Genomic DNA, 230686 nt, shown 5'->3' on the forward strand with positions numbered 1-230686 from the left:
CGCGGTCGGCGGACTCGTCGATGCCGCGCCAGCAGCGGTCCTGCCACCACAGGATCGTGCGGACGATGCCGTCCCGGTCGTCCAGACCGTAGGCGTCGCAGACCAGGGTGATCCGGCGGGCCGCCTCCGCGACATCCGGCACCCGGGGGCCGAGGTCCAGATACTGCCAGCAGACATGGGCGACGTCGTGGACACGGTCGCCGGGGGCGGCCAGGTCCCAGTCGACGAGGGCCACGGGCAGCCCGTCGGCGTAGACGGTGTTCCTGGGCGACAGGTCGTTGTGGCACACGACTTCGCGCCCGTCGGCGAGCGGCGACCCGGCCGTCAGGTCGTGGAACTCCCTGACGAGCTCCGCGACCCGCGCCAGCCGCTCGTCCGACAACGGCAGGGACACCTGCCCCTCGACGTACTGGAGCACCTCGCGCCCCTGCTCGTCCACACCCCGGTACCGGGGCGCCCCGCCCCAGCCCCGCGCCTCGAACAGCTCCAGCAACTCCCTTGTGTACGCCGCCCGTCGCGCCGACGGCGCGGAGCGCCGCACGGTGTCACCGACACGTACGACCTGATTGATGAACCCGCCCGGCAGAGGAGTCTCGTCCATACCCTCCACGATGCCAGGCCCCCGGCGCGTCACACGCCCCGGCGGATACGGGTGCGGGCCTCCGCGCCGCGTATCGCCTTCGTGCGGGTCGCCGTGAAGAACGCCGCCGGGTCGCGGCGGGTGCGCCAGGGGAGCGCGTTCACATAGCCGTCGACGAGGCGGAACTGGTCCAGGGCCTCGTCGTGCCTGGTCTGCCGTGTCAGGAAGTACGCCAGCAGGTGCCGCATCTCCGGGAGCCGGGGGTGGTCCTCGGGCGCCTCCGCCGTGTCCGCGAGGGCCGCGTCGACCAGCGCCGTCACATGCGGGTCCGTGTAGTCGCGGGAGGTCGCCGCGGCGTCGTGGTGGTCGAACCAGGCGATCAGCGGGAGCGCCGTCATCAGCGTGCCCGGCGGCGCGTCAGCCGTGGCCTGGGCGGCGAACTCGCGGGCCAGCTCCGCCGAGCCGTGCCACCGCGCGCTCCAGTACTGCATCGCGGCCTCGTGCGCCCCGTACAGCGGCGCCGACGTGGGATGCGGGGTGCGGGCCGTGATCTCCGCCCACAGTTCACGCATCCGCTCCGGGCCGTAGCCGACGCCCAGCGCCGTACGGATCTCGACGATGTACGGCGTCGGGTCGTCCGGACCGAGCTCCGCCGCGCGGACCGTGTCGGCGCGCACCCGCGGCAGCAGCTCGTGGAAGCCGTCCGCCTGCTCGGGCGTGGTGTGCTCGGCGTACGGCGAGCCCCGCAGCCGCCACGCGCGCGCGACCGTCGCCGACGCCTGGACCAGCTCCGCGTCCGCGTCGGGCCGGGTCGCGCGCCACGACCGGAGCCAGGAGTCCTGCCGGGCCGCCGCCTCGCCCAGTACACGCGCGTGGAGCGCACGGCGCTCCCAGTCCCGTTCCTTGCCCGTCGACGCCAGCAGCTCCGCCGCCGCCTCCCAGCGGCCCGCCCGCGCCTCGTCCAGGGCACGCTCCAGCGAGGCGTCCGGGCCGGCCAGTTCCGCGTTCTGCCGGTCCCTGGGGAGCAGCCCCAGCTCCGCTTCCGTACCGACCAGAGCGGACACGCTCCGGCGGGCCTTGAGCCAGAACCAGATACCGAACGCGAAGAGGACGAAGGGCAGAACGCGTGCCATCGGATGGCCCCCAGGGTTACGGAGAACAGGTGAAGAGAAGGTGTGGGGGATCTGCGGAGTATGCACCACCCCAGGTCAGCGCGGCAATGGCGCCTCCCCCCCGGAGCGGCGCCCCACTACCTGGGCAGCGTCGCCGGGCTGCCGCCGTTCGCCTCGTAGCCCGCCACCGCCAGCGCCCGGTACAGCGTGTACATCCCCGCCGGGTCCTCGCTGTGCGTCCACGGCATCGCGCCGACGTGGCCGTCCACCCGCACGAACTGGTTCATCGCCTCCGACCACCGCTCCGCCCGCACCAGGAAGACGATCAGCAGGTGCCGTACGTGCGCGAGCATCGGGTCGTCGGGGCGCGCCGCGTGCACCGCGAACATCGCGCCCTCCATCGCCTTCGACACCACCGCGCTGCGGTAGAAGTCCCGCACCAGCGCGATCTCCGGCAGATGCTCGTACACCGCGAACAGCGGCAGCGCGGCCAGCAGCGAACCCTGCGGGGCCCGCGCCGCCGACGCCGTCGCGAACCGGTCCGCGTCCTCGCGTGAGCCGTGCCACTTCTCGCACCAGTAGTGCAGCGCCGCGATGTGCGCGCCCATGTGGTCCGGCGCCCGGTCGATGACCTTCGCCCACAGCTGGTCGAACCGCTCGTGCGGATAGCCGAGCCCACGGGCCACGGCCAGCTCGATTATGTACGGCACGGGGTCGCCCGGCGCCAGCAGCGCCGCGTCGCCGCAGACCGAGCGGGCCTCCTCCAGGATGATCCGGAAGTCGTCCGTGCCGGCCGCCGACGACCGCCACGCCTGCTGCACCAGGAACTCCGCGTGCACCTGCGCGCCGCCCGCGTCCTTCGGCGATTCCGATCGCCACGCCCGCAGCCACGCGCCGCCGACTCCCGGTTTCCCCTGGAGTTCCAGCGCCGCCGCGCCCGCGAAGGCCTGGACGCGCTGCCAGCGCACCTCGCCCTCCTTGGCGGTTCCGGCCAGCAGCTGCGCGGCCGCCCGCCAGTCCTGGGTGCGCTGGACGACGTCGAGTACGTCGAGAAGATCCTGGTCCGGCCCCGGGAGCCGGATGTCCAGCTCCTCCTGCCGTACGAACTCGTACGAATCCGGGTCGGCGGCATCGGGCGCGCCGGGCTCGACCATACGGATGCCACCGCGGCGCCGCCGCACGTACGGGCCGACGACGGCCGCGACCATGCCCATCGCGATCAGGAACCAGAGAATCTCCATGTTCTCCATTGTCCCGGACGTGGACAGCTCTCTGAGCCGGGTCCGATCCGGCTACCCTCGGGCCTCATGACCGACGAGCACAGCTTCGAGACGATCGCGATCCACGCGGGGAACACTGCTGATCCCCTCACCGGCGCGGTCGTTCCCCCCATCTATCAGGTGTCCACGTACAAGCAGGACGGCGTGGGCGGACTGCGAGGCGGCTACGAGTACAGCCGCAGCGCCAACCCCACGCGTTCCGCGCTGGAGGAGAATCTGGCGGCCCTGGAGGGCGGCCGGCGCGGGCTCGCCTTCGCGTCCGGCCTCGCCGCCGAGGACTGCCTCCTGCGTACCCTGCTGTCGCCGGGTGATCACGTCGTGATCCCCAACGACGCGTACGGCGGCACCTTCCGCCTCTTCGCGAAGGTCGTCTCGCGCTGGGGCGTGGAGTGGTCGGTGGCCGACACCTCCGACCCGGCGTCGGTACGGGCGGCCCTGCGGCCCCGTACGAAGGCGATCTGGGTCGAGACCCCGTCGAACCCGCTCCTGGGCATCAGCGACATCGCGGCCCTCGCGGAGGTCGCCCGCACGGCCGGCGCCAAGCTCGTCGTCGACAACACCTTCGCGAGCCCCTACCTTCAGCAGCCGCTCGCCCTGGGCGCCGATGTCGTCGTGCACTCGACGACCAAGTACATGGGCGGTCATTCGGACGTCATCGGCGGCGCCCTGGTCACCGCCGACAACACGCTCGCCGACGAACTCGCCTACCACCAGAACGCGATGGGCGCGATCTCCGGCCCGTTCGACGCGTGGCTGGTGCTGCGCGGCGTGAAGACCCTCGCCGTCCGGATGGACCGGCACAGCGAGAACGCGACGCGCGTCGCCGAGATGCTGGCCCGGCACCCGAAGGTCGCGAAGGTCTACTACCCGGGCCTGCCCGAGCACCCCGGGCACGAGATCGCCGCCAAGCAGATGAAGTCCTTCGGCGGCATGGTGTCCTTCCAGGTCGCCGGCGGCGAGCAGGCGGCCATCGAGGTCTGCGGCCGGGCGAAGGTCTTCACGCTGGGGGAGTCCCTCGGCGGTGTCGAGTCGCTGATCGAGCACCCGGGCCGGATGACGCACGCCTCGGCGGCGGGCTCACCGCTGGAGGTGCCGGACGACCTGATCCGGCTGTCGGTCGGCATCGAGTCCGCCGACGATCTGCTGACGGACCTTCAGCAGGCGCTGGCCTGACGGGAGTCGGGCGGCGACGCCCGGCCCCTACCAGCCCTCCAGCGGCGGTGTCTTCCGGGACGGCGGGACCGACCACGGCTCCACGACCGACGCCCAGACCGTGAAGGCGACCACGGCCACCGTGACGAGCAGCCAGAACAGCAGGCGCCAGGTGCGCCTGCGGTTCAGAACGCGGGTACCGAGGGCGGTCGCGCGGGCCGTCAGATCGGCGGGGACCGGCGGATGCCGCACGTCGAGCATCCGGCGGACCTCGTCCTCCTTACGGCTGTGGCCGCTCACCGCGTCACCTGCCGGTGGAGCAGCGACAGCGGCCAGTGCGGCGCCGGACGGCGGGCCGGTTCGGGCTGCCGCATCGTGACGACCGCCCGTGCGTAGATCGCGCGCACCCGGTCGGCCGGCAGTCCGATCAGCGCCGCCGTCTGCTCCTCGGCGACCCCCTCGTACAGCCGCAGTACGAGGATGAGCCGTTCCTGCGGGCCGAGCCGGCCGAGCAGGCCCTCACCCGTGCGGGGCTGATACCGCCAGGCGCCGCGCGCGTAGCGGGTGGCGATCTCCTGGCGGGCGCGGTCGTAGGGGTCGTCGCCGCGCAGCCGGTCCCAGTCCGCGTACGTACGGGCCAGGGCGGCCGTCAGCAGGCGCTCGGCGCGCGGCTTGGTGTCGGCGGGCTCACCCGTCAGCAGTGTGGCGGCATGCAGCAGTCGGCCTGCCGCGCCCGCGACGAACGCCTCGAACTCCCGGGCGCGACGACGATCCGTACCCGTCTGCTGTCGCTGTCGCACACCTCATATGAGGACACACCCCGGCCCGGGTCAAGAGGCCGGCGGCGCCTCCGTGCCGGCGGGTTCGTCCGCGGGGACGCGGTTCGCGGCCGGTTCGGCCGGCGCGGGACCCGACTGCCGTGCGGACAGGGCGGAGTTGAACCGGGTGAGGAGGGTGCAGAACGATTCCCGTTCCTCCTCCGTCCAGCCGTCCGTGACCTGAGACATCAGCTCGCGGCGTGAGGAGCGGACCTCTTCGAGACGGTTGAGCCCGCGCACCGAGAGTTCCAGGACGACGGCCCGGCCGTCCTCCGGGTGGGACGTGCGCTTGACCAGGCCGGTGTCGACGAGAGGCGCGACCTGGCGGGTGACGGTGGAGGAGTCGATCCCCATCCCCGCGGCCAGCGCCTTGACGCCCATCGGGCCTTCCAGATCAAGGCGGTTGAGCAGGAGGTAGGCGGCGCGGTCCATGGAGTTGCGCACCTGGCCGACGCCGCCGAGACGGGTCTGTTCCGCCCGTCGGGCGAATACGGCCACCTGGTGCTGGAGTGCGTCGAGGAGTGGGGCGTCGTCAGTGCGGGCGCCGGTGGGGGCGTCGCCGGTGGCGACGGATTCGGTACCGACGGAAGGTGCCGGTGCGGCCTCTAAAGGTGCGGAGCCGGAGGGGTCGGAACCTGCGGGTTCGGAACCGGAGCCCGGGGAGGCCGACACAGCGGAAGTCATGTCCTGAGTAGGGGGCATGGCTGGGGCTCTCTCGTGCGGTGGTCGGTTGGTGGGGGACAGAGTACGCGGCCCTGCCGTTGGCCGTACCGGCCCCGCGCAAACCTGTGGACGGGCCCTCGTTCCGGGCGGCCGAGCGGCGGATGAGCTGCGAGACTGGCGGTCATGACCTTCGGTACGTCGCGTCCCTCCGGATCGTTCACTTCCGCTTCCTCGCGCGGCTCCGCGCCCGCGCTGATCCTCGACGACATTCGCGGGGCGCAGAAGATGCTCACCGGTGTGGCACGGATGACCGCGATGGAGGGCAGCAGGCATCTGACCCGCCTGGTCGGCTCACCGGTCCATCTGAAGTGCGAGAACCTCCAGCGCACCGGGTCGTTCAAGCTGCGCGGCGCTTACGTGCGGATCGCCGGTCTCTCGCCGGAGGAGCGCGCGGCCGGTGTGGTCGCCGCCAGCGCGGGCAACCACGCGCAGGGCGTCGCGCTCGCCTCGACCCTGCTCGGGGTGCGCTCCACGGTGTTCATGCCCCTGGCGGCGCCGCTGCCCAAGGTGGCCGCGACCCGTGAGTACGGCGCGGAGGTACGGCTGCACGGCCAGGTCGTCGACGAGACCCTGGCCGCCGCGCAGGAGTACGCGCGGGAGACCGGCGCGGTCTTCATCCACCCCTTCGACCACCCGGACATCATCGCCGGACAGGGCACGGTGGGCCTGGAGATCCTGGAGCAGTGCCCCGAGGTGCGGACGATCCTCGTAGGTCTCGGCGGCGGCGGTCTCGCCGCGGGCATCGCGGTGGCGGTGAAGGCGGTGCGGCCCGACGTCACGGTGATCGCTGTGCAGGCGGAGGGCGCCGCCGCGTTCCCGCCGTCGCTGCGGGCCGGGCGGCCGATGTCGATCGGCGAGCAGCAGACGATGGCGGACGGCATCAAGGTGGGCCGGCCGGGCGATATCACGTTCCCGATGATCAGGGACCTGGTCGACGAGGTGCGGACGGTGTCCGAGGACGAGCTGTCCAGCGCGCTGCTGCTCTGTCTGGAGCGGGCGAAGCTCGTGGTGGAGCCGGCCGGGGCGAGCACGGTCGCCGCGCTGCTGAGCACCCCGAAGGCGTTCCGGGGGCCGGTGGTCGCCGTGCTGTCGGGCGGCAACGTGGACCCCCTGCTGATGCAGCGGATCCTGCGGCACGGGATGGCGGCGGCCGGGCGCTATCTGGGGCTGCGGCTTCGGATCACCGACCGGCCGGGGGCGCTCGCGACGCTGCTCGGGGTGCTGTCGGTGGCCGACGCCAACGTATTGGACGTGGGTCACGTACGGACCGATCCGCGGCTCGGGCTGACGGAGGCGGACGTGGAGCTGCGTCTGGAGACGAAGGGGCCGGAGCACTGCGCGGACGTGGAGGCGGCGCTGCGCGAGGCGGGCTACACGATCCTGGGCTGAGCGGCCGAAACCAGCACCCAGTCGCCTTTACGTAGAGCTTACTTAATTCTCTTGCCTGTCGCGATGTATCGCGTTAGCGTCAGGGTCTGCCGCTGATCGGCTTAAGCTGTCGTTGACGCGGATCGCACCATTTGTACGAATCTGACACAACTCTGGGAGTACCCCTATGCCAGGCGCCATCTACGCCGAAGGCCTGGTCAAGACGTTCGGCGACGTACGAGCACTGGACGGCGTCGATCTCGATGTCCCCGAAGGCACGGTCCTGGGCCTGCTCGGCCCCAACGGCGCGGGCAAGACCACCGCGGTCCGAGTGCTGACGACCCTGCTCCAGCCCGACAGCGGCAAGGCCGTCGTCGCCGGCATCGACGTGCTCAAGCACCCCAACGAGGTGCGCAGGAACATCGGACTCTCCGGCCAGTTCGCCGCGGTCGACGAGTATCTGACGGGCCGCGAGAACCTCCGGATGGTCGGCCAGCTCTACCAGCAGAGCGCCCGCGCCGCGAAGGCCAGGGCCGTCGAACTGCTGGAGCGCTTCAATCTCAGCGACGCCGCCGACCGCACCGCCAAGACCTACTCCGGCGGTATGCGCAGGCGCCTGGACCTCGCGGCGGCGCTCGTCGTCTCCCCGCCGGTGATGTTCATGGACGAGCCGACGACCGGACTCGACCCGCGCAACCGCCAGCAACTATGGGGAATCATCGAGGAGTTGGTCGCGGGCGGCACCACACTGCTGCTCACCACCCAGTATCTGGAAGAGGCCGACCACCTCGCCCACGACATCTGCGTCATCGACCACGGGCAGGTCATCGCACGCGGCACCGCCGACGCACTCAAGGCCCGCACGGGCGGCGAGCGCGTCGAGGTCGTCGTCCACGAACGCGACCAGATCACCCGGACCCACGACGTGCTCGCCGGCTTCGGCAAGGGCGACGTGATGGTCGCCCAGCACACCCGCAAGCTCACCGTCCCGGTCACCGGCGGAGCCAAGCTGCTCGCCGAGATCATCAGGGAACTCGACGCCAGGGGCGTCGAGATCGACGACATCGGGCTGCGCCGCCCCACCCTCGACGACGTCTTCATCTCCCTCACCGGCCGCGCGGCCGAGGAGGGCCGGGACGGCGGCGACGGCCCGGCGCCGGGCACCGCACCCGGCGTCTCCCCGGCCAGGACGGCGAGCGCCACCGAGAGCACGAGCACGACCACGGGCCCGAAGGAGAGCGCCAAGTGAGCGCCGTAACCGAGGCCTCGCCGAAGGCCCTCGCCCCACGCCCGCGCGGCGGCGTCGTCCAGTCCGTCCGCGACTCCCTCGTGGTCGCCAAGCGCAATCCGATCCGGATGCTCCGCATCCCGAATCTTCTTCGCAGAGCTTCGATTCGATTCAACTGGTCGGCGTCAGCAGTCCACGTTCGTTGGGTGAGCGCCGAAACGGAGCGGTCGCATGAGCATGGTGGCTGACTCCTGGGCATCACCCGCGGAACGTGGGTATGACACCCCGCCGAGTGGTCTCCCCCAACAGGGGGGACCACTCGGTCAGCGCTTAGGTGCAGCCGAGGGCGCCTGCGCCCGACCGGCCGCTGTGAACAGTACTTCCGGTTGGTGCCAGAACATCGACCCACGTCTCGTAGACGGAGCAGCTTATGTTGATGCTTGCTGCGTGAGACCCGGCCGTGATGGTTTTACAGCTCTTGGCGCCGACGATGGGCGGGCCCACCGGGTGGTGAATCAGCAAGCTGACGCACAAGCGTGTGCCGATTGCGTTCGGCCCATGATGCACGCCTTCCGCAATGATCTTGCTGCTGGTCTCCCGGGGGTACTTCGCCTCGGCGTATGCCTGAATTGATACGTCGCCGGCCGCCGGAGCGGCCTGGGCGCCCGCACTGCTCACCATGCCGAGAACCGCCGTTGCTCCCAGGACAGCTGAAAGGCGCTTGAATCCAGTTCTCTTGCTCATGAATGATCTCCCTCGGTCGCCATGGTCGTTCTCTGGACAGGCGCGACACTGATACGGAGGGTAGTGGGATGCAACTTTACGGTTAGGTGATTTGAGTCACGCGCCCCCTGCTTGTGCGGGCTGTCCTTCCAGGAGGCACAGGTGACAGCAGGGCAACCGCCGAACGCTGAAGTGGAGGCGATTCGATGTGTATCGCGGGAGAAGGCACTGCCGCTCCCCCCCGCAGGGCTGGGCGCAAGAGCGACTTGCCGATTTTTGTTGATCGTGAATCCAACTCGCTGCGCATCGGGCAGCGTCTGAGCGCAAGGAATGGGTACGCCGCATGAGCGCCGCGACTGACTCTCTGGTCATCGCCCGAAGGAACCTGATTCGGATGACAAGGATTCCCGAGGTGGTCCTTTTCGGGATCATCCAGCCGATCATGTTCGTGGTCCTTTTCACGTACGTCTTCGGTGGCTCCATCCGCGTCGGCAACAGCACCAGCGCTGACGTGTACAAGAACTTCCTGATGGCGGGCATCTTCGCGCAGACCGTCACCTTCGCCACCGCCGGATCGGCCGCTGGGATCGCCGACGACATGCAGAAGGGCCTCGTCGACCGATTTCGCTCGCTCCCCATGGCCCGCGGTGCCGTCCTCACGGGCCGCACCGTGGCCGACCTCGTACAGACGGCCATCACGCTTCTGGTGCTGGCGATCGTCGCGCTGATTGTGGGCTGGCGCCCCGGCTTCGCGGAGCCGACCAACGTCGGCAAGATCCTGGCGGGCTTCGGCCTCCTACTCCTCCTTGGGTATGCGTTCACCTGGATTGGTGCGCTGATTGGTCTGTCCGTGCGGACCCCGGAGGCCGCGACGTCTGGCGGGATCATCTGGCTGTTCCCGGTCACCTTCGTCTCGAACGCCTTCGTGGACTCCAGCCAGATGACGCCCTGGTTGCGGCACATCGCCGACTGGAATCCCTTCAGCGCGACGGTGCAGGCGGCCCGCCAGTTGTTCGGCGATCCCGGCGTGTCCCAGTCCGGCGCTTGGCCCATGCAGTACCCCGTATGGGCGACGCTCATCTACTCCGCGTTGATCGTCATCATCTTCCGCACCCTGGCGGTTCGTAAGTACCGTCGCGCGGCCGGTTGATCACACCTCCGTGAGCAAGCCCCCCGCCTTCCATTGGGCGGCGGCTTTTTCGAGTGACGAGGCATCGGCCCAGCGCGGCCTTGACCGCTTGGGTCGGTTGGCCATCAAGGAGTTTGGGGCGCTCCCACTTCGTTCGCGGGCTCATCGAGCCAGAGGGTGTGTGCCCCGTCCGTGTCGACACTCAGGCCGTAGCGGTCGACGCCGGGGCGGCCGGCGCTCACCCAGTGGGTGAGAAGGGGCAGGCCTACCGCGAGTTCCTGATGGCGGGCATCTTCGCGCAGACCGTCACCTTCGCCACGGCGGCGGGCGCCGGAATCGCCGACGACATGCACAAGGGGCTCATCGACCGGTTCCGCTCACTGCCCATGGCACGCGGCGCGGTCCTCACCGGACGTACGCTCGCCGACCTCGTACAGACCGCGCTGACACTCGTCGTCCTCGCTGTCGTCGCGCTGCTCATCGGCTGGCGCACGCACGAGAACATCGGCAGCGTTCTCGCCGGTTTCGCGCTGCTGTTCTTCCTCGGGTACGCGTTCTCCTGGATCGGCGCGCTGATCGGGCTCATCGTCCGTACGCCGGAGGCCGCCACGTCCGGCGGGCTGATCTGGCTCTTCCCGCTGACGTTCATCTCCAACGCCTTCGTACCGGTCAACGGCATGCCGGTGTTCCTTCAGCACGTCGCGGAGTGGAACCCCTTCAGTGCGACCGTGCGGGCGGCGCGTGAGCTGTTCGGCAACACGATCCCGGGCCGCGAGGCCTCGGTGACCGGGGCGTGGCCGATGGAGCACCCGATCTGGGCGTCGCTGATCTGGTCGGTCCTGATCATCGTGGTCTTCCGCACCCTGGCCATACGGCGCTACCGCTCGGCCACGGCGTAGCACTTCCTCGGCGCCGGACGGGCCACGAGCCCGTCCGGCGCCGCCGCTCAGTCCTGATAGGGCTTCGCGGCCAGGATCTTCACCGAGGCCTTGTTGCCGTTCGGCAGCTCGTACTCCGCTTCCTCGCCGACCTTCTTGCCGTTCACGCCGACGCCGAGGGGCGACTGCGGCGAGTACGTCTCGATGTCGGTGCTCGCGTATTCACGCGAAGCCATCAGGAACGTCAGAGTGTCGTCCTCGTCGCCGTCGAACGCGATCGTCACGACCATGCCCGGCTCCACGATCCCGTCGTCCGCCGGAGCCTCGCCCACCTTGGCGTTCTGCAGGAGCTGGGTCAGCTGGCGCACCCGCAGCTCCTGCTTACCCTGCTCCTCCTTGGCCGCGTGGTACCCGCCGTTCTCCTTCAGGTCCCCCTCCTCGCGGGCGGCCTCGATCTTCTGGGCGATCTCGACGCGCGCGGGACCAGACAGGTATTCCAGCTCGGCCTTGAGCTGGTTGTACGACGCCTGGGTGAGCCAGGTGACGTTCTCGCTGGTCTGGGTCACAGGTGCTCCTCGTAGGTACTGGGAATACAAAGCAACGCCCTACCCAGAAGGATTGTGCCTTCTCGGGTGGGCGAAACCACGAGCCTAACAATTCCGCGACGCGAGAGCAGGACGAAAGGCATCAGAATCACATCAACGCAGGTCAGCGGGGTGAACCTGGGCGAAAGTCGGGGAGGGTCAGACCCGGATCCGGGCGGCCGGGACGTGGACCACGCCTGTCAGCTGCCGTCCGCCGTACACCCGACGAGCTCCGCGCTCGTCGCGCTCAGGGTCGTACGGACAGTGACGACCTCGTCGATCCGGGTCCCGGGACCCTCGAAACGGACGTCCTTGCGGCCCACCTCGGCGCCGTCCTCGGCCCGCGAACGCAGGGTGCACACGCCGGCCGCGTCCCGGTCCTTGCGGACTTCGAGATGCACCTCGACGGAGGTGTCCGATACCCGCTTGAATTTGATGAGCTCGCCCGAGACACTCTGGCCTGCCACATAGTCGTAACCGAACCACCCGACGAGCGCGAGCAGGCCGACGCCGAGCACCGAGCCGACGATCTTGAGCTTGCGGTCCGCGTGCTCGTCCGACGAGCGACCGTAACGGTCCTCCGGAAGAACCGGTGTGCGTACCGCGGTCATGATCGTTCCCCTCCGGAATTTTCCGTGCCTCGATTCCGTCACTATAGAAGCCGCCCGATGCGACAAATCACTGAGGACCGAGTCTTGACTGACCAGCTGCGTTTGATGGCCGTGCACGCCCACCCCGACGACGAGTCGAGCAAGGGCGCGGCCACCATGGCCAAGTACGTATCCGAGGGGGTGGACGTGCTGGTCGTTACCTGCACCGGAGGCGAGCGCGGCTCCGTCCTCAACCCCAGACTCCAGGGTGACTCCTACATCGAGGAGCACATCCACGAGGTGCGCAAGAAGGAGATGGACGAGGCCCGGGAGATCCTCGGCGTCCGTCAGTCCTGGCTCGGTTACGTCGACTCGGGCCTGCCCGAGGGCGACCCGCTGCCGCCGCTCCCCGAGGGCTGCTTCGCACTGGAGGACGTCGACGAGGCGGCCGGCCGCCTCGTGCGGATGATCCGCGAGCAGAAGCCGCACGTCGTCACGACGTACGACGAGAACGGTGGATACCCGCACCCCGACCACATCATGACCCACAAGATCTCGATGGTGGCCTTCGAGTCGGCGGCGGACGCGGAGAAGTACCCCGAGGCGGAGTTCGGGCCGGTCTGGCAGCCGCAGAAGCTCTACTTCAACCAGGGCTTCAACCGTCCCCGCACGGTCGCGCTGCACGAGGCGCTGCTGGCACGCGGGCTCGAATCCCCGTACGGCGACTGGCTGGAGCGGTGGAAGGAGTTCGCGCGCGTGGAGCGGACGCTGACCACGCACGTGCCGTGCGCCGACTTCTACGAGATCCGCGACAAGGCGCTCGTCGCACACGCCACGCAGATCGACCCGGACGGCGGCTGGTTCCGCGTTCCGATGGACGTCCAGCGGGAGGTCTGGCCGACCGAGGAGTACGAGCTGGCGAAGTCGCTCGTGGACACCTCCCTCCCCGAGAGCGACCTCTTCGCGGGCATCCGCGACAATGCCTGATATGTATGCGACCCAGGCAGTGACGCAGCTCGTCCCGCTCGCGAAGGAGCTGGACGAGAACAAGGTGACGCCCGGCGTCCTCGGCTTCATCGTCTTCGCCGTGATGGCGAGCGCGGTGTGGCTCCTGATGAAGTCGATGAACCGCCACATGGGCAAGGTCGACTTCGAGGAGACGCCGGAGGACGGGACGAAGGCGCCCGCGGCGCCAGTGGGCGACCCGACGCCTTAACACCGACGACCCGCCCCCCTCCACCCGCCGACGGCCCTTCAAGGCGCGCGGTCAGCGGGAGCGCCGGGCTTCCCCGCGCGGTGCGCCCGGGTGGGGCGGCGCGTGAGCGATTCCAGCGGTGACCCGGTCGCCGCTGGAACGCCGGTCCCGGCCGGCAGGGGACCGGACGGGCGGGACCGGCTGCCCGATGGGCCACCGACCGCCGCCGCGCGGTGCCGCGTGTCCGTCGCCGGGGCGATCGGGCGGTCCCTGAGCGTTTCCGGCGCGATGGCGGTTGTCTCCGGCGGGCCCGCGGCGGGGCGCCCGGACGTCCCGCCGGCCGACGGTGGTCGGTCAGGCGCCGACCTGTTCCACCGGGACGCCCATCACCTCGCGGGCGTGGCGGTTCGGGACCATGCCGAGGCGCCAGGCCTGCCAGCCGTCCTCCAGCGTGACGCCGCGCTCCAGCATCACCGCGAACGTCTCCGCGCACTCCTCCAGCTTGCCGTCGCGCGTCGCGTGCCGCGCCGCCGTCAGTTCGGCCAGTTCCTGCTCCGCCACCACCGATCCGACCTCGACGCCGCCCGCCGAGCCGTACGGCAGCAGCGTGCAGCGCAGGAAGCGGGCCCAGTCGGCGCCGCGGTGGTCGCCGTACGAGGTGAACAGCGCCGTCGCCTCGTCGCACAGAGCCAGCGCCTGGACCGCCTTGCTGTTGCCCGCGTCCACGATCGCGAGCTCCAGACACGTCCACGCCTCGCCGTGCGCGACACCGATCCGGCGGAAGTCCGCGCGGGCGTCGACCAGCAGCTGCCGGGCGAAGCCGGAGTTACGGAGATTGCCGGTCTGCGCCGCCCGCTGGTCGCGGGTGACCCGGCCCGAGTGGTGCCGGGCGCAGGCCAGCCCGTACACGTCGCGCATCCGGGAGAACATCGAGCGTGCCCGCTCCAGTTCGCGTACCGCCTGCGCCGCGTCGCCGCACTCCTCCAGCGCCTGGCCCAGGTAGTACAGCGTCCACGCCTCGCCGCGCGCGTCCTCGTTGTCCCGGTGCCTGGCCAGCGCCTGGCGGAACTGGTCCGCCGCCGACTCCGGTTCGTTGTCCACCAGCCGGGCCCGCGCCAGCTGCGTCAGCGCCCACGCCTCGCCGCGGCCGTCACGCGTGCGGCCGTACAGGTCCAGCGCCTGGCCCAACTCCGCCTCGGCGAGCGGGACATCGCCCAGCCGCAGACACACCTGCCCGAGCTGGAAATGCGTCCACGCCTCACCGTGCAGCGACTCGCCCTCGCGGTGCAGGACCAGCGCCGTCGACAGCAGTGCGACCGCCTCGTTGAGATTCGCCCGGTCACGTTCCACCGCGGCCAGCGCGTGCAGCGTCCACGCGCGGTCGGCCCCGAGCCGGGCCGGGGCCTGGAGGTCGAGCGCCTCGCGCAGCTTCGCCGACGCCTCCGTCAGATTGCCCTGGTGGTGCAGCGTGATGCCGAGCGAACAGAGCGCGCGGGCCACACCCGCGTCGTGATGCGCCTCCCGGTAGAGGTCGACCACCGACGTCAGGGTCGTGCGCGCCTTGTCCAGCTCGCCGAGCTGCCGGGCCGCGATACCCGTACGCCACTGCACGGAACGGGCCAGCAGCCCCTGGTCGACGGCCTGCGTCAACTCGCTGATCTCACCGAGCCGGTAGAGGTCCCCGCGCAGCAGGCAGTAGTCGCAGAGCGCGCCCAGCAGGGCCAGTACCGCAGCCTGGTCGACACCCTCCGCGTGCCGCAGCGCCGCGGTGATGAAGCTCGACTCGTCGTCCAGCCAGCGCAGCGCGGCGTCGAGCGAGGCGAAGCCGTGACCGCCGAACTGGTCGGCGCGCGTGGACGTCTTGCCGTCGACCAGCCGGATCACCGAGTCGGCGAGCTCCGAGTAGTTCTTGATGAGCCGTTCCTGCGCGGCCGTGCGGTCCGCGGCCTCCTCCTCGTCCAGCAGCCGGGCGAGCGCGAAGTTCCGTACGACGTCGTGGAGCCGGTAGCGGCTGGCCCGTACGTGGTCGATCAGGCCCGCGCGGGACAGCACCGTCAGCAGCCGCTCGGCCTCCTGCTCGTCGGTGGCCAGCAGCGCGGCGGCGGCAGCGGCGCCGAGCGACGCCCTTCCCGCCAGCGCGAGCCGCCGCAGCAGCCTGCGCCCCTGGTCGCTCTGGTCGGTGTGGCGCAGCCACAGCGCCCGTTCGGCCGGGTCGACCGGGCCGTACGCCTCCAGATCCGTGGCCAGCTGGTGCGACGTACGCGAACCGAGCGACGAGCCCGCGACACGCAGAGCCAGCGGCAGACCGCCGCACAGCTCGCCGATCCTGTCGATGGCCTGGGCGTCGTAGGGTCCGCCCACCGGCTCCTCGCCGGCGGCGCGCAGCAACTCCTCGCAGCCCGCGCCGTCCAGGGCCTCCACCGGCAACTGGTGCACCCACGCCGGGGTGTCCGCCGGCAGCTCGACGGGCTGACGGGACGTCACCAGCACCAGACTGTCGGAGCGTTCGGGCACCAGCGTGCGGATCTGCTCCGCGTCGGAGGCGTCGTCGAGCACGATCGTCACCGGCAGACCGGTCAGATGCTGGTGGTACAGCTCGCTCAGCCGCCGCACCTGCTGCTCGGGCGACGACCGCTCACGGAACAGCAGTTGCTCGCGGGGCGCGCCCAGCCGGTTCAGCAGATGGAGCAGCGCGTCCCGCGTCGACAGCGGCGCCTCGCCCGCGTCCCCGCCCCGCAGGTCCACCACGCACGCCCCGCGGAACTGGTCCCTCAACTGGTGTGTCGCCCGTACGGCGAGCGTGGTCCGGCCGGACCCCGGCGCGCCGTACAGCACGACGACCGTCGGCTTCGTCTCCGTCGACGCGCGCGCCGCGTGCACCCAGCGCGCGATCTGCCCGATCGCCTCGCGACGGCCCGCGAACGGGCCGTCGGACTGCGGGAGATGACCGAAGGACTGCTCCAGCACACTGCGCCTGCGGGCGGCGGCACTGCGGTCGGCGCCGCGCAACTGCGGGACCACGGTGGGCTTCTTGGTCGTACGCCGCGTCGCCTGGGTCAGTACCCGCTGCTGATCCAGGTACGGGCGGATGCCCCGTACCTCCAGGGCCGTCAGCCACTGGAGCCTCAACTGCTCGACGTCGCCCGGCTGTCCGGCCGCTCCGCCGCGTCCCGCCGGGTGGCCGTTGGAGGCCACCTTCGCCACGGCCGTCGCCCCGCCGACGACGCCGACGATCACGCCCGTGCCGACGGCCGTCTCCGCGCCCGTACCCAGAGCGACGTCCGCGACGACCGCCGACGCGGCGGCGACGACCGCCACCAGGGCGGGAGTTCCGAGCGCGCCCCTGCCGAACCGCTCCGACATCGGCCGCCGCGCGGCCTCCGCCTCGTCCGACGCCGCCTCGTACAGCGCGTACTCGTCGGCGGCGGACTCCGCGATCGCCTCCAACGCGCCCCGCCCGCGCGTCAGTAGGACATTGCCGTCGATCCGTCCGCCGGAGCGCCGCACCTCTTCCTCGACGGCGCGTACCAACAGCTTCTCCGCCTCGGTCCGATGGCTGTCCCGCATATGCATCCCCCTCCGAGAGCATCCGGTGCATTGACCTGCCCCGGGCCCGTCCTGCGATCCGGCCCCGCGCCAGTGTCCTGCGCGAGACCCGCGAGCGCGAGGCGGCCGGCCGGGCCCGCGGCGGCCGATGTCGCCGGTCCGGAGCCGGGTGCCTGCGCGCGTATCCGGTGCGTACGTGTGCCCGTACTTCGGCGTACGGGTGCCTGTACGTCTTGCCCGCGCGGCGCCCGTGTTACGCCCGCGGCGGAAAGAGCCCGGTCAGGGGCGCCGGCGCGTGGCCCGCGGCAGGGACCCCGGCTTACGCTCGGGACGGCGGGTGTCGTGCCGGTCCACAGCTGACGGAGGAATCCATGGGTGAAGGCGTCCTGCGTGCCGTTCCCGGTCCCGGCCGCGACGAAGGGCCCGACGATCCGCTGATGCGCGACCTCGTGGGGGCCGCGCTGCGCCGGGCCCGGCTGCGGCAGGGCCGCACGCTCAAGGACGTCGCCGACCGGGCGCAGGTGTCACTGCCGTATCTCTCGGAGATCGAGCGCGGGCGCAAGGAACCGTCGTCCGAGGTGCTCGCGGCGGTCTGCCGCGCGCTCGGTCTGCATCTGGTCGACCTGTTGGGCGCGCTGCACTCCGACCTGTCGACGCCGTGGACGACCGCGCACCGCTCCACGGTGCGCTCCGCCCGCGACGGCGGGACCGGGGCACTGCTCCTCGCGGCGTGACCCGCCGGACGGGCGGACCGAGCCCGTCCGGCGGTCGAGGGCGGACCGCCGTCCGCCCCGCGCCCCCTCGTCCCGCTCTACCGGCCGCGTTCCGCGAGTTCGCGAGTGGTGATCACACCGTCCACCAGGCCGTACTCCTTGGCCTGCGCCGCCGTGAAGTACTTGTCCCGGTCGGTGTCCTCCCGCAGCCGCTCCACGCTCTGACCCGTGTGGTGCGACAGGATGTCCTCGATCTCGGCCCTCGTGCGCAGCACCTCCGCCGCCTGGATCTCCAGGTCCGCCGCCTCACCCTGCCCCTGCGTGGACGGCTGGTGCAGCAGCACCCGCGAGTGCTGGAGCGCCGTCCGTTTGCCGGGCGCGCCCGCCGCGAGGAGTACGGCGGCGCCGGAGCCCGCCTGGCCGAGACAGACGGTCGCGACGTCCGCCCGTACGAACTGCATCGTGTCGTAGATCGCGGTCAGCCCGGTGGCCGAGCCGCCGGGGGAGTTGATGTAGAGGCAGATGTCCATGTCGCTGCTCTCGTGGTCGAGATGGAGCATCTGCGCCATGACCACGTTCGCGACGCCGTCGTCGATCGACGTGCCGAGGAAGATGATCCGCTCGGAGAGCAGCCGGCTGAAGACGTCGTAGGAACGCTCGCCGTTCGGTGTCCGCTCGACGACCACGGGGACGGTGTACTGCCCGCTCATGCCGCGGCCCCCTTGCCCGTGGTGCGGGCACCGCCGGCGGCGCGCGTACCGCCGGCGGCGCGCGTACCGCCGGCGCTGCCCGCGGGCTCGAAGCCGAAGCCGCTCGCCGCGTCACCGCCCAGCTCCGCCACACCGCGTACGACGCGGTCGACGAAGCCGTACTCCTTCGCCTGCTCCGCCGTGAACCACCGGTCCCGGCGCTGGTCGGCCGCGATCGTCTCCAGGCTCTGGCCGCAGTGCTCCGCGATCAGCTTCTGCATGGTGAGCTTGGTGTACGCGAGATTCTCGGCCTGTACGGCGATGTCGGCCGCCGTCCCGCCGAGCCCGCCGGACGGCTGGTGCATCATGATCCGCGCGTTCGGCAGGGCGTAGCGCTTGCCGGGTGTCCCCGCGCAGAGCAGGAACTGGCCCATGCTGGCCGCGAAGCCCATCGCCAGGGTGGCGACGTCGTTCGGGATGAACCGCATGGTGTCGTAGATGGCCATCCCGGCGTGGACGGAGCCACCCGGGCTGTTCACGAACAGGACGATGTCGCGCCTGGGGTCCTCCTGCGACAGGAGCAGGAGCTGGGCACAGATCCGGTTGGCGATCGCGTCGTCCACCTGTTCGCCGAGCACCACGATCCTGCCGTGCTGAAGGCGGCCGGCGATCTGGTCGTCGAACGGCACCGGGGCGGTCTGCGCCGCCGCGAGCCGTGGAACGGTCGAGAGCATGTCTTCCTCCGTGACCCGGCCCCCGACGGCGGGTGCTCACCCACCTCGGCCGGTCCACTCCACCCTGCGGACGCGGCTTTGGCGGAGGCGAGCGATTCTGCCGTGCGGAGATCTCCTCTCGGCAGAGCGGCGCGCCGGATTGAAGGCCAACCGGCAACTTGCTGCACCGTCTTACGCATCGCGCGTAGATGTGCAATCTTGTCTGCATGACCGACGGCGCCACCCACGCGAGGCTCAACTGACGCTCTGTCAGGGCGAGTTGAGAATTCGTGGGGGATCGGTGCGGTCTGGCGTGCTACGCGCGTAGTTGCACCTCCCCGTCCCCCACCGAAGAGGAAAGACTGTGAACAAGGTCATCAGAAGCGCCGCGGTCGGCGTCTCCGCCGTCGCCCTCGCGTTCTTCTCGTTCCCCGCGGCGGCCCAGGCCGCCCCCGCCGACACCAAGGCCCCCGCCGGCGCGCTGGCCAAGCTCAGCCACGCCACCGCCGCCGCCCAGCTCAGCAACGCCGGAATCGGCATCCGCTCCAGCGGCGGCTGTTCGGACCGCAACAACCCGACCTGTACGTCTCTCGACCAGGTGAACTCCGCGACGATCCAGGGCGCGATCACCCTCAAGGGCGCCACCGGCTGCGCCATGACCGTCACCGGCGGCACCGAGACCGGCCACGCGTCGGGCACCTACAGCCACTGGAACGGCTACAAGCTCGACTTCGCCATGTCGAGCTGCCTGACCAACTACATCACCGGCACGTTCACGTCCATCGGCGGCAGCAAGTGGCAGTCGGGCTCCGGGAACATCTACTACAACGAGTCCAACCACTGGGACGTGACCTACTACAACTGCGGCGGCTGCTGACGGTCCCACAGCTCGACCTGGTGGAAACCCGAAGGGTGCTCCCTCGCACACGGGGGCGAGGGCGCACCCATTCGTCGCTTGCCCCTGTGCTCGGTCACGGGGGAACGATCTTCCGGCGCCGTCAGATGGCTCCCAGATCCACGGTGACGGAGTAGGGCGCGGCGGCCTTGATCACGCCGGTGAACATCTCGCCGTCCCTGTACGCCTTGGTGGCGGGGTCGAGGACGTAGGTGTAGATGATCGGGACACCGGTCGCGGCCTGTTCGATCCGCCAGTAGAAGGGGATGCCCGCCTTGGCGTACTGGTCCACCTTCACGATCCGGTCGGTGGTCTCCGAGCCGGGCGACACGACCTCGACGACCAGGAGTACATGCTCCGGGCGGGTGGGGGTGAGGTCGATCGTCTCCGCCCGGTAGACGGTGACGTCCGGACGGCGGTTGGTGAGCGGCACGTCCTGCAGGCGGACGTCGAAGTCCGTGTCGGCGTTCCAGTCCGGGCCCGCGGCGGTGTCCAGGGCATTGGCCAGGATTCGGGCCAGCCGGTTGTGCCGTTTGGACGCGCTCGGGCTCACAACGACCATTCCGTCCACGATCTCGATGCCGGCGCACTGCTCCTCGGACCAGGAGTCGTACTGCTCCGCGCTGATCTGCGTATGCATCCACGCGGGCGCCACCATCTCGGCGGTCATGGTGTACCTCCTTCGAGGAGCCTCGACAGGTCCGGCGCTGCTGGGTTCAGCCTACTGTCCGGTGACGCCGGGGTGCCGGACCCGCAGGAGCGTGATGGGCTCCTTCCGCGATGTGACGGCGTGCAGGCCGAGTGGGTCGGGCACTGTGAGAGGCTGGGGCGTATGAACCGGTTGGCTGGTGTGACCTCGCCTTATCTGCTTCAGCACGCAGACAATCCGGTCGACTGGTGGCCCTGGACGCCGGAGGCTTTCGAGGAAGCCCGGCGGCGTGATGTGCCCGTGCTGCTGTCGGTTGGCTACTCCGCGTGCCACTGGTGCCATGTGATGGCCCACGAGTCCTTCGAGAACGAGGCCACGGCGGAGTACCTCAACGCGCACTTCGTGAGCGTCAAGGTCGACCGTGAGGAGCGGCCCGACGTCGATGCCGTCTATATGGAGGCGGTGCAGGCGGCGACGGGGCAGGGTGGGTGGCCGATGACCGTCTTCCTCAACGCGGAGGGGGAGCCGTTCTACTTCGGTACCTACTTCCCGCCCGCGCCCCGGCACGGCATGCCGTCCTTCCGGCAGGTCCTCGAAGGCGTCAACTCCGCCTGGACCGACCGGCGTGCGGAGGTCGGTGAGGTCGCCGGCCGGATCGTGGGAGAACTCGCCGGGCGCTCCCTCGCACACGGGGGCGAGGGCGTGCCCGGCGAGGAGGAGCTGGCTCAGGCGCTGCTCGCGCTGACGCGGGACTACGACCAGAGACACGGCGGCTTCGGCGGCGCGCCCAAGTTCCCGGCGAGCATGGTGGTGGAGTTCCTGCTCCGCCACCACGCCCGCACCGGGGCCGAGGGCGCGCTCCAGATGGCGTCCGACACCTGCGAGGCGATGGCACGCGGCGGGATCTACGACCAGCTCGGCGGCGGGTTCGCCCGCTACTCGGTCGACCGCGAGTGGGTGGTTCCGCACTTCGAGAAGATGCTCTACGACAACGCCCTGCTCTGCCGCACGTACGCGCGGCTGTGGCGGTCCACCGGTTCCGATCTCGCGCGGCGGGTCGCGCTGGAGACCGCCGACTTCATGGTGCGTGAACTGCGCACCGCCGAGGGCGGGTTCGCCTCCGCGCTGGACGCCGACAGTGACGACGGTGCGGGCAGGCACAGAGAGGGCGCGTACTACGCCTGGACACCCGGACAGCTCACGGACGTACTCGGCGAGGCGGACGCGGAGTTCGCCGCCCGGTACTACGGCGTGACCGGGGAAGGCACCTTCGAGGAAGGCGCCTCCGTCCTCCAACTCCCGCAGGGCGAAGGGGTCGTGGACGCGGCGCGGGTCGATTCCGTACGGCAGCGGCTTCTCGCGGCCCGTGACACCCGGCCCCGCCCGGAGCGGGACGACAAGGTCGTCGCAGCCTGGAACGGGCTCGCGATCGCCGCGCTCGCCGAGACCGGCGCGTACTTCGAACGGCCGGATCTCGTCGAACGGGCGACCGAAGCCGCGGATCTGGTCGTGCGGGTGCACATGGACGAGACGACACGGCTGGCCCGTACCTCCAGGGACGGCCGCGTCGGGGCCAACGCCGGTGTGCTGGAGGACTACGGCGATGTCGCCGAGGGCTTCCTGACGCTCGCCGGGGTGACCGGCGAAGGCGTGTGGCTCGACTTCGCGGGATTCCTCCTCGACACCGTCATCGAGCGGTTCACCGGCGAGGGCGGCGCCCTGTACGACACGGCGCACGACGCCGAGCCGCTGATCCGCCGGCCCCAGGACCCGACGGACAACGCCACCCCGTCCGGCTGGACCTCGGCCGCCGGAGCCCTGCTCTCGTACGCCGCCCACACCGGCTCGGCGGCCCACCGCACCGCCGCCGAGGGGGCACTCGGCGTCGTCAAGGCCCTCGGTCCGCGCGCCCCGCGCTTCATCGGCTGGGGTCTCGCCGTCGCCGAGGCGCTGCTCGACGGGCCGCGCGAAGTCGCCGTGGTGGGTCCGCGCGGTGACGCCGCGACGGCTGGGCTGCACCGTACGGCGCTGCTCGGGACGGCGCCGGGAGCCGTCGTCGCGGTCGGTGAGCCGACGGCCCGGGAGGCGTCCGGCGAGCCGGAGTTCCCGCTGCTCGCGGACCGGCCGCTGGTCGACGGGCGGGCCGCCGCGTATGTGTGCCGGAACTTCGTCTGCTCGGTCCCGACCACCGAAGTGGACGCGCTGGCCGAGCAGTTGACCGTACGCCTGTAGCAACGACCGCGCCCGAGGCACAGTTCGGGCCGGTTGTGAAGCATGCAAAATCGGACGTAATTACAGAGTTCATCGAATTGGCCCCTCTGTCGTCACACTTCCCCCCTATCTTCATCACGAAGGGCACGCAGTAAGTGCGCATGGGGGGCATGCGTACAGGGTGATACCGGGGGGACCGGCGGCCAGGGGGGCCTTGCCGCGGTTCACCCTTGGCCGAGGGGGGCCATGTGGTCACGTCCGTATTCATCGCTGCCGTTTCGCTGGCGCTGTTCTGGATGGCGGCGTTCACGCTGTGGTGGCAGATGCACGCGTGGCGTACGCCGGAGACGCTGGCGGCGACACGATTCGACCGGCCGGACGGGGGGCCGGCGCGTTCGTTCTCGCTGCTCCTGCCCGCCCGTCATGAACAGGCGGTCCTTGAGCACACCATCGAGCGGCTGCTGGAATCCAGCCACTCCAGTTTCGAGATCATCGTCATCGTCGGACACGACGACCCCGAGACCGCGGAGGTCGCCGAGCGGGCCGCCGCCCGCGACCCCGCCCGGGTCCGGGTCGTCGTCGACACCCATCTCGCGAAGAACAAGCCCAAGGCGCTGAACACGGCGCTGCCGCACTGCAACGGCGAGGTGGTGGGGGTCTTCGACGCCGAGGACCAGGTCCACCCGGAGCTGCTCACCCATGTCGACCACGCCTTCCGCTCCACCGGCGCCGACGTCGTCCAGGGCGGCGTCCAGCTGATCAACTTCCACTCCAGCTGGTACAGCCTGCGCAACTGCCTGGAGTACTTCTTCTGGTTCCGCAGCAGGCTGCACCTGCACGCGCAGAAGGGCTTCATCCCGCTGGGCGGCAACACCGTCTTCGTCCGCACCGACGTGCTGCGCGCCGCGGGCGGCTGGGACCCCGACTGCCTCGCCGAGGACTGCGACCTGGGCGTACGGCTCTCCAGCATCGGCAAGAAGGTCGTCGTCGCCTACGACTCCGACATGGTCACCCGCGAGGAGACGCCCGACTCGCTGGTGTCGCTGCTGAAACAGCGCACCCGCTGGAACCAGGGCTTCCTCCAGGTCTACCGGAAGAACGACTGGCGCCAACTGCCCACGCCAGGGCAGCGGTTGCTCGCCCGCTACACGCTGATGACACCCTTCTTCCAGGCGACCACCGGCGTCGTCATCCCGCTCAACGTGGCCATCGCGCTCTTCCTCGACGTACCTGTCGGGATCGCCTTCGTCACCTTCCTGCCGGCCGTCACCGCGCTGGTGACCTTCGTGTTCGAGCTCGTAGGACTCCACGACTTCGGCAAGCAGTACGGGCTCAAGGTCCGTGTCACGCACTATCTCAAGCTCGTCGTCGGCGGCCCCTTCTATCAGGTGCTCCTGGCCGGTGCCGCCGTCCGCGCCGTCTGGCGCGAGCAGCGCGGCCGCCGTGACTGGGAGCTGACCAGCCATGTCGGCGCGCATCTCACCCGAGAGGACATCCACGCGTGACCTCGATCCTCCCCGCGGAGGCGACGGAGACGGCCACCGGCCGGACCACCGAAACCGCCCCCGCGAAGATCCCCCCTGCCCCGGGCAGGACGACCGCCCCCGGCACCGGACCCGCACCGGGCCCGGCCGGGTCGGGTGACCAAGGGCAACTCGACCAACGGTCACTCGGCCAACAGCGCCCCGACCAGCTCCGACCCGACCAGCTCCGACCCGACCAGCTCCGACCCGACCAACGGCCGCTCGACAAGCGGCGGTTGCTCATACGGCCCGTCGTCCGCTTCCGTACCTCGCGCGCCGATCTGGTCCTCTGCGCCGCCCTGCTCCTGGTGATCATGGCCGTCCAGGGCTGGAACATCCAGCACTACCCGACCCTCAGCGACGACGAGGGCACCTATCTCGCCCAGGCGTGGGCCGTCCAACAGGGCGACGGACTCGCCCACTACACCTACTGGTACGACCACCCGCCGCTCGGCTGGATCCAGATAGCCGCGCTCACCTGGCTGCCCTCGCTCGTCGCCCCGGAATCGATGACCGTCGGCGCCATGCGCTTCGCGATGCTGCTGGTCAGCGCGGCGAGCGCGGTACTGCTCTACATACTGGCCCGGCGTCTGTGGCTGCCGCGCTGGGCCGCCGGACTTGCGATGGCACTGTTCGGGCTCTCCCCGCTCTCGGTCGTGCTGCAACGGGAGATCTTCCTCGACAACATCGCCGTCATGTGGATGCTGCTCGCCTTCTGTCTGGCGGCGTCGCCCAACCGGCACCTGTGGCACCACTTCGCCGCCGGGATCGCCGCCGCCGTCGGGGTGCTCACCAAGGAGACGATGCTCATCGTGCTGCCGGCCGTGCTGGTGACGATGTGGCGCAACGGCCACCCCGACACCCGTAAGTTCGCGGTCACCGGAGCCATCACGGCCTGCGCGGTCATCGGCCTCTCGTACCCTCTCTTCGCCCTGCTCAAGGGCGAGTTGCTGCCCGGCGACGGCCATGTGTCGCTGTGGGACGGCGTCATGTACCAGATGAGCAGGCCCGGCTCCGGCTTCGTACTCGACTCGGGATCCGGCTCGCACGGCGTCCTGCGGTCATGGCTCTACTACGACCGGATCCTGCTGCTCGGCGGGATGGCCGGTGCGCTCCTGCTGCTCCTGACCGTCCGCTGGTCCGTCACCGGGCGGGCACTCGCCGGCCCCGCCCTGGCCGTCGCGATACTCACCGCCGTCGCGATGCGCCCCTCCGGCTACCTCCCGGCGATGTACGTCATCCAGGGTCTGCCGTTCCTCGCCCTGATGCTCGCGGGGGGCGCGGCCAGCGTCTCGCACGCGCTGCTGCGCAGAGGACGCGGGCCGGACGAGCCACGGGGACTGACCGCCGTACGGTGGACGGCCGTCGTCGCGCTCGTGGCCGCCTCCGTCGCGTACGTCGCACCCCGCTGGTACGACGGCAACCGCACCGCCCTGACCACAGACGCCAACGCCCCCTACCGGGCCGCCGCCTCCTGGATGGCGACCGAGGTGCCCGACCCGGCCGGCACCCGCGTCCTCGTGGACGACGCGATGTGGCTGGACCTGGTGCACGCGGGATACCGGCCGGGTCTCGGCGCCATCTGGTTCTACAAGGCCGACCTGGACCCCGCCGTGACGAAGACGATGCCCGGCGGCTGGCGCGACATCGACTACGTCGTGGCGTCACCGACCGTCCGGCGCGACGCCCGTGACCTGCCACGAGTGCGCGACGCGCTCAACCATTCCAGAGCCGTGGCCGTCTTCGGGGACGGCGAGGACCGGATCGAGATCCGCCGGATCACAAACGTCGCGGGAGGCGAACGATGAGCATTCTTCCTGTCCCCCCGCGGGGGACCGGCGAACTCGGCGACGCGGAGCTGGAGTCGACGGCCGTCGCCGAGCCGGGTGCTGTCACCGTCATCATCCCCACGTTCAACGAGGCCGCGAACGTACGGGAGTTGCTGCGGCAGCTGACGGAGTCCGTACCGTCCAGGCTGCCGTGCGAGGTGCTGTTCGTGGACGACTCCACGGACGGCACCCCGGAGGCGATCGAGGAGGCCGCGCAGGACTGCCCGTTCCCCGTCGCCGTCATCCACCGCGACGAACCGGTCGGCGGCCTCGGCGGCGCGGTCGTCGAAGGGCTGCGCACCGCCTGCTCCGAATGGATCGTCGTCATGGACGCAGACCTCCAGCATCCGCCGTCCCTGGTACCGGAGTTGGTTGCCGCCGGTGAGCGCTCCTGTGCCGATCTCGTGGTCGCCAGCCGGTACGTCGACGGCGGCAGCAGGGCCGGACTCGCCGGCGGCTACCGCGTCGCCGTCTCCCGCGCCGCCACCTGGCTCACCAAGGGCCTCTTCCCGCGCCGGCTGCGCGGCATCAGCGACCCGATGAGCGGCTTCTTCGCCATCCGCCGCAGCGCCGTCACCGCGGACGCGCTGCGCCCGCTGGGCTACAAGATCCTTCTCGAACTGGCCGTACGGTGCCGGCCGCAGCAGGTCGCGGAGGTGCCGTTCGTCTTCCGCGACCGGTTCGCGGGTGAGTCCAAGTCGACGGCCAGGGAAGGGATGCGGTTCCTGCGGCATCTCGTCGAACTGCGCACGGCGTCGCCCCTCGCCCGGATGGTGGCCTTCGGACTGATCGGACTGACCGGCTTCGTACCGAACCTCCTCGCGCTGTACGGGCTGACGGGCGCGGGCATGCACTATCTGCCGGCCGAGATCGTCGCCAACCAGTTCGGGGTGGCGTGGAACTTCGTCCTCATCGAACTTCTGCTGTTCCGCGGCCGGCGGGGCCACCGGCACTGGGCGGACCGGGTGGGGCGCTTCGCGCTCCTCGCCAACGCCGATCTGCTCCTCCGGATTCCGCTGATCGCCCTGCTCGTGGGGGAGTTCGGGGTGGAGGTCATGCCCGCGACGGTGCTGGCGCTGCTCGCGACGTTCGTGCTGCGGTTCGCGGGGACCGAGGCGCTGGTGTACCTGCCGAAGCGCAAGTGGGGCCGCTCGCGCGGACGCACCGCCGACGCCGCCGACGCCGCCGCCGGACCCGAAAGTGCCGGTGCCTCCCGCACCGTCTCCGCCACCCCTACCGGGAGGAGCGGCTGATGACCCCGTTCCGCCGACCGCCCGCCCGGCGCAGCCGCCGTACCGCGCTGCTCGCCGTCACCGCGATGACCGCCGGACTGCTGCTCAGCGTCCAGCAGCCCGCCACCGCCGGCCCCAACCTCGTCAAGAACCCCGGCTTCGAGACCCCCGGCGCCGGGGGCGGCGCCGCGATGCCGGACTGCTGGTCGCAGTCCGGCTGGGGTGACAACGACTTCACCTTCGCCACCGTCGCCGACGCGCACAGCGGCACCAAGGCGCTCAGGGTCGAGCTGAGCCGGCGGGTCGACGGTGACCGCAAGGCGCTGGTCACCGAGTCGGCGGCGTGCGCGCCCGCCGTACAGGAGGGGAAGCAGTACGACCTCTCCCTCTGGTACAAGTCGACGACACCGGACACGGCGATCACGCTCTTCCGGCACGACACGACGGCCGGCTGGCAGTACTGGACCGACCTCAAGGCCCTTGACCTCAGCGCCGGTTACCAGCGCGCCGAGGTCCGTACCCCCGTCGTGCCGCCCGGCACCGACCGGATCAGCTGGGGCGTCTCCGTCTTCGGCACCGGCAGCGCCACCACGGACGACTACGGCATGGAGGAGGTCGCCGTCCCCGCGCCCGACCCGGAGTGCACCGGCACGGCGGCCGACTGCGCCGACGGCCGCTGGGAGGTGCTGGAGACCGAGAACCCGGTGCGCTCCATGCACTCCGTGGTCCTCAACAACGGCAAGGTGCTGCTGATCGCCGGTTCCGGCAACGACCCGGAGGCGTTCGAGGCCGGGACCTTCACCTCGGCGGTGTACGACCCGGAGGACGGGACGTACACGACGATCCCCACGCCCGACGACATGTTCTGCTCCGGACACGTGCAACTCTCCGACGGCCGCGTGCTGGTGATGAGCGGCAACAAGGGCTATCCCGCGGCGGACGGCACCATCGGCTACCAGGGCTACAAGGACTCGTACGTCTTCGACCCGGCCACCGAGACCTACAGCAGGACCAACGACATGAACGACGGGCACTGGTACCCGTCCGCCACGATCATGGGCAACGGTGACGTGCTGTCCTTCGGCGGGCTGCGCGAGGACTCCACCGGCTCGGTGACGGCCGAGCGGTGGTCGGCGGCCGAGGAGGAGTGGCTGCCGCTCCGGCAGGTGAACCAGACCTGGTCGTACTGGGGTCTGTACCCGGCGATGGTGCTGATGCAGGACGGCCGGCTCTTCTACACCGGCAGCCACACCTTCGGCAACGGCACACCCGGCACCGGCTCCTCGATCTACGACTACGACGCCAACACCGTCACGGACGTGCCCGGCCTGCGGAACAAGGACGAGCGCGACCAGTCGACGAGCGTGCTGCTGCCGCCCGCCCAGGACCAGAAGGTGCTCACCATCGGTGGCGGGAACATCGACTCCAACCCGGAGGCGAACCGGCTCACCGACATCATCGACCTGAAGGAGCCGAACCCGCAGTACCGTGCCGGGCCGCCGCTGCCGCAGGGCACCGTCGACCTGGGCGGCCCCGGCGGTCCGCAGCCGCAGACCGGTGCGCAGGGCAAGATGTACGGCTCCGCGGTGCTGCTGCCCGACGGCAAGGTGCTGGAGACGGGCGGCGGGCTGCACAACCGGGCCAACCCGGTCTTCTCGACCTCGGTCTTCGACCCGGTGACGGAGACGTACGACGTGGTGGCCACCGACCCGGAGGCGCGCGGCTACCACTCGTCGGCGTTCCTGCTCCCCGACGGCCGGGTGATGACGACGGGCGACAACCCGGGCAACGGCTCCTGGAACCACCAGGTGTCGCTCTACACACCGCCGTACCTGTTCAAGGGGCCGAGGCCGGAGATCACTTCGCTGATCGACCCGGAGTGGAACTACGGCGACACGCAGCGGATCACCGTCGACCGGCCCATCGCCAAGGCCGAGTTGATCCGTCCGGCGGCGGTGACGCACTCGTCGGACCCCAACCAGCGGTTCGTCGACCTGCCGTTGACGGTCGACGGGAACACCGTCGATCTGAATGTGACGGGCAATCCGAATCTGGCGCCGCCCGGGTGGTACATGCTCTTCGCGGTCGACGCCAACGGAGTCCCGTCGGTGGCCGAGTGGGTGAAGCTGGGCGGCCCGGCGGCGCTGGCGGAGAAGTCCGCGCACGGCGGGCATCACGACTTCGCGGGCGAGTTGGCGAAGCCCGCCAAGAAGCCCGCGAAGAAGCGGAGTTCGGTGCCGGTGAGCCCGCAGATCTCGGGCTGCGACCGGCACTACGGTTCGGCGAACGTGTGCGTGCCGACGGTCTTCCCGGAGACGGTGAAGGCGACGAAGGGCAGGACGGTGACCCGGGCGCGCTGCGACTGGCTCGCCGCGAACGGCTACGGCCCGCTGAAGGTCAACGGCAAGGACGACCCGCTGCGTCTGGACCCGGACGGGGACGGGAGGGCGTGCGCCTGAGGAGCGCCGGCGGGCTGCACGGCTCGTGGGCCGCGTCTGTCCTCGCTCGCCGGACGGGCTCGAAACGCGAGTCCGGCGAGCGAGGACGAACCGGCTGCCCGGCGGGCCCGGTCTCGGCCCGGGGCTCGGCCCGGGTCGTGTCTTCGAAGTAGCGCCGTCCGCCCGCGGGCCGGGCGGGACTCGGAAGACGGGTCCTGGGCCGGTCTGACGAATCCCATTCGAAGATCACGCACCACTTGTGCACCACAGCTGGCGGTCATTCCTGGCGGAGATGCCAGTCGTGACCTTCGTTTCGCCGTTCTCCCGCCGGTACAGCCGCCGTTCCGTGATCACGGGGGTGGCTCACTCCACCGACGCGCGGCTGCGGCCTGCTCACAGGTGGGCGTCCAGGAACTCCCCGAGGGCTGTCCTGGACATCGGACCGCTCCCGGCCGCCGTCGCCCCGCCCCGATCGATCAGCACCAAGGAGGGCGCGCCGGTGACGCCGTACCGCCGTACGGGGCCGGGGCACCTTGCGATGTCGGCCCGAACGACGATCAGTCGGCCCTGGCAGACGTCGGCCACCTCCCGTACCAGGGCGTCCATTTCCTTGCACGCTGCCGCGGCCTTGGGCCACACCCCGTGGAAGTACGCGAGCACCGGCACGTCCGCCCTCGCCAGGATGAACTCGAACTCGGCTTCCTCATGCGGTCGTTGGACCCTGTTCGCCATCGGCACTTGCTGACGCTCCACTCGGTGCGAGGCAGTGGGCGCCTCCTTGTGTCTTTCGACCGCGACGGCCGTACCGCCCGTCAGGGGGCCCTGCGCGCTCGGGCGGCCTTGCGGGCCTCGGCCATCGTGCGCGCCTCCGCGGCCTTGCGGGATTCCTTCGGCGGGCGGCCCGCGCGGGTACCCAGACCCCGGAACGCCGCGTTGCCGGTCCTCGCCCCGTCCTGCACCGGCGGGCGCTTCGCGCCTGTGATGCTGGTCAGCCTCTCCTCGCCGGAGCGAACCTGAGCGACCGTGGGCCGGATCCCGGCATCCGACATCATCCGGTTCACGTCCCGGCGCTGGCCGGGCGTGACCAGCGTGACCACGCTGCCGGACTCCCCGGCACGCGCGGTGCGCCCGCCGCGGTGGAGGTAGTCCTTGGGGTCGGAGGGCGGATCCACGTTGACGACGAGGTCCAAATGCTCGATGTCGATGCCACGGGCAGCGACGTTGGTGGCCACCAGCACCGTGACCGCCCCGTCCTTGAACTGGGCCAGCGTGTGCGTGCGCTGCGGCTGCGACTTCCCGCTGTGCACAGCACCCGCCTTTATGCCGCTGCTCCGCAAGTGACGGGTGAACTGGTCCACACCGTGCTTGGTGTCCAGGAACATCAGCACCCGCCCGTCCCGAGCCGCGATCTCGGTGGCTGTCACGTACTTGTCGGCGGGATGGACGTTCAGTACGTGGTGCTCCATCGTCGCGACCGAGCCCTCCGCCCGATCGACCGCGGCGAGCACCGGCTCATTCAGATACTGCCCGACCAGCTGATCGACGTTGCGGTCGAGCGTCGCGGAGAACAGCATCCGCTGCCCGCCGGGGGGCGTCCGGTCCAGGGTCTCCGAGACCTGCGGCAGGAAACCCATGTCGCACATCTGGTCCGCCTCGTCCAGCACCGCGATCCGCACCCGGTCCAGGTGACAGTCCCGCCGGGCGACGAGATCGGCCAGCCGTCCCGGCGTCGCCACCACGACCTCGGCACCCGCCCGGAGCGCCGCCACCTGCCAGCCGATCGCCAGCCCGCCGACCACAGTCACCGAGCGGAGCCCGAGCGCCTCCGCGTAGGGATCCAGTGCCTCGCTCACCTGCTGCGCGAGTTCCCTTGTCGGCACCAGGACCAGCGCGAGAGGGCGCTTCGGTTCGGCGCGCCGACCCGCCGTACGTGCGAGGAGCGCGAGCCCGAAGGCGAGGGTCTTTCCCGAGCCGGTCCGCGCGCGGCCGAGGACATCGCGGCCGGCCAGCGCGCTCGGCAGGGTGGCCGCCTGGATCGGGAACGGCTCCCGTATCCCGAGCCCCGCCAGCACCCCCATCAGCTCGACGGGCAGTTCCAGCTCCGCGAAAGAGCCGGCCGGTGGGAGGCCGGGCGACCGTGTCCCCGGCACCGAGAGCTCGCCCCGCGGGGCCCTCCCCCGGTCGGACCTGCCGGGTCCAAAGCGACCGGAGGCCGACTGCTTCGACTTCATTGGGGGTTCCTCGTTTCGGCGCCCTGAACGGACCTGGGCCCGTGCCTTGTCCGGCACGGGCCCAGGCTCTCTGCAAGCGTGACCCGACCTTACCAGCGCGGGCCTCGCGCCGGCCGTCCCGCGGCCCGGCCGGGCACCCGCCCCGGGGACCGTCACGCGCTGAAGGCCGGTAAGCCCATCGACATCCGGGATGCTCTTGCCGAGCGGTACGAGGGGTCCTGCCGAAGGTGACCGGGCGCTGGACGTGATTGCCCCGCAGCTGGACACCGTGGCGGGCACGGTCGGGGTGCGATCCCGGCACACAGGAGGGGCGCGAGCGAGGGGGCGTCCCGGTCGTCGGGAAGCGGGTGGGCGAAGGCCGCCGGAACCAGGGCCAGGGGCCCTGTCCCGATGGGCCCCGGCCGCTCGACAGCCCAGCGGTGCGGAGTCCCAGCGGCGGCGAAGGTCATGGTTCCAGCGTGCGGCGGGTGGGCTGCCGGGGCAGACGGATCCGCTCGTGCCACGAGAAGCGCACGAGGCGTGGCGTCGACGGAGGCGCGATTTCAGGTCGAGGTCCGCGCCGCGTCCGGCGGCGGGGCCGGCAGCGTCATCGTGAACACGGTGCGGCCGGGTCGGCTCTCGACGTCCACCGTGCCTCCGTGGGCATGGACCACCGCGTGGACGATCGCCAGACCCAGTCCGGTGCTGCCCGTCGTACGCGAGCGGCCGTGGTCGGCGCGTACGAAGCGACCGAAGACCTCGGGCAGCAGGTCCTCGTCGACACCGGGACCATGGTCGGTCACGGTCAGCCGGACGCGGCTGTCGTCGGCGGACAGCCGGACGATCACTTCGGTGCCCGCCGGGGTGTGGGTGCGGGCGTTGGCGAGGAGATTCCCGATGGCCTGGTGCAGTCGGTGTTCGTCGCCCTGCGCCGTCACCGATTCCTCGGGCAGGTCCAGCAGCCAGCGGTGATCCGGACCGGCGGCGCGCGCGTCGTCCGTGGCGTCGAGGACCAGCCGGGTCAGGTCGACCCGGGAACGGCCGAGGGCACGCCCCGCGTCGATGCGGGCGAGCAGCAGCAGGTCGTCCACCAGGCGGCTCATCCGCTCGGACTCGGACTGGATACGGTCCAGCGCGCGGCGTACCTCGGCCGGTACGGGGCTCGTGGTCCGGAGCGCGAGTTCCGCGTGTCCGCGGATGTTCGCCACGGGTGTGCGCAGTTCGTGGCTGGCGTCCGCGGCGAAATGCCGCAGGCGTTCCTCGCTGGCCTGTCGTCGTTCCAAGGCGTCGCCGACGTGCCCGAGTATGCGGTTGACGGCGGTGCCGACCTGCCCCACCTCGGTGCGCGGGTCACCGACCGGTACGGGCTGCGGCATGGCGACCTCACCGCTGGCCAGGGGCCGCTCGGCCACGCTCACCGCCGTACTGGTCACCCGGCGCAGAGGGCGCAGCGAGACGTGTACCCAGAGCGCTCCCAGAATCCCGGTGATCACGAGGGCGGCGGTGAACACCGCCGCCTCCACCCCTTCGATCCGGTGCACCGTCTCCTCGACGGCGCGCAGCGGCAGGCCGGTGATGAGGACATCCCCGTGGGCTCCGTGGATGGCGGTGAGGCGGTAGGCGCCCAGCTCCGACAGTCTCCGGCTGTAGATGTCCCCGTCGACGGGCAGGCGTTCGAGCACCTGTCGGTCGGCGCTGGGCAGACGCACTTCGGCATCCGCCTCGTCCGTGACGACCGCCGCCTCGTCGATCGACCCGTTCAGCAGGCGGGCGCCGAACGTGCCTGCCGACTGGCCACGGGTGTCGGGCATGTTGCCGGCGTCGGGACGGGCCCCGTGCTCCAGGCTTGCCGCGAACCGCCCTCCGGAGGAGGTGAGTTGCTGGTCGAGGCGCTGTACGAGGAAGCCTTCGAGCGCGAGGACCGTGGTGATCCCCACCGCCAGGCACGCCATGGCGAGGAGCATCACCATCCCGGTGGTCAGCTGCCCCCGGAGGGTGCGCGGCAGCGGGATCCGGCGAAGTCCCGGTCTCATCAGCACCCCGGCTTCAGGACGTAACCCACGCCGCGCACGGTGTGGATCATCGCCGGTCGGCCGGTGTCGATCTTCTTGCGCAGGTAGCTGATGTACAGCTCCACGACGTGCGCGCGGCCACCGAAGTCGTAGGACCAGACCCGGTCGAGGATCTGTGCCTTCGAGAGCACTCGGCGGGGGTTGCGCATCAGGAACCGCAGGAGTTCGAACTCCGTACGGGACAGCTCCACGAGATCACCCCCACGGGTGACCTCCCGCGCCTCCTCGTCCATCACCAGTTCGCCGACGACCAGCCGGTCGTCGCTCGGCTCACGCGCCATTCCGGCCCGGCGCAGCAGGCCGCGCAGCCGGGCCAGGACCTCCTCCAGGCTGAAGGGCTTCGTCACGTAGTCGTCGCCGCCCGCGGTGATGCCGGCGACGCGGTCCTGGACCGAGTCGCGTGCGGTCAGGAACAGTACGCACACGTTGTCCAGGTCGCCCCGCAGGCCACGCAGGACGTGCAGGCCGTCCATGTCGGGAAGCATCCAGTCCAGCACGACGGCGTGCGGGCGGAACACGCGCGCGGTCTCCACCGCGGAAGCGCCGTCGTGCGCGGTCCGCACCTGCCAGCCCTCGCCCGACAGGGCGCCGTCGAGGACCTCCAGGAGATCCGGTTCGTCGTCGACGACCAGGACCCGTACGGGGCCGCCGTCGCTGCCCCGCAGTGCCCGGGGTGAGGAACTCTCGTCGTTGTTCATGGTTTCTCCAGCATCCTCCCGAATCGTGCCCGCGGGGCTCTGGGCTCGCTCTGAGTTCCCTCTGAACGCGTCGGCGGTCACCCGTCTCAGAGAAACCTCAGAAGTTGCGCTGCGACGGTGGTGAGCAACCAGGGAAGGGGACCCATGCGCACGACGACGAAAGCGCGGCACCGGGCAGAGCGTGCTCCACGGCTGCGACGGCCGCGTTCGATGATCCCCCTGACCGTCCAGAGCGCGATCTGGCTGGGCGCCGCGGGTGTTCTCGGCCTCTGGTGGAGTGGCACGGCATCCGTCGCCGGGGCCGACGCGTGGCTGACCGACGCGGGCCGGATCACCGGGCTCCTCGCGGGCTACGCCTGCGCCGTACTGGTCGCGCTGATGGCCAGGGTCCCCCTCCTCGACCACAGCATCGGCACCGACCGGCTCGCGCGCTGGCACGCCATGGGCGGCCGGTACACGATCTCGCTGATCCTCGCCCACACGCTGCTGAACATCTGGAAACACGCGCTGACGTCGGGCGGAGTGATGAGCCGGACGAGCAACCTGGTCCTCCACTACCCGGGCATGCTCAACGCCACCGCCGCCTTCCTGCTGTTCGTCCTCACCGCGGTCGTCTCGGCACGCGCCGCGCGCCGCCGGATGCGCTACGAGACCTGGCACTACCTGCACTTCGCCACCTACGTGGCCGTCTTCCTGGGCTTCTTGCACCAGCTCAGCGACGGAGCAGACTTCGTCGGACACCTGCCGGCCCAAGTGGCCTGGTACACGCTGTACCTCACAGCCGCCGCCCTCGTCGGCTGGTACCGCTTCCTGCTACCCGTACGGCGTGCGCTGCGCCACCGGCTGCGGGTGACGGGCGTACGTCACGAATCCCCCGGCGTCGTCTCGGTCCATCTGACAGGTGAGCACCTGGAGGAACTGGGTGCGCGGCCGGGACAGTTCTTCCGCTGGCGCTTCCTGGCGGCCGGGCTGTGGTGGACCGCCAATCCGTACTCCCTCTCCGCGCCGCCGCTCTCCCACCGTCTGCGGATCACCGTGAAGGAGGCGGGGCGGCACAGCGCGGCACTGGCAGGGCTGCGGCCGGGCACCCGCGTGTGGGCCGAGGGGCCCTACGGCGCCTTCACGGCGGACCGCACCAGGTCCCGGAAGGTCCTGCTGCTGGCCGGGGGCGTGGGGATCACACCCCTCAGGACCCTTTTCGAGACCCTTCCGGGCGAGGTGACACTTGTCTACCGGGCCCGTCGCACGGAAGACCTGGCGCTGCGCACCGAGCTCGACGCGATAGCGGCGGCCCGGAGCGCCGTCGTGCACTACGTCGCGGGCGAACCCGCCTCCAGCCACTCGCCTCTGACGGCGCGCGCCCTCAGCACCCTGGTGCCGGACCTCTCCGCCCACGAGGTGTACCTGTGCGGCCCGCCCGGAATGACCGACACCGCGAAGGTCGCTCTGCGCGGCGCCGGGGTGCCCCGCCGCCACATCCACCACGAGTCGTTCGACTTCTGAGGAGGTCCGCCGTGCGCGGAGCCGTGATCGCCACCGCGTCGACCAGCGCCCTGGTCGTGCCGCTGCTCACCCTCGAACCGCACCAGCCGGGCAGCCCGGCGCTCGGGGAGGCCCCGTCCACAGGGACGTCGCCGGCCCCGCCGGGGACGGCGACACCACCGGGCGGACGGGTCACCGGTACCCACACCGGGGACCCCGTACCAAGCCGGTACGGCACGGTGCAGGTCGCCGCCACCGTCAAGGCCGGAAAGCTGACCGCGGTCAAGGTGCTCCAGGTGCCGTCCGGAAACGGACGCGACCGGGAGATCGCCGCCTACGCCGTGCCGCGCCCGACGCAACAGGCACCGAGCAGCCACAGCGCGCGCACCGACTCGGTCTCCGGTGCGAGCCACACCAGTCAGGGGTACCTCCAGCCCCCGCACAGCGAGCTGGACCAGGCCGGTGTCTGACACCACGCGTGGCCTGCGCCACGTCGAGCACGTCATGGGCACCGTCTTCTCCTTCGACATCCGCGACGAACGCGTCCCCGCGATCGAGGCGGCGCTGAGCGAAGCGGTCTCCTGGCTGCACCACGTCGACGAGGTGTTCTCCACCTACCGGCCGGACAGCACCGTAAGCCGCCTGGTCCGCCACGAGATCGAGCTCGCCGACTGCTCCGCGGAGGTACGCGAGGTCCTCGCCCTCTGCCGGAGCGCCGTACGGAACACCTGCGGCTGGTTCAGCCATCTCGCGACCGGCTTCCTCGACCCGTCGGGGCTGGTCAAGGGCTGGGCGGTGGAGGGCGCGTCCCAGATCCTGTACGAGGCGGGGGCCCGCAACACCTGCCTGAACGGTGGCGGAGACCTGCGGCTGAGGGGAGAGTCCGCACCGGGCGCTCCCTGGCGCATCGGGATCGCCCACCCGCTGCGCCCAGGAGAGCTGTGCGCGACCGTCGAGGCAGGCGACCTGGCCGTCGCCACGTCCGGGACGGCCGAACGCGGGGCCCACGTCGTCAACCCGCACCTCGGCACACCCGCGAACGGCCTGGCGTCGGTCACCGTGACCGGCGCCGGGCTCACGATGACCGACGTCAACGCCACCGCCGCTTTCGCGAGAGGGGAGTCGGCACGGGACTGGCTGGAATCACTCGACGGCTACGAAGGATTCGCGGTGCTTCCCGACGGGCGGTCGTGGCGCACCGAAGGCTTCCCCGGCGAGTCCTACGATCCCTCACCACCTACGATCACTGACCCCTTGGAATAGATCATCTAGAGCGCGAGCCCGCCCTTGAGCGTGTCCAGCGCGCGGTCGACGAGCACGGCCAGATCGTCCTTCTGGCCGTGTTCCGCCCAGTGGATCGTCACCTCGCGCAGCGCCGCCAGCACCGAGGCGGTGAAGACGAGAACCTCCAGGTCGCTCTCCTCGCGCCCCGTACGGTCCGCGACCGCGCGCGACAGCAGGAGCGAGGTCTCCGCCATCGTCTCCGTCATCCTGGCCCGTACGGCGGGGATCCCCACCATCAGCCTGCTGCGTCTGGCGAACTCCTCGGGCCGGTCGACGAGGATCGTCTCGACGGCGTGCCGCAGCACGGCCCGCACCGACTCCAGCGGCGGCTCGTCGGCCGGGCGGGCGCGGATCGCCGCCTCCATGAGGGGGGCGAACTCGTCGGTGAGGACGATGTCTTCCTTCGTCGGGAAGTAGCGGAAGACGGTGGACGGCGAGACCTCGGCCGCCGCCGCGATCTGTTCGACCGTGGTCGCCTCGTAGCCCTGCTCGTCGATGAGCCGGTACGTCGCTTCCCGGATCGCGACCCGGGTCTTGAGCTTCTTGCCTTCGCGCAGGCCCAGTCTTGGCTGCTGCGCGTCGTCGTCGGGGGAGAGGGGTGCGGAGGCGGCCATGCCGCTTATTGTCGGGCATCCACGGGTGCGCTCATCACGTCCTGACCGCCGCTGTCCGGTGGCGGCGCCGAGTGCGCCGGCCATCGCCGGCAGTGCCACGCTGAGGATCCCGGTGTCAGCTGTGCTGGTACGCCACCAGTGAGATCCCGACGTAGTGCACGACGAACGCGGCGAGCGTCAGGGAGTGGAAGACCTCGTGGAAGCCGAACCAGCGCGGTGACGGGTTGGGCCGCTTGAGTCCGTAGATCACACCGCCCGCGCTGTAGAGCAGCCCGCCGATGATGATCAGGACGAGGACGGCAATGCCGCCCGTACGCATGAAGTCCGGCAGGAAGAAGACCGCGGCCCACCCCATCGCGATGTAGCAGGGGGTGTAGAGCCAGCGCGGGGCGCCGACCCAGAAGACCCGGAACGCGATGCCCGCCACCGCCGCGCCCCAGACCGCCCAGAGCAGCGTCCGGCCGGTGGAGTCCGGCAGCAGCAGCATCGTCAGCGGGGTGTAGGTGCCCGCGATGATCAGGAAGATATTGGCGTGGTCGAGCCGGCGCAGTACGGCCTCGCCCCGGGGGCCCCAAGTGCCTCGGTGGTACACGCCGCTGACGCCGAAGAGCAGGCAGGCCGTGGCCACGTAGATCGCACAGGCGACCCGCGCCTTGGTCGAGTCGGCCATCGCGATCAGCACGATTCCCGCTATCACGACGGCCGGGAACATCCCCATGTGCAACCAGCCGCGCATCACCGGCTTGACCGGGGTCGGCAGCTGGATCTCGGTCGGCCCCCCTTCGGGTGGTCGGGGGTTCGAAAGCGAGTCGGACGCGGGAGAAGTCATGAGCTCATGCTACCTACGGGACCGTAGGTTCGGGTGGCTCTGTGGCGAGCCGGACACCCCGCGCTCCGGGGGAGGGGGCGGAGTGGCGATGCTCACGTGTGCGGCCCTCTGGACAGATGGGCGCGAGCGTCGGATGATCAAATGAGTGCGGTCGGCACCGGATGAGCGATAACGAAGCGTCCGGGTCGCAGCCCCCACGGGGCATACACCTACAAACCCTCATCAAGGAGTAACCGTGGCGCGCGACGCAGGGATTTCCACCGGAGACCCCCTCAATCCCGTGGCTCCCACCGTCCCGGCCGGTCAGTCCGTCCCGACCGGCCACCAGGAGCTGATCTCCTGGGTCGACGAGATCGTGGCACTGACCCAGCCGGACCGGGTGGTCTGGTGCGACGGCTCGGAGGCCGAGTACGAGCGCCTGTGCGAAGAGCTCGTGGCAAAGGGCACGTTCACGAAGCTCGACCCCATCAAGCGCCCCAACTCGTACTACGCGGCCTCCGACCCCACCGACGTGGCGCGCGTCGAGGACCGCACGTTCATCTGCTCCGAGAAGGAGGAGGACGCCGGCCCCACGAACAAGTGGAAGGCCCCGGCGGAGATGCGCGACATCTTCACCGGCGAGCAGGGCGTCTTCCGCGGCTCGATGCGCGGCCGGACCATGTACGTCGTCCCGTTCTGCATGGGTCCGGTCGGCTCACCGCTCTCCGCGATCGGTGTCGAGATCACCGACTCCGCGTATGTCGCGGTCTCCATGCGCACCATGACGCGCATGGGGCAGCACGTCCTCGACGAACTCGGCGACGACGGCTTCTTCGTCAAGGCCGTACACACGCTCGGCGCGCCTCTTGAGGCCGGGCAGGCCGACGTACCGTGGCCGTGCAACACCACCAAGTACATCTCGCACTTCCCCGAGGACCGCGAGATCTGGTCGTACGGCTCCGGCTACGGCGGCAACGCGCTGCTGGGCAAGAAGTGTTACGCGCTGCGCATCGCCTCCGTCATGGCGCGCGACGAGGGCTGGCTCGCGGAGCACATGCTGATCCTCAAGCTCACGCCGCCGCGCGGCGAGGTCGAAGCCCCCAAGTACATTGCCGCCGCCTTCCCTTCGGCCTGCGGCAAGACCAACCTCGCGATGCTGGAGCCCACGATCTCCGGCTGGACCGTCGAGACGATCGGCGACGACATCGCGTGGATGCGGTTCGGCGAGGACGGCAGGCTGTACGCGATCAACCCCGAGGCCGGCTTCTTCGGCGTCGCGCCCGGTACCGGTGAGCACACCAACGCCAATGCCATGAAGACGATGTGGGGCAACTCCGTCTTCACGAACGTCGCGCTCACCGACGACGGCGACGTGTGGTGGGAGGGCATGACCGAGGAGCCGCCCGCGCACCTCACGGACTGGAAGGGCAACGACTGGACCCCGGAGTCCGGGACCCCCGCCGCCCACCCCAATGCCCGCTTCACGGTGCCGGCCGGCCAGTGCCCGATCATCGCGCCCGAGTGGGAGGACCCCAAGGGCGTCCCGATCTCGGCGATCCTCTTCGGCGGGCGCCGCGCCTCCGCCGTACCGCTGGTGACGGAGTCGTTCAACTGGCAGCACGGTGTCTTCCTCGGCGCGAACGTCGCCTCCGAGAAGACCGCCGCCGCCGAGGGCAAGGTGGGCGAGCTGCGCCGCGACCCGTTCGCGATGCTGCCGTTCTGCGGCTACAACATGGGTGACTACATGGCCCACTGGGTCAAGGTCGGCGCCACGGCCACGGCCAGGGGTGACGAGTCCAAGCTCCCGAAGATCTACTACGTCAACTGGTTCCGCAAGAACGAGGCGGGCAAGTTCGTCTGGCCCGGCTTCGGCGAGAACGGCCGCGTACTGAAGTGGATCGTGGAGCGCCTGGAGGGCAAGGGCGAGGGCGTCGAGTCCCCGATCGGTATCCTCCCGGCGAAGGGCGCCCTGGACACCAAGGGCCTCGACCTCTCGGACGCGGACCTGGACTTCCTGCTCACGGTCGACAAGGAGGTCTGGCGCGAGGAGGCGTCCCTGGTCCCGGCCCACCTGAACACCTTCGGCACGCACACGCCGCCGGAACTGTGGGCGGAGTACGAGGCGCTGGTGACCCGCCTCTCCTCCTGACCGCCACCCCTGAACCACCCTCCGAGAACGGCCCCCGGAGCCCATCCCTCACGGCTCCGGGGGTCTCGGCGTGTGCGGCTTCCGCCGGCTGGGCCCTTTCCGGCGGATCTTCGGGAGCCGGAACGGCTGGCACGGCACCTCGCCGCACTGCCGGACTCGTCCGAGTACGTCCAGTGCGAGCACGATCCTGCGCCTTGCGATGCACCGCACCACGTGACACCAGCCGCTCCGCGGTGGGCCCGGGCCGATCCCCGAAGGTCCGCCGGACAGGACCTAGGAGGCGTGCGCCGTGGCGAAGGGCTCCGACCGGTCGGGCTCAAGAGTCCGGAGCGCCGCCGTGTGGGCGTCCATCCGTTCCGCCGCGAGGATCGCCGCCGCCGTGTCCGCCCGTGACGCGGCGACGACGAGCGCCCGGCCGGCGAGGTCGAGTGCGCGGCGGTGCAGGGCGGCGGCGGGCGGGCCGGGGGTCGCGCCGGTGGTGCGGAGCGGCGGGGCGCCGCGCAGCCTCGTCACCTGCCGGGCGATCAGCTCCGCCGCTTGGTCGAGGCCCAGGTCGTCGGTGGCGGCCAGCAGCGCCGCGAGGTGGCCGGCGAGCTGGATGTCCAGCTCCTCCTCGCGGGTGCGGTGCGGGAAGTCGGTGTCGGCCATCGAGTGGACCGACTTGGTGCGGATCGGCTCGTACATGGGGATGGTCTCCTGGCGTCGTCAGGAGACCATCCTACATTGGAATCAGTCTAAAGTTGAGTCCTGTCGAACCGTGCGTCTCACGGCTGCGAATACCCGTCCAGGAAGTTCCCGATCCGCGTCACCGCGTCGGCCAGTTCCCGCGCCGCCGGAAGCGTCACGATGCGGAAGTGGTCGGGCTCCGGCCAGTTGAATCCCGTCCCGTGCACGACCATGATCTTCTCGCGCTGGAGCAGATCGAGGACCATCTGCCGGTCGTCCTTGATCTTGAAGACCTTCGGGTCGAGCCGGGGGAAGAGATACAGCGCGCCCTTCGGCTTCACGCAGGTGACGCCCGGGATCCGGGTGAGCAGGTCGTACGCCGTGTTCCGCTGCTCCAGGATGCGCCCGCCCGGCAGGACGAGATCGTCGATCGACTGCCGGCCGCCGAGCGCCGTCGCCACCGCGTGCTGCGAGGGCATGTTGGCGCACAGCCGCATGTTGGCCAGAATCGTCAGACCCTCGATGTACGAGGTCGCGTGCTTCTTCGGGCCGCAGACCGCCAGCCAGCCGGAACGGAAGCCGGCGACGCGGTAGTTCTTCGACAGACCGTTGAAGGTCAGGGTCAGCAGATCGGGCGCGAGGGCGGCCGTCGGGGTGTGGGTCGCGCCGTCGTACAGGATCCGGTCGTAGATCTCGTCCGAGCAGACGATCAGACCGTGCCTGCGGGCGATCTCCGTGAGCCCGAGGAGCATCTCGTCGCTGTAGACGGCGCCGGTCGGGTTGTTCGGATTAATGATCACGATCGCCTTGGTGCGGTCGGTGATCTTGCGCTCGACGTCGGCCAGGTCCGGCATCCACTCCGCCTGCTCGTCGCAGCGGTAGTGCACGGCGGTGCCGCCCGCGAGGGAGACGGACGCGGTCCACAGCGGATAGTCCGGCGCCGGTACGAGCACCTCGTCGCCGTCGTCCAGCAGTGCCTGCATCGACATCTGGATCAGCTCGGAGACGCCGTTGCCGAGATAGATGTCCTCGACGTCCAGCTCGATGTTCTTGGTCTGGTAGTGCTGCATCACCGCGCGCCGCGCGGACAGCAGCCCCTTCGCGTCGCCGTAGCCGTGTGCGTCGCCGAGGTTGCGGAGGACGTCCTCCAGGATCTCGGGCGGGCACTCGAAGCCGAAGGCCGCCGGGTTCCCCGTGTTGAGTTTGAGGATGCGGTGGCCTGCTGCCTCCAGCCGCATCGCCTCGTCGAGGACGGGACCCCGGATCTCGTAACAGACATTGGCGAGCTTGGTTGACTGGATGACCTGCATGACGGCGAGCTTACGACCGGGTTTCCCGGGGCGCCTGGTGTTTTTGACCACGTCGGTCCGGAGTGTGAGACGGTCGGGCCTGAGACACCCCGCAGGGCCCGCATTTTGTTGAGGCAGTGTTCATCGAAACGGCCCGGTCGGTTCACCCGGGCAGCGGGGGGTCCCACAACGCTGGGCGCTCATGAAGAAGCGCAGCACACTCCTCGCCCTGGCCACCGTCACGGTCATGGCCGCCACCACCGCACTGCTGCCGTCGGCCCTGGCCACCGGCTCCCACACGAAGCCCGGCCACGGCGACAGCCGCGGCGGCAAGCTCGACCTCACCCTCCTCGGCCGCTACGAGAGCGGCAAGTACGACGAGGGCGGCGCGGAGATCACCGCGTACGACTCCAGGACCCGCCGGGTCTTCACCATCAACGCGCAGGCCGGCACCGTCGACATCCTCGACATCCGCGACCCCGCCCAGCCCCGCAGGACCGGGCAGCTCGCCACCCCCGGCGCCAACAGCGTCGCCGTCCACGACGGTCTGGTCGCCGTCGCCCAGCAGGCCGAGGCCAAGACGGACCGGGGCACGGTCTCGTTCTTCCGCGCCTTTGACGGCCGCAAGCTGAGAGAGGTCCGGGTCGGCGCCCTGCCCGACATGGTGACGTTCACCCCCAAGGGTGACCGCGTCGTCGTCGCGAACGAGGGCGAGCCCGACTCGTACTGCCCGCCCGGCGGCGAAGAGCCCGCGGGCATCGACCCCGTCGGCTCCGTCGGCGTCGTGGAGCTGGACCGGGGGCGCGGCGGCGACCTGCGGCGCGCCACCGTACGCACGGCCGGCTTCGAGAAGTGGGACCGCAAGAAGGCGGAGCTGACCCGGGACGGCGTACTGGTCTACGGCCCGAACGCCTCCGTCAGCCAGGACATCGAGCCCGAGTACGTGGCGGTCTCCGAGGACGGCCGCACCGCCTGGGTCACCCTCCAGGAGAACAACGCGCTCGCGCTGGTCGACCTGCGCCGCGCCGAGGTCGAGAAGATCGTCCCGCTCGGCGAGAAGGACCACTCCAGGCCCGGCAACGGCCTCGACGCCTCCGACAAGGACGGCGTGAACATCCGCACCTGGCCGGTCAAGGGCCTCTACAAGCCCGACGGGATCCACGCGTTCACGGCGCGCGGCGGCGAGTACACCGTCAGCGCCAACGAGGGTGACGCCCGCGACTGGGACTGCTTCGCCGAGGAGGTGCGGGTCAAGGACGTCGAGCTGAACCCGAAGGCGTTCCCGAACGCCGCCGCGCTCCAGCAGGACGACGCGCTGGGCCGTCTCAACATCACCAGCACCTCACCGCGCGACAGCCAGGGCCGGGTCACCGAGCTGAACTCGCTCGGCGGTCGCTCGATCTCCGTACGCGACGAGCGCGGCCGGCTCGTCTGGGACTCCGGCGACGACCTGGAGCAGCTGACGGCGAAGGCGTTCCCGGAGGACTTCAACACCGACAACGCCGAGAACGACCCCGACAGCCGCAGCGACAGCAAGGGCCCCGAGCCGGAGGGCATCACCACCGGAACGGTGCGCGGTACGACGTACGCCTTCGTCGGTCTGGAGCGGCCCGGCGGCATCGCGGCGTACGACCTGAGCGACCCGCGCCGCCCGAAGGCCGCCGGATATGTCAACTCGCGTGATTTCGCGGGCGACCCGGAGGCCGGTACGGCGGGTGACCTGGGCCCGGAGGGTGTGCTGTTCGTCGCGGCGAAGGACAGTCCGACGGGTGAGGCGCTGCTGGTGGTGGGCAATGAGGTGAGCGGGACGACGGCGATCTACCGGGTCGGCCGCTGAGGCGAGGGGCGGGTTCGCCCCGCGTTGCCGGGGAGCGTCCTCAATCGCCGGACGGGCTTGCATCGCGTCGGTCCCGGTGTCCTCGATCGCCGGACGGGCCGGGTGTCGCCGGGCGGGATTGATGCCGGTGGGTTCCGCCCGGCCCGCGGCGGGGGCGGTTCACGGCGTACGGCGGACCGATCGGCCCGCCAGGACGTCCGTGCGGCGGCCGTCCTCGATCACGAAACGGCCGTCGATCAGCACGTGCGGGATGCCCACCGGCAGTGTCCGCGGCGACGCGAAGGTCGAGCCCGCCGCCACCGTCCGCGGATCGAACAGCACCAGATCCGCCCGGTAGCCCTCGCGGACCAGCCCCCGGTCCGCGAGGCGCAGGCGTGCGGCGGGACGCGAGGTCAGATGGGCCACGCACTCCTCCAGCGACAGGACGCCGAGCTCGCGCACGTACCGGCCCAGATACTGCGGGAAGGTGCCGTACGCGCGCGGGTGCGGCTTCGCGCCCTGGAGGATTCCGTCGCTGCCCCCGGTGTGCACGCGGTGGCGCATGATCTCCCGCACGTTCTCCTCGTGCCCGACGTGCTGGAGGATCGTCGAGCCGAGCCGGTCGTCGATCAGCAGCTTGCGGGCGGTCAGCCAGCCGCTCTCGCCGCGCAGCCGCGCCGTCTCGGCGATCGTCCGGCCGACATGTGCCGTGAGCGCCGGGTCGGCGACGCCGGAGATCTCGATGGTGTCCCACTCGATGGGCACACCGTGGCAGCCGTCCGCGCCGATCTCCTCCATGTGGTGACGGATCCTCTCGGCGGTCGCCGCGTCCCGCAGCCGCTCCAGGATCGCGTCCTGGCCGCCCGCGCTCGCCCAGCTGGGCAGCATCGCCACGAGCGTCGTACAGCCGGGTGTGTAGGGGTAGGTGTCGAGCGAGATGTCCGCGCCGTCGTCCAGCGCCTTGTCCAACAGGGCGATCAGATCGGGTGCCTTGCCCTTGTTCACACCGAAGTTCATGGTGGCGTGGGCGAGATGGAGCGCGCAGCCCGCGGTCCGTGCGAGGTCGACCATCTCCTCGTACGCGCGCAGGGCGCCCGCGCCGTAACTGCGGTGGTGCGGGCAGTAGTAGCCGTCGTGGCGGGCCACCACCCGGCAGAGTTCGGTGAGTTCGGCGTCGTCCGCGTACATGCCCGGGGTGTAGGTCAGCCCGGAGGACATGCCGACGGCGCCCTGCTCCAGGGACTCGGCGACCAGTTGCCGCATCCGGTCCACTTCGGCGGGGGTCGCCGGGCGGTCGTCCTGGCCCACCGCGTACATCCGGACCGTGCCCTGCGGGACGAGGTACGCCGCGTTGACGGCGATACCCCGGCCGTCGAAGCCTTGGTCGAGCCGGTCCAGGAACTCGCCGACCGTGCGCCAGTCGAAGTCGACCGACGTGTCGCCGGGCCCGCCGCCGTTCCAGCCGGTGACGGCCCTGCGGACCTCGGCGAGCGTGGTGTCGTCGACGGGGGCGTACGACAGCCCGTCCTGGCCGATCACCTCCAGGGTCACGCCCTGCGCGGCCTTCGCCGAGTGGTCGGGGTCGCGCAGCAGCGCGAGATCGCTGTGCGCGTGCATGTCGATGAAGCCGGGGGCGAGGGCGAGCCCCGCGGCGTCGACGACCCGTGTCCCGGAGAGCGCGGGGCCTGCGCCGGTCCCGTGGCGCCGGATCTCGGCGATACGGCCGGCGGTGACGCCGACGTCCGCCCGGTAGGAGTCCTGACCCGTGCCGTCGACGACACGCACGTCCCGTATGACGAGATCCATGGCTGGCAGCGCTTTCCTTGGGGGTGGGTCGGGTTGCTTGGCCGGGGCCGCCCGGGGGCGGTTTGTCCTCAATCGCCGGACGGGCTTGGAAGCCCCGCCCCGGCGACGGGAAGGGCCCACCCGGCGACGGGAAGGGCCCACCCGGCGGCGGGCAGGCCCCGCCCGGCGGTCAGAAGAACGTACGGATGAGATCCGTGACCGTGCCGTCCGCCTCGGCCAGCGGGATCAGCTGCCACTTGTCGAACGACGTGCACGGGTGCGAGAGCCCGAAGCCCACCCAGTCGCCGACCTCGATCACCGCGTCCGGCGACGTGTGCAGCTTGCCGTGCTGGTCGGACAGGCCGGTGACCGTGATGCCGCGCGCCGGACGGATCTCGCCGGTGCGCGCGTCGCGCACGACCTGCGCCTCCGGCAGGTCGAGGTCGTACGCCGCGTCCCGCTTGCCCGCGTTGACGAACGCCTGCTCCGGCGAGGGGCGCGAGACCACCTGGGCCCAGAGCCGGAAGGCCGGCTGGAGCGCGCCCTCGGCGGGGATCCGGTTGAAGGGGGTCAGCCGCTTGTAGTGGCCGTCGTCGTGGGACACGTACGCGCCGGAGCGCAGCAGTTTCAGTACGGGGCGGGACAGCACCGGGATGTCGGCGAAGACGTCCGCGACCGCGTCGAACCACGCGCTGCCGCCCGCGCTGACCACCACCTCGTCCACGGTCCCGGAGAACCGGCCCGCCGCGTCGAACTCGGCGGCCAGCGCGGTCAGCCGGCGCAGCCAGGCGCGTACGGTCTCGTTGTCGGCGTGCGGCACCTCGCCCTCGTAACCGGCGACACCGACCAGCCGCAGCGTGTCGGTGGCGGCCACGGCGTCGGCGACCCGCGCGCACTCCGCCTCCCTACGGACGCCGGTGCGCGCGCCCTCGCCCGCGCCCAGCTCCACGACGACGTCGACGGGGCGCGAACCGCCCGCCGCCCGCAGCGCCTGGTCCATCAGCTCGACGCCGCGCACGGAGTCGACGTAACAGATGAAGCGGAAGCCCGGGTCGCCGTCCAGCTCGGCGGAGAGCCAGCGCAGCGCGACCGCGTCGACGACCTCGTTGGCGAGGAAGATCCGCTGGATGCCGAACGCCCGGTAGACACGCACCTGGTGGGGGAGCGCGGCGGTGATCCCCCAGGCCCCGTACTCCAGTTGGCGCGCGAAGAGCTGCGGGGACATGGACGTCTTGCCGTGCGGGGCGAACGCGAGGCCGTGCCGCTCGGAGTACGTCTCCAGGAGCGCCAGGTTGTGGGTGAGGGACTCGGCGGAGAGGGCGAGTACCGGGGTGGTGAAACCGCCGGTGAACAGATTGCGGCGCTCGGCGGCCAGCTCGGCGACGGTGAGGCCGTCGGCGTCCGGCGGCAGCCCCTTGAAACGGTGGTCGAGACGCTCGTTCCTGAGGTGCTCTTCGCTGAGTCGTCCGGCGACCGCCATAGGGCCTCCTCCATCTGTCTCGTTGCAACATGTGCAACACCCATTGCGTATGACGCTTGACGCTGTCTAACATCCGAGCCGTTGCCGGGTCAATGATGGGCCCGGCGCCCCGGCCGGTGAAGGCTGCCGGCCACGACGAGCGAGGAGCCCCCGAGTGCCCGCACCGGAAACAGCGGACCCGACAGGCCCCGGTGGGCCCGGCGCACCCGTCGATGTGGTCAGCCTCGGCGAGTCCATGGTCACCCTCCTGCCCTCGCGCCCCGGCCGCCTCGCCGACGTCCCCGCCTTCACCCGCACCATCGGCGGGGCCGAGTCCAACGTCGCCTGCGCGCTCGCCGCCGCCGGCCACACGGTCAGGTGGATCAGCCGCGTCGGCGCCGACGGTTTCGGCGACCACCTCGTGGAGGCGATCGGCGCGTACGGCGTCGACACCTCCGCCGTGCGCCGCGACGCGGACGGCCGACCGACCGGCATCTACTTCCGCACGGCCACGGACCGCTCCACCACCGCCCACGAGGTCGCCTACTACCGGGCGGGCTCGGCCGCGTCCGCGATGTCGCCGCGGACGATGGACCGCGACGACCTGTGGTCCGGCCGCGTCCTGCACCTGTCCGGCATCACGGCCGCCCTCTCGGACGACTGCCTCGCCCTGATGCGCGAGCTGTCCGAGCGCCGGGCGGGCCGGCCGCTGCTGTCCTTCGACGTGAACCACCGTCCCGCGCTCTGGCGCGACGACTCAGGTCCGCGCGTGCTGCTCGACCTCGCTCGCGGCGCCGACCTCGTCTTCGTCGGCGACGACGAGGCCGCGCAGCTCTGGGACCTGCACAGCCCGCAGGCGATCCGGGAGGCGCTGCCGGAGCCCGCGGTGCTGGTGGTGAAGGCGGGCGCGGACGGCGCGACCGCGTTCGTGAGGGACTCCGGGACCGCCACGGGCACGGACACCGGCGCGAGCACCCGCACCGGCTCCGGCGTGGACACCGTCACATCCGTACCCGCCCTGGCCGTCGACGTCGTGGCACCCGTCGGCGCGGGCGACGCCTTCGCCGCCGGCTTCCTGTCCGCGACCCTCCGGGACCTGCCGACCGTGGCCCGGCTGCGCCACGGCCATCTGACGGCCGCCGCCGTCCTCACCGACGCGGGAGACGTCTGCGTCCCGCCCGCCCGCGCACACGCCGACCGCCTCGCCGCGCTGGACGACGCGGCGTGGGGCAGCCTGCGACTCGGCCCCGGCTGGACCTCCGGCGCCGGGGAGCCCGGACAACGGCGGGAAGCGGTACCCACCTCATGAGCCAGACCGTCGACCGCGCGCTGAGCATCCTGCCGCTCCTCGCCCGGGGCCCCGCCGACCTCGGACAGGTCGCCGCGCGCCTCGACGTCCACAAGTCCACCGCCCTGCGGCTGCTGCGCACCCTGCACGAGCACGGGCTCGTCTACCGTCAGCAGGACCAGCGCTACCGCCTCGGCGCCCGACTCTTCGCGCTCGCGCAGGAGGCCGTGGAGAGCCTGGACGTACGTGAGATCGCCCACCCGCACCTCACGGCGCTGGGCGAACAGTGCGGGCACACCGTCCACCTCGCCGTCATAGAGGACAGCGAGGTCCTCTACATCGACAAGGTCGAGAGCCGCTACCCGGTCAGGATGTACTCCCGGATCGGCAAACCGGTCGCCGTCACCGTCGCGGCCGTCGCCAAGCTGCTCATCGCCGACCTGCCCGAAGCCGAGCGCCGCGCACTCGCCGAGCGGCTCGACTTCCCCATGTACACCCCCCGTTCGATCCCGAACGCCGCCGCCTTCCTCAAGGAGCTGGCGACCGTACGCGAACAGGGGTGGGCCGCCGATCTCGGCGGCCACGAGGAGTCCATCAACTGCATCGGGGCCCCGGTCCGCGGTGCGGACGGCCGGGTCGTCGCCGCCATGTCGGTGTCCGCGCCGAATGTCGTCGTCACCGTCGATGAACTCCTCGCCCTGCTCCCGCTGTTGCGCCGCGCCGCCGACGCGATCAGCCGCGAGTATTCAGGGCACGCGCACCAACCGGAACCCGCACCCCCCGCTCTTCGGAAAGAGATCTCATGAGCGACCAGACCGCGAAGACCGCAGTCGTCCCCGCCACGCACGCCGCGCCGCCGGCCAAGTTCTCCCACGGCGTCCGCAAGGGCAACATCCTCCAGGTGGCCGGACAGGTCGGCTTCCTCCCGGCCGTTGCGGGCGAGGCCCCGACCGTGGCCGGACCGACACTGCGCGAGCAGACGCTCCAGACCCTCGGCAACGTCAAGTCCGTTCTGCAGGCGGGCGGCGCGAGCTGGGACGACGTGATGATGATCCGCGTCTACCTCACGGACGTCGCGCACTTCGCCGAGATGAACGAGATCTACAACGCCTACTTCGAGGAGCAGAACCTCAAGGACGCGCCCGCCGCGCGTACGACGGTGTACGTCGGCCTGCCCGCCGGACTGCTGATCGAGATCGACGCGCTGGCCGTACTCGGCTGATCCCGGCCCTCCGGCCCTCCCGGCCGGACGCTCCGGCCACTCGAACCCCACCCGGCACGGCACGGTGCCCGTTCCCCGAACCCCACGGGCGCCGCGCCGCGATCCCCCTGCTCGATTCCCTTTACGGGAGCCCGCTCGACACGCTCTGATGCACGGAACACGAGGTCCCCCCATGCTGCTCGCGGCCGACGCACCCCCCGCGCCCGAGGCCCCGCCCCACACCGGCGGACTGCTTCTGCTGATAGACGGGACGGCCGGTCTGCTGACCGTCGCCGTCCTCGGAATCGTTCTCCTCCTCTTCCTGATCATCAAGGTCAGGCTCCAGCCCTTCGTCGCCCTGCTCGGTGTCTCCATAGCCGTCGGCCTCGCCGCCGGACTGTCCGTGACCGAACTCTTCGGCACCGTCCAGAAGTCGGCCGCCGTCTCGATGATCGAGTCGGGCATGGGCGGCATCCTCGGCCATGTCGCGATCATCATCGGACTCGGCACGATGCTCGGCGCGATTCTCGAAGTGTCGGGCGGCGCCGAGGTGCTGAGCACCCGGCTGCTCAACCTCTTCGGTGAGAAGCGCGCCCCGCTCGCGATGGGCGTCACCGGTGTCGTCTTCGGTATCCCGGTCTTCTTCGACGTCGGCATCTTCGTCCTCGCGCCGATCGTCTACGCCGCCGCGAAGCGCTCCGGCAAATCGATTCTGCTGTACGCGATGCCGCTGCTCGCCGGCCTGTCGATGACCCACGCCTTCCTGCCGCCGCACCCCGGCCCCGTCGCCGCCGCCGGTCTGTTCGACGTGGACCTCGGCTGGGTCATCCTGATGGGCGTCGTCGTCGGCGTCCCGGCCGTGCTCGCCGCCTGGGTCTACGCCGCGTGGATCGGAAAGCGCCTCTTCGTCGACGTACCGCAGGACATGGTCGAGGCCGCGGCCGAGGCCAAGAGCGCCGTCGGCGCCGAGCAGGAGGCGTCGGGCGTCGCCCCGCCCGAGAAGGCGGTCGCCCTCGGTACGGTGCTCGCGATCATCGGCACCCCGCTGATCCTCATCCTGCTGGCGACGTTCTCCTCCATAGCCCTGGACCCGAGCACGCTCCGGTCGGTCGTCGAGTTCTTCGGCCACCCCTTCGTGGCGCTGACGATCGCGCTGCTGCTCGCGTACTACCTGCTCGGCATCCGGCGCGGCTGGTCCCGCCACTCCCTGGAGACCGTCTCCACCGCGTCCCTCAAGCCGGTCGGCAACATCCTGCTGGTCGTCGGCGCGGGCGGGGTCTTCGGCGCCGTGCTCAAGGGCAGCGGCATCGCGGACGCGCTCGCCGACACCTTCAACGACGTCGGGCTGCCGGTCATCCTGCTGGCGTGGCTGATCTCGGTCGTGCTGCGCGTCGCCCAGGGCTCGGCGACCGTCGCGATCGTCACCACGGCGGGCATCGTCGTACCGCTGGTCGAGGGCCAGGACATGTCGCAGGCGCATCTCGCGCTGATCATCATGGCGATCTCGGCGGGCTCGATCTTCGCCTCGCACGTCAACGACGGCGGTTTCTGGATGGTGGCCAAGTACTTCGGCATCTCCGAGCGCGACACCCTGAAGTCGTGGACCGTGCTGGAGACGGTCCTGTCGGTGGCCGGTTTCGTGGTCGCGGCGCTGCTCAGCCTGGTGATTTAGGTACGGTACGGCTCCATGTACCCCGAGCCGAATCCGTACACGAATCCGCAGCCGCAGCCGCAGCCGCACCCCCAGCAGAACCCGTACCTGAGCCCGCCGCCGCGACCCCCCGCCCAACCGCACCCGTACGTCGCTCCGTACGCCGACCCGCACGCCAACCCCGAGTTCCTCGCCGCCGACAGCAGGAGCGGCATCGTGGTCGACGAGACGGGCGTGACGTTCGACTTCGAGGGACAGAGCGCCGAGTTCCCCTGGCCGGACATCCAGAGCGTGCACTCCAGACCGGGCGGCGGCCACCGGCTCATGGTGGCCGTCGTGCTGCCCGGCGGGAAGTTCTACGAGTGCGTGGTGAAGGCGCGCAACCGCGCGACGCTGGAGCACTGGTTCCGCGATCTCGGACACGTGCTCCACGTCTATCTCGGCCGCCGGGACAATCCGCCCCCCTGGACTCCCTGAGCGACACCTCTCCCCGGCGGAAACGGAACCGAGACCGCCGGACCTCTTGCGCGATCTTCGCCGTACGGCTTTGGTGACCCGAGTCACTTACGGGGACGAGTGTGGAGGTCGACGCATGGCAGATATCAGCGACAGCGGTACGGACGCCGCCAAATCGCGCCCACGCAAGTCGAGTTGGAGGTACATCGGCCCCGGCATCGTCGTGGCCGCGACCGGTGTGGGCGCCGGCGACCTGGTCGCCACCCTCATCGCGGGCAGCAAGTTCGGCTACACGCTGCTCTGGGCCGCCGTCATCGGCTGCGTCGTCAAGATCTCCCTCGCCGAGGCCGCCGGCCGCTGGCACCTCGCCACCGGACGCACCCTCTTCGAGGGCTGGCGCAGCCTCGGCCGCTGGACCACCGTCTACTTCGCGGTCTACGTGGTCGTCTGGGGCTTCATCTACGGCGCGACGGCCATGTCGTCCAGCGCGCTGCCGATCGTCGCCCTCTTCCCGGACGGCCCCGGTCTCAAGACCTGGGCGGTGATCACGGGCCTGGTCGGCCTGGTCTTCGTCTGGTTCAACCAGTACGCCGTCTTCGAGAAAATCATGACGGTCCTGATCGGCATCATGTTCGTCGTGGTGGTGTACGTCGCGATACGTGTCACCCCCGACATCGGCGCGAGTTTCGCCGGTCTCCTGCCCGTGCTGCCGGACGGTTCGCTGCTCTACACCCTGGGCCTGATCGGCGGTGTGGGCGGCACGATCACCATGGCCGCGTACGGGTACTGGGTCAACGCCAAGGGCTGGACCGACTCCGGCTGGATGAAGGTGATGCGGCTGGACAACCGCGTCGCGTACATCACCACCGGCATCTTCGTCGTCGCGATGCTGATCATCGGTGCCGAACTGCTGCACGCCTCGCAGATCGCCCTCACCTCGGGCGACAAGGGCCTGGTGGATCTCGGGGCCATCCTGGAGGAGCGCTTCGGCGCCACGACGGCGAAGCTCTTCCTGATCGGCTTCTTCGCCGCGTCCTTCTCGTCGCTGATCGGAGTGTGGCACGGGGTCAGCCTGATGTTCGCGGACTTCGTGGAGCGCTGGCAGCTGGACCGCAAGGGCGTGCCGGTCGAGGAGGGGACGGTGGGCGAGGTCGCGGCGGGCGGGCGCGAGCGGTCGCTGCCGTTCCGCGCGTATCTCCTCTGGCTGACGTTCCCGCCGATCACACTGCTCTTCCTGGACCAGCCGTTCGGCCTGGTCGTGGTCTACGGCGTGCTCGGCGCGTTCTTCATGCCGTTCCTGGCGCTCACGCTGCTGTGGCTGCTCAACTCCTCGCGTACGCCGACGGAATGGCGCAACGGCAAGTTGAGCAACACGATGCTCACGGCGGGCGGACTGCTGTTCGTCGTCCTGTGCGTGCAGCAGGTGCGGGACCTGCCGTGGTGACCCGGGGCTGAGAACACACGGTGGCGCCGTCGGAGTCCGACGGCGCCACCGGTCTGTGGGGGGTGGTTCGGGGTGTCGCGATACCGCTACGGCAGGCCGTGCACGTGCGGGCCGACCGCCTTGGACCAGGCGTCGCCGCTGGAGGCGTCCCAGTTGGTGGACCAGGCCATCGCGCCGCGCAGGCCGGGGTAGGTCTTGTCGGGCTTGAAGCTGCCGCAGTTGGTGCCCTGCGTCAGACAGTCCAGCGCGTCGTTGACGACGGCGGGGTCGGTGTAGCCGCCGCCCGCCGCGCTCGGCGAGGCCGGCAGGCCGAGGCCGACCTGGGAGGGGGCGAGGCCGCCTTCGAGCTGGATGCAGGCGAGGGCGGTGAGGAAGTCGACCGTGCCCTGGGAGTAGACCTGTCCGTCGCAGCCGAGCATCGAACCGCTGTTGTAGTACTGCATGTTGACGACCGTGAGGATGTCCTTCACGGCCAGCGCGGTCTTGAAGTACTCGTTGGACGTCGACTGCATGTCGATGGTCTGCGGCGCCATCGTCAGGACGAAGCCGTCGCCCGCCTGACCGGCGATCGACTTCAACGCCTGCGTCATGTAGGTGGAGTTGAGGCCGTTCTCCAGGTCGATGTCGACGCCGTCGAACCCGTACTCGTCCATCAGCGCGGACACGGAGTCGGCGAAGGCGTTCGCCGACGCCTCGTCGTTGACCGAGACGGTGCCCTTCTCGCCGCCGATGGAGATGACGACCGACTTGCCCGCGGCCTGCTTGGCGGCGATGTCGGCCCTGAACTGCTCGTCGGTGTAGCCGCCGAGACCGGCCGAGTCGAGGGTGAAGTCGACCTGCCCGGCGGTGGCGGTGGCGTCCGCGAACGCGACGGCGATGATGTCGTAGTCGTCCTGGACCTCGGCCAGCGTCTGGACGGTCGCGCCGTTGTTGAAGTTCTGCCAGTAACCGGTCACGGCGTGGGCCGGTACGGCGGCGGGTGCGGCGGCGGCCGGCGCGGGCTCGTTCGCGGCGTTGGCCGCGGGTACGGCCAGTGCGGCGACGGCGAGAACGCCTGCCACGGCGAGGACTTTGAGCGTGCGGGGCGTGCGGGATCGCGCTTTCCTGTGCACTGCATGGCCTCCGTGGGGGGGAGATGTGGGGGCGGTTCGGAACGGTGGCCACCGTTTGAACGTACAAACTGGTCCAGACCATTGGCCTTGTCAAGGGCCTGGACGCGATGGGCCGTTTTCGGCCCGGATCACGCAGCAGCGCCGCCGGGGGAGCGGCGGCGCTGCTGGTTCGTGTGTGGGGGAGCGTGGGAGTGATTACGGCAGTGCGTGGACGTGCGGGCCGACCGCGTTCGACCAGGCGTTGCCGGCCGTCGCGTCCCAGTTGGTGGACCAGGTCATCGCGCCGCGCAGCGACGGGTAGGTCTTCGACGGCTTGAAGTTGCCGCAGTTGGTGCCGCGCGTCAGGCAGTTGAGGGCGTTGTTGACGGTGGTCGGGGAGACGTAACCGCTGCCCGCGCCACGGGTCGAGGCCGGCAGGCCGAGGCCGACCTGGGAGGGGTCGAGGCCGCCTTCGAGCTGGATGCAGGCGAGGGCGGTGAGGAAGTCGACCGTGCCCTGGGAGTAGACCTGTCCGTCGCAGCCGAGCATCGAACCGCTGTTGTAGTACTGCATGTTGACGACCGTGAGGATGTCCTTCACGGCCAGCGCCGTCTTGAAGTACTCGCTGCCGGTCGACTGCATGTCGATGGTCTGCGGCGCCATGGTGAGCACGAGACCGGAGCCGGCCTTCGCCGAGAGCTGCCGCAACGCCTTGGTCAGATAGGTGGAGTTGATGCCGTGTTCGAGGTCGATGTCGACCCCGTTGAAGCCGTACTCCTGCATCAGGGCGTAGGCGCTGTTGGCGAACGCCGTCGCCGAGGCGTCACTGTTGATCGTGACGTTGCCCTTCTCGCCGCCCACCGAGATGATCACGGACTTGCCGGCGGCCTTCTTCGCGGCGACGTCGGACTTGAACTCGGCGACGCCGGAGTAGCCCACTGCCGGGTCGAGGTTGAAGACGATCTGGCCGGGCGTGGTCGTCGAGTCGGCGAACGACACGGCGATGATGTCGAACTGCGCCTGGACGTCACGGAGTTTCTGGACGGCCGCACCGTTGTTGAAGTTCTGCCAGTAGCCGGTCAGCGCGTGCCTCGGCACCGACGGCCCGCCCGGGTCGCCGCCGCCCGGCGAGGTCCGGCCGCTGACTGCCGCGGACTTCGCGGACTCGCCGGCCGCGTTGGTCGCCGACACCTGGAACTGGTAGGTGGTGGCCGCCGCCAGCCCGCTCACGGTCGCCGAGGTCCCGGTCGCCGTCTGGACCTTCGTACCGTCGCGGTAGATGTTGTAGCCGGTCGCGCCGCTCACCGCGTTCCAGCTCAGCGCCACCGACGAGGCGGTCACGGCGCCGGTGGCGAGCCCGGCGGGAGTGCCGGGGGCCTGCGGGTCGGGGTCGCCGCCCCCGCCGCCGTCCGGGCCGAAGACGGACACGTCGTCGACGAGGTACGCGCTCTGCCCGTACCAGCCGTGCGTGTAGACGGTCACCGCACGCGTCGAGGCGCCGGTCCCGAAGGTCGTGGTGAGCTGCTTCCAGCCGCTCTCGCCGGGCGTCCAGGTCGACACGTCGGTGGTCCCGGTGCCGCTGGCCCCGAGATACGCGTACCCGCCCTGCACCCACGCGCTCAGCGTGTAGGTCGAGTTGGGCTGCACGGCCACGGACTGCGAGCACTTGGCGTAGTCCTGCCCGGCGGGCGTCCCCTTCAGCGCGCCGGCCCCGCTCCGTACGGGAGACCCGACGACGGCCCCGCTCCCGCCGGAACAGGACCAGTTGGCGAGCCCGGCCTCGAAGCCGGCGTTCTTGGCGACGTTGATGTCGGCGGCCTGTGCGACGCCGCCCAGTCCGCCCACGCTCAGGGCCCCGGCGGCCATGACGGCCACCACCCCTCCCAGCCAACTCCGCTTCCGCCCGCGTTGGTTGCCGGTGCCGCCGGTGCCGCCGGTGCTGCCGGGTCTGCGTCTGCCGTCGGGTACACGTTCCACTTGATGCCTCCGCTGGGGATGTCGGGTTGGAGGTACGGATCAGGAACGGTGGCCACCGCCAGGCCCGGGACAGGACCTGGCGTAAAAAATGGTCCAGACCATTCAAGTTGTCAATACCTCTGACACGACATCCGCCCGGCACGGCATCCGCCCGGCTCGGCATCCCGCCGACGCGGCACGTGCGCCGGGCGCGCGCGGGCTACTCGTCCTGGAGCCGGTCCGCCGCGTAGCCGGCCACCACGCCCACCACCAGGACCGCGTTCGACATGAGGATGCCCTCCGCCTCCAGGTCGTGCCACTGCATCACCATGTTCAGCGCCTGCGCCGCCACACCGACCGTGAAGACCGCCAGGACGTGCTGGGTCTTCGAGTCGCGGAACGGGTCGCGGTGGAACCTGCCCGCCGCCCAGGTGGCCAGCGCGATGCAGACCGCGTTCGGGATGTGGATCAGCATCAGTCTGCCGTCGAAGGTCTCCAGGTTCTCCGCGGTGGCCAGGTGATCGTTGACCAGCGTGGTCTGCAGGTACTCCGTCAGGAGCAGGACGACGATGCCGGCCGCCCAGGCGCGTGCGAGCGCGAACACCGCCGCTCCGCGTCCCTCGTCCCGCTGGGCGGTCGCCCCCGGGTAGCCGTACCTCGTCATCGCCAACCGCCTCCGTAAGTGCTCGTGCTGTGGGGCCGGGGGCGGGAACCTGAATCCCGCCCTCTCAGACCACCGTGAAGAGAAGAACCGCCGCGAAGCCGGCCGCGGCAAGCCCGCAGCCCGCCACCAGCAACCCGTACTGGAGCACCGGCGACCAGTTGCCGCGGGACGCGACCGTCGCCGTGCGCGCCGGAGCCGCCGGGTCGTACGCCACCGTCACCGGATCGCCGACGCGAATCGACCGGCTCGCCAGATCCTCGAACTCGATCTGGCGGCCGTCCGGAATGCGGAAGGTGAAGAAGTACTGCCGTGCGTCGGACCTGTTGTAGGGCTCCTGCTCGATCCGTACACAGACGCCTTCCGCCCGAATGCCCTTTCGCAGTGCCCGATTCACGCCTGAAAGGCGACGCGCGTAGTGCGTTGCCAACCAGCCGAAAAGCAGAATCATGCCGCCGAAGAAAAGGTAATCACCGCCCGGAACATCCATTGCCGACCGCCTATTCGACCGTGATCGATTCGATGATCTTCTTCAGGTCGCTCTCGCCGAGCTTGCCCTTGACCGCGTCGATCCGTACCGCGAATGTCTTGTCGTCGGCGTCCAGGCCCGCGATGATCACGCCGTCGACCCGGCTGCCCGCCTTAGGGTCGAGTGCCCCGCCCGGGGTCCCCGCCCCGGAGCCGGTACCCGAATCCTTCTGGGTGAACTGGAAGTTGATCCGCCGGGCCTCCTCGTCGCCGTCCGGGCCGGAGACCTTGATCTCCTCCTGCTTCCCGAGCGTCGAGCCCAGGGCGACCCCCGCCTCGGCGCCGATCGCCGCCTCCTCCACCGAGTCGGCGTCCGTGAAGTCGAGCTGCACGGTGATCATGCCGATGGTCCCGCCGTCGTCCCGGAGCGTCGCCGCCGCCGCGTTGTACTTGCTGCGCTCGGCGGCGCTCTGCGCCTCGAACGCGGGCGGGTGCGCCACCGTGACCGCCGGGGTCCTGAGCGTGCCCCAGCCCTCCGGCACCGTGCCGCTCCTGGCCTCCGTACCGCACCCTGCCGCGAGCAGGAGCGTCGCCAGCGCGGTGGTCGCGGTCGCGAGGGCCGTCCGTCCGGCCGGCCCGGCCGTCTTGTCTCTTCTCTTGCCGTCGTTGCTGCTCATGGCGTGTGTGCTCCTGTCCCCGGGATCAGTTCGCACAGTAGCTGTACGGGACATAACTGCGGTTGTCCCCCTGCGGCGCACCCAGGAACTGTGCGTCGTTGAGGTTCTCCTCCTTCTTCTCGGTGGAGACCGAGAAGCCGAAGCTCAGACCCAGATTCAGTTCGAATCCGTACTCGGCGGCCGCGGTCTGGCCGGTGTACGTGTTCTTGCTGGACAGGCCCTCGTCGAAGAGGAGCTGCCCGAACGGGTCGTCCGCGCCGGGCCGCTTCGTCGGCGCGTGGTCGTCGAACATGTAGGCGAACGGCGCTCCGTTGTCGCCGGTGCCGTCCAGCCACTCCTGGGCGATCGCGCGCTGCTTGTCGCCCTCGGCGCCCGGCTTGAGGACGATCGAGTTGGTGACGACCTCGATACCGCTCTCGCCCTCGGTGCCCTTCGCGCTGCCGCTGCCGCCGCGCTTGTCGCCGTCCTTCTTGCCGTTGTCGCCGCCGACCGTGACGCCGTCCTTCGTGGCGCCCTTCTCGACCGTGCGCGTCATGTCGATGCGCAGCAGCTCACCGGTCGTCTTGTCGTGGCTGACCGTGATGGTGCCGGTCTGGGTGGTGGTCGCGCTCGACTCGCCGCTGATGGGCCCGGCCTCGTAGCCGACCTTGCCCGTGTACTCGATGGCCGCGCTGTACGTGTACGACTTGAGGTCGCGGTAGTTGTTGTCGGTCCAGGTCACCTCGGGCGAGAACTTGAAGCTGCCGCCGAGCGTCGCGCTGAGCTTCTTCTCGTCGCCCGCCGAGAGCTTCATACCACCGGCGGCGCTGGCCTCCAGGCCGACCTTGCCGTAGCTGATGTGCCGGTTGCCGAGCTTCTCGTCGATGCGCTTGCGGAGCTGCTCCTCCTCGTACATCGGACCGCTGTTGAAGAGGTAGGCGATGCTGTTGCCGAGCCCGCCACCACGCGAGTTGGCGTGCCGGTTGGCCAGCTCGTACGTCTTGAGGTCCTCGATGTCCTCGCGGAACTTGGCCGCGTCCTCCTCGCTGTCGAAGACCCAGGTGTCCCCGTTGGTCACCTTGATCCCCGCACCGAGCTCGACCTTGTCCGAGCCGAACTTGCCCACCTTGGCGCCCGGCTTCCAGTCCTTCTTGGCGGCGACGGACGCGGCGTCGGTGAAGGTCATCATCACCTGCTGGTCCTTGTCGTCGACCTTGCCGTCCTTGTTCACGTCGTTCTTGGACTGGAAGGTCTGCTGCTGGAAGCCGTACTCCTCACCCCACTCGATGAAGAGCAACTTGCCCTTGGCGCCGGCCTTGTCGCTGATCGAGGAGATCTGGCAGAGCGGCGGCTCGTAGTCGGCGTCGGTCTTCGGCGCGGCCTGGTTCTCCTTGCCGCCGCCGGGTGTGCACGGTCCGAACGTGACCAGGCACTTCAGCTGGTCGGCGATGGTCCCGTCGACACCGGTACCCACCAGCGCCCCCGCGACGGCCGCGACGACCACCACCATGCCCACGTACTCGGTGGCGGAGGTGCCGCGGTCCCCCCGCGGCCCCCCTCTGACCCCTCGTACCGGTTCCCGCCTCATCCGACCGTCCCCCTCGGTGGACCGCACAGCTCTTTCGTATGCGGAATCGGATTCGGAGCGTACGGACGGGCCGGACCCGGTTGCGTGGGTCCCTGGACCCAACCCGGACCCAAAGAGCACCGGCTGCCTGGTGGCCGCAGTTCGGGGCGGCTACTTTCAAGTTCAAATGAAACATGGGTTAACGCCTGACTGCTTCGCCCGATTTTGGTGGTGCGTACGATGTGCGGGCCGTACCACCGACATCGGTGAGGTGTTCTCTGCGTCCTAAGTCGTGGATAAAGTGCTGAGCAGTAGTTGAAGCTGTTTCGAAGCGGAAGTGCGCGGAAGGGCTGCGACCAGCTGTCCCAGCAGGAGAGAGAACCGCGGTCACCGGAGCTCCGGCGGCCGAGCTGAACGGGGATCCAGGTGTCAACCGCCATAGCTGTCACCAGTCATGATCTGGTGCTGCCACCGACCGACCAGCAGACGCCCACGGCGGCCCTGCTGCAGGCGCCCGATGACCAGCCTCTGGAGGCCGCGCTCGCCGACATGCAGGTCCTGGTGGAGCAGCACGGTTATGTCGTCGCGCTCTATCCCGCCTCCATCCCGGTGGCGCACGAGCGGCGGCTGCACACGGTCCGTTCGGTCCTGGAGAGCGACCGGATCGCGCTCCTCAAGCTGGACCTGCCGCCGCTCGGCCTCGCCGTACTCGTGCGGCAGCTGCGGCAGTTGTCGATCTGTGACTTCAGTGCAGGGGTCGTCGCGTCGGCGGCCAGGCTGCTCTCCCACTACATCCACGCCGGCGCGCTCCTCAACTCGGTCACCAAGCTCGACCGCGTCCCGGTGAGCCTCAAGTCCCACGCCAAGTCCTGGGTGCCGGGCTCACAGTTCGGTGTCCTCGCCAACCCCGACCCCCAGTTGATCAAGATCGGGAACGGTGAACTCACCGGTCCCGAATTCGGCACGCAACTGCTGGTGGGAAAGGGACAATTGCAATCGGACTGGGTGACCGCGACACTCGCTCCGGCCTGGCGGGTACAGGGAGTGCAGGAGATGTCACTTCTCGCCGACTCCCCCCGCTGGTGGGGAACGCCCAAGATGGTCGAGTTCGCAGCGTTCCTGCCGGATATCTCCGTTCTCTACCAACTGGTTTCATCCGTACGGCGAGAGGTGTGTTCCTGGTGCGGTCTCGAACTCATCGGTGATCGTTGCGGATTCTGTTCCGCTCCGCTCTCCACGACTGAGAACCAAACCCACGGTTCAGGTGTCTTGAATCCAGGAACACCAACGCGCCACGGGTCGTAACCCGCCTGCCAGGCGGTCCGTACGGGCCGGAGGCGGCAGCCGGCACCGCGCGGCGACCGCAGACCCCGTACCTGTCCCCGCCCCGTCAGTCCCCGTCCCACGTCTTCGAACGAGGTTGTCCCGCTCATGAATTCACGGCAACGCCGCGGCATCATTCTTCTGCTCCTCTCGGTCCTCTGCGCCTTCGGCGCCTTCGCCGGCGTGCTCTCGGTGATCAGCGACGTGAATTCGAAGGTCGGACCCGAGGTGGCCGCGTACCGGCTGAAGGCGGACGTCGCTCCCTACACGGCGCTGGAGGAGGGGCAGTTCGAGAAGATAGACATGCCGAAGCGCTGGCTGTCCGACAACGCGGTCACCGACCTCGCGGTCGTCAACGGCAAGATCGCGGTCACCCAGCTCAAGAAGGGATCGCTGCTCCAGGACGACATGATCGTCAAGCGGCCCGCCCTCGCCAACGACGAGCAGGAGATCGCGATCATGATCGACGCCGCGACCGGCGTCGCGGGCAAGATCAACGCGGGCGACCTGGTCAACATCTTCGCCACCTTCTCCGCCGAGAACGAGGGCGCCAAGGCGCAGTCCCGGATCATCGTCCCCAACGCCAAGGTCATCGACGTCGGCTCGCTGACGCCGCTGGAGCCCAAGGAGGACGACCGGGGCAGCAACACCGGACCGCGCTCGGCCGTCCCGATCACCTTCGCCCTGAAGACCAAGGACGCCCAGCGCGTCGCCTACGCGGAGTCCTTCGCACAGCACGTACGCCTCGCCCTGCTTCCCGACGACAGCCCCACCACGCTGCGCCCCGGGGAGAGCACCTACACGCTCGAAGGGGACAAGTGAGGGACGAATGACGACCAGAATTCTTCCGGTCGTCGGTGATGCCGACGCCGCCAGATCCGTCACCACCCTGCTCAGCCAGCTCCCGGACGCGGAGCCGGCCGGGCCGGTCGGTGACTCGACCTCGCTGATCGACACCCTGGCCAGGCTGGCCACGGAGTCGATCGACGAACTGCCGGAAGTGGTTCTGGTACATGAGCGGATCGGTCCCGTCCCGGCCCTTGAGCTGATCAGGGAGGTGGCCCTGCGCTTTCCCGCGGTCGGGGTCATCCTGGTCACCGCCGACGCGAGCCCCGGCCTCTTCTCGGCCGCGATGGACTCGGGCGCGCGTGGACTGGTCGGGCTGCCGCTCTCGTACGAGGAACTCGCCCAGCGCGTCCAGGCCGCCGCGGCCTGGTCCGTGGGCGTACGGCGCCACCTGGGCCACGGCGGCGACGTGTTCACCGGTCCCGGTGGCACCGTCGTCACGGTCAGCGGAGCGAAGGGCGGCGTCGGCACGACCGTGGCCGCCGTCCAACTCGCCCTCGCCGCCAAGGCGTCGGGCATGACGGTGGCCCTCGCCGACCTGGACCTCCAGGCCGGCGACGTCGCCTCCTACCTGGACGTGCAGTTCCGCCGCTCGATCGTGGACCTCGCCACCATCCAGGACATCTCGCCCCGCGTGCTCCAGGACGCGGTCTTCACCCACCACACCGGCATGGGGCTGCTGCTCGCGCCGGGGGAGGGTGAACGGGGTGAGGAGATAAACGACCGCTCCGTACGCCAGATCGTCAGCGCGCTCCGCAACCGCTACGAGGTCGTGATCATCGACTGCGGCACGCAGACGACGAGCGCGAACGCGGCGGCGATCGAGATGGCCGACACCACCCTGCTGCTGACCACACCGGACGTGGTGGCGGTACGGGCGGCCAAGCGCATGGTCAAGCTCTGGGACCGGCTCCAGATCCGCAAGGCGGAGGAGACGACGATCGTGGTGAACCGCTACATGCGGAACACCGAGATCCAGCCGCCCCTCATCGAGAAGATCACCAGCACCAAGGTGTCACGGGTGGTCATCCCGGCGAACTTCAAGGAGCTCCACGCGGCGGTCGACGCGGGCAGGATGCAGGACCTGGAGTCCAAGTCGACGGTGAAGCAGGCGCTCTGGGGGCTCGCGGGGGAGCTGGGACTGGTGAAGACTCCCGAAGGCGCGGAGAAGCAGGGGAAGTTCAAGGGAGACCGGGGGTCGGTCGGGGTGCGACGCGGACGATCGAAATGACCGGAACGGCTGCGGGGACCAGAGGGATGACGAGGCTGAGGGGGCACGTTGAACCATGAGCAATCCACAGATACGGGCAGATGAGCGCGGCGGCGTGGCCCCGGCACCGGGCCCGCGCCGGTTCCTCGGCCGTGCACTCGACGACCGCGGCCAGGCCGCGGTCGAGTTCACCGGCCTGATGCCGGTCATCCTGGCCACCGCCGTCCTGCTCTGGCAGGCGGCGCTGGTCGGCTACACCTTCTCCCTCGCGGGCAACGCGGCCGACGAGGCCGTACGGGCCGGGACCGTGGCCCTTGCGGGGACGCGCGACGCGGCGTGCGAGGAGGCCGGCGAGAAGGACCTGCCCGGGGCCTGGGACTCCACCATCGACTGCTGGACGGAGGGGGACCTCGTCAAGGCGCAGGTCGACCTCAAGGTCCCGGTGCTCTTCGCGGGCTCGGTCAATTTCCCGTTCACCGTTCCGGGCCGGTCGGCCGCCGTGAAGGAGAGCTGACCATGCCGAAGGGAACCCCGCGCACCGAGGACAGGGGCCAGGCGGCCATCGAGTTCGCCGGCCTCATCACCCTCCTGCTCTTCATCGGCCTCACCGCCATACAGCTCGGCCTCGCGGCGTACGCCGTCCAGCAGGCCGGTACGGCGTCCCGCGCCGCGGCCCGCGCGGCATCCCAGCACGACGCCGGTTACGCCAACGTCGGCAAGAGTTCGATGAGTGACTGGCTGGCCGATGACGCCGACATCCAGACGCCGCAGTACTTCGGCGACGAGATCACGGTCACCGCCACCGTCCCCATCCCGGCGATCCTGCCGATCCTCGACTTCGGCGAAGCGGAGAGAAGCGCCACCATGCCCCAAGACTGACCGGAGCGGCCGGGCCCGCACCGCACAGACGCACCACCCGAGCACCACACCAGCACGACCTGGGAGTTGAGGACATGAGCCTGAGGGCGCGCATCAACAGCCCCGAGCCGACGAACGGGATGAGCGAGGAAAGCCTGCTCGTCGGCGTGTACCGGGCCAAGCTCCTCGAGGAGATCGACCTCGCGGAGATGTCCGCCCTGGCCGCGGCCGAGCGCCGGGCCAGGCTCGAGCGCGTGCTGGGCCACATCATCAGCCGAGAGGGCCCCGTGCTCTCCTCCGGCGAGCGCTCCCAGCTCATCCGCCGCGTCGTCGACGAAGCCCTCGGCCTCGGCATCCTGGAGCCCCTGCTCGAAGACGCCTCCATCAGCGAGATCATGGTGAACGGCCACGAGCAGGTCTTCGTGGAGCGCAGCGGCCGGCTGGAGATGCTGCCGATGCGGTTCACATCCAACGAACAGCTGATGCAGACCATCGAGCGCATCGTCTCCACCGTCAACCGCCGCGTGGACGAGGCGAATCCGATGGTGGACGCGCGACTGCCGTCCGGCGAGCGTGTCAACGTCATCATCCCGCCGCTCTCCCTCAGCGGCCCCATTCTCACGATCCGCCGCTTCCCCCGGGCCTTCACCCTCCAGGAGATGATCGCTCTCGGCTCGCTCGACGAGCAGATGATGATCCTGCTGTCCGGTCTGGTCCGCGCGAAGTTCAACGTGATCGTGTCCGGGGCCACCGGTACCGGCAAGACGACCCTCCTCAACGCCCTGTCCGGGCTCATCCCCGACGGCGAGCGCATCGTGACCATCGAGGACTCCGCCGAACTCCAGCTCCAGCAGCAGCATGTGATCACCCTGGAGACCCGCCCCGCCAACGTGGAGGGCAAGGGTCAGATCACCATCCGTGACCTCGTCCGCAACTCCCTGCGTATGCGCCCCGACCGCATCATCGTCGGTGAGGTCCGTGGCGGCGAGACGCTCGACATGCTCCAGGCGATGTCCACCGGTCACGACGGATCGCTCGCGACCGTCCACGCCAACAGCGCCGAGGACGCGCTGATGCGACTCCAGACCCTGGCGTCCATGTCGGAGGTCGAGATCCCCTTCGTGGCGATCAAGGACCAGATCAACAGCGCCGTCGACGTGATCGTCCAGCTGACCAGGCACGCCGACGGCTCCCGCCGTATCACCGAGATCGCCATCGTCGACTCCCACGGCCGCGAGGAGTACCGGATCGTCTCGGTCTGCCGCTATCTCGCCCAGCCCATGGCCGCCGACGGCCGGATCCACGGCCACTTCGAGTACTACCCGCTGCCCCGCCGGATCGCGGATCGCCTCTACATGCGGAGCGAACCCCTTCCCCCCGCCTTCGGGGTCGCCGAGTCCGAGGAGCAGCTCGCACTCCGGAAGTCGGTCGCCTGATCCCCGGCCACCACCACAGTCCCTGCCCGCCGCTCACCCAGAAGGTCCCCGCACGACATGGATAATCTCCCGCTCCTGACGATAGGCATCACACTGCTCACGTGTGTGCTCGGCGTCGTCGGCGTGCACGTCTACTCGGCGGGCAAGGCCCAACGACAGGTCCTCGTCGACCGGATGTCCCAGACGGGCCAGATGGCGTCGGTCGGCGGCCGGCGACAGCGCTTCATCGGGATCGACCGGCGGCTTCGCAGGACCGGCATCGGCAAGCGCATCGAGCGCAAGATCGCCGTGACCGGTCTCGACGTGTCGCCGGGCGAGTACGCGATCTATGTCGTCGCCGGTCTGCTCGCCGTCTACTTCATCATCGGCGCCATCTTCGCCCCGTTCTTCGGTGTGCTGGCGGCGCTCGTCGGTGTGTGGGGCGGCAACGCGTTCCTGAACTGGCAGCGGACCAAGCGGACCGAGGCCTTCATCAACCAGCTGCCGGAGCTGACGCGCGTGCTCGCCAACGCCACCCAGGCGGGCCTCGCGATGCGTACGGCCCTGGTCATGGCGTCGGAGGAACTCGACAACCCGGCCGGTGAGGAACTGCGCAAGGTGGCGGACCAACTGGCCGTCGGACACTCCCTGGACGACGCGCTCGGCGAGCTCGCCGAGCGGCTGCCCTCCCGTGAGCTCGTCGTGCTCGTCACCACACTGATCCTCTCCAGCCGCGCCGGTGGCCAGGTCGTCAGCTCGCTGCGCAACCTCACCGAGACGCTGGAGGAGCGCAAGGAGACCCGGCGAGAGGTCAAGACGATGCTCTCCCAGATCCAGGTCACCGCGCTCGCCGTGCCGATGCTCGGCCTCGGCTTCCTGCTGATGATCAACGCCACGACGCCCGGGGCGCTCGACAAGATGACCGGTTCGGCGCTGGGACAGATCGGCACCGTACTCGCCTTCGGCCTCTACGGTGTCGGCTTCTTCCTCATCCGCCGCATGTCCCGCATCCAGGTCTGAGAAAGGAGGGCACGCACATCATGGAACTTCTGCTTTCGGCCCTCATGGGACTCGCCATCTACGGCGTCTTCCACGGCGTCCGGCTCTACCGCGCCGACGCCAAACTCCCCGGCGACCTGGCCGTGGCCCTGGAGATCGGCGCCACCCGCACCACCGCGGTCGGCTCCGGCATCGACCGCATGGGCATGCGCTACGCCCCGTCCGTGCTGCGGATGATGGGACCCAAGCGCGTCGACGCGCTGCGCCGCCGCCTCGACATGGCGGGCAACCCCGGCGGTATGACCGTCGACCGGTACGCGGCCCGCCGAGCGGTCTACGGCGCTCTCGGCACGATGGCCGCGCTCTCCCTGATCGTCCGCGGCCAGACGGTCATCGCCGTCGTCGCCTTCGCCTACGGCATGGTCTGGACCGACGTCATCATCCGCAGCGCCATCCGCCGGCGCCGCGCGGACATCGAGCGCACCCTGCCGGACTTCCTCGACGTCCTGGCGGTCGTCGTCTCAGCGGGTCTCGGCTTCCGCCAGGCCCTGGAGCGCGTCGCGGAGAAGTACAAGGGCCCCTGGTCCGATGAACTGCGCATCACGCTGCGCCAGATGGACATGGGCGTGGGCCGCCGCGAGGCGTTCGACCAACTGCGCAAGCGCAACGACTCCGAACAGGTCTCGATGTTCGTCACCGCGCTCCAGCAGGGTGAGGAACTGGGCGCGCCGATCGTCGACACCCTGATTCAGATCGCCAACGACATGCGCCGTACCGACGCCCAGAACGCCCGGCGGGCCGCGGCGCAGGCGGTTCCGAAGACCACGCTCGTCGTGACCATGGTGATGCTTCCGGCAACCATGATTCTGATCGTCCTGAGCTTCTACTACGGTTCCGGTGTGGACTTCGGGGAGATCCTCTCCGGAGGCTGATGACTCGCGCGGACCGGCGCGAGGGCGTGAGACCGGCACCCGGACCCAGACCGACACCCCATCCGAGCGGGAGGTGACCCCCATGGCCCCACGAACGACGACTCTGACCGGCGGAATCCGCAGCGAGACCCCCGCGGCCGCCACGCCGAACCACCTCCCACCACTGCCGATCCAGGTCAACGCCCTCCAGGCGCTGTGCCGTCAGACGTTCGGCTTCCGGATGGCGATGATCGTCCTGGCCGCGCCGTTCGCACTCGACCGCACCGCGGCGGGACTCGCCACCTGGCTCGTCGGCTCCTCCGTGCTCGTCACGTTCATGGTGTCCTACGTCCTGCTGCGGGACTGGGAACGCTTCGGGCCCATCCTGCTCCGCCACCCGTCTCTGCTCGCCGTCGACATGCTGTTCGGCGCGCTGCTGCTGGCCACCGCCTCGCCGGACTCGACCCTCGCGTACGTCACCATCTGTACGCCGCTGCTCGCCGGCCTGGTCTACGGCTGGCGCGGCGCCGCGCTCTTCGCCGTGCTCCAGGCCCTCATCGTGGCCGGCGCCTACACCGTCAACGACGAGGTAGAAGCGGGCTTCAACGCGCTCCTCCTGCCGGGACTGTGCGTCATCGCCGGTGCCATCGGCAGCACCCTGCGCAACCTGATGCTCGGCTTCGGCACCGCCAGCCAGGCGCTCACCGAGGCCCGCGCCCGGCTCGCGGTCACCGGCGCCGTCGAGGAGGAACGGGCCAGGCTGGCCCGCGAGATGCACGACTCGGTGGCCAAGACCCTGCACGGTCTGGCGATGGCAGCCGACGGCCTCGCCAGCACGGCCGACCGGATGGACCCGCTCACCGTCAAGCACCAGGCGGAACTCGTCGCCCGATCGGCCCGCCGCGCCGCCGCCGAGTCCCGCGAACTCCTCTCCGACCTGCGCCGGGAGTCCGGCCTCGACGGCGGGGTCGATGTCGTCGCCGAACTCCGTTCGCGTACGGAGGACTTCACCCGGCGCCACAGCGTCCCGGCGTCCTTCCGCCAGCTCGGCGAGACCGCCATGCCGCCCATCCCGCACGCCGTGGCCAGGCACGCCCTGACCATCGCCAGCGAGGCCATGGAGAACGCGAAGCGGCACGCGCACCCGACGTACGTCGACGTATCGGCGGGAGTGGTGCGCGACGTGCTGCGCATCAGCGTGTACGACGACGGGAAGGGCCTGCCCGAGGGCACCTCGCTCGAAGACCTCCGGAGGGCGGGCCACTTCGGCCTCGTCGGCATGGTGGAACGCGCGGCGTCCATCGGGGCCCGTATCCGCATCGGCAGGGGCCGGGCGGCGAAGGGCACGGAAGTACGGCTGGAACTCCCGCTCACGGCTCTGGGACTGCCCCCGGGCCAACGCCCGAGGCAGCATCCGGCGCCACAGCTGAACTGAACCCGACCCCAGTACTTCCGTCCCGGAGCAGCAACCCACCCATTGTCCCCACCCATGAGAGGAGGCCGCAGCCATGCCGGACGACATCTCCCGGAGTTCCGGGCAGCACTGGACACAGCAGTCGCACGTATCGCAGCACTCGTCCTCGCACGCCACACCGCTCAGCTCGGAGCACACCGCGGGAGTCCCCACGTCAGCACCGCCGGCGGCATCCGGAGGATTCCCCGCCCTGCCAGGGCGGATGCCCATGACGCCCCCGCTGCGCGTCGTGGTCGCCGACGACAACCCGGTCGTACGGGCGGGTCTGACCGTCCTGCTGTCGGGCCGCGACGACATCGAGGTCGCCGCGGAGGCGGTCGACGGCCGTCAGGCATACGAACAGACCGTCCAACACAAGCCGGACGTGGTCCTGTTGGACGTCCGTATGCCGGGTGTCGACGGAATCTCCGCCCTCCCGCACCTGGTGCGGCTCGCGCCGGTGCTGATGATGACGTACAGCCGCGAGAGCGAGATCGTCCACGAGGCGCTGCGGCTGGGCGCGGGCGGCTATCTCGTCCACGGCGAGTTCACGGCCGACCAACTGGTCGCCGCCGTCCGGGACATCAAGCAGGGCCGGGCCCACTTCACGCACTCGGCCTCCAGCGCGCTGCTGGCGAGCGTCCGGGACGGGGGCGGCGCGGACCCGGGCGCCGGCGCGCTTCCCGAGGGACTGGGGACGGCGTTCACCGGCCCCGGCTACCAGCCCGCACCGCCGACGCATTCGTCTGCAAACGCACACGCCGGTCATGGGCATCCGCCGTACGTTTCTCCTGCAAACCGGCAAGTAACACCCGGTGATCGGGAGTTGAACCGGCAACAATTTGCTCCGGGGCCTTCGCTTTCGCAAGCGAATGTGGCACATTCATCTCAAGCACAGGCGATGCCGGGGATGCCCGGCACGGCCGGGGCGACCGGATCTCCGGAGGGCCTCTACTCGGAGCTGAGCCAGCGGGAGGTGGAGATCATGGACCTGATCGCGTCAGGAATGACGAATCAGCAGATCGCCTCCGCCTGCTTCATCAGTCAGAAGACCGTCAAGAATCACATCAATCGCATCTTCGCCAAACTGAACGCCGGCAGCCGGGGCGAGGCAATCGCCTTCTGGCACGGGGCGCGAGGGGGGTCGGCCGGTCGTGGCTGAGCGCGCTGAGGGCCGCGAGGGCCGTCGCGAGGAGATCGGGGCCCGGCCTGTGGGTTGGGCCCGGGGTTGGGCCTTGGGGCCCATGCCGTGGGGTGTCGTCACGTCGTACTTTTCTCATGTCGCCGGCGCTTCCGGCCGGGAGGAAGCCGGAAGCGCGAGTGACACCAAGGACTCGTACGAGCCGGCCGGTCACCGGCCGGCCGACACCAAAGGGGAAGCTCATGTCGAACGTCACGCTGAAGGCCGCCACGAACGCCAAGCTCTACGTCGGCACCTGGGCGAACACTGCCGTCACGGCGATGAAGCGCCGCAGCGACAAGGGTCAGGGCGCGGTCGAGTACGTCGGCGTCATCGTGCTGGTGGCGCTGATCATCGCCGCGATCGTGGGCTCGGGTGTGGCCGACGAGATCGCGAACGGTCTGACCGCCAAGGTCGGCGAGATCCTCGGCGGCTGATAGTGCGCAGATCCCGCGAAGCAGGGCAGGCCGCTCCCATCTACATCACGATGGTGGCGGGCCTGCTCTTTCTCGCGCTCGCGTTCTTCGCGGTCGGTCAGGCCGGCGCCACACGTAACGGCGCCCAGTCCGCGGCCGACGCGGCAGCACTCGCAGCGGCCCAGGAATCTCGGGACCAGTTCCGACTCGACCTCCTGGGCAATCTGCTCCAGCCCGGCTACCTGGACGACATCTTCAACGGCAACCCACTCGGAACCTTCAACGGCTGCGCCGAGGCCGCCCGCTTCGCCGACAAGAACGAAGCGGACCTCGACACCTCCAAGCCCTCCAGCGGATGCGGCTGGACGGGTGACGGCCGGTGGGGTTTCACGGTCGACGTCATCACTCAGAAGCCGATGGGGGACAGTGTCCTCCCGGGCACCGAGGATGAGAAGGCCGAGGCCCACGCCACGGCCGTCGTCGAACCCCGGTGCAGCTTCAAGCCGGCGGAAGACGACGAGCCGCCGGCCGAAGAGGAGCCCGAGGAGCCCGGTGAGGGTGAAGAGGAGCCGGTATCTCCGGGTGAACTCGTCTGTGACGGCAAGGGTCTGAGTATCGACCCGGTTAATCCTGTGCTGCCTGAGATGTCTGTCCTGTTCTCCGTCCGACTGGCCGAGGACTGACCGCGAGTGAACGCAAAGGAACAATTACTGATGAATATGCGGCATGGAACGAAGGCCAGGAGGGCGGCGGGAAGCGTCCTCGCGGCCGTGGTGCTGACCGTGTCCCTGGCGGCCTGCGGCGGAGGGGACGACGGCGGGGACGACGACGCGGGCAAGTCCTCGTCGTCCTCCGCGCCGGCGGCCGACAAGACGGAGGACGGCGGCGGGAACACGGTGCCGGACACCAGCCAGACGCTGGCCACCGTCAACGGCAGCGACGGATTCCAGGTCGTCATCCACACCGCCGCGCGCGACGACGGCGGGTTCCTGACAGTCACGGGAACGATCAAGAACACCGGCGACAAGAAGGTGGGCGTACCCACCGAGTGGAACGGCCGTGAGACACAGGTCCAGCGGACCGGCCGTTCCCTCGCGGGATTCACCCTCGTCGACAAGGCGGAGAAGAAGCGCTACTACGTGCTGCGGGACACCGATGCGAACCCGCTGACCACCACCGGTATCGGCCTTGTGGACGCGGGCGCCAGCGAGGCGTTCTTCGCCCAGTTCCCCGCCCCGCCGGACGGGACGACGCAGGTCGACCTTCAGATGCCCACGATGCCCACCGCGACGATTGAGATCTCCTGATGCGTGCCACGACGCGGCGCACGGGCAGGACGGGCGTACGGCCCGCGGCGACAGCCATCGCGGCGGCTGTCCTGTTCACCAGTGTGCAGTTCACCATGGCGGCGAGCGCGTCCGCCGACGAGTCGCCGAGTACGCCACCGGGGACTGAGTCGACCCAGCCACCGCCCGAGGTCGACGGCAACAGCCCCGGCCTCAAGCTCCGTGACGGCGCCACTCTCGCTCCGGCGAAGGTGCTGCCGATCATCTCGGTGGTCGAGTCAGAGGGCGGCGAAGAACGCCGCGAGGACACCAGCGAGAGTGTGAAGTTCGCGCTCCAGGCCGAGGTCCTCTTCGGCAAGGACAGCTCGAAGCTCTCCGGGGCGGCGAACGCGCGGATCGCCGAAGTCGCCGCGGAGATCGAGAAGCAGGGCGCCAAGAAGGTCCGGGTCTTCGGCTTCACCGACAACCTCGGCTCGTCCGCCCACGGAGACGTGCTCTCCAAGCAGCGCGCCGAAGCCGTACACGGCGTTCTGGAGAAGGAGTTGTCCTCCGCCGGGATCACCTTCGAGATCCGTGGCTACGGCGAGCAGTTCCCGATCGCTGACAACAGCGACGAAGAGGGTCGTAAGAAGAACCGCCGCGTGGAGGTCTCCTTCCCGCGCGGTGAGGCGGACAGTTCCCAGAACTGATCGCATCGCACGACGCAGCGCTGCCCCGGTCGTCCTCAGTTCGGACGACTCGGGGCAGCGCTGTGTTCTGCGGGCGTCAATCCGGCGCACATGCCTGGCGGGGCCCAGTTCGTGGGTTGGGCCTGGACTTGGGTCTTGGGGCCCATGCCGGTGGGTGCCGCCTCTTCGTATGTTTCTCATGTCGCCAGCGAGTCCGGCCAGGAGGAAGCCGGAAACGCGGGGCGACACCAAGGACTCGTACGAGTCGGCCGGTCACCGGCCGGCCGACACATAAGGGGAAAGCTCATGTCGAACGTCACGCTGAAGGCCGCCACCAACGCCAAGCTCTACGTCGGCACCTGGGCGAACACCGCCGTCACCGCGATGAAGCGCCGCAGCGACAAGGGCCAGGGCGCCGTCGAGTACGTCGGCGTCATCGTCCTCGTCGCCCTGATCATCGCCGCGATCGTCGGCTCCGGTGTCGCGGACGAGATCGCCGGCGGTCTGACCGACAAGGTCGGCGAGATCCTCGGCGGCTGATCACCCACAGATCACACACACCCCCATCGAGCAGGGCAGGACGCTTCCATCCCAGGCCAGGATGGAACCGGACCTGCCCTACTCGTGTTCCCGGGCCCGCCCACCCGGCCTTTGAGCCCCAGTTGGGCCCTGGGGCCCATGACCCGGTCCGAGGCCGGGCCGTAGCGTCGTGGGTATGTTGCCATCGGGGGTAGTACGTCGGGTTCGTCAGATCCGTCGTCGTGCGCGGCCGGCTATGCCGCGCACCGACGCTCGGCTGTTGGGTGCGTTGCGTTGGTCGCAGCGGGGGCAGGGGGCCATCGAGTACGTGGGCCTCGTTGTCGTGGTGGCGGCGATCGTGGGTGCGCTGGTCGGTACGGGTGTGGGGCCGGCGCTGGCGGAGGGGATCAGTACCCAGGTCTGCAGGATCACCGGTGGTGGTGACTGCGGTGGTGGCAGCGACTCGGTCGCCGAAGGCGATGAGGACGACGACCAGGGGCAGCCCGGTGAGCCCGCGGCGGAGGACCCGGCTTCTGACACGGGTAATGACAGTGGTGAGAAGTCGCAGGCGGAGTTGGATTATGAGGCCGCGCTGAAGGAGCTTCAGGACGCTCAAGCCGCGGAGAAGAGTGATTCCGACAAGGCGAAGGAAGCGGCGAAGGAGCTTGCGAAGATCCTGGCCGACGAGTTGGGGATCACGGATGCTCTGGACTGCATCACCAAGGGTGACATGGGCGCCTGTACGGAGACGCTGATCAATGTCCTGCTCAGCATCGTGGGCGGGGCGGTCGGCAAGTTGGCGGCGAAGTACGGCGCTCCGTGGAAGTGGAAGAAGGCCGTCGAGCTGGTCAAGAAGCTCAAGAAGCACGGCGGTGATCTGTACGACGGTCTCAAGGGTCTGATCAAGAACCGCAAGCGGGTCGACGACGCGGAGGACAAGCTCGCCGACGCGAAGAAGAAACTCGACCAGGAGAACAAGGACAAACCCAAGGACGGCGACAAACCCGAGGACAAACCGGAGTCCTGCGCCGTCAAGCACAGCTTCCTGCCGGGTACTCCGGTGCTGCTCGCCGACGGCCGACGGATGGCGATCGACAAGCTGCGCGCCGGTATGTACGTCGTCGCCACCGATCCGAAGAGCGGCCGGAGCGAGGCCCGCGCGATCGAGCGGACGATCACCACGCACGACGACAAGGACTTCACCCGGTTGACGGTCCGCACGGACTCGGGCGCCGAGGTCCTGACGGCGACCGACACGCACCCCTTCTGGCTGACCGACCGTCAGCGCTGGGCGGACGCCGGTGACATCCGGGCGGGGGACGACCTCCGTACGCCCGCCGGTACGTCCGTACAGGTGACCTCCGTCGACCGGTACACCAAGCGGCAGACCACGCACGACCTCACCATCAACGGCATCCACACGTACTATGTCGTCGCAGGTGACACCCCGGTCCTCGTGCACAACAACGACTGGTGCACCGACGAGGAGCGGCTCGAAGACGCCGGCGACATCGCGAGTGGCCACGCGGACAACAAGCACGCGAAGGACTTCCCCGGCGTCTCGGCGGAAGACCTCGGCAAGCTCGCCACCGATGTGATGAAGAATCCCTCGCGGACCAAGCCTCTTGGCAGCGGCCGGAAGGCATACCTCGGCAAGGACGGCACGACCATCGTGATTCATGACCCGATGCATCCGGACGGCGGAACCATCTTCCGCAGGGACCCGGCATCGCTGGAAGACTACTGGGCGGAACTCAACTGATGGGCAGCGAAGTGGCGGCGAGCGCACTGCTCGCCGAGGACGAGACGGCGATGCTGCGGCGGGCACTCCTGGAATGGGGCGGGCCCGCCCGGTGCTCGGACCAACTCGCCGTGGGCATGGGATTCGAGAGCGAGCGCGACCTGCTCGACCAGTGCCCCCGGCTACGGCGGGCGCTCGCCGACGACGTGCCTCTTGCCCCGGTCGACTGGGCACGGATCCTGCTCGCCGTCGAGATCGTGTTCGTCAGCGACCTGGCGGGCACGGGATTCGAATGGCCGACGACCACCGGACGCAGTGACGAGGCGACGATCAAGGTACTGCGGTCCGTCCAGCGGAAGCTCGGACGAACCGTCAAGCAGTACTACGGGCAGACCCCGAGCGACGCGCAGCGACCATAGGGACGCGTGCCGTAGCGAGGACTGACGTTCCCGAGGGAACTGCACGGCCCATTCCTGTGTCCTGTACCACCAGAGGCTGACGTATAGGGGGATGGGTCGTGCGTCGTTTGCGGCTGGGGTTGCGCACCGACGCTCGGCTGTTGGGTGCGTTGCGTTGGTCGCAGCGGGGGCAGGGGGCCATCGAGTACGTGGGCCTCGTTGTCGTGGTGGCGGCGATCGTGGGTGCGCTGGTCGGTACGGGTGTGGGGCCGGCGCTGGCGGAGGGGATCAGTACCCAGGTCTGCAGGATCACCGGTGGTGGTGACTGCGGTGGTGGCAGCGACTCGGTCGCCGAAGGCGATGAGGACGACGACCAGGGGCAGCCCGGTGAGCCCGCGGCGGAGGACCCGGCTTCTGACACGGGTAATGACAGTGGTGAGAAGTCGCAGGCGGAGTTGGATTATGAGGCCGCGCTGAAGGAGCTTCAGGACGCTCAAGCCGCGGAGAAGAGTGATTCCGACAAGGCGAAGGAAGCGGCGAAGGAGCTTGCGAAGATCCTGGCCGACGAGTTGGGGATCACGGATGCTCTGGACTGCATCACCAAGGGTGACATGGGCGCCTGTACGGAGACGCTGATCAATGTCCTGCTCAGCATCGTGGGCGGGGCGGTCGGCAAGTTGGCGGCGAAGTACGGCGCTCCGTGGAAGTGGAAGAAGGCCGTCGAGCTGGTCAAGAAGCTCAAGAAGCACGGCGGTGATCTGTACGACGGTCTCAAGGGTCTGATCAAGAACCGCAAGCGGGTCGACGACGCGGAGGACAAGCTCGCCGACGCGAAGAAGAAACTCGACCAGGAGAACAAGGACAAACCCAAGGACGGCGACAAACCCGGCGACAAGCCTGTCGGCTGTGCCCCCAAGCACAGCTTCCTGCCGGGTACTCCGGTGCTGCTCGCCGACGGCCGACGGATGGCGATCGACAAGGTCCGTGTCGGTATGCGCGTCGTCGCGACCGACCCCGGGAGCGGTCGTACGGAAGCTCGCACCATCGAGCGGACGATCACCACACGCCACGACAAGGACTTCACCCGGTTGACGGTCCGCACGGACTCGGGCGCCGAGGTCCTGACGGCGACCGACACGCACCCCTTCTGGCTGACCGACCGTCAGCGCTGGGCGGACGCCGGTGACATCCGGGCGGGGGACGACCTCCGTACGCCCGCCGGTACGTCCGTACAGGTGACCTCCGTCGACCGGTACACCAAGCGGCAGACCACGCACGACCTCACCATCAACGGCATCCACACGTACTATGTGCTGGCCGGCGAGACGCCGGTCCTTGTACACAACACGCCGCCCGGAACCTGCTCCATCACCACGCCGGCGGACGCCCCGGTGATCAACAGCAAGACGGTGTACACCTCCACCGACCGCTCGTTCCGCGTGGACATCGAGAACCAGAACCCCGGCAAGCCGGGCGCCGGAATCCATGTGCAGTTCATGGGCCGTGGCGCGGACCCGAAGAAGTATTACTTCGACCCGGCCGACGGGAAGTTCCGTACGGAGGCCGGGGACGTCCTTTCGTCGAAGCTGGCGAAGAAGGTTCCGCGGAGTGCGATCGACAAGGCTTACCAGTACTTCGGAATGAGTGCGCCGTGAGAATGAACGCCTTGATGCTGCCGCTCTGGAAAGCCACCGAGGTGGGCGGTCCGGAAAGTCTCCCGGAGAATACCCCGGGGAGTATCCCGGAAGATCTGCGGGATTTGATCGACGGTGGATGGCGAACCGGACCGGCCGGTGCCCTTTTGCTCAACGGCTGTTACGGCGACGGGTCCGGATGGCGCGGAGACTGGCAGTCGGGAGATGTCGCCCGGCACGAGCTGGACGTGAATGACGTCGGAATTCCCTGCCACGATCTGCCCGAGGAGCGCGAGGCGTATCTGCGGGGCGCCGTGGCGCGGTCACGGGCATTCGCCGTCGCGGCGCTGCGAGCCGCGAACGGTCTGCCGGCGGCCGACACCCTCATGGCGATCGTCTCCGTCGGCGTGGACGACGACTTCCTCACGCACGGCGCGACGGTCAAGTTCGCCACCCAGCGCGGCCAATTCCCCGAGACCTACGCGGAGTTGGACCGATTCCGCTTCGAGGCGATGGCGGTACTCGACGCGCACGGTGACGATGCCCAGGGGAGCGACGTCCCCGAGGACCGGGGCCGGTCGTGACCACCGACGTGGAGTCCGGCACCGGGGGTGGCGACGGACGGCCGCAGCTGCCCTTCGGGGCCGCGCTGCGGGACGCCCTCGGTGCGCCGGGCGAGGTGCGGCTGCTCGACAGCAGCCCGCGCTCGTCGGTGTGGGCGGCGGAACTGCCCCGTGGCGGACCGGTCGTCGTCAAGCAGCTCGTCCAGGGGCCGGGGGCCGGGGAGCGGTACGCACGCGAGGTCGCCGGGCTCCGCATCGCCGGGCGGCTCAGTCCTCCCGTCACACCGAGGCTGCTCGGTACGGACCCGAGTGCGCGCGTGCTGGTCCTCGAACGGGTGGAGCACGGGGCGCCGGGCGAGGGGTGGGAGGTCGCGTACGCCACGGCCCTGGCCCGGCTCCACGCCACCGCGCCCGCCGAAGCCGCGCCCGCCGACACCGCGCCCGCCGAAGCCGCGCCCGCCGACACCGCCGCCGCCACCGCGCCCGCCGACACCGCCGCCGCCACCGCGCCCGCCGACACCGCCGCCGCCACCGCGCCCGCCGACACCGAGTCGGCCCCGCTGCCCCGCTGGTCCGGCCCCGGCCGCACGGACATCGACTCCTTCCTCACCCTCGCGCGGTGGCTCGGCGCCGCCGTCCCCGCCCAAGTCCCGGACGAGCTCGAACGGTTGACCCGACGGCTCGACCGGACCCCGCGCCGCCCCGCCCTCCTGCACGGTGACCCCTGCCCCGGCAACGACCTCCACACGGCCGACGGCATCCGCTTCATCGACTTCGAGCAGGCGTCCCTCGGCAACGGTCTGAACGAACTCGCCTACCTGCGCGTCGGCTTCCCCACCTGCTGGTGCGTGACGGCCGCGCCGGAACCGCTGCTCCTGTCCGCCGAGGCCGCCTACCGCTCCACCTGGCGCGAGGCCACCGGCACCGAACCCGAAGGCGAACTCGCCGACGCCTGTGCCGGGTGGCTGATCCGCGGCGACGCGCTCGTGGAGCGCGCTCTGCGCGGGAGTGCCGACCAACTCGCGCGGCTCACGCGCGAGGACTGGACCTGGGGGACCGCGACCGCGCGGCAACGGCTGCTGCACCGCCTCGAAGTCGTCGCCCGCATGGTCCGGAACACGGACACATCCCTGGCCGGACTCGGCACGCTCAGCGCCGACATGGCAGGTCGGGTGCTCACCCGCTGGCCGGAGCTGCGCCCCGTACGGCCCGCCGCCCCCACCCGTACCCGTGACAGAAGGCCGACCGGCCCCGGCACCGGGGCGAACCAGAGGGGACGCCGTTGGGTCCTCGGACCCATGCGAGGCGGCGCGAGCCGCTGTTAGCGTGCGATACCGGTCAGTAGAGAGCGAGATGGGAATCCGATGAGGACGCGCACCGCAGGTACGTCACGGCGGACCGGCACGGTCGCCGCGCTGGCCGCGCTCGTGCTGGGGCTCACCACGGCCTGCGGCGGCGGGGACAGCGGCGGCGGCGACGCCGACAAGCCGAAGAAGCCGGACGCCGCCGCCGACGCCACGGCGGAGCCGAAGGACTCCAAGGATCCGGGACAGGTCTCGGAACCGCCGGCCCTGGAGGAGCAGCCGAAGACGGTCGACCCGAATGTGCAGGGCGTCGGCGCCGGCGGTGGCAAGGAGCTGACGAAGGCCGAGCTGGACGCGGCGGTGCTCGCCACCGGCGACGTGTCGACATTCAAGGCCGGACCGATGGACGCGCCACCGGCGCAGGGCGAGACCGCGGACGACCCCGCGTGCGCCCCGCTCACCGCGATGATCAACGGGAGGCCCGAGCCGGAGGCCTCGGCGGCCGTCTACCGCCAGCTCGTCGGCGCGAAGACCGGCCGCCCCGCCATCTCCGAGTTCCTGACCACCCACGGGACGCAGGGCGCCACCACCCTCCTCAGCCGGCTGAACGACGCGGTCAAGGCCTGCGAGGGCGGCTTCAAGGGGACCGGCGCGGGCAGCCCGTCGACGTACTCCGCCGTGAAGCGCCTAGAGACCCCCAAGGCGGGCGACGACACCCTCGCATACCAGGTGACGGGCGACTTCGAGGGCGATCCGGTGCCGCTGGTGTTCCATGTCCTACGCGTGGGCGGCACCGTCGCCACCTTCTACACCGCCAACTTCGAGGGCGCCAAGACCCCGGAGATACCGCCCATCCTGCTCGCGACACAGGCGGCCAAGCTCAAGTAACGGCGAACGGCGGACCTTACGCGTCCACGCTCAGCCGTACGCCCGGACGCACACCCCACCGCTCCATCGCCCCGGCCTCCGCCTCCAGCACGTGCCGGGCCCGCAGCCGGGGCAGCGGCATCCGGCCGGGCTTCAGCGTGTGGACGTCGACGACCTTCAACTCCTTGTCCAGGTAGGCCACATCGATCGTGAAGCCCATCCGGAACGTGTGGACGCTGCTGCACGGCGTGATCAGCAGCGCCCCGTCGAGCCCGGTCCGCCCGAGCAGACCGCGCCGCCGCGTGTTGTACGAGGCCGCGATCTCCAGCTCCACCAACTCGTCCCGGCCCTCGACCGTCAGCCTGCCCTTGCCGTTCTGCCATTTCCCCATGGCGGTAGACCATACGACTCCCTCGCACGGCTTCCGGTCGCGGAGGCCGGATCTGGGCCCGGGAGCGGCCGGATGTGGGCCCCAGGACCCATGACCCGCGCCGCGGTCCGCTCTAAGGTCGACCTGTGTACGCCACGCTGATCGTTGTCGCCGTCCTCTGGGGCTCAGCCAGCGGGCTCCTCCTGCCGCGCGCCGCGTACCGGCTCTCCGTCGAACCGGAGGACCCCTACCGCGACAGCTGCGACGCCGGGCACCCGATCACCGGGCCCGCACGGGGCTGGCTCGGCACCGCGGGCTGCGCGACGTGCGCCGCGGCGGGCAGCGTGGTGACACCGGCGGACGCGGCCGGACGTACGGACTCCGTGACCACCGCGTCGCCGGGGCGTGCGGAGGCAGGCGAGGCCGCGCTTCACCGCACCGACGCCCGCACCGACGCCCGCCCCCGCACCGACGAGGCCGCGACGGCACCCGGTGCGGACACCGCCACGAGCGGCGCCGACGACCCGGCGGACACGGCCGGGGGCGACCCGGACACCGGCGACGACGCCGACACCACGTCCGCCACGACGGCCCCCGCGCCCGTCCTGCGCGGCGCGCGCCACACCCCTTCCGCCCCCGTCGTCGTCATCACCGCCCTCGTCTGCGCCCTGCTCGCCGCCGCCACCGGCCCCCGGCCCGAACTCGCCGTATGGCTGCTGCTCGCGCCCTTCGCCGTACTGCTCGCGCTCGTCGACCGCAACGTGCACCGCCTTCCCGACCAGTTGACGCTGCCGCTCGCGGCGGCCTCCGCCGCGCTGCTCGGGATCGCCGCGCTGTTCCCGCGGGACGGCGGCTCCTGGCCGACCGCGCTGCTCGGCGGACTCGTCCTCGGCGCCTGCTACTTCGTGCTCTTCCTGATCAACCCGAACGGCATGGGCTTCGGCGACGTCAAGCTCGCGTTCTCGCTCGGTGTCGTGCTCGGCTGGTACGGCTGGCTGGTGCTCTTCGTCGGGGCGTTCGCCGGATTCCTGCTCGGGTCGCTGTACGGGCTCGGGCTGATACTCCTGCGCCGCGCGAACCGTAAGTCCGCGATCCCGTTCGGCCCCTTCATGATCGCCGGAGCGCTGCTCGGCGTGCTGCTCGGCGCCCTCGCCGCCTGACCCGGCCGACCGCCGCGCGTGAAATGCGTTCGCGGCCGGTACGGGGCTCCTGCCACCATCCCCCCATGTCCACCACACCCTCTTCCTGCCCTCGGTCCGGCGCCCGTACGTTCGAGGAGCTGATCACCGAGGCCGACGCCGTCCCCGTCGACGGCTGGGACTTCTCCTGGCTCGACGGGCGGGCGACCGAGGAGCGGCCCCCGTGGGGCTACGCCCGCGCCATGGGGGAGCGGATGGGCCGCGCCACCGCCGCCCTCGACATCCAGACCGGCGGCGGTGAAGTCCTCGCCTCCGTACCGAAGTTGCCGCCACTGACCGTGGCCACCGAGTCGTGGCCGCCGAACGTCGCCCGCGCCACCGCGCTCCTTCACCCGCTCGGCGTGGCGGTCGTCGGAGACCACGACGAGCCGCCGCTGCCTTTCGGGGACGAAGCGTTCGACCTCGTCGTCAGCCGCCACCCGGTGCGGGCGTGGTGGACGGAGATCGCCCGCGTCCTGCGGCCCGGCGGCACCTACTTCTCCCAGGAGGTCGGTCCGGCCAGCGTCTTCGAACTGGTCGAGTACTTCCTGGGACCGCAGCCGGACGAGGCACGTGCCGTACGCGACCCCGAACGGGCCGGGGCGGCGGCCTCGGCGGCTGGGCTCGACGTGGTGGATCTGCGAACGGCCGCCCTGCGCACCGAGTTCCACGACATCGGCGCCGTCGTCCACTTCCTGCGGAAGGTGATCTGGATGGTGCCCGGTTTCACCGTCGACGGGTACCGGGACCGACTCGCCGCCCTTCACCGCCGTATCGAGACCGAGGGCCCCTTCGTGGCCACCACGACACGCTTCCTGATCGAGGCGGTCAAGCCCGGCTGAGCCGGGACCGGGCAGGCACCGACGACGGACCACGCCACAGCCGTTACGCGTGCGCCCCGACCGACACCGTCCCGACCGTCAGCCGCGGTGTGCCCTGAAGGATCTCGCCGGTCCGCTCCACCTGCTCGCCGAGTCCCGCGCGCTGCGCGGCGGTCAGCGTGCCCAGCGGCTCCACCGTCACGTCGATCCACTTCCCGGACCGGCGCTGGTGCCACACCCCGGCGACGGCCCCGTCGATCAGCAGCACCGGGAAGTTCCCGGCCTGCCCGCCCCCGAGCGCCCGCTCGTACGCCGCACCCGCGAAGAGCCTTGTCCGCGGCTGGGAGGCGATGGTGAAGGCGTCGAAGTAGGGGAGGAGCCGTACGCCCCGGACCGCTCCCCGGACCGCCGACTCCACCGGGAAGTCCGTGTCGCCGGCCTTCACCCACGCCGCGTCCCCCTCGAAGGAGACCCGCTCCGTCCGGCCCTGCGCCGCGAGCGAGCCGAACAACTCCTTGGCCCAATTCACCGGCATGGCCAGCCACTTGGCGAAGTGCTGCGGGGTGGCGGGCCCGTACGCGTACAGATAGTGGTCCACGAGCCCGGCGAGCGCCTCCCGCCCCGGCAGCGGGGTGAACCCGGGCAGCATCCGGTGCGGGTTGGTGTAGGTGACCTTCCGCCCCCGGTTGGGGCCGAAGCAGAGCGCGCCGCGGTGCGCCGCCGTGTGTGTCATCTGCCGCCAGCGCGGCCACTTGGTCTGGAACGCGTCCATGACCCGGTCGCCGGCCCACGGTCCCGTCCGCGCCACGATCTCCTCGGTCAGCTCGTCCACGGTGAGGTCGTCGTCCGCCAGCGCGTCCGCGATCGCGGCGACGACCTGATCCGTCTGGTCCTCGCTCATCCGTACGCCATCGGGCATGGCGTTGCGTCCGGCCGGCAGCGCGGAGAGCGCGCCGGTCCACAGGGGCAGATCGGCCGACGGCAGCAGATGTACGGTGCCGCGCGGCCCGAACGTCTTCACCAGGCTGCCGTCGGTCCACAGCGCCGCCCGCACCGACTCGCGTGTCTCGCCGCCGTCCAGCCGCAGCGCCACCGACAGTTCGGCCGCCGACAGCACCTGTGCGTGGGCGCCGACCATGGCGCCGGTGACGGCGGCGGGGCCACCGGCCGTCGGCGCGGTGAGCCCCTGCCGGGCCAGCCGCCGGGCGTTGGCCGCGGCCCAGCTCACACTCGGACCCCAGGTCCCGACATCCGTGTCGTTCGTCGTCATACGGCCGAGCCTAGGAGTCATTGAGGACAGATTCTGTCCGCTGGGAGGGTTCTCGACGTGCAAGAGGAGCGGGCTCGCGTCAAAGCGGCGCCTCTCAGGCCGTCCGTCCCTTCCGCGTACTCCCATCGGAGGTGGCGACTTCTCGCCATCGCCCTGCCCCGCACAGCGCCCTCAACGCCGCTGTCCTGGGCCTTTTACGTGTCCGGCGCAGCGATCGGGCAACTCCGGAGCGTGACGACCGTCGTGTCGGCACGCAGCATCACTTACGAAGGGTTATGGTGGAAACCCCCCCTCGGGCCGGTCCGTATCCCCCCCACGGACCGGCCCGTTTTCATGTCCGCGCCGAGGTCAGCCCCGCCCGGCCCAGATGTTGGTGCCCTCGGTGTCCACGGCGAAGGTGTCGATCTCCTTCAGCTCGTCGGCCGACAGCGCGGCCCCGGACAGCGCCGCCACGTTCTCCTCCAACTGCTTCACGCTGGAGGCGCCGATCAGCGCCGACGTCATCCGCTCGTCGCGCAGCACCCAGTTGATCGCCAGCTGCGCCAGCGACTGACCGCGCCGCCGCGCGATCTCGTCGAGCCCCTTCAGCCTCCGCACGACCTCGTCCGAGAGCAGATCGGGGTCCAGGGACTTGCCCTGCGTGGCCCGCGAGCCCTCCGGAATCCCCTTCAGGTACTTGTTCGTCAGCAGGCCCTGCGCCAGCGGTACGAAGGAGATGCAGCCCATGCCGGCCGCCTCCAGCGTGTCGAGCAGACCGTCGTCCTCGATCCAGCGGTTGATCATCGAGTAGGAGGGCTGGTGGATGAGCGCCGGGACTCCCATCTCCTTCAACAGCCTTGCCGCCTCGGCGGTCTGCTCCGCTTTGTACGACGACACACCCACGTAGAGCGCCTTGCCCTGCTGGACCGCGGACGCCAGCGCGCCCATCGTCTCCTCAAGAGGCGTGTGCGGGTCGAAGCGGTGGGAGTAGAAGATGTCGACGTGGTCAAGACCCATCCGCTTGAGGGAGGCGTCCAGCGACGACGTCAGATACTTACGGGAACCCCATTCCCCGTACGGGCCGGGGTGCATGAGATAGCCGGCCTTGGTCGAGATGACCAACTCGTCGCGATAGGCCGAGAAGTCCTGCGCGAAGATCCTGCCGAAATTCAACTCCGCCGATCCGGGCGGCGGTCCGTAGTTGTTCGCGAGGTCGAAGTGCGTGACGCCGAGGTCGAAAGCGCGGCGCAGGATCGCGCGCTGCGAGTCGAGGGTCCGGTCGTCACCGAAGTTGTGCCAGAGGCCGAGGGACAGTGCGGGCAGCTTGAGGCCGCTGCGCCCGCTGCGCCGGTACTCCATGGAGTCGTAACGGTCTTCGGCCGCGAGATAAGAGGGGAATTCAGTCACGAGTCATTCCTTATCACGGACTTGTGACAGACCGGGTTGGGCCCTCGTGCCGCCCGCGCAGTAATGTGACGGCTTCGGGTGCCAGGGGCGGTCCCCCTCTCGTGCGGACGGCCTTCCCCGTGGTGGACGGGCGGCCCCGCGGGCCGCCTGGCGGGCGGTCCCCATCAGAAATCGAAGAGGTGGACTCAGTGAACTTGCGCGACCTGGTGTACAGGCTCTACGCACGCCGGGTGGAAAGGCGCCTCGATCACACCCAGGTGCTGCCGAAGCACATCGGCGTCGTTCTCGACGGGAACCGCCGCTGGGCGAAAGCCTCCGGCGGTACGACCGAACAAGGTCACAAGGCGGGCGCCAGCAAGATCCAGGACCTGCTCGGCTGGTGCGACGAGACGGACGTCGAGGTGGTCACCCTGTGGCTGCTGTCCACGGACAACCTCGACCGCGCCGACGACGAGCTGGTCCCCCTCCTCGGCATCATCGAGAACGCCGTGCGCGACCTCGCCGCCGACGGCCGCTGGCGCGTCCACCACGTCGGCACGATGGACCTGCTGCCCGGCCGTATGCAGACCGTCCTCAAGGAGGCCGAGCAGGCCACCCGGGGCAACACCGGAATACTGGTCAATGTCGCCGTCGGCTACGGCGGCCGGCAGGAGATCGCCGACGCGGTCCGCTCCCTCCTTCTGGACCACGCGAGCAAGGGCACCTCGTTCGAGGAGCTCGCCGAGATCGTCGACACGGACCTGATCGCCTCACACCTCTACACACGCGGCCAGCCCGACCCCGACCTGGTGATCAGGACGAGCGGTGAGACGCGGCTCTCGGGCTTCATGCTCTGGCAGAGCGCCCATTCGGAGTACTACTTCTGCGAAGTGTTCTGGCCGGCTTTCCGCAAGGTCGACTTCCTCCGGGCCCTGCGTGACTACGCGGCGCGACACCGCCGCTACGGAGCCTGAGCCCCCGCCCCGCAAGGCCTCCGATACCCCTCCCCGGAATCCGCCCGGACGTCCGCGCCGAACGGCGGTCACGACCCACCGGGACGTCCCGTCACCCTAGATTCACACGCTGTCCGTCATATGCCGTGGCATGGCGGCGCGTGTTCGAGGGAATACCTCTCCACAGGTCGACGTCCGAGCAGAACCGTCAGCGATGACGGCGGGCGTCGAATCTCAGCGGTCGGCCCAGCCGTCCGCCCGGGAGGCCCTTTGCACCAGGACGATCGTGCGGTGACGCGTACGGGCGCCGTGGAGGGCCGGTCCTCGGCCCGCGCACTTGGGCCCGAGTCCGGTCCGCCGTCCGCCGCCAGGCGGGCGACCACAGCCCGTGACGCCGTCGTATTCCGACCTCGTCCGAGGGGGTACGTCCTTCCGTGGTGACCAGCACAAAGCGCCGCATGCCCGACAGGCGCACCTATGTTCTCGACACCAGCGTCCTGCTGGCCGATCCGAACGCCATGTCCCGCTTCGACGAGCACGAAGTCGTGCTGCCGATCGTGGTGATCACGGAGTTGGAGGCCAAGAGGCACCATCCGGAGCTCGGATACTTCGCCCGGCAGGCCCTGCGCCTGCTCGACGACTTCCGGATCCGCTACGGCCGCCTCGACGCCCCCATCCCGCTGGGCGATCTGGGCGGCACGCTGCGCGTCGAGCTCAACCACTCCGATCCCGGCGTCCTTCCCGCCGGCTTCCGATTGGGGGACAACGACTCGCGGATCCTCGCGGTGGCGCGCAATCTCCAGGCGGAGGGGTACGACGTCACCGTCGTCTCCAAGGATCTGCCGCTGCGCATCAAGGCATCGTCGGTCGGGCTTCTCGCCGAGGAGTACCGCGCCGAGCTGGCCATCACCGACTCCGGCTGGACCGGTATGAGCGAGATGGCGCTCTCCGCCGAGCAGGTGGATCTCCTCTTCTCCGAGGAGACGCTGTACGTGCCGGAGCTGGCCGACCTGCCCGTGCACACCGGACTGGTCCTCCAGTCCGAACGCGGCAAGGCTCTCGGCCGGATCACGCCCGAGGGCAATGTGAGGCTCGTCCGCGGCGACCGGGAGGCCTTCGGGATCCACGGCCGCAGCGCCGAGCAGCGCATCGCGCTCGATCTGCTGCTCAACCCGGACATCGGCATCATCTCGATGGGTGGCCGCGCGGGCACCGGCAAGTCGGCCCTGGCGCTCTGCGCAGGCCTGGAGGCGGTCCTGGAGCGCCGTCAGCACAAGAAGGTGATGGTCTTCCGGCCGCTGTACGCGGTCGGCGGGCAGGAGCTCGGCTATCTGCCGGGCACCGAGGCCGAGAAGATGAGCCCCTGGGCGCAGGCGGTGTTCGACACCCTGTCGGCCGTCGCCGGCCGTGAGGTGATCGAGGAGGTGCTCGGCCGCGGCATGCTCGAAGTGCTGCCCCTGACGCACATCCGCGGACGGTCGCTGCACGACGCGTTCGTGATCGTCGACGAGGCCCAGTCGCTGGAGCGGAACGTACTGCTGACCGTTCTCTCCCGTATCGGTGCCAACTCGCGTGTGGTGCTGACCCATGACGTGGCGCAGCGCGACAACTTGCGTGTGGGCAGGTACGACGGGGTGGTCGCCGTCGTCGAGAAGCTCAAGGGCCATCCGCTCTTCGCGCACGTCACCCTCAACCGCTCCGAGCGCTCGCCCATCGCGGCGCTCGTGACCGAAATGCTGGAGGAAGGCTAGATCTCCGCCTGAATGCGGTAGTTGGCGCCGCCCGGCAAGGCCGCAAGAGCCTAGCCGGGCGGCGCTGTGTCATGCCGCCATTTCCGTGAAACTGGTGTGCCAAACGGGGTGTGAGCTATCCCACGCAACGAAGAATTGCCTTGCGGCGTGGGCGTCCGGCAGAGTCTTGCTTCCGTCAGGCCCCGCATACGACACACATGCATCCTCAGGGATGCGGAACCACACAACTCAACACTTGACGTCGTATGCCGCCCGCGCTTCATCCGGTGCTTCCGCCATGGGAGTTGCCGACGGGCCCGTGTCTCCCGTGACGTGCGGTACGGAGACCAGTGCCAGGGGCACGATTGCATCCGTGAGGTCACGTACGCGGACGCTGCTGGAAGGAAACCGTGTGAGCCGGATCTCGGTCCGGGGATTCGCCGTGGCATCAGCTACAGCGGTCACCACCGTCGGCGCAGTCGTGGGAGTCGCTTCGGGCGCTCCCCAGGCCTCGGACGACAATTTCGAGGCGACCGCAGCTGACACGACGCTCCTCGCAGACATCCCCGCGGGCCAGCACGCCCAGGTCCAGACCGCGTCTTTGACGCAGCAGGCCGACGCGCAGGCCACTGCCGCCGATGTGGCAGCGAAGAAGTCCGCCGAGGAATCGGCTCGTATCCAGGCGGCCAAGGACGCCAAGGCGAAGAAGGAAGCCGCCGAGGAGAAGGCGGAGAAGGCGGAGCAGGCGCGCGAGGCCAAGCTGGCCGAGGAGCGCGCCAGCCGCGACGAGACGCGTGACTCCTCCGACTTCTCGGTGCAGAGCTCGTACTCCGTCGCCGAAGTCCAGGCCATGGCCCGCCAGATGATCCCCGGCGACCAGTTCCAGTGCTTCAGCAACATCGTGGACCACGAGTCCACCTGGAACTACAAGGCGCAGAACCCGTCGTCGGGTGCCTACGGACTCGTCCAGGCGCTGCCCGGCTCGAAGATGGCGTCCGCCGGCGCCGACTGGCAGACCAACCCGGCCACCCAGATCAAGTGGGGCCTGAACTACATGAACGACCGCTACGGCAGCCCGTGCGGTGCCTGGTCGTTCTGGCAGGCCAACAACTGGTACTAGGTCCGCCGGACCAGGCACCTCCCCGCCGGGTTCCCAGGCCGTCGGTGCTCAACCTTGTGAAGCCCCTCCCCGTCCTACGGTGAGGGGCTTTGCGCGTGTACGGTCAGGCAGTACGACTCGGGGAAGAAGGATGAGCATGTCGAAACTGCCGGGGTGGCTCGGCCGGGTCGGAGCCGAACTCACGGAGCTCGGCGAGCGGTTGGGGGAGCGCCGGGCCGAGGCCGTGGGGGACGACGGTCCCGCGGACGGTTCGGTACGCGACAGCGTCCCGGCACCGCCGGACTACGCGCCCAGTGTCGCGGCCAAGGCGGAGCCCGTGGCGGCCATTCCCTGGGGCATGCGGGTCGCCGCCGAGGCCGCCTGGCGGCTGGTCGTACTGGCCATCCTGCTCTGGGTGTTGATGAAGATCATCAGCACCGTCCAGCTCGTGGTGATGGCCTTCGTCGGCGCCCTGCTGGTCACCGCACTCCTCCAGCCCACGGTCGCCAGGCTCAAGAAGTGGGGCCTGCCGCGTGGTCTGGCCACGGCGGTCACCGCCTTCGCCGGCTTCATCATCATGGGTCTCATCGGCTGGTTCGTGGTGTGGCAGGTCGTGGAGAACATCGACGTGCTCTCCGACCGCGTCACCGACGGCATCGACGAGCTCAAGCGCTGGCTGCTCAACAGCCCGTTCCATGTGACCGAACAGCAGATCAACGATCTCGCGAAGAGCCTGAGCGACGCGATCGGCACCAACACCGAGGAGATCACCTCCGCCGGTATCCAGGGTGTGACCGTCGTGGTCGAGCTGCTGACCGGGATCCTGCTCGCCGTGTTCTCCACGCTCTTCCTCCTCTACGACGGCCGGCGGATCTGGGAGTGGTCGCTCAGGCTGTTCCCCGCGGCGGCGCGTCCGGGCCTCGCCGGGGCCGGACCGCGCGCCTGGCGCACGCTCACCGCGTATGTGCGCGGCACTCTGATAGTCGCGCTCATCGACGCCGTCTTCATCGGCCTCGGTCTTTACTTCCTCGACGTCCCGCTCGCGGTCCCGCTGGCCGTGTTCATCTTCCTCGGCGCGTTCATCCCGCTCGTCGGCGCGGTGATCTCGGGCGCGCTCGCCGTGGTCGTCGCGCTCGTCACCCAGGACGTGTTCACGGCGCTGATGGTGGTGATCGTCGTCCTGGCCGTCCAGCAGATCGAGGGCCACGTCCTCCAGCCGTTCATTCTCGGCCGTGCGGTACGCGTGCATCCGCTGGCCGTCGTCCTCGCGGTCGCGACGGGCGGTCTCGTCGCGGGTATCGCCGGAGCCGTCGTCGCGGTCCCGCTGGTCGCCGTCACGAACACCGTCGTCGGCTACCTCCGCGCGTACAGCCAGGAGCAGGCCATGCGCGGCGGCCCCGGGCCGCACGGCGCGACGGCGCTCGACATCGCCCCGACGCCCGCCCCGGGCGCCTCGGCCGCGCCCCCGGCGGGCTCCGAGGGGCCGGCCGCCGGTCCGGCCGCGCCGGTCTCCGACGCGCCGCCCGCCGAGCCCCGGAACGGCCAGGAATGATCTCCGAGCCGGAGCTCGAGGGAGAGCTCTCGGCGCCGGCGACGGTGCCCGCGCCGCGGGGCCCGGAGCACCCGGCCGAGACCATGGGCGCCGAAGGATCGCCCCTGATACCGGGGCCGCCGCTGCGGCGGCGCCCATGGGTGTGGGGGCTGACCGGTGTGCTGGTGACGTCGGCGGTCTGGGCGGGCTCCTTGTGGGCGTACGACAGGGCGGGGCCGGATCTCCAGGGCTACGGGGTCAGCCGCAACCTGTGCCTCGACGCCGATCTCGCGGCGCTGTCCGCGGTTCTCGGCAAGAAGCGGGACCCGTTCGCCGCCGTGGGTGAGGACAAGGCGCTCGACCAGGCCGTCTGCACGGTCAATCTGGCACCGGAGCGGCCGCCGAGGTCCGAGGGCCACCGGGGGCCGACCGTACGGGCATACGCGGAGATCACGTACACGCTGCACAAGAAGACCGATCCGGGGCCGCAGTTCGACGCGTCCCTGGTCGAACCGGCCGACCAGGGGGCCGGGGAACAGATCCTGAAGCTCGTCCCCGAAGTGGGGGAGCGCGCCTACCTGGTGAGCCGGCCCGGCGACGAGAGCCCGTCACTGGAGGTCCTCGACGGACAGGCGGTGCTCTCGCTCTCCGTCGGCCAGGTCACCGAGTACAACGACGCGGATCCGCTGAACCCCGGCTTCGAGAGCGACGACCGGGGCATCGTGCACCTCGGCGGCCTCGAACCGGCCATGGTCGAGGACATGCTGGCGCTGATGGACGAGCTCAAGAAGAAGTGACCGGGGCGCTCGCGTCCGGCAGTCAGGCGTCGCCGAGGCCGTGCATGACGGCCTCCGCGTCGAGCGTCGTCGCCAGGGCCTGGATCACGGCCGCGATCTTGATGGCCTCCTGGATCGTCTCGCGGTCCACCTCCAGCCTGCGCAGCGCCCGCTCGTGGGCGTCGAGGCACAGTCCGCAGGCGTTGATCGCGGACACCGCGAACGACCAGAACTCGATGTCGGCCTTCGGGACGCCCGGATGACCGAGCGCGGTCATCCGCAGGCCCGTGCGCAGCTCTCCGTACGCGGGGTCGGACAGCAGATGCCGGGTCCGGTGGAAGACGTTGTTCACCGCCATGACGGCGGCGGCCGACTTGGCCGCGGTGAAGGCCTCGGGGGAGAGCCGCGCCCCGGCCTCGGGCGCCAGCTCGCGCAGCACCCGGGCCGAGCGCGCGGCGATCGCGCAGGCGAGCACCGCCCCCCACAGGCGCTGTTGGCCGAGTCCGCCGTGCTCGACGACCGCGTCGAGGTTGCGGCGCAGGTCCCTGGCGTAGTCGGGAACGGCGGCCTTCAGCGCGTCGAGTGACATCGTGCTCTCCTGGGACTGGACCTAGGGTGCTTGGTCGTCGGGGGCGGGGTCGGTGGTCGGCGCTGCCGCCTCGCCGGGCTGTTCCGGAGGCTTCGGTGCCTTCGGAGGCCTGCCCCGGCGGGGGATCGGCTTCGCGTTGCCGGGGAGCCGGCCCCCTTCCGCCAGGGCCCGGCGGAGCAGGAACTCGATCTGCGCGTTGGCGCTGCGCAGTTCGTCGGACGCCCATCGTGCCAGGGCGTCGTACACCGCCGGGTCCAGGCGCAGGATGACCTGCTTCCGTTCGGTCACTGGTAGAGAGTGCCCGTGTTCACGACCGGCTGCGCGGCCCGGTCACCGCAGAGTACGACCAGCAGGTTGCTGACCATCGCCGCCTTCCGCTCGGAGTCCAGCTCGACGATGTCCTGCTCGGTCAGCCGGGTGAGGGCCGCCTCGACCATCCCGACGGCGCCGTCCACGATCAGCCGCCGCGCGGCGACGACCGCGCCCGCCTGCTGGCGCTGGAGCATCGCCGAGGCGATCTCGGGAGCGTACGCGAGGTGGGTGAAGCGGGACTCGATGATGTGTACTCCGGCCGCCTCGACCCGTGCGTGCAGTTCGACGGCGAGCTTCTCGGTGATCTCCTCGGCGTTGCCGCGCAGCGAGAGACCGTCCTCCTCGTGGGCGTCGTAGGGGTACTCGATCGCGATGTGCCGGACCGCGGCCTCGGTCTGGGTGGAGACGAACTCCAGGAAGTCGTCCACCTCGAAGAGCGCCTGCGCGGTGTCCTCGACCCGCCAGACGACGACCGCCGCCAGTTCGATCGGGTTGCCGTAGGCGTCGTTGACCTTGAGGACGGCGGTCTCGTGGTTCCGTACGCGGGTCGAGATCTTCGCGCGTGAGGTGAGCGGGTTCACCCAGCGCAGTCCGTCGACGCGGATCGTGCCGCGGTAGCGCCCGAACAGCTGGACGACGCGGGCCTCGCCCGGCGCCACCATGTTCAGCCCGCACATCGCGAAGAACGCGGCGATCGCGAGCAGGATACCGAGCACGATCAGGGCCACCTTCCCGCCGGTCGACGAGATGGCCGCGCCGATCACGACGAGGGCGATTCCGCCGACCAGGCCGATCAGCCCGAGCAGCAGCGCGAGGCCGCCGCCGATACTGCTCGCCTGGAATTCCCGGACCCGTGGCTCGGGCATCTCGGGCAGGTCGTCCACCACTGGAGTGCTGGTCGTGGGCATGTCTGGTCCCCGTTTCCGTTACTTTCGCGCCGCTCGGCGCCGCTATCATTGTGATTACACATTAACGTGCTTCGCAACCCTGCGCCCCCGTCGTGAGTCGGTTCCTCTGAGGCAGGTGCTGATTGTCACGTCGGAAAAGACCGGATCGGGACTCTTTGTCACAGGGGACGGTGTTAGCTTTCTGAGCTGATTCCGGCAACTGGGACAAGCTGACAACCGGACGAGGCCCGGCAGGACGAGACCCGAGACCGAGAGCGGAGCGACTGAGCGATGGGCCGAGCGGAAGCGCGACAGGCCCGGCAGCGGGGAACGCGCCGGGCGAAGAGGGCCGGCGGCATACGTGGCTTCTTCACGTTGAAGAGGCTGCTCGGCACGTTCCTCGGGCTGTGCCTGCTCGCCATGGGCGCGTTCGTCGTGATCTATTTCCTGGTCCCGGTCCCGAAGGCCAACGCCCAGGCCGAGATGCAGAGCAACGTCTACAAGTACAGCGACGGCACGGTCCTGGCGCGGACCGGCGAGATCAACCGCGAGATAGTCGGCCTGGAGAAGGTCCCCAAGGACGTCCAGCGGGCCTTCGTCGCCGCCGAGAACAAGTCCTTCTACAAGGACTCCGGCGTCGACATCAAGGGCACGACCCGCGGCCTGGTGAACACCGTCTCGGGCAAGGGCAAACAGGGTGGTTCCACCATCACCCAGCAGTACGTGAAGAACTACTACCTGAACCAGGACCAGACGGTCACCCGCAAGCTCAAGGAGCTGGTGATCTCGCTGAAGGTCGACCAGCAGATGAGCAAGAGCGACATCCTCGCCGGGTACATGAACACCAGCTACTACGGGCGGGGCGCGTACGGCATCCAGGCCGCGGCGCAGGCGTACTACGGCGTGGACGCGGCCAAGCTGGACGTCGCGCAGGGCGCGTACCTCGCCGCGCTGCTCCAGGCCCCCAACCAGTACGACTGGACCCTGGCCTCGGAGACCGGCAGGAAGCTCGTCACCGAGCGCTGGAACTACGTCCTGGACAACATGGCCGAGGAGAACTGGCTGGGCGGTACGGAGCGGGCCGGGCTGAAGTTCCCCGTACCGCAGAAGCCCAAGCCCGCCCCCGGCACCGAGGGACAGGCCGGTTATCTCATCGACGCCGCCAACAGCGAGCTGGAGCGGCAGGGCGTCACCAAGGAGGAGATCGACGCCGGCGGCTGGACGATCACGCTGAGCGTCGACAAGAAGCGCCAGAAGGAGCTCGTGGGCGCGGTCGACAAACAGCTGGAGTCCAAGCTCGACCGTAAGAAGAGCAAGGTCGACGCGACCGTTCAGGCGGGCGCCACGTCGGTGGACCCGAAGACGGGCGCGGTGGTCGCGCTCTACGGCGGGGTCGGCGCCACCGAGCACTGGATCAACAACGCCACCCGCACCGACTACCAGCCCGCGTCGACCTTCAAGCCGGTCGTGCTCGCCTCGGCGCTGGAGAACAGGTCGAAGACGCAGGACGGCGACCGGATCGGGCTCAAGACCGTTTACGACGGCACCAGCAAGCGGCCGGTGGTCGGCAGCGACACCCCCTTCGCGCCGCAGAACGAGGACGACGTCGACTACGGCGACATCACCGTGCAGGAAGCGGCCAACGACTCCGTCAACTCCGTCTTCGCACAGATGGTCGTGGACGTCGGCCCGCCCGAGGTGAAGAAGACCGCGCTGGACCTGGGCATGCGGGACAAGAACTTCCCCGAGCGCCCCGCGATCACGCTGGGCACGATGCAGGCCTCCACCTGGGACATGGCGGGCGTCTACGCGACGCTCGACAACCACGGCGAGAAGGTCACCCCGTCGATCCTCAAGTCCGCCGAGCACAAGGACCGGGACGTGGAGCTGCCCGAGCGGATCGGCGACCAGGCGATCAGCCGCGAGTCCGCCGACACCGTCACCTCGGCGCTCACCGGCGTCGTCAAGAACGGTACGGCGCACGAGGCGAACACCGACGCGTACGAGGCGGCGGGCAAGACCGGTACGTCGGAGAACAACAAGTCGGCGTGGTTCGCCGGCTACACGCCCGAACTGACCACGGTGGTGGCCCTGTTCGGCGAGTCGACCAAGGAGGGCGGCGGCCAGGTCACCCTGACCGGCACGGCCAACTCGGGCCGCGCCAACGGTGGTGGCTTCCCCGCCAGGATCTGGGCCGACTACACCCTGGGCGCGCTGGGCGGTGGCTCCGACGCCTCGTTCGACCTGGAAGTCGCCGAGGACGCCTACGTACCTCCGCCGCCCCCGCCGGACCCGACACCCTCCGACGAGCCGACGAACGACGACCCGTCGAGCCCGCCGCCCGACCAGCCGGATCCGGGCAGCAGCCCGCCGGCGTCCGAGCCCCCGCCGTCCAGCGAGCCGCCCGCCCCGCCGCCCGAGCCGGGTGCGGACGGGGGCGTCGGCGGTGGGGACACCGGCGGCACCGACGGAGGCACCGACAACGGCGGAGCGGGCTCCGCGGGCGGTTCCAACGGCGGCACGAACGGCTCGAACGGTGGCGGTGAGCGCTCGCGGTTCGCGCCCTAGCGTCGGTCGTCCGGCGCTGGCCGGTCAGCCGCCGTTGACCTTGCCCGCGATCCGGTCACCGACGTTCTTGTCGATGTTGCGCCAGTACTGGAGCGCCCGGTCCAGGACCGGGCGGCTCACGCCCTGGAGCAGATGGCCGGAGACGTTCGACACGAGCCTGTCGCGCTGCGCGTCGTCGAGCACGTTGCGGACCTGGGTGCCCGCCTGGCCCCAGTCGTCGTCCTCGCGCCGCTTCGTGTACGCCTCGCGGACCATCTCGCCCGCCGCCGCCCAGCCCGCCGGGTCGCCGTAGTTCTGCGTGTCGGCGGCCGGGCCGCCGTACGAGTTGGGGGCGTAGGGCATCGCCGCGTTGGAGGCGACGTACCGCATCGGGCCGTCCTTGGCGTACGAGTTCACCGGCGAGTGCGGCCGGTTGGGCGGCAGCTGCGCGTAGTTCGGACCGATCCGGTACCGGTGGGTGTCCGGGTACGAGAAGAGCCGGCCCAGCAGCATCTTGTCCGGGGACGGACCGATGCCCGGGACCATGTTCGACGGCTCGAAGGCGGCCTGCTCGACATGGACGAAGAAATTGTCCGGGTTCCTGTTGAGCGTCATCCGGCCGACGTCGATCAGCGGGTAGTCGCCGTGCGGCCACACCTTCGTCAGGTCGAACGGGTTGAAGCGGTAGTCGGCCGCCTCCTCGAACGGCATGATCTGGACCTTCAGGCTCCAGGTCGGGGCGTTCCCCGACTCGATCGACTCGTAGAGGTCCCGGCGGTGGTGGTCCGCGTCCGAGCCCGCCAGCTCGTCGGCGTCCGCCTGGCTGAGGTAGTCGATGCCCTGGTCGGTCTTGAAGTGGTACTTGACCCAGAAGCGCTCACCGGCGGCGTTCACCCACATATAGGTGTGCGAGCCGTAGCCGTTCATGTGGCGGAAGGACTTCGGGATGCCCCGGTCACCCATCAGCCATGTCACCTGGTGTGCGGACTCGGGGGACAGGGTCCAGAAGTCCCACTGCATGTCGTTGCTGCGCAGCCCGGTGGCAGGGTGGCGCTTCTGCGAGCGGATGAAGTCCTGGAACTTGATCGTGTCGCGTACGAAGAAGACCGGCGTGTTGTTGCCCACCAGGTCGTAATTGCCCTGTTCCGTATAGAACTTCAGGGCGAAGCCGCGGGGGTCGCGCCAGGTGTCGGGGGAGCCGAACTCACCGGCGACCGTCGAGAAGCGGGCCAGCATCTCGGTGCGCTTGCCCGGCTGGAAGAGGTCCGCCTTGGTGAACTGGCTGACGTCGTCGGTCACTTCGAACACGCCGTAGGCGCCCGAGCCCTTGGCGTGGACGACCCTCTCGGGGACCCGTTCCCGGTTGAACTGGGCCATCTTCTCGATGAGGTAGTGGTCCTGGAGCAGGATCGGACCGTCCGGCCCCACGGTGAGCGAGTTCTCGTCGCTCTCCACCGGGATACCGGCGTTGTTGGTCGTGTACGGCGCCTTGGGGGTCGACCCGGTCACGAGTGTTCTCCCGTCATAGGGGTTCCCGCGGCGGGGTTCCCGCGCCACGGGACGACAGCGGTCGTACCGGCCGCCTGCCCCAGTGAAACCCGCCGACACATCGTCGGCAACATTTGACAGGAGTCGGGGCGGGGGCCGGAACCACACCGGGACCGGCCCCGCACCGCCCTACGGACGCGTCGAGATCTCGAACCAGACGACCTTGCCGGTGGACAGCCGCGTCGCGCCCCACCGCCGCGCCAGCCGGTTGACCAGGAACAGCCCTCGGCCGCCCTCGTCCGTGTCACGGGCCCGGCGCTGCCGCGGCAGCTGCGGCGAGTCGTCGCCGACCTCGCAGCGCAGCACATCGGTCCGCAGCAGCCGCAGGGTGACGGGCCGCTCCGCGTACCGGACCGCGTTGGTCACGACCTCGCTGATCAGCAGCTCGACCGAATCGCTCAGCTCCTCCAGCCCCCACCGCGAGAGCGCCCGCCGCGCGAGCCGCCTGGCCCGTCCCGGCGCCGCGTCCTCGGGCTCCAGGAACCAGTACGCGACATCGCTCGGCGCGATGCCGTCGAAGCGGGCGGCCAGCAGCGCGATGTCGTCGTCGCGGTCGCCGGGGCCGAGCACGTCCAGCACGTCGTCGCACAGCGCCTCCAAAGGAGGCGAGTGGTCGGGACCGGTGAGCTGGGCCGTCGCGGCGAGACGCTCCCGCAACTGCTCGATCCCCGTCCACACGTCACGCAGCCGCGACTCCACGAGGCCGTCCGTGTACAGGAGCAGCGTGGCCCCGGCCGGCGCGTCCAGCTCGACGGCCTCGAAGTCCACCCCGCCGACGCCGATCGGGGCGCCGGGCGGCACCCGCAGCACCTCGGCCCGGCCGCCCAGGTGCAGCAGTATGGGCGGCGGATGGCCGGCGTTGGCGATGGTGATGCGGTGCGAGACCGGGTCGTACACGGCGTACAGGCAGGTGGCCATCCGGTCGGTGCCCAGCCGCTGCGCCTGCTCGTCGAGGTGGTGCAGGACCTCCTGCGGCGGCAGGTCGAGACCGGCGAGGGTCTGCGCGGTCGTCCGCAGCTGGCCCATGATCGCGGCGGACGTCATGGAGTGGCCCATGACATCGCCGACGACGAGGGCGACGCGGCTGCCGGGCAGCGGGATCGCGTCGTACCAGTCGCCGCCGACGCGAGCGGTCTCGGCGGCGGGCAGGTAGCGGGAGGCGAGCCGCACGCCCGTGGGCTGCGGCAGGCCCTCCGGGAGCATCGTGCGCTGGAGTTCGTCGGCGATGTACGCCTCGCGGCCGTACAGCACCGCCTTGTCGATGCCGAGCGCGGTGTGCGTGGCGAGCTGCGCGGCCACCAGCAGGTCGTTGGGCTCGAAAGCGGGGCGGTCCGGCCTCCGCAGGAAGACCGCGGCGCCGATGACGCGCCGCCGCCCGCGCAGCGGGGCCAGGATCGCGCGCCGGCCGCCCGGAACGGTCATCTCGCCACCGAGCAGCTCCGGCAGCGCCGCGCGCGCGGCGGCGGAGTCGCCGAAGACCGGCCGGACACCGCGCAGGACTTCGGAGAGCGCGCCGCCGGACGCCACCTCGCAGAGCTGCGCGGCGGGCATCACATCGGTCTGCGGGTCCAGGACCGGGACCCGGCCGGCCTCGGACTCCGGAAGCTGGATGCCCACGGCGGCGGTACCGCCGGTGCTCTCGCTGTCCTCGTCGGTGAGCCGCAGCCGGTCCGTACGGCGCAGCCTCAGTACGAAGGGCGAGATCGGGCGCTCGTCGCCGACGGGCAGCGGGTCGCGGAGATAGACGAGTATCGCGTCGGAGAACGTCGGGACGGTCGCCCGGCACAGACCGAGCACGATCTCGTCCAGATCGATGCCCCGGGCGATACGGCGGGTGGCGGCCCCCACGAAGCGCAGCCGGTCGCCCTCGCGGCGCGCTGCGCCCACGGGGTCCAGCGGGGGCGAGGGCACGGTGGCCTGCGCGGACGCGGGGGGCGTGGGCGCCGACGGCTGCGGTACGGCGGTGGCGGGCGCCTCCTGCCGCGGCCGGGTGCGTTCCTGGGACCGTGCAGCCAAGGGCTGCCGGCCTTCATGGGAGGTGGGATGCTCCGTCACGCGTGGGATTCCGTCCGTCCGGGCCGGTGGTGCGAGACAACCGATTCGACTGGCGATGCCACCCTCGTCCAGGGTGTCCCGCGTCTGTCCCCGCAGGGGCCGTCGCAGCCGGTCACCGGGACCTTCCGCCGGAAGCTCCCCGCGCGGGCGCCGAGGGCGCGGATGCCAGGGCGGCAGGCGTCCTGCATGGCTCTCCCCCTCGTCGGTGTCCAGCGGCTGGTGCGCGCTGTCCTGCGGCTGTCTGCGGCTGTCTGCGGCTCGTCGGTCGTGCGAGTCGTTCCGGCGTGCGTCGTACGTCGTGAGGCTCGGTGGTCCAGCGACATGACTTTAAGTCAGCTCCGCTGCCCCGCCTGCGCGTTGGTCGGGCAGCCTCTCGGAGGACGATCCTACGTTTCAACCCCTGGGGCGCATCAAGGGTCTCACGACGTCGGCGAACCCGCCCCGGTGATCACCAGGTAGGTGCGGCCACCTGCCGTTCTGTCTCATCTGGTCCGGACCTTCGCCGGTCCGGGGGCGCGGTCCCAGCCCTCCGGAAGCTCGGGCACCGACCACCGCGGGTCGGGCCGCCAGTTCTCCCAGCCGTCGGCGAAGGGCGCCCCCCACGCCTTGATCATCTCGACCGCCGCACTGCCGGCCTCCCGCACGCGCAGCGCCTGGGCCGCGTCCAGCAGTCCGACCCGCTGGGCCTCGGCGAACTCGTCCTCGTCCCGCCACAGCCAGCTGCGGTCCGGGTAGACCGAGATGTCGAGGAAGTGGTCCTCGGAGTCCATGCCGTCCGCCCAACGCAGGCGCGGCTCCTCCAGGTTCACGTACCAGCTGCGGAACTCCCAGCCCTGCTCCCAGAACAGCCAGATCGACCACGGCTCGTCGGGTCTGGCCAGCTTCAGCACACCCGTGCCCTCCCAGTGGGCACGAGCCGTGCTGCGCGGGGCCGTGTACCGGGTGGCGAGCGGTTCGTGGTGCACGGGCGTGCCGTCGGCGAGCACCGGCTTCACGCACTCGGTGCCCGGCGCCATCCACACGGCCAGCAGGTCGTCGGTGTCCTGGACGACGGTCACCGGGCGGCAGATGTGCACATGGCCGGAGCCGTTGTCCCGGTAGCGCCAGAGAATCCGCTCGCCCCGGTCCCAGTGTCGAATGCCGTCCGCACCTGTCATGCGCAGATCTTAGGGCGGAGGCGGCGCGGGCGCTGTGAGGTGCGCCCGGACGGCTCGATCCTGTCGGTCCCGATCACGGCCGCCCGGCCCCGGTACCAGGCACCCCGCCGGGAGGAGGGGCCGTCACCGGGACCACTCTCACGGGTGGGTCATCCGCAGGACGTCCAGCGCCTCGTCCAGCTGCTCCAGCGTGAGATCGCCGCGCTCCACGTAGCCGGAGTCCAGCACCACCTCGCGGATCGTGCGCCGCTGCGCGAGCGACCTCTTGACGACCTTGGCCGCCTCCTCGTAACCGATGTACTTGTTCAGCGGGGTGACGACGGAGGGGGAGGACTCCGCGTACAGCCGGGCCCGCTCCACGTTCGCGGTGATGCCGTCGACGGTGCGGTCCGCGAGGAGCCGGGAGACGTTGGCGAGCAGCCGTACGGACTCCAGGAGGTTCCTGGCGATCACCGGCAGCATCACGTTCAGCTCGAAGTTCCCCGCGGCGCCCGCCGTGGCGACGGTCGTGTCGTTGCCCGTGACCTGGGCGGCCACCATCAGGACGGCCTCCGGGATCACCGGATTGACCTTGCCGGGCATGATGGAGGAGCCGGGCTGGAGATCGGGCAGATTGATCTCGGCCAGCCCGGTGCGCGGCCCCGACGCCATCCAGCGCAGATCGTTGGAGATCTTCGTGAGTGAGACGGCGACGGTACGGAGCTGGCCCGAGGTCTCCACGAGCCCGTCGCGCGAGCCCTGCGCCTCGAAGTGGTTGCGGGCCTCGGTCAGCGGCAGCCCGGTCGTACGGGCCACCTCGGCGATGACGGCGGCCGAGAAGCCGGGCGGGGTGTTGATGCCGGTGCCCACCGCCGTACCGCCGAGGGGCAGCTCGGCCAGTCGCGGAAGCGCCGATTCCAGCCGCTCGATCCCGTACCGGACGGCCGCCGCGTAACCGCCGAACTCCTGGCCCAGCGTGACGGGTGTCGCGTCCATGAGATGCGTGCGGCCCGATTTCACCAAGTCCGCGAACTCCTCGGCCTTGCGCTCCAGCGCGGCGGCGAGATGGGCGAGCGCCGGGATCAGATCGGCGGTGACGGCGGCCGTGGCGGCGATGTGGATGCTGGAGGGGAACACGTCGTTGGAGCTCTGCGAGGCGTTGACGTGGTCGTTGGGGTGCACGTCGCGGCCCAGGCGCTCGGTGGCGAGAGTGGCGATGACCTCGTTGGCGTTCATGTTCGACGAGGTGCCCGAGCCGGTCTGGAAGACGTCCACCGGGAAGTGCTCGTCCCAGCGGCCCTCCGCGACCTCGGCCGCCGCGCCGCGCACCGCCTCGGCGATGTCCCCGTCCAGCACGCCGAGTTCGGCGTTGACGGTGGCGGCGGCGGCCTTGATACGGGCCAGGGCCTCGATGTGGGCGCGCTCGATGGGACGGCCCGAGACGGGGAAGTTCTGTACGGCCCGCTGGGTCTGGGCGCGCCATTTGGCGTCGGCGGGGACCTGGATCTCGCCCATGGAGTCGTACTCGGCGCGGTAGTTCGTCATTGTGGTCGTACCTCCTGCAGAAGTTGAGCAATTGTCTTGTTCGGAGTGTTCCCAAGCCTCCTACCCGCCAGTAAAAACCTCTGGTAACACTGAGATCGGGGAGGCCATGCAACGTACGAGACCCACGTTCCGAAGTACCGTCGCCACGCTCGCCGCATTCGCGACCGTCGTCGGCGGACTTGTCGCACTTACCCCCACGGCCCAGGCGTCCGCCCCCACCGGCGCGCCCGCCTCCGTCCGTGCGTCCACCCCGCTGCCGCCCGCCCTGGAGGAGATACGCGCGGCCGAGGCCACCCGCCTCTACGGCTCCCCCGCCGAACGGCCGCTCGACCAGCGCAGGACCGGGCTCATCTCGCTCGGCGACAGTGAGATCTCCGGCGAGGGCGTCGGCAACTACGAGCCGGGCACGAACGGGCCCGACAACTGGTGCCACCGCTCACCCGACTCGGCGATCCACCGCACCGGGATCGCGGCGGACGTCACGTACAACGTCTCCTGCTCCGGCGCGTCGACCGTCAACATCCGCGTCGGCGGCACGGCGCAGTTCGCCGACGAACTCGTGCAGAGCGACAGCCTCGCGATCAAGGCGCGCAACACCAGGATCAAGATGGTGCTGCTGGTGGCGGGCGCGAACGACGATCTCCAGTTCGGTCCGGTGATCACCGACTGCGTGCTGCGCTGGTTCACCTTCCAGGGGCCGTGCGTCAACAAGTACCGGGCCGGCTGGCAGGCCCGGGTCGACGGGCTCGTGCCGAAGGTCGAGTCGACCGTGGCGGACCTGCGCGGCGTCATGCGCGACGCGGGCTACGCCGACGGCGACTACAAGCTCGTCGTGATGGGCTACCCGGGCCCCCTCACGCCCGACTACGCCGACAATCCCCACTTCCCCGGCAAGATCCCCGGCGGCTGCACGGGCTACGACGAGGACGCCGCCTGGGCGCGCGACGGTGCCGTCCCCGTCTTCCAGAGCGGTGTGCGCAAGGCCGCCAGGAATTCGGGCGCGGTCTACCTGGACAACTCGCGGCTCTTCCACGGCCATGAGGTGTGCACGGACGACGACTGGGCACGGGGCCTGTTCATCGACATCGGCAACCCCTTCCCGCCGGACGCGAATTCGGCCCGCCAGTCCTTCCACCCGAACGCGGCCGGACATGTCGCTTTCGCCTCGTGCCTCACCCAGCTGTACGACTCGGGCCTGAACGAGGCGAGTTGCGCCGATCCGGCGAGCACGGGGCGGCCGGTCCTCCAACCGGGCGCCTGGGACGACGCTTTTCAGCCATTGAAGAACGCCGGGACCGGTACCTGCGTCGACGTGAGCGCGTCGAAGACCCGTAACGGATCCGGGATCACCGGCCACGGCTGCAACGACGGGCGCAACCAGGGCTGGTGGTACGACACCGGCACGGGCGCCGGCGCCCGGTCGCTGCACAGCGAGCTGAGCCACGACCGGTGCGTCGACGTCCCGTCAGGGACCTACCGCGCGGGCACCGCGGTCACGCTGTGGGACTGCCACGGCGGCGAGAACCAGAAGTTCGTGCGCGAGGCGGGCACCATCCGCCCCGCGTCGGCGGGCACGCTCTGCCTGACGCTGGCGTCGGCGCAGGACCCGCTGCGGCTCCAGAACTGCGACGGGTCGGCGAACCAGCGCTTCGTCTGATCCACTGAACGGCGCAGGCGCGCCGAAGCCCTCCGCGGACCGTGCGGAGGGCTTCGGCACGCGTCCTGCCATCCGTCTACGCGAGACCGGGACCCCGTACCGGGATGCTGGTGAACGTCGGCGCCGGCGCGGGCTCGGTGAAGAAGTCGTTGCCCTTGTCGTCCACGACGATGAAGGCGGGGAAGTCCTCGACCTCGATCTTCCAGACCGCCTCCATGCCCAGCTCCTCGTACTCCAGGACCTCGACCTTGCGGATGCAGTCCTGCGCCAGCCGCGCCGCCGGGCCGCCGATCGAGCCGAGGTAGAAGCCGCCGTGCGTGCCGCACGCGTCGGTGACCTGTTTCGAGCGGTTGCCCTTGGCGAGCATGACCTTCGAGCCGCCCGCCGCCTGGAACTGCTCGACGTAGCTGTCCATGCGCCCCGCCGTCGTCGGGCCGAACGACCCGGAGGCGTAGCCCTCGGGCGTCTTGGCGGGGCCGGCGTAGTAGACCGGGTGGTCCTTCAGGTACTGCGGCATCTCCTCGCCCGCGTCCAGCCGCTCCTTGATCTTGGCGTGCGCGATGTCGCGCGCCACGACGAGCGTTCCGGTCAGCGACAGCCGGGTCTTGACGGGGTGCCGGGTCAGCTCGGCCAGGATGTCGTCCATCGGCCGGCCCAGGTCGATCCGTACGACGTCGCTCTCGCCGCTCCGGTCCAGGTGCTCGTCGGTGGTGTCGGGCAGGAAGCGCGCGGGGTCGGTCTCCAGCTGCTCGAGGAAGACGCCCTCGGCGGTGATCTTCGCGGTCGCCTGGCGGTCCGCCGAGCAGGACACGGCGATGGCGACGGGCAGCGAGGCGCCGTGCCGGGGGAGCCGTACGACCCGCACGTCGTGACAGAAGTACTTGCCGCCGAACTGCGCGCCGATGCCGATCCTCTGCGTCAGTTCGAAGACCTTCTCCTCCAGCTCCTTGTCCCGGAAGCCGTGACCGGCGGGGGAGCCCTCGGCGGGCAGCTCGTCCAGGTAGTGCGCGGAGGCGTACTTCGCGGTCTTGAGCGCGAACTCGGCGGAGGTGCCGCCGACGACGATCGCCAGGTGGTACGGCGGACAGGCCGCCGTGCCGAGCGAGCGGATCTTCTCCTCCAGGAACTTCATCATGGAGGCCTCGTTCAGGACGGCCTTCGTCTCCTGGTACAGGAACGACTTGTTGGCCGAGCCGCCGCCCTTGGCCATGAAGAGGAACTTGTAGGCGTCGCCGTCGGTCGCGTACAGCTCGATCTGCGCGGGCAGGTTCGAGCCGGTGTTCTTCTCCTCCCACATGGTCAGCGGGGCCATCTGCGAGTAGCGCAGATTGAGCTTGGTGTACGCGTCGTAGATGCCGTGCGACAGGGCCGCCTCGTCGCCGCCCTCCGTAAGGACGTTCTGTCCGCGCTTGCCCATCACGATGGCCGTGCCGGTGTCCTGGCACATGGGGAGCACGCCGGCGGCGGCGATGTTGGCGTTCTTGAGGAGGTCGAGCGCCACGAACTTGTCGTTCGACGACGCGTCCGGGTCGTCGACGATCCTGCGCAGCTGGGTGAGGTGGGCCGGGCGCAGATAGTGCGAGATGTCGTGCATCGCCTCGGCTGCGAGCGTGCGCAGCGCCTCGGGGGCGACCTTGAGGAACGTACGGCCGTCGGCCTCGAAGGTGGAGACACCGTCGGCGGTCACCAGGCGGTACGGCGTGGTGTCCTCTCCCAGAGGGAGCAGATCGGAGTACGCAAACTCTGGCATTTCGGCCATTCCTCACTCGGCAGACGGCGGCTGCCCTTCGTCGGACAGCGCGCCTCTCAGCGTAAGACGTGACGCGCGGGCGGGAGGGGTGAGGTGAGACTCAGTAGGAGGGGGCGCGCCGGCCGGGAAGGCGCGCGCTCGGCCGACACCGCCCGGTGGCGCCCGCCAGGCCCTAGTCGCGATCTATCGCGTTTCGCTACTCTGTTGCCGTGGACCTCGAAAAGCACCCCCAGAAGCCGGTCGCGCCGGCGGAGCCCCATGCCGGTATCCGGGCCTCCGACGCCGATCGGGACCGGATCGCCGACATCCTCAGGGAAGCCCTCGCGCTCGGTCGGCTGGACGCCGAGGAGCACTCCGATCGGATCGACGCCGTCTACCGCGCCAAGACGATGGGTGAACTGGAGCCGCTGGTCAGGGACTTGCCCGCGACGTCCGCCACCCCCCGCCCCGCCCCTGCGCACACCTACGGTCCCGACAACGAGACCGAGCCCGCCGAGTCCATGGTCGCGATCTTCAGCAGCTCGACCCGCAAGGGCCGTTGGCGGGTGGGCCGCCGTACGAACGCCTTCGCGCTCTTCGGGAGCATCGAGATCGATCTCACCGAGGCGATCTTCGCGCAGCGGACGACCGTGATCAACGCGACCGCCATCTTCGGCTCGATCGAGGTCCGGGTCCCGGAGAACATCTCCCTGCGCGGCGGCGGCACCGGCATCTTCGGCAACTTCGAGGTCAGCACGTTGGAGGGCACCGACGCGGAGGCCCCGGTCGTGGTCGTCAACGGATACTCGGTCTTCGGCAGCATCGAGGCCAAGCCGAAGCGGGGCAAGTTCATCGCGGACCTGAACAGGCGGCTGCGCAAGCACTTGGGCCACTGACCCGCGGGGCCGGGCCCCGGAGCGACCGGCGACCGGCGACCGGCAATCGGCAACCGGCCATCGGTCTTCCGGTTGTCGATCCCTTCCGCTTCAGCTTCCGCTTGGGGTCGGGACGGGCGACATCGGGGCCATCGCCCCACCCGGGCCGACGTGTTCACACCCCGCGAGCCGCTCCGCACAGCGTTCCGCACCTCGCATCTCAGTGCCACTCAGTGCTTAGGCGTGCGCACAGCGGGTAGGGACTGCTGCATCGCCTCTCGCTCGCGAAGCCGTCGTCAGGAGTGGACCGTGCTGCCATTGCCGCATCAGCCCCTGCAGGTCGCCGCCGTACCGCCCCAGCGGAGTCCCGCTCGGGAGGATCAGGCCGGACCCTGGCATTCGGAGGCGGTGTGCCGCCGGGACGAAGCCGGATTGTTCTTCGCCCCATCCAAGGAGCCGACGGCCGCGAGGCTGGCGCGTGAGGAGGCCGCGAAGCGGGTCTGCGCGCGCTGTCCGGTCATGGTCGACTGCCGGGAACACGCCCTGCTCCAGCCCGAGCCGTACGGAGTGTGGGGCGGGCTGACCGCCGCCGAGCGCCGTGTGGCCCTCGCGCGCCGCAGGCGCCGTGAGGTGGAGCTGCGGAACGCGGCGTCGGCCGCGGGCCGGATCGCCGCGGCGGGCTGACCGCCCTTCCGCCTTCGTTCGGATGTGACCGGGGCGCCCCTGCCGCACATGAGGAGCGCCCCGGATCCACGCGTACCGAACACGGCGTACCGGTCAGCCGGGGCCGAGCGCGTGTACGTACGCGTACCGCTACTTCGCGCGGTCGAAGTCGATCGTGCTGTAGGCGCGCAGCTTCGACAGCCGGTGCGTCGAGTCGATCTGCCGGATCGTGCCCGACTTCGAACGCGTCACCATCGACTGGGTGGTCGCGGTCTCCGAGCGGTACCGCACCCCGCGCAGCAACTCGCCGTCCGTGATGCCCGTCGCGACGAAGAACACGTTGTCGCCGCTGACCAGGTCGTCCGTCGACAGCACCCGGTCCAGATCGTGTCCCGCGTCGAGCGCCCGCTGCCGCTCGGCCGCGTCCTTCGGCCAGAGCTTGCCCTGGATGGTCCCGCCGAGGCACTTGATCGCGCACGCCGAGATGATGCCCTCGGGGGTGCCGCCGATGCCCATCAGCAGGTCGACGCCGGTGCCCTCGCGCACGGCCATGATCGAGCCGGCCACGTCCCCGTCCGAGATGAACTTGATCCGCGCGCCCGTCTCGCGGATCTCCTTGACGATGTCGTCGTGGCGGGGGCGGTCGAGGATGACGACCGTGACGTCCTGGGGGGACGAGTGCTTGGCCTTGGCGACACGGCGGATGTTGACCGAGACGGGGGCGTTGATGTCGACGAAGTCGGCGGCCTCGGGCCCGGTCACCAGCTTGTCCATGTAGAAGACCGCCGACGGGTCGAACATGGCGCCCCGGTCGGCCGCCGCGAGCACGGCGATGGCGTTGGGCATGCCCTTGGCGTTGAGGGTGGTGCCGTCGATCGGGTCCACCGCGATGTCGACCTCGGCGCCGGTGCCGTCGCCGACCCGCTCCCCGTTGAACAGCATCGGGGCCTCGTCCTTCTCGCCCTCACCGATGACGACGACGCCGTTCATCGAGACGGTGGAGACGAGGGTGCGCATGGCGTTCACGGCCGCGCCGTCCGCGCCGATCTTGTCGCCGCGTCCGACCCAGCGTCCGGCCGCCATGGCGGCGGCCTCGGTGACCCGTACGAGTTCGAGCGCGAGGTTGCGGTCGGGGGCCTCGGGAGAGACCTCCAGCGGGGACGGGAGCTGATGCTCGGTCATCGGAACGCACCTTTCTGTACGGCGACGGCCGGAATGAGGGTGCTGTGACTCTATCGGTACGTCGATAAAGTGAGCAGAGGGGCCCACGTATGAGCATGAACCCTTGATGGGACCATAGGAAGGTGGCAGCGAAGCGAGGCAATCAGACGGTGCGGAGCATGTTCCTGTCGATGGCGGTCGTCGTCGCCGTCGCGGGGGTTTTCTACGTGGCCAATCCGCACGACGAGGACGCGGATCCCCTGCCCGCGGTCGACTACCGGGTCGAGCTGGTGACGGCGCAGCGAGCCGCCCCGTACCCGGTGCTGGCCCCGAAGGGTCTCCCCAAGACATGGAAGCCGACATCCGTGTCGTACGCGAGGCAGGACGGTAACTCCTGGCATCTCGGCTTCCTCGACCCCGGCCGTGAGTACGTGGCCGTGGAGCAGTCGACGGCGCCGGCGCGGAAGTACATCGCCGACGTCACGCACCACGCCGAGGACACCGGGAAGACCGCGCGGGTGGGCGGCGAGACCTGGCAGCGGTGGGAGGGGCCGAAGTACGACGCCCTGGTGCGGTCCGCCGACGGGGCGACGACGGTCGTGACGGGTACGGCGCCGTACGAGCGGCTCGTCGAGATGGCGGAGTCGCTGGAGTCCGACAAGGCGCCGGCTGCCGGTACCGGCACAGACGCCGACACCGGCACAGACACCGACGCAGGGTCCGACGCCGACGCCGGATCCGGCGAGGCCTGAGCGGTTCGAGAGCGACGAGGAGGCCGCCGTCCCCCGGAGGGACGGCGGCCTCCTCGTCGTGCGTGAAAGGGGCCCGGCCCCTCAGGCGGTCGTGACGACCTCGTCGTACGACCGGCGCGGGGAACGCGCGGACCAGGCGTTGTCGCCGGGCCTGCCGATGTTCACGACCATCAGGGGCGTGTGGTCGCCGTCCAGGAACTCCTTCTGGACGCCGGCGTGGTCGAAGCCCGTCATCGGGCCCGCGGCCAGACCGGCGGCGCGGATGCCGACGATGAAGTAGGCGGCCTGGAGCGCCGCGTTCATACCGGCGTTCTGCTCGCGCACCGGACGCTGGGAGAAGATCGCGTCCTTGGCGGCGGGGAAGGCCGGGAAGAGCTCGGGGAGCTCCTCGTGGAACTCGTTGTCGGCGGCGAAGATCGCGACCAGCGGGGCGGTGGACGTCTTGGGCTTGTTGCCGTTGCTCATGTGCTGGACGAGCCGCTCGCGGGCCTCGGGGGAGCGGACCATGACGACGCGCAGCGGCGTCTGGTTGTAGGCGGTGGGACCGAACTTCACGAGGTCGTAGATCGCCTGGATCTGCTCTTCGGTCACCGGCTCGTCGGTGAACGTGTTGGCGGTGCGGGCCTCACGGAAGAGGAGGTCCTGGGCGGCCGGGTCAAGAACGAGGGACATCTGGGCGTACCTTCCGAACGGGCAGACGGACCGAATGATCGATCAAACGTCTCCGTCAACGTACGCCGGGATGTATTAACTTTCAACTAAAACCGGGGCTGCGGTGACTCGCTTCACACGATGTTGACAAGGGGCGCTCCGACGGCCGCCGCCCGATGGGCCCCTGCGCGCCGGACAGGGACTACCGGCCGGGGCCGGCCGAGGCCGTCAATCCCCGGCCTTCAGCCCCGGTCGTCCGGGCCGGAGGCCGGTGCCGGATCCGCCAGGGAGGCGTCGAGGCGGGCGCGGGCGCCGTCCAGCCAGCGGCGGCAGACCCTGGCCAGCTCCTCGCCCCGCTCCCACAGGGCCAGCGACTCCTCCAGCGTCGTACCGCCGGTCTCCAGGCGGCGCACGACGTCGATCAGCTCGTCCCGCGCCTGCTCGTAGCCGGGCGCGTCCGCCCCGGCGGCCGTTGCTGTCCCGCTGTCCTTCTTGGCCATGTGATCCACCCTAAATGCGGTCTGCGACAACGAATCGTTGAGGAAATGCGTGCGTCGTGCGCCTGCGGCTCATTCGGAGACGCGCACCGTGAACTCGCCCTCCGCCACCCTGGCCCGGAGCTCCTGGTCCGCCGAGACCTCCGCCGGGGAGCGGACGACGGCCCCGTCCGGCCGCTGGAGCACCGCGTATCCGCGCTCCAGGGTCGCCGCCGGCGAGAGCGAGACCACCCTCGCCCGGGTGTGCGACAGCTCGGAGTCCGCGCGGTCCAGCAGATGCCGCAGCACCCGCCGGCTCCGGTCGGCCAGCGCGTCGATCTCGCTCTCGCGCTCCTCGACCATCCGCTGCGGGCGCTCCATCACCGGCCGGGCCAGCGCGTGCGCGAGCCCGCGCTCCTCCCGGTCGAGCAGCCCCTGCACCGTCCGCAGCGCCCGGTCCCGCAGCGCCTGCACACGGTCCAGCTCCTCGCCGACGTCCGGCACGGTCTTCTTCGCCGCGTCCGTGGGCGTCGACGCCCGTACGTCGGCGACGAGGTCCAGCAGCGGGGAGTCCGGCTCGTGGCCGATCGCCGACACGACGGGCGTACGGCAGTCGGCCACCGCCCGTACCAACTGCTCGTCCGAGAACGGCAGCAGATCCTCCACACTGCCGCCGCCACGCGCCACGATGATCACATCGACCTCGGGCAGATCGTCCAGCTCCTTGACCGCCTGCACGACCTGACTCACCGCGTTGACACCCTGTACCGCGGTGTTGCGGACCTCGAAGCGGACGGCGGGCCAGCGCCGTCGCGCGTTCTCCAGGACATCCCGCTCGGCCGCCGACGCCCGGCCACAGACGAGCCCGATCAGCTGCGGAAGAAAAGGCAGCGGCCGCTTGCGATCGGCGGCGAACAGCCCTTCGGCGCCGAGGGACTTCTTCAACTGCTCCAGCCTGACGAGCAGTTCGCCGATGCCGACGGGCTTTATCTCGGCGGCTCGCAGCGACAACTGCCCCCTCGGCGCGTACCACTCCGGCTTCGCGTGCACCACGACCCGCGCGCCCTCGGACACGACGTCGGCGATCGCGTCGAAGACCTGCCGGTAGCAAGTGACGCTCACCGAGATGTCGTACGACGGGTCGCGCAGCGTCAGGAACACGACCCCGGCACCCGGCCTGCGCGACAGCTGGGTGATCTGTCCCTCGACCCAGATGGCGCCGAGCCGGTCGATCCAGCCGCCGATGAGTCGCGACACCTCACCGACGGGCAGCGGGGCTTCCGCGGACGTGTTGAGAGCCATGCCGTCGAGCGTATCGGCCGCCTCCGACAACGCGGTCCACGCCGCGAAGCGCCCGCCCCGTCCCTACGGGACGTACGGGAGCGAAGAAGGACCCGCACAGGTCGGAACCTACGGAGCCTTCCGCGTCAGCGTGCGACGACGCCACTGGATCGCGAGCACCACCAGCCCCACCGCCAGCCAGATCGCGCCCACCACCTGCGCCGACTCGGCCGCCTCCACGATCACGGCGACCAGCACACCCGCGCCGACCACCGGCGCCACCACATGCGCCAGGATCCGTGGCGGGCCCTCCATGCGCCGTACCGCGTACCACCCGACCACCGACGCGTGCAGCAGGATGAACGCCGTCAGGGCCCCGATGTCGACCACCGACACCAGATGGTCCAGCCCGTTGTCGTTCCTGGCCGCCCAAACGGCGGCGATCAGCGTCACCACCGCCGCGAGCAGCAGCGCCACGCGGGGCGTGCCCGCGTCCGTACGGGACAGCAGCCGCGGCAGCCGCCGCTCCCGGCCCATCGCGAAGAGCAGCCGGGCGGCGGCGGCCTGACCCGCCAGCGCGGCGAACGCGGCGCCGATCGCCTTGCTCACCGCGACCAGATCGTGCAGCCACGTTCCTACGGAGGCGTCCACCGCGTCGTAGAAGGCCGACCCCTGCTTCGTCGGGTCGGCGGCCAACTCCGCCGAGCTGAGGGGTTCGAGGAGCGCCACGAGGTACGTCTGCGCCACGAACAGCACACCGGCGAGCGCCAGACAGAACAGCACCGCCCGAGCCACCTTCCGCGAACCGCCCGTCACCTCCTCGGCGAACGAGGCGATCGCGTCGAAGCCCAGATACGACAGCACGGCGACCGACACCCCGCTGAGCACCGCCGTCAGTGAGAAGGTCAGATCGCCCGTGAGCGGTGACAGCCAGCCGCGTGTCGCGCCGTCCTGTGTGAGCACCACGATCGCCGACACCAGGAACACCACCAGCACCACGATCTCCATCGCGAGCACGAAGAAGCCGACACGCGCGGCCGCCCGTACACCCCAGAGATTGAGCAGCGTGGTGATCACGACGGCGAGCCCCGTCCAGATCCACCGGTCGACGGAGGGCACCAGCGCCTCCATCGCGATCCCGGCGAAGAGATACGCGACGGCGGGGATCAGGAGGTAGTCGAGCATCGCCATCCACCCGGCGATGAATCCCGGCCCCTCTCCGAGCCCCTTGCGGGCGTAGGCGAAGACCGAACCGGCCTGCGGCGCGACCCGGATCATCTGCGCGTAACTGAAGGCCGTGAACGCCATCGCGACGGTGGCGAAGACGTAGACGAGCGCCACGGCCCCGTGCGACTTGGCGTCCAGCGTGCCGTACACACCGACGGGCGCCATGGGCGCGATGAAGAGGAGCCCGTACACGACGAGATCCCGGAACCCGAGAGTCCGCCGCAGTCCGCCCACGGCGTCCGCGCCCCCGCCGCCGCCCGTATCTGAGGGTCCGTCCGGACCCAGGTCCGGCTCGGACCCGCGGCCGAAGCCGTCGCCGCCGCCCGTACGCGGGTTCGTTCCGCCCGTTTTGCCGGTGCCGCCCGTACTTCCCGCGCCGCCCGTACCGTCCGCATCGCCCGCACCGCTGTCGGCCATGGCGTCCCTCCGTCGATCACGTAGGCCCAGTCTCGGCCCGGCGGGCGATCTTCCGCCTCTTCTGGACGGCCTTACGATGGTGAGCATGACTGCTACGCCCAGCCCGTCGCCCGCCGCCACCCCGAGTGGAGACGCCGCGCGCCGCGCCGGCAAACGCGTCCTGCTCGCCGCGCCCCGTGGTTACTGCGCCGGCGTCGACCGTGCCGTGATCGCCGTGGAGAAAGCCCTGGAGCAGTACGGGGCACCGATCTATGTCCGCCACGAAATCGTCCACAACAAGTATGTCGTGCAGACCCTTCAGAAGAAGGGCGCGATCTTCGTCGAGGAGACGGCGGAGGTCCCCGAGGGATCGATCGTCATGTTCTCCGCGCACGGAGTGGCCCCCGTCGTCCACGACGAGGCCGCCGACCGCAAACTCGCGACCATCGACGCGACCTGCCCCCTGGTCACCAAGGTCCACAAGGAAGCCGTCCGCTTCGCCAACGACGACTACGACATCCTGCTGATCGGCCACGACGGCCACGAAGAGGTGATCGGCACCTCCGGCGAGGCCCCCGACCACATCACGCTGGTCGACGGACCCGGCGATGTCGCCAACGTCGAGGTGCGCGACGAGTCCAAGGTCGTCTGGCTCTCCCAGACGACCCTCTCCGTGGACGAGACGATGGAGACCGTCGACAAGCTCAAGGAGAAGTTCCCGCTGCTGATCTCGCCGCCGAGCGACGACATCTGCTACGCCACACAGAACCGGCAGATCGCCGTCAAGCAGATGGGCGCCGACGCGGACCTGGTCATCGTCGTCGGGTCGAAGAACTCGTCCAACTCGGTACGGTTGGTCGAGGTCGCCCTCGGCGCGGGCTCCCGCGACGCGCATCTGGTGGACTCCGCCGACGAGATCGACGAGGCGTGGCTGGAAGGCGTCACGACGGTCGGTGTCACCTCCGGCGCGTCCGTCCCCGAGATCCTGGTCGAAGGTGTCCTGGAGTGGCTCACCGGCCACGGCTTCGAAGACGTCGAGATCGTCAAGGCCGCCGAGGAGTCGATCGTCTTCTCGCTGCCGAAGGAACTCCGCCGTGACCTGCGCGCGGAGGCGGCCGCCCTGGCCGAGAAGTAGGGCAGCGCGGTCATCTCCCCGTAACGTTGCGTCCATGAACGTCTTCGGAGTGGACATCGGCGGCTCTGGCATCAAGGGCGCGCCCGTGGACCTGGAGCGCGGTGAACTGGCAGAGCCGCGCCACAAAGTGCTCACCCCGCAGCCGGCCACACCCGACGAGGTGGCCGGCTGCGTCGCCGAGGTGGTCGAGCACTTCAGCTGGTCCGGCCCGGTCGGCATCACCTTCCCGGGAGTGGTCACGGGCTCGGTCGTCCGCACGGCCGCGAACGTCGACAAGCGCTGGATCGACATGGACGCCGGCAAACTGCTCGGCGACCGGCTGAAGCTGCCCGTCACGATCCTCAACGACGGGGACGCGGCGGGCGTGGCCGAGATGACCTTCGGCGCGGGCAAGGGCCGGCGGGGCACCGTCTTCCTGCTGACCTTCGGTACGGGGATCGGCAGCGCCCTGTTCATCGACGGCACACTCGTCCCGAACACCGAGCTGGGTCATCTGGAGCTGAACGGCCACGACGCGGAGAAGCACGCGTCGACGAAGGCCAAGGACGACCACGACCTGAGCTGGCACCACTGGGCGCACCGGGTGCAGAAGTATCTGGCGCATCTGGAGATGCTGTTCTCGCCGGAGCTGTTCATCATCGGCGGCGGGGTGAGCCGCAAGGCGGACAAGTTCGTTCATCTGATCGAGGACATCAAGGCGGAGATCGTCCCGGCGCAGCTTCAGAACAACGCGGGGATCGTGGGAGCCGCGATGACAGCCGCGGAACGCTGACCCGAAGGGCCGGGCAGGCCGCCGAAGCCTGTCCGGCACTCGGACGCCACGACCCAGGCCTTGTCGGGCGGATCTTCGAGGGCCGGGACGCCGGCACCTCGCCGCCGTCCGAGTACGTCCAGCACGATCCTCCGCCTTGCGATCGCACGCACCAGACCCCGCTCCCTGATCCGGCCTGATCCAAACGACAGACCCTAGCCCCGGCGCGCGATCGCGCTCGTGCCCGCCTTCGCCGCCGCACCCGCTCCGGCACTCGCTTTCGAACCCGCTCCCGCGCCCGGACCGGCCCCGCGGGCGGCGGCGTCGCGTGCGCGCTGGCGGCGGCCCATCTGGCGGACCTTCCGTACGGAGGCGATGACCCCGGCCACGAGCGTGCCGCCGTACAGCCAGCCCGCCTGAACGGCCAGCGCGGTGACGACGGCCATCGTCTGACCGCCGATGCCGCTCGTCCCGCCGGAGATCGGGACGGTGCCGAAGGCGAAGGCGATCGGCACGCTGATCGGGGCGGTCACCAGATCGGCGGTCCGCACCCAGAACGCGGTCAAGGCGCTGACCGGGAGGAACAGCAGCCCGTAGACCAGGGGCTCACCGTCGAACAGCAACTGGTCCAGGCACCCGATCACGAACATCGTGGCGGCGGCGAACAGCCCGGCGCCCAGGCCGGTCAGCCGGGGATTCGGGAGTCTGCGCAGGGTGAGCACGACAGGCGGCACCCGGCGCCCGGTCGGCGCCGGGACCCGGTAGACGGCGGCGGTGTCGGTGACGGCGCCCCGCGGACTGAGAGGGCTCTGCGGCGGCCGCGGCCGGCGCTGGGGGGGACGTGTCCTGTGCTGCTCCACCGGAACAACCTAGGTCGCATGGGTGTCGGATTCAGGCGATGGACACGCCCTTTGGGCGACCTTGGCGTTGCGTTCGACGGACGCTGGGCGTGTCGCGCCGACGGGTGCCGCCATCTGCCGTACCGACTGCCGTCGGCCGCCGGGACGGCCCGCCCGTAAACTGGGGGATCGGCCCGCATCCGGGCCGTACCGGCCGTCCGGCCGTACAGGCTCAGCCAGTCCTCACTTCAGGAAGTCGCCAACGTGTCGCTCACGATCGGAATCGTCGGTCTGCCGAATGTCGGCAAGTCGACCCTTTTCAACGCCCTGACCAAGAACGACGTGCTGGCGGCCAACTACCCGTTCGCCACGATCGAGCCCAACGTCGGCGTCGTCGGTGTCCCCGACCCCCGGCTGGCCGTCCTCGCCAAGATCTTCGACTCCCAGAAGATCCTTCCGGCGACGGTCGACTTCGTCGACATCGCGGGCATCGTGCGCGGCGCCTCCGAGGGCGAGGGCCTCGGCAACAAGTTCCTCGCGAACATCCGCGAGTCCGACGCCATCTGCCAGGTCATCAGGGCCTTCAAGGACGAGAACGTCGTACACGTCGACGGCAAGGTCTCGCCGAAGGACGACATCGAGACGATCAACACCGAGCTGATCCTGGCCGACCTCCAGTCGGTCGAGAAGGCCGTCCCGCGGCTGACGAAGGAGTCCCGCCTCCAGAAGGAGAAGGTCGCCGTCCTGGCGGCGGTCGAGGAGGCTCAGAAGATCCTCGAAGCCGGCACGACCCTCTTCGCCGCGGGTATCTCGGCGGGCACGGAGAAGGGCCGGCTTCTCCACGAGCTGCACCTGCTCACCACCAAGCCCTTCCTGTACGTCTTCAACGTCGACGAGGACGAGTTGGTCGACGAGGACTTCAAGAACGAACAGCGCGCCCTGGTGGCCCCGGCCGAGGCGATCTTCCTGAACGCCAAGATCGAGTCCGAACTGATCGAACTGGACGACGACGAGGCCCTGGAACTGCTCCAGTCCATGGGCCAGGACGAGCCCGGCCTGGCCACCCTCGGCCGCGTCGGCTTCGCGACCCTGGGCCTCCAGACGTACCTCACGGCAGGCCCGAAGGAGACCCGCGCCTGGACGATCAAGAAGGGCGCGACGGCCCCCGAGGCGGCCGGTGTGATCCACACCGACTTCCAGAAGGGCTTCATCAAGGCGGAGGTCATCTCCTTCGCCGACCTGGTGGAGGCGGGCTCGGTCACCGAATCCCGCGCCAAGGGCAAGGCCCGCATGGAGGGCAAGGACTACGTGATGCAGGACGGCGACGTGGTGGAGTTCCGCTTCAACGTCTGAGCTCCAGCACGTTCGCGCCCCGCCGCCCCGCCGCCCCGCCGCCCCGCCGCCGCGCCGCCCCACCGGTTCCGGAACCGGTGGGGCGGCGCGGCGCGTCTGTGGTCGGTGTGACCACACCATCGAGGACAGCGCGTACAGAGGCGCGGCAGACGCATGGCTGGGCCGGGTGTCTGGCCGTCGCCGCCGGGTCTGTCACGGGGGTTGTCGCGTGGGGCGTCGGGGCCGCGCCCGCTCTGCGTGGAGGGTTCGAGGGCGAGCGGGACCTGAGCCTGCTCTACCTCGACGGTCCGGTGATCGTTTTCGGTGCGCCCGCTCTCGCGCTGGGGGTCTGGGCCCTGGTGGGCGGTGTGTTGCGGGCCCGGGACCGGATGGCGGCCGTGGCCGTGCTGCTCGTGCTGGCGGCCGTCGCCTGGGGGTGCGGGGAGTGGCTGGAGATGCGTACGGATCGGTTCACGCGTGGTGACTCCTGGTGAACGACCGTGACTTCGGCCGTTTTCCCGGGAGGGGAGAACGCGCGGCGGGCATGATGGCTGTCGGCGCGACCGGCCGGCGTCGCGTCGTGGCGTCGCGTTGAAGGAGTGGCACATGTCGTACCCGGAACCCCGTCACCTCGGGGACAAGGGCGAGGTCAACGCGGTCTTCCGGCCCGCGGACACCCCCGCCGACGTGCGGTCCCCCTCGGGCACCGAGACGCACTTCGTGGCCTCCAGTGTGTCCACGGGTGGTGAGTTCGGGCTCTACCGGATGGACATGGTGCCCAGGGGAGGCGGCCCGAGCACTCACTTCCACAAGACGATCTCGGAGTCGTTCTACATCCTCGACGGGACGGTCCGGCTGTACGACGGAGAGCGCTGGATCGAGGCGGAGAAGGGCGATTTCCTCTACGTGCCGCCTGGCGGCCTGCACGGCTTCCGCAACGACTCGGACGCGCCCGCCTCCACGCTCATCCTCTTCGCGCCCGGAGCCCCTCGCGAGGAGTACTTCGAGAAGGTGTCCACGGTCGGCCGGATGACGGACGAGGAGCGCACCGCGTTCTTCATCAGGCACGACACGTACTGGGTTGACTGACGACCCCGGCGGCGCGCATTCCCGGTCCTCTTCGCGGAGCCGTATCCGTGGCAAAGCCCCTGCTAGGAGTGCTCGTACTCACTCGGGGTGATGTCATGGCCCATGCTTGCGGTCAACAACCAACGGTTGCCAGGGTGTTGCTGTCTGTCAACCTGTTGGGAGTGGCCCGTGGTATTCGGTGAGCAGCCGGCCTATCTGCGCGTCGCGAGTGATCTTCGGCGGAAGATTGTCGACGGTGCTCTGCCGCCGCACACCCGACTGCCGTCCCAGGCCCGGATCCGCGAGGAGTACGGCGTCTCGGACACGGTTGCCCTGGAAGCCCGCAAGGTGCTGATGGCGGAGGGGCTGGTCGAGGGCCGGTCCGGGTCGGGGACCTACGTTCGCGAGCGGCCCGTGCCGCGTCGTATCGCCCGCTCCGGCTACCGGCCGTCATCCGGCGCCAACCCCTTCCGGCAGGAGCAGGCGGACGACGGGGTGCGCGGTACGTGGGAGTCGAGCAGCGAGCGGGACGCGGTGGCGCCGGAGATCGCCACACGCCTCGGCATACAGCCGGGCGACCCGGCGATGCGCACGCGCTATGTCTTCAGGGACGCGGGGGAGCCGATGATGCTCTCCACGTCCTGGGAGCCCCTGGAGGTCACCGGGCGCACCCCGGTGATGCTCCCCGAAGAGGGGCCGCTCGGGGGCAGCGGGGTCGTGGAGCGGATGGCGGCCATCGGCATCGTGGTGGACAACGTGGTCGAGGAGGTCGGCGCGCGTCCGGGGCTGGCGGAGGAGCTCCTGCCGCTCGGCGGTGTGCCCGGCCATGTGGTGATGGTCCTGGAGCGGACGTACTACGCGTCGGGCCGCGCGGTCGAAACGGCCGACATGGTTGTGCCGGCGGACCGATATCGCATCGCCTATCACCTTCCGGTCAGATGACGGTCCGATGAGCGCCGGCTGATCGAAGCGACCCCCTCCCTTTGCCCGCGACCATGATGTGTCGCCCCAACAGGGCTTCGGGCAACGGGAGATGGCGAACGCCTTCACGGGCGCGTCCCGGTGGATCCGAATCTTCTTGGCCAGATGTGTACCTCTTTGTACAAACACGCATCCGCTGAGTGAAGGTCAGGCGTAGGGTCGGGCATATGCGGATCGGGGTTACCGGGAGATCGTCCGAGTGGTGCGGGCCGATGGCGGGAGGGGCGCGATGACCGACGGCGGCGCTGTACTTCCCTGGCTGGTGATACGTCAGGACGACAACGGAAACCGGTACCGCGTGGGCAGGTACGCCACGAAGGACGAGGCGCAGAAGATCGCCGACGGCCTCGGCGGCAACGGCCACAAGCAGCTCTACTGGGTCGAGCGCCTGGGGCAGACCGGCGGCTGACCTCGTCGACTCCGGACCGTCACCCCTCGTCGTACGCGCGCCGTCCACCGCGCTACGCTCCGGCGCATGAGTGAGGGCGGAGCTGCAACGGTCTTGATCGACACAGTCGCGTGGGTCCGAGTGGAGCAGGGCAGGATCCTCTGCGCGCGTTCTCGTGGGAAGGATGTGTTCTACATCCCCGGCGGCAAGCGCGAAGGCGCGGAGACCGATCTGGAGACCCTGGTCCGCGAGGTCGAGGAGGAGCTGGCCGTGGCCGTCCTCCCGGCCACGACGGCCCATCTGGGTACGTACGAGGCCCAGGCCCACGGCCAGCCGGACGGTGTCGTCGTCCGGATGAGCTGCTACTCCGGTGACTACCGGGGTACGCCGGCCGCCAGCAACGAGATCGAGGAGATCCGCTGGCTCTCCTACGGCGACCGGGCCCTGGTCGCCCCCGTCGACCAGCTTCTCTTCGACGACCTCAGGGACGCGGGGGAGCTGACGTGAGCCTCCGTCAAGATACTTCCTCTCGGATTTCGGGTATGTGCTGACCAACCCCCCTATAAAGGGCATGGGCCTGCTGTCAGTCTGGGGAAGTGGTCGGCTTGACCGAGGTGGAGAGCACCTACGCCGAGTGGACCTTCCCTGCCGAGCCGGATGCCGTACGTACCGCACGCCACGCGGTACGCGACACCCTCGACGTCTGGCGTCTCGACCACCACGTACGCGACTCGGCCGTTCTGCTGGTCAGTGAGCTGGTTACCAACTCCTCGCAGTACACGTCTGGCCCGATCGATGTCAGGCTGGCTGTTGTTTCCGTATGCCCCGCGGGCCTCACCGGTGCCGCACTGCTGGTGGAGGTGTCCGATCCGCTCCCCGATCCGCCGACCGCGCGGTCTCCCGGCCCCGATGACGAGGGGGGTCGCGGTATCCAGCTCGTCGCTTGCTCCGCGCGCCGTTGGGGTACACGCCGGGGGAGGACGGGTAAGACGGTGTGGTTCGAGCTGCCGCTCCCTGGTTAGGAGTGTGGAGGGACAACGATCACGTGGTTCTCGGCTCAAAAAGAACGAGACAGTGCTGTGATCGTGAACGCCGTACCTGTCTGGGCCGTAGTGCTGAATACTGCGGGGATGGCCGGTCCGGTGCGTGAGCTGGAGGGGACGGTCGCGTGAGCGAGATATCTGGAACGGCGGGCGACGTCGTGTGGCAGAGCAGTCCACCCGGCTCGATCTATGACTACATAAGGGTCGCTTCCTTCTCGATCGGCCCCGACGGGCTGGTCGACCAGTGGAGTCTTCGAGCCGCCGAGCTGTTCGGGATCGCCCCGGACGAGGTCAGGGGCAAGGACCCGGTCGAGGTGTTCGTGCCTTCCGACCTGCGTTCCCGAGGGCGCAGCAAGATCGCCGAGATCCTGGACGGCAAGGAGTGGACCGGGCTGGTCCCGTTCCAGGTGCCGGGCGAACTCGGGCTTCACGGCCTCGCCGAGATCTATGTGATGCCCAGTGAGACGGAGAACGGTGAACGGGCCGCGCTCTGCATCGTCGTGGACGTCCGCGCGCTGCGTCAGATCGAGACGGAACTCGCCTCTTCGCAGGCTATTTTCGGCCAATCTCCCTTCGGCTTCGTGCTGTTCGGCACGGACCTCACCGTCAAGCGCGCCAATCAGCGATTCGCCGCGGTTTTCGGCGGCGCGGCGGACGAACACCGCGGGCGCACCGTCCACGACTACCTCTCCCGCCCCGAAGCCGAACGGCTGAGTGCCTCCCTCAAGAGGGTCCTGGAGACCGGCGACCCCGCCACCGACATCCAGATAGTCGGCGTCGCCCCGGGCAGCAAGGAACGCAGGCACTGGTCGGTCAACCTCTACCGCGTGCTCAGCGGAGCCGGCCGCACCATAGGCGTCGCCGGCCTCGGCAGCGACGTCACACGCCGTCAGATCGCCGCACGTGAAGCCGCGAGCGCCCGCCGCAACCTCGCGATCCTCAACGAGGCGAGCGCCCGGATAGGCAACTCCCTCGACCTGGAGACCACCGCCAAGGAACTCCTCGACGTCGCCGTCCCCGGCTTCTGCGACCTCGCGTCCGTCGACCTCTACCAGGGGCTGCTGACCGGCGACGAGGCTCCGCCCGGACGCGGCGGCTCCACCGGCTCCGAGTCCGGCGGCGGCAGTGCCACCCTGCGGCGCGTCGCCTTCGCCAGCGCCGTGGCCGACGCGCCTCTGCTCGGAGTGGACCTGACGGGCGAAGGAGAGGTCGAGCCACCTTCGGTCGGCTCCGTCCACCGGTATCCCTTCAGCTCGCCCTGCGCGAACGCTCTGCGCACCGCCCGCGTCCAGACGGTCCCCGGCGGGGCCGGCAGCCTCATCCAGTCCACCTTCGCCGTGCCGATGGTCGCCCACGACACCGTCGTCGGCCTCGCCCAGTTCTCCCGGACCAAGGGCAGCGAGCCCTTCGGGGAACGGGACCGCGCCCTCGCGGTGGAACTCGCGGCGCGCGCCGCCGTCTGTATCGACAACGCCCGCCTCTACCGGAGGGAGCACGAACGCGCGCTGATACTCCAGCGCAGTCTGCTCCCGCCCGGCGACCCCGAGGCCGCCGGGCTGGACATCGCCTGCCGGTATCTGCCGGGCAACACCGCCACCGAGGTCGGCGGCGACTGGTTCGACGTCATCGAACTGCCGGGTCACCGGACCGCGCTCGTCGTCGGCGACGTCATGGGCCGCGGACTGCGCGCCGCCGTGGCCATGGGCGAGTTGCGCACCGCCGTACGTACGCTGGCACTGCTCGACCTGGAGCCCGCCGAGGTCCTTTCCGCGCTGGACGAGATCGCCCGCGGCCTCGGCACACCGAGCGGCGCCCAGCAGGCCTCCCGCGTCGCCCACAAGTCGCGGGACGCCGACCTCTCCGAGGTCTATCTCGCGACCTGCGTCTACGCCGTCTACGACCCGGTCACCCGCCGCTGCACCTTCGCCAACGCCGGACACCCCCCTCCCGTCCTCGTCGAACCCGGTGAGGAGGCGCTGCTCCTCGACGTACCGCCCGGGATGCCCCTCGGCGTCGGCGGTGAGCCGTTCGAACAGGTCGAGGTCGAGCTTCCGGAAGACGCGCTGCTCGCCCTCTACACGGACGGCCTCATCGAATCCCGAGACCATCCGATCGATGAAGGGCTGACCGCCTTCCGCCGGGCGCTCACCAATCCCGTACGGCCTCTGGAAGACGTCTGCGACCACGTACTCAACACGCTCGACACCCGGCACGGTGAGGACGACATCGCGCTGCTGATGGCCCGAATACAGGGCCTGCCCGCCGACGCCGTCGGCGACTGGCAACTGCCGCGCGAGCCACGCTCCGTCGGCCGCGCCCGCGAGGTCGCCCGCGCCCAGCTCCTCTCCTGGGGCCTCGAACCGCTGGTGGACACCGTCGAACTGCTCGTCAGCGAGTTGGTCACCAACGCGATGCGCTATGGCGAGGGTGAGATCAGGCTGCGACTGCTGCGCGACCGCACGCTCGTCTGCGAGGTGTGGGACGCGGGCCTCGTACAGCCGCGCAGGCGTCGGGCGCGCGACACCGACGAAGGCGGTCGCGGGCTCCAGCTCGTCGGGCTGCTCAGCGCGGCCTGGGGATCGCGCCGGACCCCGCGTGGCAAAACGGTCTGGTTCGAACTCGCCCTGCCCGACGGGGACTCGACGGCGGAGCCCACCGTCGAACAGCTCCTCAGCATGTTCTGATCCCGGACTCCGGTCTCTGCCCGCCGCATCCTGTCCTCGAACCGGCCCAACTCGAAGGGGAATCGCGTCAGAAACGGCCGCCGCCGTCCATCCGGCCGCGAGTGCCGCCGCCACCGAAACTGCCAGGACCAGCGCGACCGCCGCCCCCATGACCTCCGCCAAAGTCCCCGCCCCCACCAAATCCGCCTCCGCCGCCGGACAGGCCGCCGAGGATGATCCCGCCGAGCACGGCACCGCCGAGCCCGCTTCCTGCCTCTGATACACCGCCCGGGCCGGACCGGTTCCCGAACGCCCGCACATCGCGCTCGGCGAGGCCCTGCGCCCGCCTGGCCAGACCGTCCGCGTGCTGGGCCTCGGCCAGCGCGCCGGGCGCATCGCCCAGCTCCGTCAGCGCTCCTGCCTGTTCGAGCCGCCGCTGGGCCTCCGCCAGGCGGGTGCGGGCCTCACCGCCCACCCCACCGCGATGTGTCGTGATGTAGTCGGCGGCGGCGCCGATCGCCGACCGGGCGCCGAGCATCGCCCGGTCCAGCAGCGCCGGCACCCGGCTTCCCCCTTCTTCGCGGGCGCGCGCGCCCGCGAGAGCCTCGTCCAGCACCGCGTCGGCCTCCTCGACCCGGCGCAGGGCGTCGATCGGGTCGTACCGCCCGGCGGCCTGCTCCTGCCGCACGTCGGCGACCACCGCCTCGGCATGTGCGATCCGACCCTCGAGATCGGCCGTGGACGTACCTTCCGCCGCGCCTTCGAGCAGGGCGCGCGCGTCCGCCAGGTCCGTCTCCGTCTCGATGAGCGAGCCGGGGAGCCGGCCGGCGGCCCCGGCGAGTTCGAGCGCGCGCCGCTCCACCGCGTAGATCAGGGTCGTCGCCTGTGCGACGGCGCCCTCGGCCGCCCGTACATGCACGGCCGCGCGGCCGTTGTCGCCGGCCTCGATCGAGCGGCGCGCGTCGTCCAGATTCCGCGTCGCGAACACCTCTCGGTCGTCGGCCTGTTCGACGGCACTGCCGACCGGGGCCGAAGCGGAGTCCGCGTACCGCTCGCGCATGGTGGCGAGTGTGGCGGCGGCCGTCACAGTCCTGCCCGACAGCGCGCGGAACGCGGCCTCGGCGGCGGTCAGCGCCTCCGGGGCGTTGTGCTCCATGGCGCGCAGCCGGTCGAAGTCGGCCGACTCCGCGTCCAGCCGACTGTTGGCATCCGCGCACCGGACGATGATCTCGTCCAGCATGCGGCGCCGCGTGACGTCGTCCTCCGAAATCGCGTCGTCGAGCTGCTGACGCAGCCGGAAGGCGGCGGTCAGCTCGCCGTTCGCGTACGTCACGACGTCCCGGAACGGCCGTACGGAGTCCACGCCGAACTGGGCCGTCACGAAGCCGAGTTCCTCCCGGCTGGTTCGCACGGCGTCGTCCGTGTCCACGAGGGCCTGGTCCGCCCGCCGTTCGAGTTCCGGCAGCGAAGTCCGCGGGGATCGACCAGGCTCTCCCCAGTCCTCCCGCCCGCCGTGCAGTGTCGTACGGGCCGAGGCACGGCGCTCGCGCCTGATGTAGGCGTAAGCGGCGAGGGCTCCCGCGCAGCCCACCAGCGCGACAGGCAGGACGAGCGCGCTGCGCGAACTGTTGGAGATGATGTCGCCGCCAGGGTCCACGGTGCCAGGAGTGACGGCGTGAGCGGGAGCGCGGGAGGGTGCGCGGGCGGGTGCGACGGCCGCGTCCGACCGGCTCCGCGAGGTCCGGCCCGAGAAGTCACGCTCGTAGGCGACGAGGGACTGTATGCGGATGTCGTCGTACAGCCGGTCGAGGGAGGCGGTGCCCGCTCTCCCTCGGTCGTCGAGAGCGCCGACCTTGTCGGTGATCCGCCCCTGGTGCGAGAGGGGGACGGAGCCTTCGGCGCGGGCGTCGGGCGACACGGCGGGCATCAGCAGCCACCCGGCCGTCGCCAGCAGGGCCGGAAGGCTCCGGCCGGCCGTACGAGTCCGGCGGTGGCTCGCTGTCCGTCTCACATTTGGGAGGCTATGTCCGGCTACGACTGTCCGCGACCGGACGGAGCGCGGCCCCCGGAGGCAGGTGAAATGCCTGGTCGGCACCGGTTCGCCCGGCGCCGCAGGAGGGGCGGCGCCGGGCGAACCGGATATTTCGGTGGGATCAGATGGAGAAGCGTTCCTTGGCGAGCATCGGGCGGATGCGCGAAGCGAAACCACCGGTGCGGAAGGGGCGCTGCAGCAGACCGGGCCGCAGCTCCTGGGCCAGAGCGGCGGCGATCATGCCCTGATCCAGGGCGAGAGCCGAGCTGCTGACGTGTCCGGTCCCCACATTGACCGAGTCCCGGAACCCGTAGCCGTCGTCGTACGCGCCGAAGTCACCGGCGATCGCCTTGAGGTTGGCGAGGGCCTCCGACCGCGCGTAGGGCAGGGCGAGGAACGAGGCGTGCGGGGTCACGACCCCGTTGGTGTACGCGGAGGCCGCCGGCGGCGGTTCACCGTGCGTGACATACGTACGGTCGGTGTTGGAGGCGTATCCGTCGATGTTCATGCCGATCGCGTCCACGCCGTACTCCTGGTAACCGCCTTCGGGCACCTCGGAGGGGGAGAACCCCCAGTAGCCGTACTCCGCCTCCTCCAGGCCGTGCTCGATCTGGGAGCGGACGAACCGACGGTGCGTGGTGCCCCACGAGCGGGGGGACCACTCCGGCTCGGGCACGAACAGCGGGACCATCAGGGCCTCGAACATCGAGCCGCCCCAGGTCGGGACGAGCTTGCGGCCCCGGTAGGTGTAGTGCCCCTGCCAGAGACGGACGCCGTCGATCGTGTCGTACGCCCCGCCGGGCGGCTGCTCCTGACCGTGCTCGGGAAGCATGGTGCGGAGCATGTGCCAGTAGTGGTCCGAGGGAAGGCTGCCGTCGGCGATTCCCAGGTAACTGGCCATCCGCGGTTCGGTGTTGAGTGCTCCGTAGTGGTGGGCCGTCGGCTCGCCGGTGTCGGTCCAGAAGCCGCCCCGGAGCTGGCCGGGGTTGGCCACCGGGTCCGCGGCGTCGTACGGCGTGTAGAAATACGACCAGTCGGCGGTGGAGAGGATCTTGCCGATCCGGCGGCGCAGTCGGCTGTCCGCGTCGGCGGCGATGAGCAGACCCGTCACGAGCCACGAGTTGTCGACCGAGGAGAGGAAGGGACGGACCGGGTCGCCGGTGCCGGGCCAGTTGGTGAGCACCGAGCCGTCGTGGGCGTCGTACCAGTTGAGCCAGAAGCCGTGGTGGCGTTCGAGCTTCTCGACGGCGGTGACGGTGAGGTCGAGCCGGCGGCGCATGGTGTCCTGGTCGATGACGCCGAGTCCGGCGGCGGCGACGGTGGACCACAGCCCGCAGCCGATGTTGGTCGGCGAGGTGTTCTGCGAGGGGACGGGACCGCCCGGCGCGTCGAGGTTGATCTTGTCGGCGGCGAGACCGATGTCGGTCGTCATCGCCTCGATCGAGTGATACGTATCGCGGAACCAACGGTGCAGCAGCGGTGTATCAGAGGCATGAACAGCACGAGCACGCGACGCGGCCGAGGCCGGCGCGGATACGGCGGGTGTGGTGACGGCTCCGAGGGTCAGGGCTGTGGCCCCGGTTCCCGCGGCGGCGAGAAACGTACGACGGTCCATGAGAGTCCAGCTCCCCTTGGCAGGTGTGGAGTTGTGGCCAGGGCCGGTGCCTGGGCCAGGTCTTTGGCCGCCGCCATGGCCGGAAGTATTTCCGGAGGTCCGGCCATGGCGGCGGTGCTGGTACGGGGGCCGGTGGCGGTCAGGTGCCGCCGACCCCCGGGACTGTGGGGTGGATCAGGTCCGGACGAGGCGCAGGAAGCGGATGCCCGGGTTGGGCAGCGGGACGGTCAGTGTCGCCGTGCCCGTGTCCTCGGCGACCAGGGGCGCGAGGGGTTCCACGGACAGTTCGTCCGCGGACCGCAGCTTCGCCCACTGGAGATCGTCGGGCCAGTCGCCGCCGCCGAGGTCGTTCCAGACGGCCTGGATGTTGGAGTGCCGCTCGTCGACCCGGCGGGAGAGCGCGGTGTAGGTGGTGCCCGGTTCGAGTCCGTCGATCCGCACGGTCGCCGTACGGTCCAGCAGCGCGGAGCCGTCGATCTTGGACTGGTCGAGCGTGCCGTTCCAGAGCAGTACGTCGACGGTGGAGCCGTTGTCCGCGCGGGTGGCAAGGGACTCCACGAGTGCCTCGGCTCCGTCGCCGCTGACCGCGGCGGGGATCCGCCCGCCGGTCAGCTGGGAGAGGAGATACAGCGCCCAGAAGCGGGGCTTGCGCAGATTGCCGACCGTGAGCAGACCGAATCCGCCGTGGAAGAGGCGGGGCGGCCAGCCCAGCTCCTCGAACTGGTCCGAGGCGACCCAGTACGCCAGCGCGTCGGTGGACGAGAGGGCGCTCTTCATGCCGCGCAGGACGAACGGGGCGGCGAACACGGAGTCGCTGACCCGGTGGAAGTGGGTGGGCGTGACGCCCCACTCGGTCCACAGGATCTCAGGCTCGGGCCTGCCGGTCGCCTCGGCGAACGCTCGGGTCATCGGACGGAAGTCCAGTGGGGCGTTGCCGTAGGTGTGGGTGGAGATGAAGTCGACGGGGACGTCGCGTTCCTGGCAGTACTCGAGAAGCGCGCCGACCCAGCCGGCGGCGGCGGAGGAAGGGCCGCCGACCTGGATCCGCTCGTCGACGCCCTTCACGGCGCGGACGGCGACTTCGTAGAGCCGGTGGTAGTCGTCCTGGGTGCCGTTCCAGAAGACCTCCAGATTGGCCTCGTTCCAGACCTCGAACTCCCAGCCCGCGACGGTGTCCCTGCCGTACCGGTCCTGGAGGTGGACGGTCACCTCGCGGCAGAGGTCGCCCCAGTGCTCCCACACCGCGGGCTTGGACACCAGGGCCTGGTAGTCGAAGACCGTGTAGTGCGGATCGGCCGCGAGTTCCTTGGGCATGAAGGAGAGTTCGACCACGGGCTGGAGGCCGGTGGCCAGGAAGCGGTCGTAGACCTCGTCCAGGCCGGAGAAGTCGAACGAGCCGTCGGCCTTGACCGTCAGTGTCTCCGGGAGGAAGGTGCCGTGCGCCCGGACGGAGCGGACGCCGATCTCGTCGCGGACGATGCCCAGGGCCTGTGCGTACTCCTTCGCGACATCGGAGCCGCCCGCACCCGGCTTGTCCCAGGTCAGCAGCGAGAAGTGCTCGGCGCCGATCATCCTGTTCCAGACCCCGGGGAGGGGAGTGGTGGGGGCCGCGGCGTCCACCGTGACGGTGACCGGGGCAGGGCTGGAGCCGGCCGCTCTGGCGCAGCCGGCGGCGGCCTCGGAGAGAGGGCCGGCCCCGCTGTCGGACCAGGTGGCGACCTTGTAGAAGTAGCCGCGGCCCGGCTCGGCGAGCGTGTCCGCGTACGGGGGGTGGGGCACGGCGAGCACATCGCCGCCGAGGTGGTCGAGCGGTTCGTACGGGCCCTCGACGGAATCGGCGCGGTGCACGAGATATCCGAGCGCGCCCGCCACCGGGTGCCAGGTCAGCAGCACGTGGCCGGTGCCGTCCTCGGCGGACAGGCCGCCGGGGGCGGGGAGTTCCCCGATGCCGGTGAGCCGCTGATCACTGGGCTTCCCGATACGGGTCTCCCAGTCGGCGCGAGCGGTGGACTTCTCGGTCATGGCGGTACAAACCTTTTCGTCGGTAAGTGCACGGCGGTAGAGCGGCGGCGTCGGAGCCGCGGAACGCGTCGGGAAGGGCGGAGGCGGTGGCTACTTCATGCCGGTGGTGGCGAGGCCCTGGGTGAAGTGCCGTTGCAGGACGATGAAGACCAGCAGCACCGGCAGGATGATCAGCAGGGAGCCGACCATCAGCATGCCGTTGGAGCCGGCCGACTGATTGGGGTCGGTGGCGAAGGTGGCCAGGGCCACCGGGAGCGTGTATTTCTCCGGGTCGTTCGTCGCGATCAGCGGCCAGACGAAGTTGTTCCAGGAACCCAGGAAGATAAGGATCGACAGCGTCGCCAGAGCCGGTTTGACCAGCGGCATCGCGATCCGCCAGAAGATGTACCACTCGCGGGCCCCGTCGATCCGGGCCGCTTCCAGCAGTTCGTCGGGAATCGACTGCATGAACTGCCGCATCAGGAAGACCCCGAAGGCCTGGGCGGCGAACGGCAGCACGAGTCCCGCGTAGGAGTCGATCAGCTGGAGCTTGCTCATCAGGACGAAGAGCGGAAGCAGCATCAGGTTGCCGGGGACCATCAGTGCGCCGAGGACCAGCGCGAAGACCTTGTTCCGTCCGCCGAAGCGCAGTTTGGCCAGCGCGTAGCCCAGCATCGAGCAGAACACCAGATTGGAGGCCGTCACCAGGACAGCCACGGTGAGGGAGTTGAAGAAGTAGAGCGGGATGTCGAGGCGGTCGAGCAGTTCCCCGAAGTGCTCCAGGGTCCACTCGGTGGGGATCCACACCGGCGGGTTGGCCGTCAGATCGCGGTCCGTCTTGAAGGCCGACAGACCCATCCACAGGAAGGGCGCCACCATGACCAGCAGGCCGACCGAGAGCAGCACATAGACACCGGGCTTGCGCAGCCGCCCGCCGCGGGATGTCGGGACACCGCCGCCTTTCCTGGGGCCGGACCAGCCCGGTCCCTTGGGGTCCTGCGGACCGGTGGGCGCGGAGGGCGGGGGCGTGGTCGTACGCGCGGCGCTCATTTCGTGTTGTCCTTCAGCAGACGGAGCTGGAGCACCGTGATCGCCATGATCACGACGAAGAGCACGTACGCCATGGCGCTCGCGTAGCCCATGTGGAAGAAGTTGAAGCCCTCGCGGTACATGGACAGCGACACGGTGAGCGTGCTGTCCGAGGGGCCGCCCTGCGTCATCACGAACGGCTCCTCGAAGACGTTGAGATAGCCGATCGTGGTGATGACCGTGGTGTAGAGCATCGTCGGCCGCAGCAGCGGCACGGTGATGCGGCGGAACTCCTGCCAGGTGCTCGCGCCGTCCAGCCGCGCCGCCTCCCGTACGTCGGGCGGTATGGCCTGGAGGCCGGCGATGAAGAGCACCATGACCGTGCCGAGGTTGCGCCACACGGCCATCACGATCAGCGAGGGCATGGCGAGCGCCTCGGAGCCGAGGAAGTCCGGTGACGTCAGGCCGACTTCGGAGGCGAGGCCCGCGATCAGTCCGTCCGACGGGTCGAGAACGAAGCGCCAGACGACGGCGATCGCGACGATGCTGGTCACGACCGGGGCGTAGAAACCGACCCGGAAGAAGGTGCGCGCCCGGTCGATGCCGTTGTTGAGCAGAACGGCGACGAACAGCCCGAGGCCGACGGTCAGCGGTACGCCGACGACCACGAAGTACGCCGTGTTGAACAGCGCCTTGAGGAACTTCTCGTCGTCGAGCAGCTTCGTGTAGTTCTCAAAGCCGATGAACTCGGCCGAGAAGGGATCGGTGACATTGCGCAGGCCGAAGTCCGTGAAGCTCATGACGAGCGTCGCGACGATCGGCAGGGCCATGAAGACGGCGAAGAGCACCAGGAAGGGGGTGGAGAACAGCCAGCCGGCCATCTGCTGCACGGCGACGGTCTGCCGCTTGCCGCGGTTCCGCCCGCCGGGCGGGGGGTGTGCCCCCGGCCCGGTCTTCACCGGGGCCGCTTCGGCGGCCGGTTCGGTCGTGGTGCTCATGACGACTACTCCACAAGCCCTTCGATCTCGGACTGGGCCTTCTTCGCGGCGTCCTCGGCGGAGGCCTTGCCCTGGGTAACCTGCGATATGGCGTCGTCGGCCTTGGAGGAGATCTCGGTCCACTGCGGCAGGACCGGCCAGGACTGGGCGGTCTCCATCTGCTCGCGGAAGATCTTGAAGTTGGCGTCGTTGGCGAGCTCGCCGGAGTCCCAGGCGCTGGTGTTGGCCGGCAGGTCGCCCGAGCGCTTGAACCAGTCCTTCTGGCCCTCGGTGTCGGTGAGGTAGCTGAGGAACTCGGTGGCGGCTTCCTTGTGCTCGCTGTCCTTGGAGATGACGAGGCTGGAGCCACCGGCCATGGAGGAGGAGCTCTTGTCGGCGGGGACCTTCGCGATGGCCCACTTGCCCTTGAGGTCCGGGTAGTTGTCGTTGATGCCCGTCATGGTCCAGGGGCCGGAGTAGAACATCGGGACGTCGCCGGAGTTGAAGTCCGTCAGGACTTCGTAGCCGGGCTGGAAGCTCTTCTTGGCGAGGCCCTTGGCGAAGTACGTGCCGTACTCCTTGAGGGCGCGGACGGTCTCCGGGCTGTCCATGGCGGCCTTGCCGTCGGAGACGATCGATCCGCCGGCCGAGTAAAGGAAGGGGTACCAGCTGTGTACGGCGTCCAGGCCGGCGGGCTGGAGCGAGATGCCCCACTTCGTGCCGGCCTTGTCCTGGAAGTCGGAGGCGGCCTGCTGGAGTTCGGGCCAGGTGGTGGGGGCCTTGGTGATGCCCGCCTTCTTCGCCAGGTCGGTGCGGTAGTAGAGGACGCGGGTCTCGACGTACCAGGGGACGCCGTAGGTCTCGCCGTCCGCGACGCCCTGCTCCCAGGCGGCCGGGAAGAAGGCGTCCTTCTTGAAGGTCTTGGTGTCGACCGGCTCCAGGACGCCGAGTTCGACGAACTCACCCATGAAACTGCTGCCCATCTGTGTTATGTCGGGCAGAGTGCCGGCGGCAGCGGCGGAGACCAGCTTCTGGTGGGCGACGTCCCAGCCGATGGGGGTGACCTTGGCGGTGATGTGCGGGTTCGCTTCCTCGTACACCTTGGCCACTTCGGCGAGCTTCTCGCCCTCGACGCCCATGGCCCACACGGTGAGGGTCTGCTTCTTGTCGGCGGCGACACCTTCGCCCCCCGAGCTGCCGCATGCGGTGATTCCTGCGGCCACCGTGAGGGCGATGGCGGCAGAGGTGGTTCTGGCGGTGCGATGCATGGACGGCTCCTCCTTGAGCTCACCGATGTATGCGCTGCCTGTAAGCGCATACATTACTCTGCTGCAGGGCTTCCGGGAACCGCAAGAGGGGCTTTGGTCACACTCGTGCAACATGTGGGACATCCGGAATCTCTTCTTCCGCAGGCTAGGTGGGCCGTTTGCGTAGCGGAAGTATCTGTGTCGATTCCGATTGGGCTCTGATCGGTGGAGGGCCGGGGTTAGGGTCGCGCTCATGTCTGAGTTCGAGCACGACTACCCCTTCGACCCGGCCTACGGACGGAACCTGGACGAGCTGCTCGACATCCCCGCGCCTGCCCCTCCGGACGGATTCGACGCGTACTGGCGGGACCGTTTCGTGGCGGCGGCAGGAGTGGCTACGGCGCCGGCCGTCGGACCGCAGGAGGACGAGCGGGACGGCTGCCGGATCTTCGGGGTGTCCTACACGTCCGTCGGCGGGCTGCGTCTCGGCGGCTGGCTGGCGCTGCCGGTCGAGGGGGCCGCGGAGCACGGCTTCGTGATCGGACACGGTTACGGCGGGCGCCAGGAGCCGGGGGCGAATGTGCCGCTGCCCTTGGCCCGTAGCGCCGCCATCCTGCCGTGCGTGCGGGGGATGGGCTCTCGCAGTCGGCGGCCCGGGATCCCGGGTGAGGCCGACGAACATGTGCTGCACGGCATCGAGTCACGCGAGACGTATGTGATCGGTGACTGCGTGGCGGATCTCTGGTGCGCGGCGTCGGCGCTGCTGGAGCTGGTACCGGAGCTGAGGGCGACGGGGCCGGGCGGCAGCGCGCGGCTGGGGTATGTGGGGGAGAGCTTCGGGGGCGGGCTCGGGGCGCTGGCCCTGCCGTGGGACGACCGGTTCGCCTGTGGGCAGTTGACGGTCCCGACGTTCGGAAACCATCCGTTGCGGGTGACGCTGCCGTGCGTGGGGAGCGGGGAGGCGGTCCGCGCGTACCGCGAGGAGCACCCGGAGGTCATGGACGTCCTCGCGTACTTCGACGCGGCGACGGCGGCGAGCCGGATCGGGGTGCCGATGATGGTCGCGCCCGCGCTGTTCGACCCGTCGGTGCCGCCACCGGGGCAGTTCGCCGTGTACAACGCGCTGCCGGAGGTGCGGGAGCTGCACGTGCTGCGGGCGGGGCACTTTCAGTACGAGGAGGAGTGGGAGGGGGTTGCGGCGCTGGCGGAGGCTCGCCGCGACTTCTTCGCGGGGCGGCTTGGCTGAGGCGGTCCCCTGGGATGGTGCGGGGTTCGTCCGGCGGCTGGTTTGTCCTCAATCGCCGGACGGGCTCAAGGTGCGGGTCCGTCTACTGGGACCGGGCCTCGGAGTGGAGCGGGCTCCGTGGATGGGTCCTCAATCGCCGGAGCGGCTGGAAATGCGGCCTGTGACACGCGCGGGGTCAGGAACAGCCGCAGCTCGCGCGGTGGGTCAGGGAGACCGGGAGCATCAGGGAGACCGGGTCGCGGGTCGGGTCGGCCAGGCGCCGGATCAGGAGCTCCACCGCCTCCTCGCCCAAGCGGCGCATCGGCTGGCGGACCGTCGTCAGGGAGGGCCGCACGATCCGGCTCATCGGGATGCCGTCGAAGCCGGTCACCGCGATGTCGTCGGGCACCCGCACCCCGCGCCGTTCCAGCGCGTGCAGCGCGCCGATCGCCATCTGGTCGTTGGCGAAGAGGATCGCCTGCGGCCGCTCGCGCCCGGCTGCGCGGTCCAGCAGCGCGTCGGTCGTCCGTTCACCCTCGGCCTGCGTCATCATCTCGGCGCGCAGGTCCGGCTCGTCGGCGACCGGGAGGCCCGCCTCCCGGCAGGCCTCCTGGTAGCCGCGGAACCGGGCCTCCGCGTCGGGCGACTCCCGCAGACCGCCTACGAAGGCCAGTCGGCGCAGCCCGTGGTCGCGGATGAGATGACGGGCCAGCTCCCGTTCACCGTCGGAGTTCGCCACCTCGATGTGGTCGAGGTGGTCGATCTCGCGCGGCCCGGCCAGCATCACCACGGGCAGCCGCCGTGAGATGACCTCAAGGTCCTCGGTGGGCACGGTCCTCGCCAGTACGGCGAACCCGTCCACCCGTCCCGCGACCTTGGCGACCAGGCTCTCCGGCCCGCCCACCAGCGAGGCGGCGATCAGCAGCGCGTACCCGTGCCGCCGTGCCGCCCGTTCCATGCCGCGGATGATCTGGTCGGAGTAGAGCATCACGGCGGAGTCGTCGGCCTCGGCGTTCGCCTCGGCCTCCGCGTCGGTCTCGGCGTCCGGGTCCGCGTAGTCCGGGAAACAGAGTCCGAGGACGCCCGTGGTCCGGCTGGCCAGCCCACGGGCGTTCGCGCTCGGTACGTATCCGAGGGCGCGGGCCGCCTCCAGTACGCGGTCCCGGGTCTGGGCGCGTACGGAGTCCGGGTTGCGGTAGACGCGCGAGACCGTGGCAATGGAGACGCCGGACCGCTCGGCGACGTCGTACACCGTGGGGGCACTCACCCGATCCGACCATCCGCTCTCGCCGCTGTGACTTCTGACCGCTCATGCACCGCGCTCGAAGTCGTTCCGCTCAAAGGCACCCCGGTCGAAGTCACCCCGCTCGGAGTCACTCCCCTCGGAGCCGCCCCCCTCCACTTGGTCACATTCTCCCCGTCCACGGCCCTTGTGTAAGCGCATTCACTCTAGGACGCCGGTCTGTGCACGAGCAAGGTCGCCCCCCTCCGGGCCGTCCCCGGCCCTGCTCGTGACGCGCCCGGCCGTACCGCGCAGCACCCCGAACGAGAAGACCGCGGCCGCCACCATGACGACGGCGGCGCCGAGCGACGCCAGTCCCATCCCGTGCGAGAACGCGTCCCGCGCCGCCGCCAGCACGCTCTCGCCCGCCTCGGCCGGGAGCCGTGCCGCGGCGGCCGCCGCACCGCCCAGCGTCTCCCGTACGGCGTCCGCCTCGCCGCCCGGCAGCGCGGCGGCGACACCGGCCGGCAGGGCGTCGGCCATCTCCCGGCTGTAGACAGCGGCCCCGACCGAGCCGAGGACGGCCATCCCGAGCGCCCCGCCCAGCTCCTGGCCCGATTCGAGTACGGCGGCGGCCGAGCCCGCGCGCTCCGGCGGGGCGGCGCCGAGGGCGAGTTCGTTGGCGAGGGTCATGGCGGCGACCAGACCGCCCACATAGAGGGCGCCGGCCGAGAGGCAGAACCAGAGAGGCGAGTCCGTACGGATCTGCGTCAGCCAGGAGAATCCGGCCGCCGCGACGACGAAGCCGCCGCCCATGACGTACGCGCGGTCGAAGCGCTGCGCGAGGATCGCCGCCGTCGGCGCCGCCACGATCACGCCCGACGCCGGTACGAGGCTCCACAGCGCGGCCTCGAAGGGACTCAGACCCTGCACGGACTGGAGGTACTGGGTGAGGAAGACCGCCATGCCCACCGTCGCGAACATCGCGAGCACGTTCGCGAACACCGGCCCCCCGAAAGCCCGTCGCCCCAGCAGTTCGAGATCGATCATCGGGTGGGTGAGACGCTTCTGGCGGCGTACGAAGACGTACCCGAGCGCCAGTCCCACGACAACGGCGAGGGCGGGGACCGGCGCGAATCCGTGCCGTGCCCACTCCTTGACGCCGTAGATGACCGTGAGCAGGGCGGCGAGCGAGAGCGCCGCGCTCACCAGGTCGAACGGGTCACGCGCCCCTTCCCCGTCGGCGCCGGAGCCCGTCCTGGACTCCGGTACCAGGAACGGCACCAGCACCAGCAGCAGCGCCATCGCCGGCAGGTTGATCAGGAAGACCGAACCCCACCAGAAGTGTTCGAGCAGCAGCCCGCTGACGACCGGACCGAGCGAGATGCCCGTGGTCATGACGCCCGTCCAGATCGTCACGGCCCGCCCGCGCTGCTTCGCGTCGTGGAAGAGATTGCGGATCAGCGCGAGTGTCGACGGCATGAGGGCGGCGCCGCCGAGCCCGAGCAGCGCCCGTACGCCGATGAGCGCGTCGGCCGAGTGCGCGTACGCGGCGGCGACCGAGGCCGCGCCGAAGACCGCCGCGCCCGCGAGCACCAGTTTGCGCCGTCCGATCCGGTCGCCGAGCGCGCCCATGGTGATGAGCAGCCCGGCGAGCACGAAGCCGTACATGTCCAGGATCCACAACTGCTGGGTGGCGCTGGGCTCCAGGTCCTGACTGACGAACGGGATCGCGAAGTACAGGATCGAGATGTCCATCGAGACGAGAAGCAGCGGGAGCATCAGGACGCCGAGGGCGATCCATTCCTTGCGGCCCGCGAGGCCGGGTGTGGGTGAGTTCTCCATGTGCGGTACGTAATCGGCTCCCCGCGTACGCGGCAAACAGCTCCCTAGTGCACCGGCCCCGAAGCCCTGCCCACAGCGGGACTTGGTGCCTTGAGCGCACTAGTACGGTGGGGGGCGTGCCAATCGACCCGCCCTACCTCCGTATCGCGGCCGAACTCCGCCGCCGTATCGCCTCGGGTGAACTCGCGCCCGGCGACCGTGTGCCGTCCACCCGCCGCATCACCCAGGAGTGGGGTGTCGCGATGGCGACCGCCACCAAGGCGCTCGCCGCGCTCAACCAGGAGGGTCTGGTGCGGGCGCTGCCCGGCGTCGGCACGGTGGTCGCGGACCCCGACCGCTCCACCGGCCGCGGCACGGCTCCCCAACAGGGCCTCAGCCGCGACCGCGTCGTGCGCGCGGCCATCGCGCTCGCCGACGCCGAAGGGCTGGGCGCGCTGTCGATGCGGCGCGTGGCGACGGAGTTCGGTACGTCCACGATGGCCCTGTACCGCCATGTCCCCAGCAAGGGCGAGCTGGTGCGGCTGATGTCGGAGGCGGTGTTCAGCGGCGGGCCCACGGGGCCCGAGCCGGCCGGCTGGCGTCCGCGGCTGGCCCGCGAACTGCGCTGGCTGTGGAGCCAGTACGAGCGTCATCCCTGGCTGGCCCGCGCCATGGCGGGCCTGACGCGGCCCCTGGCCTCACCGCACGCGATGAGTTACACGGAGCGGACGCTGAGCGCTCTGCGCGGGCTCGGGCTCACGCCGTACGGAATGATCCACACCCATCTCGCCCTGCTCGGCTACGCCCAGGGCGTCGCGATGGCGGTCGAGTTGGAGTCGCAGGCCCGGCAGGACACGGGGATGACGGCCGACGAGTGGATGGCGGCCAACGACGCGCGCATGGATTCGATCCAGCTCTCGGGCGAGTATCCGGTGCTGACGACGCTGTTCGGGGACGGGGACTTCGATCTCGAACTCGGCGCGCTCTTCGAGTTCGGGCTCGAACGGATGCTGGACGGCATCGAGTCGCTGGTCGAGCGGTCCGCCGAACGGTAGGGGTAAGACGGTGGGGAGAGGGCCGCGGGCGCCGGACGGAGCACAGTGCCCGTCCGGCGCCCTGCGCTCAACCGCTCGTGCGTCGGCGGATCTTGTCACCCAGCCAGACCAGCGGGTCGTACTTCTTGTCGGCCACCCGCTCCTTCAGCGGGATCAGCGCGTTGTCGGTGATCTTGATGTTCTCGGGACAGACCTCCGTGCAGCACTTGGTGATGTTGCAGTAGCCCAGCCCGTGCTCGTCCTGCGCGGTCCGCTTGCGGTCCAGACCGATCTCCTCGGCCCCGTCCAGCGGGTGCATGTCCAGTTCCGCGACCCGCATCAGGAAGCGTGGCCCGGCGAACGAGGTCTTGTTCTCCTCGTGGTCCCGGACCACGTGACAGGTGTCCTGGCACAGGAAGCACTCGATGCACTTGCGGAACTCCTGCGAGCGTTCCACGTCCACCTGCTGCATCCGGTACTCGCCCGCGGCGACTCCCGGCGGCGGTACGAACGCGGGCACCTCCCGTGCCTTCTGGTAGTTGAAGGACACGTCCGTCACGAGGTCCCTGACGACGGGGAAGGCCCGCAGCGGGGTGACGGTGATCGTCTCCTCGCGGCTGAAGGTGGACATCCGCGTCATGCAGAGCAGCCGCGGCCGGCCGTTGATCTCCGCACTGCACGAACCGCACTTGCCCGCCTTGCAGTTCCAGCGCACCGCCAGGTCCGACGCCTGCGTCGCCTGGAGGCGGTGGATGATGTCGAGGACGACCTCGCCCTCGTTCACCTCGACGGCGAAGTCCTTCAGATCGCCGCCCTCCGCATCGCCCCGCCAGACCTTGAACTTGGCCTCGTAAGAGGTCGACGCGGTCGCCCCGGCGGACGGGGCCGCTTCGGCGGCGGGTGACGGGCCCGGAGACGGGACCGAGGCGGACGAGTCGGATGTGCTCGGAGTCGGAGTCGTGCTGGCGCTCACTCGTGAAGCTCCTCTTCGGCGAGGTACTTGACCAGCTCTTCCTTCTCGAAGAGGGCGAGCAGGTCGGGACGGATGGGCTCGGTCGTCTTCCGGGAGAGGCTGATCCGGGCGAGCGTGGGATCCGTCGCGGGGTCCCGCGCCGAATCGTTCAGCCGGCAGTGCAGATTGACCCGGCGCCAGTCGAGAGCCATACCGGGCCAGTCCTCGCGCGTGTGACCGCCACGGCTCTCCGTGCGCTCCAGCGCCGACAGGGCGATGCACTCGCTGACCAGCAGCATGTTCCGCAGGTCGATCGCGAGGTGCCAGCCGGGATTGAACTGCCGGTGACCCTCCACCCCGGCCCGCGCCGCCCGCAGGCGCAGCCCGCCCAGCCTCTCCAGCGCCTGCTCCATCTCGCCCTCGCGCCTGATGATGCCGACGAGGTCGTTCATCGTCTGCTGGAGCTCCTGATGGACGCTGTACGGGTTCTCCGGCGCACTGCCGCCTTCCGGTGCCTCCGCGCCGAACGGCCGCAGCGCCTCGGTGGCCGCCGCGTCGATCTGGGCCTCGTCGAGGACCGGTCGTGTGGTGAGCGCCGCCGCGTACTCGGCCGCGTGCAGTCCCGCCCGCCGGCCGAAGACCAGCAGGTCGGAGAGCGAGTTGCCGCCCAGCCGGTTGGAGCCGTGCATGCCGCCGGCGACCTCGCCGGCGGCATAGAGACCGGGGACACCCGGAGTGGCGGCGCTGTCGGAGTCGACCGCGATACCGCCCATCACGTAGTGACAGGTGGGGCCGACCTCCATGGCCTCCGCCGTGATGTCGACGTCCGCCAGCTCCTTGAACTGGTGGTACATCGAGGGCAGTCGGCGCTGGATGACGTCGGGCGTCATACGGGTGGAGACGTCCAGGAAGACGCCGCCGTGCGGCGAGCCCCGGCCCGCCTTGACCTCGGAGTTGATGGCACGGGCCACCTCGTCACGGGGCAGCAGCTCGGGCGGGCGCCGGTTGTTGTCCGGGTCCTCGTACCAGCGGTCGCCCTCCGCCTCGGACTCCGCGTACTTCTCCTTGAAGACGTCCGGGATGTAGTCGAACATGAACCGCTTGCCGTCGGAGTTGCGCAGCACTCCGCCGTCGCCCCGCACCGACTCGGTGACGAGGATCCCCTTCACCGAGGGCGGCCAGACCATGCCCGTCGGGTGGAACTGCACGAACTCCATGTTCAGCAGCGGGGCACCGGCGAGCAGCGCCAGCGCGTGCCCGTCGCCCGTGTACTCCCACGAGTTCGACGTCACCTTGAAGGACTTGCCGATACCGCCGGTCGCGAGGACGACGGCGGGCGCCTCCAGGACGAAGAAACGGCCGGACTCGCGCTCGTAGCAGAACGTGCCCGAGACCCGCTCGCCCTCCTTCAGTACGGAGGTGACGGTGCACTCCTGGAAGACCTTCAAACGGGCTTCGTAGTCACCGAATTCGCGGAAGTCCTCCTGCTGGAGGGCGACGATCTTCTGCTGGAGCGTACGGATCAGCTCCAGACCGGTCCGGTCGCCGACGTGCGCGAGACGTGGGTACTCGTGCCCGCCGAAGTTGCGCTGGGAGATCTTCCCGTCCGCCGTGCGGTCGAAGAGCGCGCCCCAGGTCTCCAACTCCCAGACCCGGTCCGGCGCTTCCTGTGCGTGCAGCTCCGCCATCCGCCACTGGTTGAGGAACTTCCCGCCGCGCATGGTGTCGCGGAAGTGGACCTGCCAGTTGTCCCCGGAGTTCACATTGCCCATGGAGGCCGCGATACCGCCCTCGGCCATCACCGTATGGGCCTTGCCGAAGAGTGACTTGCAGATGACAGCGGTACGGGCGCCACGCTCACGCGCCTCGATGGCGGCCCGCAGACCCGCTCCGCCCGCGCCCACCACCACGACGTCCCACTGCTCGCGTTCGAGTTGCGTCATTACTGAAGGCTCTCCCTAGCACTAAAAGAGGCGCGGATCGTCGAAGACCCCGCTCGCGAGCAGATACACATAGAAGTCGGCGAGGGCGACGCTGATCAAAGAGGCCCAGGCGAGCTGCATATGACGGTGATTCAGCTTCCCGACCCAGCCCCAGAGCCGGTAGCGCACCGGATGCTTGGAGAAGTGCTTCAGCTTGCCGCCGATGACATGACGGCAGGAGTGGCAGGAGAGGGTGTACGCCCAGATCAGCACGATGTTGACGATCATGATGATCGTGCCGAGGCCCATGTGGCCCCACTCGTAGTCCGAGTTCCGGAAGGCGAGCACCGTGTCGTACGTGAGGATGACCGCCACCGGGACGGCCGCGTAGAAGAAGTACCGGTGGAGGTTCTGCAGGAGCAGCGGGAAGCGGGTCTCGCCGGAGTACTTCTTGTGCGGTTCCGCCACGGCGCAGGCGGGCGGCGATGCCCAGAAGCCCCGGTAGTACGCCTTGCGGTAGTAGTAGCAGGTCATGCGGAAGCCGAGCGGGAAGATCAGGATGATCAGCGCGGGGGAGAGACCCCACCAGCTGCCGAAGATCTCCAGGTTGGGGCCGCTCTTCATCGGCTCGCAATTCTCCGCGAGGCAGGGCGAGTAGAACGGTGAGACGTACGGCGCCGCGTAGTAGTGGGCGTTGCCGAACGCCCGCCAGGTCGAGTAGACGACGAAGGCGAGAAGCCCGGCCGCCGTGGCGGCGGGCGCCAGCCACCAGCGGTCGGTCCGCAGGTGGCGGGCGGGGATGGCGGCACGCGACTTGTCGTGCACGCCCGTACTCAGTTGGGGTCGTTCCGTGCCTGTTGCCAACGAAAACTCCGTATGGAGATGGAGTGGGATCGGGTGGGGGGTCGAAGGGCCGGGCGGATGATGGCGAGTGATGACAGGTGGTTCCGTGCGGTGCGCGTCGGCGCTCGGGTGCGGTCGTGGTGGGGCGCCCGGCTAGGGCGCGCGCCGGTCCCGCAGCCCCAGGCCCTCGTCGTCGGAGTCCGTCCACAGCGCCGCGTTGTACGGCGCGTCGGGGATGGTGACGACTTCAGGACGGTCCTTGGGGGCGGGCCTCGAAGGCGCGGCCGGTACGGCTTCGTTCAGCCGGACGACCGTCCGCTCCAGGTCCGCCACGCGTTGGACGAGCTCATCGATACGACGGTGGACTGCTGTCAGATCTTCCGGCTGGGACATGACTTGCCCTCACTTCCGCAGGGGAGCGATGCCATCGGTAACGCGCCTGCGAGTGTCGCTTGTCACATCCCCGCTTGTGAAGGGACGTGCAGGGATTCCCGGCGCATACCTCAGCCGTGCGCTCCGCGTCGTTGATGTCGCGCCTCTCCATTTTCGCTCTTTCGACAGGGCTGTGTGGCGCTTCGCGTTGCGCCGTACGGGTGGGTTTCGGGCACGCGGCCGCCGTGTCGCCGCGATTGGCGGGAATCGGTCCTCTTCAGTGGGTGGGCAATAGGTGTGATCATCTATAAATTCCACAAACAGGACGAAGAGGTAGAGGCGATGTCCAAGGTCGGCGCCCCACGCGGGAGGACATGCTCCCGGACCACCCGTTCCGTCGCACTAATCACCACCGGTGTGCTCGCTCTGCCCGCGCTCGCCTCGTGCAGCTCGGGTGACGAGCGGAGCGAGGTCCCGGCCGCCGCTCAGGACGTCGGGCCGGCGGCACGGGACCGGATCGCGGACGGGGGCACGCTGCGCTGGGCCGTCGATACGGTGCCCACGACCCTCAACACCTTCCAGGCGGACGCCGATGCCACGACGTCGCGCGTCGCCGGAGCCGTACTGCCCTCCCTCTTCACCCTGGACAAGACCGGCCGTCCGCAGCGCAACCCGGACTATCTGGAGTCGGCGAAGATCGTCGAGCGCGAGCCCAAGCAGGTCGTGCTCTACAAGCTGAACCAGCAGGCGGTGTGGAGCGACGGACGCGAGCTCGGCGCACCGGACTTCGTGGCCCAGTGGCGCGCGCTGAGCGGCAAGGACTCCGCGTACTGGACCGCGCGCAACGCCGGGTACGAGCGGATCCAGAAGATCGAGCGCGGCGCGAACGACCTTGAGGTCAGGGTCACTTTCAACAAGCCGTACGCCGACTGGAGGGGCCTCTTCAGCCCGCTGTACCCGAAGGACGTGATGGGGGCGCCGAACGCGTTCAACGACGGCGCGCGCAACAAGCTCAAGGCGACGGCGGGGCCCTTCCAGCTCAAAAAGCTGGACCGGGAGGACCGCCAGGTGACGCTCGTCCGCAACCCCCGCTGGTGGGGCGCGCGGCCGAAGCTCGACTCGATCGTGCTGAGCGCCGTGTCGCGTGACAAGCGCGCCGCCGCCCTCGCCGAAGGCACCCTCGACCTCGCCGAGATCGACAGCCCCGTGGCGGAGCGGATCAAGAAGGCCGCCCACGACAAGAAGGGCGGAGCGGGACCGCAGTCCGGCACCGGGCCGGGGCCCGGAGCCGCGTCGCCGTCCGCCGGGGGCGACTCCGACGACGAGAAGGCCGAGGCCGCGCGGGCGACGCGCAAGAAGGCCAACGAGGCGCTCGCGAAGTACACCAAGGAGCAGAAGGGGTTGCGGGCCTACGTCGTACGGAAGTCCCTGGAGCCCGCCTTCACCCAGCTCGCGCTCAACGGGGAGACCGGACCGCTCGCCGACGAGCGCGTACGGCGTGCCGTCGCCCGCGCGCTCGACCGGCAGAAGCTGGCCGACGCCGTACTGAAGCCGCTCGGCCTGCCGGCGAACCCGCCCGGCAGCCATCTGGCGCTGGCAGGACAGCACGCGTACGCCGACAGCAGTGACGCGCTCGGGGAGCAGAACACACAGGAGGCGCAGGGGCTGCTCGCCGACGCGGGCTGGGTGCCCGGCGGCCCGCTGAAGAAGGACGACGGGACGAAGGCCGGGAGCGAGGCCGACGCCGACAAGGAGAAGGACAAGGAGAAGGAGAAGGAGAAGGACAAGGACAAGGACAAGGACGGGAACGGGGAGGCCACGAAGAAGGACACGGCAGAGGAGACGGTAACCGACGCGCCGGAACCCGGATCCGGTTCGGGCTCCGAGAGTGCCTCGGACAGCCCCTCGGACAGCCCCTCGGACAGTGCCTCCGAGAGCGGCTCCGAGAGTGATTCGGACAGCGCCTTTGACGAAGGCGCGTACATCGTCGGAGACAACAAGCCCGCACGGGGCACCCTCGTCTCCGGGACCGGTACGGGCGTCATCGCCCCGGCCCTCGGCACCGCGTTCCAGCGCGCGGTCCTGACGCGCCACATCGAGTCCCTGGCGGACTCGGACGTCAACGCCCAGGACCGGCAGCCGGGCGGTGGGATGGCCGGCGCGTACGCCCCGAGCGGCACCGCGGCCCCGTCCTCCTCCGCCTCGGCCTCCCCCTCGGCGTCCGCGTCGACCTCGGCGTCCGCTTCTGCTTCCACGTCCGCTTCCACGTCCGCTTCCACGTCCGCGTCGGCCTCCGCCCTGCCCGGCCCGCTCGCCAAGGACGGCAAGCCGCTCACCCTGCGCTTCGTCCTCCCCTCGGGCTCCGGCTCCGAGCAGCTGCGTACCGTCGGCGAGAAGATCGCGCGCATGCTCGACCGCATCGGCATCCGTACGGAGATCACCAAGGTCGCCGACGCCAACTACTTCAAGGACCACATCGCCTCGGGCGACTACGACCTCGCCCTGTACTCGTGGCCCGCGACGGCCTACCCCGCGACCGACGGCCGGCCGATCTACGCCAAGCCCGTCCCGGCCTCCGACGGCTCACTGCTGGTCGAGCAGAACTACACCCGCGTCGGTACGGACCACATCAACCAGCTCTTCGACCAGGCCGCCTCCGAGCTGGACGAGAAGGCGGCCCGCGATCTGCTGAGGCAGGCCGACGCACGCATCTGGGCGGCGGCCGGGTCCATCCCCCTCTACCAGCGCCCGCAGCTCGTCGCGGCCAAGCCTTCCGTGGCCAACGCCGGCGCCTTCGCCTTCGCCTCCCCGCGCTACGAGGACATCGGCTTCAAGGGCAGCGCCAAGAGCGGCCCGGAGAAGACCGAGAAGTCGGCGGGGCCCGAGAAGTCGGGGCAGACGGAGCGGGCGGAGCAGACCGGGAAGCCCGAAGCGGCGGAGTCCGAAAGCGACGAGTAGTAGAAGGACAGCGGTAGCACAGAAGAAGAATCGGAGAGAACCAGCAGGTCAGACCCAGAAAGCCAGACGATTTACTTGCCCGCCGGGCCTCCCGGCGGGCAAGATCGTGTGGACCCCCTGACCCGGGCGATTCCACACCCCGCAGTACCCGCCACCGGCCGCCCCACCAGCACCCTCCGCCCGTGCTCGCGAGCGCCCCCGCCCCTTGCCGGATCGGCCCCGGAAGCCCCGGACGCGCCAGCCCCGTACGATGGGTACGGCCGTGGCGTGTCCGCCCGGCAGGCGTACGAGGAAGAAACGCCGCATCCCACGATCGAGAGAAGCGCCAGCCAGCATGCCCACGCGCCACGACATCCGTAACGTCGCCATCGTCGCCCACGTCGACCATGGCAAGACCACTCTGGTCGACGCCATGCTGAAGCAGGCCGGCGCCTTCGCCGCGCACGCCGCCGAGCACCTCGACGACCGGATGATGGACTCGAACGACCTGGAGCGTGAGAAGGGCATCACGATCCTCGCCAAGAACACGGCGGTGAAGTACCACCCCAAGGAGGGCGGTACAGGTGACATCCCGAACCTGGTCACGATCAACATCATCGACACCCCGGGCCACGCCGACTTCGGCGGCGAGGTCGAGCGAGGCCTGTCGATGGTCGACGCGGTCGTCCTGCTCGTCGACGCCTCCGAGGGCCCGCTGCCGCAGACCCGTTTCGTGCTGCGCAAGGCGCTGTCGGCCCGGCTCCCCGTGATCCTGTGCATCAACAAGACCGACCGGCCCGACGCCCGTATCGCCGAGGTCGTGGACGAGACGTACGACCTCTTCCTCGACCTGGACGCGGACGAGGACCAGATCGAGTTCCCGATCGTCTACGCCTGCGCACGTGACGGCGTCGCCTCGCTGACCAAGCCCGAGGACGGCACGGTCCCGGCGGACAGCACCAACCTGGAGCCTTTCTTCAGCACGATCCTGGGCAGCGTCCCCGCTCCGGTGTACGACGAGGAAGCGCCGCTCCAGGCCCATGTCACCAACCTGGACGCCGACAACTTCCTCGGCCGTATCGCGCTGTGCCGCGTCGAGCAGGGCGAGCTGAAGAAGGGGCAGACCGTCACGTGGATCAAGCGCGACGGCACGATGTCCAACGTCCGCATCACCGAGCTGCTGATGACCGAGGCGCTCACCCGCAAGCCGGCCGAGAAGGCGGGCCCCGGCGACATCTGCGCCATCGCCGGTATCCCGGACATCATGATCGGCGAGACCCTGGCCGACCTGGAGAACCCGATTGCGCTGCCGCTGATCACGGTGGACGAGCCGGCCATCTCGATGACCATCGGTACGAACACCTCGCCGCTCGTCGGCAAGGGCGGCAAGGGCCACAAGGTCACCGCCCGTCAGGTGAAGGACCGGCTGGACCGTGAGCTGATCGGTAACGTCTCGCTGCGCGTCCTGGACACCGAGCGCCCCGACGCCTGGGAGGTGCAGGGCCGCGGTGAGCTGGCGCTGGCCATCCTGGTCGAGCAGATGCGCCGCGAGGGCTTCGAACTGACCGTCGGCAAGCCCGAGGTGGTCACCAAGGACGTCGACGGCAAGCTGCACGAGCCGATCGAGCGCATGACGATCGACTGCCCCGAGGAGCACCTGGGCGCGATCACGCAGCTGATGGCGACCCGCAAGGGCCGGATGGAGACCATGACCAACCACGGGTCGGGCTGGATCCGGATGGAGTGGATCGTGCCGTCCCGCGGACTCATCGGCTTCCGTACGGAGTTCCTCACCCAGACCCGGGGCACCGGTATCGCGCACTCGATCTTCGAGGGCCACGAGCCGTGGTTCGGCGAGCTGCGGACCCGTAACAACGGCTCGCTCGTCGCCGACCGGTCCGGTTCGGTGACACCGTTCGCGATGGTCAACCTCCAGGAGCGCGGTGTCATCTTCACCGAGCCCGGCACCGAGGTGTACGAGGGCATGATCATCGGTGAGAACTCGCGCGCCGACGACATGGACGTGAACATCACCAAGGAGAAGAAGCTCACCAACATGCGCGCGGCCTCCGCCGACACGACGGAGAACGTGGTGCCGCCGCGCAGGCTGTCGCTGGAGCAGTCCCTGGAGTTCTGCCGCGACGACGAGTGCATCGAAGTGACCCCGGAGACGGTCCGGATCCGTAAGGTCGTCCTGGACCAGAAGGAGCGAGGCCGCGCGGCCTCGCGCGCCAAGCGCTGACCCGCTGTCGGCGGGAGTGATCCGACGGCCCGGCCCACCGTGAAAGATGCGGCGGGCCGGGCCGTTCGTCAAACCGTTTTCCCCGGCCGAGTGTCCGGATATCGGCCTCCGCTATCCGGAACATGGGTTAACGGTCCGTTTCGCGGGTGTCTGTCTGTGCTCAGTTTGTCCGGATTTCGGGCTGTGGGGGCACTTCGATGTTGTCAAACCGAGACGCTCTAAGTGTGGTTTACAGCCGAGCCGTACTTAATAGTTGGCTCCATTGAGCTCGGGTCAATGGGTCATGCGCGATGGGGAGCGCCGACTCACGAGCGCACTCGGGGTATCTGTCGAGCCCGCTGCCAGGGGTGTCAGCGCGCGTAGACAAGCCCCTCTTGTTTGTGACTAACGGACTCATGAGGAGGAACCCATGCGCGGTGCCAAGAGCGCCAAGTGGGTAGTCGGCGCGATAGTCGTGGCTCTTGCGGCGACGGCCTGTGGTGGCGGCGGAGACGACGACGGCAACGGCGAGGCGGCATCGAAGGAGAAGGGCAAGCCCGCGGGCTATGTCTCCATCGACGTCGGCGAGCCGCAGAAGCCGCTGATCCCGGCCGACACCAACGAGTCGCTCGGCAGCTACGTGATCCAGTCGGTCTTCACCCAGCTGCTGGACTTCGACGCGCAGGGCAAGATCGTCTACACGAACGCCGAGTCGGTGAAGACGACGGACTCCAAGACCTGGACGGTCAAGCTCAAGCAGGGCTGGAAGTTCCACGACGGCACCCCCGTCACCGCTGAGTCGTACGTCAAGGCGTGGAACTGGTACGCCAACATCAAGAACAACCAGCAGAACGCCTTCTGGTTCGAGGACATCGCCGGCTACGCGGACGTCCACCCGGAGAAGGGTGACCCGAAGTCCGAGGAGATGTCGGGCCTGAAGGTCGTCGACGACAACACCTTCACCATCGAGCTGAGCGGCCCGGTGCCGTACTTCGAGTACAAGCTCGGCTACGCGACCTTCGCGCCGCTGCCCGAGGTGTTCTACAAGGACACCAAGGCGTTCGGCCAGGCGCCGGTCGGCAACGGTCCCTACATCTTCGAGAAGTGGGACCACAAGAAGCTCATCCGGGTCAAGGCCAACCCTGACTACCAGGGCCCGAACAAGGCCAAGAACAAGGGTGTCCTCTTCAAGAACTACGCGACCATCGAGGCCGCGTACCAGGACCTCCTCTCCGGCAACCTGGACATGATCCGCCAGGTCGGCCCGAAGGACCTGCCGAAGTACAAGCAGGACCTCGGCGACCGCGCGATCGACCAGCCGTACGCGGCCGTCCAGAGCCTCGTGCCGACCTTCTACTCGAAGACGTTCAAGGACATCGACCCGAAGGTCCTCCAGGGTCTGTCCATGGGGATCGACCGCGACACGATCACCAAGACCGTCCTCAACGGCACCCGCAAGCCCGCCACCAGCTTCACGCCCCCCGGCGTGGTCGGCAACCAGGACCTGGGCACGGACGTCTTCTCGTTCGACGCCGCGAAGGCCAAGTCCCTCGTGACCGAGGGCGGCGGCGTTCCGGGCAACAAGATCTGGATCCAGTACAACGCCGACGGCGGCCACAAGGAGTGGGTGACCGCGGTCTGCGAGTCCATCCGCAACTCCACCGGCGTGGACTGCGTCCCGGACGCCAAGCCCGACTTCCAGACCGACCTGGAAGCGCGTGACAACGACCAGGTCAAGTCGATGTACCGCGGTGGCTGGGTGGCCGACTACCCGCTGAACGTCAACTTCATGCGGGAGCTGTACGGCACCACCGCCGAGGCGAACAACGGCCGGTTCTCCGACAAGGCGGTCGACGCCGCGTTCAAGAAGGGCGACAACGCCGCCACCCTGGACGAGTCGATCGCGGCTTACCAGGAGGCCGAGAAGCTGCTTCTGACCAAGATGCCGGCGATCCCGCTGTGGGAGTACAAGACCAACGGTGGTTACTCCAAGGCTGTGGACAACGTGACGGTCGACTTCCACGGTGACTACAACATCACCGAAGTCACGGTTGCCAAGTAACCAGCCCGAGGGCCAACCCCCCCACTCGGCCATCAGCCGCTAACTGGCGGTGAGTCCCCGGGGCCGTTCCACGAGCAATCGGGAGCGGCCCCCGGGGCTGTCGTTATCCATTCGGAGGCAAACATGGGGCGTTATGTCGCGCGGCGACTGCTCCAGATGATCCCGGTCTTCCTCGGGTCAACCTTGCTGGTCTTCTCCATGATGTACGCCCTGCCCGGTGACCCCGTGCGCGCGCTCGCCGGAGAGCAGACGGTCGATCCCGCCCAGATCGCGGCCATGAAGAAGAATCTCGGTCTCGATCTGCCGCTCTGGCACCAGTACTGGAACTACCTCATCGGCCTGTTCCAGGGTGACTTCGGCACCCAGATCGCCAGCGGCAGACCCGTCGCCGACATCATCTCGGAGGCGTTCCCGATCACGGTCAGACTGACCCTGTTCGCCTTCACCTTCACCGTGCTCGTGGGCATCTCCATGGGCGTCTTCGCCGGACTCAAGGCCGACCAGCTCCGTGACCGGGGACTGCTCGTCCTGACGCTCCTGCTGATCTCTGTTCCCTCCTTCGTACTCGGCTTCCTCGGCCAGTACTTCTTCGCCTTCCAACTCGGCTGGGTGGACCCGAACGTGAGCGCCGAGGCGAACTGGGACGAGTTGTTCCTGCCCGCCGTCGTGCTCGGCTCGCTGTCGCTGGCCTACGTGGCCCGCCTCACCCGTACCTCGGTCGCCGAGAACCTGCGCGCCGACTACATGCGCACCGCCGTGGCCAAGGGCCTGCCCCGCCGCCGCGTCATCGGTGTGCACCTGATGCGCAATTCCATGATCCCGGTGGTGACGTTCCTCGGCACCGACCTCGGCGCCCTGCTGGGCGGCGCGGTCGTCACCGAAGGCATCTTCAACGTCAAGGGTGTCGGCTGGAACGTCTTCGACGCGCTGAAGCACCGCGAGGGCGCCACGGTCGTGGGCATCGTGACCCTCATCGTGGTCGTCTATCTCGTCGCCAGTCTGCTCGTCGACCTGCTCTACGCGGTCCTGGACCCGAGGATCCGTTATGCCTGAGGCACTCAAGGACACCGTCACCGAGCCCGGCATGGGCGAACCGATGGACGCTCCGACGACAGAACCCGCCGACGGCAAGGTGGGCAAGCCCCGCAGCCTCTGGTCGGACGCCTGGCACGACCTGCGGCGCAACCCGCTGTTCGTCGTCTCCGGCCTGCTGATCGTCTTCCTGCTGACCATGGCGGTCTTCCCGGGGTGGTTCACCAGTGCCGACCCGCGCTACGCCGACCTGGCCAACCACTATCTGCAGAAGCCCAAGTGGGGCAACTTCTTCGCGGAGGACTGGTTCGGGTACGACATCCAGGGCCGGTCGATCTACGCGCGCATCGTCTACGGCGCCCGCGCCTCGATCACCGTCGCGCTGGTCGTCACCCTGCTGGTCACGGTGCTCGGCACCGTCGTCGGCATGCTCGCCGGCTACTTCGGCGGCTGGATCGACTCCCTGCTGTCCCGGATCACCGACATCTTCTTCGGTGTCCCCTTCATCCTCGGCGCGATGGTCGTCCTGACCTCGTTCGAGGACCGTCACGTCTGGGTCGTGATCCTGGCGCTGGCCTTCCTGGGCTGGACACAGATAGCCCGTGTCGCCCGCGGATCGGTGCTCACCATCAAGCAGGCCGACTACGTGATGGCGGCCAAGGCGCTCGGCGCCTCGACCACCCGCATCCTGCTCCGGCACATCATGCCCAACGCGATCGCCCCGGTGATCGTGGTGGCGACCATCGCCCTCGGCGGTTACATCTCGGCCGAGGCCACGCTGTCGTTCCTGGGAATCGGCCTCGCCGAGCCCACCGTCTCGTGGGGCGTCGACATCTCGTCGGGCCAGGAGCAGCTGCGCAACGCCGCGTTCGTCCTGATCATCCCGTCGGTCATGGTGTCGATCACCGTCCTGGCGTTCATCATGCTCGGCGATGCGGTACGCAACGCCCTCGACCCGAAACTGCGCTGAGGGAGGCGTACATGACCATCATCGACAAGACGGCGGACGTTCCTTCTCCCCGCGGTTCGGGTGCCAGTGGCACCCCGCTGCTCGAAGTCCGTGACCTGCACGTGGAGTTCCACACCCGTGACGGTGTGGCCAAGGCGGTCAACGGAGTCAACTACAGCGTCAGCGCCGGTGAGACCCTCGCCGTGCTCGGCGAGTCCGGCTCCGGCAAGTCCGTGACCGCGCAGGCGATCATGGGCATCCTGGACATGCCGCCGGGGAGCATTCCCCGCGGGGAGATCCTCTTCCGCGGCGAGGACATGCTCAAGATGGGCAGCGAGGAGCGGCGGCTCATCCGCGGCCGGAAGATCGCGATGATCTTCCAGGACGCGCTGTCCTCGCTCAACCCGGTGCTCTCCGTCGGCTACCAGCTCGGCGAGATGTTCCGCGTGCACCAGGGCCTCTCCAAGAAGGAGGCCAAGGCCAAGTCCGTCGAGCTGATGGACCGCGTGCGCATCCCGGCGTCGAAGGAGCGGGTCAACGACTACCCGCACCAGTTCTCCGGCGGTATGCGCCAGCGCATCATGATCGCGATGGCGCTCGCCCTGGAGCCCGATCTGATCATCGCGGACGAGCCGACCACCGCGCTGGACGTGACGGTCCAGGCGCAGGTCATGGACCTGCTGGCGGAGCTGCAGCGCGAGTACAACATGGGCCTGATCCTGATCACCCACGACCTCGGCGTGGTCGCCGACGTCGCGGACAAGATCGCGGTCATGTACGCGGGACGGATCGTGGAGACCGCCCCCGTGCACGAGCTGTACAAGCGCCCCGCGCACCCGTACGCCCGCGGTCTGCTGGACTCGATCCCGCGCCTGGACCAGAAGGGCCAGGAGCTCTACGCGATCAAGGGCCTGCCGCCCAACCTCACGCGGATTCCGTCCGGTTGCGCCTTCAACCCGCGCTGCCCGTCGGCGCAGGACATCTGCCGTACGGACATCCCGGCGCTGCTTCCCGTCACCGAGCGGGACGGCGGCGAGCTGCCGGGCCGCGGCAGCGCGTGCCACTTCTGGAAGGAGACGATCCATGGCTGAGTCGACCAGGAAAGACGACTCCATGGACGCGACCCCGAACGTCACCGGGATCGAGACGGCCGACGCCGCCACGGTCGAGGAGTCCGTCGCCGCCATCGAGGCGCCGGCCGAGCGCGGGGAGCCGATCCTCCAGGTGCGCAACCTGGTCAAGCACTTCCCGCTGACCCAGGGCATCCTGTTCAAGAAGCAGATCGGCGCGGTCAAGGCCGTCGACGGCATCTCGTTCGACCTCTACCAGGGCGAGACGCTGGGCATCGTGGGCGAGTCGGGCTGTGGCAAGTCCACGGTCGCCCGGCTGCTGATGACGCTGGAGACGGCCACCGCGGGCGAGGTCTTCTTCAAGGGCCAGGACATCACCCGGCTGTCCGGGCGGGCGCTGAAGGCGGTGCGCCGGAACATCCAGATGGTCTTCCAGGACCCGTACACCTCGCTGAACCCGCGTATGACCGTCGGTGACATCATCGGCGAGCCCTTCGACATCCACCCCGAGGTGGCACCGAAGGGCGACCGGCGGCGCAAGGTCCAGGACCTGCTCGACGTCGTCGGCCTCAACCCGGAGTACATCAACCGCTACCCGCACCAGTTCTCCGGCGGTCAGCGCCAGCGCATCGGCATCGCCCGCGGTCTCGCGCTCAACCCCGAGGTCATCATCTGCGACGAGCCGGTCTCGGCGCTCGACGTGTCCGTGCAGGCGCAGGTCATCAACCTGATGGAGAAGCTCCAGGACGAGTTCAACCTCTCCTACATCTTCATCGCGCACGACCTGTCGATCGTCCGGCACATCTCGGACCGCGTCGGTGTCATGTACCTCGGCAAGATGGCCGAGATCGGTACGGACACCCAGATCTACGACCACCCGACGCACCCCTACACGCAGGCGCTGCTCTCCGCGGTGCCGGTGCCCGACCCGGAGGCCCGTACCGGCCGCGAGCGGATCATCCTCACCGGCGACGTGCCGTCCCCGGCGAACCCGCCGTCCGGCTGCCGCTTCCGCACCCGCTGCTGGAAGGCCGAGGACAAGTGCGCCAAGGAGGTCCCGCTGCTGGCGATCCCCGAGCGCTTCGTCGCCTCGACCACTCCGGCGGCGCACGAATCGGCCTGCCACTTCGCCGAGGAGAAGGACGTCGTCCACGCCGTGTGAGACGCCCCTGAGACGCCGTCGGTGAACGACGAGAGGCCCGGACCGTACACGGTCCGGGCCTCCGTCGTGTCCACGCACGGGCGCCCAATAAATGCGCGGAATCTGAAAGGGAGTGATATTTGGGCCTAAGTGACATTCGGGACTCAGGAGGAACTCCATGCGCCGAGCCACACACGCCAGGTTGGCCGCCGGTGCGCTCGCCGTCGCCCTCACGGCGACAGCCTGCGGTGGCGGCGGTGGGAGCGGCAGCGGGGGTGGCGCGGACGGGGTGCTGAGCTCGTCCTGGGGCGATCCGCAGAACCCGCTGGAGCCCGCCAACACGAACGAGGTCCAGGGCGGCAAGGTCCTCGACATGGTCTTCAGGGGACTGAAACGGTACAACCCGGAGAACGCCAAGGCCGAGAACATGCTCGCCGAGAAGATCGAGACGACCGACTCGACGAACTTCAAGATCACGGTGAAGGACGGCTGGACCTTCAGCAACGGCGAGAAGGTCACCGCGAAGTCCTTCGTGGACGCCTGGAACTACGGCGCGAACCTGACGAACAACCAGCGCAACGCCTACTTCTTCGGCCAGATCGACGGCTATACGGCCGTCCACCCCGACTCGGGCAAGCCCACCGCCACCGCGCTCTCCGGACTCAAGGTCACCGGCCCCCAGACCTTCACCGTCAAGCTCTCCCAGAAGTTCTCCACCTGGCCGGACACCCTCGGGTACGCCGCGTTCGCGCCGCTGCCCTCCGCGTTCTTCAAGGACCACGCGGGCTGGCTCTCCAAGCCGGTCGGCAACGGTCCGTACACCATCGACTCGTACACCAAGGGCTCCCAGATGTCCCTGCGCAAGTGGGACAAGTACCCGGGGCCGGACAAGGCGCAGAACGGCGGCGTGGACCTCAAGGTCTACACCGACAACAACACCGCCTACACCGACCTGACGGCGGGCAACCTGGACCTCGTCGACGACGTCCCGGCCTCCCAGCTCAAGAACGCGCCCGCCGACCTCGGATCCCGCTACATCAACACCCCCGCGGGCATCATCCAGACCCTCGCCTTCCCGTACTACGACAAGGCGTGGAACACCCCGGACGCGCAGAAGGTCCGCACCGGCCTCTCGATGGCGATCAACCGCAAGCAGATCACCGAAACGATCTTCCAGAAGACCCGCACCCCGGCCACCGACTGGACCTCCCCGGTGCTCGGCAAGGACGGCGGCTACCAGGCCGGACTCTGCGGCAAGGCGTGCGAATACGACCCCGCCGCCGCGAAGAAGATGATCGCAGACGGCGGCGGCCTCCCCGGCGGCCGGATCCAGCTCACGTACAACGCGGACACCGGCTCGCACAAGGACTGGATCGACGCCGTCTGCAACAGCATCAACAACACGCTCGGCAACGACCGGGCGTGCGTCGGCCGGCCCATCGGCACCTTCGCCGACTTCCGCAGCCAGATCACCCAGCAGAAGATGCCCGGCCCCTTCCGGGCCGGCTGGCAGATGGACTACCCGCTGATCCAGAACTTCCTCCAGCCGCTCTACTTCACCAACGCCTCGTCCAACGACGGCAAGTGGACCAACGCCGAGTTCGACAAGCTCGTCAACGAGGCCAACGCCGAGAGCGACACCCAGACCGCGATCAAGAAGTTCCAGCAGGCCGAGGGTGTCGTACGGGACAACATGGCCGCCATCCCGCTCTGGTACCAGAACGGCAGCGCCGGCTACTCGGAGCGGCTGAGCAACGTGGAGCTGAACCCGTTCAGCGTCCCCGTCTACAACGAGATCAAGGTCAGCTGACGCCGGAGTCGTCAGGCCCGGCGCACCCCTCCCGCGCCGGGCCGCGGTCCATTTCCCCCGCCGGGCCGTACGGCATTTTCCGCCGGGCCCCAGGCCCGACCACGACCCCCGGAGCCCTTCATGGGACGTTATGTGATCCGGCGTCTGCTCCAGATGATCCCGGTCTTCATCGGCGCCACTCTGCTGATCTTCCTCATGGTCAACGTGATGGGCGACCCCATCGCGGGCCTGTGCGGCGAGCGGCAGTGCGACCCGGCGACCGCCGCCCAGCTGCGCTCCGAGTTCGGTCTCGACAAGCCGGTGTGGCAGCAATACCTCACCTACATGGGCAACGTCTTCACCGGTGACTTCGGGACGGCCTTCAACGGCCAGAAGGTCACCGAGCTGATGGCCACCGCCTTCCCGATCACCATCAGACTGACGATCGTCGCGATCGTCTTCGAGATCATCATCGGCATCACGCTCGGCGTGCTGACCGGACTGCGGCGCGGGCGGCCGGTCGACAGCGGCGTCCTGCTCCTGACCCTGGTCGTCATCTCCGTACCGACCTTCGTGACCGGCCTGATCGTTCAGCTCCTCCTAGGGGTGAAGTGGAACGTCATCTCCCCGTCGGTGTCCTCCGCCGCCCCGCTCGGCGAACTCATCGTGCCGGGCCTCGTACTGGCCTCCGTGTCACTGGCCTACGTCACCCGGCTCAGCCGCACGTCCATCGCCGAGAACACCCGCTCCGACTACGTGCGCACCGCCGTCGCCAAGGGCCTGCCGAGGCACCGGGTGATCACCCGGCATCTGCTGCGCAACTCACTGATCCCCGTGATCACCTTCATCGGCACCGACGTCGGCGCACTGATGGGCGGCGCGATCGTCACCGAGCGGATCTTCAACATCCACGGCGTCGGCTACCAGCTCTACCAGGGCATCCTCCGCCAGAACACCCAGACCGTCGTCGGCTTCGTGACGATCCTCGTCATCGTCTTCCTCCTCGCGAACCTGCTGGTCGACCTTCTCTACGCCGTACTCGACCCGAGGATCCGCTATGCCTGAGACAACTCCCCCCGAGGACGAGGGAGCCATCGCGCCGACCGGCTTCGGCGGCTCGATGGACCTCGCCACGAGCGACGGCGCCGAGCTCGAAGGGCTCGACCAGGGCGACGGCAAGGGGCCCGGGGAGAAGCCCCGCAGCCTCTGGTCCGACGCCTGGCGCGATCTGCGCCGCAACCCGGTCTTCATCATCTCGGGCCTCGTCATCGTCTTCCTGGTCGTCATCGCGATCTGGCCCCAGCTGATCGCCTCCGGCAACCCGCTCTCCTGCGACCTCGCCAAGGCGCAGGAGGGGTCCCAGCCCGGCCACCCCTTCGGGTTCACCGCACAGGGCTGCGACGTCTACACCCGTACCGTCTACGGCGCCCGTGCCTCGGTCACCGTCGGCGTCTGCGCCACCCTCGGCGTCGCGCTCGTCGGGACCGCCCTCGGCGGGCTGGCCGGCTTCTTCGGCGGCTTCTGGGACGCGATCCTCTCCCGCGTCACCGACATCTTCTTCGGCATCCCCGTGGTGCTCGGCGGCCTCGTCCTGCTCTCCGTCGTCACCAGCTCCACCGTCTGGCCCGTCATCGGATTCATGGTGCTGCTCGGCTGGCCGCAGATCTCCCGGATCGCCCGCGGCTCCGTCATCACCATCAAACAGAACGACTTCGTCCAGGCGGCGCGCGCCCTCGGCGCCTCTAACTCCCGGATGATGCTGCGTCACGTCCTGCCCAACGCCGTCGCCCCGGTCATCGTGGTGGCGACCATCGCGCTCGGCACGTACATCGCGCTGGAGGCGACCCTGTCCTACCTCGGCGTGGGCCTCAAACCGCCCTCCGTGTCCTGGGGCATCGACATCTCCGACGCGTCGAAGTTCATCCGCAACGCCCCGCACATGCTGCTGTGGCCCGCCGGTGCCCTGGCCGTCACCGTGCTCGCCTTCATCATGCTCGGCGACGCGGTGCGCGACGCCCTCGACCCCAAGCTGCGCTGAGGAGCCCGTCCATGTTGCTCGAAGTGCGCGATCTGCAGGTGGAGTTCCACACCCGCGACGGCGTCGTGAAGGCGGTCAACGGAGTCAGTTACTCGGTCGACGCGGGCGAGACACTCGCGGTGCTCGGCGAGTCCGGCTCCGGCAAGTCCGTCACCGCCCAGGCGATCATGGGCATCCTCGACATGCCGCCCGGCCGGATCACGGGCGGCGAAGTCCTCTTCAAGGAGCAGGACCTGCTGAAGCTCAAGGAGGACCGACGGCGGAAGATCCGCGGCGCCGACATGGCGATGATCTTCCAGGACGCGCTCTCCTCGCTCAACCCGGTGCTCAGCGTGGGCGCGCAGCTCGGCGAGATGTTCATCGTCCACCAGGGGACGTCCCGCAAGGACGCGCGGGCGAAGTCGGTCGAACTCATGGACCGGGTACGGATCCCGGCGGCCAAGGACCGCGTGAACGACTACCCCCACCAGTTCTCCGGCGGTATGCGCCAGCGCATCATGATCGCCATGGCGATGGCGCTCGAACCCTCGCTGATCATCGCCGACGAACCGACGACCGCGCTCGATGTGACCGTGCAGGCCCAGGTGATGGAGCTGCTGGGTGAGTTGCGCCGCGAACTCGGCATGGGGCTGATCCTGATCACCCACGACCTCGGGGTCGTCGCCGACGTCGCGGACAAGATCGCGGTCATGTACGCGGGCCGGATCGTCGAGTCCGCCCCCGTCCACGACATCTACAAGGCGCCCGCCCACCCCTACACCCGCGGTCTGCTCGACTCCATCCCACGGCTCGACCAGAAGGGCCGGGAGCTGTACGCGATCAAGGGCCTGCCACCCAACCTCCAGCGCATCCCGGCCGGCTGCGCCTTCAACCCGCGCTGCCCGAGGGCGCGGGACATCTGCCGTACGGACGTGCCGCCGCTCTTCGAGGTCGACGAGAACCGGCGCAGCGCCTGCTTCTTCTGGAGGGAGACCCTCGATGACGTCGACGGCTGAACCCGCCGAACCCATTCTGCGGGTGCGCGACCTGGTCAAACACTTCCCGCTCACCCGGGGAATCCTCTTCAAGAGGCAGATCGGCGCGGTCAAGGCGGTCGACGGCGTCTCCTTCGACCTGGCGGCCGGCGAGACGCTGGGTGTCGTGGGCGAGTCCGGCTGCGGGAAGTCCACCGTGGCGCGGATGCTGGTCAACCTGGAGCGGCCGACGGCGGGCGAGATCCGGTACAGGGGCGAGGACATCACCCGGCTGTCCGGGCGGGCGCTGAAGGCGGTGCGCCGGAACATCCAGATGGTCTTCCAGGACCCGTACACCTCGCTGAACCCGCGTATGACCGTCGGTGACATCATCGGCGAGCCCTTCGACATCCACCCCGAGGTGGCACCGAAGGGCGACCGGCGGCGCAAGGTCCAGGACCTGCTCGACGTCGTCGGCCTCAACCCGGAGTACATCAACCGCTACCCGCACCAGTTCTCCGGCGGTCAGCGCCAGCGCATCGGCATCGCCCGCGGTCTCGCGCTCAACCCCGAGGTCATCGTCGCCGACGAGCCGGTCTCGGCGCTCGACGTGTCCGTGCAGGCGCAGGTCATCAACCTGATGGAGAAGCTCCAGGACGAGTTCAACCTCTCCTACATCTTCATCGCGCACGACCTGTCGATCGTCCGGCACATCTCCGACCGCGTCGGGGTCATGTACCTCGGGCGGATCATCGAGATCGGCACGGACACCCAGATCTACGACCACCCCACCCATCCCTACACACAGGCGCTGCTCTCCGCGGTGCCGGTGCCCGACCCGGCGGCCCGCACCGGCCGCGAGCGGATCATCCTCACCGGCGAGGTGCCCTCGCCGGCGCATCCGCCGTCCGGCTGCCGGTTCCGTACCCGCTGCTGGAAGGCGCAGGAGAGGTGCGCGCTGGAGGTACCGCTGCTCGCCGTGCCCGCCGTCTTCCGGGGAACGGAGGGGCCCGCGGAACACGACTCGGCGTGCCACTTCGCCGAGGAGCGGCAGGTGGTGCCGACCACGGCCGGGGCCGGAGGGGCACCCGGGGCGGGTGGCGAGGGCGGGGAGCAGGGGCAGGATCCGGACAAGGAGATGTGATTGAGACGTCAGTTCCGTTGACACGCAGGAAACTTCACCGACGCTTCGCCGATATACGGACGGGTCACATTGGTCGACGTACGGCCGTGCGGGTGCCGTTGGACCGGCCGGGATCCTGAGGTCCCGGCCGGTCGCCCGCCGGGCGGGCCGCGGGCTCCGGGGTACCTCTGGTGCTCTTGTTCCCACGGCGTTCAGCCGGGACCATCGCAGTGTGATATTCACCCGCGGGGCCCGGATCACCGGCGCTGTGCTGTGCACCGCGCTCGCCGTCGTCACCGCCGCGTGGATCGTGCGGGACCTGACGCGGACGGACCGGCCCGTCGACCTCTGGTGGTTCTGGGCCGGCCAGGGCGATGTCGGGGCGACGGCCCCACCGGTGACCTCGCTGCTCGACCCCGTGCTGCTGGCCGTCTACGCGGCCGTGACCGTCACCGTCATGCGCTCGGCCGTCGCCGCGTCCGCTCTGTTCGCCACCGGCGTCCTCACGTTCGCCGTCCGGCTGCCGGGCCTGTGGGTGCTCGGCTCGTCGTGGATGGACGGGCGGGCCCCGGACGAACTCCGCACCCGCGCCCTGCTCTGCGCCTTCGGCGTCCTCGCGGTGGCCGTCGTGCTGATCGTCACGGCCCTGGCCGGGCGCGGAGCGCCGGACTCCGCGTACGCGCTGACGCCGACCCGGCCCGCGCAGGGCGTCGCCGTGACGTCTTTCCTGCTGCTGGGCGCCGCGGCGGGCATCTGGACGGCCTGGGAGGTCTACTGGGGGCAGCGGCTCGGTCCCGGCGCGTATCTCGACCGTGTGACCGGGGAGTCGGTCCTGATGCCGCTCCTCGGCACGCCGCCCGGCTGGCTGAACGCGGTGATCGTGCTGCTCTGTCTCGCGGCGGCCGTGGGGGCACTCTTCGGCACACCGTTCTCACGGCCGCTCGGCATGGTGGTCTCGGCGCTGCTGGCGGGGGTCGGCGGGACTGCTCTCGCCACGGCTCTGCGGTACGAACAGCTCGACCGCTTCGGCGAGTTGACCACGGTCGAACAACTCTCCCTCGCCAGCCTCCTGTTCGGGCTGGGGGCGGGCACCCTGGCGCTGTTCGCGCTCGCCCGCAGGGGCGAGCGGGACATGCCGGGGGCGGGCCCGTACGGACCGGCGTGGGGGCGGAGCGAGCCGGAGAGGTACGGGCAGGGCGGCGGCGGTTTCGGGCCGCCACCGCCCTCGTCGCCGCCGCCCGGCTGGTGAGGGCCGTCGGACGGCGCGGCGGGTGACCGTGCAGGGCGTCGCCCCTACGTCATCCCGAGCGAACGCTTCAGGAAGTCCACCTGGAGCAGCAGCAGATTCTCCGCGATCTGCTCCTGTGGCGTCATGTGCGTCACCCCGGTGAGCGGCAGCACCTCGTGGGGCCGCCCCGCGGACAGCAGCGCCGACGACAGCCGCAGCGTGTGCGTCATCACGACGTTGTCGTCCGCCAGACCGTGGATGACCATCATCGGCCGCGCGGGGCTCGCCGGTTGCGACAGCCCGTCGTCGGTGACCAGCGAGTTGGCCGCGTAGACCTCGGCCGCCGTCGCCGGATCGCCCAGATAGCGCTCCGTGTAGTGGGTGTCGTAGAGCCGCCAGTCGGTGACGGGCGCGCCCGCGATCGCCGCGTGGAAGACGTCGGGACGCCGCAGCGCGGCGAGCCCGGCGAGGTATCCGCCGTACGACCAGCCGCGGATGGCCACGCGCGACCGGTCCAGCGGGAACCGCTCGGCGAGCGCCTCCAGCGCCTCGATCTGGTCGTCCAGGGTGAGCGCCAGATTGTCCTTCACCGCCTTCTCCCAGCCGGGTGAGCGGCCCGGACTGCCCCGGCCGTCCGCGACGACCACGGCGAAGCCCTGATCGGCGAACCACTGTGACGTGAGGTACGGATTGTGCGCGGCCAGCACGCGCTGGCCATGGGGTCCGCCGTAGGGATCCAGCAGCACCGGAAGCGGACCGTCCGCCTCCCGGTACTCGGTGGGGAACAGAACGGCGCACGGAATTCGGTGTGCGCCCCCCTCCGTGAGTTGCACACGCGGGGTGAGGTGCGGCTGCTGCGCGTACGAGGTGACGACGGCGAGTTGCTTGCCCTCCCGCATCACGCGTACCACCGTTCCGCTGACGTCGGGCCGTGCCGACGCCATCACCATGACGCCGCCCGCGCGGACGGCCGTGTGCACTCCCACGCCCTCCGAGAGGCGTTCCGGCCCCCAGGGGGCGGGTTCCCCGGCCTCGTGGGCCTCGCCGCCGCCGCTGTCCCCGTAGGGGACCCGGTAGACGTGGATCTCGCCGGTCTCGGGCGACTCGGCGGCGGCGCCCGCCGCCGCAGACACCAGCACGTCCCGTTCGCCGATGTCGAGCACCGCGCGCAGTTGCAACTCCGGTCCGGTCAGGGCCCGGTCGCCGACGAACAGCACCCGCGCGCCGCCGTCCGCGCCCGTACCGTCCACGCCGCTGCGACTGTCCCGGCCGTCCTCGCCGTCCTCGCCGTCTGGGATGTCCACCACCCGTACCAGCTTGCCGCCGGGCGCCAAGGCCGGTACGCCGGAGACCAGTTCAAGCCAAGCCGGGTCCGTCTCCTCCCGCAGGAGCCGCGTCTCGCCGCTCGCCGTGTCGACCGACAGACAGCGCTGACCGCGCTGGTCCCGCGCCTGGACGAGCAGCAGCGGCTCGCCCGCCGACGACCAGTGGACGGCCGCGAGATACGGCGACCGGGCCCGGTCCCAGACCACCTCGGTACGCGAACCGTCGAGACCGATCAGGAAAAGCCGCACGTCAGCGTTGGGTGTGCCCGCCGAGGGATAGGCGATCGTCGACGGTTCGCGGTCCGGGTGCGCGGGGTCGGCGATCCACCAGCGCTGGACGTCCGCCCCGTCGACCCGCGCCACCAGCAGCCGGTCCGACTCCGGCGACCACCAGAATCCGCGTGAGCGGGCCATCTCCTCGGCTGCGATGAATTCAGCCAGACCGTAGGCGGTCTGTCCGTCCTCCGGAGCCGCCAGCACGCGGTCGCCGTCCCCCTCGGCGCCCGTCACCCGCAGCGTGCCCTCGGCCACGTACGCGATGTGCCGCCCGTCCGGCGACGGCCGCGGGTCGATCACCGGCCCCGGTACGGGCAGTTCACGCGCCGTCCCGGCGCGCAGCTCCGCGGTGAACAGCCGCCCGGACAGGGCGAAGGCCGCCAACTCGGCGGCGGCGTCGGTCGCGTAGCCCACGATGCCCCCGGATCCCTCACGGCTGCGCTCCCGGCGGGCGCGCTCCTCGGCCGAGAGTTCCTCGGGAGTGCCCGCCATCAGGGCTTCCGGGTCGGCGGCGATCCGCTCGCGCGCCGTACCCGATCCGTCGTCGAGATCGAGCACCCACAGACGGTTCGTGCGGTCCGTTCCCGAGGCGGACCGGAGGAAGACCACCCGCGAACCGTCGGGGGACACCGTGAAAGCGCGCGGAGCACCGAGCGTGAACCGCTGGGTCCTTGCGTACTGGCGAGGAAACGAGAGTTGTTGCCCTGAGGTCATACGACCGAACCTAGCGTCCGTCCCAGCCGTTCGTGCGCCCCCGTGTGCTGCCGTGCACCGATCGATGCGTTCCGCCGGATAGTTATGATCCATAGCGCCAAGTGGGTATGTACCCGCCGGCACATGCGTGTTGCTCGTCCCGATCGAATATCCGCCGAACATCTGTGGAGGTGAACCGCCGTGGCACTCTCGATTTCGGCGGTGGTGCTGCTGGCGATCGTTGTCTTCCTGTTGGTCCGGAAATCCGGACTGAAAGGCGGACACGCGTTGGTCTGCGTCTTACTCGGCTTCTATCTGGCCAGCTCCTCGGTGGCTCCCACCATCACCGAACTGACCAGCAACGTGGCGGGGATGATCGGCGACATCCAGTTCTAGGGGGTGTCTTCCCGGCCCCGCCCGTGCCCACGCGCGCCCGTCCCGCGGGCGTCCGCACGAGGGCTCGCCTCGTACGCTGTGCGCATGACCGATCTTCCCGAGCGTCGTCTGCTCCTGGTCCACGCGCACCCCGACGACGAGTCGATCAACAACGGCGCCACGATGGCCAGGTACGCGGCCGAGGGCGCCCGGGTCACCCTGGTGACCTGCACACTCGGTGAGGAGGGCGAGGTCGTCCCGCCCTCGCTCGCCCATCTGGCGCCCGGCGGTGAGCCGACGGGCGCCCTCAGCGCGCTCGGGGTCCACCGCGAGGGCGAACTCGCCGCCGCCATGCGGGAACTCGGCGTCACCGACCACCGGCTGCTCGGCGGCCGCGGGCGGTTCCGGGACTCCGGGATGATGGGCCTCCCGCAGAACGGCCGCGCGGACGCGTTCTGGGGCGCGGACGTGGACGCCGCCGCCGCGTACCTGGTCGAGGTGGTCCGCGCCGTACGGCCGCAGGTGCTGGTCACCTACGACCCGCGCGGTGGCTACGGACACCCCGACCACATCCAGGCCCACCGCGTGGCCACGCGCGCCGCCGAACTGGCCGCCGACGCCGGCTTTTGGCCCGCGCTGGGCGACCCGCACACGATCGCGAAGATCTACTGGAACCGGGTGGCGCGCTCGGCCGCCGAGGAGGGCTTCGCCCGACTGCGCGCCTTTGGGCCAAAGTTCGACGGTGTCGCGGACATCGAGGACACCCCCGGTGTGGTGGACGACGGTGAGATCACGGCGGAGATCGACGGGACGGCGTACGCGGCGCACAAGGCGGCGGCGATGCGCGCCCACGAGACCCAGATCGTGGTGGACGGCGCCTTCTTCGCGCTCTCCAACGGTCTCGGACAGCCGCTTTTCACCACGGAGTACTACCAGTTGGTGTCGGGCGGCTCCGGCGCGGACGCCGGAGTGCGTGAGACGGATCTCTTCGCCGGGGTGGGCGTGTGAGCGGGCGTGAGGGCGGGCGTGGAGGCGCGGGCCGCGCGCGCCGCCCGAAGGCTTCGTCCGGTGCGAACGAGACGGCAGGTGCGACTGCGGCGTCCGGTGCGAAAGGTGGCTCCCGTGCGGGTGCGACCCGCGCGGGCGCGGTGACTCGTGCGGGTGGTGTGACGGGCGGTGCCACCGGCGCGGGAGCGGCGGGGCGCGGCGAGCCCGGCGCATGGCTCGCGGCCCCACCGAGACCCGGCCGCATCGCCGCGTACGTCGGTCTGCTGATCCTCGGAGCGGTGGTCGGCACGGCGGGCGCCCTGGTCCAGGGCGGCCTGTTCCCCGGCGGTCTGATCCTCGCGCTGCTCGGCTCCGCGGGCCTCTTCTACGGAGGCCGGACCGCCACCGGCACCTCGCTCGGCGTCGGCGCCCCCGCCGCGGGCTGGCTGATCGCCGTCATCGGTCTGAGTCTCGGCCGCCCGGAGGGCGACGGTGTTTTCGCCGCGGGCCTGGGACCGGTCGTCTATCTGCTGGGCGGTGCGCTGGTGGCTGTGATGTGTGCCACCATGTCGCGGTCACCGCAGCCGGTCGCCGAGTCCGGCCGACTTGGAAAGTGACGAGCCCGTCCAGTACCCGTCGGCCCGAATTGACCCCCTCCGTACGGTCGGTGGAATAAACGCTTCCCCCGGTCGTCGGGTGTGGTCCGGCGCAGGACAGTATGGTGGTGCGCGCTCCGGGCCGTCCCCTGGCCTCCGGCTTGAGGGACCCACACAGTTGAGTACCAGTAAGAACGGGCGGCGGAGCCAACCCGGGAGAACTTGCTTTGAGTCGTGAAACTGACAGTTCGTCCTCCGGGCCCCAGGGGCGCGGCGGAGCCGCGTACCCCTCGGGGACACCGCCGTACGGATCCCGCCAGTATCCGTCGCTGCACCCTGAGCAGGACGCTCCGGAGGAGACAGCCGAGGCCCCGGCCCAGCCGGACGGGCCGAAGACCGAGACCACGCTGACCACGCGCATCCGGATCAACATCCCGGGTTCGCGGCCGATTCCGCCCGTCGTCATGCGTACGCCCATGAGCGACACCGACAGTGGTCCGTCCGGACAGGGCGGCCCCGCCGGTCCGCCGGAGCGGCCGGGCCGGGGGACGGACGACACGGGCGGCGCGCCGCTTTCCGGCGCCGGACCCGACACCGGCGCGCCCGACACGGAGGCGCCGGCGGCGGACAAACCCGCGACGAGCGACTGGTTCGCGCCGCGCAAGCCCCCGAGCGGGGGCACGCCCGGTGGCGCGATGGGCGCGGGCGCCGCCGCGACGGCCCCCGGACCCGCCACCGGCACCGGCGGGCGGTCCGATCTTCCGTACGGCTCCGACTCCGGACCGGACACCCGTGGCGGTGCGGGCACACCGCCTCCGCCGGCCCCGGGCGGCAACGCCTTCATGCCGCCGGGCAGCGGCGGCACCCCGGCGTTCGGCACCGGAGCGCCCGACGGGCCGACCTCGGGGCCCGCGAGCGGCACGTCGTCGCTCGCCTTCCTGGACCTGCCGCCGGGCGCCGATCTGGGCGCCTCCGCGGGACCGGCGGGCCGTGACGACCGGGACGACCGGGACGACCGCGGCGGACGGCCGCGCATGTCCGACGACACCGCCATACTGACCCCGCAGCAACCGGCCCCCGAGCCCGCCGGGCCCGGCCCGCACGTCTCCGGCGACACGCTCACCAGCGGTATCCCGGTGGTGCCCTCGGAGAGCCGCTCGCCGTTCCCGCCCGCCGGTTCCCAGACGGGCCCGGTGCCGCGCGCCGACCTGTCCGGGGGGCGGCTCCAGGACGGGCAACTGCCCGCGCCGCCCGGTCCGTCGGCCGGCGGCCCCATGTCGGCGGGGCCCTCGTCCCACGGCAGCGGCAACCCCGACTTCTCGTCGCCCGACTTCCCCGGCCCGCCGGGACCGTCGGCCGGCGCGCCCGCGGGCCCCTCCGGCCCGGCGCCGGCGCGGACGACGAGCCCGCCTCCCAAGAAGAAGGGCCGCTCCAAGCTGATGGGGGCCGGCGTGGGCATCGTCACGCTGGTCGCGATCGCCTACGGCGCCGGACTTCTCCTGAACCACTCCGACGTGCCGAAGGGCACCACCGTCCTCGGTGTGGACATCGGCGGCGGCACCCGTGACGACGCGGTGGACAAGCTCGACGCGGCCCTCGGCAAGCGCTCGACCACACCGCTCCAGCTCTCCGTCGGCGGCAAGAAGGAGGAGCTCGGGCCCGACAAGGCGGGGCTCAGCCTCGACAGCCAGGCGACGGTCCGCAGCGCCGCGGGCAGCGACTACAACCCGGTCTCCGTGATCGGCTCGCTCTTCGGTGGCGAACGGGTCACCGAGCCGGTGATCCCGGTCGACGAGGAGAAGCTGCGCGTCGCGCTGACCGATCTCGCGGGCGACTCGGGCTCGGCGTCGGACGGCACGATCAAGTTCGAGCCGGGCAAGGCCGTCCCCGTACCGGGCAAGACGGGCAAGGCGCTTGACGTCGAGCGCTCGATGATCTCGGTGAAGGACGCCTACCGCGCCCAGGTCGAGACGGGCGAGCCCAACAGCGTCGAACTGCCCATCGGCTCCCGCGAGCCGACGATCGACCAGGCCGAACTCGACCGTGCGATGAAGGACTTCGCGGAGCCCGCGATGTCCGGTCTGATCACGATAAAGGCGGGCGGCAGGCAGATCCAGTTCGGCCCCGACCGCTCGCTGCCGCAGATCCTCTCCATGAAGGCGATCGACGGCAGGCTGGTCGAGGTCTACGACCGGGGGGCGATCGAGGAGCTGCTGGACGGCGTCTTCGAGGGCCTCACGATCACCAAGGCCGACGGCAAGGAGCACCCGCTGTCGGCGGCGGACGTGGCGCAGGCGATGCAGAAGCCGCTGCTGGGCAAGACCCCGGCGGAACGCACCGCGGAGATCGATCTCGACCCGCAGGGCTGAGGCCTCGGGGCCGACCTCACGTCCCCGGGCGCCGGACGGGCCGCACGGCCCGTCCGGCGCTTCGGCGTCGACCGGCCGGCCCGCCGCCCGGTCCGCCGTCAGTTCAGCATCGCGCGGGCCGCCCGCGCCTTGTGGCGGATCATGTCCGCCGTCGACGGTTCCACCGCCGCCACCACCTCGGCGTACTCCTCCATCTCGGCGGCCCCCGCCAAGAACTCCCCGCGCCGCACCAGCAGTTGGGCGCGCTCGTAACGGAGCCGGGCCGGGTGGGACGGGAGCAGCAGGCTCAACTCGACACCCCACAGCGCGACGTCGCCGCGTTCCGGGCGCGTCGACGCCCACGCGCGGATGTTGTTCAGGATGCGCACCACGACGTGCAGCGGTTCGGCCGGACTCAGCATCGAGGGCTCCAGAGGGGCCCCTGTCGCCCCCGTGACCAGTGTCTCGGTGTCCTGCCGCGTCAGGAGCCTGCCGCCCGCGTACGGGTCGACCAGGACCTGCTGGTCGGGTTCCTCGGGCACGCCGAGGCCGACGACGAAGTGACCGGGCAGCGCCACCCCGTACACCGGCGCTCCCGCGCGGCGCGCGACCTCGGTCCACAGCACGGACAGCAGGATCGGCAGACCGCGCCTGCGGCGCAGCACCTCGTGCAGCAGCGAGGCCTCCAGGCGCCGGTACTCGCCCGGGGTGCCCCGGAACCCGAGGCGGGTGCCCAGCAGGTCCGCCAGCGCGGTGGCCCAGGCGCGCGGTCCCTCCAGACCGAACGGCAGCATCCCGGCCAGCCGGTCGAGTTCGATCTGCGCCGCGTCCAGTCCGGCCTCGTCGAGCGCGGAGTCCGCCTCCGTACCGATGAGGAGGCAGAGCAGCGCGACATCGGGCCGCTCGGCGCGGGCCTCGGCGGCGAACATGGTCCGCCGGTCGGTCGATGACGGTTCAGGTCCCATGGGCCGGTCCGTCGCTCCTCACGCGGCTCGGAAGTGGTGGTACAGGTGGTGCGTGGTGAATCCCATGCCGTCGTACAGCGCGCGGGCCGCGTCGTTGTCCGACTCGACCTGGAGCCAAGCGGCGGACGCGCCCTCGTCCAGCGCGCGCCGGGCGAGCGCGCGCATCACCGCGCTCGCCAGCCCCTGCCGCCGCCGCGCGGGGTCGACCTCGACGGCCATGAAGCCGGCCCAGCGCCCGTCGATCACACACCGGCCGATCGCCGCCGGTACGCCGTCGTCGCCGTCCACGGCCGCGAACCACACGGACGGACCGCTGCCGAGGACGCGCAGCACGTGCGGGCCCGGCTCCTCGAAGCGCTGGTAGCGGCGGAGCCACGCCTCGTCGCAGGCGCGCTCCAGCCGTACGGGCGGGGCGGACGCGGAGCCGGCCCCCGGCTCCGCGTCCGCCAGCGGCGCGAGCGCGCCGATCCGCATCTCGGCCGTCACCTCCCGCAGCCAGCCCCGCGCCTCCAGTTCGGCGCAGAGCAGCTCCTGCGTCCCCTCGGCGCCCGTGGCGGTCTGGATGTACGCCGGCAGGTCCCGGCGGCCGTACCAGCGCCGTACGTGCCCCAGGGCCTCGTCCAGGGGCATTCCCGGCTCACCCAGCGGCAGCGCCGAGTTGGCGCGCCGGGTGAATCCGGCGGACGCCCGCAGTTCCCACTCGCCGAGCGCCTCCCGCTCGACGGGCTGCCACGCCCGCGCCGCCACCCGGGTCAGCTCCCGGAACGACGCGGCGGGCCCCCGCCGCCTGGCCGGAGCGGCCGGTACGACCTTGCCCGCGACGAGCGAGGACTCCTGAATCCGGACGGTCTCACCGGTGCGGCGTGTGACGAGGACCACACCTTCGTCCCAGGATGTGAGAACACCGACCGTGTCGGTGAACTTCTCCGCGCCGTCGTCGGCGTCGGTCAAACGGCGGACCGATACACGTTTGCCCACGTCAGCGGGGGTGATACGGACCTCCAGCCGTGCCCCGGTTGTGAATTCCACAGCTCTGTGCGCCCCTCCTGTGCGGATCGTGCCCAGGAACGGAGATACTAGGTCCGGGCATCGACGACGCCGCGCTCCCGCGCGCCCGTGGACGGAGCCGCAGATGGCCCGCCGCGCCCTATCGAGGAGGAACGACAGCGTGACCTACGTCATCGCGCAGCCTTGTGTGGATCTCAAGGACAAGGCGTGCATCGAAGAGTGCCCGGTCGACTGCATCTACGAGGGCTCCCGGTCCTTGTACATCCATCCGGACGAATGCGTCGACTGTGGCGCCTGTGAGCCGGTCTGCCCGGTCGAGGCGATCTTCTACGAGGACGACACCCCGGAGGAGTGGAAGGACTACTACAAGGCGAACGTGGAGTTCTTCGACGAGCTCGGTTCCCCCGGTGGCGCCTCCAAGCTCGGACTGATCGAGCGTGACCACCCCGTCATCGCCGCACTGCCGCCGCAGCCCCAGAACGACTGACGGGCGCGGCTCCCGGTCCCGTACGGCACGCCGCCGTACGGGACCGCGGTGTTTTCCCCGGCGTACCGAAAAGTGAGCAGTGTCGAGAAAGTGAGCACCGTGTCCGCAGTCTCTTCGCGACTTCCGGTCTTCCCCTGGGACAAGCTCGAGCCCTACAAGGCGACAGCGGCGGCCCATCCGGACGGCATCGTGGACCTGTCCGTCGGGACCCCGGTCGATCCGGTCCCGGAGGTGATCCGGCGCGCCCTGGTCGCCGCGGCGAACTCGCCCGGCTACCCCACGGTGTGGGGAACGGCCGAGCTGCGCGACGCGCTGACTGGCTGGGTCGAACGGCGCCTCGGGGCGCGCGACGTCGCGCACACCAACGTCCTTCCGGTGGTCGGCTCCAAGGAACTGGTGGCCTGGCTGCCGACCCAGCTCGGTCTCGGTGCCGGTGACCGGGTCGCGTATCCCAAGCTCGCCTACCCGACGTACGAGGTGGGCGCGCGGCTGTGCGGCGCGGAGCCCGTCTCCTACGAAGACCCGACCGAACTCGACCCGGCGGGCCTGAAACTGCTCTGGCTCAACTCGCCGTCGAACCCGACGGGACGGGTCCTGGACAAGGCGGAGCTGACCCGGATCGTCGCCTGGGCCCGTGAGCACGGTGTGCTGCTGTTCAGTGACGAGTGCTATCTGGAACTCGGCTGGGAGGCCGAGCCCGTCTCCGTGCTCCACCCGGACGTCTGCGGCGGCTCGTACGAGGGCGTCGTGGCCGTCCACTCGCTCTCCAAGCGCTCCAACCTGGCCGGCTACCGCGCGGCCTTCCTCGCGGGCGACGCGGCCGTCCTGGGCGAACTGCTCCAGATCCGCAAGCACGGCGGCATGATGACGCCCGCGCCCGTGCAGGCGGCGACCGTCGCCGCGCTGGCCGACGACACGCACGTCGCGGAGCAGCGCGCGCGGTACGCGGCCCGGCGCACCGCCCTGCGCGGGGCCCTGGAGGGCCACGGCTTCCGGATCGAGCACAGCGAGGCGAGCCTGTATCTGTGGGCGACGCGCGACGAGCCGTGCTGGCGGACGGTGGCACACCTGGCGGAGCTGGGGATCCTGGTGGCGCCGGGGGACTTCTACGGACCCGCCGGCGACAGCTTCGTACGGGTGGCGCTCACGGCGACCGACGAGCGCGTGGAGGCCGCGGTCAAGCGGCTCGGCTGAGACCTCTGTCAAGAGGCCGGCGCGCGCCGGCCGCATACGTGGAATACGCGAAGGGGCCCGGGGAGTGCGCACTCGCCGGGCCCCTTCACATGCGCGTGCTTCCCGACCGGCTCGGATCAGCCGAGGGGCAGGGTGTTGACCGGGAGCTTGTCGGTGGGCAGACCGCCGCCGAGGGAGTCGGTCGGCAGACCGTTCTCGGAGACGGACGTCGCCGCGTCGCCGAGGGTCTCACCGGCGCCGCCGGCGGCCTCACCGGCCGCCCGCTGGGCGACGGGGGTCGCCTTCTCGGCGACGCCGCCGAGGGTTTTGCCGGCCGCCGGGACGGACGAGGCGACGGCCTCGCCGCCGGCCTCTCCCGCCAGGCCGGTCGCCTTCTGCGCGCCGCTGTCGAGGGTGCTGCCGAGCGCGGCGCCGTCCAGCTGGGAGACGCCGCCGAGGTCGGCGGCCTGCGGGAGGGCTACTGCGCCGGCGGAGCCGGCCGCACCGACCACGGGGGCTGCGCCCGCGGCGACAAGCAGCGCGGCGCGGGCGATCCGACGGGCCAGGGGGAGGGACATGATGCTCCTTCGACGGGTGAGGAAATTGTCGTGTCCAGTGAGCGGACGCACAGACAACCCCTCCAAGGGCACCGGAGGTTGCGGTGTACAAGAGTAAAGAATTGTTAATGCGTCGCATTATCGGCTACGGATAAAAACGGTCAAAGGATCCTCGGTCCGGAAACCTGGCGAACCGTCACTTCGCTTTTGTGGCAAGGGATTTGGTGTCCGACAAGGGAATCGCCCGCTACGGCCCCGAAATGCCGCCCCGATCCGCTGCGACTACCCCGTCCGGGCGACCTCGCCGTACTACTGCGCGATACGCATTCGAACGTCGTTGGCGGCGGATTTCTCCGGACCCGATTGGCCCTCGGTCTTCCGCCAGCCCTGGCCGGACTTCGCCGCGCTCCATACCCGGTTCCCGATCGAGACCTCGGCGATCCGCAGGTCGGCGGAGTGCGCGACCGCCCAGTGGGCGAATTCCCAGCCCCGTGCCCGGTCCGAGGCGCCGACCGGCACCTCGACCTCGACCGGCGCTTTCGCCTCCGCCTGTCCGTCCGCCTGCCGGTCCGTCTGTCCGCCCGCCTCGCCGCCCCCGGCGGCCCGGTCCGCGCCCGTGGCGCTCGGCAGCACCTCGGGCCCGAAGGCGCGCGACAGGGCGGCCCGGACCTTCGCCGGATCGCCCGGTTCGCCGTCGCCCGAGCCCGTACACGTGAGCGTCGCGGCCGAGCGGCCCGTGAGCGCGGCGGACAGCAGGGTGGCGTCCGGCTCGTGCTTCGCGTACGCCTGTGGGAAACCGCTGCGCTGGACGCGCTGCGCCGCCTCTGTGAGGGGCAGCCGCGAATAGCCGGGGACCTCGGCCAGCTCCGCGTAGAACTTCCCCGCCGAGTACACCGGGTCGAGGATCTGCTCGACCGTGCCCCAGCCCTTCGACGGACGCTGCTGGAAGAGGCCGACGGAGTCCCGGTCGCCGTAGTCGATGTTGCGCAGCGCCGACTCCTGGAGAGCGGTCGCCAGGGCGATCGTGACGGCGCGCTCGGGCATGCCCCGCGTGGTGCCGACCGCCGAGATCGTGGCGGCGTTCGCGGCCTGCTCCGGGCTCATCTCGTACGTGGGGACGTCGCCGTCGGACGACTCGGCGGCCCGCGCCGTGCAGCGCGGCGGGCCGCTGTCGCCGGAGACGTACCGCACCGCGACGTAGCCGGCCAGCGCGAGGAGCACGGTGAACGCGGCGGCGAGGCGGAAGAGTCGCCCGCGGCGGGGAGGGGAGGCGGTCTCGGACACGCAGACACCGTACCGGCACCACCGGCGGAGCAGGACCCGTCCGCCCGTCCCCTCCCGCACCCGGCGGACACGGGCCACGTCGTAGGGTCTGGCCATGCCCGAAACGAAGCCTGGAACCACGCTGGACCTCACGCTGGACGCCCCGGAGCTCACCGCCCGGCTCGTCGACATCCCGTCCGTCAGCGGCGACGAGGAGCCCTTCGCCGACGCCGTCGAGGAGGCGCTGCGCACCCTGCCGCATCTCACCGTCGAGCGCTACGGCAACAACGTCGTGGCGCGCACGGACCTCGGGCGGGCCGAGCGCGTCATCCTGGCCGGACACATCGACACCGTCCCGATCGCGGACAACGTGCCCTCCAGGCTCGACGAGAACGGCATCCTCTGGGGCTGCGGCACCACCGACATGAAGTCGGGCGTCGCCGTCCAGCTGCGTATCGCCGCGACCGTTCCCGCGCCCAACCGCGACCTCACCTTCGTCTTCTACGACAACGAGGAGGTCGCCGCCGACCTCAACGGTCTGGGACATGTGGCCGCCGCCCGCCCCGACCTGCTGGAGGCGGACTTCGCCGTCCTGCTCGAACCCTCCGACGCGCAGGTCGAGGGCGGCTGCCAGGGGACACTGCGGATCCACCTCCGTACGGAGGGCGAGCGGGCGCACTCGGCGCGCAGCTGGATGGGGTCCAACGCCATCCACGCCGCCGCGCCGATCCTGGCCCGCCTCGCCGCGTACGAGCCGCGCCGCCCGGTGATCGACGGACTGGAGTACCGGGAGGGACTGAACGCCGTGGCGATCGAGGGAGGCGTGGCGAGCAACGTCATCCCCGACGCGTGCACCGTGGTGGTCAACTACCGCTACGCGCCCGACCGCGGCGAGGAGGAGGCGGTGGCGCACGTACGCGCGGTGTTCGCCGACTGCGGAGTTGGGGAGTTCGTCGTGGACGACCACTCGGGCGCGGCCCTGCCCGGCCTCTCGCACCCCGCCGCCGCCGCCTTCATGGAGGCCGTGGGGGGTACCGCGCAGCCCAAGTTCGGCTGGACGGACGTCTCACGCTTCGGCGCGCTCGGGGTGCCCGCGGTCAACTACGGCCCGGGGGACGCGCTGTTCGCCCACAAGCGGGACGAGCACGTGGCCGTCGAGCGGATCACGCACTGCGAGAACCGGCTGCGGGAGTGGCTGACCTCATAAGAAGGCGTGGGGGTACCGCCGGCACACGGCCGGTTCGCGGTCGGCGGGGCGGGGGAGTCGGACCGACCGCCGGAATTTCGCCGTTTGTCACCTCCATGGATCTACGCTGGCCGGGAACTGGCACAGCAGCGGAGGGAGCAGTCCATGGGCAGTCCTGAGGAAGCACGGAAGCCGGACACGCAGCGACTCGGGCCGGTGCTGCGTCGCCGGGACCAGGTTCAGGCGGGCACCACCGACCAGCGGCTGCTGGACACCGAGGGCGACTCCGAGTGGGTGCACACCGATCCCTGGCGGGTCATGCGCATCCAGTCGGAGTTCGTGGAGGGCTTCGGCGCGCTCGCCGAACTGCCCGGCGCCATCAGCGTCTTCGGCTCGGCACGTACGCCCGTCGACTCACCGGACTACGACGCGGGCGTCCGGATCGGCCGGGCGCTGGTCGAGGCCGGTTTCGCGGTGATCACCGGCGGCGGCCCCGGCGCGATGGAAGCGGCGAACAAGGGCGCGCGGGATGCGAAGGGCATCTCCGTAGGACTCGGTATCGAGCTGCCCTTCGAGCAGGGGCTCAACCCGCACGTCGACATCGGTGTGAACTTCCGTTACTTCTTCGTCCGAAAAACGATGTTTGTTAAATATGCCCAAGGTTTCGTCGTTCTGCCCGGTGGCCTCGGCACGCTGGACGAGCTGTTCGAGGCGCTCACCCTGGTCCAGACGCGCAAGGTGACGCGCTTCCCGATCGTCCTGTTCGGTACGGCGTACTGGACCGGGCTCATCGACTGGCTGCGGAACACGGTCGTGGCGCAGGGCAAGGCGTCCGAGAAGGACCTGCTGCTGTTCCACGTCACGGACGACGTGGACGAGGCGGTGGCGCTGGTGACCAAGGAGACCGGCAACTAGCGGCGTCCGCGCGGTCATCGGGGTCAGGCGAGTCCCCGGCGGGCAACCGCCGGGGGCCGGTGGCCCGCGATGGACGCCACCATGTCCAGCACCTGCTTCGTCTCGGCCACCTCGTGCACGCGGTAGATCCGCGCGCCGAGCCACGCCGAGACGGCGGTCGTCGCGAGCGTGCCGATCACCCGCTCCTTCACCGGCCTGTCGAGGGTCTCGCCGACGAAGTCCTTGTTGGACAGCGAGACGAGCACCGGCCAGCCGGTCTCGGCCATCTCGCCCAGCCTGCGGGTCGCCTCCAGTGAGTGCCGGGTGTTCTTCCCGAAGTCGTGCCCCGGATCGATCATGATCGCGTCCCGGCGGACGCCCAGCTCCACGGCCCGCTCGGCCAGCCCGAGCGTCACCCGGAGAATGTCCGCGAGCACGTCGTCGTACGCGATCCGGTGCGGCCGGGTCCGGGGCTCGGCCCCGCCCGCGTGCGTGCAGACCAGGCCCGCGCCGTACCGGGCCGCGACCTCGGCCAGCGCCGGATCCACCCCGCCCCAGGCGTCGTTGAGCACATCGGCGCCCGCCTCGCAGACGGCCTCGCCGACCTCGTGCCGCCAGGTGTCGACGCTGATCACCACGTCCGGGTACCGCCTGCGGACCTCGGCGACGAAACCGACCGTGCGGCGCGCCTCCTCCTCCGCCGTCACCTCGTCGCCCGGCCCCGCCTTGACCCCGCCGATGTCGATGATGGCGGCGCCCTCGGACACCGCCTGCTCCACCCGGTCGAGCGCGGGCTGGTCGCGGAACGTCGCGCCCCGGTCGTAGAAGGAGTCCGGCGTCCGGTTGACGATGGCCATGATCACCGGCTCGTACGCGTCGAACTCCCGCCGTCCCAGCCGCAGTGTGCCGCTGCTCATCCCCTGGTCACCACCCGTCTCTGCCGCCCGTCCCGTCGCCGCCGACCCTAACTGTCACCGCCGCATGGCACGATCGGCACCGGACGTTTTCCTGCCCCGGGGAGAAGCACGTGTTCTTGTTCTTGCTCGTCGCGATGGTCGTGGTGGTCACCGCCGTCACCCTCGCGGTCGTCGGCGGCGGCGACCGCGAGGTGCTGCCCGAGTCCGCGCCCGAACAGCTCGTGGACCCGCTGCCCGCGACACGCCCGGTGGGCCGGGCCGACATCGAGGCCCTGCGGCTGCCCGTCGCGCCCCGCGGCTACCGGATGGCCGATGTGGACGAGGTGCTGGCCCGGCTCGGCGCCGAGCTGGCCGAGCGCGACTCCCGGATCGCCGAGCTGGAGTCCACCCTCGCGGGCGCCCAGGCGACGGCGGTGGCCCGGCCCGACCTCTTCAAGAACCCGGGCGTGGAGGACCAGCGGTGAGCGACGGCGGCGCGGTGGCGGGACCGGACGGCGAGCTGCGCTGTCCCTGGGGCCTGTCGACCGAGGACTACATCACCTACCACGACGAGGAGTGGGGCCGCCCCGTCCACGGCGACGACGCCCTCTTCGAGCGGCTGTGCCTGGAGGCGTTCCAGTCCGGCCTCTCCTGGATCACGATCCTGCGCCGCCGCGAGGGCTTCCGCCGGGCCTTCGCCGGATTCCACATCCCGGCGGTCGCCGCGTTCACCGACGAGGACGCCGCCCGGCTGCTGACCGACGAGGGCATCATCCGCAACCGCGCCAAGATCGACGCCACGCTCGCCAACGCGCGCGAGCTCGCCGGCTGGTCCGCCGGCGAGCTGGACGCGCTCATCTGGTCCCACGCCCCCGATCCGGCCACCCGCCCGGTGCCGAAGACGATCGGGGACGTCCCGGCGGTCACCGACGAATCGACCGCGCTGGCCAAGGCGCTCAAGAAGCGCGGCATCCGGTTCGTCGGCCCCACGACGGCGTACGCCCTGATGCAGGCATGCGGCCTGGTCGACGACCACCTGGCCGAATGCCTGGTCCGTCGGCAGCTCGACGAGGGCTGAGGCGGGGCAGGCGCGTCAGCGGCCCACGTAGCGGGGCTTCTCCTTGGCGAGGAAGGACTGGACCGCGATGCCGTGGTCCTGCGACGCGCCCGCCCGGTTCTGGAGTTCGCCCTCCTTCTCCAGCGTCTCGGCCAGCGAGTGGCCGGCGCCGTACGCCAGGGACTCCTTCAGCGCCGCGTACGCCAGCGTGGGGCCCTCCGCGAGGGTGCGCGCGACCGCCGCCGCCTCGGCCGCGAGATCGGCCGCGGGCACCAGCTTGTTGACGATCCCCAGCTCAAGCGCCCGCTCCGCCGTTATCGAGCGCGGGAACATCAGCAGATCGGCCGCCCTGCTCTGCCCGATCAGACGGGGCAGCGTCCACGACACGCCGGAGTCGGCCGTCAGTGCCACACCCGCGAAAGAGGTGTTGAAGGAGGCCGTGTCGGCGACGACCCGGTAGTCGCAGGCGAGCGCGAAGCCGAGCCCCGCCCCCGCCGCGACGCCGTTGACCCCGGCGACGACCGGCTTCGGCATCTCGGTCAGTGCCCGCACGATGGGGTTGTAGTGCTCCCGCACGGTGCTCATGGTCCCGCCGCTGCCGTCGGTCGCGTCGGCCGCCAGCAGGGAGACGTGCTCCTTCAGGTCCTGTCCCACGCAGAAGGCCCGCCCGGTGGCGGTGAGGAGGACGGCCCGCACGGCGGGGTCGTCGGCGGCGGTACGCAGCGCGTCCCGCAGGGCGACCTTGGTCGCGACGTTCAACGCGTTCATGGCGTCCGGCCGGTTGATCGTGACGGTCGCGAGCCCGTCGCCCACCTCGTACAGCACCGTGTCGGCCATGATCGGATCTCCTCTGCGAAGCTGACTGCCTGTCCGCTGTCCTGTCCGGCCCCAGCATGGCGGAGATCGCCGCAGGCCGGCATGTGACCTGCGTCAAACATGCAACAGCCGCGCAGCCGTGAACGGCGGCGAAGTATCGCGGGCGGATCGCCGAATTGAGTCGTTTTGAGAGAGCGCGTTGCGCAAGCGATGCCGTCCGATGTTGGTCATCGGGTCCCGCCATGCGGGATAATGGCCTGGAAGCAATGTGTTCGATGCCGGTGACACAGCGCCTGTCATGGGGCCGCCGGCTGCGATGAGCTGGTTTCAGGAAGGGGAACGAGCATGGCGGCCATGAAGCCGCGGACGGGCGACGGCCCGCTCGAGGTGACCAAGGAGGGGCGGGGCATCGTCATGCGCGTTCCGCTCGAAGGCGGCGGTCGGCTGGTCGTCGAGCTGACCCCCGACGAGGCGGATGCGCTGGGCGACGCCCTGAAGAAGGTCGTCGGCTGACGCGGACAGAACGCGCATTCTCATGCCGCCCCGTCACGGAGCCACCTCCGTGACGGGGCGGCTTCATGCCTCGGTCCATGCCGTCGGTTGATGTCGTTCCCCGGCCCCTCAGCGCCGTACGGCGCAGAGCAGCCCGTCGCCCACCGGCAGCAGTGACGGCAGCAGCTCGTCCTGCATCTCCCGCACGGTGCGCAGCAGCTCGCGCAGCCGCAGCACCTCGTGCGGCTGGGCCGCCGAATCGACCGTCCGGCCGTCGGCGAAGACGCCCTCGAAGCACACCAGCCCGCCGGGTCGCAGCAGGCGCAACGATTCAGCGAGATAGTCGAGGCATTCGAGCCGGTCCCCGTCGCAGAACACGAGGTCGTACCCGCCGTCGGCGAGCCGGGGGAGCACGTCGCGGGCCCGGCCGGGAATGAAGCGCGCGCGATTGTTAGTGAAGCCGGCCGCGCGGAACGCCTCACGGGCGAACTGCTGCCGCTCGGGCTCCGTGTCGACCGTGGTCAGTACGCCGTCGGGCCGCATTCCGTTCAGGAGGTAGATCCCGGAGACCCCGGTACCCGTGCCGATCTCCGCGACCGCCTTGGCGTCCGCCGTGGCGGCAAGCAGACGAAGCGCGGCACCCGTGCCCGGTGACACCGAGCGGAGCCCCATGTCCCGGGCCCTGTCGCGGGCCCAGCGCAGTGCCTCGTCCTCGGCGACAAAAGCGTCGGCGAACGCCCAGCTTGTCTGCCGGTTGGCGGTAATGACCCTCTCCTGTCCCCGTAGTTGGCGCACCGGTGACTGTATCCGCTGGACTCGGGAACCCGCTGATGGGACCGGGCGTTATGAAGGGGCGGGGGAACACATGGATGAAGACCTGGGACCAGGCGCAAATTCAGGCAAAGATTCTTATCCGGAGCTAACGGGCGAGGTAGCTATGGTAGGTGCTCCGCTGGACACCACCAGAGTCGATAGGGGAGGTGCGGCTGCGCCTGCGGATCGGGGAGGAGCGTTCAAGCGCTTTCTCAGGTCGGCCGGTGAGCCGAAATCCGTGACCAACTTCGCTGACCGTTCTCGCTCGACCGACTCCGCAGTTACGGCGACCTTCGCATCGGATGCGGAATCGCAGGCGTGGACGCCTCCCAGCTGGGAGGAGATCGTCAGCACGCACAGCGCCCGCGTGTACCGCCTGGCCTACCGTCTCACGGGCAACCAGCACGACGCCGAGGATCTGACCCAGGAAGTCTTCGTCCGGGTCTTCAGATCTCTGTCGACGTACACCCCCGGCACCTTCGAGGGCTGGCTGCACCGCATCACCACCAATCTGTTCCTGGACATGGTCCGCCGCAAGCAGCGGATCCGTTTCGACGCGCTCGGTGACGACGCGGCGGAGCGCCTGCCCAGCCGTGAGCCCTCACCGCAGCAGGTCTTCCACGACACCCACTTCGACGCGGATGTGCAGCAGGCGCTGGACACCCTCGCTCCCGAATTCCGTGCCGCGGTCGTCCTGTGCGACATCGAAGGTCTGTCGTACGAGGAGATCGCCGCGACACTCGGCGTGAAGCTCGGCACGGTGCGCAGCCGGATCCACCGCGGCCGCTCGCACCTGCGCAAGGCCCTCCAGCACCGTTCTCCCGAGGCTCGGGCCGAGCAGCGGACGTTCGCGAGTGTGGCCGGGGAGGGCGGACTCGCGTGAGTGGCACAGGACCGACCCCCGCCGAGCAGCACCTGGGGGACCGGCTCGCCGCCCTGGTGGACGGGGAGCTCGGTCACGACGCCCGGGAGCGTGTGCTGGCGCACCTCGCGACCTGCGCCAAGTGCAAGGCGGAGGCCGACGCCCAGCGCAGGCTGAAGAACGCGTTCGCGCAGTCGGCGCCGCCGCCGCTGTCCGAGGGGTTCCTCGCCCGGCTCCAGGGTCTGCCGGGCGGATCGTCCGAGCGGGACGAGGACGGGGCCCCCGGCCCCTTCGACGGATCGGCTCTCGGCGGCGGTGTCTTCGGCGGCCGGAGCGACGCTTTCGGCTACGACCCGACCGGTGCCCACGCGTCCCCCCTGCGCGGCGGCTCCGGCGCGGGTTTCAGGATCCACGAGGTGGGGCGCTCGGAGGCCGAGCGCTCACCGTGGCGCGGCCGGAGGTTCGCCTTCGCCGCCGCGAGCGCGGTGTCGTTCGCCGCGATGGCGCTGGGCGGCGCGCTGCCCATGGGCGCCACGGCCGACACGGCAGCACGCGGACCCGGCGGCAACACCATCACACCGCTGACCAGGGCCACCACACCGCCCGGCAGCGGTACGCGGGGCAGGCAGGGCGGCGAGCAGGGGGCCATCCTCCCGCAGTCGGTCGACAGCGCGCCCGTGCTCGCTCCCGGCACGATGCGGGCGCCGTTCACTCCCCACCCGTTCCAGTCGGCGGTTCTCAATCACTTCCCGGCGGCGCCGTTGATACGTCCCACGGGCACGGCGTTCCAGCTGGCGGCGAACCCCGGACTGACCACACCCACGGCCACGCCGGACCCCACCCACCTCGCCGCGCCCACGCAGTCCGGCGTGCCGCTTTCGCGGCCTCGGTGACGGGGTCCCTGCGCGGCCATTCGTAAACCTGGTTGAATCCCTGCACGGGTGCCCTTGTCGGGGCACGGACGAGGCAGGTGCGGGGAGAGCATGGACGACGGGAAGCCCACCGGACCCAAGGCGAAGTGGTGGAGCCGCCCGGCATCGGGACGCGCGATACCACAGGAGCCCGACGTACCGGAGCGCCGGAGCACGGAGGAGACGACGGAACTGTCACCGGTCACCGATGAGGTCCCCCGGAGTTCCGGCGGCGCGTCCGTCCCCGAACCGGCCGGCGGCGACCGGACCCACGGTGAACCGGTCGACGGCGTCGTCCCGGAGCGGGCGTCCGAGCCGCACCGGGATTCCGAGGACCATCTGCTCGCCCCGCCCGAGCGCGCTCCCGCGGCCGCGGTGAGCGCCCCAGCGGAGACGCCGGCCCGGCCGCAGCCGCTGCACGAGCCCGACCCGTACAGCACACCGCCCTACGGCGGTCCCGGACCGTGGGCGCCCGCGCCGCCGGTCCAGCGACCGGTGCCCACCCCGGCGCAGGGCACGCCCATCCCGCCGCAGCACTACACCGGGCCGACCGGCCCGGCAGCCCCCGGTCAGCCGCAGCCCCACCACACGTCCGGGTACGGCGTGCCGCCCCAGGGCGCCCAGCAGCCGATGCCGGGGCCCGTGCCGACGCCCGGGACGCAGACCCACCCCCAGCCCCTCGCGCACCCGCAGCCGCAGTCCCAGCAGCTTCCGCCGCCCCAGGGCCGGCATCCGCAGCCCTCCCAGTGGCTCCAGTACGACCCCTGGAGCGCTCCCGGGCAGCAGCCGCTGTCGTACCCCGACCTCGGCGATGCCCGGAAGAAGAAGCGCGCGGGCGTCGGGCTCGTCGGCGCCCTGGCACTCGCGCTCTGCGCCGCCGTCATCGGCGGCGGCGTCGGCGCGTACGTCGAGCGCAACGGCGGCCTCAGCAGCGTCGAACTGCCCCAGGCGGGCACCGACGGCGGCGGCCGCCCGGCCGACAGCGTCGCCGGGATCGCCTCCAGCGCCCTGCCGAGCGTCGTCACCCTCCATGTCAGCGGCGGCGGCGAGCAGGGCACCGGCACCGGATTCGTCCTGGACCGCAAGGGCCACATCCTGACGAACAACCACGTCGTCGACCCGGCCGGCGAGAACGGCGACATCTCGATCACCTTCAGCGGTGGCGAGACGGCCAAGGCGAAGCTCGTCGGCAAGGACAGCGGCTACGACCTGGCCGTGGTGAAGGTCACCGGAGTCTCCGGGCTCAAGCCGCTGCCGCTCGGCAACTCCGACAACGTCCAGGTCGGCGACCCGGTCGTGGCCATCGGCGCGCCCTTCGACCTCCAGAACACCGTCACGGCGGGCATCATCAGCGCCAAGGAGCGCCCGATCACGGCCGGCGGCGAGAAGGGCGACGGCAGCGACATCAGCTACGTCGACGCCCTCCAGACCGACGCGCCGATCAACCCCGGCAACTCCGGTGGCCCGCTGGTGAATTCGAAGGCACAGGTCATCGGCATCAACAGCGCGATCCGCGGTGCGGACGGCGGCGGTACGCCGGACGGCGCCCAGGCCGGTTCCATCGGGCTCGGTTTCGCCATACCGATCAACCAGGGCAGGCGCGTCGCCGAGGAGCTGATCAACACGGGCAAGGCGTCACACCCCGTGATCGGCGTCACGCTCGACATGGAGTACACGGGCGACGGTGCCAAGGTCGGCGCCAAGAGCGCCGAGGGCGGACCGGCGGTGGAGGAAGGCGGACCGGCAGCGAAGGCGGGCATCAGGACCGGCGACATCATCACCGAGGTCGACGGCCAGCGGGTGCACAGCGGCGAGGAGCTGATCGTGAAGATCCGTTCGCACCGCCCCGGTGACGAGCTGGACCTCACCCTGACCCGCGGAGGTAAAGAGCAGACCATGACTCTGGTCCTCGGAAGCGCGGAGGGCAGGTGAGTGCCGAATGAAGGTACCGTCCGGCCAGGTCCGCCGGGTACCGTGGAGCGGCCCGGGCCTTGACCCACCACAGGCCGGGCCGGCGAGGTCCCGTCTGCGGGCACGGAGAACACGAGGAGCAGCAAGGTGTTCAATGACATAGGCGCGCTTGAGCTGGTGACGCTCGTGATCCTCGCCGTGCTCGTCTTCGGCCCGGACAAGCTGCCCAAGGTCATTCAGGACGTGTCCCGCTTCATCCGCAAGGTGCGCGAGTTCTCCGACAACGCGAAGGAGGACATCCGTTCCGAGCTGGGACCGGAGTTCAAGGACTTCGACTTCGAGGACCTCAACCCCAAGAAGTTCGTGCGCAAGCAGTTGTCGGAGCACGAGGACGACCTGGGGCTGAAGGACATCCGCAGCAGCTTCAACCTCAAGAAGGAAATCAACGACGTCGCCGACTCGGTCCACGGCAGGGACGCCGACACCGCCGGGACCGCGGCCGCCCCGACGAGCCTGACGAAGAGCCCGTCCGGCACCTCTGACCTGCTCAAGAAGCAGGAGAAGCCCCAGCAGGCCGATCGTCCGCCTTTCGACGCAGACGCCACCTGAGGCCCACCCTGCCCGGCGAGCCGGTAACGGGTGGCTATCCTCCATCTGTCCGGTAGTGAGACGTCCGTGAGGGCGGGCCGCTCCGGACCCCGAGATGGAGGAGGCGGTCCGGACCGATGGAGACGACGAGTCGGGCAGGGGCCCGGAGCACGGCCGACGGCGCGCCGGGAAGCAGGCGCGCGGTCGAGGGCTATCTGCGGGCGGCCTTCCCCTGGTACGGACTGGACGACGCGTTCACCGGCCCACGGTGGCTCATGCAGGTGGGAACGGCGGCGGACGGCACCGTGCAGCACGGTTCCACGGGACACGGTGACGAGCCGTCGATAAGACCGGACGCGTCAGGCGCGGAGAAGGAGCGCTTCGCGGCGGTCGTCACGGTCGCCGCGAGCCCCGTACGGGGCAGCGGTGACGGTACGGGAGTGCTCGACGCCACGACGGTGTCCTCGGCGGCCTGGCTGGCCGGTTCGGGGCTGCTGGTGTCGACCTGGCCCGCGCAGCTCGACCACTCGCTGCGTGACGACTGGCTGGACCAGCAGACCGAGACGGCCTTCGAACTGGCCGACGATCTGAACGGCTCCGCCTGGTCGGTGCTCTCGCTGCCCGTGGACGGTGTGCCGACACCGTTCCACTATCGGGAATCCGAATTCGGCTGGGTGCTCGCGGGCTCGACGGGCCCGACCGCCTCGGCCAAGGGCGGGGTGCACATCGGCGCGTACGGGCGGGGCATGAGCGCGTACGGCCTCGGCTTCTCGGTGATCGAGGACATCAGGTCGTACGTGGCCGAGTAGCCGCGTTCACCGGGCTTCCCGCTGGAGGGTTTCGCCCGCGTTCGCCGGAGCGGCCCAAGGAGCCGCTCCGGCGAACGCGGGCGCCGTCCGTGTCAGAACTTGTTGCGCGGCGTCAGTCCCAGCGTCATGCCCGCCAGACCGCGCTGGCGCCCGCCCAGCTTGCCGGCGATCGACCGCAGGGCCGCGCCCGCCGGGGAGTCGGGGTCGGAGAGCACGACCGGCTTGCCGTCGTCGCCGCCCTCGCGGAGCCGTACGTCGATCGGGATCGAGCCGAGCACCGGCACCGAGGCGCCGGTCGTCTTCGTCAGGCCGTCGGCGACCCGCTGGCCGCCGCCGGTACCGAAGACGTCGATCATCTCGTCGCAGTGCGGGCAGGGCAGGCCCGACATGTTCTCGACCACGCCGACGATCTTCTGATGGGTCTGTACGGCGATGGAGCCGGCCCGCTCCGCGACCTCGGCGGCTGCCTGCTGCGGTGTGGTGACCACCAGGATCTCGGCGTTCGGCACGAGCTGGGCCACGGAGATCGCGATGTCGCCCGTCCCCGGCGGCAGGTCCAGCAGCAGCACGTCCAGATCGCCCCAGTACACATCGGCGAGGAACTGCTGGAGCGCGCGGTGCAGCATCGGTCCGCGCCAGACCACCGGCGAGTTGCCGGGGGTGAACATACCGATCGAGATGACCTTCACGCCGTGCGCGGCCGGCGGCATGATCATGTTCTCGACCTGGGTGGGCTTGCCGTCCGCGCCCAGCATGCGGGGCACGCTGTGCCCGTAGATGTCGGCGTCGACGACGCCGACCTTCAGACCGTCGGCGGCCATCGCCGCCGCCAGGTTGACCGTCACCGACGACTTGCCGACGCCGCCCTTGCCCGAGGCGACCGCGTACACGCGGGTCAGCGAGCCGGGCTTGGCGAAGGGCACCTCGCGCTCGGCCGTGCCGCCGCGCAGGGACGCCGCGAGATCCTTGCGCTGCTCGTCGCTCATCACGTCGAGCGTGACCTCGACACGGGTGACGCCCTCGACGGCGGCGACGGCCTCCGTCACGTTCGTGGTGATCGTCTCGCGCATGGGACAGCCGGACACCGTGAGATAGACCGTGACAGCAACCGCGCCGTCCGCCCCGATATCGACCGATTTGACCATGCCGAGGTCGGTGATCGGACGGTGGATCTCGGGGTCGTTCACCGTCGCCAGTGCTGCGCGCACCGCGTCCTCCGCGGGGGCGACGGTTCCGTGCGTGTCGGTAGCCATAGGGAGATGGTACGGCGCGGCGCGCACGCCCCGTAAAGCGCGTCAGTGCTCGGAACGGTCTGATTCGTCACGTCCGCGCGGGGCTTCCGTCGGCGGCAGGACATGCTGCTCGGCGAGGTCCCGCACCAGATCCTGGAGCTCCGAGCGGATCCAGTCGCGGGTGGCGACCTCACCGAGCCCGATCCGCAGCGAGGCGATCTCGCGGGTCAGATACTCGGTGTCGGCGATGGATCGCTCGTTCTGCTTGCGCTCCTGCTCCTGGGTGACCCGGTCCCGGTCGTCCTGGCGGTTCTGCGCCAGCAGGATCAACGGGGCCGCGTAAGAGGCCTGGAGGGAGAGCGCCAGCGTCAGGAAGATGAACGGGTACTCGTCGAAACGCAGCGCCGGCGGCGCGAAGATGTTCCACAGCACCCACAGGATGATGATCAGTGTCATCAGGACGATGAAGCGCCCCGTCCCGAGGAACCGCGCGATGCGCTCCGACAGCCGGGCGAAGGCCTCGGGGTCGTAGTCCGGCAGCAGTCTGCGCCTCGGCGTGCGCGGCTGGTCGAGCCGTCCGCGCGGCCCACGCGCCACGGCGCTCGCTCCCGTGGCCGCCAGGCCCCGTTCCCTCGCCGCGTCCTTCTCCGCCCGCTCAGCGCCCACTCGCGGCCTCCGCCAGGCCGTAGCCGGTCTCCCGCCAGTCGTCGGGCAGCAGGTGGTCCAGGACGTCGTCGACGGTCACGGCGCCGAGCAGCGACCCGCTCTCGTCCACGACCGGCGCGGCCACCATGTTGTACGCGGCGAGATAGCCGGTGATCTGGGGCAGCGGCGTATCGGGCGCCAGGGGCGGCAGGTCGCTCTCGACGATCGAGCCGACCAGCGTGAACGGCGGGTCCCGCAACAGCCGTTGGAAGTGCACCGTGCCCAGGTACTTGCCCGTCGGCGTCTCGTCCGGCGCCCGGCACACATAGACCTGCGCGGCCAGCGCGGGCGAGAGGTCCTGCCGGCGCACCCGCGCCAGCGCGTCGGCGACGGTCGCGTCGGGCCGCAGCACGATCGGCTCGGTCGTCATCAGACCGCCCGCCGTCCGCTCCTCGTACGCCAGCAGCCGCCGCACGTCGGCGGCGTCGCCGGGCCGCATCAGCGCCAGCAGCCGCTCCTTGTCCTCCTCGGGCAGTTCGGAGAGCAGGTCGGCCGCGTCGTCCGGGTCCATCGCCTCCAGCACGTCCGCCGCCCGGTCGTCCTCCAGCTTGCCCAGGATCTCCACCTGGTCGTCCTCGGGCAGCTCCTCCAGGACGTCGGCCAGCCGGTCGTCGTCGAGGGCGGCGGCCACCTCGGCGCGCCGCTTGGGCGTCAGATGGTGCATCACATTGGCCAGGTCGGCGGGGCGCAGCCGCTCGAAGGTCGCGACGAGACTCTCCGCGCCCTGGCTGTCCTCCTCCAGCGTGAAGCCGGTGACCGCGGACCAGTCGACGGTCAGCGTCTCGCCGCGCCGCCGCAGCGCGCCGCCCCTGCCGCGCCGGACGAAGACCTTCCCGATCTCCCACTCGCGGCGGGCGGGCAACTGCTGGACGGCGACGTCGAGGACGGTCACCTCGTCGCCGCTCTCCACGAGCTGTACGCGGCGGTCCAGCAGCTCGCCCAGGACCAGTCGCTCGGTGGGGCGCTGTTCGAAGCGCCGCATGTTGACCACGCCCGTCGTGATCACCTGGCCGGAGGCGACCCCGGTGATGCGTGTCATGGGCAGGAAGATCCGCCGCCGGCTGAGCACCTCGACGACCATGCCGAGCACCCGGGGCGGGCGACCGCCGACACGCAGCATCGCCACGAGGTCGCGTACCCGCCCGACCTGGTCACCGTTGGGGTCGAAGACCGGCACACCGGCGAGATGCGAGACGAATACGCGGGAAGCGCCCGACGCCATCATGCGCTCCTCCTCGCCCGCGACTGTCCCTGCACTGCCTGAGGTGTCCTGCTTCGTGCCCCGGCCCCGTCCGCGCCTTGCCCGTGACTGTCCCCGTATCGACCGCGACAACGGGTTCAGGCTAGCCCGTACCGCTCCGTGCGGCCCTGGCGGATCCGTCCGTACGGTACGGGCGATCCGTCGCCGGGGCTCGTTGTCGAGGGGCGTGGTCGGCACAGGTACGCTGCGGTCTGCCGTCCCCCGTCACGTATGAGAGGCAGTGCGTTCGTGACCCTTCTTCGGTCCTCCGTCCGACTCCGCCGGGCCGCGGTCCCGGTCGCCCTCTGTGTCGGGATGACAGTGGCGCTCACGGCGTGCGGGAGCGACGAGGATCCGGACGCGGGCACGAACGGCGTCGGCAAACTGTCGGCCGCCGTGATCGAGAAGAAGGCCAAGGCCGCGGCCGAGAGCGCGGACGCGGTGCGCCTGTCGGGCACGGTCGTCACCAACGGGCAGACGTACAAGCTCAACATGTCGCTCAAGGAGGCCGGCGGGACCGGATCGGTCAGCTCGAAGACCGGCGGCACGTTCGAGCTGCTGCGCGTCGAGGACGAGCTGTATCTGAAGGCGGACGCCGGTTTCTGGAGCCACGCGGACGACAAGGGCGGCGACGGCGGGACGAGCACCCCGCCCAGCAAGGCCGACTCCGAGGCCGCGGAGAAGCTCGACGACAAGTACGTGAAGGTCCCCGAGGACGATCCGGCGTACAAGCAGCTGCGGGGCTTCACCGACAAGAGCGTGCTGCTCGACGGGCTGCTGGGGCTGCACGGCAAGCGCGGCAAGGGCGACCGGGCGGAGATCGGCGGCGTACGCACCATCGAGGTCAACGGCAGCGAGGGCGCCGGGGGCTCGCTGAACGTGTCGCTGGAAGGTACGCCGTACCCGCTGCAACTGGCGCGGGCGGGCGGCGCGGGGACGCTCACACTCAGCGACTGGGGCAAGGACTTTCCCCTGAAGGCGCCCACCAGGAACGAGACGGTGGACTACGGCAGCACGCTGCCGAGCACCTGACCCGGTCCCGGCCGGCCGCTCGCCGGTCCTGCCCTCAGCCCTGCTTCTTCCGGCGCTTGAACAGCAGCCGCGGCACGGCCGCCGGAGCCGGCCGGCGCGTCGTCGCCGAGGTCGGCAGCGGCGCCGCCGCCTGCGAGTCCCGCGGCATGCCGGTGATCGCGTCCCGCGGCTCCAGGCGCAGCACCCGCGACTCGCGCGCCCAGCGCTCCGTCATCGCGTCGAAGTCCGGCGCGTTCAGCCGCTTGCCCTTCAGCTCCGCGACGGCCGTCTCCCACGCCTCCGTACGAGGCGCGAGTTCGGTGACGGAGGCGGTCCAGGCCACCAGCCGCCCGCCCTTGTCCTTGCTCCGTACGGTGACATCGGCGGTGGAGCCGTCCACGAGCCCCGGCAGGGGCTGCTCGCCGCTGCCGTCCCCGACGACCAGGGCGGCGCCGTCGAGCCACACGTGCCACAGGGCACGGGCGGGGCCGCCCGCCCGCACCCAGATGAGGCCGGACTTCTTGGTGGCCTCCTCGACGAGCGCCTTGCCGAGGAGCGGGGAGCCGGAGGCGGTTTCTGTCATGTCCCGCAGCCTAAGGCGTCCCTCGGCGGCCCTACAGCCATCCGTTGCGCTTCAGCATCCGGTGGATCGTGAGACAGACGACCGCGATGCCGCCCAGCACCATCGGGTAGCCGTACTTCCATCCCAGCTCGGGCATGTGCTCGAAGTTCATGCCGTAGACGCCGCAGACGGCCGTCGGCACGGCGATGATCGCAGCCCAGGACGTGATCTTGCGCATGTCCTCGTTCTGCGCGACCGTCGCCTGCGCCAGATTGGCCTGGAGGATCGAGTTCAGCAGCTCGTCGAAGCCGACGACCTCCTCGTGCACCCTGGCCAGATGGTCCGCGACGTCCCGGAAGTACTTCTGCACGTCGGGTTCGACCAACCGCATCGGACGCTCGCTCAGCAACTGCATCGGTCGCAGCAGCGGCGCCACGGCCCGCTTGAACTCCAGCACCTCGCGCTTGAGTTGGTAGATCCGCCCCGCGTCCGAACCGCGCGGGCCGCCCTTCGCGGGCGCCGAGAACACATCGATCTCGACCTCGTCGATGTCGTCCTGCACGGCGGCGGCCACCGCGATGTAGCCGTCGACGACATGGTCGGCGATGGCGTGCAGGACGGACGACGGCCCCTTGGCGAGCAGTTCGCTGTCGTCCTCCAGCCGGTGCCGCAGCGCGCGCAGCGATCCCTTGCCGCCGTGCCGCACGGTGATGACGAAGTTCTGGCCGGTGAAGCACATGACCTCGCCGGTCTCCACGACCTCGCTGGTCGCGGTGAGTTCGGCGTGCTCGACGTAGTGGATGGTCTTGAAGACGGCGAAGAGGGTGTCGTCGTACCGCTCCAGCTTGGGCCGCTGGTGGGCGTGCACGGCGTCCTCGACGGCGAGCGGGTGCAGCCCGAACTCGGCCGCGATACCGGCGAATTCGGCCTCGGTCGGCTCGTGGAGGCCGATCCAGGCGAAGCCGCCGCCCTTGCGCACCTCCAGCATCGCCTCGTGCGGGGTGAGGCACGGCTCGTCCTTCACCCGGCGGCCGTCGCGGTAGACGGCGCAGTCGACGACGGCGCTGGAGGCCGAGGGGTCGCGGGTGAAGTCGTACGTGTTGTAGGCGGTGTTGCTCTTGCGCAGGGACGGACGGACCGCCGCACGCAGGTCACGGATCATCGACATGGCTGGGCTCCTCACGGAGAGGCCGTCGGCGGGGCGTGGCACAGCCCGGAACGGGGACGTGACGCGCGTACGGGCCGGCACACCATCGAAAAGGGATGACATGCCATGACGTGACACGACGCGGCGCGCATACGTCCGCAAAGCGGGCGGCACCGCGAGGACGCGGTGACGGCGTTCGCTACAGACAGGCAATACAGAGCTGGTGCAGTGCTCTTCCGTCGTGCGACGAGCCGCGGGCCTGTACGGGGCAGGGCCTCAGAGAGAGGCGGTACAGCGCGAGGAAGAGCGGCTGGTACTGGCCGGGTGACTTCGATCCACCGCAGCCCCACCTCCTCCGGCCGGTCCCCCGTAGGGGATGACGTGTGTCGGGACCGGAGAGCGACGCCTTGCGCGCTGTCCCGACCGGCGGCCCAGACTAGCAGCCGATCCGGGCCAGTTTTGTCTCTTGCCCGTTAAGACGGCGTTCTATGCTCACGGGATGGCAGAAGTTCTCTCTCTGGTCGAGGCCCGGTTGCGTACGGTGCTCGGGGAGCCCGACGCGCGCGCCGCGATGACGTTCGTGGGCACGGACCGCGTCGAGGTGCTGCGCTTCCTCGACGCGGGGGGCCGGGAGGAGTCCGGGGAGTCGCCGGGCCCCGGCGGCGCCGTCGTGCGGTACGCCACGCTGGGGATGTCCGCGCGGCCGATGGCCGACCCCACGGTCGTCGTCGCCGACCCGGACCGGGGCCCGCGCGCCGAGCTGGTCCTGTCGGTACGCGCCGGGCTCGCCGACACCGACAAGGTGCTGCGCCCGCTCGCCGTACTGGCCGCGTCGCCCCAGGTCGAGGGCCTGGTCGTGGCGCCGGGCGCGGCCCTGGAGGTCGGGGAGCCGCTGTGGCCGGGCGCGCCCTTCAGCTCCGTGCTGGTCGCGGAGTCCGGCGGACTGGTGGCCGATCTGGAGCTGGACGCACCGCTCGACCCCGTACGGTTCCTGCCGCTGCTCCCGATGACGCCCAACGAGGCCGCGTGGAAGCGGGTCAAGGGCGCGCAGGCGCTCCAGGAGCGGTGGCTGTCGCACGGGACCGATCTGCGCGATCCGCTGCGCTCCTCGGTCCCGCTCGACTAGGACGGGCCCGTGGGGCGTACGCCGGAGCACGCCCGCTCGCTGAACCTCGTACGCCGCCGAGATGACTCCCCGTCTCGTACACGCCGCTGGTATTTGCCAGGGTTCTGTGCCGGACGGGTGATCGTCCTTGACGGGGCGCCGGGCGCGGAGGACCGTTGGGCGATATGAGGGGCGAACCAGGTTGCCCGAAGTGCGGTGGCCGGGTGAGGGCGCCCGGTCTCTTCGCCGACTCCTGGCAGTGCGACTTGCACGGCACGGTCCATCCGATGCAGCCGGTGATACCGCCCAGTGTCGAAGCCCTGGGCGTCGTCGTGAACCGCGCCAGGGTCCCCGTCTGGATGCCCTGGCCGCTCCCTGTCGGCTGGCTCTTCTCCGGTGTGGCGTACGCGGGTGACGACCGCAGCGGCGGCCGGGCCACCGCCGTCGCCTGCTCCGGGCCCGGTCCGCTCGGTGGCACGGGGGAGATGCTGCTGGTCGCCGAGGAGCTGGGCGTCGGACTCGGGGCGCGTTACGCGGGGATCGACGGACCCGACCCGGGGCCGCACATCTGCGGCGACAAACCTCCGCACGCCAAACTGCTGGCCGCCGGCCGCCCCACCCCGCTCTGGCACGTGCCCGGTGTGCCGCCCGACCGCGCGGTCTTCGCGGGCGAGGCGCTCGGGCTGTGGCTCTGGGCGATCGTCTGGCCGGAGCAGACGGGGCTGCTGATGTACGACGAGCTGGTGCTGACCGATCTGCGGGACGCGGGCGCCGAGGTGGACCTGCTGCCGTGCGGCGCCCTTTCGCAGCGGCTGCTGAGCTGACCGGCGGGCCGGTCGGGCGGCCGGGAGGGCCTGGGCCGGGCGGCCGGGAGCACGCGGCACGCCCGTTATCCTGGAGCGTCCCCTGTCCGGCCGAGCCCCTGGAGTACGCGTCGTGCGCATCGACCTGCACACCCACTCCACGGCGTCGGACGGCACGGACACCCCGGCCCAGCTGGTACGCAACGCCGCCGCCGCCGGCCTCGACGTCGTCGCGCTCACCGATCACGACACCACCCGGGGCCACGCCGAGGCTCTCAAGACCCTCGCCGATCTCGACAGCGGACTCACCCTGGTCACCGGCGCGGAGCTCTCCTGCCGGACCGACGGTGTGAGCTTGCACATGCTGGCGTACCTCTTCGACGCCGACGAGCCCCAACTGCTGCGCGAGCGGGAGCTGGTGCGCGACGACCGGGTGCCGCGCGCGCGGGCGATGGTGGCCAAGCTCCAGGAACTCGGCGCGCCGATCACCTGGGAGCAGGTCGCGCGGATCGCCGGGGACGGCTCGATCGGCCGCCCGCACATCGCGTCGGCGCTCGTCGAACTGGGCATCGTGGGCTCGGTCGACGAGGCGTTCAGCTCCCGCTGGCTCGCCGACCACGGCCGGGTGCACGTGCCCCGGCACGAACTGGACCCCTTCGACGCGATCCGGCTGGTCAAGGCCGCCGGCGGCGTCACCGTCATCGCGCATCCGCTGGCCGTGACCCGGGGCGCGGTCGTGACGGAGGCGGCGATCGCCCGGCTGGCCGAGGCGGGGCTCGACGGCATCGAGGTCGACCACATGAACCACGACGAGCCCACGCGCGCACGGCTGCGTGGACTCGCCGCCGAGCTGGGCCTGCTCACCACCGGCTCCAGCGACTACCACGGCACCCGGAAGACCGTCGGGCTCGGGGACCACAGCACCGACCCGGAGATCTACGGCGAGATCGTCCGGCGCGCTTCGGGCGCGTTCCCGGTGCCCGGCACGGGCGGACCGGCGTAAGCACCTCCGCACCTCGCATCTGGGCACCTCGCCACGCCCGTACCTCCCGGCCCGCCCCACCACGCTCCGGCAGCGGGACCGCGTACGCCGTCGTACGCGCCTCGCACCGCCTCCCGGCCCCCGCCGCTTCATCCACCCACTCCTCGCAAGGCCACACCGTGTTCGACGCCGCCGTTTTCGGCTCCCTCTTCCTGACCCTCTTCGTGATCATGGACCCACCCGGGATCACGCCGATCTTCCTCGCCCTCACCTCCGGACGCCCCGCCAAGGTCCAGCGCCGGATGGCCTGGCAGGCGGTGGCCGTCGCCTTCGGTGTCATCACCGTCTTCGGCATCCTCGGCCAGCAGATCCTCGACTATCTGCATGTGTCCGTCCCCGCGCTGATGATCGCGGGCGGGCTGCTCCTGCTCCTCATCGCGCTCGATCTGCTCACCGGCAAGACCGACGAGCCCAAGCAGACGAAGGACGTCAACGTCGCCCTCGTGCCGCTCGGGATGCCGCTCCTCGCGGGGCCCGGCGCGATCGTCTCCGTGATCCTCGCCGTCCAGCACGCGCGAGGCGCTGCGGCGCAGGTGTCGGTGTGGGCGGCGATCGTGGCGATGCACGCCGTCCTCTGGCTGACGATGCGCTACTCGCTGGTGATCATCCGGCTGATCAAGGACGGCGGTGTGGTGCTGGTGACCCGGCTCGCCGGAATGATGCTCTCGGCCATCGCCGTGCAGCAGATCATCAACGGCATCACCCAGGTCGTCCAGGGCGCGTGAGGTGCCACGGAGACCGAAAACCAAAGCGCCCCCGTACGGATGCTCCGTACGGGGGCGTCTCGACATGAGCCGATCGGTGGATCCGGGGGATCCGGGATTTACGAGGCCGTGGTGACGGCCGGTCGGATATAGAGGCGCTGCCCTGTTGAGGCGGCCTGCTGCACGATCTGATTGACGGAGGCGGCGTCCACAACGGTGCTGTCCACGGCGGTGCCGTCAGCATCGTTCAGTCGCATGATCTCGAAGCGCATATCGCTTCTCCCTTCGTCTGATCCTCCGTAGGAGAACTATGTGTGACGGAAAGCCCGTCGTTGATTACATAAGGCCACAACGCCTTGCCCTCTGCAAACATTCCCTACACTAAGGAAAATTTTCAGCCGGCTAACTACTGGCGGGTACAGCCGCGCCCACGGACAATGGGCCCCGTATGAGCGAGGCAGAGATCAACCCCGACATCGCCGAGGTCGGCGCCCGCCTGGAGCGCACCAATGAACTGCTCCAGCGGATGCTGGCCGAGGTCGCGAAGACCCCTTCCACTCACGCCATTTTCGTCGACGCGGGTTACGTCTACGCTGCGGCGGGATTACTGGTCGCGGGAACCGAGGACCGCCGGGCCTTCGATCTCGACGCCGAAGGGCTCATCGAGGCGTTCATCGACAAGGCGCGCACGATCTTCGCGGACAGCAGGCTGCTGCGCGTCTACTGGTACGACGGCGCGCGGCGCCGCATCCACACCCCCGAGCAGCAGTCCATCGCCGAGCTGCCCGACGTCAAGGTCCGCCTCGGCAATCTCAACGCGAACAACCAGCAGAAGGGCGTCGACTCACTGATCCGCACGGATCTCGAATCGCTCGCCAGACACCGCGCGATCAGCGACGCCGCACTCGTGGGCGGTGACGAGGACCTCGTGTCCGCCGTCGAGGCCGCTCAGGGGTACGGCGCGCGCGTCCACCTCTGGGGCATCGAGGCCGGTGACGGGCGCAACCAGGCCGAGCCGCTGCTGTGGGAGGTCGACAGCCAGCGCACCTTCGACCTCGACTTCTGGCAGCCGTACGTGACGCGGCGGCCGGTCACCACGTACGAGAACGAGGGCGATCCGCCGCCCTCGCGCGAACAGGTGCGCTTCATCGGCGCGCAGATCGCGGCGACCTGGCTGGTGGGGCGGGGGCGGGTGGCGATGGCCGAGTTGCTGCCGGGGCATCCGTATCTGCCGGGGCCGGTGGACCAGGACCTGCTGATCGAGGCGGAGAAGCTGCTCCAGCGGTCGCTGCGGGGGCACGCGGTGCTGCGGCGGGCACTGCGCGACGGCTTCTGGCAGCACCTGCAGGCGCAGTTCTGAGCGTCTGACGCCATCCGCCCCGTCACTCACCCCCGGGGCCGGTCGGCCCCGTCCCAGAACGCGCTGAGCGCGGCGGCCGTACGCAGCGGCTGATCGGTGTTCGGCGAGTGTTCGGCGCCCTCGATCACCGTCCTGCGCGCGCCCAGCCGCCGCGCCATGTCGTCGAGCAACGGCACCGGCCAGGTGTCGTCCCGCTCGCCGGACACCACATGGACGGGCAGGTCCCGTACGGCCGCCAGCTCGGCCACCCGGTCCGCCTCCGCCGTCAACTGCCGTCCCGTGGCAAGTAGTTGGGCCGGGTTGTGACCGAGCCAGCGACGGCGCAGGTCCGCGCCGTCGACATCGGTCTCCTCCGGCGGGTCCATCGCCCGGATGCCCGCCCAGACCTGCTCCATGTCCATGTGCGTGAGTTCCAGGGCCTCGCTCAGCAGCCGCACCCGCTCCTGCTGGGAGGGCGCGATGCGGGCGGGGCCCGACGAGATCAGCGTCAGTGTCAGGAACGGCTCCGGGTCCGCCAGGACGGCGGCGCGGGCGATCTGCCCGCCCAGCGAGTGCCCCACGAGGTGGACCGGAGTGTCGGCCGCTGCCGCCTGCGCGAGCACATCCGCCGCCAATTCCTTCTGCGCGTAAGCCTCTTGGGAGTCGGGGCCCTTGGACTCGTACTGCCCGCGGCCGTCCACGGCGACGACGCGGTAGCCGGCCGCGGTGAGCGGTTCCAGCATCGCGATGAAGTCCTCCTTGCTGCCGGTGTATCCGGGCAGCAGGAGTGCGGTGCCCCGCGGCGCCCCCTCGGGGCGCGCGTCGAGCACGGCGAAGGGCCCGCGCCCGGTCGACAGCTGGAGCGCGCGGGCGCAGGGCGGGGGAGTGAACGTGGGCGGCCGGCTCATGCGACGAGAGTAGGACCCCTTGCCCGCCGCCGCCTCACCCGGCCGGGGCACCGGGAGCACGCTCCCGCGGAGGCACGCGCGTACGCCGATGGCCCGGCACCCCTCGCGGGGACCGGGCCATCGGTGTGCGCTGTGTCAGCTCTCGGGCTGGGCGACCGCCGCGCGCGTACGGCGGCGGCGCGGCTTGGCCTCGGCGACGGGGGCGTCGGCCTCCGCCGCGGCGGTCTTCGCCGTCCCGGCCTCGACCGTTGCCTTGGCGCGCGTGCGGCGCCGGGGCTTGGTCTCGGTCTTCGTTCCGGTGTCGCCGTCGGTGACCACCGGCGCAACCGGGGTCTCGACGGTGTCCACGGCCTCGACCGCGGGCTTGGCGGCGCGCGTACGACGACGGCGCGGCTTGGTGGCGACCTCGGTGTCGGCGTCGGCCCCGGGCTCGGCGAGCGGCTCGACGAACACGTCGGCCGCGGGAACCGCCACGGTCGTGGCGACCGCGTCGGCCGCCTCGGCGGGCACGCTCACGCGCGTACGCCGGCGACGACGCGGGACGCGCGGCTGCGTACCGTCCGTGCCCTCGGCGGTGTCGACCGCTTCGGTCGCCGCCGGAGCCGTCGCCGTCACCGTCTGCGCCTCACCGGCCTCCAGGGGAGTCCCGCCGCGCGTACGGCGGCGCTGCCGCGGCGTACGCGTACGTGCCGGGCGCTCCTCCTGCACGGAGGTGGACGTCCGCGCCGACGACGGACCGGCGGACTTACGGCCGCGGCCGCCCGTCTCGCCCAGGTCCTCGACCTGCTCCGCGGACAGACCGGCACGCGTCCGGTCCGTACGCGGCAGGATGCCCTTCGTCCCCGCGGGGATGCTGAGCTCCTCGAAGAGGTGCGGCGATGTCGAGTACGTCTCCGGCGGGTCAGGGAAGCCCAGGTCCAGCGCCTTGTTGATCAGCTGCCAGCGCGGGATGTCGTCCCAGTCGACCAGCGTCACGGCGATGCCGGACGCGCCCGCGCGGCCGGTGCGGCCGATGCGGTGGAGGTAGGTCTTCTCCTCCTCGGGCGACTGGTAGTTGATGACGTGCGTCACGCCCTCGACGTCGATACCGCGGGCGGCGACGTCGGTGCAGACCAGAACGTCCACCTTGCCGTTGCGGAACGCGCGCAGCGCCTGCTCACGCGCTCCCTGCCCCAGGTCACCGTGAACGGCGCCCGAGGCGAAGCCGCGCTGGGCGAGCTGGTCGGCGATGTCGGCGGCCGTGCGCTTCGTACGGCAGAAGATCATCGCGAGGCCGCGGCCCTCGGCCTGGAGGATGCGCGCGACCATCTCCGGCTTGTCCATGGAGTGGGCGCGGTAGACCCGCTGGGTGGTGTTGGCGACCGTCGCGCCCGCGTCGTCCGGGGACGTCGCGCTGATGTGCGTCGGCTGCGACATGTAGCGGCGGGCGAGACCGATGACCGCGCCCGGCATGGTGGCCGAGAACAGCATCGTCTGGCGCTTCGCCGGCAGCAGCTGGATGATCCGCTCGACGTCGGGCAGGAAGCCCAGGTCGAGCATCTCGTCGGCCTCGTCGAGAACGAGTCCGCGCACGTGCGACAGGTCGAGCTTGCGCTGGCCCGCCAGGTCGAGAAGCCGGCCGGGAGTGCCGACGACGACGTCGACGCCCTTCTTCAGGGCCTCGACCTGCGGCTCGTAGGCACGGCCGCCGTAGATCGCCAGCACGCGTACGTTGCGCACCTTGCCGGCGGTCTGGAGGTCATTGGTGACCTGCTGGCACAGCTCGCGGGTGGGGACGACCACGAGGGCCTGCGGGGCGTTGGTGAGCAGCTCGGGGACGGCCCGGCCCGCCTCGACGTCGGCGGGGACGGTGACGCGCTCCAGGAGCGGCAGGCCGAAGCCCAGCGTCTTGCCGGTGCCGGTCTTGGCCTGGCCGATCACGTCCTTGCCGGACAGCGCGACCGGGAGGGTCATCTCTTGGATGGGGAACGGAGACACGATGCCGACGGCTTCAAGCGCTTCGGCTGTCTCGGGGAGGATTCCGAGGTCTCGGAAAGTCGTAGTCAGGGTGCTGCCTCTTCTGTGAGACGCGACGCGAGGCGAACGCTGGGGGTCGTACCGCACCTGGGTACTCGGCCGGCCGTGGATTGGCCGGATGGCGCGGGACCACTGCCGTCGCTCGAGCGCTCGTGCCGCTGAGGGGGCCCCTCATCTGCGGTCATACGCAGCTGTGCGTACGGTCCGCGCGGAGGGCGGTCGGGGTCGGAGCCGATCGGGCCACCGACCGGGCATCCTCATGAGGCCTGTCCGGGACAGATCTCCCGGTCAAACACTGCGATGACCCACCGAATACTCGGCAGGCGCATTACCACTGTACCCCGGATTCGCGCATGTGTGTTGGACGAATTCGTCGGAACGGTATGAGAGCAGTCTCTGACCAGGCCCTTACGCGGTGCGCGGAGCGGGCTATTGTGCGCTCCATGGAGACGTCTGACAACGCCACTGCCCCTGAGTCCTCACCCGGATCCGCGCCCGCGGAACTCACCGGGATCGCCGCCCAGGACTGGGCGGCGGCCTCCGCCGATCCGAAGTACCGGGCCGCGGTCGTGGATCTGCTGGGAGCGCTCGCCTACGGCGAACTGGCGGCTTTCGAGCGGCTCGCCGAGGACGCCAAACTCGCGCCGACCCTGGACGACAAGGCGGAACTCGCGAAGATGGCCTCCGCCGAATTCCACCATTTCGAGAGGCTGCGCGACCGGCTCGGCGAAATCGACGCCGATCCCACGGGCGCCATGGACCCCTTCGCCGCCGCGCTGGACGACTTCCACCGCCAGACCGCGCCGTCGGACTGGCTGGAGGGCCTGGTCAAGGCGTATGTGGGCGACTCGATCGCCAGTGACTTCTACCGCGAGGTCGCCGCGCGGCTGGACTCCGACACCCGCGGTCTGGTGCTCGCTGTGCTCGATGACACAGGCCACGGCAATTTCGCCGTCGAGAAGGTCCGGGCGGCGATCGAGGCCGAGCCGAGGGTCGGCGGGCGCCTCGCGCTGTGGGCGCGGCGGCTGATGGGCGAGGCGCTGTCGCAGGCGCAGCGTGTGGTGGCCGACCGCGACGCGCTCTCGACGATGCTGGTGGGCGGGGTCGCGGACGGGTTCGACCTGGCCGAGGTCGGCCGGATGTTCTCGCGCATCACCGAGGCGCACACCAAGCGGATGGCGGCGCTGGGGCTGGCGGCCTGAGGCTTCTCTGTCTGAGGCGGTCCGCCCGCGGCCGGGGCGTCAGGAAGGCATCGGCCGGCGCAGACCGTGGCCCGCGGGGCGGAGCAGCAGTGAGAGCAGGACCGCCCCGACGGCCACCGCGCCGATCAGCGTCGCGACCGCATGACCGGGGCCGAGCGCCGCGTGCGTGAGCACCGCGCCGAACAGGGAGCCCAGGGATCCCGCGGCGAGCACGAGGCGGCGGGACGGGAGGCGGTGGGGCAGTCGCTGGAGAGCGGCCCAGGAGGCACCGAGTCCGAGCAGGATCGCACCGAGAGCTTCCAAGATCACTGCTGTTCACCTCACGAGGCGCGGCGGGCAATTCGGTCGTAGCCCGGTCTACCCGGAGTGTGCGCGGAGCAACCCTCCGCGATCCGAAGAGACGACGAAGGAGTGGCCCGGCGGGAGATCCCGCCGGGCCACTCCTTCGTCGCCGTGGTGCTGTTCGGTCGGACTTGGCCGCCTAGAGAGTGCCGAAGCCCACTCGTCGTGTCGTCGGCTCGCCGATCTCCACGTACGCGATCCGTTCGGCCGGTACGAGCACCTTCCGCCCCTTCTCGTCCGTGAGGCTGAGCAGCTTCGCCTTGCCGGCGAGTGCGTCGCCGACGGCGCTCTCGACCTCCTCGGCGGACTGCCCGCTCTCCAGAACGATCTCGCGGGGCGTGTGCTGCACGCCGATCTTGACCTCCACCGCTATGTCCCTCCGAACGGTCGGTGCGTTGCGCGGTCAACCGCGCGGTACCCAGCACACATTAGCCCGGCGGGACGATGCTCAGGACGGTGGCGGGGCACGCCCGCAGCGAACACGGACCGGGTCAGGCGCCCGGGTGCTGCTCGCTGCCGTGCAGCGGGAATCCGGCGATGCCGCGCCAGGCAAGCGACGTGAGAAGTTCCACGGCCTTGTCGCGGGGGATGACCGATTCGCTGGAGAGCCAGTAGCGGGCCACCACCTGGGAGACACCGCCGAGCCCGACGGCCAGCATCATGGACTCCTCCTTGGACAGGCCCGTGTCCGAGGCGATCACGTCGGAGATCGCCTCCGCGCACTGGAGCGCGACCCGGTCGACGCGCTCGCGCACGGCCGGCTCGTTCGTCAGGTCGGACTCGAAGACCAGCCGGAACGCGCCGCCCTCGTCCTCGACGTAGGCGAAGTACGCGTCCATCGTGGCCGCGACCCGGAGCTTGTTGTCCGTCGTCGACGCCAGTGCCGTGCGCACCGCGTGCAGCAGGGCCTCGCAGTGCTGGTCGAGCAGCGCCAGGTAGAGGTCCAGCTTTCCGGGGAAGTGCTGATAGAGGACGGGCTTGCTGACTCCGGCCCGCTCCGCGATGTCGTCCATCGCCGCGGCGTGGTACCCCTGTGCGACGAAGACTTCCTGAGCCGCGCCCAGAAGCTGATTGCGTCGAGCGCGGCGTGGCAGGCGCGTGCCTCGCGGGCGCGCCGCCTCGGTCTGCTCTATGGCTGTCACGCCGCCTCCCAGAATCGTTTCCGTGCGCGCTGTGCGCCGCCTTGCCATCGTACTTTTGGGTATCCCGGCTGTGCGTGGTCAGGTCGCAGAATTTCACGGACCGGACGGTCGGGGGCCGGATATCCGCCTGGCCTCGTATGCGGCGACGGAGAAAAGTATCCAATGCTGACAAAAGGCGAACCCGGTCCTGAGTACTCGCTCAGCGGTAGTCGTCCTCGTCGAGGGAGACGATACGCGCCTGTTCGGCGGCGTCCGCCTCGTCGGCCTCGGTCGTATCGAGGGGGGCGGGTGGATCGTCGCCCTCCGGCCGCACGTCCCGATGCTGCTCGGCGGCGTCGGCCTCCGGGGTCTCCTCGTCGATTTCATCGAGTTCACGGGAATCCGTCCCGGCGGTCCGATCTTCCTCGCCGGTGTCGTTCGGGAATGTGTCCGGGCCGTTCGGGTCCGCCGGCATGGGGCGCCCTTTCCTTCTCCGGTCGTCTTCCGTCTTCCATTCGCGAAATGAGACGAATGGCAACGCCTACTTACGAGGGTAGGAGGTCCGCACCCGTGGCGCTACGCGTCCTGTGACGGTGAACACGCGAACCGGCGCGTGATCGTCTCGTAACATTGCCCGCATGTCTTCGACCGAGCTGCCGGAAACCCTCGCCGCCGCCGTCCCGCGCGTGAGTACCGTCCGGGTCGCCGAAGGTGAGCGGCTGCGTACGGTGGCCCTGCCGGGGCTGACCCTGAACGTGCGCTCACGGCCCCCGACGCGTGCCGGACTGCCGCGCGCCCTGTACGTGCACGGCCTCGGCGGCTCCTCGCAGAACTGGTCCGACCTGATGCCGCTGCTGGCCGACGTGGTCGACGGCGAGGCGGTCGACCTGCCCGGCTTCGGGGACTCCCCGCCGCCGGAGGACCGCAACTACTCGCTCACCGCCCACGCGCGGGCCGTGATCCGGCTCCTCGACGCGAGCGGCCGCGGCGCGGTGCATCTCCTCGGCAACTCCCTGGGCGGCGCCGTCGCGACCCGGATCGCCGCCGCCCGCCCCGACCTGGTGAGCACCCTCACCCTCGTCTCACCCGCGCTCCCCGAGATCCGCGTGCAGCGCAACGCCCTGCCGACCGCCCTGCTGGCCGTGCCCGGCGTCGCCGCGCTGTTCGGACGGATGACCCGCGAGTGGACGGCCGAGCAGCGCACTCGCGGGGTGATGGCGCTCTGTTACGGAGACCCCGGCCGGGTCTCGGAGGAAGGGCTGCGGCACGCCGTGGAGGAGATGGAGCGGCGGCAGGGTCTTCCGTACTTCTGGGAAGCGATGACCCGCTCCGCGCGGGGCATCGTCGACGCGTACACCCTCGGGGGGCAGCAGGGGCTGTGGCGGCAGGCCGAGCGGGTCCTCGCGCCGACGCTGCTCGTCTACGGAGGGCGGGATCAGCTTGTTTCGTACCGAATGGCACGAAAGGCGTCCGCCGTTTTCCGGGATTCGCGGCTCCTGACGCTTCCGGACGCCGGTCATGTTGCCATGATGGAGTACCCCGAGGTGGTCGCCGAGGCCGCGCGCGGTCTCATCCGGGAGTCCGACGCGGCGACGGGTGGGTCGCGGGGTGAGACGAACGACCGTGCCGACCGTAGCTACGGTAGAGGCGGCGCGGTCGTGAGTGCGGGCGACGGCGGCGGCAACGACAGCGACAACGACAGTGGCGGGAGCTGATCCTGGGCGTGGGACGACACAGCCGTAAAGGCCCCGCACCGCAGGGATCCGACAGCAAGAAGCGGGCCTCCACCGGAAGCGGCCCACCGGCCGGCCGGCGGGACGTGCCCGCCGCCCCGTCTCCCGGCGGACGGGACCATGCCGCCCCACCGCCGTACGGCACCCCCGCGCACGGCGTGCCGCAGGTGCGCGGCGGACATCCCGAGCACCGCGAGCCGGGCGGCGGCTGGGGTCAGCAGCGCTACGGGGACGGGCAGGCCGGCGGATCGCCGGGGCCCCGGCACCCACAGCAGCCGCAGGGCCGGCAGCCGCGCCCGGCGCCGGCCGGACAGCGCCAAGTGCCGGGACCACGCCGTGAGTTCATCGACGCCTTCGACGCGCCGCCCTCTCGTCACGGATCCGCCGCCGACGGTACGGACGTCGACTCCGCGCGCTGGCGGCCCGATCCGTACGCTCCCGTCACCGACTGGGACGACGAGAACAGCCGGCCCCGTGTGGGCTCCGCCGACGGCTCGGGCCGCGGCTTCGACCACGACGACGGTGAGGCCGCTCCGGACGCCGACGGCGACGGGGAGCGGCCCGCCAAGGGCGCTCTCGGCCGCACCTTCACCGGGATCGCCGCGGCGGCCGTGACCACGGTGCTCGTCGTCGTGGTGGCCGGTCAGGTCACCGACCGCGGGGAACAACGGGCCGGCGCGCAGCCCTCCGGCGGACTCGCCCGCGACGGCGAGGGCGCCGCCTCGCGCTCGGACGGCAGGCCGACACCGAAGGAGTCCGCCGCCGACGCCCCGGCGCTGCCGCCCACCTACAACCAGTTGATGACCAGGCAGTTCCCGCTGGCCGCCGACCTCAAGGGCTCGGGCGAGTTCGAGGCGGTGCCCGGACTGGCGAAGGCGCCCGGCGAGGGCCGCAAGATCCGCTACCGGATCGATGTCGAGAAGGGCCTCGGCCTCGACCGGAACCTGTTCGCCGACGCCGTGCAGAAGACCCTCAACGACGACCGGAGCTGGGCCCACGACGGGGCCATGACCTTCGAGCGGATCGCCAGTGGCTCGCCCGACTTCGTGATAACCCTCGCCAGTCCCGGGACCACGGCCGAGTGGTGCGCCAAGTCCGGACTGGACACCACCGTCGACAACGTGTCCTGCGACTCCGCCGCGACCGACCGCGTCATGATCAACGCGTTCCGCTGGGCGCAGGGGGCCAAGACGTACGGCCCCAAGGCGATGCTCGCCTACCGGCAGATGCTGATCAACCACGAGATCGGGCACCGGCTCGGGCACGACCACGTGAGCTGCCGGACGCCGGGCTCGCTCGCCCCGGTGATGCAGCAGCAGACCAAGACGCTGGAGCTCGACGGCGTCAAGTGCAAGCCCAACCCCTGGGTGTTCCCCGGCAGTTGAGGCATCGGCCGCAGCTTTACGCAGCGTGACCGAATGATCCCTTATCGCGACAGAACGCTATCGCGGTGGGAAAGTTACGTGCATTCACCCCTTCTGGTGGTGCGACGGACAACCGTCCGCCGTTCCACCGTCATGTCCGCTTACGGTCGTCCCGCTGCGAGTCGTCGATCCAACGGCGGCTTCCCACAAGGCGGATCGGGGGTGTGCTCGTGCGGATCGGACTGCTTACGGACGGTGGCTACCCGTACGCGACGGGTGAGTCCAGGCTGTGGTGCGACCGGCTCGTGCGCGGGCTCGCACAGCACGAGTTCGACATCTACGCCCTCAGTCGCAGTGCCCAGCAGGAGGGCACCGGCTGGATCCAGCTGCCGCCCTCCGTGCGGCGGGTGCGTACCTTGGCGCTCTGGTCCGCGCAGGGCGACGGGAGGGCGTACGGTCGGCGCGAACGACGGCGCTTCGTGGGGCACTTCGGGGATCTGATCACCGCCGTCTGCGCACCGGACGCGGGAGCCGCGGAGGGCGCGGACGGCGACGACGCGCACCGCGCGGACGTCTTCGCCGAAGGGCTGTACGGGCTCGCCGAGCTGGCGCACGAGCACGGCGGGCTCTCCACGGCCCTACGCTCGGAGGCCGCCGTACGGATCCTGGAGACCGCCTGCCACGCCCCCGGCGCGCGCCGGAGCGTGCGCGGCGCCACCGTCCCGGACTACCTGGTCCTCGCCGACCAGTTGGAACGTGCCCTGCGCCCGCTCTCCCCCGACTGGTACGACGACGACGGCCTCGGCGGCGTCGACCTCTGTCACGCGACGACGGGTGGCTCCGCCGCCCTGCCGGGGCTTGTGGCCAAACGCTTCTTCGGTGTGCCGCTGCTGGTCACCGAGTACGGCGTCCAGCTCCGCGCCCACTACCTGGCCGCCGGACCCGGCGGTGACGCGACCCTGCGCGCGCCGGTACGCGCCCTGCTCGCGGCCTTCCAGGGCCGGCTCGCCGCCGAGGTCTACCGCCGGGCCGCCGTCATCACCCCCGGCAACACCCACGCCAGACGCTGGCAGGAGCGCTGCGGGGCCGACCGCGCCAAACTGCGCACCGTCTACCCCGGCATGGAGACGGAGCGCTTCGCGGCGCTGGGCGAACGCCACGAGAGCGGCGGGGCCGGCGCGGGCGGTGACGGCGGCGATCCGAACGCGCTGGTCTGGGTCGGCCGGATCGAACCCGCCAAGGACCTGATCTCCCTGCTGCACGCCTTCGCCGACATCCGTAAGGAGGAGCCCGACGCGCGTCTGAGGATCATCGGCGCCGCCGCACAGGGCGCGGAGGCGACGGCGTATCTCGCCCACTGCCGCGCGCTGGCCGCCCAGTTGTTCCCCGACGAGGCCACCGACGCGCACGCCGTGGGAGACAACTGCGTCTCCTTCGAGGAGGTCGGCGGGCCCGCCGCGCCGGAACTCGTGGACGCGTACGCGGCGGGCGGGGTGGTCGTCCTGTCCAGCATCGTCGAGGGCTTCCCGGTCAGCCTGGTCGAAGCGATGTTCTGCGGGCGCGCGACGGTCTCCACCGATGTCGGCGCGGTCGTCGAAGTCATCGGAGGCACCGGGCTCGTGGTGCCCCCGCGGAATCCGCGGGCGCTCGCCGACGCCTGTCTCGCGCTGTTGCGCGACCCGGAGCGGCGCGAACGGCTGGGCGCCGCCGCGCGGGCCCGCGCGCTCGAACTGTTCACCGTCGAGCAGAATCTGGCGGCGTTCCGCGCCATCTACCTGGAGCTGATCTCGCACGCCCCGGTCCGGCGCCCGGCCGAGACCGTGGACGCGCACGGCGAGCCGCTGCCGTTCGCCAACCCGGCGGAGGCGTACGTACCCGGCCACTGGACCGCCGGGCAGGCCAGGACCGTACCGATGCCGCCCCCCGTACCGATGGTGCCCCCGGTATCGATGCCGCTGCCCCCGCACACGACCGGGCCCGCGCCCTTCTTGGCGACGGCACGGACGTCGCGTCCCGCGGAGGCGGTCGGTGTGGGCGCCGGACAGGCACTGGGGGAGAACGATGGCTGACGCGGGCACCACACCCGCGGGAACCGCCCGGCCCGCGCGGCGACGGGGACCGGCCGACCCCGTAAGGACGCTGATGCACAGCCATCGCGAACTGTGCGAGCGTGCCGTCGACCCGCTGGAGATCGCCGCCGGTCTGGAGGCGCACGGCGTCACCGACCGGGCCGCCGCGCGCTTCCGGCACCGGGACGTCTTCTCCCTCGCCGAGGAGCTGTACGCGCGCGTGCCGCGCGCCGCGGACACCGACTCCGCCGACGCCACCACGCCGTATCCGGCTCGTTTTGGCGGTCCGTGCGCCGGGTGGGCGCTGCGCACCCTGCTCCCGGGCGCCGTGTGCGCCGTCGCCGTGGTCGCCCTGCGCCCCACCGAAGGCGGCGTCGGCGGGGGAGTGCGATCCGCGATAGGCGTGGCGGGGGCCGTCGCCCTCGCCGCCGCGCTCACCGTCGCCCTCCGGCGCGGCCCGCTGCGCGTCGCCGCCCACACCGCGCGCGTCTCACGTCTGTGGGTGTGCTGGCTGCTGGCCTACGTCCTGTACGGCGACGGACTGCCGCGCCTGTCCGGCGGCGGTCCGCTCGGGGCCCCGCCCCTCACCGACGCGGCGGCGCCGCTCCTGGCCCTGGCGTTCGCCGTGGCCCCCGCGGCCTGGTGCGCCCATCTGCTCTCCCTACAGGCGCGGCGCGGGCTCGCCGACAGCCGCGGGCTGGCCGAGTTCGCCGCCCGGACCCGGCCACCGCTGCTGGGTCTGCTCGCGCTGTACGTCCTCACACTGACCGCCCTGGCCGTCCTCGCCGAACTCGTCATCGGCGGCGACCGGGGCGCGAGCGCCGGTCGCCCCGTCGCGACGGTCGCCGTCGGCGCTCTGCTGTTCCTCGCCCGGCTGCTCACCGTCCACGGCTTCCCGAAGGCCGCGGCGACCGGTCTCGTCACCGCCTGCGCCGTCGAGGCGTCGGTCCTCGTCCTCGCGACGGCGGGCCGCGTCCCCGGCCTCGAATCCGTCTCCGCCCCCGTCCGGGCCGTCGTCGACGCCGGGGGAGCCGGCGCCGTACCGGCCGTCGCCTGCGGCGCAGCCGCGCTCGGCCTGCTGATCCACGCCACCGTCGTCCTGCCCCGGGCCTCGGCCCACACCTGACCGGCGGACCACTACCTCCGGCGTACACCCCCGGACCCCACAGACCTCCCGCGGAGCCGACGCCGCGGGCGTAACCCGAAGCACACCGCAACACCCTCTAAGGAGACGACAGAACATGACCCGTCAACCCTCAGCACCGACACGTCGGAACCAAGGGGCCGCGCGATGAGGGTCCTCCTGCTCGGTGCCAACGGTTTCCTCGGGCGCTTCGTCGCCGACCGGCTGCTCGCCGATCCCGCCGTCCATCTGACGGCACTCGGGCGCGGCGACGACGCCGACGTACGGTTCGACCTCGCCGGCGGCAGTCCCGGAGCCCTCACCCGCTTCCTGGACGCCGTCCACCCCGGAGTCGTCATCAACTGCGCGGGCGCCACCCGGGGCGGTGCCCGTGACCTGACCCGGCACAACACCGTCGCCGTCGCCACCGTCTGCGAGGCGCTGCGCCGCAGCGGCTGCGGCGCCCGTCTGGTCCAGCTCGGCTGCTCCTCCGAGTACGGGCCCTCCCAGCCCGGCTCGTCCACCGCCGAGGACGCGGTGCCCCGGCCCGGCGGCCCGTACGGCGTGAGCAAGCTGGCCGCCAGCGAGCTGGTGCTCGGCGCCGGGCTCGACGCCGTCGTCCTCCGGGTCTTCTCGCCCGTCGGCCCCGGCACGCCAGCGGGCTCCCCGCTCGGCAGGCTCGCCGAGGCCATGCGCCGCGCCATGCAGTCCGGCGACGGCGAGCTGAAGCTCGGCGGCCTCGGCGTACAGCGTGACTTCGTCGACGTGCGGGACGTGGCCCGCGCGGTGCACGCCGCCTCGCTCTCGGCGGCGCAGGGCGTCGTCAACATCGGGACGGGGCGCGCGGTCCGGCTCAGGGACGCCGCCGCCGTCCTCGCCAGGGTCGCCGGATACGGCGGCGCCCTGCACGAACTGGACGCGCCCACCGGCCCCCAGCGCCCCGTGCACGCCACCCTCGGCCCGCCGCGCGCAGAGCACCCGGCGGAGCAGCTGGGCGCCGGCCCGTTCCCGTACCCCGACGGCTGCGGCGGCTGGCAGCAGGCCGACGTCCGCACCGCGCGCGACCGGCTCGGCTGGCGGCCCCGTATCAATCTGGAGGAGTCGCTCGCCGACATCTGGATGGAGGCGGCATGTCGCATGTGACGACCACCGGAGGCAGCCTGTCGGCCACCGGGGCCGCCCGGCTGGGCTTCGGTGTCCCCGGTTACGCGCATCCGCTGCTCGCCCCGGTCGAGTGGGCGGAACTGACGCGCCCCGGCACGCCGTTGCACTGGGCCGTGCTCGACGTCGCCAACGGGCCCGGCGCCATGCCGGACCCGCACTGTCTGGAAGCCGCGGGCCGGCTCAGGAACGCGGGCGTGCGGGTGCTCGGGCATCTCGATCTCGCGTACGGCGCGCGGAGCTTCGGCGAGACCGTCTCCGACGCGCACGACTTCCACGACTGGTACCGCGTCGACGGCTTCTACCTCGACCGGTGTCCGGCGGAGGCGTCGTACCTCCCCGACGTCAGGCGTACGGCGGCGACGCTCGACACGGTCGTCCACCGCGGGCATCTGGTCCTCGGCCACCGCACGCATCCGTACCCCGGATACGCCGAGATCGCCGACCAGTTGGTCACCTTCCGCGGGCCGTGGACCGACTATCGCTGGTCACAGGCGGCCGAGTGGACGGCGGACCATCCGCCCGAGCGGTTCGCGCATCTCGTCCACGGGGTGCCGCGCAGCCATCTCGACGAGGCGATGAGGATCGCGCGCTGGCAGGGCGCGGGGACGATCTTCTTCACCGACCGGAGCGATCACGACGACCGGACGGGACAGAACGGCCCATTCGCGGCCCTGCCCGGCTACTGGGACGAAATCGTCTCGCAGATCGGACCGGGTGTCTCGGAATGAGAAGTCGCGTGGCAGTGTTACTGAAGGAACAAACGTACTGACCAACCGACCAATCCCCTGTTGAGGTCCCTGTGTCGCTGCCACCCCTGGTCGAGCCCGCTGCCGAGCTCACCGTCGACGAGGTCCGCAGGTACTCCCGTCACCTGATCATCCCGGACGTCGGGATGGACGGGCAGAAGCGGCTGAAGAACGCGAAGGTGCTCGTCGTCGGCGCCGGCGGGCTCGGCTCGCCCGCGCTGATGTATCTGGCCGCGGCCGGTGTCGGAACGCTCGGCATCGTGGAGTTCGACGAGGTCGACGAGTCGAATCTCCAGCGGCAGATCATCCACAGCCAGGCGGACATCGGCCGCTCCAAGGCCGCTTCCGCGCGTGACTCCGTCCTCGGCATCAACCCGCTGGTGAAGGTCGTCCTTCACGAGGAGCGGCTCGAGTCCGAGAACGTCATGGAGATCTTCTCCCAGTACGACCTGATCGTGGACGGCACGGACAACTTCGCCACCCGCTATCTGGTCAACGACGCGTGTGTGCTGCTGGGCAAGCCGTACGTATGGGGCTCGATCTACCGTTTCGACGGTCAGGCGAGCGTCTTCTGGTCCGAGCACGGTCCCTGCTACCGCTGCCTCTACCCCGAGCCGCCGCCGCCCGGCATGGTTCCGAGCTGCGCCGAGGGCGGCGTTCTCGGCGTCCTGTGCGCGTCGATCGGGTCCATCCAGGTCAACGAGGCGATCAAGCTCCTCGCGGGCATCGGGGAGCCGCTGCTCGGCCGTCTGATGATCTATGACGCGCTGGAGATGCAGTACCGCCAGGTCAAGGTCCGCAAGGACCCCGACTGCGCGGTCTGCGGCGAGAACCCGACCGTCACCGAACTCATCGACTACGAGGCCTTCTGCGGCGTCGTGTCCGAGGAGGCGCAGGTGGCGGCGGCCGGTTCGACGATCACTCCCAAGCAGCTCAAGGAGTGGCTCGACGACGGCGAGAACATCGAACTCATCGATGTGCGGGAGCCGAACGAGTTCGAGATCGTCTCCATCCCGGGCGCCAAGCTGATCCCGAAGAACGAGTTCCTGATGGGGAACGCGCTCCAGGATCTGCCGCAGGACAAGAAAATCGTCTTGAACTGCAAGACGGGTGTCCGCAGTGCGGAGGTGCTCGCGGTGCTCAAGTCGGCTGGGTTCGCGGACGCCGTGCACGTCGGCGGCGGGGTTGTCGGCTGGGTCAACCAGATCGAGCCGGAGAAGCCGATCTACTGAGTGACGCTTCTGTGTAAGGAGGCCGGTCCACACCTCGCGTGGACCGGCCTCCTACGTACGCGGGGCGCCGGGGCCCGTCCAACTCACTTGCAGACCGTTCCGTTCTTCGGCACCCTGCCGTCCAGCAGATAGCCGTTGACGGCGTTCTGCACGCACGAACTGCCCCCGTTGTACGCGCCGTGGCCCTGGCCCTTGTACGTCAGCTCGACGCCGACGCCCTTGCCGAGCGCCTTCACCATCGCCCGCGCACCCTCGTACGGCGTCGCCGGGTCGCCGGTGTTGCCGATGACCAGGATCGGGGCCGCGCCCGGCGCGCCGACGTCGGGCTTGTCCCACTCGCCCGGCACCGGCCACTCGGAGCAGCCCAGCAGGCCCCAGCCGAGGAACTCGCCGAAGACCGGCGAGACCTCGCGGAATTCGGCGAGCTTGGCCTTCGTCTGCGCGAGCGTGTAGCGCTGTTTGGAGTCCACGCAGTTGACGGCCGCGTTGGCCGCCTGGATGTTGCTGTACCGGCCCTTCTCGTTGCGGCCGTTCATCGCGTCCGACAGGACCAGCAGAAGCGCGCCGCTGCCCCCGTCGGCCTCGTCCAGCCCCTGTTCGAGCAGCGGCCAGTACTCCTTCGAATAGAGCGCCTGGGCGATGCCGTTGGTGGCCTGCGTCTCGGTGAGCTTGCGGCCACCGAAGCCGTTGATCGGCTCCTTGTCGAGCCGGTCGAGCAGCCCGACGACGAAGTTCTCGATCTCCTGCGGGGTGCTGCCCGGCAGCGTGCACGCGTCGCCGCGGCTCACGCAGTCCTTCGCGAAGTTGGTGAGGGCGAGCTGGAAGCCCTTGGCCTGGCCGAGCGAGCCCTGTTCGGAGCTCTCGGTCGGGTCCACGACGGCGTCGAAGACGGTGCGGCCCACCGACTTCGGATACAAGTGGGCGTACACGCCGCCCAGTTCGGTGCCGTACGAGATGCCGAAGTAGTTCAGCTTGTCGTCGCCGAGGACCTGGCGCATCAGCTCCATGTCGCGTGCGGCGTTGACGGTGCCGACGTACGGGAGTTCCTTCCCGGACTTCCGCTCGCAGCCGCCCGCGTACCACTTGAGGCCGTCGACGTACGACTTCTCCTCGGCGCTGTCGTCCGGGGTCATGTCGCGGGCGTAGTACGCGTCGAGCTGCTTGTCGTCCTTGCACTCCACGGGCTCGCTGCGGCCGACACCGCGCGGGTCGAAACTGACCAGGTCGTAGCGGGTGCGCAGCTTCTCGTAGTCCTTGCCGAAGGAGGGCAGTCCGGTCACCCCGGAGCCGCCGGGCCCGCCGAAGTTGAAGACGAGCGAGCCGATGCGCTTGTCCGGGTCGCTCGTCTTCGCCCGGATCAGGGCCAGCGGGATCGTGGCGCCCTCGGGCTTCGCGTAGTCGAGCGGGGCGGTCATGGTGGCGCACTCCCACTTGGTGCCGCCGGGCAGCGGAGAGGGGGCCGTGCCGCCGCCCTCGGCCGCCGACGGGGTGGGGCACGTCTTCCAGTCCGGCTTCTGGGACGTCAGGTCCTCGGGCGCGGCGCTCTTGTCGGCCCTGTTCTGGCCGTCCTGGTCGTTCCGGCTGTTCTGCCCGCCCCGGTCGCCGCTGTCGGAGCCCGAGTCGGAGCCGGAGCATCCGGCGGCGGCGAGCAGCGTGGCGACAGCGACGGCGGTGACGGCGGTCGGCGCCGGGCGGCGACGCCGGGCGGGAGCGGTGGAGGCGGAGAAGAAGGACATCGGCATCCCCCCATGGTGCGTCGTGGCGGGGAGCGGCGCGCGGCCCGGGGGCCAGCCGGGTGGTGGCCCCGCTCGGGGACCGGTCTCAGAGGGCTCCCTTGCGGGTGAGGTGGCTGAAGCAGATCCACCCGGGCAGCACCGGCAGCCACAGCGTCAGCGTCCTGTACAGGAGCACCGCCGGGACCGCCACCTCGGAGGGCACGCCGCCGGTCACCACCAGACCGACGGTCAGCGCGGTCTCGACGGCTCCCACCCCGCCCGGTGTCGGAGCGGCCGATCCGAGCGCGTTGCCCGCCAGGAAGATGACGGCGACGCTCGCGTAGCTCAGCCCGTGATCGCCGTTGTCGAAGGCCCGCACGGAGGCGTCCAGACACATCACGAACAGACCGGTCAGCAGCAGCATGCCGCCGATGCCGGTGGCGAGTTTCATGGGCCGCTGGAGCACGTCGAGCATGCGCGGCACGACCCCGGCGAACAGCGAACGCAGCCGCGTCACCAGGAACTTGCGCAGGAACGGGATCGCGGTGACGACCAGCACCAGTACGGCGACCGTCAGCAGACCCGCGATCACCGTCCTCGACGGGGTGAGGGAGGCGGTCTTCTCCGTACCGGTGAGATAGCCGAAGAGGAGCAGCAGCAGGATGTGCGCGCCGAGGCCGAACAGCTGCGAGGCGCCGACGCTGGCCACGGCGAGCCCCGGTCGTACGCCCGCACGCTGCAGGAAACGGGTGTTGAGGGCCACTCCGCCGATCGCCGCCGGGGCGACGATCTTGACGAAGGACCCGGCGACCTGCGCGACGACCGTACGCAGGAAGCCCACCCGCTCCGGGACGAAGCCGAGCAGGCTCATCGCGGCGGCGAAGTAGCTGAGCGAGGAGAACAGGGCGGCCGCGGCCACCCAGCCCCAGTGGGCCTCCGCGACGACCGTGCCGAAGTCGATACCGGCGAGGCTCGACAGCAGGAAGTACGCGGCGACGGCGCCCGCGATGAAGCTGAAGAGGGTGCGTGGTCTGATCCGCTCAAGACGGACCGGCTCGACCGGTGCCTGCGGCCTGATGAGCAGTACCTGCGCACGGATCTGGGAGAGCAGGTCCTCCTCGCGCGCGCCCTCCTGCGCGTCGTCCAGCGCCCTCTTCTCGGCCTGCTTCTCGGCGCGCAGCGACTTGCGGGCCGCCCTGCGCTCGGCGTCCGTGACCGGTGCCTTCGCCTCCGACGTACGGGAGTGCTTGGCCGCCAGGGACGCCTGGAGCACCGCCTCGCGCTCGCGCTGGGACCGCTCACGGGCGAGTCGGCGCAGCGTCGCGCGCGTGGAGCGGCTGAGCGCGATCGGCTGGAGCAGCGGCAGACAGTCGGCGACGGTGTCGGGGCCGAGGACGTCCACGGCGGTGGCCACCGCGCGTTCGGCGCCGATCCGCAGTCCGACCGTGGTGAGGAGCTGCGCGATGTCCATCCGCAGCACCACGTCGCCCGCGGCGATCTCGCCGCCGCGCAGATCGGTGACGATCACCTGGCCGTCCCGGTCGACCAGCAGCGCGTCGCCGGTGAGCCTGCGATGGGCGATACGGCGCGACTGGAGCGCCTTGACCTGTTCCCAGGCACCGCGCACCAGCTCGTCGGTGATCTCGTCGTCCGCCAGCGAGTCCAGTGAGCGCCCGCCCATGTGCTCGTACACGAGGATGACGGCGTCGGGGCCGAGCTCCGAAGTGGCGATCAGCTTGGGCGCGTTGGCGCCGGCGGCGATGGCGGCGTACGCGAGGAGCGCCTCCTGCTCCAGGGCCTGGCGCAGGGAGGGGATCGAGCGGCGGGTGCTGATCGAGCGCAGGGTGAGGCGCCGCCAGACCCGGTAGAAGAAGCCCTGTGCCTGCTGTTCCCGGTCGACGACGGTGACGTCCAGCGGTGGGCCCTCGTCGAGCGTCACCAGATAGCGGCGGCCCCGTTCACCCTGCTCGGTGGAGTCGGCGGTGTCGTCGGGCTCGGCGCGCATCGCGCCGACGGGGCGGAATCCCACATGGCGAAGACCCGCCATCAGGGTCTGGCCGGTCGGCCGTACGTTCGGGGAGCCGACCGCGTAGAGCGTGCCGTACGCGACGGTCCATCCGATCAGCACGGTGAGGATGATCGAGAACGGTGTGGTGTAGCCGGCGACCAGCATCGCGAACGCGTCGAGCAGCAGCACCACCCACAGGACCACGCGCCAGCGCGGTCTGCGGGCCATCCCGACGGCCGTCATATAGGCGATGACGGGCGCGAGATAGCCGTGAACGGGGTCGGTGAGCCCTTCGCCGGGCTGCGCGCGCGTCAGCGCGTCCTGGATGGAACCGGGTGCCGCGCGGGCGACCCAGAGATCGGTGGCGAGCGTCACACCGTGCGCGAGGACGGCGGCGAGGACGCCGTCGGCGATGCGCAGGCCGTCGCGTTTGATCAGCCGCTCGATCGCGAACGCGACCGGGACGAGCAGCACGGCGATGCTGGAGATCAGGCCGGCGACCTTGACGAGCAGGTCGGGGGCCTGGCCGGTGCCCTTGCTGATGTCCTGTTCGAGACCGGACGTCGTGCCGTGGGCGAAGGCGGAGAGGCCGAGGACGATCGCGATGGCGAGGATGCCGATGAGCAGGCGCAGCAGGTCGGACGGGCGGTGCACGCGGGCGGCGAGCAGCGGTTCGTCTCCGGAGAGCGGGTCGGCGTGGCTGCCGGGGGGAACGACCCGGCGGGGCGTGCCGTCGGGGTCCGTGTCGGCTTCGGGCTTCACGTTGTCGTCGGCGGCCGGATCGGGGCGTGGCTCGGCCTCAGGGCTGCCCGCCACCGTCGGAGGCTGCACGCCCTGCTCCTTCGTCGAGTCCGTGTCTTCTTGATCTCGTATCACCGGTCACCGCCCGCACGATGGTGGCACGCCAGGGTGACAGAGGGGGGTATCAGGGTGCATTGAGGAACACCGCGCCGCGTGTGCGGGACATGCCGTCCGGCCGGGCCGAGCGGTCGGACCGACTGTCGGTGCCGTGCGGCAGGATGGGACGGATGCAGAGCGACGAGCCCGACGAGGCGTCCGGAGAACTGCCCGAGTACGCGGAGCGGGTGCTCGATGTCGCCGACCTGATCCCGCCGGGCCGGGTCATGGCGTACGGCGACGTGGCCGAGTGGCTGGGGGAGGGCGGCCCGCGCCAGGTCGGCCGCGCGATGGCGCTGTACGGCGGGGCCGTGCCCTGGTGGCGTGTGGTCCGCTCGGACGGTGTGCTGCTGGCCGGTCACGAGCTGCGGGCCCTGGCCCACTACCGCGAGGAGGGCACCCCGCTGCGGGAGGCGTCGCGCGCCTGCGAGGGGCATCTGCCGCGCCTCGATATGAAACGGGCGCGATGGGACGGCCGACCACCGGAAACGGGCGCTGATACGGGCGATGCTGCTCACATCTGACAGTTTGTGACATTCCGGCGCGTCGCGGGAGGTCCTGCGAGTCCCCTGGGGACCGTACGGATGACGACTCGACACGGCGATCGAGGAGACTGCCGCGACCGCGGTGACTGTGAAGGCCGCCGGACCGGCGGGCGGACTCCCCGCCTCCGCGCCGTCCCACGGCGTAGCCTCGTCAGCTCGCGGCACACACACCCCAGAAAGCCCCGTCACCACCAGCACCCCCTCCAGGACCGGCGATCCACGTGAGCTCCTCCTCTTTCACCGGGCGTACCCCGCACCGTCGGGTACGGCAGCGGACCTCCGGTGCGTACCGACTGGTGCGTACGACGCCCGCTCCGGCGGATCCTCCTGTGCTGGACGCAGCGCAACGTCCGGTGGTTGACCACGACCGCGGACCGCTGCTCGTCCTGGCGGGTCCCGGCACGGGGAAAACGACGACGCTGGTCGAGAGTGTCGCCGCGCGGGTCGCGCGCGGCCTCGATCCGGAACGGATGCTCGTCCTCACCTTCAGCCGCAAGGCGGCGGTCGAACTGCGCGACCGTACGGCGGTCCGGCTGGGCGGTGCGCAGGGGCCGCAGGCGACCACGTTCCACTCATTCTGTTACGCCCTGATCCGCGCCCATCAGGAGGCCGACCTCTTCACGGAGCCGCTGCGGCTGCTGTCGGGACCGGAGCAGGACGTCGCCGTACGGGAACTGCTCTCCGGCCAGCTCGACCTGGAGCGCGAGGGGCTGGCGCACATCCGCTGGCCCGACGAGCTGCGGGCCTGCCTCACCACGCGCGGCTTCGCCGACGAGGTGCGTGCGGTGCTCGCCCGCAGCCGTGAGCTGGGACTCGGCCCGGACTCCCTGTCCGTCTTCGCGCGGCGGACGGGGCGCCCCGACTGGACGGCGGCGGCGTCCTTCCTCGCCCAGTATCTCGACGTCCTGGACATGCAGGGCGTCCTCGACTACGCGGAACTGGTCCACCGCGCCGTGCTGCTCGCGGAACGGCCGGAGGTCGCCGAGCGGCTGGCCGACCGGTACGACGCGGTCTTCGTCGACGAGTACCAGGACACGGACCCGGCGCAGGTCCGACTGCTCAAGGCGCTCGCCGGGCACGGCCGGACGCTGGTGGCCTTCGGTGACCCGGACCAGTCGATCTACGCCTTCCGGGGCGCCGACGTGAACGGCATCCTCGACTTCCCCGACGCCTTCCCGCGCGCCGACGGCCGTCCGGCCCCGGTGGAGGTCCTGACGACCTCCCGGCGCGCCGGAGCCGATCTGCTCGCCGCGACCCGGCTGCTCACCCGCCGGATGCCGCTCAACCGGCTCCCGGCGGAGAAGGTGCGGGCACACCGCGAGCTGGCGGCGGTCCGCGAGGGCGGCCGCGTCGAGACGTACACCTACCCGACCGCATCGACCGAGCTGGAGAACATCGCCGACATCCTGCGGCGCGCGCATCTTGAGGAAGGCGTGCCGTGGCGCGAGATGGCGGTGCTGGTACGGGCCGGGGGCCGGACCATCCCCGCTGTACGCAGGGCCCTGACCTCGGCGGGCGTTCCGCTGGAGATCGACGGCGACGATGTGCCGCTGCGCCACGAACCGGCGGTGTCGCCGCTGCTGACGGCGCTGCGCGCGGTCGCGACGGCGGCGGTGAGGCCGGCGCACGGCGAGGCGGAGACAGGGGCCGAGGGCGAGGTCGAGCCCGGGGCCGGGGCCCTGGAGGAGACCGTCGGCACCGACGAGACCGGCACGGAGAGCGACAGCGGGGTCGAGAGCGACTGGCTCGACGTCGAGACCGCGCTCACGCTGCTCACCTCGCCCCTCGGCGGTATGGACACCGCCGACCTCCGCCGTCTCGGCCGGGCGCTGCGCGACGAGGAGCGGGCCGCCGGCAACCGGGTACCACCACCCTCCGACAAGCTGATGGCCCGCGCCCTCGCCGAACCGCAGCGGCTCGTCACACACGACCCCGCCCACGCGCGCGGCGCGCAGCGGCTCGGCGCGCTCCTCGCGAAGGCGCGTGACCTGCTCGCGGGCGGCGGTACCGCCGAGGAGGCGCTGTGGGAGCTGTGGGACGGCACCCCCTGGCCGGCACGGCTTGAGCGCTCCGCACTGCGGGGCGGCGCCGCCGGCCGTAACGCGGACCGCGACCTGGACGCGGTGTGCGCCCTGTTCGACGCCGCAGCCCGGGCCGAGGAACGTACCGGCGGGCGCGGCGCCCTGAACTTCCTTGAGGAGATCGACGCGCAGGACATCGCCGCCGACACGCTCAGCGGCAGGGCCGTACGGCCCGACGCCGTCCGCCTCATGACCGCGCACCGCTCCAAGGGCCTGGAGTGGCGGCTCGTCGTCGTCGCGGGAGTCCAGGAGGGGCTGTGGCCCGACCTCCGGCGGCGCGGCTCTCTTCTGGAGGCGGACAGGATCGGCCGTGACGGCCTGGCCGAACCCCTCACTCCCGGCGCCCTCCTCACAGAGGAGCGACGCCTCTTCTACGTGGCGGCGACCCGCGCCCGCGAACGGCTCGTCGTCACGGCGGTCAGGGCTCCCGCCGACGACGGCGACCAGCCGTCCCGTTTCCTCACCGAACTGGGCGCCGATCCCAGGGACGTCACCGGCCGGCCACGCCGTCCGCTCGCCGTCGCCGCGCTCGTCGCCGAGCTGCGCGCCACGACCGTCGACCCGCAGGCGGCGCCCGCGCTGCGCGACGCGGCGGCCCGCCGGCTCGCCCGGCTCGCCGCGCTCAGCGACGAGGAGGGCCAGCCGCTGGTCCCCGCCGCCCACCCGCACCGCTGGTGGGGCCTGTACGAGCCGACGCACAGCGCCGTGCCCCTGCGTGACAGGGACCAGCCCGTCGCGCTCTCCGGCAGTGCGCTGGACCAGCTCGCCAACACCTGTGCGCTCCAGTGGTTCCTCGGGCGGGAGGTCAAGGCGGACGAGCTGCCCACCGCCGCCCAGGGGTTCGGCAACGTCGTCCATGTCCTGGCCGACGAGGTGGCCTCCGGCCGTACCCCCGCCGACCTCGCCGTCCTCATGGAGCGCCTGGACTCCGTCTGGGACTCGCTCGCCTTCGACGCGCCCTGGAAGTCCCAGCAGGAGAAGCAGCACGCGCGCGTGGCGCTGGAACGCTTCCTGCGCTGGCACGTGATGGACCGCGCCGGGCGCACACCGGCGGCCACCGAGCACGCCTTCGACGTCACCCTTGAGGCCGGTGCCTACGAAGTACGCATCCGGGGCTCCATGGACCGCGTGGAGCAGGACGCCCAGGGGCGCGCCTACGTCGTCGACTTCAAGACCGGGAAAGCGACTCCTACCAAGGAGGAGGTCGCGCACCACCCGCAGCTCGCCGTGTACCAGCTCGCCGTGGGGGAGGGCGCGGTGGACGAGGTCTTCGACGGGCGGCGGCCGGAGGCGGGCGGCGCCGAACTCGTACAACTTCGGCAGGCGGCGCCCAAGAAGGAGGGCGGCGAGAACCTGCCCAGGATCCAGGCGCAGGAGCCGCTCGCGGGCGAGTGGGTCGGCGATCTGCTCGCGACGGCGGCCGGGCGTGTACTGGACGAACGCTTCACACCGAGCACCGGCCAGCACTGCGCGCACTGTTCCTTCCGCGCGTCCTGCAGCGCGCGACCGGAGGGCCGGCAGATCGTGGAGTGAGTGCCCCTCCCGTATGAATCCCCTCGTGCACATGCACCCTTCACGGCTCCTCGTGCGACCGGAAGGGGAACGGCACGTCAGGCACGGATCGCGAGACGTGCCGGACGCGCCGGACGTGGCGGATGTGCCAGATGTGCGAGGAGAGACAACAGATGACCGCGATCAAACGGAAGTTCCTGATGCCGGCGCTGATGAGCGCGATCACGGCGGCCGCGCTGGCGAGTTGTTCCACCGGCGGTGCCACCGAGGTGACGGAGGGTGCGGTCGCCACGGACGCCGCCGGGGCCGCCGCGAAGCAGGCGGCTGCGCCGTCGACGGGCGCGCCGTCGGCCGGTCCGTTCGCGGGCCTCGACGCCGCGCGGATCGCCCAGGAGGCCCTGGCGGCGACCAGGGGCGCGAGGTCCCTGCGGCTGACGGCGGAGGGCACGAACGACGGCCGCCTCCTCAAGGTCGACTTCTCCCTCGACGAGCGCGGCACCTGCACGGGAGGTCTGCGCCGTGACGACAGCGAGGCCGAGTTCACCGTGCTGGACGGCGTCACGTATCTCAAGGGGGACGACGAATTCTGGCGGGCCGTCAGCGCAGGCGGGAATCCGGACGGCCGCAGCGCCGACCCCGGCCCGGGCACCGACCCGAGCGCGAGTGCCGGAACCGGCGGCGTCGACCAACTGGTCGAACTGCTCCGCGGCAAGTGGCTGAAGATCCCGGCCGGCGAGGAGGTCGCCGGGCGCGCGCTGGGCGGCGCCTGCGATCTGGACGCGATGCTCAACCGTCTGGACACCGCGGGGGCGAAGGGACTGACCAGGGGCGCCGCCGCCGAGGTCGACGGCCGAAAGGCGGTGACCCTGGTGAAGCGGCAGGACGGTGTGACGAGCACGACGTTCGTCGCGGCCGAGGGCGCGCCGTATCTGCTGAGGTCGGTCAGCGAGGGCGGCGCGGCCCCCGGCACGGTCCTCTTCCGGGACTTCGGAGTACCCGTCAGCGCGACGGCACCGCCCGCCGCCGAAGTCGTCGACCTGCGAGACACCCAGCCGTAGGAGGGCCCCGGCCCCGGGGGCGCGGGGACCACCGACGACGGTGACGTCCGGCACCCGACAGCCGTGACGTCCCGTTCTGCCGGATACGTCCGTCGTTCTCCTGTCAGTGGTCCCCGATAGCCTCTCTGAAGTGTCCGCTCGTATCACCGACCCCGCGCAGCTCAACGAACTCCTCGGCATTCCGTTCACCCCGGAGCAGACGGCGTGCATCACCGCACCGCCCGCCCCGCAGGTGATCGTGGCCGGCGCGGGCTCCGGCAAGACGACGGTGATGGCCGCGCGCGTGGTGTGGCTCGTGGGCACCGGCCAGGTGGCTCCCGAGCAGGTCCTCGGCCTCACCTTCACCAACAAGGCGGCGGGTGAACTGGCCGAGCGGGTCCGCAAGGCGCTCGTACGGGCCGGGGTGACCGATCCCGACCTGCTCGACCAGGAGAACCCTCCGGGCGAGCCACGCATCTCCACCTACCACGCGTTCGCCGGACAGCTCCTCACCGACCACGGCCTGCGGATCGGGCTGGAGCCGACCGCCCGCCTGCTGGCGGACGCCACCCGCTACCAACTCGCCGCGCGGGTGCTGAAGGAGGCCCCCGGCCCGTATCCCGCCCTGACCAGGTCGTTCCCCGCCCTGGTCGGCGACCTGCTGGCGCTCGACGCCGAACTCGCCGAACATCTCGTCCCCACCGGTGAACTCGCCGCGTACGACACCGAACTGCTGCGCACCCTCGAAGGCGTCCGGCTCAGCAACGCCGACCTGCGCAAGGTGCCCGAGACCGCCGGCGCCCGCCGCGAACTGCTCGATCTGGTGGGGCGGTACCGCGCGGCCAAGAGCTCCCGCGACCTGCTCGACTTCGGCGACCAGATCGCGCTCTCGGCCGAACTGGCCCTCACCCGGCCCGAGGTCGGCCGTATTCTGCGCGACGAGTTCCGTGTCGTGCTGCTCGACGAGTACCAGGACACGTCGGTCGCCCAACGCCTGCTCCTGTCGGGCCTCTTCGGCTCCGGCACCGGCCACGCGGTGACGGCCGTCGGAGACCCCTGCCAGGCGATCTACGGCTGGCGCGGCGCCTCCGTCGCCAACCTGGACGACTTCCCCGCCCACTTCCCGTACGGCGACGGCACCCCGGCCGCCCGCTTCTCGCTCAGCGAGAACCGCCGCAGCGGCGGCCGTCTGCTCGATCTCGCCAACGACCTCGCCGGGCCGCTGCGCGCCATGCACGAAGGTGTGGAAGCGCTGCGGCCCGCGCCCGGCGCCGAACGCGACGGGATCGTGCGGTGCGCCCTCCTCACCACCCATGCCGAGGAGTTGGACTGGCTCGCCGACTCCATCGCGCACCTGGTGCGCACGGGCAATGAGCCCGCCGAGATCGCGGTGCTGTGCCGCACCGCCGGCGACTTCCCCGCGATCCAGAGCGCGCTCGTCGCCCGCGACGTGCCCGTGGAGGTCGTCGGCCTGGCCGGGCTGCTCCATCTTCCGGAGGTCGCCGACCTCGTGGCGATGTGCGAGGTCCTTCAGGACCCCGGCGCCAACGCCTCCTTGGTACGGCTGCTCACCGGCCCGCGCTGGCGCGTCGGCCCCCGCGACCTGGCGCTCCTCGGCCGCCGCGCCCGGCTGCTGGTCCACCGTACGAAGGGCGGCTCCACCGACGAATCAGCCGATGCCGACGAACGACTGGCGGCGGCGGTCGAGGGCACCGACCCCGCCGAGGTGATTTCGCTCGCGGACGCGCTCGACACGTTCCTGGAGTCGGCCGGCGGCAAGGACGACGCTCTGCCCTTCTCCGCCGCCGCGCGCGTCCGCTTCGCCCGGCTCGCGGCCGAACTGCGCGACCTGCGCCGCTCGCTGGCCGATCCGCTGATGGACGTCCTGCACCGGGTCCTCGCCACCACCGGCCTGGAGGTCGAACTCTCGGCGTCCCCACACGCCCTGGCCGCGCGGCGCCGCGAGACCCTGGGCAACTTCCTCGACACGGCGGCCTCCTTCGCCGCGCTCGACGGGGACGCCACGCTCCTCGCCTTCCTCGCCTTCCTCAGGACGGCGGCGCAGTACGAGAAGGGCCTGGACAACGCGCTGCCCGGCGGCGAGAACACGGTGAAGGTCCTCACCGCGCACAAGTCCAAGGGCCTGGAGTGGGATGTCGTGGCGGTCCCCGGCCTGGTCACCGGACAGTTCCCCAACAGCAGGGCGCGCGAGGCCTGGACGTCCCAGTCGAAGGTCCTGCCGCACGCCCTGCGCGGCGACGCCCCGACGCTCCCGGACGTCCCCGAATGGGACGCGAGGGGCCTGAAGGCGTTCAAGGACGAGATGCGCGCCCACCAGCACACGGAGGAGCTGCGCCTCGGCTATGTGACCTTCACCCGCCCACGCTCACTGCTGCTGGGGTCGGGCCACTGGTGGGGTCCGACGCAGAAGCGCGCCCGTGGCCCCTCGGACTTCCTGAACGCCCTGTACGAGCACTGCGCGGCCGGTTTCGGTGAGATCGAGGTGTGGGCCGACGAGCCCCCGGAGTCCGAGGAGAACCCCGCGCTGCTCGCGGCGGACACGGCGCGGGCGTGGCCCCTGCCGCTGGACCCGGACTCCCTGGCCCGCCGCCGCGCGGCGGCGGACACGGTCCTGGCGCACCTGGACGCGCTGACGGCGTCCGCGGGGATGGCGGACCAGCTCCACGACGAGCCTCCTCCTGAAGAGGACGCCCCGCCGCCGGACGACGTGTACCCGGACGACGTGAACGACGACCTGGAGGGGCCCTACGACTCGTACGACCCGGCGGAGGACGGACCCGGCCCCGCCGACGAGTGGGAGCACGACGATCTGGCGGACTGGGACGACTGGGAGAGTGGAGGCGAGCACCGGCGGACACCGCAGAGCCCGGAGCACCGGGCGGACGCGCCGGACGCAGCACCGGCGCCCGCGGGTCCCGCGCGCCTGCCCAGCCCCCGGCCGCCGGCCGAGGAGGCGCGTCTGACCCCAGAGGAACGCCGCACCCTCGCCTCCTGGGACCGTGACCTCGACGCCCTCTCCGGAGAGCTGCTGCGCGCCCGCGCGCGCGTCCGTGACGTCGCCGTACCGCCCTCCCTCTCCGCCTCCCAACTGCTGCGTCTCGCCGCCGACCCCGACGCCTTCGCCCAGGAGCTGGCCCGCCCCATGCCCCGCCCGCCGCAGCGCGCGGCGCGCCGCGGCACCCGGTTCCACGCCTGGGTGGAGTCCCGCTTCGACGAACTGTCGCTCCCGATGCTCGGCCCCGACGAGCTGCCCGGCGGAGCGGCGGACGAGCCGGAGATCGCCGACGAGCGTGATCTGGCGGCACTCAAGGACGCCTTCGACCGCACCCCGTACGCCCGGCGCACGCCGTACCGCGTCGAGGCGCCGTTCCAGCTCACCCTCGCCGGCCGGGTGATCCGGGGCCGTATCGACGCGGTGTACCGCGACGTCGACCCGCTGACCGACACCGTCACCTACGAGATCGTCGACTGGAAGACCAGCCGCGGCCGTACCGGCGACCCGCTCCAGCTCGCGGTCTACCGCCTGGCCTGGGCCGAGCAGCACGGCATCGCGCCGGACGCGGTCACGGCCACCTTCCTCTACGTACGCAGCGGTGAGGCCATACGCCCCGAGGGGCTGCCCGGACGCGCCGGACTGGAGCGCATCCTCCTGTACGGCAGCGAGCACACGACCGGCCACGGCACCGAGCACGCGGCCGACGACACCTCCTCCGCCGCCGCTGGCGAACACATGCCGCAACAGCGTCCCGAACGGGCAACGGCAGACGAGACCACCCCCGGAGCCGGATAGGCTCGACGTATGAGCGAGACCCCGGACAGCGCCGTCCGTACGCACACCCGTGACTACATCCGGTCCCACCGCGCGGCCTTCCTCGACGACCTCTCCGAGTGGCTGCGCATCCCGTCCGTATCGGCGCAGCCCGACCACGACGCGGACGTACGGCGCAGCGCCGACTGGCTCGCGGCGAAACTTCGCGAGACCGGCTTCCCGGTCGCGGAGATCTGGGACACCCCCGGCGCCCCCGCCGTCTTCGCCGAGTGGCCCTCCGACGACCCGGGGGCCCCGGTCGTCCTGGTCTACGGCCACCACGACGTCCAGCCCGCAGCCCGTGAGGACGGCTGGCGGAGTGACCCCTTCGAACCGGTCGTCCGGGACGGGCGGCTGTACGCGCGCGGCGCCGCCGACGACAAGGGGCAGGTGTTCTTCCACACACTCGGCGTCCGGGCGCATCTCGCGGCCACCGGCCGCGAGACCCCCGCCGTACATCTCAAACTGCTCGTCGAGGGCGAGGAGGAGTCCGGTTCCCCGCACTTCCGCGCGCTCGTCGAGCAGCGGGCCGCCCGCCTCGCCGCCGACGCCGTGATCGTCTGCGACACCGGCATGTGGTCCGCGGACACCCCCACCGTCTGCACCGGGATGCGCGGCCTCGCGGAGTGCGAGGTGGAGCTGTACGGGCCCGACCAGGACATCCACTCCGGCTCCTTCGGCGGCGCCGTGCCCAACCCGGCCACCGTCGCCGCCCGCCTCGTGGCCGCGCTGCACGACGAGAACGAGCGGGTCACCGTGCCCGGCTTCTACGACGGCGTCGCGCCGCTCACCGACGCCGAGCGCACGCTCATCGCCGAACTGCCCTTCGACGAGGAGGCATGGCTGCGTACGGCCAAGTCGCACGGCACGCTCGGCGAGGCGGGCTACTCCACGCTGGAGCGCGTCTGGGCCCGTCCCACCGCCGAGGTCAACGGCATGGGCGGCGGTTATCAGGGCCCCGGCGGCAAGACGATCATCCCGTCGTCCGCGCGGCTGAAGCTCTCGTTCCGGCTCGTCGGCGGTCAGGACCCGGACCGGATCGAGCGCGCTGTCGGTGACTGGATCGACGCCAGGATCCCGGCCGGTGTCCGCCACAAGACCACCTTCGCCGCGGCCACCCGCCCCTGTCTGACCCCGCTGGACCATCCCGCGCTCCAGTCGGTCGTACGGGCCATGGGCCGCGCCTTCGACCAGAAGATCCGCTTCACCCGCGAAGGCGGCTCGGGACCGGCCGCCGACCTCCAGGACGTGCTCGGCGTCCCCGTGCTGTTCCTGGGCATCTCCGTACCGTCCGACGGCTGGCACGCGCCCGACGAGAAGGTCGAGATCGACCTCCTCATGAAGGGCGTGGAGACGACCGCCTACCTCTGGAGCGATCTCGCCGCCGCTCTCCGCTGAACAGACACCCATCCATCCGGGGGAGTTGGAAGTACCAGTGAGCACCACAACCAGCGGCGGGGAAACCGCCGCACACCGGCCGATCGTCCTGACCTCCGACAGTGGCATCGACCGGGCCGCGCACCACCGCCTCGACGAGGCGTGGCTGGCCGCCGCGTGGAGCCACCCGACGACGCGGGTCTTCGTGGTCTCCGCCGGCCAGGTGTTGATAGACGACACCCCGGACGGCCGTACCGAACTCGTCATGACCCCGTCCTTCGAGGCGCCCCTCACCGAGACCCACCGCTACTTCCTCGGTACGGACGCGGAAGGAGTCAGCTACTTCGCGCTCCAGAAGGACACCCTGCCGGGCCGCATGGACCAGTCGGCACGCCCCGCGGGGCTGCGCGAGGCCGCGCTGCTGCTGTCCCCGCGCGACGCGGGTCTGATGGTCCACGCCGTCGCGCTGGAGAACTGGCAGCGGCTGCACCGCTTCTGCTCCCGCTGCGGCGAGCGCACGGTGATCGCGGCGGCCGGCCACATCCGCCGCTGCCCCGCGTGCGGTGCCGAGCACTACCCGCGTACCGACCCCGCCGTGATCATGCTCGTCACCGACGAGCAGGACCGCGCGCTCCTCGGCCGTCAGGTGCACTGGCCGGAGGGGCGGTTCTCGACGCTGGCGGGCTTCGTGGAGCCGGGGGAGTCGATCGAACAGTCCGTGGCCCGTGAGGTGTTCGAGGAGGCGGGCATCACCGTCGGCGCCGTCGAGTACGTCGCGAGCCAGCCGTGGCCCTTCCCCTCCAGCCTGATGCTGGGCTTCATGGCCCGCGCCACCTCCTTCGAGATCACCGTGGACGGTGACGAGATCCAGGAGGCGCGCTGGTTCTCGCGCGACGACCTGCGGACCGCGATCGAGTCGGGCGAGGTCCTGCCGCCGTCGGGCATCTCGATCGCCGCACGGCTGACGGAGCTCTGGTACGGAAAGCCGCTGCCGAAGCCGCTGAACTGACCGGAACACGTGTGAGCCCCCGCCGGCCGGCGGGGGCTCACACGCTGTCGCGTCCGTCGTGCGGCGCACCGCACGTGGGCTCAGGCGCCGACCCTCTGCTTGACCTGCGCGAGAGACGGGTTCGTCAACGTCGATCCGTCGTCGAAGAGCAGGGTCGGGACCGTCTGATTGCCACCGTTCGCCTTCTCGACGAACGCCGCCGAATCCGGGTCCTGCTCGATGTTGATCTCGGTGTACGCGATGCCTTCGCGGTCCATCTGGCCCTTGAGCCGACGGCAGTATCCGCACCATGTGGTGCTGTACATCGTCACGGTCCCCGGCATGTCTTCTCGCGCTCCTCTGGCAGGCTCGAAATGTCTTCGCTGAGAGGAGAACGTACGTGACCTGGTCACCATTCCCGTACTTGTACGACCAGCGTGACTCCCCTGTGGACAAGTGCAGCACCAGCCTCACGGGACCTGGCAGCATGGCGGGGTGACAGCAGCAACGCACTCCTCACTCTTCCCGCAGGATTCCGACGGCAGCCAGATCGTGGCTCCGCCTCGCGACGCCGACGCGGTGCTCGACGGGCTCGACCCCGAGCAGCGCGAGGTCGCGACGGCGCTGCACGGTCCGGTGTGCGTGCTGGCCGGTGCCGGCACGGGCAAGACGCGCGCGATCACCCACCGGATCGCGTACGGCGTGCGGGCCGGGATCCTCCAGCCCACCAGCGTGCTCGCCGTCACCTTCACCAACCGTGCGGCGGGGGAGATGCGCGGACGGCTGCGCCAGCTCGGAGCCGGCGGTGTCCAGGCGCGTACGTTCCACTCGGCGGCACTGCGCCAGCTCCAGTACTTCTGGCCCAAGGTGGTCGGCGGTGAGCTGCCCCGCCTGCTGGAGCGCAAGGTCCAGCTGGTCGCGGAGTCGGCGGCCCGCTGCCGGATCCGGCTCGACCGCAACGAGTTGAGGGACGTCACCGGCGAGATCGAGTGGGCCAAGGTCACCCAGACCGTGCCCGCCGACTATCCGGCCGCCGTGGCCAAGTCGCACCGCGACGCCCCGCGCGACCCGGCGGAAATCGGCCAGATCTACGCGATGTACGAACAGCTGAAACGGGACAGGTCGGTGATCGACTTCGAGGACGTCCTGCTGCTCACCGTCGGCATCCTCCAGGACCGGCACGACATCGCCGACCAGATCCGCGGCCAGTACCAGCACTTCGTGGTGGACGAGTACCAGGACGTGAGCCCGCTCCAGCAGCGGCTTCTCGAACTGTGGATGGGTGACCGGGAGAATCTCTGCGTCGTCGGCGACGCCAGCCAGACGATCTACTCGTTCACCGGCGCCACCCCGGACCACCTGCTGAACTTCCGCACCCGCCACCCGAGCGCGACGATGGTGAAGCTGGTCCGGGACTACCGCTCCACCCCTCAGGTCGTGCACCTGGCCAACGGCCTGCTCAATCAAGCCAGTGGACGCGCCGCCGAACACCGGCTGGAACTGATCTCCCAGCGCGACGCGGGCCCCGAGCCCGTCTACACGGAGTACGCGGACGAACCGGCCGAGGCCGAGGGCACCGCGCGCCGGATCCGCGACCTCGTCGCGGCGGGCGTTCCCGCCGGCGAGATCGCCGTCCTGTACCGGATCAACGCCCAGTCGGAGGTCTACGAACAGGCTCTCGCCGACGCGGGGGTGCCCTACCAACTCCGGGGCGCGGAGCGGTTCTTCGAGCGCCAGGAGGTACGGGAGGCGGGAGCCGCGCTGCGCGGCGCGGCACGCTTCGGCGGGAACGACTCCCTGCTCGACGACGTGGTCGACCTGCCGTCCCAGGTGCGGGCCGTGCTCTCCACCAAGGGCTGGACCACCGAACCGCCCACGGGCTCGGGCGCCGTGCGGGACCGCTGGGAGTCGCTGGCGGCCCTCGTTCGCCTCGCCGAGGACTTCGTACGGGCCAGGCCGGAGGCGACCCTCGGCGATCTGGTGACCGAGCTGGACGAGCGCGCCGCGGCCCAGCACGCCCCGACTGTCCAGGGCGTCACCCTCGCCTCGCTCCACGCGGCCAAGGGTCTGGAGTGGGACGCCGTGTTCCTGGTCGGCCTGACCGAGGGCATGATGCCGATCACGTACGCCAAGACCGACGAGCAGGTCGAGGAGGAGCGCAGGCTCCTCTATGTCGGGGTCACCCGCGCCCGGCTGCACATCTCCCTGTCGTGGGCGCTCTCCAGGGCCCCCGGCGGCCGGGCCTCCCGGCGCCCCACCCGCTTCCTGAGCGGTCTGCGGCCGGGGTCGTCCGCCCCGGGACGCGGCGCGGGCGCGTCGGGGGGCGGCGCGTCCGAGCGCGGCGGCCGGCGCAAGCGGCGCGGCCCGGTGCTGTGCCGTGTCTGCGGCACGACGCTGACGGACGCGGGCGAGATGAAGCTGATGCGCTGCGAGGGCTGCCCGTCGGACATGGACGAGGGGCTGTACGAGCGGCTGCGCGAGTGGCGCTCGGACCAGGCGAAACAACTGGGGCAGCCCGCCTACTGCGTGTTCACCGACAAGACGCTGATGGCGATCGCCGAGTCCGTGCCGGGCGACGACGGCGAGCTCTCCCGGATCTCGGGTGTCGGCGGCCGTAAGCTGGAGCGGTTCGGAGCCGATGTCCTCGCCATCTGCGCAGGTGAGGAGCCTGTCGGGGAGGACGAGGAGAGCTGATACAAACTCGTCGAGAAAATAGTTTGCGCGCGCCCCGCGAATCACCATAGGTTCTTAACCACGGGAACAGCGGGCTTCTTCGAAGCCCTGTCCCCGTGCTCTACTTGTCCGAAGTGGTATCCGGATTTCGATACGCCGAGAGGAGGCGATTTCAGTGATCAGCATCACCAGCAGCTTCGTCAGCACCGCCAAATTGACCGATCGCTCGGTCGTCTCCGCCTGCTCGTTCGACGTTTCGCTGTCCGGACTGCTCGCCACTGAGGGAGCTCCGTTCGCCGCCACCGGTCTGTCGGGCGCCCGCGCCGGCCGGATCAACCCTGTGGCTCTTCCTGTCACGGGCGGCAATGAGCGACCGACCAAGGCACTGGCGGCAGAAGTAGCAGCGGCAGAGGCCAAGGCCTGTGCGGTCGCCGCAGCCGGTGCGGAAGCCAAGAAGCAGACGCAGCAGCACCACACGATGTGGGCCTTCCGTGGGCCTGAACCCTGGAGTGATCCAGCCTGATTCGATCAGGCCGGCGCCTTCAGGGCCGCGGAACCCCACCCGGGATCCGCGGCCCTTCTGTTTGTCCCGAACGGGACGGGCGGAGCGAAGGGGCCTCGGGAAGAGAACCACCCGGTACCAGCCGACACCTGGCCAACAGGCCGGACCGAACAGACGAGGAAGACACCACCGTGCAACTCGAAGCGCACGCCCCGTCCGTACCGCCTTCCGAAACGATCACCCCGCCCGGCCTCACGGAGGACTCCGCCTTGACCCCGCTCACCGCGCTCACCGCGCTCGACGACGCCATCGAGAACCTGGGCGTACCCGTGCCGTGCCGTGCCTACGACCCGGAGGTCTTCTTCGCGGAGTCCCCGGCCGACGTCGAGTACGCCAAGTCCCTCTGCCGCACCTGCCCGCTGATGGAGGCATGCCTCGCCGGCGCCAAGGAGCGGCGTGAGCCGTGGGGTGTCTGGGGCGGCGAACTCTTCATCCAGGGCGTGGTGGTTGCCCGCAAGCGGCCCCGTGGCCGTCCGCGCAAGAACCCGGTCGCGGCATGAACGCCACCGGCACCATCGACCGCCCTTTCACGCACGATCCCAAGAAGCAGGCCCCGATGACCTCTTCCCTGCGCGAGCCGTCCGGCTCCGCCACCACAGCTGTCAGTACCACCGGCGCGAGCGACTCGCGTCAGAACAGGACCCGCGAGATGCAACTCATTCCAGAAGCCATGGCACGCGCGCATATGAGCGAGCGCCTGCGTGAAGCCGACGCGGAACGCCAGGCCGTGCGCCTGGTCGCCGCTCGGCGGATGCAGCGCCGCGCCGAGCGCGTGTCGATGCGCGCCCGCCGCGCGCTGGCCATGGCGGTCATGCACTGACCGCCACGGCCGGGCGCCACAACGCCACAGGCTCCAAACGCTTCTGACGCGGGGGCCGGTCCTCAAGGACCGGCCCCCGCGGCGCGTTCGCCGCCGCCGCGCCCCCGGGTGTCAGGCGCCCGCCTCGACCTCGGGCTCCTCCTCGTACGCGTACTCCTCCGGCAGGAAGCCGGGCAGCCACCCCTCCAGCTCCTCGCGCAGCCGCACCGTGGCGTTGAGCTGGCACAGCACCCCGATCGTGCTCAGCGTGACGCGGTGGATCAGCAGATAGGCGGGCGGCAGATTCAACTGCTTCCCCAATTGATGGGCAGGGGAGCGCGGATCGGCTATCCGAGCCGCCTGGGTGCGCATCCAGCCGCGACTGAAGGTGAACACTTCCGCCTCCGCCGGCTCGATGATCGGCACCAGATACTCCAGCACCGCGTCGGGGTCGAGATCGATCGACTCCTTGACGAAGCCCTCCGCGCACAGCAGTTCGTACACCGCCTCGGCGTCGCCCTCCAGCGTCAGCCGCAGCGACTCGCCGATCGTCTCCGGCAGTCCGCCCGGCAGCCGGTCCACGGTGCCGAAGTCCAGCACACCGAGCCGCATTTCACCGTCGGCCTCCATACCGTCGTCCCCGGCGTCGGCGGGCGGCAGCAGGCGGAAGTTGCCCGGGTGCGGATCCGCGTGCAGCAGCCCCGTACGGGCCGGGCCCGAGAAGAGGAAACGCGCCAGCAGCTGGCCCGCGCGGTCGCGCTGCTCGTCGGTGCCGTCGGCGATCACATCCGCCATCGGTATGCCGTCGATCCACTCCGTGACCAGCACCTGCTCGCACTGGTGCACCACGCCGGGCACCACCACATCGGGATCGTCCGCGAACTCCTCCGCGTGCTCCCGCTGGGCCCGCGCCTCCAACTCGTAGTCCAGCTCCTCCGACACCCGGTCGCGCAACTCCGTGATCAGGGGCTTCACATCCATGCCCGGGATCAGCGGACCCAGCAGCCGAGCGAACCGGCTCAGCTGCGCGAGGTCGGACAGCAGCGCCTCACCGGCGCCCGGGTACTGGACCTTGACGGCCACATCCCGCCCGTCGTGCCACACCGCCCGGTGCACCTGGCCGATCGAGGCGGCGGCCGACGGCCTCTCCTCGAACTCCAGGAACAGCTCACGCCAGTCCTCGCCGAGCCGCTCCGCCAGCACCTTGTGCACCGTGCTCGTCGGCATCGGAGGGGCCGCCTCCTGGAGCTTGGTGAGCGCAGCCCGATACGGCCCCGCCACCTCCTCGGGCAGCGCGGACTCGAAGACGGACAGCGCCTGGCCGAACTTCATGGCCCCGCCCTTGAGCTCACCGAGCACCTTGAAGAGCTGGTCCGCCGTGCGCTGCTGGAGCTCGCGGCCGACGATCTCCGCGGACTTGCCGCCGATCCGCTTGCCGAGACCCCACGTGGCACGACCGGCGAACCCCAGTGGCAGCGCGGCCAACTTGGCAGTTCGAGTGACCGCCTTCCGGGGAAGATCAGACATACGCCCCTCCAATTCCCAGACAGCCGGGCCGCCTATGGCGGTTACCGCACCATTGTGTCGTGCGGCGCCCCGGGCGCGGTCATGCCCTCTCCCTCAGCTTCTCCGGCGGCCCCACAGGGGCAGGCCGGATGCGGCACGATCCGCTCGGAACGCCAGTCGA

General features: G+C 70.5%; 205 protein-coding genes and 2 pseudogenes (2 of these 207 only partly in view). 124 read left to right on the forward strand and 83 right to left on the reverse strand.

Annotation, left to right across the window (positions count from 1 at the left end; genetic code table 11):
- The 3 genes from SSPS47_RS21795 to SSPS47_RS21805 form a co-directional block, all read right to left on the reverse strand.
- Positions 1 to 601, reverse strand: partial view of a phosphotransferase gene (locus SSPS47_RS21795; RefSeq protein ID WP_164252524.1) — the 5' portion only. It extends 107 nt beyond the left edge of the window; the window shows 601 of its 708 coding nt (coding positions 1-601); its start codon is at positions 599 to 601; its stop codon lies beyond the left edge, outside the window.
- A 29-nt stretch (positions 602 to 630) separates the two neighbouring features.
- Positions 631 to 1713 (reverse strand): hypothetical protein, encoded by a 1083-nt coding sequence (locus tag SSPS47_RS21800; RefSeq protein WP_164252525.1) that lies wholly within the window; start codon positions 1711 to 1713, stop codon positions 631 to 633.
- A gap of 116 nt (positions 1714 to 1829) precedes the next feature.
- Complete coding sequence (locus tag SSPS47_RS21805) at positions 1830 to 2933, reverse strand: hypothetical protein (protein ID WP_147874174.1); 1104 nt, start codon at positions 2931 to 2933, stop codon at positions 1830 to 1832.
- A 66-nt stretch (positions 2934 to 2999) separates the two neighbouring features.
- On the opposite strand from SSPS47_RS21805, the gene SSPS47_RS21810 reads away from it, so the two are divergent.
- Positions 3000 to 4145, forward strand: a complete 1146-nt coding sequence (locus tag SSPS47_RS21810) for a cystathionine gamma-synthase (RefSeq protein WP_164252526.1) — start codon at positions 3000 to 3002, stop codon at positions 4143 to 4145.
- A gap of 27 nt (positions 4146 to 4172) precedes the next feature.
- On the opposite strand, the gene SSPS47_RS21815 is transcribed toward SSPS47_RS21810, so the two are convergent.
- The 3 genes from SSPS47_RS21815 to SSPS47_RS21825 are packed head-to-tail and all read right to left on the reverse strand — an operon-like array spanning position 4173 to position 5440.
- On the reverse strand, positions 4173 to 4424 hold the full coding sequence (locus SSPS47_RS21815; RefSeq protein ID WP_147874172.1) for a hypothetical protein: 252 nt from the start codon (positions 4422 to 4424) through the stop codon (positions 4173 to 4175).
- Positions 4421 to 4924, reverse strand: a complete 504-nt coding sequence (locus SSPS47_RS21820; protein ID WP_164252527.1) for a sigma factor-like helix-turn-helix DNA-binding protein — start codon at positions 4922 to 4924, stop codon at positions 4421 to 4423. Before SSPS47_RS21820 ends, SSPS47_RS21815 begins: the two co-directional genes overlap by 4 nt.
- A 30-nt stretch (positions 4925 to 4954) precedes the next feature.
- Positions 4955 to 5440 carry a MarR family transcriptional regulator gene (locus SSPS47_RS21825; RefSeq protein WP_147874170.1) on the reverse strand — a complete coding sequence of 162 codons (486 nt, stop codon included), beginning with the start codon at positions 5438 to 5440 and terminating at the stop codon, positions 4955 to 4957.
- Positions 5441 to 5890: 450 nt separating this feature from the next.
- Between SSPS47_RS21825 and ilvA the strand changes: the two genes are divergently transcribed.
- From ilvA to SSPS47_RS35575, 3 genes and pseudogenes are all read left to right on the forward strand, one after another.
- Positions 5891 to 7054, forward strand: a complete 1164-nt coding sequence (gene ilvA, locus SSPS47_RS21830) for a threonine ammonia-lyase (protein ID WP_239065314.1) — start codon at positions 5891 to 5893, stop codon at positions 7052 to 7054.
- 166 nt (positions 7055 to 7220) lie between these two features.
- Positions 7221 to 8282 (forward strand): ATP-binding cassette domain-containing protein, encoded by a 1062-nt coding sequence (locus SSPS47_RS21835; protein ID WP_164252529.1) that lies wholly within the window; start codon positions 7221 to 7223, stop codon positions 8280 to 8282.
- Positions 8279 to 8410 (forward strand): annotated as a pseudogene (locus SSPS47_RS35575) (ABC transporter permease); the annotation flags it as partial. The gene SSPS47_RS21835 and the pseudogene SSPS47_RS35575, both read left to right, overlap by 4 nt.
- A 181-nt stretch (positions 8411 to 8591) precedes the next feature.
- On the opposite strand, the gene SSPS47_RS21840 reads toward SSPS47_RS35575, so the two are convergent.
- Positions 8592 to 9005: a hypothetical protein gene (locus SSPS47_RS21840; RefSeq protein ID WP_164252530.1), complete on the reverse strand. Its 414-nt coding sequence runs from the start codon at positions 9003 to 9005 to the stop codon at positions 8592 to 8594.
- A 322-nt stretch (positions 9006 to 9327) separates the two neighbouring features.
- Here SSPS47_RS21840 and SSPS47_RS21845 point away from each other — a divergent pair, with 322 nt between their 5' ends.
- Together SSPS47_RS21845 and SSPS47_RS21850 are read left to right on the forward strand one after the other, a co-directional pair.
- On the forward strand, positions 9328 to 10134 hold the full coding sequence (locus tag SSPS47_RS21845; protein WP_164252531.1) for an ABC transporter permease: 807 nt from the start codon (positions 9328 to 9330) through the stop codon (positions 10132 to 10134).
- A 245-nt stretch (positions 10135 to 10379) separates the two neighbouring features.
- Positions 10380 to 11012 (forward strand): annotated as a pseudogene (locus tag SSPS47_RS21850) (ABC transporter permease); the annotation flags it as partial.
- Positions 11013 to 11059: 47 nt separating this feature from the next.
- On the opposite strand, the gene greA reads toward SSPS47_RS21850, so the two are convergent.
- A complete protein-coding gene (gene greA, locus SSPS47_RS21855; protein ID WP_147874166.1) occupies positions 11060 to 11557 on the reverse strand; it encodes a transcription elongation factor GreA in 498 nt (165 codons plus the stop codon).
- 218 nt (positions 11558 to 11775) lie between these two features.
- Positions 11776 to 12186, reverse strand: coding sequence for a DUF4307 domain-containing protein (locus tag SSPS47_RS21860; protein WP_164252533.1), 411 nt, complete (start codon positions 12184 to 12186; stop codon positions 11776 to 11778).
- Between the two features lie 84 nt (positions 12187 to 12270).
- Between SSPS47_RS21860 and mca the strand changes: the two genes are divergently transcribed.
- Positions 12271 to 13152 carry a mycothiol conjugate amidase Mca gene (gene mca, locus SSPS47_RS21865; RefSeq protein WP_164252534.1) on the forward strand — a complete coding sequence of 294 codons (882 nt, stop codon included), beginning with the start codon at positions 12271 to 12273 and terminating at the stop codon, positions 13150 to 13152.
- 1 nt (position 13153) lies between these two features.
- Positions 13154 to 13381 (forward strand): hypothetical protein, encoded by a 228-nt coding sequence (locus tag SSPS47_RS21870; protein WP_164252535.1) that lies wholly within the window; start codon positions 13154 to 13156, stop codon positions 13379 to 13381.
- 333 nt (positions 13382 to 13714) lie between these two features.
- Here the strand turns inward: SSPS47_RS21870 and SSPS47_RS21875 are convergent, their stop codons facing one another.
- Positions 13715 to 16927 carry a tetratricopeptide repeat protein gene (locus SSPS47_RS21875; RefSeq protein WP_203557896.1) on the reverse strand — a complete coding sequence of 1071 codons (3213 nt, stop codon included), beginning with the start codon at positions 16925 to 16927 and terminating at the stop codon, positions 13715 to 13717.
- A 350-nt stretch (positions 16928 to 17277) separates the two neighbouring features.
- Between SSPS47_RS21875 and SSPS47_RS21880 the strand changes: the two genes are divergently transcribed.
- Positions 17278 to 17640 (forward strand): helix-turn-helix transcriptional regulator, encoded by a 363-nt coding sequence (locus SSPS47_RS21880; RefSeq protein WP_164252537.1) that lies wholly within the window; start codon positions 17278 to 17280, stop codon positions 17638 to 17640.
- Positions 17641 to 17717: 77 nt separating this feature from the next.
- On the opposite strand, the gene SSPS47_RS21885 is transcribed toward SSPS47_RS21880, so the two are convergent.
- Both SSPS47_RS21885 and SSPS47_RS21890 read right to left on the reverse strand, forming a co-directional pair.
- Entirely contained in the window at positions 17718 to 18329 is a 612-nt protein-coding gene (locus SSPS47_RS21885) for an ATP-dependent Clp protease proteolytic subunit (RefSeq protein WP_164252538.1), read from the reverse strand.
- A complete protein-coding gene (locus SSPS47_RS21890) occupies positions 18326 to 19042 on the reverse strand; it encodes an ATP-dependent Clp protease proteolytic subunit (RefSeq protein ID WP_164252539.1) in 717 nt (238 codons plus the stop codon). The genes SSPS47_RS21885 and SSPS47_RS21890 overlap by 4 nt, the downstream gene beginning before the upstream one ends.
- Before the next feature lie 343 nt (positions 19043 to 19385).
- Between SSPS47_RS21890 and SSPS47_RS21895 the strand changes: the two genes are divergently transcribed.
- Positions 19386 to 19898: a hypothetical protein gene (locus tag SSPS47_RS21895; RefSeq protein ID WP_239065014.1), complete on the forward strand. Its 513-nt coding sequence runs from the start codon at positions 19386 to 19388 to the stop codon at positions 19896 to 19898.
- Between the two features lie 121 nt (positions 19899 to 20019).
- On the opposite strand, the gene SSPS47_RS21900 is transcribed toward SSPS47_RS21895, so the two are convergent.
- On the reverse strand, positions 20020 to 20586 hold the full coding sequence (locus tag SSPS47_RS21900; protein ID WP_164252540.1) for a Uma2 family endonuclease: 567 nt from the start codon (positions 20584 to 20586) through the stop codon (positions 20020 to 20022).
- Between the two features lie 162 nt (positions 20587 to 20748).
- Here SSPS47_RS21900 and SSPS47_RS21905 point away from each other — a divergent pair, with 162 nt between their 5' ends.
- The 5 genes from SSPS47_RS21905 (at position 20749) to SSPS47_RS21925 (ending at position 29819) form a co-directional block, all read left to right on the forward strand.
- Positions 20749 to 22797: a thioredoxin domain-containing protein gene (locus tag SSPS47_RS21905; RefSeq protein WP_164252541.1), complete on the forward strand. Its 2049-nt coding sequence runs from the start codon at positions 20749 to 20751 to the stop codon at positions 22795 to 22797.
- Between the two features lie 227 nt (positions 22798 to 23024).
- On the forward strand, positions 23025 to 24281 hold the full coding sequence (locus SSPS47_RS21910) for a glycosyltransferase (RefSeq protein WP_147874146.1): 1257 nt from the start codon (positions 23025 to 23027) through the stop codon (positions 24279 to 24281).
- A gap of 254 nt (positions 24282 to 24535) precedes the next feature.
- Positions 24536 to 26107 (forward strand): phospholipid carrier-dependent glycosyltransferase, encoded by a 1572-nt coding sequence (locus SSPS47_RS21915; protein WP_164254831.1) that lies wholly within the window; start codon positions 24536 to 24538, stop codon positions 26105 to 26107.
- Positions 26104 to 27381 carry a glycosyltransferase family 2 protein gene (locus tag SSPS47_RS21920; RefSeq protein WP_164252542.1) on the forward strand — a complete coding sequence of 426 codons (1278 nt, stop codon included), beginning with the start codon at positions 26104 to 26106 and terminating at the stop codon, positions 27379 to 27381. Before SSPS47_RS21915 ends, SSPS47_RS21920 begins: the two co-directional genes overlap by 4 nt.
- Positions 27382 to 27446: 65 nt before the next feature.
- Positions 27447 to 29819 (forward strand): galactose oxidase-like domain-containing protein, encoded by a 2373-nt coding sequence (locus SSPS47_RS21925; RefSeq protein WP_164254833.1) that lies wholly within the window; start codon positions 27447 to 27449, stop codon positions 29817 to 29819.
- Between the two features lie 372 nt (positions 29820 to 30191).
- On the opposite strand, the gene SSPS47_RS21930 is transcribed toward SSPS47_RS21925, so the two are convergent.
- The 4 genes from SSPS47_RS21930 to SSPS47_RS21945 form a co-directional block, all read right to left on the reverse strand.
- Positions 30192 to 30530 carry a thioredoxin domain-containing protein gene (locus SSPS47_RS21930; RefSeq protein WP_164252543.1) on the reverse strand — a complete coding sequence of 113 codons (339 nt, stop codon included), beginning with the start codon at positions 30528 to 30530 and terminating at the stop codon, positions 30192 to 30194.
- Positions 30531 to 30610: 80 nt separating this feature from the next.
- The gene (locus tag SSPS47_RS21935) at positions 30611 to 32029 is read right to left on the reverse strand and encodes a DEAD/DEAH box helicase (protein ID WP_164252544.1); all 1419 of its coding nucleotides are present in this window, start codon (positions 32027 to 32029) and stop codon (positions 30611 to 30613) included.
- Between the two features lie 542 nt (positions 32030 to 32571).
- Positions 32572 to 34041 (reverse strand): ATP-binding protein, encoded by a 1470-nt coding sequence (locus SSPS47_RS21940; protein ID WP_164252545.1) that lies wholly within the window; start codon positions 34039 to 34041, stop codon positions 32572 to 32574.
- Positions 34041 to 34778 (reverse strand): response regulator transcription factor, encoded by a 738-nt coding sequence (locus SSPS47_RS21945; protein WP_164252546.1) that lies wholly within the window; start codon positions 34776 to 34778, stop codon positions 34041 to 34043. The genes SSPS47_RS21940 and SSPS47_RS21945 overlap by 1 nt, the downstream gene beginning before the upstream one ends.
- A 144-nt stretch (positions 34779 to 34922) precedes the next feature.
- Here SSPS47_RS21945 and SSPS47_RS21950 point away from each other — a divergent pair, with 144 nt between their 5' ends.
- The 3 genes from SSPS47_RS21950 to SSPS47_RS21960 are packed head-to-tail and all read left to right on the forward strand — an operon-like array spanning position 34923 to position 37523.
- A complete protein-coding gene (locus tag SSPS47_RS21950; protein WP_164252547.1) occupies positions 34923 to 36281 on the forward strand; it encodes a ferredoxin reductase family protein in 1359 nt (452 codons plus the stop codon).
- Between the two features lie 11 nt (positions 36282 to 36292).
- Positions 36293 to 36730 (forward strand): FMN-binding protein, encoded by a 438-nt coding sequence (locus SSPS47_RS21955; protein ID WP_164252548.1) that lies wholly within the window; start codon positions 36293 to 36295, stop codon positions 36728 to 36730.
- Positions 36723 to 37523 (forward strand): FAD:protein FMN transferase, encoded by an 801-nt coding sequence (locus SSPS47_RS21960; RefSeq protein ID WP_164252549.1) that lies wholly within the window; start codon positions 36723 to 36725, stop codon positions 37521 to 37523. Before SSPS47_RS21955 ends, SSPS47_RS21960 begins: the two co-directional genes overlap by 8 nt.
- A 5-nt stretch (positions 37524 to 37528) precedes the next feature.
- Here the strand turns inward: SSPS47_RS21960 and SSPS47_RS21965 are convergent, their stop codons facing one another.
- Positions 37529 to 38158 carry a TetR family transcriptional regulator gene (locus SSPS47_RS21965; protein WP_164252550.1) on the reverse strand — a complete coding sequence of 210 codons (630 nt, stop codon included), beginning with the start codon at positions 38156 to 38158 and terminating at the stop codon, positions 37529 to 37531.
- A gap of 115 nt (positions 38159 to 38273) precedes the next feature.
- Entirely contained in the window at positions 38274 to 38894 is a 621-nt protein-coding gene (locus tag SSPS47_RS21970) for a hemolysin III family protein (protein WP_239065316.1), read from the reverse strand.
- A 373-nt stretch (positions 38895 to 39267) separates the two neighbouring features.
- Here SSPS47_RS21970 and SSPS47_RS21975 point away from each other — a divergent pair, with 373 nt between their 5' ends.
- The gene (locus SSPS47_RS21975) at positions 39268 to 41115 is read left to right on the forward strand and encodes a phosphoenolpyruvate carboxykinase (GTP) (protein ID WP_164254835.1); all 1848 of its coding nucleotides are present in this window, start codon (positions 39268 to 39270) and stop codon (positions 41113 to 41115) included.
- A gap of 273 nt (positions 41116 to 41388) precedes the next feature.
- On the opposite strand, the gene SSPS47_RS21980 is transcribed toward SSPS47_RS21975, so the two are convergent.
- Both SSPS47_RS21980 and SSPS47_RS21985 read right to left on the reverse strand, forming a co-directional pair.
- Positions 41389 to 41799, reverse strand: coding sequence for a hypothetical protein (locus tag SSPS47_RS21980; RefSeq protein WP_164252552.1), 411 nt, complete (start codon positions 41797 to 41799; stop codon positions 41389 to 41391).
- A gap of 80 nt (positions 41800 to 41879) precedes the next feature.
- Complete coding sequence (locus tag SSPS47_RS21985; protein ID WP_078075340.1) at positions 41880 to 43091, reverse strand: pyridoxal phosphate-dependent aminotransferase; 1212 nt, start codon at positions 43089 to 43091, stop codon at positions 41880 to 41882.
- A 181-nt stretch (positions 43092 to 43272) separates the two neighbouring features.
- On the opposite strand from SSPS47_RS21985, the gene SSPS47_RS21990 reads away from it, so the two are divergent.
- A complete protein-coding gene (locus SSPS47_RS21990) occupies positions 43273 to 44907 on the forward strand; it encodes a choice-of-anchor I family protein (RefSeq protein WP_164252553.1) in 1635 nt (544 codons plus the stop codon).
- Between the two features lie 159 nt (positions 44908 to 45066).
- On the opposite strand, the gene SSPS47_RS21995 is transcribed toward SSPS47_RS21990, so the two are convergent.
- Entirely contained in the window at positions 45067 to 46692 is a 1626-nt protein-coding gene (locus SSPS47_RS21995) for a D-aminoacylase (RefSeq protein ID WP_164252554.1), read from the reverse strand.
- A gap of 169 nt (positions 46693 to 46861) precedes the next feature.
- Positions 46862 to 48151, reverse strand: a complete 1290-nt coding sequence (locus tag SSPS47_RS22000; protein WP_164252555.1) for an amino acid deaminase — start codon at positions 48149 to 48151, stop codon at positions 46862 to 46864.
- A gap of 154 nt (positions 48152 to 48305) precedes the next feature.
- Here SSPS47_RS22000 and SSPS47_RS22005 point away from each other — a divergent pair, with 154 nt between their 5' ends.
- The 6 genes from SSPS47_RS22005 to SSPS47_RS22030 all read left to right on the forward strand — a co-directional run bounded on the left by SSPS47_RS22005 (position 48306) and on the right by SSPS47_RS22030 (position 54170).
- Positions 48306 to 49439, forward strand: a complete 1134-nt coding sequence (locus SSPS47_RS22005; RefSeq protein ID WP_275405167.1) for a sugar kinase — start codon at positions 48306 to 48308, stop codon at positions 49437 to 49439.
- Complete coding sequence (locus SSPS47_RS22010) at positions 49436 to 50224, forward strand: IclR family transcriptional regulator (protein ID WP_164252556.1); 789 nt, start codon at positions 49436 to 49438, stop codon at positions 50222 to 50224. The genes SSPS47_RS22005 and SSPS47_RS22010 overlap by 4 nt, the downstream gene beginning before the upstream one ends.
- Positions 50221 to 50640: a RidA family protein gene (locus SSPS47_RS22015; protein WP_164252557.1), complete on the forward strand. Its 420-nt coding sequence runs from the start codon at positions 50221 to 50223 to the stop codon at positions 50638 to 50640. The genes SSPS47_RS22010 and SSPS47_RS22015 overlap by 4 nt, the downstream gene beginning before the upstream one ends.
- Positions 50641 to 50812: 172 nt before the next feature.
- The gene (locus SSPS47_RS22020; RefSeq protein ID WP_164252558.1) at positions 50813 to 52291 is read left to right on the forward strand and encodes a gluconate:H+ symporter; all 1479 of its coding nucleotides are present in this window, start codon (positions 50813 to 50815) and stop codon (positions 52289 to 52291) included.
- Positions 52292 to 52306: 15 nt separating this feature from the next.
- Positions 52307 to 52747 carry a hypothetical protein gene (locus SSPS47_RS22025; RefSeq protein WP_164252559.1) on the forward strand — a complete coding sequence of 147 codons (441 nt, stop codon included), beginning with the start codon at positions 52307 to 52309 and terminating at the stop codon, positions 52745 to 52747.
- 115 nt (positions 52748 to 52862) lie between these two features.
- Complete coding sequence (locus tag SSPS47_RS22030; protein ID WP_164252560.1) at positions 52863 to 54170, forward strand: Nramp family divalent metal transporter; 1308 nt, start codon at positions 52863 to 52865, stop codon at positions 54168 to 54170.
- 86 nt (positions 54171 to 54256) lie between these two features.
- Here SSPS47_RS22030 and SSPS47_RS22035 read toward each other — a convergent pair whose 3' ends face one another.
- The 6 genes from SSPS47_RS22035 to SSPS47_RS22060 form a co-directional block, all read right to left on the reverse strand.
- Positions 54257 to 55204: a chitinase gene (locus SSPS47_RS22035; RefSeq protein ID WP_239065317.1), complete on the reverse strand. Its 948-nt coding sequence runs from the start codon at positions 55202 to 55204 to the stop codon at positions 54257 to 54259.
- A gap of 273 nt (positions 55205 to 55477) precedes the next feature.
- Entirely contained in the window at positions 55478 to 57127 is a 1650-nt protein-coding gene (locus SSPS47_RS22040; protein WP_164254839.1) for a glycoside hydrolase family 18 protein, read from the reverse strand.
- Between the two features lie 310 nt (positions 57128 to 57437).
- Positions 57438 to 57881, reverse strand: a complete 444-nt coding sequence (locus tag SSPS47_RS22045) for a hypothetical protein (protein WP_164252562.1) — start codon at positions 57879 to 57881, stop codon at positions 57438 to 57440.
- 64 nt (positions 57882 to 57945) lie between these two features.
- Positions 57946 to 58368, reverse strand: a complete 423-nt coding sequence (locus tag SSPS47_RS22050; protein WP_164252563.1) for a DUF3592 domain-containing protein — start codon at positions 58366 to 58368, stop codon at positions 57946 to 57948.
- A gap of 10 nt (positions 58369 to 58378) precedes the next feature.
- A complete protein-coding gene (locus tag SSPS47_RS22055) occupies positions 58379 to 59023 on the reverse strand; it encodes a hypothetical protein (protein WP_239065015.1) in 645 nt (214 codons plus the stop codon).
- 25 nt (positions 59024 to 59048) lie between these two features.
- A complete protein-coding gene (locus tag SSPS47_RS22060) occupies positions 59049 to 60512 on the reverse strand; it encodes a hypothetical protein (RefSeq protein ID WP_239065016.1) in 1464 nt (487 codons plus the stop codon).
- A gap of 483 nt (positions 60513 to 60995) precedes the next feature.
- On the opposite strand from SSPS47_RS22060, the gene SSPS47_RS22065 reads away from it, so the two are divergent.
- The 21 genes from SSPS47_RS22065 to SSPS47_RS22165 all read left to right on the forward strand — a co-directional run bounded on the left by SSPS47_RS22065 (position 60996) and on the right by SSPS47_RS22165 (position 80181).
- A complete protein-coding gene (locus tag SSPS47_RS22065) occupies positions 60996 to 61874 on the forward strand; it encodes a hypothetical protein (protein WP_147874127.1) in 879 nt (292 codons plus the stop codon).
- A gap of 126 nt (positions 61875 to 62000) precedes the next feature.
- The gene (gene cpaB / locus SSPS47_RS22070) at positions 62001 to 62714 is read left to right on the forward strand and encodes a Flp pilus assembly protein CpaB (protein ID WP_147874126.1); all 714 of its coding nucleotides are present in this window, start codon (positions 62001 to 62003) and stop codon (positions 62712 to 62714) included.
- A 7-nt stretch (positions 62715 to 62721) separates the two neighbouring features.
- The gene (locus SSPS47_RS22075) at positions 62722 to 63969 is read left to right on the forward strand and encodes an AAA family ATPase (protein WP_147874125.1); all 1248 of its coding nucleotides are present in this window, start codon (positions 62722 to 62724) and stop codon (positions 63967 to 63969) included.
- 55 nt (positions 63970 to 64024) lie between these two features.
- A complete protein-coding gene (locus tag SSPS47_RS22080; RefSeq protein WP_164252565.1) occupies positions 64025 to 64462 on the forward strand; it encodes a TadE family protein in 438 nt (145 codons plus the stop codon).
- Between the two features lie 2 nt (positions 64463 to 64464).
- Positions 64465 to 64827: a TadE family protein gene (locus SSPS47_RS22085; RefSeq protein WP_164252566.1), complete on the forward strand. Its 363-nt coding sequence runs from the start codon at positions 64465 to 64467 to the stop codon at positions 64825 to 64827.
- Positions 64828 to 64901: 74 nt separating this feature from the next.
- Positions 64902 to 66242: a CpaF family protein gene (locus tag SSPS47_RS22090; RefSeq protein WP_164252567.1), complete on the forward strand. Its 1341-nt coding sequence runs from the start codon at positions 64902 to 64904 to the stop codon at positions 66240 to 66242.
- 57 nt (positions 66243 to 66299) lie between these two features.
- Positions 66300 to 67241: a type II secretion system F family protein gene (locus tag SSPS47_RS22095; RefSeq protein WP_164252568.1), complete on the forward strand. Its 942-nt coding sequence runs from the start codon at positions 66300 to 66302 to the stop codon at positions 67239 to 67241.
- A 20-nt stretch (positions 67242 to 67261) separates the two neighbouring features.
- Positions 67262 to 68152 carry a DUF5936 domain-containing protein gene (locus tag SSPS47_RS22100; RefSeq protein ID WP_164252569.1) on the forward strand — a complete coding sequence of 297 codons (891 nt, stop codon included), beginning with the start codon at positions 67262 to 67264 and terminating at the stop codon, positions 68150 to 68152.
- Between the two features lie 82 nt (positions 68153 to 68234).
- Positions 68235 to 69566 (forward strand): histidine kinase, encoded by a 1332-nt coding sequence (locus SSPS47_RS22105; protein WP_164252570.1) that lies wholly within the window; start codon positions 68235 to 68237, stop codon positions 69564 to 69566.
- 73 nt (positions 69567 to 69639) lie between these two features.
- The gene (locus tag SSPS47_RS22110; RefSeq protein ID WP_164252571.1) at positions 69640 to 70746 is read left to right on the forward strand and encodes a response regulator transcription factor; all 1107 of its coding nucleotides are present in this window, start codon (positions 69640 to 69642) and stop codon (positions 70744 to 70746) included.
- A gap of 221 nt (positions 70747 to 70967) precedes the next feature.
- The gene (locus SSPS47_RS22115) at positions 70968 to 71201 is read left to right on the forward strand and encodes a hypothetical protein (RefSeq protein WP_164252572.1); all 234 of its coding nucleotides are present in this window, start codon (positions 70968 to 70970) and stop codon (positions 71199 to 71201) included.
- A gap of 2 nt (positions 71202 to 71203) precedes the next feature.
- Positions 71204 to 71863, forward strand: a complete 660-nt coding sequence (locus SSPS47_RS22120; RefSeq protein WP_343234900.1) for a pilus assembly protein TadG-related protein — start codon at positions 71204 to 71206, stop codon at positions 71861 to 71863.
- Positions 71864 to 71893: 30 nt separating this feature from the next.
- Positions 71894 to 72487 carry a hypothetical protein gene (locus SSPS47_RS22125; RefSeq protein ID WP_164252573.1) on the forward strand — a complete coding sequence of 198 codons (594 nt, stop codon included), beginning with the start codon at positions 71894 to 71896 and terminating at the stop codon, positions 72485 to 72487.
- A 95-nt stretch (positions 72488 to 72582) separates the two neighbouring features.
- A complete protein-coding gene (locus tag SSPS47_RS22130; RefSeq protein WP_239065319.1) occupies positions 72583 to 73155 on the forward strand; it encodes an OmpA family protein in 573 nt (190 codons plus the stop codon).
- A gap of 285 nt (positions 73156 to 73440) precedes the next feature.
- The gene (locus tag SSPS47_RS22135; protein WP_078075313.1) at positions 73441 to 73674 is read left to right on the forward strand and encodes a hypothetical protein; all 234 of its coding nucleotides are present in this window, start codon (positions 73441 to 73443) and stop codon (positions 73672 to 73674) included.
- A 259-nt stretch (positions 73675 to 73933) separates the two neighbouring features.
- On the forward strand, positions 73934 to 75415 hold the full coding sequence (locus SSPS47_RS22140) for a Hint domain-containing protein (protein ID WP_164252575.1): 1482 nt from the start codon (positions 73934 to 73936) through the stop codon (positions 75413 to 75415).
- Positions 75415 to 75813, forward strand: a complete 399-nt coding sequence (locus SSPS47_RS22145; RefSeq protein WP_147874117.1) for a hypothetical protein — start codon at positions 75415 to 75417, stop codon at positions 75811 to 75813. Before SSPS47_RS22140 ends, SSPS47_RS22145 begins: the two co-directional genes overlap by 1 nt.
- Positions 75814 to 75953: 140 nt before the next feature.
- Positions 75954 to 77447: a Hint domain-containing protein gene (locus tag SSPS47_RS22150; RefSeq protein WP_164252576.1), complete on the forward strand. Its 1494-nt coding sequence runs from the start codon at positions 75954 to 75956 to the stop codon at positions 77445 to 77447.
- A 227-nt stretch (positions 77448 to 77674) separates the two neighbouring features.
- A complete protein-coding gene (locus SSPS47_RS22155) occupies positions 77675 to 78010 on the forward strand; it encodes a hypothetical protein (RefSeq protein WP_164252577.1) in 336 nt (111 codons plus the stop codon).
- Positions 78007 to 79314 (forward strand): phosphotransferase, encoded by a 1308-nt coding sequence (locus SSPS47_RS22160; RefSeq protein ID WP_239065017.1) that lies wholly within the window; start codon positions 78007 to 78009, stop codon positions 79312 to 79314. Before SSPS47_RS22155 ends, SSPS47_RS22160 begins: the two co-directional genes overlap by 4 nt.
- A 39-nt stretch (positions 79315 to 79353) precedes the next feature.
- Positions 79354 to 80181 (forward strand): hypothetical protein, encoded by an 828-nt coding sequence (locus SSPS47_RS22165; RefSeq protein WP_164252578.1) that lies wholly within the window; start codon positions 79354 to 79356, stop codon positions 80179 to 80181.
- Positions 80182 to 80197: 16 nt separating this feature from the next.
- Here the strand turns inward: SSPS47_RS22165 and SSPS47_RS22170 are convergent, their stop codons facing one another.
- Entirely contained in the window at positions 80198 to 80551 is a 354-nt protein-coding gene (locus SSPS47_RS22170) for a DUF192 domain-containing protein (RefSeq protein WP_164252579.1), read from the reverse strand.
- A gap of 125 nt (positions 80552 to 80676) precedes the next feature.
- On the opposite strand from SSPS47_RS22170, the gene SSPS47_RS22175 reads away from it, so the two are divergent.
- Both SSPS47_RS22175 and SSPS47_RS22180 read left to right on the forward strand, forming a co-directional pair.
- A complete protein-coding gene (locus tag SSPS47_RS22175) occupies positions 80677 to 81690 on the forward strand; it encodes an A24 family peptidase (RefSeq protein WP_164252580.1) in 1014 nt (337 codons plus the stop codon).
- A 65-nt stretch (positions 81691 to 81755) separates the two neighbouring features.
- On the forward strand, positions 81756 to 82550 hold the full coding sequence (locus SSPS47_RS22180; protein ID WP_164252581.1) for a class I SAM-dependent methyltransferase: 795 nt from the start codon (positions 81756 to 81758) through the stop codon (positions 82548 to 82550).
- A gap of 43 nt (positions 82551 to 82593) precedes the next feature.
- On the opposite strand, the gene SSPS47_RS22185 is transcribed toward SSPS47_RS22180, so the two are convergent.
- Positions 82594 to 83799 carry a winged helix DNA-binding domain-containing protein gene (locus SSPS47_RS22185; protein ID WP_164252582.1) on the reverse strand — a complete coding sequence of 402 codons (1206 nt, stop codon included), beginning with the start codon at positions 83797 to 83799 and terminating at the stop codon, positions 82594 to 82596.
- Between the two features lie 348 nt (positions 83800 to 84147).
- Entirely contained in the window at positions 84148 to 85185 is a 1038-nt protein-coding gene (gene mgrA / locus SSPS47_RS22190; protein WP_164252583.1) for an L-glyceraldehyde 3-phosphate reductase, read from the reverse strand.
- A gap of 188 nt (positions 85186 to 85373) precedes the next feature.
- Here mgrA and SSPS47_RS22195 point away from each other — a divergent pair, with 188 nt between their 5' ends.
- From SSPS47_RS22195 to SSPS47_RS22215, 5 genes are all read left to right on the forward strand, one after another.
- On the forward strand, positions 85374 to 86138 hold the full coding sequence (locus SSPS47_RS22195; protein WP_147874068.1) for an isoprenyl transferase: 765 nt from the start codon (positions 85374 to 85376) through the stop codon (positions 86136 to 86138).
- 413 nt (positions 86139 to 86551) lie between these two features.
- Positions 86552 to 87868: a PhoH family protein gene (locus SSPS47_RS22200; protein WP_147874067.1), complete on the forward strand. Its 1317-nt coding sequence runs from the start codon at positions 86552 to 86554 to the stop codon at positions 87866 to 87868.
- A gap of 391 nt (positions 87869 to 88259) precedes the next feature.
- Positions 88260 to 88967 (forward strand): transglycosylase SLT domain-containing protein, encoded by a 708-nt coding sequence (locus SSPS47_RS22205; protein ID WP_164254856.1) that lies wholly within the window; start codon positions 88260 to 88262, stop codon positions 88965 to 88967.
- Between the two features lie 136 nt (positions 88968 to 89103).
- Positions 89104 to 90498, forward strand: a complete 1395-nt coding sequence (locus SSPS47_RS22210; protein WP_164252584.1) for an AI-2E family transporter — start codon at positions 89104 to 89106, stop codon at positions 90496 to 90498.
- Entirely contained in the window at positions 90495 to 91274 is a 780-nt protein-coding gene (locus SSPS47_RS22215) for a hypothetical protein (RefSeq protein ID WP_164252585.1), read from the forward strand. The genes SSPS47_RS22210 and SSPS47_RS22215 overlap by 4 nt, the downstream gene beginning before the upstream one ends.
- 22 nt (positions 91275 to 91296) lie before the next feature.
- Here SSPS47_RS22215 and SSPS47_RS22220 read toward each other — a convergent pair whose 3' ends face one another.
- Genes SSPS47_RS22220 through SSPS47_RS22230 form a run of 3 tightly spaced genes read right to left on the reverse strand, consistent with a single transcriptional unit; the run spans position 91297 to position 93062 of the window.
- On the reverse strand, positions 91297 to 91842 hold the full coding sequence (locus SSPS47_RS22220; protein WP_164252586.1) for a carboxymuconolactone decarboxylase family protein: 546 nt from the start codon (positions 91840 to 91842) through the stop codon (positions 91297 to 91299).
- A 21-nt stretch (positions 91843 to 91863) separates the two neighbouring features.
- Positions 91864 to 92130, reverse strand: coding sequence for a hypothetical protein (locus SSPS47_RS22225; RefSeq protein WP_164252587.1), 267 nt, complete (start codon positions 92128 to 92130; stop codon positions 91864 to 91866).
- Entirely contained in the window at positions 92127 to 93062 is a 936-nt protein-coding gene (locus tag SSPS47_RS22230) for an SPFH domain-containing protein (RefSeq protein WP_147874061.1), read from the reverse strand. Before SSPS47_RS22230 ends, SSPS47_RS22225 begins: the two co-directional genes overlap by 4 nt.
- 270 nt (positions 93063 to 93332) lie before the next feature.
- Here SSPS47_RS22230 and SSPS47_RS22235 point away from each other — a divergent pair, with 270 nt between their 5' ends.
- On the forward strand, positions 93333 to 95609 hold the full coding sequence (locus SSPS47_RS22235; RefSeq protein WP_164252588.1) for a transglycosylase domain-containing protein: 2277 nt from the start codon (positions 93333 to 93335) through the stop codon (positions 95607 to 95609).
- A 24-nt stretch (positions 95610 to 95633) separates the two neighbouring features.
- On the opposite strand, the gene SSPS47_RS22240 is transcribed toward SSPS47_RS22235, so the two are convergent.
- The 4 genes from SSPS47_RS22240 to SSPS47_RS22255 form a co-directional block, all read right to left on the reverse strand.
- Entirely contained in the window at positions 95634 to 97097 is a 1464-nt protein-coding gene (locus SSPS47_RS22240; protein WP_164252589.1) for a catalase, read from the reverse strand.
- A gap of 168 nt (positions 97098 to 97265) precedes the next feature.
- Positions 97266 to 99191: a SpoIIE family protein phosphatase gene (locus SSPS47_RS22245; RefSeq protein WP_164252590.1), complete on the reverse strand. Its 1926-nt coding sequence runs from the start codon at positions 99189 to 99191 to the stop codon at positions 97266 to 97268.
- Between the two features lie 482 nt (positions 99192 to 99673).
- Positions 99674 to 100348 carry a DUF402 domain-containing protein gene (locus SSPS47_RS22250; RefSeq protein WP_164252591.1) on the reverse strand — a complete coding sequence of 225 codons (675 nt, stop codon included), beginning with the start codon at positions 100346 to 100348 and terminating at the stop codon, positions 99674 to 99676.
- Positions 100349 to 100486: 138 nt separating this feature from the next.
- Positions 100487 to 101872 carry a class II fumarate hydratase gene (locus tag SSPS47_RS22255; RefSeq protein ID WP_164252592.1) on the reverse strand — a complete coding sequence of 462 codons (1386 nt, stop codon included), beginning with the start codon at positions 101870 to 101872 and terminating at the stop codon, positions 100487 to 100489.
- A 106-nt stretch (positions 101873 to 101978) separates the two neighbouring features.
- Between SSPS47_RS22255 and SSPS47_RS22260 the strand changes: the two genes are divergently transcribed.
- Positions 101979 to 103529: a ricin-type beta-trefoil lectin domain protein gene (locus SSPS47_RS22260; RefSeq protein WP_164252593.1), complete on the forward strand. Its 1551-nt coding sequence runs from the start codon at positions 101979 to 101981 to the stop codon at positions 103527 to 103529.
- Between the two features lie 76 nt (positions 103530 to 103605).
- On the opposite strand, the gene SSPS47_RS22265 is transcribed toward SSPS47_RS22260, so the two are convergent.
- The gene (locus tag SSPS47_RS22265) at positions 103606 to 105288 is read right to left on the reverse strand and encodes a fumarate hydratase (protein WP_164252594.1); all 1683 of its coding nucleotides are present in this window, start codon (positions 105286 to 105288) and stop codon (positions 103606 to 103608) included.
- Positions 105289 to 105488: 200 nt separating this feature from the next.
- Between SSPS47_RS22265 and SSPS47_RS22270 the strand changes: the two genes are divergently transcribed.
- A complete protein-coding gene (locus SSPS47_RS22270; protein WP_164252595.1) occupies positions 105489 to 106154 on the forward strand; it encodes a DUF1707 domain-containing protein in 666 nt (221 codons plus the stop codon).
- A gap of 288 nt (positions 106155 to 106442) precedes the next feature.
- Complete coding sequence (locus SSPS47_RS22275) at positions 106443 to 106817, forward strand: WhiB family transcriptional regulator (protein ID WP_164252596.1); 375 nt, start codon at positions 106443 to 106445, stop codon at positions 106815 to 106817.
- Between the two features lie 129 nt (positions 106818 to 106946).
- On the opposite strand, the gene glpX is transcribed toward SSPS47_RS22275, so the two are convergent.
- Positions 106947 to 107978, reverse strand: coding sequence for a class II fructose-bisphosphatase (gene glpX / locus SSPS47_RS22280; protein WP_147874051.1), 1032 nt, complete (start codon positions 107976 to 107978; stop codon positions 106947 to 106949).
- A 122-nt stretch (positions 107979 to 108100) separates the two neighbouring features.
- Here glpX and SSPS47_RS22285 point away from each other — a divergent pair, with 122 nt between their 5' ends.
- Positions 108101 to 108709, forward strand: a complete 609-nt coding sequence (locus tag SSPS47_RS22285; protein WP_164252597.1) for a DUF4245 domain-containing protein — start codon at positions 108101 to 108103, stop codon at positions 108707 to 108709.
- Between the two features lie 81 nt (positions 108710 to 108790).
- Here SSPS47_RS22285 and SSPS47_RS22290 read toward each other — a convergent pair whose 3' ends face one another.
- The 4 genes from SSPS47_RS22290 to SSPS47_RS22305 form a co-directional block, all read right to left on the reverse strand.
- A complete protein-coding gene (locus SSPS47_RS22290; protein ID WP_164252598.1) occupies positions 108791 to 109381 on the reverse strand; it encodes a malonic semialdehyde reductase in 591 nt (196 codons plus the stop codon).
- 221 nt (positions 109382 to 109602) lie between these two features.
- Positions 109603 to 109860 carry an exodeoxyribonuclease VII small subunit gene (locus SSPS47_RS22295; protein WP_164252599.1) on the reverse strand — a complete coding sequence of 86 codons (258 nt, stop codon included), beginning with the start codon at positions 109858 to 109860 and terminating at the stop codon, positions 109603 to 109605.
- Positions 109861 to 109929: 69 nt separating this feature from the next.
- On the reverse strand, positions 109930 to 111138 hold the full coding sequence (gene xseA, locus SSPS47_RS22300) for an exodeoxyribonuclease VII large subunit (RefSeq protein ID WP_147874047.1): 1209 nt from the start codon (positions 111136 to 111138) through the stop codon (positions 109930 to 109932).
- A gap of 108 nt (positions 111139 to 111246) precedes the next feature.
- Positions 111247 to 112761 (reverse strand): APC family permease, encoded by a 1515-nt coding sequence (locus tag SSPS47_RS22305; RefSeq protein ID WP_239065018.1) that lies wholly within the window; start codon positions 112759 to 112761, stop codon positions 111247 to 111249.
- A gap of 85 nt (positions 112762 to 112846) precedes the next feature.
- Here SSPS47_RS22305 and SSPS47_RS22310 point away from each other — a divergent pair, with 85 nt between their 5' ends.
- Both SSPS47_RS22310 and SSPS47_RS22315 read left to right on the forward strand, forming a co-directional pair.
- On the forward strand, positions 112847 to 113875 hold the full coding sequence (locus tag SSPS47_RS22310; RefSeq protein WP_147874046.1) for a 4-hydroxy-3-methylbut-2-enyl diphosphate reductase: 1029 nt from the start codon (positions 112847 to 112849) through the stop codon (positions 113873 to 113875).
- A 34-nt stretch (positions 113876 to 113909) separates the two neighbouring features.
- A complete protein-coding gene (locus SSPS47_RS22315; RefSeq protein ID WP_147874045.1) occupies positions 113910 to 114647 on the forward strand; it encodes an ROK family protein in 738 nt (245 codons plus the stop codon).
- A gap of 194 nt (positions 114648 to 114841) precedes the next feature.
- Here the strand turns inward: SSPS47_RS22315 and SSPS47_RS22320 are convergent, their stop codons facing one another.
- The gene (locus SSPS47_RS22320; protein WP_239065019.1) at positions 114842 to 115486 is read right to left on the reverse strand and encodes a DUF6542 domain-containing protein; all 645 of its coding nucleotides are present in this window, start codon (positions 115484 to 115486) and stop codon (positions 114842 to 114844) included.
- A 243-nt stretch (positions 115487 to 115729) separates the two neighbouring features.
- On the opposite strand from SSPS47_RS22320, the gene ychF reads away from it, so the two are divergent.
- The 8 genes from ychF (at position 115730) to SSPS47_RS22360 (ending at position 122961) form a co-directional block, all read left to right on the forward strand.
- Positions 115730 to 116818 (forward strand): redox-regulated ATPase YchF, encoded by a 1089-nt coding sequence (gene ychF, locus SSPS47_RS22325; protein WP_078075279.1) that lies wholly within the window; start codon positions 115730 to 115732, stop codon positions 116816 to 116818.
- Between the two features lie 107 nt (positions 116819 to 116925).
- Positions 116926 to 117291, forward strand: a complete 366-nt coding sequence (locus SSPS47_RS22330) for a hypothetical protein (protein ID WP_164252600.1) — start codon at positions 116926 to 116928, stop codon at positions 117289 to 117291.
- A 112-nt stretch (positions 117292 to 117403) separates the two neighbouring features.
- The gene (locus SSPS47_RS22335) at positions 117404 to 117886 is read left to right on the forward strand and encodes a cupin domain-containing protein (RefSeq protein ID WP_164252601.1); all 483 of its coding nucleotides are present in this window, start codon (positions 117404 to 117406) and stop codon (positions 117884 to 117886) included.
- Between the two features lie 168 nt (positions 117887 to 118054).
- Complete coding sequence (locus SSPS47_RS22340; RefSeq protein WP_164252602.1) at positions 118055 to 118807, forward strand: GntR family transcriptional regulator; 753 nt, start codon at positions 118055 to 118057, stop codon at positions 118805 to 118807.
- A 268-nt stretch (positions 118808 to 119075) separates the two neighbouring features.
- Entirely contained in the window at positions 119076 to 119255 is a 180-nt protein-coding gene (locus SSPS47_RS22345; RefSeq protein WP_164252603.1) for an SPOR domain-containing protein, read from the forward strand.
- Positions 119256 to 119321: 66 nt separating this feature from the next.
- Positions 119322 to 119741 (forward strand): NUDIX domain-containing protein, encoded by a 420-nt coding sequence (locus SSPS47_RS22350; RefSeq protein WP_164252604.1) that lies wholly within the window; start codon positions 119322 to 119324, stop codon positions 119739 to 119741.
- Between the two features lie 89 nt (positions 119742 to 119830).
- Positions 119831 to 120256, forward strand: a complete 426-nt coding sequence (locus tag SSPS47_RS22355; RefSeq protein WP_164252605.1) for an ATP-binding protein — start codon at positions 119831 to 119833, stop codon at positions 120254 to 120256.
- Between the two features lie 146 nt (positions 120257 to 120402).
- Positions 120403 to 122961 (forward strand): SpoIIE family protein phosphatase, encoded by a 2559-nt coding sequence (locus SSPS47_RS22360; protein WP_164252606.1) that lies wholly within the window; start codon positions 120403 to 120405, stop codon positions 122959 to 122961.
- 67 nt (positions 122962 to 123028) lie between these two features.
- Here the strand turns inward: SSPS47_RS22360 and SSPS47_RS22365 are convergent, their stop codons facing one another.
- The 6 genes from SSPS47_RS22365 to SSPS47_RS22390 form a co-directional block, all read right to left on the reverse strand.
- On the reverse strand, positions 123029 to 124867 hold the full coding sequence (locus SSPS47_RS22365; protein WP_164254861.1) for a TPM domain-containing protein: 1839 nt from the start codon (positions 124865 to 124867) through the stop codon (positions 123029 to 123031).
- Positions 124868 to 125093: 226 nt separating this feature from the next.
- On the reverse strand, positions 125094 to 126587 hold the full coding sequence (locus tag SSPS47_RS22370; protein WP_164252607.1) for a glucoamylase family protein: 1494 nt from the start codon (positions 126585 to 126587) through the stop codon (positions 125094 to 125096).
- A 174-nt stretch (positions 126588 to 126761) separates the two neighbouring features.
- A complete protein-coding gene (locus SSPS47_RS22375) occupies positions 126762 to 128609 on the reverse strand; it encodes a glycoside hydrolase (RefSeq protein ID WP_164252608.1) in 1848 nt (615 codons plus the stop codon).
- A 90-nt stretch (positions 128610 to 128699) separates the two neighbouring features.
- Positions 128700 to 129638, reverse strand: a complete 939-nt coding sequence (locus SSPS47_RS22380; protein ID WP_164252609.1) for a carbohydrate ABC transporter permease — start codon at positions 129636 to 129638, stop codon at positions 128700 to 128702.
- Entirely contained in the window at positions 129635 to 130615 is a 981-nt protein-coding gene (locus SSPS47_RS22385; RefSeq protein WP_147874034.1) for a sugar ABC transporter permease, read from the reverse strand. Before SSPS47_RS22385 ends, SSPS47_RS22380 begins: the two co-directional genes overlap by 4 nt.
- Before the next feature lie 5 nt (positions 130616 to 130620).
- Entirely contained in the window at positions 130621 to 131862 is a 1242-nt protein-coding gene (locus SSPS47_RS22390; protein ID WP_164252610.1) for a sugar ABC transporter substrate-binding protein, read from the reverse strand.
- A gap of 232 nt (positions 131863 to 132094) precedes the next feature.
- Here SSPS47_RS22390 and SSPS47_RS22395 point away from each other — a divergent pair, with 232 nt between their 5' ends.
- On the forward strand, positions 132095 to 133087 hold the full coding sequence (locus SSPS47_RS22395) for an acetylxylan esterase (protein ID WP_164252611.1): 993 nt from the start codon (positions 132095 to 132097) through the stop codon (positions 133085 to 133087).
- 175 nt (positions 133088 to 133262) lie between these two features.
- Here SSPS47_RS22395 and SSPS47_RS22400 read toward each other — a convergent pair whose 3' ends face one another.
- The gene (locus SSPS47_RS22400) at positions 133263 to 134333 is read right to left on the reverse strand and encodes a LacI family DNA-binding transcriptional regulator (RefSeq protein ID WP_164252612.1); all 1071 of its coding nucleotides are present in this window, start codon (positions 134331 to 134333) and stop codon (positions 133263 to 133265) included.
- Positions 134334 to 134510: 177 nt separating this feature from the next.
- Positions 134511 to 136133, reverse strand: coding sequence for an MFS transporter (locus SSPS47_RS22405; protein ID WP_164252613.1), 1623 nt, complete (start codon positions 136131 to 136133; stop codon positions 134511 to 134513).
- A 116-nt stretch (positions 136134 to 136249) separates the two neighbouring features.
- Here SSPS47_RS22405 and SSPS47_RS22410 point away from each other — a divergent pair, with 116 nt between their 5' ends.
- The gene (locus SSPS47_RS22410; RefSeq protein WP_164252614.1) at positions 136250 to 137167 is read left to right on the forward strand and encodes a GntR family transcriptional regulator; all 918 of its coding nucleotides are present in this window, start codon (positions 136250 to 136252) and stop codon (positions 137165 to 137167) included.
- 67 nt (positions 137168 to 137234) lie between these two features.
- Here the strand turns inward: SSPS47_RS22410 and SSPS47_RS22415 are convergent, their stop codons facing one another.
- From SSPS47_RS22415 to SSPS47_RS22430, 4 genes are all read right to left on the reverse strand, one after another.
- Entirely contained in the window at positions 137235 to 138119 is an 885-nt protein-coding gene (locus tag SSPS47_RS22415) for a succinate dehydrogenase/fumarate reductase iron-sulfur subunit (protein ID WP_164252615.1), read from the reverse strand.
- Complete coding sequence (locus SSPS47_RS22420) at positions 138116 to 140041, reverse strand: fumarate reductase/succinate dehydrogenase flavoprotein subunit (protein WP_164252616.1); 1926 nt, start codon at positions 140039 to 140041, stop codon at positions 138116 to 138118. Before SSPS47_RS22420 ends, SSPS47_RS22415 begins: the two co-directional genes overlap by 4 nt.
- Before the next feature lie 21 nt (positions 140042 to 140062).
- Complete coding sequence (locus SSPS47_RS22425) at positions 140063 to 140884, reverse strand: hypothetical protein (RefSeq protein WP_164252617.1); 822 nt, start codon at positions 140882 to 140884, stop codon at positions 140063 to 140065.
- Positions 140885 to 141016: 132 nt separating this feature from the next.
- Complete coding sequence (locus SSPS47_RS22430; RefSeq protein WP_164252618.1) at positions 141017 to 141256, reverse strand: hypothetical protein; 240 nt, start codon at positions 141254 to 141256, stop codon at positions 141017 to 141019.
- Positions 141257 to 141577: 321 nt separating this feature from the next.
- On the opposite strand from SSPS47_RS22430, the gene SSPS47_RS22435 reads away from it, so the two are divergent.
- The 13 genes from SSPS47_RS22435 to SSPS47_RS22495 all read left to right on the forward strand — a co-directional run bounded on the left by SSPS47_RS22435 (position 141578) and on the right by SSPS47_RS22495 (position 159799).
- Positions 141578 to 144193 carry an ABC transporter family substrate-binding protein gene (locus tag SSPS47_RS22435; protein WP_164254862.1) on the forward strand — a complete coding sequence of 872 codons (2616 nt, stop codon included), beginning with the start codon at positions 141578 to 141580 and terminating at the stop codon, positions 144191 to 144193.
- A gap of 334 nt (positions 144194 to 144527) precedes the next feature.
- Positions 144528 to 146414, forward strand: coding sequence for a translational GTPase TypA (typA, locus tag SSPS47_RS22440; protein ID WP_147874025.1), 1887 nt, complete (start codon positions 144528 to 144530; stop codon positions 146412 to 146414).
- 409 nt (positions 146415 to 146823) lie between these two features.
- Positions 146824 to 148455: an ABC transporter substrate-binding protein gene (locus SSPS47_RS22445; protein WP_164252619.1), complete on the forward strand. Its 1632-nt coding sequence runs from the start codon at positions 146824 to 146826 to the stop codon at positions 148453 to 148455.
- Positions 148456 to 148578: 123 nt separating this feature from the next.
- Positions 148579 to 149508: an ABC transporter permease gene (locus tag SSPS47_RS22450; RefSeq protein ID WP_164252620.1), complete on the forward strand. Its 930-nt coding sequence runs from the start codon at positions 148579 to 148581 to the stop codon at positions 149506 to 149508.
- Positions 149509 to 149539: 31 nt separating this feature from the next.
- Positions 149540 to 150457, forward strand: coding sequence for an ABC transporter permease (locus SSPS47_RS22455; RefSeq protein ID WP_164254864.1), 918 nt, complete (start codon positions 149540 to 149542; stop codon positions 150455 to 150457).
- An 11-nt stretch (positions 150458 to 150468) separates the two neighbouring features.
- Complete coding sequence (locus SSPS47_RS22460) at positions 150469 to 151527, forward strand: ABC transporter ATP-binding protein (protein WP_164252621.1); 1059 nt, start codon at positions 150469 to 150471, stop codon at positions 151525 to 151527.
- On the forward strand, positions 151520 to 152668 hold the full coding sequence (locus SSPS47_RS22465) for a dipeptide ABC transporter ATP-binding protein (protein ID WP_164252622.1): 1149 nt from the start codon (positions 151520 to 151522) through the stop codon (positions 152666 to 152668). The genes SSPS47_RS22460 and SSPS47_RS22465 overlap by 8 nt, the downstream gene beginning before the upstream one ends.
- 157 nt (positions 152669 to 152825) lie before the next feature.
- Positions 152826 to 154457: an ABC transporter substrate-binding protein gene (locus tag SSPS47_RS22470; protein WP_164252623.1), complete on the forward strand. Its 1632-nt coding sequence runs from the start codon at positions 152826 to 152828 to the stop codon at positions 154455 to 154457.
- Between the two features lie 120 nt (positions 154458 to 154577).
- The gene (locus tag SSPS47_RS22475; RefSeq protein WP_147874019.1) at positions 154578 to 155501 is read left to right on the forward strand and encodes an ABC transporter permease; all 924 of its coding nucleotides are present in this window, start codon (positions 154578 to 154580) and stop codon (positions 155499 to 155501) included.
- Positions 155494 to 156474, forward strand: coding sequence for an ABC transporter permease (locus SSPS47_RS22480; RefSeq protein ID WP_147874018.1), 981 nt, complete (start codon positions 155494 to 155496; stop codon positions 156472 to 156474). Before SSPS47_RS22475 ends, SSPS47_RS22480 begins: the two co-directional genes overlap by 8 nt.
- Before the next feature lie 11 nt (positions 156475 to 156485).
- Positions 156486 to 157469 carry an ABC transporter ATP-binding protein gene (locus SSPS47_RS22485; RefSeq protein WP_164252624.1) on the forward strand — a complete coding sequence of 328 codons (984 nt, stop codon included), beginning with the start codon at positions 156486 to 156488 and terminating at the stop codon, positions 157467 to 157469.
- Positions 157453 to 158571 (forward strand): dipeptide ABC transporter ATP-binding protein, encoded by a 1119-nt coding sequence (locus SSPS47_RS22490; protein WP_164252625.1) that lies wholly within the window; start codon positions 157453 to 157455, stop codon positions 158569 to 158571. Before SSPS47_RS22485 ends, SSPS47_RS22490 begins: the two co-directional genes overlap by 17 nt.
- Positions 158572 to 158782: 211 nt before the next feature.
- A complete protein-coding gene (locus SSPS47_RS22495; RefSeq protein WP_164252626.1) occupies positions 158783 to 159799 on the forward strand; it encodes a hypothetical protein in 1017 nt (338 codons plus the stop codon).
- A 44-nt stretch (positions 159800 to 159843) separates the two neighbouring features.
- Here the strand turns inward: SSPS47_RS22495 and SSPS47_RS22500 are convergent, their stop codons facing one another.
- The gene (locus SSPS47_RS22500; RefSeq protein WP_164252627.1) at positions 159844 to 162093 is read right to left on the reverse strand and encodes a prolyl oligopeptidase family serine peptidase; all 2250 of its coding nucleotides are present in this window, start codon (positions 162091 to 162093) and stop codon (positions 159844 to 159846) included.
- 180 nt (positions 162094 to 162273) lie between these two features.
- Between SSPS47_RS22500 and SSPS47_RS22505 the strand changes: the two genes are divergently transcribed.
- From SSPS47_RS22505 to SSPS47_RS22525, 4 genes are all read left to right on the forward strand, one after another.
- Positions 162274 to 162468 (forward strand): hypothetical protein, encoded by a 195-nt coding sequence (locus tag SSPS47_RS22505; RefSeq protein ID WP_147874013.1) that lies wholly within the window; start codon positions 162274 to 162276, stop codon positions 162466 to 162468.
- Positions 162469 to 162552: 84 nt separating this feature from the next.
- The gene (gene mshB, locus SSPS47_RS22510) at positions 162553 to 163455 is read left to right on the forward strand and encodes an N-acetyl-1-D-myo-inositol-2-amino-2-deoxy-alpha-D-glucopyranoside deacetylase (RefSeq protein ID WP_164252628.1); all 903 of its coding nucleotides are present in this window, start codon (positions 162553 to 162555) and stop codon (positions 163453 to 163455) included.
- Positions 163456 to 163613: 158 nt separating this feature from the next.
- Entirely contained in the window at positions 163614 to 164051 is a 438-nt protein-coding gene (locus tag SSPS47_RS22515; RefSeq protein ID WP_164254866.1) for a DUF6113 family protein, read from the forward strand.
- Positions 164052 to 164257: 206 nt separating this feature from the next.
- Positions 164258 to 166399, forward strand: a complete 2142-nt coding sequence (locus SSPS47_RS22525) for a hypothetical protein (RefSeq protein WP_203557898.1) — start codon at positions 164258 to 164260, stop codon at positions 166397 to 166399.
- A gap of 98 nt (positions 166400 to 166497) precedes the next feature.
- On the opposite strand, the gene SSPS47_RS22530 is transcribed toward SSPS47_RS22525, so the two are convergent.
- Together SSPS47_RS22530 and SSPS47_RS22535 are read right to left on the reverse strand one after the other, a co-directional pair.
- Positions 166498 to 167343 carry a transglutaminase-like domain-containing protein gene (locus SSPS47_RS22530; protein WP_147874010.1) on the reverse strand — a complete coding sequence of 282 codons (846 nt, stop codon included), beginning with the start codon at positions 167341 to 167343 and terminating at the stop codon, positions 166498 to 166500.
- An 18-nt stretch (positions 167344 to 167361) separates the two neighbouring features.
- Positions 167362 to 168372: a GNAT family N-acetyltransferase gene (locus SSPS47_RS22535; protein ID WP_164252630.1), complete on the reverse strand. Its 1011-nt coding sequence runs from the start codon at positions 168370 to 168372 to the stop codon at positions 167362 to 167364.
- Positions 168373 to 168511: 139 nt separating this feature from the next.
- On the opposite strand from SSPS47_RS22535, the gene fdxA reads away from it, so the two are divergent.
- The gene (gene fdxA / locus SSPS47_RS22540) at positions 168512 to 168838 is read left to right on the forward strand and encodes a ferredoxin (RefSeq protein ID WP_078075238.1); all 327 of its coding nucleotides are present in this window, start codon (positions 168512 to 168514) and stop codon (positions 168836 to 168838) included.
- 99 nt (positions 168839 to 168937) lie between these two features.
- Positions 168938 to 170032 (forward strand): bifunctional succinyldiaminopimelate transaminase/glutamate-prephenate aminotransferase, encoded by a 1095-nt coding sequence (locus SSPS47_RS22545; RefSeq protein ID WP_164252631.1) that lies wholly within the window; start codon positions 168938 to 168940, stop codon positions 170030 to 170032.
- Between the two features lie 116 nt (positions 170033 to 170148).
- Here the strand turns inward: SSPS47_RS22545 and SSPS47_RS22550 are convergent, their stop codons facing one another.
- Both SSPS47_RS22550 and SSPS47_RS22555 read right to left on the reverse strand, forming a co-directional pair.
- Positions 170149 to 170589 carry an ATP-binding protein gene (locus tag SSPS47_RS22550; protein ID WP_164252632.1) on the reverse strand — a complete coding sequence of 147 codons (441 nt, stop codon included), beginning with the start codon at positions 170587 to 170589 and terminating at the stop codon, positions 170149 to 170151.
- A 288-nt stretch (positions 170590 to 170877) separates the two neighbouring features.
- Positions 170878 to 171852, reverse strand: coding sequence for a hypothetical protein (locus SSPS47_RS22555; RefSeq protein WP_164252633.1), 975 nt, complete (start codon positions 171850 to 171852; stop codon positions 170878 to 170880).
- 94 nt (positions 171853 to 171946) lie between these two features.
- Here SSPS47_RS22555 and dapE point away from each other — a divergent pair, with 94 nt between their 5' ends.
- Entirely contained in the window at positions 171947 to 173038 is a 1092-nt protein-coding gene (gene dapE, locus SSPS47_RS22560) for a succinyl-diaminopimelate desuccinylase (protein WP_164252634.1), read from the forward strand.
- Positions 173039 to 173182: 144 nt separating this feature from the next.
- The gene (locus SSPS47_RS22565; protein WP_164252635.1) at positions 173183 to 173932 is read left to right on the forward strand and encodes a TIGR00730 family Rossman fold protein; all 750 of its coding nucleotides are present in this window, start codon (positions 173183 to 173185) and stop codon (positions 173930 to 173932) included.
- A gap of 23 nt (positions 173933 to 173955) precedes the next feature.
- Here the strand turns inward: SSPS47_RS22565 and folP are convergent, their stop codons facing one another.
- Positions 173956 to 174828, reverse strand: a complete 873-nt coding sequence (gene folP, locus SSPS47_RS22570; RefSeq protein WP_164252636.1) for a dihydropteroate synthase — start codon at positions 174826 to 174828, stop codon at positions 173956 to 173958.
- 110 nt (positions 174829 to 174938) lie between these two features.
- Between folP and SSPS47_RS22575 the strand changes: the two genes are divergently transcribed.
- Together SSPS47_RS22575 and SSPS47_RS22580 are read left to right on the forward strand one after the other, a co-directional pair.
- Positions 174939 to 175292, forward strand: coding sequence for a DivIVA domain-containing protein (locus SSPS47_RS22575; RefSeq protein ID WP_164252637.1), 354 nt, complete (start codon positions 174939 to 174941; stop codon positions 175290 to 175292).
- Positions 175289 to 175885 carry a DNA-3-methyladenine glycosylase I gene (locus tag SSPS47_RS22580; protein WP_164252638.1) on the forward strand — a complete coding sequence of 199 codons (597 nt, stop codon included), beginning with the start codon at positions 175289 to 175291 and terminating at the stop codon, positions 175883 to 175885. The genes SSPS47_RS22575 and SSPS47_RS22580 overlap by 4 nt, the downstream gene beginning before the upstream one ends.
- Before the next feature lie 15 nt (positions 175886 to 175900).
- Here the strand turns inward: SSPS47_RS22580 and SSPS47_RS22585 are convergent, their stop codons facing one another.
- The gene (locus SSPS47_RS22585) at positions 175901 to 176701 is read right to left on the reverse strand and encodes an enoyl-CoA hydratase-related protein (protein WP_164252639.1); all 801 of its coding nucleotides are present in this window, start codon (positions 176699 to 176701) and stop codon (positions 175901 to 175903) included.
- A 324-nt stretch (positions 176702 to 177025) separates the two neighbouring features.
- Here SSPS47_RS22585 and SSPS47_RS22590 point away from each other — a divergent pair, with 324 nt between their 5' ends.
- Positions 177026 to 177193, forward strand: a complete 168-nt coding sequence (locus SSPS47_RS22590) for a DUF3117 domain-containing protein (protein WP_003966491.1) — start codon at positions 177026 to 177028, stop codon at positions 177191 to 177193.
- A 108-nt stretch (positions 177194 to 177301) separates the two neighbouring features.
- Here SSPS47_RS22590 and SSPS47_RS22595 read toward each other — a convergent pair whose 3' ends face one another.
- Positions 177302 to 177967 (reverse strand): class I SAM-dependent methyltransferase, encoded by a 666-nt coding sequence (locus SSPS47_RS22595; protein WP_078075229.1) that lies wholly within the window; start codon positions 177965 to 177967, stop codon positions 177302 to 177304.
- Positions 177968 to 178109: 142 nt separating this feature from the next.
- On the opposite strand from SSPS47_RS22595, the gene sigE reads away from it, so the two are divergent.
- The 5 genes from sigE (at position 178110) to SSPS47_RS22620 (ending at position 183066) form a co-directional block, all read left to right on the forward strand.
- Complete coding sequence (gene sigE, locus SSPS47_RS22600) at positions 178110 to 178868, forward strand: RNA polymerase sigma factor SigE (RefSeq protein WP_187280064.1); 759 nt, start codon at positions 178110 to 178112, stop codon at positions 178866 to 178868.
- Positions 178865 to 179740: a zf-HC2 domain-containing protein gene (locus SSPS47_RS22605; protein ID WP_164252640.1), complete on the forward strand. Its 876-nt coding sequence runs from the start codon at positions 178865 to 178867 to the stop codon at positions 179738 to 179740. The genes sigE and SSPS47_RS22605 overlap by 4 nt, the downstream gene beginning before the upstream one ends.
- 90 nt (positions 179741 to 179830) lie before the next feature.
- Positions 179831 to 181690 carry a trypsin-like peptidase domain-containing protein gene (locus SSPS47_RS22610; protein WP_164252641.1) on the forward strand — a complete coding sequence of 620 codons (1860 nt, stop codon included), beginning with the start codon at positions 179831 to 179833 and terminating at the stop codon, positions 181688 to 181690.
- Positions 181691 to 181816: 126 nt separating this feature from the next.
- A complete protein-coding gene (locus SSPS47_RS22615) occupies positions 181817 to 182278 on the forward strand; it encodes a sec-independent translocase (protein ID WP_164252642.1) in 462 nt (153 codons plus the stop codon).
- Between the two features lie 116 nt (positions 182279 to 182394).
- A complete protein-coding gene (locus SSPS47_RS22620) occupies positions 182395 to 183066 on the forward strand; it encodes a hypothetical protein (RefSeq protein ID WP_164252643.1) in 672 nt (223 codons plus the stop codon).
- 92 nt (positions 183067 to 183158) lie between these two features.
- Here the strand turns inward: SSPS47_RS22620 and SSPS47_RS22625 are convergent, their stop codons facing one another.
- From SSPS47_RS22625 to SSPS47_RS22635, 3 genes are read right to left on the reverse strand one after another with little or no spacing between them, the layout of a single operon-like run.
- Positions 183159 to 184319: an Mrp/NBP35 family ATP-binding protein gene (locus SSPS47_RS22625; RefSeq protein ID WP_239065020.1), complete on the reverse strand. Its 1161-nt coding sequence runs from the start codon at positions 184317 to 184319 to the stop codon at positions 183159 to 183161.
- 42 nt (positions 184320 to 184361) lie between these two features.
- Positions 184362 to 184964: a DUF1003 domain-containing protein gene (locus SSPS47_RS22630; protein WP_164252644.1), complete on the reverse strand. Its 603-nt coding sequence runs from the start codon at positions 184962 to 184964 to the stop codon at positions 184362 to 184364.
- Positions 184954 to 186225 (reverse strand): CBS domain-containing protein, encoded by a 1272-nt coding sequence (locus tag SSPS47_RS22635; RefSeq protein WP_164254868.1) that lies wholly within the window; start codon positions 186223 to 186225, stop codon positions 184954 to 184956. Before SSPS47_RS22635 ends, SSPS47_RS22630 begins: the two co-directional genes overlap by 11 nt.
- A 249-nt stretch (positions 186226 to 186474) precedes the next feature.
- Between SSPS47_RS22635 and SSPS47_RS22640 the strand changes: the two genes are divergently transcribed.
- Entirely contained in the window at positions 186475 to 187275 is an 801-nt protein-coding gene (locus tag SSPS47_RS22640) for a hypothetical protein (RefSeq protein WP_164252645.1), read from the forward strand.
- A 34-nt stretch (positions 187276 to 187309) separates the two neighbouring features.
- Here the strand turns inward: SSPS47_RS22640 and SSPS47_RS22645 are convergent, their stop codons facing one another.
- Both SSPS47_RS22645 and SSPS47_RS22650 read right to left on the reverse strand, forming a co-directional pair.
- Entirely contained in the window at positions 187310 to 187837 is a 528-nt protein-coding gene (locus tag SSPS47_RS22645) for a hypothetical protein (protein ID WP_164252646.1), read from the reverse strand.
- Between the two features lie 31 nt (positions 187838 to 187868).
- On the reverse strand, positions 187869 to 188984 hold the full coding sequence (locus SSPS47_RS22650) for a magnesium and cobalt transport protein CorA (protein ID WP_164252647.1): 1116 nt from the start codon (positions 188982 to 188984) through the stop codon (positions 187869 to 187871).
- A gap of 478 nt (positions 188985 to 189462) precedes the next feature.
- On the opposite strand from SSPS47_RS22650, the gene SSPS47_RS22655 reads away from it, so the two are divergent.
- The 4 genes from SSPS47_RS22655 (at position 189463) to SSPS47_RS22670 (ending at position 192638) form a co-directional block, all read left to right on the forward strand.
- Positions 189463 to 190089 (forward strand): suppressor of fused domain protein, encoded by a 627-nt coding sequence (locus tag SSPS47_RS22655; RefSeq protein ID WP_164252648.1) that lies wholly within the window; start codon positions 189463 to 189465, stop codon positions 190087 to 190089.
- Between the two features lie 164 nt (positions 190090 to 190253).
- Positions 190254 to 190892 carry a DUF6758 family protein gene (locus tag SSPS47_RS22660; RefSeq protein WP_164252649.1) on the forward strand — a complete coding sequence of 213 codons (639 nt, stop codon included), beginning with the start codon at positions 190254 to 190256 and terminating at the stop codon, positions 190890 to 190892.
- Between the two features lie 112 nt (positions 190893 to 191004).
- Positions 191005 to 191874 (forward strand): PHP domain-containing protein, encoded by an 870-nt coding sequence (locus SSPS47_RS22665; RefSeq protein ID WP_164252650.1) that lies wholly within the window; start codon positions 191005 to 191007, stop codon positions 191872 to 191874.
- Between the two features lie 158 nt (positions 191875 to 192032).
- Positions 192033 to 192638, forward strand: coding sequence for a MarC family protein (locus SSPS47_RS22670; RefSeq protein WP_164252651.1), 606 nt, complete (start codon positions 192033 to 192035; stop codon positions 192636 to 192638).
- A gap of 98 nt (positions 192639 to 192736) precedes the next feature.
- Here SSPS47_RS22670 and SSPS47_RS34895 read toward each other — a convergent pair whose 3' ends face one another.
- Positions 192737 to 192889, reverse strand: a complete 153-nt coding sequence (locus SSPS47_RS34895; protein ID WP_187280063.1) for a hypothetical protein — start codon at positions 192887 to 192889, stop codon at positions 192737 to 192739.
- Between the two features lie 176 nt (positions 192890 to 193065).
- On the opposite strand from SSPS47_RS34895, the gene SSPS47_RS22675 reads away from it, so the two are divergent.
- Entirely contained in the window at positions 193066 to 193977 is a 912-nt protein-coding gene (locus tag SSPS47_RS22675; protein ID WP_147873987.1) for an NYN domain-containing protein, read from the forward strand.
- Between the two features lie 26 nt (positions 193978 to 194003).
- Here SSPS47_RS22675 and SSPS47_RS22680 read toward each other — a convergent pair whose 3' ends face one another.
- Positions 194004 to 194864: an alpha/beta hydrolase gene (locus SSPS47_RS22680; protein ID WP_164252652.1), complete on the reverse strand. Its 861-nt coding sequence runs from the start codon at positions 194862 to 194864 to the stop codon at positions 194004 to 194006.
- 135 nt (positions 194865 to 194999) lie between these two features.
- A complete protein-coding gene (locus SSPS47_RS22685) occupies positions 195000 to 196817 on the reverse strand; it encodes a DEAD/DEAH box helicase (RefSeq protein ID WP_239065021.1) in 1818 nt (605 codons plus the stop codon).
- A 506-nt stretch (positions 196818 to 197323) separates the two neighbouring features.
- On the opposite strand from SSPS47_RS22685, the gene SSPS47_RS22690 reads away from it, so the two are divergent.
- Positions 197324 to 198082 (forward strand): ferritin-like fold-containing protein, encoded by a 759-nt coding sequence (locus SSPS47_RS22690; RefSeq protein WP_164252653.1) that lies wholly within the window; start codon positions 197324 to 197326, stop codon positions 198080 to 198082.
- A 39-nt stretch (positions 198083 to 198121) separates the two neighbouring features.
- On the opposite strand, the gene SSPS47_RS22695 is transcribed toward SSPS47_RS22690, so the two are convergent.
- The 4 genes from SSPS47_RS22695 to SSPS47_RS22710 form a co-directional block, all read right to left on the reverse strand.
- Positions 198122 to 198391: a hypothetical protein gene (locus tag SSPS47_RS22695; protein ID WP_147873984.1), complete on the reverse strand. Its 270-nt coding sequence runs from the start codon at positions 198389 to 198391 to the stop codon at positions 198122 to 198124.
- Positions 198392 to 198563: 172 nt separating this feature from the next.
- On the reverse strand, positions 198564 to 198791 hold the full coding sequence (locus SSPS47_RS22700; protein WP_078075210.1) for a DUF3107 domain-containing protein: 228 nt from the start codon (positions 198789 to 198791) through the stop codon (positions 198564 to 198566).
- A 124-nt stretch (positions 198792 to 198915) separates the two neighbouring features.
- Positions 198916 to 199566 (reverse strand): TetR/AcrR family transcriptional regulator, encoded by a 651-nt coding sequence (locus SSPS47_RS22705; protein ID WP_147873983.1) that lies wholly within the window; start codon positions 199564 to 199566, stop codon positions 198916 to 198918.
- Between the two features lie 199 nt (positions 199567 to 199765).
- Complete coding sequence (locus SSPS47_RS22710; protein WP_164252654.1) at positions 199766 to 200020, reverse strand: hypothetical protein; 255 nt, start codon at positions 200018 to 200020, stop codon at positions 199766 to 199768.
- 163 nt (positions 200021 to 200183) lie between these two features.
- Between SSPS47_RS22710 and SSPS47_RS22715 the strand changes: the two genes are divergently transcribed.
- From SSPS47_RS22715 to moeZ, 7 genes are all read left to right on the forward strand, one after another.
- A complete protein-coding gene (locus tag SSPS47_RS22715) occupies positions 200184 to 201260 on the forward strand; it encodes an alpha/beta hydrolase (protein ID WP_164252655.1) in 1077 nt (358 codons plus the stop codon).
- Between the two features lie 8 nt (positions 201261 to 201268).
- Positions 201269 to 202663 carry a DUF3152 domain-containing protein gene (locus SSPS47_RS22720; RefSeq protein WP_164252656.1) on the forward strand — a complete coding sequence of 465 codons (1395 nt, stop codon included), beginning with the start codon at positions 201269 to 201271 and terminating at the stop codon, positions 202661 to 202663.
- A 209-nt stretch (positions 202664 to 202872) separates the two neighbouring features.
- The gene (locus SSPS47_RS22725; protein ID WP_164252657.1) at positions 202873 to 204711 is read left to right on the forward strand and encodes a DUF3492 domain-containing protein; all 1839 of its coding nucleotides are present in this window, start codon (positions 202873 to 202875) and stop codon (positions 204709 to 204711) included.
- A gap of 73 nt (positions 204712 to 204784) precedes the next feature.
- Positions 204785 to 205837 (forward strand): hypothetical protein, encoded by a 1053-nt coding sequence (locus SSPS47_RS22730; protein WP_164252658.1) that lies wholly within the window; start codon positions 204785 to 204787, stop codon positions 205835 to 205837.
- Between the two features lie 165 nt (positions 205838 to 206002).
- Positions 206003 to 206977: an NAD-dependent epimerase/dehydratase family protein gene (locus SSPS47_RS22735; RefSeq protein ID WP_164252659.1), complete on the forward strand. Its 975-nt coding sequence runs from the start codon at positions 206003 to 206005 to the stop codon at positions 206975 to 206977.
- A complete protein-coding gene (locus tag SSPS47_RS22740) occupies positions 206965 to 207726 on the forward strand; it encodes a spherulation-specific family 4 protein (RefSeq protein ID WP_164252660.1) in 762 nt (253 codons plus the stop codon). The genes SSPS47_RS22735 and SSPS47_RS22740 overlap by 13 nt, the downstream gene beginning before the upstream one ends.
- 71 nt (positions 207727 to 207797) lie before the next feature.
- Positions 207798 to 208976: an adenylyltransferase/sulfurtransferase MoeZ gene (moeZ, locus tag SSPS47_RS22745; protein ID WP_078075203.1), complete on the forward strand. Its 1179-nt coding sequence runs from the start codon at positions 207798 to 207800 to the stop codon at positions 208974 to 208976.
- Between the two features lie 83 nt (positions 208977 to 209059).
- Here moeZ and SSPS47_RS22750 read toward each other — a convergent pair whose 3' ends face one another.
- Together SSPS47_RS22750 and SSPS47_RS22755 are read right to left on the reverse strand one after the other, a co-directional pair.
- Positions 209060 to 210712, reverse strand: coding sequence for an alpha/beta hydrolase (locus SSPS47_RS22750; RefSeq protein ID WP_164254870.1), 1653 nt, complete (start codon positions 210710 to 210712; stop codon positions 209060 to 209062).
- 85 nt (positions 210713 to 210797) lie between these two features.
- Positions 210798 to 213530: a lysylphosphatidylglycerol synthase transmembrane domain-containing protein gene (locus tag SSPS47_RS22755; RefSeq protein ID WP_164252661.1), complete on the reverse strand. Its 2733-nt coding sequence runs from the start codon at positions 213528 to 213530 to the stop codon at positions 210798 to 210800.
- 188 nt (positions 213531 to 213718) lie between these two features.
- Here SSPS47_RS22755 and SSPS47_RS22760 point away from each other — a divergent pair, with 188 nt between their 5' ends.
- From SSPS47_RS22760 to nudC, 6 genes are all read left to right on the forward strand, one after another.
- On the forward strand, positions 213719 to 214120 hold the full coding sequence (locus SSPS47_RS22760) for an MGMT family protein (protein WP_164254872.1): 402 nt from the start codon (positions 213719 to 213721) through the stop codon (positions 214118 to 214120).
- A gap of 242 nt (positions 214121 to 214362) precedes the next feature.
- The gene (locus SSPS47_RS22765) at positions 214363 to 217755 is read left to right on the forward strand and encodes an ATP-dependent DNA helicase (RefSeq protein ID WP_164252662.1); all 3393 of its coding nucleotides are present in this window, start codon (positions 214363 to 214365) and stop codon (positions 217753 to 217755) included.
- Between the two features lie 152 nt (positions 217756 to 217907).
- On the forward strand, positions 217908 to 218792 hold the full coding sequence (locus SSPS47_RS22770; protein WP_164252663.1) for a hypothetical protein: 885 nt from the start codon (positions 217908 to 217910) through the stop codon (positions 218790 to 218792).
- Between the two features lie 130 nt (positions 218793 to 218922).
- Complete coding sequence (locus SSPS47_RS22775; protein WP_164252664.1) at positions 218923 to 222582, forward strand: ATP-dependent DNA helicase; 3660 nt, start codon at positions 218923 to 218925, stop codon at positions 222580 to 222582.
- A gap of 9 nt (positions 222583 to 222591) precedes the next feature.
- Entirely contained in the window at positions 222592 to 223998 is a 1407-nt protein-coding gene (locus SSPS47_RS22780; protein ID WP_164252665.1) for a dipeptidase, read from the forward strand.
- 37 nt (positions 223999 to 224035) lie between these two features.
- Positions 224036 to 224986 (forward strand): NAD(+) diphosphatase, encoded by a 951-nt coding sequence (nudC, locus tag SSPS47_RS22785; protein ID WP_164252666.1) that lies wholly within the window; start codon positions 224036 to 224038, stop codon positions 224984 to 224986.
- An 80-nt stretch (positions 224987 to 225066) separates the two neighbouring features.
- Here nudC and SSPS47_RS22790 read toward each other — a convergent pair whose 3' ends face one another.
- On the reverse strand, positions 225067 to 225309 hold the full coding sequence (locus SSPS47_RS22790) for a mycoredoxin (protein ID WP_164252667.1): 243 nt from the start codon (positions 225307 to 225309) through the stop codon (positions 225067 to 225069).
- A gap of 151 nt (positions 225310 to 225460) precedes the next feature.
- Between SSPS47_RS22790 and SSPS47_RS22795 the strand changes: the two genes are divergently transcribed.
- The 4 genes from SSPS47_RS22795 to SSPS47_RS22810 all read left to right on the forward strand — a co-directional run bounded on the left by SSPS47_RS22795 (position 225461) and on the right by SSPS47_RS22810 (position 229020).
- Entirely contained in the window at positions 225461 to 227659 is a 2199-nt protein-coding gene (locus SSPS47_RS22795; RefSeq protein ID WP_164252668.1) for an ATP-dependent DNA helicase UvrD2, read from the forward strand.
- 154 nt (positions 227660 to 227813) lie between these two features.
- Positions 227814 to 228161, forward strand: a complete 348-nt coding sequence (locus SSPS47_RS22800) for a hypothetical protein (protein WP_164252669.1) — start codon at positions 227814 to 227816, stop codon at positions 228159 to 228161.
- Between the two features lie 170 nt (positions 228162 to 228331).
- A complete protein-coding gene (locus SSPS47_RS22805; RefSeq protein ID WP_078075193.1) occupies positions 228332 to 228700 on the forward strand; it encodes a WhiB family transcriptional regulator in 369 nt (122 codons plus the stop codon).
- Positions 228697 to 229020, forward strand: a complete 324-nt coding sequence (locus SSPS47_RS22810) for a hypothetical protein (RefSeq protein WP_078075192.1) — start codon at positions 228697 to 228699, stop codon at positions 229018 to 229020. The genes SSPS47_RS22805 and SSPS47_RS22810 overlap by 4 nt, the downstream gene beginning before the upstream one ends.
- 111 nt (positions 229021 to 229131) lie before the next feature.
- Here SSPS47_RS22810 and SSPS47_RS22815 read toward each other — a convergent pair whose 3' ends face one another.
- The gene (locus SSPS47_RS22815) at positions 229132 to 230526 is read right to left on the reverse strand and encodes an AarF/ABC1/UbiB kinase family protein (protein WP_164252670.1); all 1395 of its coding nucleotides are present in this window, start codon (positions 230524 to 230526) and stop codon (positions 229132 to 229134) included.
- A 41-nt stretch (positions 230527 to 230567) separates the two neighbouring features.
- On the reverse strand, positions 230568 to 230686 hold the 3' end of the coding sequence (locus SSPS47_RS22820; protein ID WP_164252671.1) for a ThiF family adenylyltransferase. 1117 nt of this gene lie beyond the right edge of the window; 119 of the gene's 1236 nt are visible here — the last part of the coding sequence; the start codon falls outside the window, past its right edge — the gene reads right to left on this strand; the stop codon is at positions 230568 to 230570.

Origin of the sequence: Streptomyces sp. S4.7 (assembly GCF_010384365.1) — a bacterium.
In the GTDB taxonomy this organism is placed as follows: domain Bacteria; phylum Actinomycetota; class Actinomycetes; order Streptomycetales; family Streptomycetaceae; genus Streptomyces.

Coding starts and splice junctions, on each gene's coding strand:
- SSPS47_RS21985 (WP_078075340.1), bottom strand. CDS start 43,091: ATGCAGGTCATCCAGTCAACCAAGCTCGCCAATGTCTGTTACGAGATC.
- SSPS47_RS21810 (WP_164252526.1), top strand. CDS start 3,000: ATGACCGACGAGCACAGCTTCGAGACGATCGCGATCCACGCGGGGAAC.
- SSPS47_RS22465 (WP_164252622.1), top strand. CDS start 151,520: ATGGCTGAGTCGACCAGGAAAGACGACTCCATGGACGCGACCCCGAAC.
- SSPS47_RS22310 (WP_147874046.1), top strand. CDS start 112,847: ATGACTGCTACGCCCAGCCCGTCGCCCGCCGCCACCCCGAGTGGAGAC.
- SSPS47_RS22430 (WP_164252618.1), bottom strand. CDS start 141,256: ATGTCCCAGCCGGAAGATCTGACAGCAGTCCACCGTCGTATCGATGAG.
- SSPS47_RS21805 (WP_147874174.1), bottom strand. CDS start 2,933: ATGGAGATTCTCTGGTTCCTGATCGCGATGGGCATGGTCGCGGCCGTC.
- SSPS47_RS22025 (WP_164252559.1), top strand. CDS start 52,307: ATGTACCCCGAGCCGAATCCGTACACGAATCCGCAGCCGCAGCCGCAG.
- SSPS47_RS22790 (WP_164252667.1), bottom strand. CDS start 225,309: ATGCCGGGGACCGTGACGATGTACAGCACCACATGGTGCGGATACTGC.
- SSPS47_RS22650 (WP_164252647.1), bottom strand. CDS start 188,984: ATGTCGATGATCCGTGACCTGCGTGCGGCGGTCCGTCCGTCCCTGCGC.
- SSPS47_RS22130 (WP_239065319.1), top strand. CDS start 72,583: ATGGCGGCGAGCGCGTCCGCCGACGAGTCGCCGAGTACGCCACCGGGG.
- SSPS47_RS21845 (WP_164252531.1), top strand. CDS start 9,328: ATGAGCGCCGCGACTGACTCTCTGGTCATCGCCCGAAGGAACCTGATT.
- SSPS47_RS22110 (WP_164252571.1), top strand. CDS start 69,640: ATGCCGGACGACATCTCCCGGAGTTCCGGGCAGCACTGGACACAGCAG.
- SSPS47_RS21980 (WP_164252552.1), bottom strand. CDS start 41,799: ATGTACGAGCCGATCCGCACCAAGTCGGTCCACTCGATGGCCGACACC.
- dapE (WP_164252634.1), top strand. CDS start 171,947: ATGCCCGAAACGAAGCCTGGAACCACGCTGGACCTCACGCTGGACGCC.
- SSPS47_RS21970 (WP_239065316.1), bottom strand. CDS start 38,894: ATGCGCGGCTGGTTGCACATGGGGATGTTCCCGGCCGTCGTGATAGCG.
- SSPS47_RS22315 (WP_147874045.1), top strand. CDS start 113,910: ATGAACGTCTTCGGAGTGGACATCGGCGGCTCTGGCATCAAGGGCGCG.
- cpaB (WP_147874126.1), top strand. CDS start 62,001: ATGAATTCACGGCAACGCCGCGGCATCATTCTTCTGCTCCTCTCGGTC.
- SSPS47_RS22710 (WP_164252654.1), bottom strand. CDS start 200,020: ATGCCGGCGGACCCGAACGGCCCGGACACATTCCCGAACGACACCGGC.
- SSPS47_RS22550 (WP_164252632.1), bottom strand. CDS start 170,589: ATGTCCCTCCCCCTGGCCCGTCGGATCGCCCGCGCCGCGCTGCTTGTC.
- SSPS47_RS22350 (WP_164252604.1), top strand. CDS start 119,322: ATGAGTGAGGGCGGAGCTGCAACGGTCTTGATCGACACAGTCGCGTGG.
- SSPS47_RS21885 (WP_164252538.1), bottom strand. CDS start 18,329: ATGAGCGGGCAGTACACCGTCCCCGTGGTCGTCGAGCGGACACCGAAC.
- SSPS47_RS22590 (WP_003966491.1), top strand. CDS start 177,026: ATGGCGGCCATGAAGCCGCGGACGGGCGACGGCCCGCTCGAGGTGACC.
- SSPS47_RS21940 (WP_164252545.1), bottom strand. CDS start 34,041: ATGAGACCGGGACTTCGCCGGATCCCGCTGCCGCGCACCCTCCGGGGG.
- SSPS47_RS22405 (WP_164252613.1), bottom strand. CDS start 136,133: ATGGAGAACTCACCCACACCCGGCCTCGCGGGCCGCAAGGAATGGATC.
- SSPS47_RS22105 (WP_164252570.1), top strand. CDS start 68,235: ATGGCCCCACGAACGACGACTCTGACCGGCGGAATCCGCAGCGAGACC.
- SSPS47_RS21800 (WP_164252525.1), bottom strand. CDS start 1,713: ATGGCACGCGTTCTGCCCTTCGTCCTCTTCGCGTTCGGTATCTGGTTC.
- SSPS47_RS22715 (WP_164252655.1), top strand. CDS start 200,184: ATGTCTTCGACCGAGCTGCCGGAAACCCTCGCCGCCGCCGTCCCGCGC.
- SSPS47_RS22750 (WP_164254870.1), bottom strand. CDS start 210,712: ATGTCCTTCTTCTCCGCCTCCACCGCTCCCGCCCGGCGTCGCCGCCCG.
- SSPS47_RS22645 (WP_164252646.1), bottom strand. CDS start 187,837: ATGACAGAAACCGCCTCCGGCTCCCCGCTCCTCGGCAAGGCGCTCGTC.
- SSPS47_RS22565 (WP_164252635.1), top strand. CDS start 173,183: ATGGGCAGTCCTGAGGAAGCACGGAAGCCGGACACGCAGCGACTCGGG.
- SSPS47_RS22815 (WP_164252670.1), bottom strand. CDS start 230,526: ATGTCTGATCTTCCCCGGAAGGCGGTCACTCGAACTGCCAAGTTGGCC.
- SSPS47_RS22690 (WP_164252653.1), top strand. CDS start 197,324: ATGGAGACGTCTGACAACGCCACTGCCCCTGAGTCCTCACCCGGATCC.
- SSPS47_RS22015 (WP_164252557.1), top strand. CDS start 50,221: ATGAGCGACCAGACCGCGAAGACCGCAGTCGTCCCCGCCACGCACGCC.
- SSPS47_RS22020 (WP_164252558.1), top strand. CDS start 50,813: ATGCTGCTCGCGGCCGACGCACCCCCCGCGCCCGAGGCCCCGCCCCAC.
- SSPS47_RS22185 (WP_164252582.1), bottom strand. CDS start 83,799: ATGACGACGAACGACACGGATGTCGGGACCTGGGGTCCGAGTGTGAGC.
- SSPS47_RS22810 (WP_078075192.1), top strand. CDS start 228,697: ATGAACGCCACCGGCACCATCGACCGCCCTTTCACGCACGATCCCAAG.
- SSPS47_RS22385 (WP_147874034.1), bottom strand. CDS start 130,615: ATGAGCACCACGACCGAACCGGCCGCCGAAGCGGCCCCGGTGAAGACC.
- SSPS47_RS22640 (WP_164252645.1), top strand. CDS start 186,475: ATGAGAGGCAGTGCGTTCGTGACCCTTCTTCGGTCCTCCGTCCGACTC.
- SSPS47_RS22675 (WP_147873987.1), top strand. CDS start 193,066: ATGAGCGAGGCAGAGATCAACCCCGACATCGCCGAGGTCGGCGCCCGC.
- SSPS47_RS22255 (WP_164252592.1), bottom strand. CDS start 101,872: ATGACGAACTACCGCGCCGAGTACGACTCCATGGGCGAGATCCAGGTC.
- SSPS47_RS22370 (WP_164252607.1), bottom strand. CDS start 126,587: ATGGACCGTCGTACGTTTCTCGCCGCCGCGGGAACCGGGGCCACAGCC.
- SSPS47_RS22445 (WP_164252619.1), top strand. CDS start 146,824: ATGCGCGGTGCCAAGAGCGCCAAGTGGGTAGTCGGCGCGATAGTCGTG.
- SSPS47_RS22585 (WP_164252639.1), bottom strand. CDS start 176,701: ATGGCCGACACGGTGCTGTACGAGGTGGGCGACGGGCTCGCGACCGTC.
- SSPS47_RS22485 (WP_164252624.1), top strand. CDS start 156,486: ATGTTGCTCGAAGTGCGCGATCTGCAGGTGGAGTTCCACACCCGCGAC.
- SSPS47_RS21920 (WP_164252542.1), top strand. CDS start 26,104: ATGAGCATTCTTCCTGTCCCCCCGCGGGGGACCGGCGAACTCGGCGAC.
- SSPS47_RS22050 (WP_164252563.1), bottom strand. CDS start 58,368: ATGGATGTTCCGGGCGGTGATTACCTTTTCTTCGGCGGCATGATTCTG.
- SSPS47_RS22085 (WP_164252566.1), top strand. CDS start 64,465: ATGCCGAAGGGAACCCCGCGCACCGAGGACAGGGGCCAGGCGGCCATC.
- SSPS47_RS22480 (WP_147874018.1), top strand. CDS start 155,494: ATGCCTGAGACAACTCCCCCCGAGGACGAGGGAGCCATCGCGCCGACC.
- SSPS47_RS21930 (WP_164252543.1), bottom strand. CDS start 30,530: ATGGCGAACAGGGTCCAACGACCGCATGAGGAAGCCGAGTTCGAGTTC.
- SSPS47_RS22680 (WP_164252652.1), bottom strand. CDS start 194,864: ATGAGCCGGCCGCCCACGTTCACTCCCCCGCCCTGCGCCCGCGCGCTC.
- SSPS47_RS22470 (WP_164252623.1), top strand. CDS start 152,826: ATGCGCCGAGCCACACACGCCAGGTTGGCCGCCGGTGCGCTCGCCGTC.
- SSPS47_RS22450 (WP_164252620.1), top strand. CDS start 148,579: ATGGGGCGTTATGTCGCGCGGCGACTGCTCCAGATGATCCCGGTCTTC.
- SSPS47_RS21890 (WP_164252539.1), bottom strand. CDS start 19,042: ATGCTCTCGACCGTTCCACGGCTCGCGGCGGCGCAGACCGCCCCGGTG.
- SSPS47_RS22380 (WP_164252609.1), bottom strand. CDS start 129,638: ATGAGCGCCGCGCGTACGACCACGCCCCCGCCCTCCGCGCCCACCGGT.
- SSPS47_RS22780 (WP_164252665.1), top strand. CDS start 222,592: ATGAGCGAGACCCCGGACAGCGCCGTCCGTACGCACACCCGTGACTAC.
- SSPS47_RS22730 (WP_164252658.1), top strand. CDS start 204,785: ATGCACAGCCATCGCGAACTGTGCGAGCGTGCCGTCGACCCGCTGGAG.
- SSPS47_RS22655 (WP_164252648.1), top strand. CDS start 189,463: ATGGCAGAAGTTCTCTCTCTGGTCGAGGCCCGGTTGCGTACGGTGCTC.
- SSPS47_RS21950 (WP_164252547.1), top strand. CDS start 34,923: ATGCGCACGACGACGAAAGCGCGGCACCGGGCAGAGCGTGCTCCACGG.
- SSPS47_RS22290 (WP_164252598.1), bottom strand. CDS start 109,381: ATGTCCCTCGTTCTTGACCCGGCCGCCCAGGACCTCCTCTTCCGTGAG.
- SSPS47_RS22055 (WP_239065015.1), bottom strand. CDS start 59,023: ATGAGCAGCAACGACGGCAAGAGAAGAGACAAGACGGCCGGGCCGGCC.
- SSPS47_RS22135 (WP_078075313.1), top strand. CDS start 73,441: ATGTCGAACGTCACGCTGAAGGCCGCCACCAACGCCAAGCTCTACGTC.
- SSPS47_RS22475 (WP_147874019.1), top strand. CDS start 154,578: ATGGGACGTTATGTGATCCGGCGTCTGCTCCAGATGATCCCGGTCTTC.
- mshB (WP_164252628.1), top strand. CDS start 162,553: ATGACCGATCTTCCCGAGCGTCGTCTGCTCCTGGTCCACGCGCACCCC.
- SSPS47_RS22180 (WP_164252581.1), top strand. CDS start 81,756: ATGTCCACCACACCCTCTTCCTGCCCTCGGTCCGGCGCCCGTACGTTC.
- SSPS47_RS21840 (WP_164252530.1), bottom strand. CDS start 9,005: ATGAGCAAGAGAACTGGATTCAAGCGCCTTTCAGCTGTCCTGGGAGCA.
- typA (WP_147874025.1), top strand. CDS start 144,528: ATGCCCACGCGCCACGACATCCGTAACGTCGCCATCGTCGCCCACGTC.
- SSPS47_RS21835 (WP_164252529.1), top strand. CDS start 7,221: ATGCCAGGCGCCATCTACGCCGAAGGCCTGGTCAAGACGTTCGGCGAC.
- SSPS47_RS22740 (WP_164252660.1), top strand. CDS start 206,965: ATGTCGCATGTGACGACCACCGGAGGCAGCCTGTCGGCCACCGGGGCC.
- ilvA (WP_239065314.1), top strand. CDS start 5,891: ATGCTCACCGGTGTGGCACGGATGACCGCGATGGAGGGCAGCAGGCAT.
- SSPS47_RS21945 (WP_164252546.1), bottom strand. CDS start 34,778: ATGAACAACGACGAGAGTTCCTCACCCCGGGCACTGCGGGGCAGCGAC.
- SSPS47_RS22660 (WP_164252649.1), top strand. CDS start 190,254: ATGAGGGGCGAACCAGGTTGCCCGAAGTGCGGTGGCCGGGTGAGGGCG.
- SSPS47_RS34895 (WP_187280063.1), bottom strand. CDS start 192,889: ATGCGCTTCGAGATCATGCGACTGAACGATGCTGACGGCACCGCCGTG.
- SSPS47_RS22420 (WP_164252616.1), bottom strand. CDS start 140,041: ATGACGCAACTCGAACGCGAGCAGTGGGACGTCGTGGTGGTGGGCGCG.
- SSPS47_RS21875 (WP_203557896.1), bottom strand. CDS start 16,927: ATGCGGGACAGCCATCGGACCGAGGCGGAGAAGCTGTTGGTACGCGCC.
- SSPS47_RS22220 (WP_164252586.1), bottom strand. CDS start 91,842: ATGTCACTCGACGCGCTGAAGGCCGCCGTTCCCGACTACGCCAGGGAC.
- SSPS47_RS22165 (WP_164252578.1), top strand. CDS start 79,354: ATGAGGACGCGCACCGCAGGTACGTCACGGCGGACCGGCACGGTCGCC.
- xseA (WP_147874047.1), bottom strand. CDS start 111,138: ATGGCTCTCAACACGTCCGCGGAAGCCCCGCTGCCCGTCGGTGAGGTG.
- SSPS47_RS22265 (WP_164252594.1), bottom strand. CDS start 105,288: ATGGCCGAAATGCCAGAGTTTGCGTACTCCGATCTGCTCCCTCTGGGA.
- SSPS47_RS22010 (WP_164252556.1), top strand. CDS start 49,436: ATGAGCCAGACCGTCGACCGCGCGCTGAGCATCCTGCCGCTCCTCGCC.
- SSPS47_RS22530 (WP_147874010.1), bottom strand. CDS start 167,343: ATGGGACCTGAACCGTCATCGACCGACCGGCGGACCATGTTCGCCGCC.
- SSPS47_RS21900 (WP_164252540.1), bottom strand. CDS start 20,586: ATGACCGCCGAGATGGTGGCGCCCGCGTGGATGCATACGCAGATCAGC.
- SSPS47_RS22045 (WP_164252562.1), bottom strand. CDS start 57,881: ATGACGAGGTACGGCTACCCGGGGGCGACCGCCCAGCGGGACGAGGGA.
- SSPS47_RS22080 (WP_164252565.1), top strand. CDS start 64,025: ATGAGCAATCCACAGATACGGGCAGATGAGCGCGGCGGCGTGGCCCCG.
- SSPS47_RS22770 (WP_164252663.1), top strand. CDS start 217,908: ATGACCGCGATCAAACGGAAGTTCCTGATGCCGGCGCTGATGAGCGCG.
- SSPS47_RS22230 (WP_147874061.1), bottom strand. CDS start 93,062: ATGCCCACGACCAGCACTCCAGTGGTGGACGACCTGCCCGAGATGCCC.
- SSPS47_RS22500 (WP_164252627.1), bottom strand. CDS start 162,093: ATGACCTCAGGGCAACAACTCTCGTTTCCTCGCCAGTACGCAAGGACC.
- SSPS47_RS22365 (WP_164254861.1), bottom strand. CDS start 124,867: ATGCCCGCCGTGTCGCCCGACGCCCGCGCCGAAGGCTCCGTCCCCCTC.
- SSPS47_RS21880 (WP_164252537.1), top strand. CDS start 17,278: ATGGGTGAAGGCGTCCTGCGTGCCGTTCCCGGTCCCGGCCGCGACGAA.
- SSPS47_RS22685 (WP_239065021.1), bottom strand. CDS start 196,817: ATGACCCTCCCGGTCGCGCTGTCCGGCAAGGACGTGATCGGCCAGGCC.
- SSPS47_RS22760 (WP_164254872.1), top strand. CDS start 213,719: ATGGGACGGATGCAGAGCGACGAGCCCGACGAGGCGTCCGGAGAACTG.
- folP (WP_164252636.1), bottom strand. CDS start 174,828: ATGAGCAGCGGCACACTGCGGCTGGGACGGCGGGAGTTCGACGCGTAC.
- SSPS47_RS22090 (WP_164252567.1), top strand. CDS start 64,902: ATGAGCCTGAGGGCGCGCATCAACAGCCCCGAGCCGACGAACGGGATG.
- SSPS47_RS22115 (WP_164252572.1), top strand. CDS start 70,968: ATGTCGAACGTCACGCTGAAGGCCGCCACGAACGCCAAGCTCTACGTC.
- SSPS47_RS22060 (WP_239065016.1), bottom strand. CDS start 60,512: ATGGTGGTGGTCGTCGCGGCCGTCGCGGGGGCGCTGGTGGGTACCGGT.
- SSPS47_RS21995 (WP_164252554.1), bottom strand. CDS start 46,692: ATGGATCTCGTCATACGGGACGTGCGTGTCGTCGACGGCACGGGTCAG.
- SSPS47_RS22620 (WP_164252643.1), top strand. CDS start 182,395: ATGGAGACGACGAGTCGGGCAGGGGCCCGGAGCACGGCCGACGGCGCG.
- SSPS47_RS21935 (WP_164252544.1), bottom strand. CDS start 32,029: ATGAAGTCGAAGCAGTCGGCCTCCGGTCGCTTTGGACCCGGCAGGTCC.
- SSPS47_RS21870 (WP_164252535.1), top strand. CDS start 13,154: ATGTATGCGACCCAGGCAGTGACGCAGCTCGTCCCGCTCGCGAAGGAG.
- SSPS47_RS21990 (WP_164252553.1), top strand. CDS start 43,273: ATGAAGAAGCGCAGCACACTCCTCGCCCTGGCCACCGTCACGGTCATG.
- SSPS47_RS22335 (WP_164252601.1), top strand. CDS start 117,404: ATGTCGTACCCGGAACCCCGTCACCTCGGGGACAAGGGCGAGGTCAAC.
- SSPS47_RS22375 (WP_164252608.1), bottom strand. CDS start 128,609: ATGACCGAGAAGTCCACCGCTCGCGCCGACTGGGAGACCCGTATCGGG.
- SSPS47_RS22170 (WP_164252579.1), bottom strand. CDS start 80,551: ATGGGGAAATGGCAGAACGGCAAGGGCAGGCTGACGGTCGAGGGCCGG.
- SSPS47_RS22735 (WP_164252659.1), top strand. CDS start 206,003: ATGAGGGTCCTCCTGCTCGGTGCCAACGGTTTCCTCGGGCGCTTCGTC.
- SSPS47_RS22455 (WP_164254864.1), top strand. CDS start 149,540: ATGGGCGAACCGATGGACGCTCCGACGACAGAACCCGCCGACGGCAAG.
- SSPS47_RS22095 (WP_164252568.1), top strand. CDS start 66,300: ATGGATAATCTCCCGCTCCTGACGATAGGCATCACACTGCTCACGTGT.
- SSPS47_RS22305 (WP_239065018.1), bottom strand. CDS start 112,761: ATGGCCGACAGCGGTGCGGGCGATGCGGACGGTACGGGCGGCGCGGGA.
- SSPS47_RS22490 (WP_164252625.1), top strand. CDS start 157,453: ATGACGTCGACGGCTGAACCCGCCGAACCCATTCTGCGGGTGCGCGAC.
- SSPS47_RS22210 (WP_164252584.1), top strand. CDS start 89,104: ATGTCGAAACTGCCGGGGTGGCTCGGCCGGGTCGGAGCCGAACTCACG.
- SSPS47_RS22635 (WP_164254868.1), bottom strand. CDS start 186,225: ATGGCGTCGGGCGCTTCCCGCGTATTCGTCTCGCATCTCGCCGGTGTG.
- SSPS47_RS22295 (WP_164252599.1), bottom strand. CDS start 109,860: ATGGCCAAGAAGGACAGCGGGACAGCAACGGCCGCCGGGGCGGACGCG.
- SSPS47_RS21860 (WP_164252533.1), bottom strand. CDS start 12,186: ATGACCGCGGTACGCACACCGGTTCTTCCGGAGGACCGTTACGGTCGC.
- SSPS47_RS22625 (WP_239065020.1), bottom strand. CDS start 184,319: ATGGCTACCGACACGCACGGAACCGTCGCCCCCGCGGAGGACGCGGTG.
- SSPS47_RS22610 (WP_164252641.1), top strand. CDS start 179,831: ATGGACGACGGGAAGCCCACCGGACCCAAGGCGAAGTGGTGGAGCCGC.
- SSPS47_RS22460 (WP_164252621.1), top strand. CDS start 150,469: ATGACCATCATCGACAAGACGGCGGACGTTCCTTCTCCCCGCGGTTCG.
- glpX (WP_147874051.1), bottom strand. CDS start 107,978: ATGACCGAGCATCAGCTCCCGTCCCCGCTGGAGGTCTCTCCCGAGGCC.
- sigE (WP_187280064.1), top strand. CDS start 178,110: ATGGTAGGTGCTCCGCTGGACACCACCAGAGTCGATAGGGGAGGTGCG.
- SSPS47_RS22075 (WP_147874125.1), top strand. CDS start 62,722: ATGACGACCAGAATTCTTCCGGTCGTCGGTGATGCCGACGCCGCCAGA.
- SSPS47_RS22435 (WP_164254862.1), top strand. CDS start 141,578: ATGTCCAAGGTCGGCGCCCCACGCGGGAGGACATGCTCCCGGACCACC.
- SSPS47_RS22100 (WP_164252569.1), top strand. CDS start 67,262: ATGGAACTTCTGCTTTCGGCCCTCATGGGACTCGCCATCTACGGCGTC.
- SSPS47_RS22235 (WP_164252588.1), top strand. CDS start 93,333: ATGGGCCGAGCGGAAGCGCGACAGGCCCGGCAGCGGGGAACGCGCCGG.
- SSPS47_RS22040 (WP_164254839.1), bottom strand. CDS start 57,127: ATGGCCGCCGGGGCCCTGAGCGTGGGCGGACTGGGCGGCGTCGCACAG.
- SSPS47_RS22215 (WP_164252585.1), top strand. CDS start 90,495: ATGATCTCCGAGCCGGAGCTCGAGGGAGAGCTCTCGGCGCCGGCGACG.
- SSPS47_RS22345 (WP_164252603.1), top strand. CDS start 119,076: ATGACCGACGGCGGCGCTGTACTTCCCTGGCTGGTGATACGTCAGGAC.
- SSPS47_RS22000 (WP_164252555.1), bottom strand. CDS start 48,151: ATGGCGGTCGCCGGACGACTCAGCGAAGAGCACCTCAGGAACGAGCGT.
- SSPS47_RS22395 (WP_164252611.1), top strand. CDS start 132,095: ATGTCTGAGTTCGAGCACGACTACCCCTTCGACCCGGCCTACGGACGG.
- SSPS47_RS22145 (WP_147874117.1), top strand. CDS start 75,415: ATGGGCAGCGAAGTGGCGGCGAGCGCACTGCTCGCCGAGGACGAGACG.
- SSPS47_RS22250 (WP_164252591.1), bottom strand. CDS start 100,348: ATGACAGGTGCGGACGGCATTCGACACTGGGACCGGGGCGAGCGGATT.
- SSPS47_RS22260 (WP_164252593.1), top strand. CDS start 101,979: ATGCAACGTACGAGACCCACGTTCCGAAGTACCGTCGCCACGCTCGCC.
- SSPS47_RS21925 (WP_164254833.1), top strand. CDS start 27,447: ATGACCGCCGGACTGCTGCTCAGCGTCCAGCAGCCCGCCACCGCCGGC.
- SSPS47_RS22030 (WP_164252560.1), top strand. CDS start 52,863: ATGGCAGATATCAGCGACAGCGGTACGGACGCCGCCAAATCGCGCCCA.
- SSPS47_RS22390 (WP_164252610.1), bottom strand. CDS start 131,862: ATGCATCGCACCGCCAGAACCACCTCTGCCGCCATCGCCCTCACGGTG.
- SSPS47_RS21965 (WP_164252550.1), bottom strand. CDS start 38,158: ATGGCCGCCTCCGCACCCCTCTCCCCCGACGACGACGCGCAGCAGCCA.
- SSPS47_RS21905 (WP_164252541.1), top strand. CDS start 20,749: ATGAACCGGTTGGCTGGTGTGACCTCGCCTTATCTGCTTCAGCACGCA.
- SSPS47_RS22125 (WP_164252573.1), top strand. CDS start 71,894: ATGAATATGCGGCATGGAACGAAGGCCAGGAGGGCGGCGGGAAGCGTC.